Here is a 230,686-nt window from a genome sequence, read left to right as displayed (position 1 = left end):
CATCCTCCTTCTCAAAAAGCTTATGCTCAAGAAAATGGGCAATACCATCTGGAACCTTAACAAGCTTATCATCACTCGGTGACTTAAAATGATTGTCGATTGAGCCATACTTGGTCGTAAAGGTGGCATAAGACTTATTAAAGCCCTGCTTAGGAAGAATATAAACATCCAGGCCATTTTCCATTTTTTCATAAAATAACTCTTCCTGCAGCTGCTCGAATAAAATTTTCTCCATTATTGCACCTCCTCCGTTCCCGTTAAGAAATAAATCGTATCTAATTCAATCCGTTCCCCAGCTTTAATAATTTCTTCTTTGGTGGTGTTTTCTGTTTTTTCCAGCCATTCATCCAGCGAAATGGAAGTGCCTGCGACCACATTGTGGTAAAGAATTTCTACGAGCCCGCGGGCTACATCAATGGTTTCAAGGACCTGGTTGCGAACAACCGCTTTTGTCTGTGAAAGTTCCTGATCACTAAAATCCCCATTTTTCATTGCTTGCATTTGTTCCTTAATAATGCTGACAGCCTGCTCGTAATTCTTATTCTCGATTCCTGACATAACCAGTAAAAGACCTTTGTGGCTTTCTAGACGGGATGAAGCGTAATAGGCAAGGCTGGCTTTCTCGCGGACATTGATGAACAGCTTTGAATGCGAGAATCCGCCAAAAATTCCATTAAAGAGCTGAAGAGCAAAGTATTCCTTATCTGCATAAGTTATTTGGGTACGGTAGCCGATATTCAATTTCCCTTGTTTCACATCTTGGTTTTCAATAACATCATTGACCTTATCAACTGTTATTTGCCGTGCCGGCGCCTTACGCGGGGTACGGTCAGTAAGATTTAACTTGTTGTCGGCAAGCCCTTCAACCTCTGCAGAATCGATGTCACCAATCACGTAGAAATCAATTTCATCCTCATTAAGGGCCTTTTGATAATATTCATATAAACTTGAAGGTGTTATTCCGTCAACCATTTCACTGATTCCTGTGGCTTCAGCTTCATAAGGTTCACCTTTGCACATCTCCTCAATAAGACGGGAAGCCGAATAACGCATTTTATCATCATAAACAGATTGGATTCTTTGCTTTAGAGTTCGTTTTTCTTTATCGACTGTTGACTGGTCAAAAGCATTGCCTGATGCATTTGGATCAAGAAGTATTCCTGTCAGCAAATCAAATCCCTTTTCAAGCAGCGGTGCTGGATCAGAGAGGAACTTCTCATTTGCAATTTCCATTGTAAAAGTCATAATGTGGTACTCGCCTTTTTTTGCCACATCAACATAAAGGCTCGCACCATACAATTCATCTAAATAGGACCTTAGTTCTGTAGAAGTTGGATAATGTTTTGAATTGCTCTGAAGCACATGCGGGAGGAGTGCCCTTAATGTAACGGTCTCTTTTTCAAGCGGTGCCTTCATTTTCCAAACTAATGTATTCGTTTTATATTTTGCCGTTTTAACAAAATGCAGCTTAAATCCCTGCTTCGGCCTTATGATTTCAGAAGCGATCGACATTAGAAATCCTCCTTGGAAATGGATTAGTTTTTAGGTGAATAAGAATTATTGTTTGTTTTATGGAAAAATTTTAAACATATACCGGACATTCATGAAGCCAATATGAATAAATTTTGGCAAGTCCGTTAATTCTTTCTACCTAAACTATACATGTACAAAAAAAATCCTGGCAAGTTTAAAGCAAGTTATTTACATAATAAAATTATGAACAATACTAAATTTAATTCCGGTTTTACATTATTGTATGTTTCCGGAACATGAAAAAACCCGAACCATAAAAAAGTCCGGGTTTAAAGTTAATTCAGCTTCAGAAAAGAAAGCTTATTATTACCTGTTTCCTTTTACGTAAGGAATACCTGATGCTTTTGGAGCATCTGCGCGACCAATGAAACCTGTTAAGGCCAAGATAGTCAATACATATGGAGCGATCAGGAGATACACACTAGGGACGTCCTTTAAGAACGGGATACTGGTTCCTACGACACTAAGACTTTGTGCAAAACCGAAGAACAGCGCTGCACCTAGTGCTCCAAGCGGATGCCATTTTCCAAATATCATTGCTGCCAAAGCCATGAAACCTTGCCCTGTAATAGTAGAATGGCTGAAATCCAGTGTGACTGTCTGGGCATATACCGCGCCTCCAAGTCCACCAAGCATTCCGCTGATCATAACCGCGATATATCTCATTAGTGAAACATTTATTCCCATTGTATCGGCAGCCATCGGGTGTTCACCGACCGAACGCAGGCGCAGGCCAAATGGTGTTTTAAAGATAATGAACCAGGCTAATACAGCCACGCCGAATGCGATAAAGGAAGTGTAATACACATTTGAGAAAAATAGCCGCCCGATTACTGGAATATCACTTAGAATCGGTATATCTGTGCGCAGGAACCTTTCCTGGATCATATCTGTCTGGCCTTTTCCAAAAATTTTCTTGACCAAAAACAGGGAAAGTCCCAGGGCAAGCAGGTTAAAGGCAACACCGCTGACAGTTTGGTCTGCCCGGAGAGAAATAGATGCAACAGCATGAACCAAAGATAAAAGTCCGCCAATTATCATAGCTACAATCAAGGCAATCCATGGTGTTGCTCCACCGAGTGAATCCACAAAGGCAAGGTTAAAAACAATACTGACGAACGCCCCGATAACCATTAAACCTTCCAATCCGATATTAATGACACCGGATCTTTCAGAAAATACTCCGCCGATAGACGTAAAAATAAGCGGGGCAGCCATAAAAATTGCGGAAGAAATAAGTATTTCGAGTACCTGCATCAAATCCACTTATTTCACCCCTTTCTTAAAGCGTCTGTATACCCATTGAATCATATAGCTTGAAGCTACAAAGAAGATGATAAGTGCAATAACGATATCTACCAATTCATTTGGAACATCAGCGTTAGGCATATTTAATGCCCCCATTTTCAGGCCGCCAAACAGGAATGCCGCCATAACCACACCTATGGCTGTGTTGGCTCCGAGGAGGGCAACGGCAATACCATCAAATCCTACACCGGTAAAAGCGGATTTCAATGAAGCATATTCAAAAGTACCGAGACCTTCCATTGCACCGCCCAGTCCTGCAAATGCTCCAGAAATGACCATTGATAGAATGATATTATTGTTGACGTTCATTCCCGCATATTGCGAAGCATGGTGGTTAAAGCCTACCGACCTCAGTTCATAGCCTTTTGATGTTTTCTCAAGCACAAACCACATAATATATGCGGTAATTAATGCGATTAATATGCCCCAGTGCATTCTTGAATAATCTGTCATCATTTCAAACATCTCAGATCTCAATGACGCAGAAGGAAATACCTTTTCTGTAGAATCCCCTTCTTCAGCAAGGAAATTACGGATAAGATAGTTCGTTGTATGAAGGGCAACATAGTTCATCATAATTGATACTATTACTTCATGCACCCTGAATTTGGCCTTTAAGAATCCTGGGACAAATGCCCAAAGAGCTCCAGCCGCGGCAGCGGCAAGGACCGCAAGCGGCAAGTGAATGAACTTTGGAAGATCTTCAAATGATATTCCTACCCATACTGCTGCTAGCCAGCCGACGATTAATTGTCCCTCAACCCCAATATTAAACAAGCCAGTTCTAAATGCAAAAGCAACTGCCAGTCCGGCAAAAATGTATGGGGTAGCCTGTCGGACTGTTTCCCCAATGTAGAATATTTCCCCAAATATACCATCCCAAAGGGCAGCATATCCTGCAATTGGATCGTAGTCGCTTATAAGCATGATTATCGCACCGGCAATCAAGCCTAGCAAAACAGAAATGACTGGAATGATTAGTCCTCTTAAACGATTAGCCATTGGCGGTTTCACCTGCTCCCTTACGTTTACTTCCGGCCATTAGAAGACCTAGCTCCTGTTCCGAAGTTTCCTTCGGATTAACAATGGCCACAATTTTTCCTTCATATATAACAGCGATCCTGTCGCTTACATTCAAGATTTCTTCCAGTTCAAAAGAAATCAGCAAAACAGCCTTACCATGGTCGCGCTGTTCAATCAGGCGTTTATGGATAAATTCAATTGCTCCTACATCCAAACCCCGGGTCGGCTGGGCCGCAATCAATAAATCAGGGTCACGGTCCATTTCCCTTCCGATGATCGCCTTTTGCTGATTTCCACCCGATAGTGATCTCGCCAGGGTGCTTTCACTTGGAGTACGGACATCGAAATCTTTAATGAGCGTTCTCGCTTTTTCATAAATTTCTTTATAGTTCAGCACCCCATTTTTAGAAAATGGTTTCTGGTAATACGTTTGCAGAACCATATTCTCCCCGATAGGAAAATCAAGCACCAAACCATGCTTATGCCGGTCCTGAGGGATATGGCCAACACCCTGTTCTGTTATTTTCCTTGGCGGCAAGTTTTGGATATCCTTCCCATTTAACTTGATCGTACCGCTTTCGGACTTTTTAAGACCCGTTATTGCCTCTATCAGTTCGGATTGACCATTGCCGTCTACTCCAGCGATTCCCACAATTTCACCAGCCCGAACATTCAGGTCCAGTCCATTAACAACGTTTATCCCCCGCGGGTCTTTAACAGTTAGGCCGGAGATTTCCAATACATTCTGTTTCGGGTTTGGTTCCCCTTTCACTGTCGTAAAAACAACATCCCGGCCAACCATAAGGCTTGCCAGTTCAACAGGATTGGTTTCATTTACATTAACTGTCCCAATTCCCTTGCCCTTACGAATTACTGTTACCCTGTCGCAAACTTCCATTATTTCTTTTAGCTTATGGGTGATTAGAATAATGGATTTACCTTCCTTGATTAAAGTCCTGAAGATTTGAATTAATTCCTTGATCTCCTGAGGAGTGAGCACAGCAGTCGGTTCATCGAAAATTAGAATTTCAGCACCGCGGTATAAGGTTTTTAATATTTCTACACGCTGCTGCATCCCAACGGATATTTCAGAAATCTTAGCCTGCGGGTCAACGGACAATCCATACCGCTCCGAGATTTCACGCACTTCTTTTTCAGCACGTTTAATATCTATTTTTCCGCCTTGTTTAGGTTCTTTTCCCAGAATGATATTTTCCGTAACCGTAAATGTATCAACCAGCATAAAGTGCTGATGAACCATACCAATTCCCAAATCATTTGCTATGTTTGGGTTAGTAATTTGCACAGCCTTCCCGTTCACCCTAATTTCACCTTGTTCCGGCTGGTAAAGTCCAAACAGAACATTCATTAAAGTAGATTTGCCTGCTCCATTTTCCCCGAGAAGGGCATGGATTTCACCTTTTTTGAGCTGCAAAGTGATATTATCATTGGCGACAATGCCGGGAAACTCTTTCCGGATATTTAGCATTTCAATTACATGTTCCACCGGGATTCACTCCTTTTAATAAGGGCAGATTTTGCCCATTCCTTTTCTTGCAGTAGTAAGAGGTCGGACCTCTTAAGCTAAAAAAGCTAACTGAAACATTAAATGAATTCCTTTAATTTTTCAGTTAGCTTTTTTATATATTTTCAAGGAATAAGGCCAGCCAGGTGCCAGCCTTACTTCCCGAGAGTGAAAGGAGTATTACTCCTAAAACTTCATTTTTTTCAATTCATCGCGAGTTGCAGGAACTGTAATTTCACCGTTCTTGATCTTTTCAGTCCATTCTTCAACTGCTTTAAGCGCTTCTTCAGAAACATTCTCTTTTGAAGGTGCGATGGATACGCCATTTTCTTCTAATCCATACTCAATAACTTCTCCGCCAGGGAACTTTCCATCTTTTGCTCTTTGGGCAACGTCAGCAACTGCAAGGTCTACTCGCTTAACCATTGAAGTAAGAGTTACGCTCTTGTTTAGGTCTTTAACAAAACCTTCTTGATGCTGGTCTTTGTCAACACCGATTACCCAAATTTCTTTTTTAGGGTCTTTTGCTTTAATTTCTTTAGCTTCAGCAAATACTCCGTTTCCAGTTCCGCCTGAAGCATGGTAAATGATATCAATTCCGCTGTTATACATTTTTCCGGCAATTGCCTTACCTTTTGCAGCATCACCGAATGATCCCGCATACTCAACAGTTACTTCTGCTTCCGGCTTTACAGATTTAACGCCAGCAATGAACCCTACTTCAAATTTATTGATCAGTGCTCCATCCATACCGCCGACGAAGCCGATTTTATTTGATTTAGTTGTCAGTGCAGCAACTACTCCAGTTAAGAAAGAACCTTGGTGTTCTTTAAAAGTGATGCTCGCTACGTTATCTCCTTCAACAACAGAGTCAACAATCGCGAATTTCGTTTCTTTTCTCTGATCAGCGATTTCCTTCACAGGCTCAGCCAATAAGTATCCAATTCCATAAATCAAGTCATAATCTTCACGAGCCAAACGGTTTAGGTTAGTGGAATAATCAGCATCTGATTTAGATTGAAGATAATCATAGCCTTTATTTCCTTTTTCAAGATTATTCTTTTTACCGAATTCCTCAAGCCCTTCCCATGCAGACTGGTTGAATGATTTGTCATCAACACCGCCGATATCGGTTACCATGGCAACAGTGAAGTTATCCTTTTTGGCTTCGCCGCCGCCACCGCCGTTTGACGTGTCTTTCTCATCGCTTTTACCGCAAGCTCCAAGCATTGTACCGGCTGCAAGAACAAGTGACATCGCTAAACCGAATTTACGCTTTTTCAAGGTAAGTACCCCCTAAGATTGATTGTTGATTTAGTAGAAATGGTCATAAAACCGGAAGCTTAATGTTCACGTCCTATTAAACAATTAAACTCTCTTTCGAAGAACGTGAAAACTGAACTTATCAGCTTTAAAGTAATTAACTGAGTAAAGTATTGGCTCGTCTTTGTCGTCAAAATGAAGCTGTTTTAATACGAGCAAAGCGGCTTCAGGTTCACATTCAAGGATAGGCGATACTTTTTCATGATAGCCGATTGGTTCGATTTGCGTTACAGCATAGGAAATGCTGCGGTTTGCTTCCCTTTTGAGAATATCGAACAGCGATTCATCCTCATGCAAGAAGATCCCCGGCAATATTGCCTCACGTATTTTATCGACACAATAGACAACCGGCTTTCCATTTGCGGTTCTTACCCGCTCAATGAGCACAATATCTTCTTCCTCGGAACATGACAATCTCCTGATATCTTCTTCAGTCGGACTCTGAGTCATTGACCTTAAAAAAATGGTTCCTGGCTTCATGCCTGCCTGTTCGATCATATGCGTGACACTGTTAAGCTGCTCGATCCCTGAAGTAAATAACGGCTTTTCATTTACGAAGGTTCCAACTCCGTGTCGGCGGGTTATCACATTTTCTTCTTCAAGAATGCGCAATGCCTCCCTGAGTGTTGCCCTGCTGACTCCAAGCTGTTTGGCAAGATCGAATTCTGAAGGAAGCTTTTCTCTTTCTTTATAGTGCCCCTTCTCAATATCCCGCTTTAGGCGATCGATAACTTGTAAATATAAATGCCGAGCATCTGACTTAATTGACATGCAAGTCCACCACCCAAAAATCTAGAGTCATCAGACATCTGATGACGTATCATTCCTACTAATCGAAAATACTATAACACTTTTTCTTATATAAAGAAATAGGAATCAGAATTTTTTGCGGAAAAATGTGATAAGGCGGGATGGTAAGTTTTCTCCGTTATTTTATGGAGTTTTCTGGAACTTCTTTTTGTGTATTTCCTTATGTTAACCACTGTACTCTTTTAGCGGGTTTCTCTTATTATAAACCTGATGGATTAAAAATTATAAATGTGATATACCATTGAAAACGTTTACTACCATTTGCAGAAGAAGAGGTTGAAAATTTAAATTTTACCCTGCCAGTTAAATTGAAAGCTGGCAGGGCTAAACGTTTAATTGCTGTTTTCATCCATTCTAATGCCTGGCTGCACAGCTAGATAAGCAGACTTAACAGCATCGCCAGTTAAGAGAGTCCTTTACGACCAAAAGAATTCTTTAAGCATGCTATTGACTGTTATTTTCTCCACTGCACAGTATCAGTACTGTGAACTTTTTTCACCTTTTTTGTTGAAAGTTTGCTCCCTTCTACTTGTCCGATTCCATCGCATCCCGAGAGTTTACTGCCCATTAATACGTGATAAATGTGCATCCTCACTGCTTTCCTTTGCAACTAATACAGTTCTCGGTTTACTTCCCTCATAAGGCCCGACTACTCCTCTTGCTTCCATTTCATCTATTAGGCGTGCAGCCCGGGTGTAGCCGATCCGGAACCTGCGCTGGAGCATTGACACGGAGGCTGTTTGCATTTCAACAATCATTTGTACGGCTTCATCATATAAGTTATCATCAACTTCGCCGACAACTTCAGTTACTTCGTCCGGTATCATTTCATCATTGTACTGAGCTTTCTGCTGGCCAATTACGAAATTGACGATCTCTTCCACTTCATCGTCCGACAGAAAAGCACCTTGTACCCTTACCGGTTTAGAAGCGCCAACCGGCAAGAACAGCATGTCTCCGCGGCCCAGCAGTTTTTCTGCTCCGCCCATGTCCAATATTGTCCTGGAATCCGTCATCGAGGAAACACTGAAGGCGATCCGGGATGGAATATTAGCCTTGATTACCCCTGTAATGACATCAACAGATGGGCGCTGCGTCGCGATAATCAAATGAATCCCGGCTGCCCGCGCCATTTGTGCCAGCCTTGTGATAGCATCCTCGACATCGGAGGAAGCTACCATCATCAAGTCTGCAAGCTCATCGACAATTACAACGATATAAGGGAGCAGTGGCTGCTGCGCATCTTCTTCGGCGTTATGGCGTTTCACATGATCGTTATATCCTTCAATATTCCTTGTCCCTGTATGGGAAAACAGTTCATAACGGCGTTCCATTTCATTGACTACCTTTTTCAAAGCTTGGGAAGCCTTCTTTGCATCAGTTACAACCGGTGCAAGCAAATGCGGGATGCCATTATAAACATTAAGCTCAACCATTTTCGGGTCGATCATCATCATTTTCACTTCATGCGGTTTAGCTCTCATTAATATACTGACGATAATGCCGTTTATGCAAACGGATTTACCGCTTCCGGTTGCCCCCGCTACAAGCAAATGCGGCATCTTGTTGAGCTCCGAAAGGACTGCTTCACCTGATATATTTCTGCCTAGCCCAATCTGCAGCTTTGAATCCGGCTTGTCCAATTCCTTAGAATCGAGAACCTCACGTAAAGAAACCATTGCAATTTCAGAATTCGGCACTTCAATACCAATCGCCGATTTCCCAGGTATCGGGGCTTCAATCCGAATGTCCTTCGCTGCTAAAGCTAACGCCAGGTCATCAGACAGGCTTACAATTTTACTGACTTTAACACCCACATCAGGATGTACTTCATATTTGGTTACAGCAGGACCAAGGTGAACCTGCGTAACCTTTGCCTTTACTCCAAAACTATTAAAAGTCCGTTCAAGCTTTGCAGCATTTTCGTGAATAAGCTTGAATTCACCGCTCTGGTCCGTTTTCTTCGGCTGCCTAAGCAAAGTAAGCGGAGGCAGGGAATATTCTTTGTTTTCTACTTCTGTAAAATTAATTTGAGGGGCATTATTATCACTTTCCTCATTCACTGAACCAGTATCGTTTCCAATGTCATTTATCACAGAAGAGACCTCGTTATGGATATCACTTGGATAAGCATTTTCAGCAAAGTTAGAAATCAGCCTTGGTTCTGGCTCACCAGTATTGACCGGTACAATTAGAGGCTCTTCGATTTGCTCAGCTGCTTCCATTTCTCTTTCCCTTTCGGCCCTTTCAGCTCTTTCTTCCCTTTGCTGCCTTTTCCTTTCCATTCTCTCGGATCCCCAAGCCTTCATATCGTCGATAAACGCCTGCCACTGGCTAACTGCGAACGTTCCTATGGAAGATCCAATTTTACCAGCCGTCTCACCTAACGTTTTACCTGTTACCAAAACAAAGCCAATAATTATAAGCAGCACGGCTATTATCTTCGCCCCTGCCTCATCAAACAAGAAATAGGAAGCGGCAAAAAGCAGGGCCCCAATCATCCCTCCGCCCAGATCATGGGTACTGGTTATACGGCCGGTTCTTTCGTTGTTAAATATTTCCAGAGTGTTCACGATGACACTTGAATTTTGGAATGTTTCCCTTTCAAAAATGAGTTTGAAAACATATACATGATCCAGCAATAAAATGCTTGCCGTTATTAAATAAATACCAACAAGCTGCCTCTTAAAGAAAAATGGAATCTTTCTTTTAATGATAAAATAGAAGCCTAGAATTATAAGCCCGATTAACAGCAGAATATCCCACTCGCCCATCAAAAACCTGGCAACATACAGCTTTGTTTTAATGCCTACCTTTCCCAATTCAGCTATAGCAAATATTGATAAACTAATAAGGGCAAGGCCGATCAGTTCAAATTTAAGAGTAGTTTTCAGGGTATTAGAACCCTTGGTTTTCCTGCGTTTACGCTTTGCCATGTTATCACCTGTTTTTTTTATGTAAGTCATTTCTTTACTTGAATAAAGAAAGCAGCCATTTTAGGCTGCTTTCATTTTCCAGTATTACCATTATAGCATATTATGCTGCATCCTATGTGATTATTCTTTAAATGGACTGTTTCATATTACATTTAAAGAATATTTTCCTGCCATAGGCTGAAACTGGTCCCAGGCTGGACATTAGCATTCAAATAATGGGAAGGATCCGTGCTTAAGATTCGGGCAATACGGCAGGATGAAGGAGAATCCATGATAACCTCAATTGGGATGCCTTTATAATGCATGCTGAATTGTTTTTCAAATTCGGCCTCAGGCGGAAAAACAAGATCTAACGGCATCATCGTATAGAGGATCACTGAAGAATCTCCTTCCCAGGCATAGGATTCTTTAGCTTATGTTCTTCCATCATGCTGTTCAGCTTTTTCATTGCCGCTCCAATACCGCCCACTTCATCGATTAATCCCACATTCACAGCATCTGTCCCAACAACATTTGTTCCAATATCCCGAGTAAGATTTCCTTTAGCGAACATTAGCTCCTTAAAGTCTTCCTCTGATACTTTTGAATGCTTGGTTACAAAATTTACGACACGGTCCTGCATTTTATCAAGATATTCAAAAGTTTGAGGGACGCCGATTACCAGCCCTGTCAGCCTGATCGGATGGATTGTCATTGTTGCTGTTTCTGCAATAAATGAATAATCACATGAAACAGCAATCGGTACACCGATCGAGTGGCCGCCTCCCAGTACGATGGATACAGTCGGCTTTGACAGCGAAGCCAGCATTTCTGAAATAGCTAGTCCTGCTTCCACATCGCCACCCACTGTATTTAAGATAACAAGCAGGCCATGGATGTTAGGGTTTTGTTCTATAGCTACAATTTGCGGGATAACATGTTCATATTTTGTTGTTTTATTTTGTGGTGGAAGCTGCATATGTCCTTCAATTTGTCCGACAATCGTAAGGCAATGGATGTTGGAATCCTGGGACATTTGCGGAACATTCGTTTGTCCCAGCTGCTGAATTCTTTCAATCAAGGATGATCCCTTTGCTTCCTGCTGTCCACCTTCATTGGGTACCGGTACGTTGGGCGGTGTATTCGGAATAGGCGCTCTAGGCAGAGAAGGGCTTGGCAATGGTGATTCAGATGTTGGCATTATTGGCATGCCCCTATTATTCTGCTGAAGGTTGTTTGGCATAGGCGTATTGCTGAATGGCCTATTAAATGGCATGCTGTTGGCAGGCGAGTTTTGAAATGGCATGTTTGCGGCTTGGCCGTTATTCCATGACATGTTTGACATTGGATTGTTTTCCATTATGGTTAATCCCCTTTCCCAAGTTGCATACCAATAGTATGAACTGTTAGGTTAGGCTTCATTCCTGAATTTTGAAAAACTGGATTTGGAGCAGGGGCATTAATTCAAAACTGTTATTGAAGCTTATAAATTATTTATGCAAGACAGCTCCTAGCCAAAAGGGCCAGGAGCTGCTGCATCGTTCTTGGAATGGTAGTTCGCCGTTTAAATTTCCATTATGATTGGCAAAATCATCGGGCGGCGTTTTGTTTTTTCATATAACTGCTGATTCAACGAGTCACGGATTTCCTGTTTTAAAGTGGCCCAGTCAAATTTTTGTGCCGCGTTTTTCCTGACAATTTCCCTGACAATGTTAGCTGAATCTTCCATTAATTTCTCGGATTCTCGTACATAAACAAATCCGCGGGAGATGATTTCCGGTCCAGCCGCAATGCTTTTATCTGATCTATTCAAGGTAACAACAACAATCAGAGTGCCATCCTGAGAAAGAAGCCTTCTGTCACGGAGGACAATGTTCCCTACATCACCAACACCGCTGCCGTCAATTAGTGTGTTCCCCGAAGTAACCTTGCTAGCTGCACGGATTTTACTGGATTTTATTTCAATTACTTCCCCATTTTCCGCCACAACGATGTGGTCATCAGGAAGCCCATAAGCTTTCCCGATTTTTTCATGAGCCTTTAGCATCCGGTATTCGCCATGTACTGGAACAAGGAAACGGGGCTTCATAAGATTGAGCATCATTTTCAGCTCTTCCTCGCTGCCATGGCCGGAAACATGGATCTTATATTTTCCTGAAACGACCTGTGCACCAGCCTTAAATAATAAATCTACCGTCTTATAGAGAATTAATTCCCCTCCCTTAAGCGGGGAGGCAGCTATCAGCACTGTATCGCCTTTTTTTATGTTTACCTGTTTATGATTCTGCTTGGCCATCTTTTGAAGCGCCTTGATTGGTTCGCCGTGATGTCCGGTAGATAGGATTACTACTTCTTTATCAGAATAGGAATCTATTTCAGAAACCGGAATAATGGTATCATCTTTTGTTTTTAAATACCCTAGGTTTAACGCAGTCTGATATACCCGCTGAAGGCTTTTTCCGACTACGGCTACCTTTTTCCCCATTCGTTCAGCTGTATCAAATACCTGCTGAATCCTGTTCAGGTTGGAAGCAAAGCATGCTACGATAATCCTTCCAGATGCTTTGTAAAAAGCGTCAGCCATACCTTTTGAAACTATAGCCTCAGACGGAGTATAGCCTTGAGATTCTGCTCCTGTGCTATCAGACATCAGACATAAAACGCCATTTTCACCCAAAGCCGCCATTTTTCCAATTTCAGGGCTGTATAAACCGGAAGCAGCCTGGTCAAATTTAAAATCGCCTGTGTAAACGATAGCGCCTTCTGAAGTATGTATGACAATGCCTACTGAGTCAGGAATGCTATGGTTTGTCCTGAAAAAAGAAACTTTCGCATTCGGGAACTGAAGAACTGTATTAGAGTCTACCTCATTAAATTTGGCAGACCCTGCAAATTCATCTTTCTTCAATTTCGCTTTCGCCAGGGCCAGGGTAAGTCTTGTCCCAAATACAGGTACGGAGATACGGCGAAGGATATAAGACAGGGCACCGGTATGATCTTCATGTCCATGGCTTAGGAATATCCCTTGAATTCGATCCTTGTTTTCAATCAGATAAGAAATATCAGGAATTACCATATCAATGCCGAGCATCTCTTCTTCAGGAAACATTAATCCTGCATCCAGTACATATAGGTCAGAATCTACCTCGACGACATACATATTCTTGCCTAATTCCCCCTGTCCGCCAAGGGAAAGCAGCTTAATTATTTGGTTTTTATTTGTGCTCAATATAAAATCCTCCTGTAATCTTGTTGTTAGCCGTACACATTCCAATTGTTTCTATTATAACGTAACAAAAAAAAACATGACAACCCAAACACATTGGAAAAGAGAAATTTTTACTGTTTTAATAACATGACTGCAGCCAGCCCGCTGAAGCTAAACATCAACATAGTGACAAAATCAACAAGTGAACTTTAACAGTGTGAATACAAAAAACCCGCCTATTAATAGGACAGGTTTTAGTGTGTCTATAAAAATTAAAGACCTAAATCATCCAGTCTGACAATAAACCGCCCAGTACAGTTCTTTCCTGCTCAGTCAGCGGAACAAGAGGCAGACGGACAGATCCAACATCAATCCCTTTTATCTGCATAGCAGTTTTGACAGGACCTGGGTTTGGCGCAGCAAACAAACCTTCCATTAACGGAAGCAGTTTTTGGTGGAGCTTTGCCGCCTCTTCAAGATTTCCTTGGAGGAACGCTTTAATCATTGCCTGCATTTCATTCCCAATTATATGGGAAGAAACAGACACAATGCCGGTTCCGCCAATTGAAAGCACGGGAAGGGTTAAGCTGTCATCCCCGCTATAGAGCATAAAGCCTTCCTCGGCTTCAGCCAGGATGCGTGTCATTGAGTTCAAATTCCCGCTTGCCTCTTTTACTGCAATGATATTAGGAATTTTAGAGAGCCTAATCACAGTTTCAGGGGCAATATTCACTACCGATCTGCCAGGGATATTATAAATCATGACAGGGAGAGCAGTACTCTCAGCAATTGCTTTAAAGTGCTGGTACAGCCCTTCTTGATTGGGCTTATTGTAATATGGAGCCACCAGCATAATTGCATCTGCTCCAGCGTTTTCAGCCTTTTTAGTCAGTTCAATTGAAGCATATGTGTTATTGCTGCCTGTTCCTGCAATAACAGGAACACGCTTATCCACCACTTTTACAACATGTGAAAGCAGTGCCAATTTTTCTTCTGTCGACAAAGTTGGCGATTCGCCGGTTGTTCCGGCAATAACCAACGAATCAGATCCGTTCTCTATAAGGTAGTTGACAAGCTGTGTTGTTTTAGTGAAATCAATATTCCCTTTTTTGTCAAACGGTGTCACCATCGCCGTCGAGATTCTTCCAAAATGTATCATAGCATTACACCCCATGGTTTAATAGACGTTACTTTTAATCTGCTGGATGTGATTCAAGCGTTTCTACATGCAGTTCAAACGCATCGTGAAGCGAGTTCACAGCATCCGCCAGATCGGTTTCCTTTACAAGCACCCAGATAGTTGTATGGCTATCGGCTGATTGAAGAATACCAATTCCTTTTTCAGACAATGCTGTAACAATTTTTGCTGCTACACCGGGTACTCCAGTTATGCCTGCGCCTACTACCGAAACCTTCGCACAGTTCTCTTCTACGATTGGCTCATGACCCAGATCGGTTAACACCTGCACTGCTTTCTGTGTCATTTCTTCTGCAACGGTGTAAACAACGCCATTTGGAGAAATATTTATAAAGTCAACAGAGATCGATGCGTTTGCCATTGCCTTGAAGACCTCTGCCTGAAGATTATATTGCCCTTTTTTGGCATTAACTTTAATTTGGGTTATCCTGGAAAGGTGGGCGATTCCGGTCACCAACCGTTCCCTGATATCGCTTCCCCGATTATCACGTGTATAAGAAGTTACTAAAGTTCCGACCCCGTCCGAATACGTTGAACGGATCCTTATCGGAATTTTGGACTGCATCGCAATTTCTACTGCACGCGGGTGAATGACTTTGGCACCCTGATAGGCCATATTGCAAACCTCATTATAGGTTACGACAGAAAGCGGTCTGGCGTTCTGGGCAATGCGGGGGTCTGCTGTCATTATTCCTTCCACATCTGTAAAGATATCAACCCATTGAGCTCCTAGAGCAGCACCAAGGGCTGCTGCAGAAGTATCGCTTCCGCCTCGGCCAATCGTTGTGATGTCACCATTTCTTGCTGCTCCCTGGAAGCCTGCCACCACCACGATATCATGGCTTTCCAGCTCCTTTAGAAGCCGCTCGCACTTCATGTCGATTATCTTTGCATTTGTATGGTCATTGTTTGTCCGAAAGCCGGCCTGAGCACCAGATAAAGCTGTGGCATTAAGGCCGTGCTGATTCAGCATGCCTGAAAATACAACAGCGGATATGGTTTCTCCAACGGAAAGAAGCAGGTCCAGTTCCCGTTTGGATATGTTGTCCGTACCGCCATTTACGAGCGAAAGGAGCGAATCTGTTGCGTAGGGCTCACCCTTCCGTCCCATCGCGGATACGACCACTACCACCTTGTAGCCTTCCTGAACGGCTTTTTGAATGTGTTTTCTCGCCTTTGCCCTGCTGTCTTCATTCCGAACAGAAGTCCCGCCGAATTTCTGAACGATGATTTTCATGTTAACACCTCAAATGGAAGCCAGCTAATTGATTCCGTAAGCTGGCTTTATCCCTTTATCATTTCACAGTTACAAGCCCTAATTTAAGCAGGCTCTCAGCAATCTGAACCGAATTCCAGGCTGCACCCTTTAAAAGGTTGTCGGAAACTACCCACATATGGAAGCCCTTGTCCTCGTCCAAGTCCTTACGGATCCTGCCGACAAACACATCATTCTTGCCGACAGCATGCGCAGGCATTGGATAAATTTGGTTTTCGGGCTCATCCTCTAAAATGGCACCCGGAGCATCCTTGAGCAGCTCCTTCAATTCATTTGCTGTAACTCCTGCTTTATCAATCTCAAAATACAAAGATTCAGAATGCCCTGTCACGACCGGTAAACGGACACATGTTGCTGCGACACTAAGATCTTGCATTCCCATGATTTTTTTCGTTTCATTTATCATTTTCATTTCTTCATAAGTAAAGCCATTTTCAACAAACTTATCAATTTGCGGAATCACATTGAATGCAATTTGATAATGCTTATTATCTCCCTTAACAGGCAAAATTTCCGGTTTGATTTCTTCATCATTCAGCAAGGCTTTTGACTGTTCCTTCAGTTCTGAAATAGCCGCTGCTCCGGCACCGGAAACAGCCTGATAAGTCGAAACGATTACCTTCTTTAAACCGAATGCCTTTCTGATTGGTTCCAGAGCGACAACCATTTGAATTGTCGAACAGTTCGGGTTAGCGATAATTCCATTATGCCCCTTCAGGGCTTCTTCGTTTACCTCTGGTACAACGAGAGGAACATTTTCATCCATCCTGAATGCACTTGTATTGTCCACTACAATAGCACCGCGTTTAACCGCTTCGTGAGCCAGCTCCTTCGAAACACTTCCTCCAGCACTAAAAAGAGCAATGTCTACTCCCTCAAAGCTTTCCGGCTTAGCTTCCTGTATGACAATATCTTCTCCCCGAAAATGTGCCTTCGTCCCGGCAGACCGTGCTGATGAAAGAAAAATGATCTTCTTAATAGGCAATTCCCTTTTTTCCAATGTCGCAATCATTTGCTGGCCTACCGCTCCGGTAGCCCCGACTACAGCAATTGTTAAACCTGTTTTTTCCATTTAAATAACCCCTCTTCCCCTTCACCATACCATAGCGAAAATTTATTATCTAATCATACGTTTTAATTTGGGAATACCCCTGAGAATATGATTTATTTTAACATATTCCCGCACCAAAGGAACAACCTTTTTCCGAATAGATCAGTAAAAGGCTGTGCGGCTCCGTACTATATGAAAAGATAATAAAGTTAAGGGAGGTCCTTATACCTTTCAATGATTACCGGCTGGAGCTGCTCTCCATTAATGGCTGCAATCACCGTGTCACTTAGCATGCTCATTCTTGCGACCATTGAATTTGGCTTTTTAAATGGATCATCCTGCCCGAACGGGATAAAATATAAATCCTTTGCTGATATCAGCCTCATGAGGTTAACCCCGTTCAGCCCAAGAGCATCATTTGTTGAAATACCAACAACCACAGGACGGTGATTGCGCATGGTGGCTTTAGCAGCCATGAGTACAGGGGAATCGGTTAAAGCATTTGCCAGCTTACTCATAGAATTCCCGGTTAGCGGAGCGATCACCATGCAATCCAGAGGCAGCTTTGGCCCTAGCGGTTCAGCCTTAACAATTGTATCCACAACATGATGACCGGTTACCTTTTCAAGCCTATCTACCCAATCCTCCCCTTTTCCAAAACGCGTTTCGGTATTTTTAACCGTAGAAGTTACGACCGGAATGACTTCCGCTCCTTGATTTATCAGTTTTTCAATTTCAGGAAATACAATATCATAGGTGCAATGTGAACCTGTTAACCCAAAACCAATTCTTCTCCCTTTTAAACTCATGACGATATCTCCTTTCGTTTACTCAAGTCGTCCATCAGGAGTTGAGCTAGGACATTTGCCAATATTTTGCCGGCTGTTTTTGGAGCGACAATACCCGGCAATCCTGGTGCCAGCAAAGCTTTAATGCCCCTTTTTTCCGCGTAACGGAAATCTGTTCCGCCCGGCTTTGATGCGAGGTCGATTACCAATGTGTGTGCAGGCATTTTAGCAATGACACCAGCTGTGACTACAGGGGCTGGAATGGTGTTAATGCAAATGTCTGTATTAAGGATTTCTTTGCTCAAGTTACTGATATGGAATGGAGTCATCGCCATTTCTGTTATTCTGGCAAGGTCCTCGGTTTTCCGAGCTCCAACTTTTACCTTTGCCCCCAATGCCTGAAAAGTCCTTGCAACACTCATCCCAACCCGGCCAAGGCCCAATACTGTTACATTAGAACCGTGAATGGTAAAGTCCGTGTGCTGGATGGCCATCATAATGGTTCCTTCCACTGTAGGGATAGAATTATAAATGGCCACATCATCCCGCTCAAACAGCTGAACCAGTGGGCGGTTGGCATTTTTGATGATACTGTTCAAATAGTCGTTGCTGATGCCTGAATAAACGGTACAATGCGAGGGAGTTTTTGAAAGCAGCTCCTCGGTTATATACACGTTTTCATTTGAAAAAATTGTTTCAACTTTTCCCTGGGAATTTGTACCTGGAACCGGGAGAATGATTGAGTCGATTTCTGACATATTTATGTCGCTCAGTTTTTCTTTTACTGCGCCCGAATAAGCATGGTCCAGCTGCTCAAAACCCGCTAGCCAAAGCTTTGCATCGAGCTCAGTCAGCTTGCGGATGACTTCAAGCTGCCTGGCGTCGCCGCCAATCACAGCAATTTGGATGCCTGTGAGCATTAACTGTCACCTTCTTTAATTGAAATAGCAATAGCATTAAATTTATTAGCACTACCTCTACATAGTATGAAGTCACGGGGGAAACGGTGAATTAGTTTAAAAGGCTTTCATAAATAAAGAAAGAAAGCCAATAGAGAAGGTTTAATCGAGGAAATCAATAAAGAAAAATAATGATGCAGTTTCATTACCATAGAAAAAGCCTGCATCATTATTGATACAGGCTTAAAGCGTTTTTTAAATAATATAGAATAGAAAGTGCCGCCAACAAGGTTTTAGAAGAATTTGAATTATTAACGTAGACCGCTGGTAAAAAAATGGTCTTGCTTTTCTTATTGAAATTGGTTTTCCGGGATATCGATAATTATCATATCTGTGCCAATTTTTTTTATATGCTGCCAGGGCACACGGATTTCGTTGCCATTTCTTTTAAATCCAAACCATTTTACAGAGGGGATGATTAAAGCAGTTATTTGCCCGGATTCATTTATTTCCAGATCAGTCTGGCCTAATACTCCAAGGCGCTCCGCGCGTTTAACGTCCACTATTTCCTTGCCGCTTAATTCACTGAGCCTCATGTTTCACGCCTCCTATTTTGCCTTATTACTTATCTATATCGTACTTGCAGCAAACTTAGAAGTATTTTTGGCAATAAAGCATTTACTGATTCGACGAGAGACTTTTAGCGTTATTTCAAAAAGGTTACTAAAAAATTGATCTCGCTGGATTGTTTTTCGAAAGCAGCTTTGTCACCTCAATGATTTATGTATCCATTTTAAAATAGATTTTAGGAACGTTCCATAGTAACGTGGAAGGCGCGAAATCCTCGAAAATGCATTCACATTTCCTTCGAGCAGGTTTATTTCAGGATGCTTATTCAACGTCCTGCGGTAGCAGCGGGACGGCTGAGACCCCGCAGGAGTATGCGGCGAGGAGGCTCACCGCCCGCCCCGCAGAAAGCGAAGCGCCTGGAACGGAAATCAACAGAACCCATTAACAGGCCAAATAAAAAAATAACTGCAGACAAACTTGATTTGATCGAGTTTGTCTGCAGTCAGAAAGGCTTGGCATTTACCAAGCCTTACAATGATTATTTTTTCCACTCATCAAGCGGGCTGATTAGTGCCAGGGAATAGGTATCGCCAAAGATTGTATTTCCTAGTGTATTTACGCTTTCCTGGGTGACCTGGTCGATTTGTTCAACAATTTCATCTAGTGTGCGATGATGCTCCAGCAGCAGCTCATTCTTCCCATTTCGGCTCATTCTGCTGTTTGTACTCTCAAGGCTCAGCATCAATCCGCCTTTAAGCTGCTCCTTGCTGTTTCGCAGCTCTTTTTCCGTAATTCCTTCTGCTTTTAACGTTTTTAGCGTATCCTGAATGGTTTCATATAAATTATCAAGCTGGCCTACGCCTGTCCCGCCATAAATTGTTACTAAACCGCTGTCAAGGAACCCAGAATGATAGGAATAAACGGAGTAGGCAAGGCCTCTCTGCTCCCTGACATCCTGGAATAGACGGCTGCTCATGCTTCCTCCGAGAACGTTATTCAGAACGATTAAACTGTATACATCTTCATGGCCGATGTGTAAACCTTCAAAACCAAGGCAAAGATGAGCCTGTTCAGTTTCCTTTTTCCGTGTCAGATGGTTAAAATGAAATTCAGCCTTTTCCAGTTCCCTGCTACCTTTTCCGCCATTAAAGCCTCCAAAGTGCTTTTCAACCTCGTTGATGAACTGCTCTGTTACATTGCCCGCGATTGAGATTACAATCTTATCTGGGGTATACATATCGTGGACATATTCCTTTAGCGTCTCACTTTTAAATGTATCGAGCGTCTCTTCCGTCCCCAGAATGGAATACCCAAGAGGATGTTTTTCATAGACGGCCTTGCTTAGTAAATCGTGCACGATATCATCAGGAGTATCTTCATACATTTTTATTTCTTCAAGAACGACATTTTTTTCTTTTTTTAGCTCTTCCGGATCAAATGCCGAATTAAAAAACATATCTGATAGAATATCCAGAGCGAAGCTTGCGTGATTATCAAGGACTTTTGCATAATAGCAGGTATATTCCTTAGAAGTAAATGCATTCACCTGGCCGCCAATGCTATCAAAAGATTCTGCAATTTCTCTGGCGTTTCTTGTTGTGGTCCCTTTGAAAAACATATGTTCAAGGAAGTGTGAAATCCCGTTTAACTCGGGTGTTTCATTTCTTGAACCCGTTTTAATCCAGACTCCAATCGCTACAGAGCGAACAGTTGGAATATTTTCTAATACGATTCTTACTCCATTTTGGCATGTGTACTTTTTGATCACCCAACATTCCTCCTATTAGTCGCCACAATTAAGTAACAACTCTTGTTGCATAAGAAAAGCGCATGCGCCCTGGTACTGAGAGGACGGCTAATTCCGCCACGTCCTATGGCAACGCCCTCCTGATCCACATCCTGTGGTCCCCCGACTAAGGGTTGTGACGGCTCCTGGTCACAACACAGCATAAGACAAGCGCTGACAGAAGGCGGTTTTGCCTTCCAAAGTGATTGGCTTATGACCAAGGTTGTAACGGCAAATGGTTACAACACTCGAGGCCGGCTTAGGTCGCCACGTCCTGTGGCGCCGCCGGCACTAGCACATCCTGTTCGTCGGGGCTGGGCGTGCAGCTAGACACCTGTACTTGTTAAAAAAGTTAAACCCTATCTTATAGAAAAATAATAACATTACTTGGACAGATAGAGAAAGAAGACGACTTGAGCTTTCATCCAGGCTATCTAGCAAGGACCTCAATGCATGATTCTCTCTTCACTGACCGCTTCTGATACCGTGACAATATGCAGATTTTTCTTTTTGATATTTGTAATTAATATCTCTAAAGATCTTGATGTTGATTCAGTCGGATGCATCAGCACGAACGCACCTGGATGGACTTTGTCAAGAACCCGCTTTGTCAGCACTTCCGGGGTGGGCTTTTGCCAGTCAATCGTATCGACACTCCATAGGATTGTACCAAGGTTAAGCGAATGGGCAATATCTACAGTTTCATCGCGAAAACTGCCGCTTGGCGGGGCAAACCATTTACATTTTACACCAGTCACTGCTTCAATCGCTTCGTTTGTTTTTATAATTTCTTCCCTTGTTTTACCTGCAGAAATGTTCTCCATGAGCGGGTGGCTGTACGAATGATTTCCAATTTCATGCCCGCCTTCAGCAATCATCTCTGCTAATACAGGATTATTTTTCGCCCACCTTCCTTCAAGAAAAAAGGTGGCTTTCACTTCATGCTTTTTCAGAGTTTCCAGCATTTCCTGCAAATATTCATTTCCCCAGGCAACATTAATTAAAAACGAAACAGCAGGCTTTTCCGGATTAGCTTTGTAAATAGGTGCGGGTTTTAAATCCTTGATATGCACCTTTGGCGATACCTGCTTATAAATCAGTTTTTTTTCATCAAACAGCCCATCAGGCTTCATTTTTTTATAAGAAGCCTCTATATCAACCTTTAGTCCATTATGACCCGGAATCGTTTTCCACACTGGATCGATACGGGCATCTGTAGGCGCTTGCTCATATTCCTTTGCCTTCGAATTTATTTCGGCGAATAAAGGGTCCTTTTGGCTCGCTGCTTCCATCGGCCTGTCCTTAATTTCAGTTATGTATTGCTCAACAAAAGGGCTTTGCACCAGTGCATACGAAACTGCTGCAATAGCCGGGACTGCTATAAACCGTCTCCACTTTTCGTTCATTTTAACGTCCTCCCCCATACAAAAAATGTATGAAATACCGGGACAAGGTAGAACGGGCAGAACAGAAAAGACCTGTAAGCTGAGAACTACCTCATTTGAATTTAAATGGAATGATCGATACTTTTTAATTTAACTGGTGCATAAGTTAAAGCTCCTTGGTTCGGACTGTTTTTATAAGCCTTTTCACTCCTAAAAAAAAGGCATGCGAATTCTATCGAACCACATGCCTGGCTATATGAACCAGCAAGAAATCTATTAGCATATGCCTATTCCCAGCTTCACAAGTTCTGGGTTATAAGCCTGGGGCAGCGAAACATTAATCACTGCTAGAGTAGGCATAAACCGGAAAATGCACTTAAACCATTCCTTTTATGATTGGGCATTTTCCGCTGCTTCTTTCTGTGCCTTTAATACTGCTTTACGGGATAAGTTCACCCGTCCTTGCTTATCAATTTCTGTTACCTTAACGAGCAATTCATCACCCAGGGAAACAACGTCCTCAACCTTGCCGACTCTTTCTTCGGCCAGCTCGGAAATATGGACAAGCCCATCTTTCCCGTTAAAGATTTCGACGAATGCACCAAACTTTTCAATACGTTTTACTTTTCCAAGGTACATTTCGCCCACCTGTACCTCTCGGACGATATCCTCAATAATTTTCCTGGCTTTTTGGTTCATATCCTCATGTACGGAAGAAATGAAAACCCGGCCATCCTGCTCAATATCAATCTTGACACCGGTTTCTTCAATAATCTTATTAATTTGCTTTCCGCTTGGCCCGATAACATCTCTGATCTTATCAGGATTTATATTCATCGTAAGAATCTTTGGTGCATATTTAGAAAGTTCGACCCGCGGCTCCTCAATAATTGCCAACATGGATTCAAGGATATGCATCCTTCCCTGCTTGGCTTGCTGCAGTGCCTCTTCAAGAATTTCTCTTGAAAGACCTTCAATTTTAATATCCATCTGAAGAGCAGTTACACCTTTAGCAGTACCCGCCACTTTAAAATCCATGTCCCCTAGATGGTCTTCCATTCCCTGAATATCTGTAAGAATCGTATAGTGTTCACCTGATTTGATAAGACCCATGGCAATACCTGCAACAGGAGCCTTTATCGGTACACCAGCATCCATCATAGCAAGTGTGCTGGCGCAAATACTTGCCTGTGAGGTTGAACCATTTGATTCAAGCACCTCAGAAACAAGCCGTACTGTATAAGGAAAATCAGTCTCAGAAGGGATAACAGGCTCAAGTGCGCGTTCTCCCAATGCTCCATGCCCGATTTCACGGCGTCCCGGGCCCCTCATAGGACCAGTTTCTCCGACAGAGAAGAGCGGGAAATTATAATGGTGCATGAAACGCTTGGATTCTTCTACCCCAAGCCCGTCCAATATCTGCACATCTCCAAGCGCACCCAATGTGCAAATCGATAGCGCCTGAGTTTGTCCCCTTGTAAATAGGCCTGAACCATGGGTGCGAGGAAGAAGTCCCACTTCTGAAGCGAGCGGCCTGATTTCATCTGGATTACGGCCATCTGGACGAACCTTTTCTTCGGTAATGAGTCTGCGAACTTCAGACTTCACAAGCTTACTAAGGATTTCTTTAACCTGTTTCAGCTGATCCGCTTCTGCTTCACGTTCTTCGAATACAGCAACAACCTTATCTTTTACTTCTTTGATCGCTGCTTCTCTAGCATGCTTTTCCTGAACCTGAACTGCCTGATTCATCTCCTGCTCGCATAGAGAACGGATTTCTGCTTCAAGGTCCTTATCTAATTCATATAAAACTACTTGTGTTTTTTCTTTGCCGATTTCTGCAGCAATTTGCTCCTGGAACGCAATCAATTTCTTGATTTCGTCATGTCCGAACATAATTGCTTCTAGCATAACTTCTTCCGGCACCTCTTCAGCACCTGCTTCTACCATGTTTACAGCATCTTTTGTTCCTGCAACTGTAAGGTTAATGTCGCTCTTTTCAAGCTGTTCAAGGGATGGATTAATGATGAATTCATTATTCACTCTCCCTACAATTACACCAGCAATCGGTCCGCCGAAAGGAATGTCCGAAAGCATAAGGGCAAGCGATGAACCAAACATGGCTGCCATTTCAGAGGAACAATCCTGATCCACACTCATTACAATGCTGATTACCTGGACTTCATTACGGAACCCATCAGCAAACAGCGGACGGATCGGGCGGTCAATTAAACGGCTTGCAAGGATTGCCTTTTCGCTTGGTCTGCCCTCACGCTTAATGAATCCTCCAGGAATCTTGCCGACTGCGTATAATCTCTCCTCATAATTTACGGTTAACGGAAAGAAATCCAAGTTTTTTGGCTCTTTTGATGCAGTGGCCGTACTTAAAACTGCTGTATCTCCGTAGCGCACCAATGCTGCGCCATTGGCCTGTTTGGCGAGCTGTCCTGCTTCAACAGTTAATGTTCTGCCAGCCCAATCTAATGAATAAGTATGCTTGCCTTGTTTCATTCTAAATAAACCCCTCTCTGACTTTCTTTACAATAGAGGCTTAAGAAAATCCTAAACCCAAAATTTGTGCGAACTTATATGTGAACGTTTACAAACTATATACCCAGTCTAATCCTATTATGTACGAAAAAAACATCAGTTAACAGCAAAAAAGCGGGAAATTTCCCGCTTTCTTGAAGATTATCGACGTAGACCCAAGCTGTTGATCAGGTTACGGTAACGAGTAACATCCTTGTTACGAAGGTACGTAAGAAGGTTACGGCGTCTACCTACCATTTTAAGAAGACCGCGACGTGAGTGGTGATCTTTCTTATGAACGCGCAAGTGGTCGTTCAAGTTATTGATTTCTTCAGTAAGAACTGCGATCTGTACTTCTGGTGAACCAGTGTCAGTTTCATGAGTTCTGTACTCAGCGATTAATTCATTTTTACGCTCTTGTGTGATTGCCATTTGCAATTACCTCCTAAGGTTTCTTTTAAAAATCACCGGTTACCGAGCCAGCGTCGGAGACTCGACTAGCCAAGCAACGGTTAAATTTCTAACATCTAATAGCTTACAACTTTTTGCCTGTAAAAGCAAGTTTAATCAGTTTTTTTCTTGAAGTATTCCTCTGCTTGTCTCTTGTCAGCGTGTATTTGGCTTACCAGCTCTTCAATCCCGTTAAATTTCTGTTCACTGCGTAACCGCTTATGCCATTCAACCTCTACTGTTTCGCCGTAAATATTTCCGTTAAAATCGAGAACATGTACCTCGACTGTTGGCTGGTCAGGCTGCTTTTCATGGAATGTTGGCTTATAGCCAACATTGCATACACCATGATGCCAAATGCCTTTAATCCTTATTCTAACCGCATATACACCTGTAGCAGGTAAGAGATAATTTTGATCCAATCCAAGATTGGCTGTCGGGAAACCAAGTTTGCTTCCCCTTTTCTCACCATGTATCACTTCACCGCAAGTTGTATAGAAACGGCCGGTCAAGGAGCTGAATTCCTCCATACCTCCTTCCTTTAATACCGATCTAAGGCGGGTAGAACTGATTTTCTCCTCTCCATCGGACTGCTTTTCTACAACCGTTTGAGTAAACGCTGAGCGGGAATGAAACGGCATCGTTTCCATTGTTCCTTTGCCAAGCCGGCCATATGTATAATCAAAACCGGCTACAACATGCTTTACATTCAGCGCAATAATATATTCATCCACGAATTGCTGCGGCAGCAGCTCTGCAAATACCTTAGTAAACTCGACAATGAACAGATACTCAACACCTAAGTGCTTTAAAATGGCTGCCTTGTCCTTAATCGGGGTGATGTAATGCACATGCTGAATATCCCTGGCAAGGACTGCAGACGGATGCGGGTCAAACGTCATGACAGCCGTTTTTAGGCCCTTTAACTCCGCTTCCTGTTTGGCGCTTTCTATAACCTTCTGATGGCCAAAGTGAACACCGTCAAAAAAGCCGAGCGCCAGAGAGAGCGGCGGAAAAGAATCAGCTGTAAAATCATGAGGATGCTCTATTTTTATTACTTCCACATTCCATTCTCCTCGTAAAAGAAAAGCGCAAGCGTCCTTTACACAACAATAATGAAAGAATGTTGCCGGGCGCTGAGCTAAACATTTAATCTGTATTAAAAAAGCACCAATGAACTTACATCTAGTTACTCGTTTCTTAGTACTTTCACTGGTTTCATCAATCCCTTTTTAGATGGATGGTGCTGATAAATGGCCAGCGCTATTCCTTCTGATAATAGGACAAACGGTGTATCTTTTTCAGCTTCAAAATCAGCAGGAAACGGCAGAACCGCACCATTTTTTACTTTCTCTGCTACTGTATCACTAATCAAATATTTGGGCAAATGAAGCAAACCGGACTCTAAAGGGTATAGCAGTTTACCTGCTTCACCAGCCTCTGCACTGCTTTCAATGTGTTCAAATGATAAGCAATCTTTAAGAGCAAATGAGGCCGAACGCGTACGGACCAGATCAGACATATGTGCCGGGTAGCCTAGCTTTTCTCCGATCATTACGGCAAGTGTCCTAATATATGTCCCTTTGCTGCAGCTTACCCGGAACCTGAAAGAGATTGACTCTCCTTCAAACCTCTCCCGTTCATCCAGGAGCTCTAGTTCATATATTGAAACAATTCTAGATGGGCGCTCTATCTCAATTCCAGCCCTTGCATATTCATAAAGTTTTTTTCCATTGACCTTTACGGCTGAAAACATTGGAGGAGTTTGCTCAATCTCTCCAGTAAGAGATTTTAGAACATTAAGAATCATATTACGCGACAACGGTGAGTCTACCTTCTTTTCAGCAACAATCTCTCCGCTGGCATCCTCGGTCGCAGTAGCCGATCCTAGAGTTACTTCACCTTCATATTCCTTGCCGGCATCTGTTATGTATTCCGCAATTTTCGTAGCCCGTCCAATGCAAATCGGCAAAACTCCTGTTACATCTGGATCGAGTGTCCCGGTATGTCCAACTTTTTTAGTTTTCAATAGTTTACGCAGCTTAAAGACACAATCATGGGATGTCATGCCTTTAGGTTTAAACAGGGGAAGAATCCCTTCCATACTGCTGCCTCCTTTCGTCCTGTAAAAAGGGATAAAGCAAAAAACCTTGCCAAATAAAGTGAGTGGCAAGGTTTTTCTATTCTGCCGACTTGGAAAAAAACCAGCTAACAGATTGTGAGTTACTCATTTTGAGCAGCTCATTCGCACTTTTAGCCTATTCCTTATCTTCCTGGCTTGGCTTATCCTCCGAATGAATCTGATGAATAAGAGTCTCAATCCGGTTACCATAATTGATTGATTCGTCAAATTCAAAAAGAATTTCCGGCGTTTTTCGCAGTCTAATGCGCTGGCCGATTTCTGAACGGATAAAACCTTTTGCCTTGGCAAGGCCCTTAAGTGTATTCTCTTTTTGCTCCTCATCACCTAAAACGGAAATATACACGGTAGCCTGCTGCAGGTCCCCAGTGACCGCAACATCTGTTACAGTAACAAAACCAATCCGCGGATCTTTTATTTTCCGTCCGATAATTTCACTTAATTCTTTCTTCATTTGTTCTCCGACACGATTTGAACGAACGCTCATAAAGTCACCCCGCTAACTAAAGCCATTCTATATCTGTAATAGTGCGTTCTAATTCCGGGAACGAGTCAAGATATTCCAATGCATTCTGGATTTCTCGTTCCGTCGCGAGCTTGGAGGAGGTAATGGCAACTATCCCAATTTTGGTCCTTTGCCACACATCCTGAAAATCAAGCTCGGCAACCGAGATATTATACCGCTGTTTCAAACGTGTTATTACACGCTGCAGGACGGCCCGCTTTTCCTTTAAAGACTGAGCCTCATGTATAATGCACTCACATTCGGCATAAAGAATCATGCGCGTTCTACTTCCTCCATAACGTAAGCTTCAATAATGTCGCCTTCCTTTACGTCGTTGAAGTTTTTGATCGTAATCCCGCATTCATAGTTTGTCGCAACTTCTTTCACATCATCCTTAAAGCGCTTCAAAGCATCAATCTGTCCTTCAAAAATAACAACGCCCTGGCGGATAAGCCTTACGCCGCTGTCCCGGGTAATCTTACCATCCGTTACATAAGAACCGGCAATTGTACCGACTTTTGAAACCTTGAAAGTAGTACGGACTTCAGCCTGGCCGATGATTTTTTCTTCAAATTCAGGATCAAGCATACCCTTCATCGCAGCTTCAATCTCGTCTATTACTTTATAAATGATCCGGTGTAAACGAACGTCTACATTTTCAGATTCGGCTGCACGTTTAGCATTTACATCCGGGCGTACATTAAAACCTATGACAATTGCATTGGATGCAGTTGCCAGAATAATATCAGATTCTGTGATAGCTCCCACACCAGTATGGATGATTTTCACCTTCGCGCCTTCTACTTCAATTTTTCGAAGTGATGCGGCAAGGGCTTCGGCAGAACCTTGAACATCCGCTTTTAGGATGATGTTTAGTTCTTTCATTTCCCCTTGTTTCATCTGTTCAAACAAAGTATCAAGCGTAACACGTGATTTTTCATTGCGCTGAGATTGAAGCGTAACCTGTGCTCTTGCTTCACCAACCTGGCGGGCTGTTTTCTCATCTTCCACTACAACGAAGCGATCTCCTGCCTGCGGAACTTCATTAAGACCCGTAATCTCTACAGGTGTTGAAGGGCCGGCATCCTTAACACGGCGGCCAAGATCATTTACCATTGCACGAACACGGCCGAATGAGTTTCCTACTACAATTGGATCACCTACGCGAAGTGTTCCATTTTGAACAAGCAGTGTCGCTACTGCGCCACGGCCTTTATCAAGCTGGGCTTCAATCACGGTTCCGTTTGCACGGGATTTCGGATTTGCCTTATACTCTTCCACTTCACCAACGAGAAGGATCATTTCAAGCAAGCTTTCGATTCCTTCACCTGTTTTTGCTGAGATAGGTACAAAGATCGTGTCTCCGCCCCATGCTTCTGGAACTAGGCCATGTTCTGTCAGTTCCTGCATAACTCGGTCAGGGTTAGCTGCTGGTTTATCTATTTTATTTACCGCGATAATGATTGGTACCTCAGCAGCTTTAGCATGGTTAATCGCTTCTACTGTTTGCGGCATAACTCCGTCATCGGCAGCAACTACGATAATTGTGATGTCGGTTACTTTCGCACCGCGGGCACGCATTGTAGTAAATGCTGCATGTCCAGGAGTATCAAGGAAAGTAATTTTCTTATCACTGACTTCTACCTGGTAAGCACCAATATGCTGCGTAATTCCGCCAGCTTCACCTTCAGTTACTTTCGTGTTGCGGATGGAATCGAGCAATGTAGTTTTACCGTGGTCAACGTGTCCCATGATCGTCACGACAGAAGGGCGCTCTACTAGGTCAGCAGCCTGATCATCTGTTACATGTGATTCAAGGTCGGTAATATCGACAGGGATTGTCTCTTCAACCTCAACACCGTATTCACTTGCAATTAACTCAATTGCATCTTTATCAAGAGACTGGTTTATAGTAGCTACTACTCCAAGCATAAAGAGCTTCTTGATAATTTCAGAGGGCTCTCTGTAGAGCTTTTTGGCTAATTCAGCAACTGTTAAAGATTCTGTGAAAGTGATTTTCTTAGGAAGCTCTCTTACTTTTCTTTGAACAGGTGCTTGGTGCTGATGGTTGGATCTTTGCTTGTTTCTGTTATTTCTATTTCTGTTATTGTTGTTATTGCCTTTATTGAATACCTTTGATTCTTTTGATCTGTTTTCCTGAACCGTCTTTTTGCCTATGACAGGCTTAGCAACTGCTTTTTTCTTCAGCTTTTGTGTGTTAACTGTGTTATCGTCGCCTTCGTCCTCATATTTATCGGGTTTAGGTTCAGAGTTTTCAGCAGGCTTTGAGCTTTGCTGGTTCTGTGGATTATTATTTGGAGAAGTTTTTTTCTCTTCTTTTGCTTTTGCATTGTACGTGCTGTCAAGCTTTTGTATTGTTGAATCATCTAATGCTGCCATATGGTTTGATACCTCGATATTCATGTCTTTTAGTTTCACGATAATGTCCTTGCTTGAAACATTATGTTTTTTCGCATATTCATATACACGTATTTTGGTCATACGTTCACCCCCGTTAAAATTAATCGAGCAGCGTCAGAAGTTTACGTGCAAATCCCTCATCCAGAACAGCAACAGTTACCCGGGCATCTTTGCCGATTGCCTGCCCTAAAACTGTCCGGCTTTCTATTCTCTTTAATGGGACATTGTAAAATGCACATTTATCGGAGATTTTCTTCTCTGTATTTTTCGAAGCATCCAACGAAAGCAGAACCAGCTTTGCATTCTTGCTTCTTACTTCTTTTACCACCAATTCCTCTCCAGAAATCAGCTTTCGCGCCCGACTTGCCAAACCTAATAGAGAAATCCATTGCTCCTGTTTCATTTGGTAGAATGATTCTCCTTTTCAACCATTTCCAGCAGCTGTTCGTAGAGGGAGGGATCAATTTCCGCACTTAAATGATTGGCCAAAGTGTTCTTTTTCTTTGCCAAAAGAATGCTCTCCCTGTCCAATGACAGGTATGCCCCGCGCCCCGATTTTTTTCCGGACGGATCGATGGACACTTCTCCTTCTTTAGAACGGACAATGCGGATCAATTCCTTCTTCGGCTTCATTTCACCTGTAGCGACGCACTTGCGCATTGGAATTTTCTTGCGGCTGTTCACACCTGTCACCTCTATTTATTCGTTATCTTCAGAAAACTCGTCATCCTCCAGGCTTTCCCTGCTCAACAGGAAGTCCTGTTCTTCTACAGGATAAATACCTGCATTACGCGCCTCTGTTTCACTCTTAATATCAATCTTCCAGCCTGTCAATTTCGCTGCAAGCCGCGCATTTTGGCCTCTTTTTCCAATTGCCAGCGACAGCTGATAGTCAGGAACAATTACTGTCGTTGCCTTTTCCTCTTCATGAACCAGTACTTCTACTACCTTTGACGGGCTCAGAGCATTTGCAACAAAAACAACTGGGTCTTCAGACCATTTTACAATGTCAATTTTTTCACCCTTTAATTCATTTACAATGGCTTGAACTCGCTGTCCTTTTGGACCTACGCAAGAGCCGACCGGGTCAACTTCTTCGTTTTCGGCATGAACGGAAATCTTTGAACGGTCGCCGGCTTCACGAGCAACGGACTTAATTTCAACTGTTCCGTCAAATATTTCAGGAACCTCTATTTCAAACAATCGCTTCAATAGTCCCGGATGAGTTCTGGAAACAAAGATTTGTGGACCTTTTGAAGTTTTCTCTACTTTTGTAATAAAGACCTTTATCCGGTCATGCGGTTTGTATTGCTCGTTTGGCATTTGCTCGTTAATCGGCAAAAGCGCTTCAATTTTCCCCAGACTCACATAGATGAACCTGGAATCCTGGCGCTGAACTATACCAGTCATGATATCTTCTTCACGATCGATGAATTCAGAATAAATAATTCCTCGTTCTGCTTCGCGAACACGCTGTGTGACAACCTGTTTGGCAGTCTGGGCAGCAATCCGTCCGAAATCCTTAGGCGTTACTTCCATTTCAACCACATCTTCAATTCGGTAATTTGGATTAATACGCTTTGCCTCTTCTTCAGAAATTTCAAGGCGTGTATCAAATACTTCCTCTACCACTTCTTTACGTGCAAAAACCCTCATAGAACCTGTTCCCAGATTTAAATCTATGCGGACGTTTTGTGCCTGGTTAAAATTCCGGCGATAAGCAGATATCAAAGCGGCTTCAATGGCCTCAATCAAGACGTCCCTTGAAATGCCCTTTTCCTTTTCCAAAATTAGCAGAGCATCCAATAACTCACTGCTCATGGTAGATCCCCCTTCAACGATCATTGATTGCTGTAATTTTAAGAGAAAGTCACAGCCAGCCTTGCCTTAGCAACCTTTTCATAAGGAATTACAATCGTTTTTTTTCTTGTTTTGATTCTCACTTCAACGGTTACTTCACTGCCATCAAAAGAGGATAAAACACCTTCAAATTCTTTTTCACCGTCAATTGGCTCATATGTCTTAATAAAGACATTTTTGCCAATTGCCTTTTGAAAATCCTTATCCTTCTTTAGCGGCCTTTCGGCTCCTGGAGATGAAACCTCCAAGAAATAATTTTGAGGAATAGGGTCGAGTTCATCCAATTTTTCACTGAGCCGTTCACTCACTATGCCGCATTCTTCAATATCAACGCCGGAGTCCTTGTCAATAAATACGCGAAGGAACCAGTTTTTCCCTTCTTTTACGTACTCAACTTCAACTAATTCAAGTCCAAGTTCATCCAGAACCGGTGTGACGAGTTCTTCTACAATTTCTGTAACCTTTTTGCTCATATGGTCCCTCCATACCTGCTTCACTCATTTATAGTGATGGATAGAATGATAAAAAAAGCTGATTACAAAGACGAAAGAGTGGGTTTCCCCACTCTTTTCCTTGGTTTATCTTAGTATTTCCAATAAAAATATACCATAACCAAGATTATTATGCAAACTAGAAAGCGGAAGCGCCCAGAAAGGAACGTCGACTAAGTTCTGGCACATCCTGTGCCAAACGTCGACGTCAGCACATCCTCACAAAGCTGCCGCTTTATTTCGTGCGTGTAATGCTGCCGAAGCGTTCCTTGTCCTGTGCGTCGGGGCTGGGTGCTGCAGCTAGACAAGTGTTCATGTTGATTACGTATATCTCAATATCTCGACTGATACTCCCTAATCTAAATACTAAAGCTTCGCTATATTAAAACAACGATAACTGATTTTGGTCCGGAAGGGCTTCCAGACAGCCATGCTTGTCGAGGAATTCCAAGATTGTTTTTGAAACCTTACCCCGCTGCTGGAGATCCTCTTTTGAGAGAAATTCACCATCTTGCCTTGCACGAACGATGTTCATGGCTGCGTTTGTCCCGAGTCCGGGGATCGAATTGAACGGTGGAATTAATGAATTGCCTTCAATGATAAATTCTGTGGCACTTGATTTATATAGATCTACTTTCTTAAAAGAAAATCCGCGCTCACATGCTTCCAAAGCAAGCTCCAGAACTGTAAGGGTATTTTTTTCTTTTGTAGAAGCTTCAAGCCCTTTTGCATTAATTTCCTCAATTTTAGACCGAATTGCCTGGGATCCTCTTACCATTGCCTCGATCTCGAAGTCTTCAGCCCGCACTGTGAAATAAGCTGCGTAATATAGCAGTGGCAAATGCACTTTAAAATAGGCGATCCTAACTGCCATTAAAACATATGCGGCTGCGTGTGCTTTAGGGAACATGTATTTGATTTTTTTACAGGAATCGATATACCATTCAGGCACTTCATTCTTGCGCATTTCAGCTTCGAACTCTTCAGAAAGGCCTTTACCTTTACGGACTGATTCCATAATTTTAAATGCCAGGGAAGGCTCGAGCCCCTGATAAATCAGATATACCATAATATCGTCACGGCATCCGATAACTTCGCTCAAAGTACAAATCCGGTTATGGATTAGCTCCTGGGCGTTTCCAAGCCATACGTCCGTACCGTGTGAAAGTCCAGATATCTGCACTAGCTCAGAAAATGTTGTTGGTTTCGTGTCCTCTAACATTTGACGGACGAAGCGTGTACCAAACTCAGGAATACCAAGCGTGCCTGTTTTACACATAATTTGGTCCTCTGTAACGCCAAGCGATTCCGTTCCGCTGAAAATTTTCATTACTTCAGGATCATCAGTCGGGATCGTTTTTGGATCTATTCCGCTTAAATCCTGCAGCATCCTGATAACGGTAGGATCGTCGTGCCCGAGAATATCGAGCTTTAAAAGATTATCATGGATGGAATGGAAGTCAAAGTGGGTCGTTTTCCATTCTGATGTTTTATCATCCGCCGGAAACTGGATTGGTGAAAAGTCGTAAATGTCCATATAATCCGGCACTACAATGATTCCCCCAGGATGCTGGCCGGTGGTCCGCTTAACACCTGTACAGCCGGAAACAAGCCGGTCAACTTCGGCTCCTCTTAAATGCAGGTTGTTATCGGAAGCATAGCCTTTCACATAGCCGTAGGCCGTTTTCTCTGCAACTGTACCTATGGTTCCTGCTCGATAAACATAATCTTCACCAAAGAGAACTTTCGTGTAATTATGCGCCTTTGGCTGATATTCTCCCGAGAAGTTCAAATCAATATCGGGAACTTTATCTCCCTTAAATCCAAGAAAGGTTTCGAAAGGAATATCATGGCCATCTTTTTTATATTTGATTCCGCAATCAGGACAGTCCTTATCAGGTAAGTCAAAGCCGGAACCAACCGACCCGTCATTAAAGAATTCAGACTTTTTGCAAATCGGGCACACATAATGCGGCGGCAGAGGGTTAACTTCAGTAATTTCCGTCATCGTTGCGACAAATGAAGAACCTACAGATCCACGTGAACCAACCAGATAGCCGTCATCCAGTGACTTTTTTACAAGCTTATGGGAAATAAGATAGATTACAGCAAAACCGTGGCCAATGATGCTTTTAAGTTCCTTTTCAAGGCGTGCTTCCACTATTTCAGGGAGTTCATCACCATAAATGCTTCGGGCCATTTTATAGCTCATTTCCCGCATTTCCTCGTCTGCGCCTTCAATTTTCGGAGTGTAAAGGTCATCCTTAATCGGCTTAATTGGCTCTATCCAATCAGCGATTTTATTCGAATTTTCCACGACAATTTCTTTTGCTTTTTCAGCTCCAAGGAAGGAAAAAGCCTTCAGCATTTCGTCTGTTGTCCGGAAATGGACATCGGGCAGCTTGTGCCGGTTAAGCGGATTTGCCCCACCCTGAGAGTTAACAAGTATTTTTCTGTAAATTTTATCATTAGGTTCAAGATAATGAACGTTCCCTGTTGCCACGACAGGCTTGTCCAGTTTTTCCCCAAGCTTGGTTATATTTGTAATGATGGCTTCAAGAGATTTTTCATCCCTTACATAATCCATTTCAATCAAATGTTGATAAACCTCTTTAGGATGAACCTCTAGATAATCATAAAATTCGGCGATTTGGATTACCTCATCAAAAGGCTTTTGCATCATTCCCTCAAACACTTCACCCTTGTCACAGCCTGAACCGACAAGAATCCCTTCACGATGCTTTTGCAGCACGGAACGCGGAATCCTAGGCACACGGTAGAAATACTCAAGATGAGAAATCGAGATCAGCTTAAACAAGTTTTTAAGCCCTGTTTCATTTTGTGCAATCAATGTGCAATGGGATGGGCGTGATCTTTGATATGCTGTTCCTCCGCCCATATTATCGTTCAGCCGATCATGGTACTCGATACCTTTTTCAAGGGTGTCTTTTAGCATCTTCAACAGCAAATAGCCAGTTGCTTCGGCATCATAAATCGCCCGGTGATGCTGGGTCAGTTCTATATCGAACCTTTTCGCCAAAGTATTAAGACGGTGGTTTTTTAAATCAGGATAAAGGAACCGCCCTAACTCGAGAGTATCGATTACTGGATTAGCAGCTTTTTCATGCCCGATTTTTTTATAGCCCACATTCAAAAATCCCATATCAAAGCTGGCATTGTGTGCAACCAAGGTGGAATCTTCAGCCCAATCCTTAAAGCGCTGCAATACTTCTCCTACTTCCGGAGCGTTTTGAACTAAATCATCTGTTATACCGGTCAAATCAATCGTCGTTGCTGATAGAGGATGATGCGGATTGGCAAACGATTCAAACTTGTCTATAATTTCACCGTCTTTAATCTTGACTGCGGCCAGTTCAATGATCGTATCATATACAGCTGACAATCCCGTCGTTTCTACGTCAAAGACAACGTATGTATCTTCGGCCAGCAGTCTGTGAGCCTCATTATAAGCAATCGGCACGCCATCATTGACAAGGTTGACCTCCACACCGTAAAGGATTTTAATATCGTTCTTTTTCCCAGCTCCAAACGCTTCAGGAAAAGACTGTGCGCCAGCATGGTCAGTAATCGCTATTGCCTTATGGCCCCACTTCTTTGCCTGGGCTACAAGTGAACTGACTGAACTGACCGCATCCATTTGGCTCATTGGTGAATGGAGATGCAGCTCAACTCGCTTTTCTCCTTCCGGCGCAAGGTCCTGACGGCCAGATTTACTGATTTCATTAATATCATTGGCAATCATAACTAAATCACGGACAAACGTATCATTTTGAATACTGCCCTGGGCACGTACCCACATACCCTTTTTCACCCTGTCAAGAAGAGCAGCATCCTCTTTATCACGGGAGAACATTTTAACCATAATTGAACTCGTATAGTCGGTCACCTTAAAGGTTAACAGAGTGCGTCCACTGCGAAGTTCTTTTGTTTCTGCATGGAAAACATAGCCTTCAATTGCAATTCGGCGTTCCTCGTCGATAATCTGTTCAATCCTGCGGAAATCTGCATCATCCTTGATCGTATAGCCGATCTTAACAGGGCCTTCATACTCGCCGTCATCCTTGCCCTTTTCACTTTCCTTCTTTTGCATTTCAACAAGGGCAGCAAGCCCCTTTGCTTCATCTTCTTTTTTCTTTTCCTCGAGGAATTGCTGATAATCTTCTCCAGGTGAAGAAGAAACCTCAGCATCAAGAGTTAAAGGAGGAAACCCGTACCCGGCATAAATATTGGAAATGATTCCTGAATATTTGCGCTTCAGCTGCCCGGCTTCTGCTTCATTACGGGCTTTGACAACTAGTTTATATCCGTTTACTTTTGGCTCCTGCTCGTTTAAAAGCGATAGAAGGGCAGGGGAAATACCGTCCAGCTCGCTGATACAGCCCTTCCAATATTCTTTGATTAATTGCTCTGTGACAACTGGATTTATTACATTAAGCCTGAACGAAACTGACGCTATATGCGCAAATGCACTGATAAGCTGCATCGACAGACGGGTATATACACTGCATGGTATCAGCTCTTGCAGCCGAAATACAAAATGCCATTTCTTTGATTCTCTTTCAATCGATAGCTTTTCAATTTCCGCACCTGAAAAAAATTTAACGAAGGCATCCTCCGTTAAATTCAGCTGCTGGAGCAAGAGTTGAAATCTCTCTCTTCCGTTTTGTGGATTTGAATCCATTCCCTCTCTCCTAACCTGACAATCTCTTTTAATTTCAGAGGTAATTATACCACACCCTATACCGTTCTCGGCGGGTTTATCCTAAAAAGCATTCTGCAAAAATATCCAATAATCCAAGCAGACTACTTCCTTTTAGAATGAAATAAAACATCCCTGCCGCATTATCCGGCAGGGAAAGATGTGTATTCTTTAGCAGCCCTTAACAGTGCGAAATGATTTTTTCAATAGCCGAAGCGAGTTCTTCTTTTTGAAGCTCAAGCACCTCACCCGTTTTACGTATCTTCATTTCAACAATACCTTCAGAAGCTCTTTTACCAACTGTAATTCTTACAGGAATTCCAATTAAATCGGAATCCGCAAATTTCACTCCTGGCCTTTCCTGCCTGTCATCAAATAAGACTTCATAGCCACTAGCCTTAAGGCTTTGATATATATCGGCTGCCAGTGAGGACTGAGCTTCGTCCTTCATATTAACAGGTATTACATGAAGCTGAAACGGTGCCAGATTTTCCGGCCAAACCAATCCATTTTCATCATTGAATTGCTCAGCAACAGCGGCTAGAGTACGGGAAACGCCTATTCCATAGCAGCCCATGATCATCGGCTGGCTCCGCCCATTTTCATCCAGGAAAGTAGCCTGCATCGCTTCGCTGTATCTGGTTCCCAGCTTAAACACATGCCCTACTTCAATTCCTTTTGCAAATTTAATGATTCCCTCGCCATCTGGGGACGGATCGCCCTCTTGAATAAAACGAAGATCTTCATACTTCACGTTCGGAAAATCCCGGTCAGGATTTACATTCACAAAGTGAAAGTCCTCTTCGTTTGCACCACATACACCGTTAATTACTGAAGCAATGGCATGGTCTGCAACTATTTCAATATTCTCGCCAGTTTTAATTGGCCCAAGGGAACCAATGGAACAATTCATAGCTCTTTTCGTTTCTTCTGCAGTCGCCAGCTCAACTGTTCCTGCATTAAATATATTTTTCAGCTTTATATCATTGACCTCATGATCACCGCGCACAAGAACAAGTACCAGATTTTCATCGATACGGAAAAGCAAGGACTTTATACAGCTTGCCGGGCTGACCTTTAAATATGAAGAAACTTCATCAATACTCTTTTGGTTTTCAGTATGGACTTTTTCCAGTTCCCTATAGGGCTCATCAGTTTTCTGATAAGTGGCTGTTACCGGGGCCATTTCAATATTTGCCGCATAGTCAGATGTATCGGAATAAGCTATTGTATCTTCTCCAATTTCAGAAAGGACCATGAATTCATGTGTATCCTTTCCGCCCATGGCACCTGAATCAGCGATAACTGCCCTAAAATCAAGACCACAGCGGCTAAACACATTCGAATAGGCAGTAAATAATTTATTGTATACCACATCTAGACTTTCCTGATTAGAGTGAAAGGAATAAGCATCCTTCATAATAAATTCCCGTCCGCGGAGCAGTCCGAATCGGGGACGCTTTTCATCACGAAATTTCGTCTGGATTTGATATAGAGTCAGCGGCAGCCGCTTATATGATTTAACCTCATCGCGCACAAGACTGGTAATTACCTCTTCATGGGTTGCTCCAAGGGCGAAATCACGCTGGTGGCGGTCCTTCATCCTCATAAGCTCCGGCCCGTATGTATACCACCTGCCAGATTCCTGCCACAATTCTGCCTGCTGCAAAGCTGGCATTAACAGCTCAACAGCCCCGGCAGCATCCATCTCTTCACGCACGATTGCCTCAATTTTTTGCAATACCTTCCTGCCCAGTGGCAGATAGCTATATATTCCGCTTGAATTTTGCCTCATGTACCCAGCTCTTAGCAACAGCTGATGACTTTTTACTTCAGCATCTGCCGGTATCTCTCTTAAAGTCGGAATTAACGTCATACTTTGCTTCATCTATAAGCACCTCTTATAAAAATAGTCCATATTTCTTTAAAAAAAATCTTTTTGGCGAAAAAAGGTGACTCTTCAACATGAATAGCCTTCCAGCTGTTCTTATTATCGCTTTAATCTCCCTATCCGCCAAGAAGAAACCGGACTTGACGTTCATCGGCTCAAGTCCGGTCTTCTCTTCTTCTATAGGAAAAACCGCTGAATATCATTCCATGTGACAACAAGCATCAACAGCATCAGCAGGGCGAATCCAATAAAATGGACCAGACCCTCTTTTTGTCTGTCAATTGGCTTTCCTCTGACAGCTTCAACCAGGAAGAACATAAGCCTTCCGCCGTCCAGAGCCGGTATTGGCAATAGGTTCATGATCCCAAGATTAATACTAAGCACTCCGGCCCATTTCATTAAGTAGAAAAAGCCAGACTTGGCAACTTCCTCTGTTGAAACATATATTCCAACAGGCCCTGACAGTGCATCAATAGAGAACTGTCCAGTAACAAGCTGGCCTAGCATAACAAATATTTGCTTCGTCCAGAAATAGGTTTCTGTAAAACCATATGAAATAGCTTTTACTGGAGATTTTTCAACCGGCGGGTAAACACCTATAACGCCGATTTTCTCTCCTTCCCGTTCTATTTCCTTAGGTGTAACAGGAACTTCAAGCGTTTTCCCCTCTCGCTCGACCACAAATTCAATTTCTTTTCCGGGATTTTGTTGTATTGTTTGCTGAATATCAGCCCAAGAACTAACTTCCTGCCCGTTAATAGACTGGATAGTGTCGCCGCCCTTTAAACCTGAGGCAATAGCTGCCCCGTCACTTGTCAGCTTTCCGAGCTTAGGTTCATTAACAACAACCCCCTGGAACAAACCGATTATAATAAAGACTACAATCGCCAAAATAAAGTTCATCATCGGACCGGCAAAAATGGCCATCGTCCGCTGTGGGAGAGTTTTTGAAGCAAACTGCCTGTTAAATGGAGCAATCTGTGTTTGAACCCCATCTTCCACTATAGCCGCATCTGGCAGAAGCTTATAGGAACGCAGCGAATTATCATCGCCCTCTTCGTATCCTTGAATTATCAATTTATGTTCCAGATCGGCAATCTCCACATCAATAATAATAGCATTTGGGTATTTTTCTTTGTTATTAACAATGACTTTCTCGACCCGGCCTTCCCGATCGAGCAGCAGCCCTACTCTGTGGCCAGGTTTTATTTCAACCGTTTCCGGATCTTCGCCGGCCATTCTCACAAATCCCCCAAGAGGAAGAAGACGGATTGTATAAAGGGTTTCTCCTTTCTTAAAGGTAAAAACCTTAGGGCCAAACCCGATTGCGAATTCGCGGCAGAGAATTCCGGCACGTTTGGCAAAGACAAGGTGCCCTAGTTCATGAAAAAATACCAAAGCCCCAAAAATAACAATGAAGGAAATCACCGTTTCCAAAGATTGCACCTGCTAACCACCTCTACTTTAATAAAGTTTGAATATATTTCCGTGTTTCCTTATCAGTCAATAGAATTGCTTCTAAACCTGGATCTAAAATAGCCTGATGCCAATCCAGTGCTTTTGCGATCAAATATTCGATTTCAAGAAATGAAATTTTCCCGGACAGAAAAGCTGCAACAGCTTCCTCATTAGCCGCATTGAGGGCAGTTGTCATAGTCCCGCCAGACCGGCCAGCATCATAAGCATATTTTAAGCATGGAAAACGAACAAAGTCCATTTTCGAAAAATGGAGTCGGCCAATTTCTGCGAGATTCAATCGATTAGCTGATGGTAACGGAATTCTGTCCGGATAAGTAAGTGCATACTGAATGGGAACCCGCATGTCTGGTGTTCCTAGCTGTGCTATTACACTGGTATCCTGAAATTCAACCATTGAATGAATAATGCTCTCCCGATGCAGCAGCACATCAATTTTATCGTAATCAATTCCAAACAGCCAGTGCGCCTCAATCACTTCAAGCCCTTTATTCATCATTGAAGCAGAATCAATGGTGATTTTTGCACCCATTGACCAATTTGGATGGTTTAAGGCATCTTCTACTGTAACGCTTTCCAATTCCGCTCGGGTCCTGTCGCGAAAACTTCCTCCAGATGCGGTTATTATTAGCCGTTCAATGTTTTTTTCCTGCTCTCCTTGAAGAGCCTGGAAAATGGCTGAATGCTCACTGTCAACAGGAAGAAGCTTAACGCCTGCCTTCCTGGCTTCACTCGTAACGATATGCCCGGCCGTAACCAGTGTTTCTTTATTAGCAATAGCAATGTCCTTGCCAGCCTTGATTGCTTTTAAAGTAGGCTCAAGTCCGACACTCCCAATAACGGCATTTACTAAAACATCTGCATCGCTGTATGCAGCTACCTCTGCCAGCCCATCGCTACCATACATAAAGGAAATGCCCAGATGAGAGAACTCCGCTTTAAGGCTGTCACAATCTTCTTTTGACAGGACAGATATTAAGTCAGGCTGTACAAAAGGGATAACCTCCCTTAATAAACCTATATTCTTACCGGCAGATAAAGCTACTATCTTAAATTGATCAGGATGCTCCCGGACAATTTCTATTGTCTGTCTCCCAATTGAACCAGTTGCTCCTAACAGACTGATCTTCTTCAAAAAAACAACTCCCAACAAGAAGTTAAACTTAAAATTATAAAGCTGCTTGTACTTATTTTTAGAGTAAATGAAGCAAATGCAGGATAGGCAATATGAACATCATGCTATCCATCCTATCCAATATTCCGCCATGCCCTGGAATTAGGCTGCCGGAATCCTTAACGTCATAATGACGTTTGTATGCTGACTGAACCAGGTCTCCCATTTGGCCGAAGATCCCTATCAAAACACTCATGGTAAATATTTTCGCAACGGATATATCAATGGATGTAAACAGGAAGAAAATCACACCAACGATTAAAGAAAACAGGATCCCGCCAAGAAAACCTTCTACCGTTTTGTTCGGGCTTATCTCAGGCCAAAGCTTCCTTTTCCCGATTGAACGCCCAATAAAATAGGCCCCTGAATCGGTTGCCCAGATTGAAAACAGCGCAAAAAACACATAAATCAAGCCTTCTTGCCTTGTTTCAAAGAAATAATAAAAGCCCATTCCACAATACAATACAGAAATTATTACAAAACCCGCATCATCAAAAGTGAACCGGTTTTTGGAAACAACTGAATACATCAGCAGCAGCAATATGCCCCATAATAAAATATGCATCTTTGTATAGTCAAGCCGATCCAGGAACCCTGAATAAGCATCTGGAATCAGGATAAGCCATAGCAGCAAAAAGGCAACTGCCGACGTAGCCGAAATGACAGGAAGCTTCTTCATGCGGAATAATTCAAATAAACCTATGGTTGCAAGTAAAAAAACCAATAATAAAAATGGGAGCTTTCCATAGATCACAATTGGCAGGAAAATGGCTGCTGCAATCACTCCCGAAATAATACGTTGCTTCATGTTTACAAATCCTCACCTTCACAAGAAAAGCGTAAGCGCCCTGTTAAAAGGAACATCTACAGGAAATGTGTAATATCCTGTGGACTACATAGCAGTATAAGACAAAACCTTATTTCCCTCTGAAGGGACGTCTTATTACCTGGTTCGCAAATCATTCATTGTTCTGCTGACCCTTGGCTGTTCACAATTTTATCATCCGCCACGTACAATCATGCCGACGAAAGTAAATCCTGTTTTTCTGGCTGAGCCCGCTTACGCTAGACATAAATCATTTTGATGTTGGCCGCTTCTACTCTTAATTTAAACCCCGCCGTACCTCCGCGATCGCCTTTGGTATACTTCTATTGCTTCGAGGAAATGTTCTTCTTTAAAATCTGGCCAAAGAACATCAGTAAACCAGAATTCGGTATAAGCCAGCTGCCATAGCATAAAATTGCTGAGGCGGATTTCCCCGCTTGTACGAATCAGCAGGTCCGGATCCGTAAGTCCTCCGGTCATTAAATAATTAGAAAATGCTTCCTCGCTGACGTTACCATCTATTATACCACTTTTAGCATCAATTAAGACTTGGTTGACAGCGTTAATAATTTCTGCCCGGCTGCCATAGTTCAATGCGAAATTCAATATTAAACCGTCATTATTTTGCGTACCCAGCATGGCTTTTTCAATCGCCAGGCGGGTATGCTGAGGCAGTGCTGTCTTATCACCCATCATCTGCACCCGGACATTTTCCTCTATTAATTCAGGCAAGAATGTTCCGAGAAATTCTTCAGGCAGTTTCATCAAATACTCCACTTCAGGTTTAGGGCGTTTCCAATTCTCCGTAGAAAAAGCATATAAAGTCAGAGTTCTGACTCCGAGCGTGTTGGCAAGCTTTGTTATTTTTCTAACTACTTTCATGCCTTCATGATGCCCGGCTATCCTCGGCAAGGCTCGCTTCTTCGCCCAGCGTCCATTGCCATCCATGATAATTGCTATATGATCCGGAGCCTTGAGGTTTTTTGCCTGCGATATCCTTTCATTTAAATCCAAAGAAGCATCTTTTTTGACCAAACGCTTCCAAATCGAATACATACAATAATCCCCCATTAGGTCTTTCTCGTAAATAAAAACAACCAACGCTTCTTTATGTACTTAATTTAGATCAATCTATATTATAATAACAAAAAAAGACTGCATCTCCTATTATTATTATGAAAAAGTTAAACCCCTTAGAAGTAAAAAACCCTGTCAGCATAAAACGACAGGGTTTGTTTTTTGTAAGCAGTTATGATATGCGGATTGAAAAATCAAACCCTCATCCCATTAATAGCTTACATAGTGGAAGCTTATACTTCCAAGATCTCTTTTTCTTTATCCTTCGTAATATCATCGATTCTGCTGATATACTGGTCTGTCATCTTCTGAATATCATCTGAGTAGCCCCGAAGGTCATCTTCGGTGATTTCGCCGTTCTTTTCAAGTTTTTTTAGATCATCATTACCATCGCGGCGAATATTCCTCACGGCTACCTTGGCTTCTTCAGCTTCCTTTTTTACAAGTTTAACAAGGTCCTTACGACGTTCTTCCGTCAGCGCTGGAATAATAATCCTAATTACGGACCCGTCATTTGAAGGATTTAATCCAAGATCTGATTTAAGGATCGCTTTTTCAATTTCACCCAAAATAGTTTTATCATAAGGCTGAATGACAAGCATCCTTGCTTCCGGTACAGAAACACCTGCCAATTGATTGATGGGGGTCGGTGCCCCGTAATAGTCAACTGTTACTCTATCAAGCAGTGATGCATTGGCTCTCCCTGCACGAATGCTTGCAAGTTCGCGGGTATACGCCTGGATCGCTTTTTCCATTCTGTCTTTTGTATTCGCAACTGTTTGTTTTGGCACTTTTATTTCCCCCTTACAATTGTTCCAATTGTTTCGCCCATAACGGCACGCTTAATATTTCCTTTTTCCATTACTGAAAATACAATTAATGGTATATCGTTATCCATACACAAGGATGAAGCAGTGGAATCCATTACTTCTAAGCCTTCTTTTAATACATCAAGGTATGATAAAGTTTCGTATTTTGTTGCGTTTTTATCCTTTACCGGATCGGCATTATAGACACCATCAACATTATTTTTGGCCATTAAAATGACATCCGCTTCTACTTCAGCGGCTCTCAAGGCAGCAGTCGTGTCAGTTGAGAAGTATGGATTGCCTGTTCCAGCGGCAAAAATGACTACGCGCTGCTTTTCCAAATGCCTGATTGCCCGCCTTCTAATATAGGGCTCAGCAACCTGTCTCATTTCAATAGATGTTTGAACACGTGTTTCAATTCCAAGCTGCTCAAGGCTATCCTGGAGAGCCAGAGAATTCATTACCGTAGCTAGCATGCCCATATAGTCTGCTGTAGCCCGGTCCATTCCCATTTCGCTTCCTACCTTGCCGCGCCAAATGTTACCGCCGCCGACAACTACGGCTACTTCCACATCCAGCTCAGCAACTTCCTTAACTTGCTCTGCAATGGATTTAATGACAGAAGGATTGATGCCAAATCCTTCGTTTCCGGCTAATGCTTCGCCGCTTAGCTTTAATACGACACGTTTATATTTCGCGTTACCCATGTGAACCTCCATCTATGTAAAATCATATCGTCTAATTGGAAAAATCTAAATAAAAGCGGAATTCTCTATTGCCGATTGTTCAAAAATAGGGAACACAATTGTGTTCCCTATTAAATAGGCAAATTACAGTGAATTAGTCTTTCTTAACCTGGCTCATTACTTCTTCAGCGAAGTTGTCCTGGCGTTTTTCAATACCTTCTCCTACTTCATAGCGGACAAAGCTTTGAACTGTTGCACCAAGTGATTTAACAAACTCGCCAACTTTTTGGTCAGAATTTTTAACGAATGCCTGGTCTACAAGGCAGATTTCTTCGTAGAATTTGCCGATACGGCCTTCTACCATTTTTGCAACAATTTTCTCAGGCTTGCCTTCATTTAGTGCCTGTTGAGTTAATACCTGGCGCTCACGCTCGATTTCGTCTGAAGAAACCTGTTCGCGAGAAACATATAAAGGCTTGATAGCAGCGATATGCATTGAAACATCTTTGGCAGCTGCTGCATCAGTTGTTCCTTCAAGAACAGATAATACGCCGATTCTTCCACCCATATGAAGATATGCACCAAAAGCATCGCTGTCCGTCTTTGTTTTGATCTCATAACGGCGAAGAGTCAGCTTTTCACCAATCTTTGCGATAGCAGCATTGATATGGTCAGCAACTTTAGCACCGTTTTCCATTGTTTGCTCAAGTGCTTCTTCAACATTTGCAGGTTTATTTGTTAATAGATGTGCAGCCAGTTCTTTAACAAGCACCTGGAAGCCTTCGTTTTTCGCAACGAAATCTGTTTCAGAGTTCACTTCAAGGATAACTGCTTCATTTCCTTCAACTTGGATATATGTTGATCCTTCAGCAGCAATGCGGTCGCCTTTTTTTGCAGCTTTTGCAATTCCTTTTTCACGAAGGTAGTCAATTGCTTTTTCCATATCACCTTCAGATTCCTGTAACGCCTTTTTGCAGTCCATCATTCCAGCGCCAGTTTTTTCGCGAAGTTCTTTTACCATCTGTGCAGTAATAGCCATAGAGATATTCCTCCTATTGTTTTATGTAATTGATTTAGACCTTTTTCATTTTGCCATAAAATAAATACTTATAACAAAATTTCAAAAAAAGGTGATAAAAGGCCTTATCCTCTTATCACCTTTTAGCTGCATTAAGCAGTTGTAGTTTCAGTTTCTTCAGCTGTAGCCATTTCTTCGCCTTGCTTTGCTTCAAGGATAGCGTCAGCCATTTTACCAGTCAATAATTTAACAGCGCGGATTGCATCATCGTTCGCAGGAATTACTACGTCGATTTCGTCCGGATCACAGTTTGTATCTACGATTCCAACAAGTGGAATGTTCAGCTTGTGAGCTTCTGCAACAGCAATGCGCTCTTTGCGTGGATCGATAACAAAAATAGCGTCAGGGATAGATTTCATATCCTTAATTCCGCCCAAGAATTTTTCAAGGCGTTCTAATTCTTTCTTAAGTTGGATTACTTCTTTTTTAGGAAGTACATCAAACGTTCCATCTTCTTGCATCTTTTCGATATCTTTAAGACGTTTGATACGCTTTTGAATTGTTTCAAAGTTTGTTAATGTTCCACCCAACCAGCGTTGGTTAACATAGTACATGCCAGAACGGATAGCTTCTTCTTTTACAGACTCTTGAGCCTGCTTTTTCGTACCAACGAAAAGAACTGTTCCTCCGTTAGCAGCTAATTCTTTAACAAAGTTGTAAGCTTCTTCAACCTTTTTAACTGTTTTTTGAAGGTCGATGATATAAATTCCGTTACGCTCAGTGAAGATATATTTCTTCATCTTAGGGTTCCAGCGGCGAGTTTGGTGTCCGAAGTGCACACCAGCTTCTAGCAATTGCTTCATAGAAATTACTGACATTTTGTTTCCTCCTAGGTTTGTTTTCCTCCGCTCCGGTCATCTCCAGACAGAAACTATTTTAACGAATAGCACCATCTGCCTGAATTACAAAGCGTGTGTATTAACACCAAGAGATAATATAGCACATTCATAAAGGACAATCAAGTAAAATCCTTTTTTATTGATAAAATTTAAGTAAAAGCTCAACTTCCGTTTTGCCTTTGTTTAATTTTTTGGCAATGTTTTCGACTGATTCCCCTTGCTTAAAGAGCGATACAGCCTCTTCGGCCTCGCTTTGGTGAACCGCTTTACTGTTTTTATGCTGTTCCATCTCATTTTTTAAAGCTTTTTTAAAATCATTAGCTGGTTCAATGGATTCCCTAATTTCTTCTGCATCCCCAGCACGGGTTAGTCCTTCCTTAACCCCTGAAATCTCCAGCAGATCCTCAGTCTGCGCAGATAAAAGCATGTCCTCTTCGGCACCGCTGTTATCTGCTGCAGATAGTGTTTTATAGGCTGCTGCTGCTCTCTTTTTGGCAGCCTGAGCTTTAGATGCTGAAATAGGCTTGTCTTCATTGAGCTTATTTCTATTTTCTCCGACAGAGTCTCCCAATCCTTCAGAAAGCGGTTGTTCCGGAGTCATTCGCGGCAATCCAATGCTGCTTTTTGCGGTTCTCGCTGGAGGAACTTCCTTTTTTAATTCCTTTATTTTTGCAACCAGTTCTTCATTTTCCTCTTTCATTTCCATCATGAACCCTGCCAAAAGCTCTTCTATCTCATTCTGGGAGGCCTTTTGTTTTTGTTCAAGGCCGATCAGCCGGTTTTGCCTAAGGTACAAAATGATTACAGCAAATATGGTTAAAACATTCAATAAGATACTAAACGCTATCAAAATGGCTGACATAATCTCCCTCTATCCGGAAAAATCAATATTTTTTCCTTTATAAGGATGGTTTTGATTTTTTTCCTCGATATTTTTCTTTCGTTTTTTGGGCTGATATCCAGAAGAACTGCCATTCGACTGGCCCTCTCCGGGAAATCCCGGCTTTTCATTTGCCTCATGCTTCATAACTGAAGATCTCTTCTTCTCATTTTCCTTATGAACTTCCCTGGACGCATGATCATGCATCAATTGGCCTCTTTGCTGAATTTGCTCCTGAAGCTTTCCTGCGTCGTGAGTCCTCGGGAGTGCCACTTGCATTTCAATGCTTTTGAGGCTCATAATATCCTTCCTTTACAGAGAAATTGAGGTTATTTCATGCTGTTCAAGGAAAATCTTTACTGCTGTCTGCGGGTGATTTATCGTTTTAGCATATTTACCGAATTTTGCAGGTGGTTATTACGCGGATATACCCATGTACAACCAACTCGGCAACATGCACTTTCTCATTTAATCTATTTACTGCTTCCAGCTCCGCGTTAAGTTCTTAAGGTAATTGTACGTTCTTCCAGCCATTATTGAATAAGCTCAGACGAAATGACCGCTCCAGAATCAGCATCATCCTGGGCCGGGGACATATAAACTGATAAACGGTCTTTAGAAACACTGATTTCGAATGGAAGTTTCATAATGACACCATCCTAGGTTTAATCATTTGGAAAGACACTGCTCTTTCCACAACTTCTTAAAAGCTACCCTCGAGAAATGTCTCTCCGTTGCCTTCCAGTAAAAAAGCGTAGCCAAATGAAGGTTTCACCCGAATGAAGTGAATTAATCATGACTTACAAACATGGGGGGGGTGGCCATAAATGTTTATTACAAAAAATAGTATTAAGGTTTTTAATTAGAATCCCACCCCCGCTCAGTTTCACTTATTTAATTACATTCTGCATGGCAGCCCTTAATTTAAAGATAGCTCTTGAGTGAATCTGGGAAATCCTAGAGGTGGATAAGTTCAATATTTGACCAATTTCCGTCAAGGTGAGTTCTTCTTTATAAAATAATTGAAGCACCATTTGTTCTTTTTCATTGAGGGTAGTAATTACCTTGGCAAGCTGTTCGTAAAGCTCTTCCTTTAATAGATTATCTTCTGGTAAGACAGCCTTCTCATCCTTAAGGCTAAATTTACTGTGATCCTTCTCATCTTGCTCCTGGGGATTTTCATCCATCGATAGAATATTTGCAAAGAAGTTCTCATTTAAGGTGGAATAGACCTCTTCTTCCGGAAGGTTTAGCATTTCTGCAATCTCCTGTGGAGTAGCAGTTCTCATATGTTTTTGTTCGAGCTTCTCAATTGCTGATTCAATTTTCTTCGCTTTCTCCCTTGCACTTCGCGGCAGCCAATCTTCTTTCCTCAGCCCATCCAGAATGGCACCGCGGATCCTGAAAGAAGCATATGTATCAAACTTTAAATCGCGATTTGGATCAAAACGTTCAAGAGCATCAAACAGACCCATCATTCCAAGGCTTCTGATATCGTCCCTGCTCACACTTCTAGGCAGATTTACAGAAATCCTTTGAACGTGAAAGGAAACAAGCGGTAAATATTTTTTAACCAAGGTGTCTCCTGCTTGAGGATCACGGCAGTCGATCCATTTTCTCCATTGTAACTGCTCATCTCCAGTAGTCAGTTGAGACATGGTATTCCTCCTAACGTTGTTGACAGCTAATAAGCGAATCTATTTATCTATCACTATTATAACAAAAATAGGCAATGAAACCATAATCATATAAGAAAAGCACAAACGTACTTTCAAGGAATCGGCTGAGGTTTTTACTTATCGCTCTGTATGCAAGAGCCTTTATTGCCACTGCCTGGAGCATAGTTCATTCATGCCAAAAAGAATGGAACTGCTGTTACCCTCCGATAAATTCGGGTTAAGTTATTCCATTTTTCAGAGGCAGAAACAATTGCTTCCGTTGACAGAAGGTTAAAAGTTCTCAATTTGGCAAATAACATGTTAAAGCTCTACAAAAAAATCAGCAAGGTTATCGAAAATAACTTTGCTGATTACGAATCTTCCTTTAATAAATTCTTCACATATTCCATCACCTTTTCGGTTTCCACTGGTGAGGCCGGATATTCCTTCAGATTTTGAATTACATCGTTAACAGGCGCCTTTCCAGATATTTCCGCATCCTGCTCAGTCATTGACAGCGAGCTGGGTTCATTTAAAGCTAGCGCATATCCTGCCATCCATCTGATCAAAAAGGAAAGTACGAAAAAGACGAGAAAAACAATTAGCGATTCAATTGCAGAACGAGTAGCGAATTTCACATTAAACGATAAAAGAAAATAGAGAATAAAGCCAAAAAGACTAAAGCACATATTGAATAGAATCGACCCGGCCATCAAATATCCGTAACTCCTTTGTTTACCGTCCTGATATTAAGCAGCTGGGTCTTAGGGTTAAACTCTATTGTTCTTCCGCTGTTCCCCCCGACATCTTCAGCAATAATTTGGATATTAAGTAAATATAGCTCTTTTTTGACTGCCTCTACATTACGGGGGCCGATTCTCATCATGTCGTTTCCGGAGGCGAACTGGAACATCTGAGCACCGCCGGCAATTTTCGCCTTCAGTACCGCCCCTCTTGCCCCCTGCCTTATTAACCGGTTTACCAGCTCTTTCACGGCTGTATCAGCATATTTCGCGATATTCAGATCTCCATTCTTAGCAAGCGAAGATTCAGGAAGCATCACATGGGCCAGCCCTGCCAGTTCCTTCATTTGATCATAGATCACAACTCCCACACATGATCCTAGCCCGGATGTCCGGATCAGCTGAGCTGAACGGACGATATTCATATCCGCAATACCTACTTTAACTACTTCTAGTGTGTTAGTCATTTGCCGGCACTCCTAAGGCAGCAAAAATAATCTCAAAAGAATCGGGATCTGGCAACAGGAAAAAATGGCCATCTACACAATTCTCTTCCTCTTGTTCGCTCAACTCGGTATCTATCACAATTGCATAATCGCTTACCTGTGAAAGCTCCAACAGTCCATAGCTTAAAACAGCCCCAACCATATCAACACTCAGAGCTGGAACGGAAGGATACAAATTAAGATTAGTAAAGTCAGATAAAGAGGATAAATATGAACCGGACAGGATATTTCCTAATTCCTGCAGCGCAGAAACTGAAAGCTCTGAGTAAGGAAGGTTATCACACGAAAACCCTTCTTCTCCTGTCATTTCTTTGATAAAATAGCTAGCCTGCGGCAGCGATAGTATAAAATACATACTGCCGGGTGCTTCTCCTTCAATTCGCAAAAAAACGCTGGCGACTACATTTTCGGATCCTCCTGCAAGCTCCATCATCTCATCAAAGGATAAAATGCGGACATTGGGGACCTTCATATCAATCTTTTTATCCAGGAGAGTTGAGAGGGCAGTAGCTGCATGCCCCGCCCCAATATTGCCTATCTCTTTTAAAATATCCAAGTGTATCGTTGATATTTTTTTAATAAAAGACATTATTTTACCCTTCTATCCCTGTAGATTCTTTTAACTGGTCCGGATTTAATACCTTTTCAAGATTTATTAAAATCAGCAGCCGTTTTTCCAGTTTTGCAACTCCATTGATATATTCTGCTTCAACAGTTCCCACCACATCAGGCTGCGGCTCGATATTGTCTGTCGGGATATCAATAACGTCGTTTGCCGCATCAACTATCAAACCCACTTCCATATCCTCCAAAGCTACTATTATCGTACGTGTACTATCTGAATGTTCCGTTTCCTCTAACTCAAATCTGGACCTCAAATCAATAATTGGTGTTACTACACCCCTTAGATTTATTACGCCTTTTACAAAGGGAACGGTTCCAGGAACACGGGTTATATGCTGTAATTTTTCTATGGAACGCACCTGGCTGACCGGGATTGCGTATTCTTTCCCCTTCAATTGGAAAACAATAATTTTTAAATCAGAAACTGCCGTATGGATCGGCATCGCTATTCCCCCTTCAGTATTCTACACGCGGCAATCATGCTATTTTATTAATGCATTGCAGTCCACAATAAGAGCTACTTGGCCATCCCCAAGAATAGTTGCTCCTGATATAGCAAACACACTGTTCAAATAATTGCCGAGTCCTTTTAATACAATTTCCTGCTGGCCGATGAATGAATCCACCACAAGTCCTGCCATTTTATCTCCTTTACGGACAATTACTACAGAATAGAATTCATCATCATCCTGGAATACAGGCACTTTAAAGATGTCCTTCAGGAAGAGGAGCGGCACAACCTTACCGCGGAAATCAATTACCTTTTGATTATGGGCATTAAGGATATCTTCCCTTTTCACGATTGCCGTTTCAATGATAGAAGATAACGGAATAGCAAATTTCTCTTTTTGAATCTCTACCAGCATGACAGAAATAATCGATAATGTCAGTGGAAGCTGAATGGAGAAAATGCTTCCCTTTCCTTCTTTTGAATCAACCGATACCGATCCGCCCAGGGATTCGATTGTATTTTTGACAACATCCAGCCCAACGCCGCGACCAGACACATCAGAAATTTTTTCAGCCGTAGAAAAGCCGGAAGCAAAAATTAGCTCATATACCTGCCTATCAGACAATGCGGCTGCCGCCTGTTCAGAGACAATCCCTTTTGAAATTGCTTTTTTCAGTACGCGCTCCCTGCTGATTCCGGCACCATCTTCTTCGATCTCAATAAAGACATGATTACCGCTGTGGTAGGCTTTAAGTACCACAGTTCCTTCTTCATCCTTCCCATTGGCCTTGCGAACCTCCGGAGTTTCAACACCATGATCGATTGCATTTCTCAGAAGGTGAACAAGCGGATCACCTATTTCATCAATTACAGTACGGTCAAGCTCAGTTTCCGCACCGATAATCTCTAAATTAACCTTCTTATTTAAATCACGGGCGAGCTGGCGAACCATTTTAGGGAATCTGTTGAATACGGTTTCAACCGGCACCATCCGCATGTTCAGAATGATCGTTTGCAGGTCACCTGAAATTCTGGACATCCGTTCAACCGTTTCATGAAGCTCTTGATTATTCAGTTCCCGTGAAATCTGTTCAAGTCTGCCTCTATCGATGACCAGTTCTTCAAACAGGTTCATTAGTATATCGAGCCGCTCAATATTGACTCTGATAGTTTTGCTGGAAGATTGCTTCTGTGAGCTGGCCTTTTTTGCTGCTTCCGGTTCTGCTTTTTTATTGGACTCCTGAACAGCCGGCTGCAATGGAACGTCGGCTGCGGGTGATGACACCTCACTTTCAGCAGTGTTTAAAGAACTGCGAATCTCACTAAGGGAAATTGTATGTACCTCAACCAATTCAACTTCTGATACCTTCATGATTTTCTTTGTGAGATCCTCAGCAGTTTCCTTAGTGACAACCGTAACAGTGAAAGCTGAATCGAATTGCTCCTCTTCTAACTGTTCTGCCGGGGGATTTGATTTGATAACTTCGCCGACTTTTTCAAGTACCTCAAATACCATAAAGACACGCGCTGCCTTAAGCAAACAATCTTCCCTTAGGGAAACTGTTATCTCATAGCTTTCAAAACCTTGCTCTTTGGATTGCTCCAATACTGTTAATTCAAATTCATCGTATACAGATTTAGAGGCCGATTCGTTTGGATGGGCTGCAACAGCAGCTGAAACCTCTAAACTGGCAGCTGCTGTAACAGGTGATTGGCCTTTTTCTATTAATAAAAGCTGGTTCACGACCTTAGCAACATCCCGTTTTCCGTCTCCGCCTTCCGCAATAGACATAACCATCTCTTCCAAATCATCACAAGCTTCGAATAGTACATCAAAAACCTCGGAAGTAACGGTAATCTTCTCATTACGGATAGCATCAAGCACATTTTCCATTTTATGGGTAAGGTTTGCTAAGTCTTCATAACCCATAGTGGCAGACATCCCTTTCAGGGTATGAGCTGATCGGAATATTTCGTTGACGATTTTAAGGTCCTGCGGGTTTTTCTCAAGTTCTAATAGTTGTTCATTACACGTTTGCAGGTGCTCTTTACTTTCTTCAATAAAAACTTCCAGGTATTGATTCATATCCATACAAATACACACCTCTCAGATTTAGCAATATTTCACTATTGCTGCTGCAATATCTTGCACATTTTCAACACAATCAACCATGGCAGTCGCAATTGCTGCCTTTGGCATCCCAAATACGATTGATGTTTCCTGCGACTCGGCAATTGCCTTAACCTGGCCTTTTCTTTTCAGTTCAACAAGCCCTTTTGAACCATCTGCACCCATGCCAGTCATAATCACAGCGATTTTATTATAATCACTCAGTTCACTAACCGATTCAAACATCACGTCCACCGATGGACGGTGCCCATTCCTTAATGGATCTTGATCTACATCCACGGCAAGGCTCATACCTACCTTTTTAACCTTCAGGTGGTATCCACCCGGGGCAATATAGGCCGTTCCCTTGTTGAGGATTTCCCCGGCTTCAGCTTCCTTTACATTTATTTCAGAAAGAGAGTCAAGCCGGTTGGCCAATGACTTTGTAAATCCTGCCGGCATGTGCTGGACTATCAGAATGGGAGCATCAATGTCACGGGGTAAAGCAGTAAGAACTATTTGCAATGCCCTGGGACCGCCTGTTGAAGTCCCAATGCAAATCAGCTTTTTTTCGGATTCTTCCATTTTTATAGGAAATTTAGCATATCTTTTATTTTTTATTGATTCTATTGTACTATAAATAGATAAATCTGACAGTGGCGATTGTGTATGATTTGTTCTATTTTGCAATCTTTCTACATTTACTCTGCTTGCTGCAATCACTTTTTCAATCAAATCGCCCTTAACTTTATGTAAATCAAAAGAAATAGAGCCTGAAGGTTTGGCAATAAAATCAAAAGCGCCATATTGCATGGCCAAAGTCGTATTTTCCGCCCCTTCGCTGGTCAGGCTGGAGAGCATTATTATTGGCGTCGGGTTTTCCTTCATGATAAGTTTCAATGCTTCAATACCGCTCATCACAGGCATTTCAATATCCATCGTGATCACATCAGGAGTTTCTTCTTTTACCTTTTCTATTGCTTCCCGACCATTCCTTGCCGCGCCGATAACTTCTATTTGCGGATTTTCCGACAAAAATTCGGTAATTAACTTTCGCATGAAGGCAGAATCTTCTACCACCAGCACTCTTACTTTTTTCATGGCTAAGTCCTACCTTCCAAGGAAATAATTTTTTAATTTTCCAAGAAAATTACTTTTTCTTAATGAAATATCTTCCTTGAACGAACTTTCTTGATAACGATGGGTAAGCTGCTCAAGTGATATAGCAGCATCACAGTTTGGGTTAAATAAAGAAAAAGGAACTTGACGTGAGACAGCCTTCATGACTGTCCTATCATCGGGCAGATAGCCCAGCGGTTTTGCTTGTTTTTTTAAAAACTTAAAGAGAACGTCTTGCAGGCGTTTCATCGTCTCTTTTCCTTCCTTCTCATCCTGTACCCTGTTGCATACCAGGAACAGCTCGATTTCTGGGTTTACCGATACCAGATACTTCATTATGGAGTAGGCGTCCATAACAGAGGTAGGCTCCGGTGTCGTTATTACAACCAACTCGTCCGCAGATAGGATAAACTTTGAAGATTCATTAGTGATACCTGCCCCCATATCAAAAATAATATAATCATAGCGGCGCATCACGTCCTCCAGCTCCTGCATAAAACGATCAAACATTTCATCTTCCAGTTCAAACAGGCTGGAAAGTCCAGATCCCCCGGCTATAAATGATATATTATCTGAGCCTCTGCTTATGATATCTTCAAGCGGAGTACCCTTGTTAAAGAAATCCACAATTGTTTTTTTCGAGCTGGTTCCCATTAATATATCGATATTTCCCATTCCGATGTCCATATCAAAAAGCAGGACGCTATGTCCTTTTTTTGATAGAGAAATAGAGAAGTTCAATGAAAAATTCGATTTTCCTACTCCGCCTTTTCCGCTAATTACCGCTATCGTTTTTGATATTTTATTACTTTGCTGCAATTGCAGTCTTTTCCTAAGGCTATCAGCTTGATCCTTCATGTTGTTTTGGCTCCAAGTAATGTATTTATTATGGTTTGCGGAGTCGCTTCAATAATATCATCCGGGACATTCTGGCCGTTTGTTAAGTAGGCCACCCCAACTGAATTCCTGGAAATAAAATTTACCATCGGGCCATAAGAAGCGGTTTCGTCTGATTTCGTAAATATCACTTGCTTGATAGGGATGATGGAAAATTGGCGGTATATTTCTTCCATATCGGACTGCTTAGCGGTAAGTGCAAGAACAAGATAGGTCTCCATATCCCGTTCGAAATCAATGATTTCCATTAAATTTTTTACATAATCCTGGTTTCGGAAATTCCGGCCTGCAGTATCAATAAATACGGTGTCATAATGCGCAAATTTTTCGGCTGCTTTTTTAAAGTCCTCCAGGTTATATGCTACTTCAATCGGGACATTCAATATTTTTGCGTATGTCTTAAGCTGATCAATAGCTGCAATCCGGTACGTATCTGTGGTTATAAAAGCAACTTTTCTATTCTGCTTTAATATTGTTAATGCTGCAATTTTGGCAAGTGTTGTTGTTTTTCCAACCCCGGTTGGACCAACCACATTGATATATTTTTTTTCAAAAATTTTCTCAGGTGGATTAAAATGTATAGCGTTTGCCAATATATCACCAAGCCAAGTTTTTAATTGCTCTTCCGAAGCGGAACCACTTGATTGGAACCATTTTTCAAGGAGCTGCTCCATAGCGTTTAATCGTATTTCTTCATCAATTTCCTGAACAGCCAGTAAATTATCCATCTTTTGCAGCGGATCGGGATACTTGACTGCAGGGCTGGATGTTTTCCCGCCATCTTGAATGGAACGCATCATACTTTTTAGCTCAGCTAACTCCCTCAATAACTCAGGAGACCCGGAAGTGCCTGAAGCGGGAGCCGGCGAAGCTGCATTTGGCCCCGGCTGGACGACTTTTTGTTTTACTTCTGGAATTTTTCGATTCTTTTCCTTTACCACAGTCTTTGCTGTATCTTCTTCAGCAGGATCTACAGCTGCAATCACTTCAATATTTCTTTTCTTGAATAATCCTAAAAATCCGCCAGAGTATATAACCTTGGAATTAAGGATAACCGCCTCATTTCCTAACTCCATCCTCACTTGTTTCATTGCCTCAGACATAGAGGGGGCAACATATTTTTTCACTTTCATTCCAGATTCACCACCCCGACACTTTGTACTTCAACATTCGACTCAAGTTCATTGTATGACAGTATCGGCACCTGAGGAAAATAACGCTCCGTCAACTGCCTTACATACATTCTGACAGCAGGAGAACACAAGAGAATTGGAGTCTGTTCCATCAATGCCAGCTCCTCAAGTTTTCCTGCGATAGATTCTAAAATAGATTGTGAATCATTGGGATCCAGGGAAAGATAATTTCCATGCTCTGTTTGCTGGACTCCATCCACAATTACTTTTTCAACTTTCCCAGAGAGAGTAACTACCTTTAAGCTTTCTCCGCCTGAAGCGAAAGCACTTGTAATTTGCCGAGCTAAATTTTGGCGAACATATTCAGTCAGCAAATCTGTATCGCTGGTTACCTTGCCATAGTCAGCCAAAGTTTCGAAAATAATGGGCAGGTTTCGCACCGATACCTTTTCCTTTAATAGCTTAGCCAGCACCTTTTGTACTTCCCCAATAGTCAGCGGGTTCGGCGTAACTTCTTCTACTAAAATCGGTGCTGATTCCCTAAGATGGTCTATCAATTGCTTCGTTTCCTGGCGTCCGAGCAATTCATGTGCATTTGCTTTAATAATTTCAGTAATATGGGTCGAAACTACACTTGGCGGATCAACCACAGTGTAGCCCATCATTTCAGCATGTTCTTTCATATCCTCTGAAATCCACTTTGCAGGCAGACCGAATGACGGCTCAACCGTGTCAATCCCTTCAATAGAATCATCATCCATCCCTGGGCTCATGGCGAGGTAATGATCCAGCAGGAGTTCCCCGCGAGCTAATTCACTTCCTTTTATTTTCAGCCGATATTCATTAGGGTTTAATTGGATATTATCCCTAATCCGGACAACAGGAATGACTAAACCCATTTCAATTGCTAGCTGCCTTCGGATCATGACGACACGGTCCAGCAAGTCTCCTCCCTGATTTGCATCTGCCAGCGGGATGAGGCCATAGCCAAACTCAAATTCGATTGGATCAACACTTAGCAGGTTAACAACACTCTCTGGGCTTTTCATTTCATCAGTTTCCATCTCTTCCTCAATTTCCTGCAAATCTTCTCTATCCTTAACCGGAGTCCGGCTAATTACATAACCTCCTGCGGCTATCAAAAGAGATATCGGCAATGTAAGCAAGTCGGAAATCGGTGTGAAAAATCCAAGCAGAAAAATTACTGCGGCAGTTATATAGAGCATGTTCGGAAAAGCAAAAAGCTGGGAGGTTATATCTTCTCCAAGATTACCCTGGGACGCAGCTCTGGTAACCACTATTCCCGTTGCTGTTGAAATCAGTAAAGCAGGAACCTGGCTGACTATTCCATCACCAACGGAAAGCAAGGTGAACCTCTGTGCTGACTCTGCCATGCTTAACTCAAGCTGCAAAACCCCAATAATCATCCCGAATATTAAGTTAATCAAAACTATGATTATACCAGCGATGGCGTCTCCTTTTACAAATTTACTGGCACCATCCATCGATCCATAAAAATCTGCCTCCCGGCTAATCTTTTCACGTCTCTCACGGGCTTCTTTTTCTGAAATCATGCCTGCATTCAGGTCAGCATCGATGCTCATCTGTTTACCAGGCATTGCATCCAGGGTAAATCTGGCAGCAACCTCAGATACCCGTTCTGATCCCTTTGTAATTACAATAAACTGGATAATAATTAAAATTAAGAAAACAACCATACCTACCACTACATTTCCGCCAACAACGAACGTGCCAAAGGTGTGTACCACACCACCTGCGTCCCCATGAGTAAGAATTGCCCGGGTAGTCGACACATTCAGCCCCAGCCGAAACAGTGTAAGAAGCAAAAGCAAGGATGGAAAAATAGAAAATTGAAGCGGTTCCTTCATATTCATAGAGGTAAGCAATACCATAAGGGCGAGAGAGATATTAAATAGAATTAATATGCTTATCAGCCACGTAGGCAAAGGTACGATCAGCATAGCTACTATCATGATTACGCTTATTATTACTGATAAATCTCTTGCTGACATTTTCTTCTCCCCTTACTCGAAAAGCTATTTAAATTCCTGCATTCTTTCTAACTAATTAGTAACCTTAATTGGGTTATATTTTTCCTTTTGTTTTATAAACGAAAGCCAGAATTTCTGCAACAGCCTTAAAAAATTCTTCAGGAATGGCCTGCCCTATTTCCGCCTGGTCATATAGCGCCCTGGCAAGAGGCCGGTTTTCCATGAAAATTACATCGTTTTCTTTAGCTACATACTTTATCTTTTGAGCCAGAAAATCCACACCCTTGGCAACCACATATGGTGCTTCCAGCTTTGATTCGTCATATTTTAAAGCAATCGCGTAATGGGTCGGATTCGTAATGACTACATCTGCATTAGGCACTTCCTGCATCATCCTTTGCATTGCCATTTCCCGCTGCTTTTGCTTAATTTTCGATTTTATCAATGGATCGCCTTCAATATTTTTATACTCATCCTTGATGTCCTGCTTCGACATCCTGATACTCTTTTCAAAATCATATTTCTGGTACATATAATCCAGCAGCGCTAAAAATAAAAGTGCCGCAGAGGCATAGAGTCCCACTTTTACAGTAATATCGGCCAGAGTAACCAGCGCAGCCGAAACGGTTTTTTGTGAAAGAATTAAGATTTCATCTATCCTTTGCCAGATCACATAAAAAGTAATCAAACCAACAAAAGCAATTTTTAATACTGACTTTAGCAATTCTACAATCGCTCTCATTGAAAAAATCCGTTTAAAGCCTTTAATCGGGTCAAGTTTTTCAAGTTTAAACTGAATCGATTCGGGGGAAAACATAAAACCAATCTGTCCGATATTTGAGACCACACCGGCAATCAAGGCAACCACCATTACTGGAGCTAGCATGACAGCCATATCCTGTAAAATTTCCACCATTAATGCCTGCATATTCTCTTCTGTAATTTCCATCAGCATTAAATCCTGAAACGAATGGCGAAACAAGTTTAACATTGATTCAAGCATTGATGGACCTGTATACATTAAGAGCATAAAAATACAAAGAAGTGTAACGGCTGTATTTATGTCCTGGCTTTTCGCTACCTGCCCTTTTTTTCGGGCATCCTGCCTCTTCTTCGGTGTCGCCTTTTCTGTCTTCTCACCGGAAAAAAACTGTAAGTCTAACTTAATCCATTGCAAGTTAAGTTCCCCCGATCAGCTGCATTAACCCGCGCAAAGTAACCAGCATATATTCAAATAACCGGCTGACCACCATCATCATCATCCCCATAACAATCATGACAACAATAAAAGAGGCCCCAACCTTCAACGGCATTCCCACCACAAAAATATTAAGCTGTGGAACCGTCCGGGCCACTATTCCGAGCCCTAGATCAACCAGAAATAAAGAACCGACAACCGGAATGGACATTTGGAATGAAATGATAAATGACCGATTGAATGCATTAACAACAAACTCCAGCAGATTTTCATCGCCAAAAGGAATCCAGGCCTGATCAAGCGGGATAAACTGATAGCTATAGAAAATACCATCCATCAGCAAATGATGGCCGTCCGCTGCTAATAAAAACAATAGGGCAATTGTATATAAATATTGACCCATCAAAGGACTTTGCACACCTGTTTGCGGGTCAATAACGTTAGCAATAGCAAAACCGCTCTGGAAATCTATCAATCCTCCAGCAATCTGGATAGCAGACAGAATCATGTAAGATACAAACCCGATCAGTAGTCCGACTAGAGCTTCTTTTAAGATTAATAGGAAATAAGCCGCATCAATTTCCAATATAGGAGCATCGACAGTATAATACATCACCCAAGCTAAAAAGACGCTGATTCCTATCCTGTGAGAGGCCGGAATGGTCCTGTAGGAGAAAATAGGCATTGTCACAAAAAATGAAGCAATCCGAACTAATATTAATAAAAATACAGAAAATTTCGGTATAAGCTCGTCCATCTCTTTAACCTACAAACCTATTTAAATTACTGAATATTTCATTGGCATAAGAAAGCATATGGCTGAGCATCCATGGTCCAAAAAATATTATTCCGAGCAAAACAGCTACTATTTTTGGTACAAATGCCAGGGTTTGTTCCTGTATTTGTGTTGTTGCCTGAAATATACTGACCAATAGCCCGACCGCAAGTGCAATAATAAGGAGCGGCCCGCAAATAATTAAAACTGCATATATTCCCTGCTCGGCAATCTGGATGACGAATTCAGGATTCATTTTCTATTCACCTGCTTAAAAGCTCTGTAATAAAGATTTAACGACAAGATACCATCCGTCCACCAAAACAAATAATAAAATTTTAAAAGGCAGTGATATCATCACTGGAGGAAGCATCATCATCCCCATAGACATAAGTACGCTTGCTATAACCATATCAATTACTAAAAAAGGAATAAAAATCATAAAGCCAATTTGAAAGGCTGTTTTGATTTCACTAATTGCAAAGGCTGGCACCAAGGCTGTTAACGGGATGTCCTTAATAGCTTCCGGCCTCTCGATCCCTGCATAATCGAGGAATAATGCTAAATCCTTCTGCCTTGTATGTGCGCTCATGAATTCCTTAAAAGGAACAGATGCGCGTTCATACGCCTCTTCCAGACCAATTTTCTCATCAAACAAGGGGGTAAGCGCCTTCTCGTTTACTTCCTGGAAAGTCGGCGCCATCACAAAAAAGGTAATAAAAAGTGCAAGACCTACTAATACCTGGTTAGGCGGCATTTGCTGAGTGGCAAGCGAAGTTCTTACAAAACCAAGTACGATAATGATGCGGGTAAAACATGTCATCAATATTAGAATACTTGGAGCCAATGAAAGAACTGTAAGCATAAGCAGCAATTTAACAGAAGCAGAAACGTTGGAAGGGTCACTTGCATTAAATATATCTATGAATTCATTCATTCCCCGTCCCTGCCTTTGCTGTCTAATTCATCCTTTAGCTTTTTCCTGCTGCCTGCCATGTCCTCAAGCTGTTTTCTTAATTCAAGTGAAAAGCCATTACCGCCGGACCCGGAATTTTTCGTTCTCTGTAATAATTTGGTGATAAAGTCTCCCGGCTGGATGAGCCGTTCAAGCTTTTCATTGTGTTCGTTAAGTAAATCACTGTATTCATTTTCGTCAGCTATTTCCTTTAATAGCTGTATGTTTTCACCAACCCCCACGACCAAAACCCGGCCGCCGACTTTTATGAGCTGGATGGATCGGTTGGCACCCAGGCTTGTACCGCCAAGATTTTCAATATAATTTGCCTTTTGATAGGCTCTGTTTTTCTTGTTGATAAACTTGAGCATAAAATAAAGAAGAGCAACTACGAATATAGTTGCAAATATCATTCGCAGAAAATCCCAAAACGTAAGGCCTGCGGAACTCGCAGTCCCGGGTGCTGACTGGGGTTCCTCTCCTTTTTTTTGCCCTTCATCATTTTGCGGGGATTTATACCAATCTTTCACGCTTTTATCCAGCTGCTCTGCATGGGCGGTATAAACCATTCCATGCAGCGCTAATGCCGTAATAAGCATAAGTTGAAGAAGCTTTTTAATTGAAAACAAGATGCTGCACCTTCTTAAAAGGGTGTTACAATCGTTTCGTAACAGCCTGGATGAAATTGTTTAGCTTAAGGCCTTATTAATCGCCTCTAGAACCCGGTCAGCCTGGAAAGGTTTCACAATAAAATCTCTAGCCCCCGCTTGGATAGCGTCGATAACCATAGCCTGCTGGCCCATTGCGGAACACATTATGATTTTAGCGTTCGGGTTTAATTTTTTAATTTCTTTAAGTGCCGTAATCCCATCCATTTCTGGCATGGTGATATCCATCGTTACGAGATCAGGCTGCGTTTCACGGTACTTCTCGATAGCCTGTGCTCCGTCAGCAGCTTCACCGACCACATCAAAACCGTTTTTTGAAAGAATATCTTTAATCATCATTCTCATAAAAGCTGCATCATCAACTATTAAAATTTTATGTGCCATACTACCTTACCCCCAATGGTTTATCTTAGTTTTTTTAATCTATCTGTCTGGCTAATGATGTCCGTAACACGGACCCCGAAGTTTTCATCAATAACGACTACTTCTCCCTTGGCAATCAAACGGTTGTTAACAAGGATATCAACAGGTTCCCCTGCCAATTTATCAAGTTCGATAATAGAACCTGCAGACAGCTCTAAAATTTCTTTTACAGAACGATTAGTCCTTCCCAATTCTACCGTTACCTGCAAAGGAATATCTAACAGCATGTTAAGGTTCTTTTGCTCAGCTTCCTGCAGCTGATAAGGCTGAAAGCTGCTAAAGCTTGCCGGCTGGACATTGACCTGCTGATGCTGGCCATTTAATCCGCTGCCAAAATGCTGTGGCGGAGTTTGATAACCCATCTGCTGCGGCGGAACCTGGTATCCCTGCTGCGGATATCCTCCCATTGGCTGCTGATATGGCTGCTGTTCTGCTGGATTTCCATACCCATATGACATCTGGCCGTGCTCAGGCTGCTGTTCATAAGTCTGCTGCGGCTGCTGATATTGGTGCTGCGGCTGCTCCGCCTGCTGAGGAGCAGGATTACTTTGGGCACTTTTACCACTGAGTTCCATTTCCATTGTATTTGATTGTGATGAATTTGTATCAGAAGGATTTAACAATTCATTGACTAAGCTTTTGGCAAATGGCAGCGGCAGAAGCTGCATGATGCTGGAATCGATCAAGTCCCCAATCTTAAGACGGAATGAAACTCGTGCAAGCAAATCTTCTTCAGGAATCGAATCAGCCCCTTCGCCTTCTTCAATATTAAGAAGATCAATGCTAGGCGGAGATATATCGACTTTTTTACTAAAAACTGTCGACATCGAGGTGGCAGCTGAACCCATCATCTGGTTCATCGCTTCCTGTACAGCGCTCAATTGGATTTCCCCAAGCAAGTCAGCCGGGTTTTTGCCATCTCCTCCGAGCATTAGATCTGCAATAATGGCAGCATCACTTTGTTTAATTACAAGCAGATTTACACCATCAAAGCCTTCAGTATAATTGACTTTTATTGCTACGTAAGGGTGCGGGAATTCTTCCGAAAGCATACTCCGTTGAATAAGTGTAACGGTCGGAGTTGTTATATCTACCTTTTGATTAAGCAAAGTAGATAAAGCAGTGGCAGAGCTTCCAAAACAAATATTTCCTATTTCCCCTAATGCGTCCTGTTCCATAGAAGACAGGTATTCCTCAATCGGGGGAGATACTACCTCAGTATCACTGTCATCAGTACCCCTTAACAGGGCATCTATTTCGTCTTGGGATAGCATATCATCACTTACCATCTTCTTCTCCCCCCTTCAAAGTTTCAAGTATTTGGATAGCGAGTTTCTTTCCAACCTTTCCTGGCTGGCCAGTGAATTTCGGTACATCACCCACTCTTATAGTTAAAGGTGACTCTATCTGCCGGTTCAGTTCAATAACATCGCCGACATCGAGCTGCAAAAAGTCCTGGATGGATATACTGGTGTCCCCTAATCCAGCTATTACAGGAATTTCAGCATCTTTAATTCGTTTTTCCAGCGTTTCGATTTCCTGCGGCACACGTTCTTTTTTCGAAGTTTGCATCCAGTAATGTACGGATAGCTTAGGTATGATCGGCTCAAGAACAACATGCGGTATACATATATTAATCATCCCGGATGCTTCACCAATCTGTGTGTTCAGAGATATGACAACAACTGTTTCATTCGGAGAAACCATCTGCAAAAACTGAGGGTTCACTTCAAAATCAGTCAATATCGTATCAATATCCGCCACTGTTGCCCACGCTTCCCGAAGGAGTTCGAACCCGCGCTCAAACAGGTTAGACATAATTTTCGTTTCAATTTCTGTCAGGCTTTCTACTTTATTGTGGCTGATCCCTTTACCGCCAAGAACCCGGTCTAACATTGCATAAGCAATATTCGGATTTACTTCCATCAGGATCCTTCCATCCATCGGCGGTACTTCGAAAACATTCAGTATAGTCATTTTAGGTATCGAACGGATAAATTCCTCATATGGAATCTGGTCAGCAGAAGCCACAGATATTTGGATATAGGTCCTGAGCTGGGCAGAGAAAAAGGTTGTAAGCAGCCTTGCAAAGTTTTCGTGTATCCTTGTCAAACTGCGTATTTGATCTTTAGAAAAACGGAGGGCCCGTTTAAAATCATACACCTTTACCTTTTTTTCTGATTCTTCTTTTTTTAATTCATCTGCGTCCATTTCACCTGTTGATAAGGCAGAGAGCAGAGCGTCTATTTCATTTTGCGATAATACTTCACCGGACAACGGCCATCACCTCCCATTTTTCTCCCTCTTTCCAATGGAAAAGATTCGTAGTCTGTTATTGAAGGATAGAGGAGGTTATATATACCTTTTCAATTTTCCCTTCCTGCATCAACGTATTAACACTTGTTTTAAGGGATTCCTGAAGCTTTTCTTTTCCGGCTTTTCCTTTTAATTCCTCGGCCTTCAGCTCAGACAGTTCAGTGATAATAATATTTTTGACCTGGAAGTTTCGCTGCTCCAGCTCCTCTTTTGCTTTTTCACTGTCAGTTTGGATGGTAAAGGAAATCCTAATAAAATCCCCGCTTGCCAAATTGGTAGTAATCTCAGGTATCTCAACCGAAGCTGCAACAATCTCTTCAGCCGTTGGCTCCTTCGGCTTCCCCTCATCCCCATTAAATTTCATCACCACAATCACAGCAATTACTCCAACTAAAGTAATGGCGACCAATAGAATGGCCATAATCATAACTAATTTATTTTTCATTATTATTGTTCCTCCACATCTAAACGAAGACCGAGAACGTTGATAGTACGGTAAAAAGCAATAATTGCGTTATTAACTTCGTCCTCAGACTCGCCCACAACTATTTTTCGGCCAGTTGTGAAAGTAATGGTAGTATCTGGATGGGACTCAACTGTTTCTATGTATAAAGCATTAACAGTGAAACTCTTTCCATTTAACCTCGTCACCTTAATCAATATTAGGAGAGCTGGCGGCAATTGAGCCGCCAGCCCCATCCCTCCCTTAACCTATCGTTTTAAGTTTACTAGTTCCTGAAGAATTTCATCGGAAGTTGTGATTATCCTTGTGTTTGCCTGAAAACCACGCTGTGCAACGATCATATCAGTGAATTCCTCTGAAAGGTCGACGTTGGACATTTCAAGCTGGCCTGAAATTACTGACCCGGAACCTAAAGTTTGTGGAATCGTAATATAGGCTTGATCAGGCGCTGTCGGATCTTCAAATTGTTGGGTAATTGTAGTAGCGTCTGTAAAAGTACCAGAATTTGTTGTTACTTGATACAAGTTTTCACCAACTTTTTCCAAGCCTTCTGGATTTGAAAATTTAGCGATGGCAATTTGTCCAGCACGGTTAATTTCCCCTGCACGAACATACGTTACAATTCCATCTGGTCCAATCGATAAACTCTCTGCGTTAGTAGGAACTTTAATATTTCCAATTTCGGCACCGTCAATAGTTGTAGGCAGTTGTTCTGGGTCAGCCCCATCTCCTGGAATCCCCCTCAGAAATAATCCATCTGAATTTACAAGATTCCCTGCTTGATCTAGATAAAAATTTCCAGCTCTAGTAAATGAAGTAGTTGTTCCGTCGTTTACAACAAAATATCCATCGCCCGTAATCCTCATATCTAATGTACGATTTGTTGTTTGAGCAGAACCTTCTGTGTGGATTGTGTCAATTGCAGCAAGACTTCCACCGAGTCCAACCTGTTTAGAGTTCGTTCCGCCTCTACCACCTTCAGTAGGTGCCGCTGCACCAGCCACACTTTGACTAATCATATCCTTGAAAACAACACGCCCTTTTTTAAAACCATAAGTATTTACATTGGCGATATTGTTACCAATCACATCTAATTTCGTCTGGAAGTTTTTCATTCCACTGATTCCTGAGTACATTGAACGAAGCATGGGTTCGCTCTCCTTTCATATATGGCTGCTTCTGTCATTCCGCAGCCAAGGCCTCCCGACAAGGGTCCAGCCTAGTGATCTAATATGATCGTTCCGTTTATATTAGTGAAGATTTGAGATGAAGCTTCATCTCTGTCCATGGCAGTGATAACGGTATTATTCTTTGCGCTCACAATTAATGCGGCATCCTGTAAAAGAACTAGTGAATCTTTTACACCCAATTTCCTTGCTTCACCTATCTTTTCTTCTACCTTTGCCCAGCGTTCACTGTCGATAGTGATATTCCTTTGGTCCAGCCTCATTTGTGCATGCTTGCTGACAGTTAATGCTGAAGTTTTTACGTCTAATGCAGACTGCAAATGCTGCGAGAAATTTTGCTGAAGCGAACGTCTTGATTTAATGCTCTGGGCAGCGGTTTGAATAGGTACCTGGGAGATGGGCCTGAATGATTTTTTCATGTTCCCGCTCCTTACTTTCTTATATATTTGGCTGCCTAATTGTTCTTCACCTGATTAGCTGCTGCAGTAAGTACTGCTTCTGTTGTTTTTGATAAACTATCACGGTAATCAGATCAATTGCCTGCAGCAGTTGTTCCGGCAGCAGCTTTCTTGACCTCTGAAATATTTGCCGGTGCAAGCTCTGTCCCATCTTCCAGCACGAAAGTAACGCTGTTGTCCTTGAATTTCAACGAAGAGACAACCCCTGTTCCTTCCACAACAACAAGTTCTGCATCTGGGTCGTCTGATTCTGTAACCCGATGCCACTTAACCTCTTTTCCAATAAATTCATTATAAGAAATTAGTTGATTTTGCTGTTGCATTTGGACAAGATTATCAATGCTTTTACTCATGTTTGTTATTTGTTCCAGTGTGGAGAAAGTTGCCATTTGGGCAATAAAATCTTTATCCTGGAGCGGACTGCTCGGATCCTGGTTTTGCAGCTGTGTCATCAGGATTTTCATGAAATCGTCTTTTCCTAAAATATCATTTCCTGTTTTCCTCTTTTCCTTCTGGTAGTTAGAAAGAAACAGAGAAGGATTAATTGAATTGGTACTCATTAGCTCACCTACACTTTTGTATTTAGCAATGCTTCCTCAAAGCTTTCAGAAAAACCATTTATATTCTCTACGTCTTCCTCCTGTTGCTGAAGCTCCTGAGAGCTTCGCTGCTGCTGAGGATTTCCCTGTTCACGCTGCAAGAATCTTTCCTGCGAAAAATGGTTCATTTGCTGGGAAATTTCTATTTTTTCAACCTGCAGGTTCTGGCCGGAAAAGGCATGCTTTAAACCTTGCAGCTGCGAATCTAGCATTTCCTTGGCCCTGGCTGTGGTTGCCAATATTTTGGCAGTCAGCTGATTATCCTTTTGTACAAGCTCAATCCTGATCGAACCAAGATGCTCAGGATTCAGGCGTATGAAAAGCTTTTGGATTCCTCCGCTGCTGCTGAACTTAGCTTTGCCGAGTAAATTTTGAAACTCTCTAATAAACTGTTCCTGGTTCACGGGCTGTCCATTCTTTTCAAGTTTTAAAACAAGCTGTTCAACCTTTGTTGTTTGCAGAGGAAGGAATGAAGAGGTTCCCTCACTACCTTTTATTTGACCCAGTGTTTTATCAGCATTCTCTTCAGTAGTCTTGTTGACAGAGGAATTCATTTCTCCCAAATTCCTTTGGAATGCTTGCTGAACTGTTTCTGCATCTGCTGTTAAGCCCCAATTCGCGGATTCCTGATTTTGAATCCCAGGAAATATTTTGGCGAACGATCCTTCAGCACTATTTTTTGTACCGTTATCCTTTATCAGCGCCGAGATTTTGGCCTGCGCAGATTCCAGCAATTCCTTTAGCTTTGACGACAAGGAGGCATCATCCTTGGATAAATCCTTATACGATGTCAAAAGTTCTTGGATCTTAGCCATTTTCAGGATTCCTGCTGCATCTGCAAGTTCGATATTATTCCTTTTCCCTTCCAGCTTGGCAGTTATCTTTTCCAAAAACGTCTGAACAGCAGCTATCATCGCCTCCAGCGTAAGCTCTGCCTGTGTTTCATCAACTTCTTCCCCCTCCTGCTGCATCCCTATGCCTGCCGTCAAAGAATTGAGAGCAGATAACAAGGAAGATCCTTCCTTAATGCCAAAAAGTGCTTGAATGAAAGGGTGAGCAGTGATATTGGAACCAAGTACCATTACATCCTGAGCAAGGGAAAACCCACCTTCCAGCTGGGATAAATCAGTTATTTGAAGAAATTCCAGAAGATCCTTTATAACAGCTTGTTCCTCACTTGTAAGCTTCTGCTCACTTATAGAGGAAGGTGCAGTGGAATTTGCTTCTTTTTTACCGCTGAGAGCCGATTTCAAAACTGAACCAAATACACCATTCTCTCCGTTACAGTGTTCAGGAGAAGATGACTTTCCAGATATTGAACCTGCTGATACTGAAGCAGTTATCATGGTAGCGTTCATATTTTTTCACCTCCTTTCAAATCTCTCTGTCTTTCCTATTCAGCTTCTTTTACGTTCTGTTCGGATTGTACAGTCAGCTTTTGCGTTAACCGGGCAGCATCCGCTGGCTCCATCTGCTCAAGAATAGATGCAAGAGTATCGGCACTCACTGTTGAAAGAATTTTCAAGGCCTCTTCATCCTTTAGTTCCGAAATTATTGGGGCTGATTTTTTCGGTGACATTGTTTCATATGTTTTAATAATGTCCTTGAAAGCCCGCTTATTTTCGTCTCTGGCAGCCGTTAACTCAGCAATTGCTTCTTCTAGCCGCTGCTTTTCCAGTTCTGCTCGTTCTAATTCTTTATCATTGCTTTCAATCATACCTTCTAACTTCTCTATTTGTGCCTGACGATCTTCCATTTCAGCCTTGAGGTCAATGATTTTTTTTTCAGATTCCTGGGTTGAATTTACTGGATCTTCGTCCTCTTTAAAAAGGGATGAGACAAAGGGAATTTTCTGGCCATACTCTTTTCCGGCTTCAAAGACATTGACGCCAGCCACTGTCAGGACAATTAGCGTTATTGTTATGGTGAAAAAAAGCGGGATAACTACAATAAACAAAAACCATTGCAGCTTATTATACGACTTTTCCTCAGTTTCCAATGTTTTATCCATCATCTATCACCTGTTTTCCCGGCCAAGAAACTGCTGTATTGATATTTCGTCCATATTTCTGTTATCATCTTCCCGTCTAGTGTCCAGGAATCTTTGAAAATCTTTTTCTTTAATTTTTTCAAACTTCTTAACTTCCATATTGTGTTCGAGCAATTTACCATGCAGAAACTCCATCTTTGACCGAGCTTCAATGACTGCCTTTTGATAATGGTCTATGATTCTGTCCAGATTTTCCATGAACTGCTGATGGTGTCTTATTTCCTGAACGGGAAGTCCAGCTGCCAGCTTATCCTTTTGGAACGCTTCTAAGTCTTCCTTCTTTTTTAAAAGCTTATACAGCTTTTCGGCCACTTCCTCAAAGCTTTTCCTGGATTCATTATACCTTGTGAATGCATCGTTTTTTTCTTTTTCCTTAATTGTCAGGATCTTTTCAAATTTATATTGATACCTCATTTAGATCACTCACCCTTTTCCATAAGTTGTACCAGTTTATCAATACTGTCGTCCTTAGAAGCTTTTTCATCGGTACCTTGCTTTAAAAAAGAAATGATCTGAGGATGCTTTTTAATAGCATTATCGATGTCTCTCGATGTACCCCGTTTATACGCACCAATATTAATAAGGTCCTCTGATTCAATATAGGTAGAAAGAGTAGCACGCAGATTTTCTGCTGACTCCTTATGACGGACATCAACAATATTGTTCATAACCCTGCTGATGCTTTTAAGAATATTAATCGCGGGAAATTGGCCTTTATTTGCGAGCTGCCGGTCCAGAATGAAATGACCATCCAGAATCCCTCGGACTGTATCAGCAATTGGCTCATTCATGTCATCCCCATCAACAAGAACGGTGTAAAAGGCGGTAATTGTTCCAAGCAGGTTGGTGCCTGTCCGTTCCAGCAAACGCGGAAGTGTGGCAAAAACGGAAGGTGTGTAGCCTTTTGTGGTCGGAGGCTCACCCACTGCCAGCCCAATCTCCCGCTGGGCCATAGCTACACGAGTGACAGAATCCATCATCAGCATTACATTAAGCCCTTTATCTCTAAAATACTCAGCGATAGCTGTTGCCGTAAAAGCACCTTTTATTCTCATTAACGCTGGCTGATCAGATGTCGCTACAATCACAATAGATCGTGCTAACCCTTCCGGTCCCAGGTCCTTTTCAATGAACTCTCTCACTTCCCTGCCGCGTTCTCCAATTAGCCCGATGACATTTAAGTCAGCTGTTGTATTCCTGGCCACCATCCCCAGCAGGGTGCTTTTTCCGACACCGCTTCCGGCGAAAATACCAACACGCTGCCCCTTGCCTACTGTAAGGAGGCTGTCAATCATCCTGACTCCTACGTCAATTGGTTCGTCAATCGGAGGCCTTTCCATTGGATTGGGCGGATCCTGTTCTGTGGGAACTGAGGCCAACCCCTTAGGAAGTGGACTGCCGTCAAGCGGGTAACCAAGGGAATCTATTACCTTGCCGATTAAGCCTGCGCCCACTTTAATATCCAGAGGTCTTGGGGATGCTTCAACCAGGCACCCTGGGGAAATATCACTTACTGCCGTATAAGGCATCAAAATGACATATTCATCACGGAAGCCTACAACTTCGGCCTGAATTCGCTTTTTATTTCCCTTAACCCCTGTATGAATAGAACAAACATTTCCTATGGAAGTTTCAGGTCCCTTTGATTCAATCATCAGCCCGACAACCCTCTTTACCCTGCCATAGCGTTTAAACGAATCCATTTCGCTGATATAGGGTAATAAATCAGAAGCTTTCACTGGTCTTCTCCCTCCAAGAGCTCAAGCAGCTTTTGTTTGATCTCATGCAGCTGGCTGTCAACGCTGGCGTTAATTCGGCCGCTTGACGATTCAATATAACAGCTATGTTTCTCCATTTGTTCATCAGGGTAAATATATAAATCAGTTTGCCTCGGAAATATTCCTTCTAGTTCATCTTTTTGGGAAAGAATAAATCCATAATGTATTGGGTTAACATGAAGCTGGACTTCTTCATATTCACGTGCTTCTCTGATTGCCCGCTTTACTATGGAATAGAATGTATCTTCGGAATCCTCCAGCCTATGGCCCAAAATTCTTTCGGCTACCATTAAACCCAGTTCAAGGATTGTCCTTTCAGATGATTCAACCTTTATTCGATAGTCATTTTTTGATGATTGAATGATATCTTTTGCAAAAGCAATCGATTCTGCCATTTCTTCATATCCTTGCTGCCGGCCAGCGTCATACCCAGCTTGAAACCCTTCATCTCGCGCTGCATTTAAAACCAGTGGACGTTCTTCCTGTTCCCATCTCTTCTGGCTATTCTTTGCTTCTTCAAGAATATCCCATGCTTTTTGGTTTGCCTGTTCAATAATCTGTTCAGCTTCCATTCTTGCTTGCTCAGTAAAGACAGAGCTATTGATTGTTTCTGGCTCAGCTTCTTCTACTGTTTCATCCTGTTGGAAGTTGAAAGTTCGGATTTTTATTGTCCTATCCTCTGATACTTGCTGACTAGCAAGGCTCGATTTTATGATTCTAGACAATGATGTCATCCCCTCCACCGCGTGCTACAACGATTTCACCTGACTCCTCTAAGCGACGGATAACTGCAACAATACGAGATTGGGCTTCTTCAACATCCCGGAGCCTAACTGGCCCCATGTATTCCATTTCTTCCATAAATGTATCGACCATACGTTTGGACATGTTTTTAAAGACAATTTCCTTAACTTCCTCGCTGGCAACTTTTAATGCAAGCTTTAAATCCTCATTATCAGAATCTCTAATAACACGCTGGATAGCCCTTCCATCAAGCGTAACAATATCCTCAAACACAAACATTCTTTTCTTAATTTCCTCAGCCAATTCGGGATCCTGAATTTCCAGTGCATCAAGAATCGTTCTTTCAGTTGAACGGTCGACCCCATTCAGGACATCAACAACCGCTTCAATACCGCCTGTTTGTGTATAATCCTGCGTTACAGTTGAAGACAGCTTTCTTTCCAAAATTTGTTCTACTTCATTTATAATTTCAGGCGATGTGCTGTCCATGATTGCTATTCTGCGCGCTATGTCAGCCTGTACTTCCTGAGGAAGCTCAGAAAGAATCTGCCCTGCCTGAGCAGGATCAAGATACGATAATATTAAAGCTATTGTCTGAGGGTGCTCATTTTGGATAAAATTTAAAATCTGTGCCGGATCAGCTTTTCTGGCAAAGTCAAAGGGCCTTACCTGAAGTGAGGATGTCAGCCGGTTAATGATGGCTGCTGCCTGATCAGATCCAAGCGCTTTTTCCAGAACCTGCTTTGCATATCCAATTCCGCCCTGTGTAATATAGTCCTGTGCAAGAGCAATATTGTGAAATTCTTCCAGAACTTCATCTTTTTCACTGGAATCAACCTTCCTTACACCAGAAATTTCCAGGGTCAGTCTTTCAATTTCTTCTTCTGAAAGATGCTTATACACAGAAGCAGAAACATCCGGACCTAAAGAAATGAGTAGGATGGCTGCTTTCTGTTTCCCCGTTAGTCCGCCTTTTTTCTCTCTCTTTGACACCTTCATTTCCCCCTAGTCTTCTGCAATCCAGCTTCTTAACAGTTTAGCAAACTCTTCTGGCTTTTCTTTGGCCAGTTTTTCAAGCTGCTTCCTCTTTAATAAACCCTCTGTTTCTTGCTCCTTGCTTAAGTCTTCTATTTCCAATTCCGTCTGCTCTTCGAGAACAAACTCCTCATCCTCTTCTTCTTCCTTCGTTCTCCGTGCACGGATGAAGAGGATAACCAGCACTACAATTGAGAGAAGCAGGACACCACCGACAATGTATGCCCATAATGGCAAGAAAGGCTGTTGTTCATCTTTAAATTCGACCTTTCCGTTAAATGGCTGTACAGAAACCGCAATCTTGCTTTCAACTTCCTCATCAGTTAATTCTTCTTCTGCAGTATCTTTATCTATGGAGGTCCGGACAATCGTGCTTAATACTCTTGTAATGTCATCTACTCTCTCCTGAGGGAGCGTGGCAGGATCATTTGGTGTTGGCGGCTCTACCATAACCTGGATCCCCAGATCACGGATTTTATATGGGCTCTCAACTACTTCTTTCTTGATTCTGTTCACTTCATTATTGATCGTTTCTTCTAACTTTTCATAGTCGCCGTTCCCATTCATGCCTTCCTGGTAAGTTCCAACCGGGTCATCTGCTCCGCCCGCAGCAGTTGGTCCACCTGCAGCAGCCCCACTTCCTGTAAACGTTTCAGTAATCCGTTGGGCGGAAATTGCGATTCCTTCCATATTTTCTTCATCAACTGGCGTAACCAGGTTTTCTTCTCTGTTTTCTTGGGTAAAATCCATATCGGCGGTAACTGAAACAACTACCTTGTCCCGGCCCATTAGGGTACCAAGCATGTTCTGAACCTGCCGCTGAATGTCTCGCTCGATTTCTTTTTTGATTTCATGCTGAGCAGCAAAGGCAGCTCCAGGCTGTAAATTATTTTCATTTTTCAGATCAAAGTACTCAAAAAACTGATTCATAATGACGATATTATCTGTAGGAAGGTTAGGAACACTTTTTGAAACCAAGTGATATAAAGCTTTTATCTGACCTTCCTCAAACTGGTACCCGGGCTTAGTGTTTAATACGATGGAAGCTGAAGCATCCTCTGAAGCCTGATTCACAAATACCCCTTTTTCAGGAAGTGTGATCATTACATTGGCATCTTCTACTCCCTCGATACCCTTTATCAAATCAGCTAGCTCTGTCTGCATTGCATCGAGTTTTAGCACATTAAATTCGTTATCTGTCATGCCGATTCCGGCATTTTGTCCAAAGAAAGAATAATCAATGCTGCCGGATTTTGGGAGACCTTCTGCTGCCAATTCGACCTTTAGACTGTCGACACTCTCTTCTGGAACAAGTATCGATGTTCCGCCTTCAGCTATTTCCGATTGAATATTCCGGCCGTCCAGGCTTTCTTTGATAGTACCTGTCTCGGACGGTGACAAATTGCTGTATAAAGGTACCATGGTTGTCCTTGAAGCTAGAAATGAAGCAAAGGCAATGAGCATAAGTACAAGAACTGCGGCGCCGATCATCATCATCTTTTGGCTTTTGCTTCTTCCTGCCCAAAAATCAGTTATTTTATTTTTCAAAGCAATTATTTTTTCATTCATCATAATCCCCCGGATAATCTAAGTAATACGTGCCGGATGGAGACAGGCTTTTCCTGTCTCCATCCGGTTTTTGTTTTTATAAGAAAAGTTGAGGTTAAAATGATGAATCTTTATACATTCATTCTCATTATTTCTTGATATGCCTCCACAACCTTGTTGCGGACTTCCAATGTCGTTTGCAGTGTGATGCTCGCTTTTTGCGAGGCAATCATTACCTGATGGAGGTCAACATTTTCCCCTCTTGCCATTTTTTCTGTCATTTTATCAGAGGCCGCCTGTGCCTGATTAACTTTTTCAATAGAGTCCTTTAGAATGGACGCAAATTTCTGCTGAGCTTCGTATGGTGTATATGGTTGAGTTTGTGTACGGTCTCTGTCAGTCCTAAAAAGATTCTGGGACGAAACCGATTGAATAGCTGCCATAAAAACCTTCCCCTATCTATTTCCCAATTTCCAATGCCTTCATCATCATGCCTTTTGAAGCATTAAACACGGTAACATTTGCCTCATAGGATCTGGTGGCACTCATTAAGTCGACCATCTCTCGAAGAGGATCGACGTTTGGCATCTGAACATAGCCATTTTCATCTGCATCCGGGTGTTCCGGGTCAAAGACCAGCTTGTTCGGTGTTTGATCTTCTATTATTCTTGATACCTTTACCCCGCTGCCGGCTAATGCGCCGCCTGTCCTGTTCATTGCCTTGTTGAGAAAGCTCGAAAACTGCCCTTCGTTTGGCTGCAGAATGGAAATTTTCCGTTTATATGGCTGCCATTCTCCATCTACATATTTTGCACGAGTGGAATCTACGTTGGCCATATTGGAGGATATAACATCCATTCGAAGTCTCTGGGAAGTCAGTGCAGAAGACGTAGTATTCATGCTTTGGAACATGCTCATTTTATCTTCCTCCCCTCACAACATTCTGAAGCGTCTGAAATTTACCGCTTACCCGATCCACGAGTGCGTTATAGTAGATTTGGTTGGTTGCAAGATCACTCATTTCCTTATCGACATCGACGCTGTTTCCATTATGGTTGTATTGGCTGTTTTTTGTATAAACTCTTGGATGGGAGCTTGACGCATTAAATCCAAAATGCCTTTCATCTGTCTTGTACGCCTGAATATTAGCTTTTATTGCATCATCCAGTACACTATTAAAATTCACGCCTTTTGCTTTGTAATTCGGCGTATCTGCATTAGCGATATTGTCAGAAATTATTTTTTGCTTCAAACTAGAGTAATTTAATGATTTCTCCAGAAGATTGAAGGAGCCGGAAAAAAGTTTCATTTGCTTCAGCTTCCCCTCTTTTACATTTTTTCCTTCATTTGTAGAATATGCCCTAATCCGACATAATCTTAGTAACTATTGTAAAGAATAACAAACTCTCTGTCTATGAAGGTTGTGTAATTTTTTGTAATGAAATTAAAATATTTTTGTCGTATAATAAAGAAATTTATAAAAATTTGATGACAGATCAGGACTTTAGTCCTGTAAAAATGAATTTTTTCTGATAATGGAAATTATGTCCTTTAAATCATAAATAATATCCATGAAAAGAAACGCAGTCAAAAGACCTATTTTCTTGACTATATTATGAATAATAGTTAAGAAAAGGAATTTTATCGTTAACATTTTGTTAAAATTTGGCTATTTATGTCAAACACAAAAAAAAGACATTCCCGGTTTATTGGGAATGTCTTTATCTTTTTAGTTGCTTTTTAGTTTTTCCAGCTCATGAAGGAACTTATCATTCAACACTTTAATGTATGTTCCTTTCATTCCCAGAGAACGGGACTCAATTACACCGGCGCTCTCAAGCTTTCTAAGAGCATTAACGATAACGGAACGGGTGATACCGACGCGGTCAGCGATTTTTGAAGCTACCAGCAATCCCTCATTGCCTTTTAATTCTTCAAAAATATGCTCAATCGCTTCAAGCTCACTGTACGAAAGTGAACTGATCGCCATTTGGACGACTGCCTTGCTTCTTGCTTCCTCTTCAATTTCCTCCGCTTTTTCGCGCAGGATTTCCATTCCTACAACAGTTGCACCATACTCAGCAAGAATTAAATCGTCATCATGGAACTTTTCTTCGAGACGAGCAAGGATTAATGTACCAAGGCGCTCACCTCCGCCAATGATAGGTACTACCGTAGTCAAGCCGCTTGCAAACAGTTCCTTATTTTCGACAGGGAACGCAGTGTATTCACTGTTCACATCAAGATTGGACGATGTTTCCTGAACATTGAATAAGCCCTTTGTATACTCTTCAGGGAATTGGCGGTCCTCCAGCATTCTGATCATCCGCTCGTTTTCGATCTGCTGGTTAATAGCATAGCCTAAGAGCTTTCCGCGGCGGCTTACAACGAATACATTCGATTCGATTACTTCGCTTAAGCTTTCAGCCATTTCTTTAAAATTAACCGGTTTTCCTGCTGCATTTTGCAGCATCGAGTTAATTCTTCTTGTTTTTCCTAATAAATTCATTTCAAAAACTTCCTCCTATAACAACCATTATTCAATTTTTTATTGCCTTGTTTACATTCTCTTGTAGAGTATCCTTATTGATAGATGAGGAATCATTCCTTGCTCTATATGAAAATTCTACCCACACCTTCAGCATTCAAACTATTTTACCGGAATCGGACTATTATAGGATAAACTGGCTCAAATCTTTATTTCTTGAAATTGTACCAAGCTTCTCTTCTACATATTGTGGAGTAATAATTATTTTTTCCAACGTAATATCCGATGCTTCAAAGGACAAGTCCTCCAGCAGGCGTTCCATAATGGTATGCAGCCTTCTGGCTCCTATATTATCCGTGTTTTGGTTTACTTCAAATGCTACCTCAGCAATCTTACGAATAGCATCGTCAGAAAATTCAATTTGTATACCTTCAGTTTCCAATAATGCTACATATTGTTTTAATAATGCATTATCAGGTTCGTGAAGAATACGTTCGAAGTCCTCTACTGTCAGCTTCTTCAATTCTACACGGATCGGGAACCTTCCCTGTAGCTCCGGTATCAAATCTGATGGCTTTGACATATGAAATGCCCCAGCCGCCATGAAAAGCACGTGGTCTGTTTTCACCGAACCGTATTTCGTGACAACAGTGGAGCCCTCTACAACCGGCAGGATATCCCGCTGAACACCTTCCCGGGATACGTCAGCGGATGAACCGCCAGACCCGCGGCTAGCAATTTTATCAATTTCATCAATAAAAATAATCCCGTTTTGTTCAGCACGAAGGACAGCTTCCTGTGTGACCTCATCCATATCAATCAATTTGCTTGCTTCCTCATTCGTCAGCACTTTCCTGGCTTCGCTCACTTTCAGCTTGCGCTTCTTCTTCTTCTTCGGCATAAAGTTTCCAAGAACGTCCTGCATGTTCATTCCCATCTGCTCCATACCAGACCCTTGAAGCATATCAAACATGGAAGGCTGCTGCTCTTCAACTTCCACAGTAATCATCTCATTTTCTAGTTCACCGCGGCTCAGCTTATCCTCTACGATTTTGCGCCTTTCATTGATTCCGATATCCTCATGGCTGGCAGAATCCTGTTCTGGCTGTACTCCGCCGCCGAATAAGGCTTCGAGAGGGTTTTTGAAATTCGCCTGTTTTTTCGCAGATGGAACCAGTAATTCGACCAGACGGCGATTGGCGTTATCTTCGGCACGTCCCTTAACACTTTGTTTCTTTTCTTCCTTCACCAGCCTGACTGAGGTTTCAACCAAGTCCCGGACCATTGATTCAACGTCACGTCCAACATAGCCTACCTCAGTAAACTTGGTTGCTTCCACTTTTACAAATGGAGCAGAGACTAGTTTAGCCAACCGCCTGGCGATTTCTGTCTTACCAACTCCAGTTGGCCCAATCATTAAGATATTTTTAGGAACAACTTCATCCCTCAATTTGTCATCCAGCAATGACCTGCGGTAACGGTTTCTTAATGCGATGGCCACTGATCTTTTTGCATCTCGCTGACCCACTATATATTGATCCAGTTTTTCAACGATCTGCTTGGGTGTTAAATTAGTTTGACTGCCCTTCATTATGTCACTCCTTTTCATTACAGTTCTTCTACAATAATATTGGAATTTGTATAAACACAAATATCGGCAGCAATCTGAAGGGATGCTTCTGCAATTTCCCTAGCAGTTAAATGGTCACCCGAGAAGCGTTTTAACGCCCTTCCGGCTGAAAGAGCGTAATTCCCTCCAGAACCTATTGCCAGTATTCCATCATCTGGCTCGATCACTTCGCCGGTCCCCGATACAAGCAGGATCCCTTTTTCATCCATTACAATTAGCATGGCCTCTAACTGCCTGAGCATTTTGTCGCTCCGCCATTGCTTAGCCAGTTCAACAGCTGCCCTTTTTAAGTTTCCGTTGTATTCCTCAAGCTTTGCTTCAAACATTTCAAATAATGTAAAAGCGTCCGCTACGGAGCCTGCAAAGCCTGCCAATACCTTTCCATTAAAGATCTTTCTAACCTTTCTTGCTGTGTGTTTCATTACAACTGCATTGCCCAATGTTACCTGGCCATCCCCCGACATTGCACATTCTCCTTTATGCTGGACAGCAAAAATCGTGGTTGCGTGAAAATTACCCATTCTTATTCTCCTTTCTAGAAAAGCTTCACTGTTATAAAACATTCTTTATTTAAAAGTTTACGCCCTTGGATGTGAAGCCATATATACCTTTCGTAATTGTTCCTTAGTGACATGAGTATATACTTGTGTTGATGAAATGGCTGAATGTCCCAAAAGCTCCTGTACAGTCCTTAAATCGGCTCCATTATTGAGTAAATGGGTTGCGAAAGAATGTCTGAGCATATGAGGATGCAGCTTACTCCCCTCAGCGGCTTTGTTCATTAAGCTGCTGAGGATATACCGAACACCGCGGGGCGTCAGCGGCTCTCCCCTAAAATTCACCATTAATGTACCATGGGATTTTTCTGAGGCCATGAGAAATCCCCTGCCATCCTTTAAGTAGGCAGAAATTGCTTCCTTGGCATATTCTCCAATCGGAACATACCGATCCTTTTTTCCTTTTCCATGAAGCAGGACGGTGCCAAGCGTCAGATCAAGATCATTTAGCTGGATGGAACAGCATTCACTCACCCTGGCACCAGTTGCATATAGAAGTTCTATGAGGGCAAAGTTTCTTTTCCCGATCGGATTTGAGGCATCAATCGATGAAAATATCCTGCTCAATTCCTCCTCATAAAGGAACCTTGGCAGGGTTTGGTCCTTTTTAGGCAGTGATACAAGAGAAAAAGGGTTATCCGGCACAATTTCTTCTCGCATGAGAAATTTAAAAAAGCTCCGCAGGCAGGATGTTTTTCGAGCAATTGTCCGCTTTGATAAATTCCGGCCATGCAATATAGTCAAAAATAGACGGGCATCTTGGAATTCTATGGATTGCAGGCCTGAAATGCCTTGCTCATTCATGAATAAAAAAAATTCATCTATATCTCGCTGATAGCGCTCAATGGTATAGTGTGAGTAATTTTTCTCAATTTGTAAATATTCAACAAACAATTGTAACGAATTTTTCACAATTACTCACCTCGCAAAGCTACTAAATCGTAACATACTTTTATTGACTGTCGCAAATAATTTTACAAATTTTTCAAAAATTTCTGAATTGTGTCTAGAGCGCGTTTAGCATGCATTTCATTTCGTTCTTTTTTTCCTTTGATTTTTTCTTCCAATTCCGGTAATAATCCAAAGTTTGCATTCATTGGCTGAAAGTTTTTAGGGTTGGCGGTGGTGATATACCTTGCCATACTTCCCATCGCTGTCTCCGCTGGAAAAACAATTGTTTCTTTCCCTTCCACAAGCCGGGCGGCATTGATTCCGGCAATCAGTCCAGACGCTGCAGATTCCACATATCCTTCAACTCCCGTCATCTGACCCGCAAAAAAGAGCTGGTTTCTGCTGCGGAATTGATATGTCGGTTCCAATACCTTTGGTGAATTTATGAAAGTATTTCTGTGCATAACTCCATATCGGACGATTTCTACATTTTCAAGGCCTGGAATTAATTGCAAAACCTCTTTTTGCGGGCCCCATTTTAAATGTGTTTGAAAACCGACTAGATTATAAAGAGTACCGGCAGCATCGTCCTGCCGGAGCTGGACAACAGCAAAGGGCCGCTTTCCTGTTTTAGGATCTTCAAGGCCAACCGGTTTTAGAGGTCCAAACAGCATTGTCTTTTTGCCTCGCGCTGCCATTACTTCTATTGGCATGCATCCTTCGAAAAATATTTCTTTTTCAAACTCTTTTAATGGCACAGTTTCAGCTGCTATTAGGGCCTCATAAAACCTGTTAAACTCTTCTTCAGTCATTGGACAGTTGAGATAGGCTGCCTCTCCTTTATCATAGCGGGATTTTAAGTATACCTTATCCATATCGATGCTATCTTTTTCAATGATTGGAGCGGCAGCATCATAGAAATATAAATACTCTTCATCCATAACCTCCTGAAGCTTTTCAGAAAGAGCTTTACTAGTTAAGGGACCGGTCGCAATAATAGTAATACCTTCAGGAATTGCCGTTATTTCTTCATTATATACTGTAACATTAGGATGATTTTTTACCCTTTCAGTAACACTGCCGGCAAATTCATGTCTGTCAACAGCAAGTGCCCCCCCTGCAGGAACCGCACATTGATCGGCGGCTGAAATAATTACGGAATCAAGCATCCTCATTTCTTCTTTTAAAACTCCTACTGCGTTCGTTAATGTATTAGCACGCAGTGAATTACTGCAAACCAGCTCAGCAAACTTGTCAGTATGATGCGCTGGAGTTTTCTTTACCGGGCGCATTTCATAGAGATTTACTTTAATATTTCGTTTCGCAAGCTGCCATGCTGCTTCGCTGCCGGCAAGTCCAGCTCCTATTACATTTACTGCTGCTGTTTCCATTGTACGACCTCCATGTGGGCTATATGTTCATATGATAAAAGTAGTGGTTAATTTTTTTCCTTAACTTATAGTTTTCCTATGCATTTTACATTACCAAACAAAAAGAATAAAGCTTTGTGTACTATATACGAAGGAAGCTGCCAATGCTGCGCAGTCTTAGAACCGCCAATATCTTCCAAACTCACACTTTATTTTCTCGCCGCCACGCTGTCATATATAAGATTATCCTTGACCGCTAAATTAATCATTCGGTTCAAAATCAGGCTGTGCTGCTGGTCTTATCCGAAGAAAAAACTCGGCAGAGGCCGAGTTTCAGAAAAAGCCGGATATATCTGGATTTGACTGAAGGCAGCCATACGCAAGGTGAAATGCCTTCTTCTTTAATCAGCTTTGCGGTTCTTCCTTGTAGTCGCAGTTTACGCATTGAACTTGGATACCTTTTTTCAATTTCTTTTCTACGAGGGTTCCATCGCACTTAGGGCATGTACGTGCTAACGGCTTATCCCACGAAAGGAATTCGCAGTCTGGATATCGGTCACAGCCGTAAAATATCCGCTTCTTTTTGCTTTTTCTTTCTATGATATTTCCTTCCTTGCAGTTTGGACATTTTACACCTATAAGCTTAACGATAGGTTTTGTGTTCCGGCAGTCCGGGAAATTGCTGCAGGCCATAAATTTGCCGTAACGGCCCATTTTAAAGACCATTGGGTTGCCACAATTTTCGCAATCCTCGCCTGCTGGTTCATCTTTAATTTCAACCTTTTCCATCTCGGCTTCAGCTTTTTCAAGATTAGATTCGAAATCATTGAAAAATTCTGCAATGACCCTTTTCCATGCCACTTTTCCCTCTTCTACATTATCAAATTCCTGCTCCATTTTAGCTGTGAATTTAACTTCAAGAATTTCCGGGAAAAATTCCGTTATCAACTCAAGTACGATTTCCCCAAGTTCGGTTGGAACAAACCGTTTATTATCAAGCGCAACATATCCGCGCCTTTGTATAGTATCCAGCGTCGGAGCGTATGTGGAAGGCCGGCCTATTCCGAGCTCTTCCAGCATCCTTACCAGACGGGCCTCGGTATATCTTGGCGGCGGCTGGGTAAAATGCTGCTTCGGTTCAATATCCTTGGAAAAGACTATGTCCCCTTCCTTTAATTCAGGGAGAAGATTGTCTTTTTCTTCTACAGTGTCATCTGTTCCTTCCACATAGACCTTCATAAAACCCGGAAACTTGATCTTGGAGCCATTAGCACGGAATTTCACATCTCCATTTTGAAGGTCTACACTCATCGTATCCATGATTGCAGAAGCCATTTGGCTGGAAACAAATCGTTCCCAAATCAATTTGTAAAGCCTGAATTGATCCCTCGACAGGTACTCTTTTACTGAAGCGGGATCCCTAAGTGTACTGGTAGGCCTTATCGCCTCGTGGGCATCTTGGGTATTTTGTTTATTCTTTTCTTTTCTTTTTTCCGCAGAAATATATTCATTGCCAAATGCACTTTCAATATAACCGGCAGCCTCAGCCTGAGCGACTTCAGAAATTCTAGTAGAATCAGTTCTCATATAGGTGATTAACCCGACTGTTCCTTCCTTGCCGAGTGCAATCCCCTCATAAAGCTGCTGAGCGAGCATCATCGTCTTCTTCGCACGGAAATTCAGCTTTCTTGCTGCTTCCTGCTGCAGGGAAGAAGTAATAAACGGTGCTGCGGGATTCCGCTTTCGTTCCTTCTTGGTTACCGTTGATACAGCAAACTCGTTGCCCTTCATACTTGATAAAATTTTCTTTACATCGTCTTCGTTGTGGAGCTCCATTCTTTCACCTTTGATGCTAAAATAACCGCCTTCAAAAAGATGATTGCCTTTTGTGAATTCTGCTTTAATAGTCCAGTACTCTTCAGGAATGAAAGCCTGAATTTCTTTTTCCCGGTCAATGATAAGCCTAACTGCAACGGATTGCACTCTTCCCGCACTAAGTCCCTTCTTGACCTTTTTCCATAGCAAGGGACTAATGTTATAGCCAACTAGTCTGTCCAATATCCTTCTCGCCTGCTGGGCGTCCACCAGGTTCGTATTGATCGGCCTTGGGGATTTAAAAGATTCCTTGATTGCATCCTTTGTAATTTCGTTAAAAACTACCCGGCAATCCGAGTGTATATCAATATCAAGGATGTGAGCCAAATGCCAGGCAATTGCTTCCCCTTCTCTGTCGGGGTCAGCCGCGAGATAAATTTTCTTTGCCTTTTTGGCTGCTGTTTTCAAATCTTTTAAAATGGGACCCTTCCCACGGATAGTAATATATTTTGGTTCAAATTCATGTTCTATATCAACACCCATTTGGCTTTTTGGAAGATCGCGAATATGACCCATGGATGCTTTTACTTTATATTTTTTACCTAAATACCGTTCAATTGTTTTGGCTTTCGCCGGGGATTCCACAATCACTAGATAATCCGACATTCAAAAAACTCCTCCTCAAAGAGGTAATAAGAAATCTTCACTATTATTAATCATAAAAAAATCGTTTGTCAATCCTTAGCCCATTTAAATTATTTAAAAAGAGCTCAAGAAACCGCTTTCAAATGTGTATTTAAAAAGCCGCTTGTTGCAAAATTTATAACAGTTGATTAAATATTTCAACCATTTTGTTGGAAAAATTAGATATTAATCAAAATATTTTTTAAAAAAAGTGGAAATCCACTCCAAAAACATGCCTATTTACCTAGTTGTATTCATTGAGTGAATTTTTAGTAAATTTTTTTCTTCATATATATTATGTATACAAAAAAATCCGGCAACTGCCGGATTTTGATACAATAACTGATCAAAATAAAGAGAATTCGGATAGAATGTCATCTGCACATAATACCGACTTTGCTCCTTCCTGAATAAGCCTGTTTGTTCCGCTGGATAAACGGCTGGTAATATTACCAGGCAAAGCAAAAACCTCCCTGTTTTGTTCGAGAGCACACTGGGCCGTTATAAGCGATCCGCTCCTTTCTTCTGCTTCCACTATTAAAACCCCTCTAGACAGGCCGCTGATAATACGGTTCCTCATCGGAAACATCCATGGCTCAGGCCTGCGGTCAGGGGGCACTTCTGATAAGAGCAGGCCGTAATCAATCATTTTCGAAGCTATAGGCAAGGTTTCCTTTGGATAAAGGTGATAAAGGCCTCCTCCAAGGACTCCGATGGTCTTACCATAGGTTCTCAAGGCCAGCTTATGTGCCTCGGCATCTATTCCGGATGCAAGTCCGCTGACAATGACAACATTTCTATTAATTAACGGCGGCAATATTTCCTTTACTGCTGCCATTCCATAGGGACTCGGCTTTCGCGAACCAATAACACCCAACAAGCATTTTTCCTTCATTATATCTCTGTTCCCCTTAGAAAAGAGAACCCAGGGAGGATTGTAAATTTCTTTAAGCAAGTCTGGATATTCATGATCCAAAAAGGTTGTAATTTCAATATGGCTAAACGTGTATTGAATCAGCTTTTTTCGAATATCAATGGTATGTAGATCGTTGTAAAAAGAGATGAGTTGATTACCGGAAATGGGAAGCAGCTGTTTCCATTTTTCGAGGGATATTGAATAGAGGTCTTTCAGTTGAGGATCTTTAGTCAGCAGTTTTAATATTGATTTCCAGCCTACACCTCTGCAATGATGCAGATGAATCAGCCTTTCTCTAACTTCCAAAAATAGCACTCTCCTTTTTATTAGCAGTTGTTCCTAGCTAACTGAACATAGACTGCTCCATTCCAGTCAAACAGGGGTTACCATGAAGAATGTCGTATTTCCATTGGCGAAATCGAAAATCCCCTCCAGAATGTGTGCAGCAGCTAGATATAAAGCAGGGGATTGTTAAAAATCGTCCCCCACCAGGTGAAGGACGATTTATTCAATTAATGAGTTTTACATTGGTCGTAAATGCCTTTTTCTTTAAGAACAGAAATTAGCGTTTCTCCCATAACAGATGGAGTATCCGCTACTTTAATTCCGCATTCATTCATAACCCGGATTTTTTCGTCAGCTGTCCCTTTTCCGCCAGAAATGATGGCACCAGCATGACCCATGCGTTTTCCTGGAGGTGCAGTACGGCCGCCGATAAAGCCTACTACAGGCTTAGTCATGTTGGCTTTTACCCACTGAGCAGCTTCTTCTTCTGCTGTACCGCCGATTTCACCAATCATGATGACCGCATATGTTTCAGGGTCTTCGTTAAATGCCTTTAACACATCAATAAAGTCTGTACCATTCACAGGGTCTCCGCCGATCCCTACAGCCGTTGTCTGCCCGATTCCTGCCTGTGAAAGCTGATGGACAGCTTCATAAGTCAATGTTCCGGAACGTGATACAACGCCTACATGTCCTTTCGTGTGGATATATCCAGGCATGATTCCGATTTTGCATTCGTCAGGTGTGATTACACCCGGGCAGTTCGGCCCTACTAAGCGTGTCTTTTTGCCTTCCATATAACGCTTTACCTTGACCATATCCAATACAGGTATATGCTCCGTAATACAGATAGCGATATCTAGCTCCGCATCCACTGCTTCCAGGATTGCGTCAGCTGCAAATGGAGCAGGCACGTAAATGACCGATGCATTGGCACCTGTCGCATTTACTGCATCCTTTACTGTGTTGAATACCGGAACTCCTTCAACTTCTGTGCCGCCTTTTCCCGGTGTTACGCCGGCAACAATCTTTGTTCCGTATTCAAGCATTTGTTTTGTATGGAATAAAGCCGTTGAACCAGTGATACCTTGAACAATGACTTTAGTGTCTTTATTAATAAAAACGCTCATTTTGGTCCCCCCTGCCTATTATCCTACTAGCTCTACGATTTTTTGTGCACCGTCTGCCATAGATTCTGCAGCCGTAATATTTAATCCAGACTCTTTTAAAATCTGCTTTCCTAGGTCAACATTCGTTCCTTCAAGGCGAACTACTAACGGAACTTCCAGACCAAGCTGCTTAGCGGCCTCTACTACGCCAGTTGCGATAATGTCGCACTTCATGATGCCTCCAAAGATGTTAACGAATATTCCTTTTACATTTTCATCGGAAAGAATGATCTTGAATGCTTCAGTAACCTTCTCAGCAGTTGCACCGCCCCCAACATCCAGGAAGTTTGCGGGATCCCCGCCATAATGCTTGATGATGTCCATAGTAGCCATCGCTAGCCCTGCACCATTAACCATACAACCGATATTTCCATCAAGGGAAATATAGCTGAGATCATATTTTGATGCTTCGATTTCTTTTGCATCCTCTTCTTCAAGGTCGCGGTATTCCAAAATATCCTTATGGCGGTATAATGCATTGGAATCAAAGTTAAGCTTTGCATCCAATGCCATAACATTTCCATCACCAGTTACGACCAGCGGGTTAATTTCGGCGATAGAACAATCCTTTTCTACGAATGCTGTATAAAGCCCTGTCATGAACTTAACAGCTTTATTTACAAGCTCTTTTGGAATATTGATATTAAAAGCGATTCTTCTAGCTTGATAGCCTGTAAGGCCGACAACCGGATCAATGACTTCTTTGAAAATCTTTTCCGGTGTTTTTTCTGCTACTTCCTCAATCTCAGTTCCGCCTTCTTCAGAAGCCATAAGAACGACACGGGATGTAGCACGGTCCAGCACTAGGCCGATATAATATTCTTTCTTAATGTCACAGCCTTCTTCTATCAGTAAGCGCTTTACCTCTTTGCCCTCTGGGCCCGTCTGGTGAGTTACAAGCGTTTTTCCAAGAATTTCATCTGCATATGTACGTGCTTCATCCAGGTTCTTTGCAACCTTAACGCCACCGGCTTTACCGCGGCCGCCTGCATGGATTTGTGCCTTTACGACAACAACATCAGTACCCAGTTCCTTAGCGGCCTCTACTGCTTCGTCCACAGTAAATGCAACACGGCCGTTTGGAACCGCAACCCCATAGTTTCTGAGGATTTCTTTTCCTTGATACTCATGGATATTCATTTCCCATCCTCCTTATCAACTATCCCTCATAGAAAAAAACATGGCAAATCACGGAATTCTAATGATTTCCCCTTGTTTTTCCAGTTCGCTCAGCTTTTAACAATGTATTGCTGGCGATGATAATAATAGACTGCGCTTTCATTGTATTAAAACTAAAAATGGTTGTCTACTATTAGACTATAAATACTTTTAATAATTTATATATTTCGAATTAAAAAGTCCCCCTGCGGCCTTTTTAACAGGGGGATTGCTATTGTTCTATTATTATATTCACATTAATATAAAAAGGGCAAACAGCGGGCAGCATAAGAAAAAGCTTTAACTCTTTACTTCTTTATCAATCTTATAAATAAAGGCAAAAACTTCGGCTACTACCTGATATAACTCTTCAGGTATCGCCGTATTAATGTCCAGCTTTCCAAGGAGCTCGGTAAGGGAAGGATCTTCCTGGATTGGTATGTTATGTTCTTTTGCGGTCAGGAGAATATTTTCGGCAATAATACCTTTTCCTTTTGCAGAGACTCTTGGAGCACTGTCCTTGTCCTGCTGATAGGATAAGGCAACTGCTTCTTTTCTTTTTGGTTCCTTCATATTCTCAGGTCAACTCCACTATACGAATCGGAATGGATAGAAAGGGGCGATGGCTGCCTGCTGACTGGATTCTTTCGGGTAGCTTCCGATTCAAATCCTACTGATGAAAGCTTATAGCCCATCTCCTCCACATTCCTTTTAAGCAATGGAAGGAATGCATTCGATAAGGGCTTTAGCTGGTCCGCAGCCTCATTATATACTGTTACCTTGATTACTTTATTCTGGATTTGCATATCAATCACTGTTTCTTTAATCTGGGCCAATTTAAGGTAAAATAAGATCCGGCAATAGCCTGGATCAATTGTTCCATCGCTCTTTTTCCTGCCGCTCCATTGAAGTGTTAAATCTGTACGGTGATTTGCCATTGTAAGCGGTATCTGCATAACCAGGTTTTGAAGCGGTCCTGCATCATTTGAAAGCAGCTGCTGGGCTGTTATGCGGTGAAGCACCTGCTCAGCAGCCTCTTTAACTGTCATCGGCTGATTTTCATTCAACAGCTTTAACAGCATAGGCTTTAGGGAAAGTAAATCCTCTGAAGAAGCATTTTCCTCCTTGCCGAAGGAGGCTGCAAGATAGCTTTCCAGATTTAATCCAAGCGATTTCGAGAGCTTTTGAATAAATTCACTGACATATGTCCCTTTTGAATAATCAGTATTCCTCCACTCTGCATCAGCCAGAGCTTTCAGCAGCTCTCTGTCCTGAAGGGCCATAGAAGCGATACCATTTTCCCTTGCAGCTGGTTTTGAGTGATTTACAAGCATATCCGCAAGGTCTTCTATGACCTTTGAGATGGTTTCCCGCCCATGTAAACTGGCAAACATAGTTTCCAGCTGATCCAAAGCCTGACCCTGGTCGGCTATGGATGCCGATGTGCCTTTATAGGCCGCTGTGCACGCTATAATAAGTTGTTTAACCATCCTTATAACCTGATCAGCCTGTAAGGCACCAGCGCCCCCAATTGGCTGTCCTGCGGTGGCAGCCTTACCCTCCGGCCTTGGTAAGCCATGGGCCGGAGTCATGATAACTTCCCCATTATCCGGCTCAATAAGCGGCTTCCCAATAACTCCTCCACTTGATTGAGCTGCATCACTATTCGGATTCCCGGCTTCATTCAGCAGCTGCCTGAACGCTTCCAGGGCCTGATTAGCCAAGGACTGGTTATTTTGTTTGATAGCATGCATGTATTGGGCAATAAGGGCAAGTCCTTGTGCTACACGTGAACTTTGTTTTGTCCCTGAAGAAAAAACATGGGCTTTTTGAATCAGACTTTCTGCAAACTCTAATTCAGTGATATTTTTATCAATAATACCCGCAGTCTGAAGAATCCGGTAAGCTGATTGCTGCTGGACCAATGGCGCATTTTCGCTCGCCCATGCATGAATGAGACTACGAAAAGCCTTTGAACCGATTTGGCTTTTTTCCGGCTGAAGCTGCTCCCCGATTAATTTTCTAATCTGAAGGGCGGTTTCTGTCGGCTCCCCGCTTTTATTGAGCTGCTCCACAAGTCCTGCCAGTAATGTATGGAATGGCTGTCCCTTTTCAATCGAAAGGAGAGCCTGAAAAACATCTTTAATAAATGGAAGTCCTTGAAGATGCATGGTCTTAACCGTGTTCATCCCCTGCTGAATCGAGGCATCCGATGCTTTAATCCAGTCTAAGGCAGCCTGGAACGTATCTTTTGTAATAGGGAGCTGGTTTCTTAGCAAAAAACGTGCGAGATCCAGCGATTCTTTATTTTGCGGCATACCAAGGTGGCTGATCAGCTGATCGGCTGCTGTTTTAAGCGAAGCTGCCTCCTGTCTTGATGGCAAAGGCAATAGCTTGAGCCTGATTGTTCCCTCTCCCGGCTGCACCTGCAGCCAGTATTTTTCCCCGGCCTGCAATGGTGCATCCAAGGCTGCTGTGATCCTAGTACCGCCGATTTGAACCTCTGCTGTTTGATTGGGATATATCTTATACACTTTTCCGTAGATGATCTGGCCGCTCCGAAAAGAAATATCTTTCTGAGAACTGTTTGGCTGGAGGTTCAGCTGGATACCATTGGCTAGCTGCATATTGTCACTCCTTTTTTACAATTGAGTTTTCACCGAATCAGCTACCGGTGCAAAGCTCATTCTATGCCATGGGCAAGGCCCGTACTTCTTCAATGCTTCAAGATGATGCGGCGTACCGTAACCCATGTTTTTTTCAAAACCATATTGAGGATACTTCTTTGCATATTCCTTCATCATCCTGTCCCTTGTTACTTTTGCAATAACCGAGGCAGCTGCTATGGAAATGGATTTTGCATCACCTTTAATCAGGCTTTTCTGAGGCATTGGAACATCCAGCTCCATCGCATCTATGAGCAGGTAATCAGGTGATATGCTTAACCCTGCAATTGAAGCCAGCATTGCTTTTTTCGAAGCCTGGTAAATGTTATAACGGTCAATTTCTTCGCTGTTTAATATTCCGATTCCCATTCCTAATGCTTCTGTTCTGATTATTTCATAAAATTTATTCTTCTGAACTTCCGTCAGCTGCTTCGAATCGTTTAAGCCCGGAAGGTAAAAGTCTTGAGGAAGAATGACAGCCGAAGCCACTACAGGACCAGCCAAGGGACCCCTGCCGGCCTCATCTATTCCTGATATGTATTGAAAACCCTGTGTCCTTAACTCATTTTCATAGAACAACATCGTTTCAAACCGTTCTTTTTCCAATCGTACTTTATCATGCTGCCGGTTCCACTTTTGGACCAATTCCTGTACACCTTTCCGCTTATCCTTCGTACATTCAAGAAAAAAAGGATCGCTGGGTAAAGAAACATTTGCCAGCATGGCGGAAATTTCTTTAATACTTAACTCAGCCTTCATATTATTCTCTCCGTATTCCTTTTATCGGTGTTTTATACAAAAAATAAAGCCCCAAAAAGGAGCTTCATTTCTCTTCCGCTTGGATATGTTCGGGAACCTCAAATGTAAGAGGGCCCATTTTTCCCGAGCGTACTTCCCTTACAATCAATTCAGCCGTTTTATCATAATCGACCATAGCACCGCTCGTCAGGCATCCGCGAAATGTGCCAATTTTATCAAAAAGCTCAACAATTTCTTCCGGTATTTCATTTATGCCGTACCTTTTAAGCAAGCGTTCAGGGTATTCCCTTTCCAGGAACCTTATTGCGTATAGGGAAATGTCATGAAGATTTAAGAGGGTGTCTTTAATCGCTCCGGTAAGTGCCAGCTTTAAGCCAACCTCCTGGTCCTCGAACTTCGGCCAGAGAATCCCAGGCGTATCCAGCAATTCGAGCTCTTTGCCAACCTTAATCCATTGCTGGGCCTTCGTTACGCCAGGCATGTTGCCTGTTTTTGCAATATTCTTTTTGGCCAGACGGTTTATCAGGGTTGATTTTCCGACGTTCGGAATGCCAACTATCATGGCTCGAATGGCTCTTGGCTTTATTCCCTTTGCTTTCATCCTATCGAACTTTTCCTTAAGCAGTTCTTTGGCAGCAGCCGAAATTTTAGTAAGCCCGGTCCCTTCATGGGAATTAATTGCAATCGCCTTAATTCCCTGGGACGCATAATAGTCCAGCCATTGTTTAGTTTTTGACGCATCAGCCATATCTGCTTTGTTTAAAAGAATCAGCCGAGGTTTATGCTGAATGATTTCATCGATCATCGGGTTTCTGGAGGACGCAGGAATCCTGGCATCCACCAATTCAAAAATGATATCAATGAGCTTTAATTTCTCAGTAACCTCCCTGCGGGCCTTCGCCATATGCCCCGGGAACCATTGTATTGTCAAGCGTCTTCGCCCTTTCTATTCTACAAGTCGCAAATCTTCAACAGGCCAATAAACCATGTTGGTTTCACCCAGCACCTTTTTCATGGAGACCGCACCGATATGGCGGCTGTCCTTGCTGTACCTTCTGTTGTCGCCCATTACAAATAAACATCCCTTTGGAACCGTTTGTTTTCCAACTGCGGTATCCTCAAGTTTAAATGGATCAGTAAGAGGACCGTCAAAAAACTGCTCTTTATACTTATCAAGGTACGGTTCGTCGTATGCTTTGCCATTTACATACAGCGTGTCATCCTTATATTCAATCCGGTCACCCGGAAGACCAATTACACGTTTTATGTAATCCTTTTCCTCAGGTGCGTGGAATACGATAATGTCGAATCGCTCCGGTTTGCCTAAATTATATCCAATTTTATTAACTATCATACGATCTTGATCATGAAGAGTCGGCATCATTGATTCCCCGTCTACTACAATAGGGGCAAATAAGAAATATCTAATAACAGCCGCAAGAAGGATGGCAATAATCAACGCCTTTGACCATTCCCAAAATTCATTTTTTTTCTTTTTCTCTGTAATTTCTGTCAATGTTATCACCCTCTAAACAAGTTACTTTTATCTTACATTGTTATTTCACAATTATAAAGCAATAAATCCTTTTTAAAATCAGCCCGCTTAAAGTGAAAAAAGGAGCTTGCGGACAAGCTCCTTTTTTACCAATATCGTTGCATCTTTCCTGTTCGTTTACAGCAGTAATCGAAAAGGAATGATTAGCGAATTTCTTTAATACGTGCTTTTTTACCGCGAAGGTTACGCAGGTAGTAAAGCTTAGCACGGCGTACTTTACCGCGGCGTACAACTTCAAGTGTTGCAATTTTAGGTGTGTGAACTGGGAATGTACGCTCTACTCCAACGCCGTAAGATATCTTACGCACAGTGAAAGTTTCGCTGATTCCGCCGCCACGGCGCTTGATAACAACGCCTTCGAACACCTGGATACGTTCGCGAGTACCTTCAATTACCTTAACGTGAACACGTACTGTGTCACCAGGGCGAAATGCAGGTAGATCACTGCGAAGCTGTTCTTTTGTAATTTCTTGAATTAAATTGCTCATCTTTTTCTACTCCTCCCGGATGCTCTTACATATGCTATTATGTCATTGCAGCGGAACATCGTTATAGGACTTGGATTTCAGCCCAAGTCACAAAAAACATTTTACCATATTGAGAAGGCTGTTGCAATAGAGTTTATTCTTCTTTTTTCAGTTCATCCAGCAGCTTTGCTTCCAGGTCGGTGAGTGTATATGCCTCAAGCAGGTCAGGGCGCCGCTTCCAGGTTCTCCTGAGGGACTCTTTAATCCGCCATTCCTCTATTTTGCTGTGGTTGCCTGAGGTTAATGTTTCCGGCACCTTCATCCCGCGAAAATCCGCAGGACGTGTATAATGGGGATGCTCAAGCAAACCGGAAGAATATGAATCCTTCTGGTGCGATTCCTCATTGCCAAGAACATCGGGCAGAAGCCGGACTACACTGTCGACAATAACCATAGCACCGAGCTCACCGCCTGTCAGCACATAGTCTCCAATAGAGATTTCATCGGTGATAAGATGCTCCCGGATCCGCTCATCATAGCCTTCATAATGCCCGCAAATAAAAATTAGATGGTCCTCTTTGGCGAGTTCTTCAGCTTTTGCCTGGGAATAACGTTCCCCTTGCGGGCAAAGAAGGACGACCCGGGGCTTTTTCACATTCCCTTCCGACAGGGAAGAAACGGCATCAAAAATCGGCTGCGGCTTCAAAACCATTCCTGCTCCTCCGCCATACGGATAATCATCGACAGTTTGGTGTTTATTGTCGGCGTAGTCACGGAAGTTGGTCACCCGATAGGAAACAGCACCCTTTTCCTCTGCTTTTTTCAGGATTGAAGCTCCTAAAACCCCTGCGAACATTTCCGGGAATATCGAAAGGATGTCGATCTTCATCATTCAAGCAGCCCCTCCATCGGGAAAATGACAATTTTCTTTTCAGCAATATTCACGTCTAAAACAATCTCCTTAATATATGGAATCAGAATATCCTTGCCCTTTTTTCCCTTGATCACCCAGACATCGTTAGCACCGGGGGCCAGTACCTCACGGATACTTCCGATTTCATCACCTGAGTCAGTATAAACTGTACAGCCAATGATTTCATGGAAATAAAATTCTCCTTCTTCCAGCTCCCCAAGCTGCGATTCAGGTACTTTGAGCAATCCGTCCCTAAGGCGTTCCACCTCATTAACATTGTTGAAACCCTCGAACGACAACAAATCAAAATTCTTGTGCTTGCGGTGAGTTTTAATCGTTAACTCCAACGGTTCGTCCTTTTCATCCCAAAAAAGAAATAATGTATTTCCAAGCTTGTACCTTTCCTCGGCAAAATCAGTTCTGGAAATGACCCTTACTTCTCCCTTAATACCATGAGTATTAACAATTTTCCCAACGTTAAACCACTTTTCCATTGTTGTCACCTCTATCGAATTTCAGATACTATGCCGTCTTTCACGATGATTGTTTTAGTTTGGACAAGCTCCTCCCAATCAGAGCCTATCTCCACTTCCACAAGCGCCTGAACCTCACGTTCCTTCAGCTCGCTTCCAACCGGCAATATGTACAGCTGTTCTATTTGAAAATCCAGCAGCTTTACTTTTTCCTGCCGTTTGTTAATTTCCTTTTCAAAATGTGCTTTAAGGCTCGTTGGCTGAAATTTCTTGGTTTTTTCCAGCTTTTTCAGCTCGAAACGAAGCTGGTCGCCTTCCTTCTGAAGCTGGTCCTGTTTGCTTTTATACTTTTCAAGGAGTTGATTCTTGCTGGTTTCCGTTAACACCTGATGCACTACAACGGTTTGGAGTATTTTCATTCCAGCGCCCCCCTAATATGTTATCAAACTTTTCTCTATCAATATGTAAAATGCCCCATACCAGTACTCAAAAATTAATTATAGTATGAGCAACTGAGGGGGTATTCATTAAATGTACAAAAAAAGGAGGGTTATATGCCCTCCCTTATTCGGAAATCTCCAAATAGATTTTCTTATGTTGCGATGCTCCAGCTGCATAAACCACAGTCCGAATCGCCTTGGCAACACGGCCCTGCTTTCCGATAACCTTTCCCATATCTTCTTTGTTCACTGCGAGATAATAGGTGACGCGGTCATCCTCGTCCTTTGATGTTACTTGAACTTCATCAGGATATTCAACGAGGGGCGTGACAATCGCTTCAATTAATTCTTTCATTGGGAATCCGATTACTTGCTGTTTTTAGCATTATGGAATTTTTCCATGATGCCTTGTTTCGAGAACAGGTTACGTACTGTATCAGATGGCTTTGCGCCGTCTGACAGCCATTTAAGAGCTAATTCTTCGTTGATTTCAACCTGTGCTGGCTGAGCAACCGGATTGTATGTTCCAACTGTTTCAATGAAACGGCCGTCACGCGGTGAACGAGAATCTGCAACTACGATACGATAGAAAGGAGATTTATTAGCTCCCATACGCTTTAAACGAATTTTTACTGCCATTTTAAATAAGCACCTCCGAATAGTTTCACACAAGATAGTATAATACCAAATGTTTGATATGTTTGTAAAGGTTTTTTTCTTAACAGGTTAAAAAAGCTGAAACACCAGCCATATGATGCGCCTGTTTAGGTCCATTACGCCCTAATGATTGGCGCAGCAGCTAGATATCAGAACTAGTTAAAAGAATTCAACCTTCTTGCCGCTATTTACATAAAAGGGAATTTAAAGCCACCCTTTTTCTTGCCTTTTGGCCCTCTGGGACCCATGTTCGTCATTTGTTTCATCATTTTCTTCATGTCTTCAAATTGCTTTAAAAGACGATTGACTTCCTGAATGGAAGTACCGCTGCCTTTCGCGATACGCTTACGGCGGCTGGCGTTGATGATTTCAGGCTGTTCTTTTTCAGCTGTTGTCATCGAGCGGATGATCGCTTCAACATGGCCAATCTGCTTTTCATCAATGGAGAGGTTATCCATGCCTTTAATCTTGTTTGCCCCTGGCAGCATTTTAAGAATCTCGTCAAGCGGGCCCATATTGCGGACCTGGCCGAGCTGGTCCAGAAAGTCGTCCAGCGTAAAGCTGGCTGAACGGATCTTCTTTTCGAGCTCCTTCGCTTTTTCCTCATCAACATTGGACTGAGCCTTTTCAATGAGCGTCAGGACGTCACCCATGCCAAGAATCCTTGAAGCCATACGCTCCGGATGGAATGCTTCAAGTGCATCCAGCTTTTCTCCCATACCGACAAATTTAATCGGAGTGTTTGTAACCGAACGGATTGAAAGTGCTGCACCGCCACGTGTATCCCCATCAAGCTTGGTTAAAACAACACCGGTAAGGCCCAGCTGCTCATTGAAGCTTTGTGCCACATTGACAGCATCTTGTCCGGTCATTGCATCGACAACAAGAAAAATTTCATCAGGTTTAGTGAGTTCTTTAATATCGGACAGCTCTGTCATAAGATTTTCATCTACATGCAAACGGCCAGCCGTATCGATCAGCACATAATCATGATGTTCTTCCTTAGCCTTCGCGATTGCCTGCTTCGCAATTTCTACCGGGCTGACCTGGTCGCCAAGTGAGAATACAGGCATCCCAAGCTGTTTTCCAAGCGTTTCAAGCTGCTTGATCGCTGCCGGACGATAAATATCTGCTGCAACAAGCATTGGCTTCCGGTTATATTTCTTCCTCAGCAGGTTTGCAAGCTTTCCGGATGTTGTTGTCTTACCGGCACCCTGAAGACCTACCATCATGATGACGGTTGGAGGGCGGTTTGAAACGGCAATTTTGCTTTGTTCGCCGCCCATCAGCTCAGTAAGCTCTTCTTTAACAACCTTGATGACCTGTTGTCCAGGCGTTAAGCTTTTCATGACCTCTTGCCCTATTGCACGTTCATTCACGCGCTTTACAAAGTCTTTTACAACCTTGAAGTTAACGTCCGCTTCCAATAAGGCAAGGCGTACATCGCGCATCATTGCTTTAACGTCGTCCTCTGTTACTTTCCCTTTGCCGCGGATCTTCTGTATCGTATTCTGCAGTCGGTCGGCTAATCCTTCAAATGCCATTGTTGCCGCCTCCTAATCTAACTTCTCAAGCTTCATGACAGCTTCCAGAAGTTCTTCGCCTAAAAGGGATTCCTTTTTCGACAATTCCTTCAGTTCAGCTATCAGTCTGTTGCGCTCTTGAAATTTTTGAAATAGTAAAAGCTTCGCTTCGTATTCCTCAAGCATGGCTTCCGTTCTCTTAATGTTGTCATATACCGCCTGGCGGCTGACATCGTACTCTTCAGCAATCTCGCCCAGGGAATAATCATCGAGATAATAGAGTGACATATAGCTCTTCTGTTTCTCGGTCAACAGCGATTGGTAAAAATCGTACAAATAATTGATCCGCGTCGTTTTTTCGAGCATTTGTCACACTCCCCTACGCGTTAAGTGAAAACCCTTTACAAAAGTATAGTTTACACAGTTTGATATTGGATGTCAAGGTAAAACCTTTACACTAGAAAAGCGGAAGCGCCTTGACCAGCCCCGACAAGCATAAGACGAATTCCGTAGGAAGGCGTTCTTTGCCTTCTGGAGGAATTTGGCTTATGACCTCGAGGGGCTAGGCGCTGCAGAGCATCTGTCCCTATACAGTAGAGAATACTCGGTACTTAAATAGAAAATGCGGAAGCGCCTTGCGAGTAAGGAACGCCGACTACAGTCTGGCACGTCCTGTACCAAACGTCGGCGTCAGCACATCGTGTGCTAGTCCGACAAGCATAAGACGAATTCTGGAAGAAGGCTCTTTTTGCCTTCTGTAGGAATTAGGCTTATGACCAAGGTTGCGATGGCCCTTGATCGCAACACTCGAGGCCGGCTAAAACCGCCACGTCCTTTGGCGACGCCGGCACTAGCACGTCCTGTGCGTCGGGGCTAGGCGCTGCAGCTGGACATCTGTACAAATTCAAAAAAGGAGACTTTGTACCAAACTATAATTGCGGAAGCGCCTTGCTAAAAGGGATTAATGGCTCTACTAAAAAACCGAAAGCCCGTGAGCTTCCGGTTGACTTCTCTTATTCTTTTGTTTCATCTTCATTTTCAATCACATCAGCGAACAATCCGTATACATACTTCTCGGCATCAAATTCCTGGAGATCGTCCATTTTTTCGCCGAGGCCTACAAACTTAACCGGAATAGAAAGCTCATTGCGGATGGCAAGCACTATTCCGCCCTTTGCTGTTCCGTCAAGCTTCGTTAACACGATTCCGCTAACATCCGTAGCTTCCTTGAAGGTTTTTGCCTGGATCATTGCATTTTGCCCGGTTGTTGCATCAAGCACGAGCAGAACCTCATGCGGTGCTCCAGGGATTTCGCGTTCTATTACACGTTTAACTTTTTCAAGCTCTTTCATTAAATTCACTTTATTTTGCAGGCGGCCAGCAGTATCACAGATTAAGATATCGGCATTCCTTGCTTTAGCGGACTGGACCGCGTCGAACATGACCGCTGCAGGATCGGACCCGGCTGCCTGCTTAATGACGTCTACACCAACACGCTCACCCCATACCTCTAGCTGCTCAATCGCCCCAGCTCGAAAGGTATCCCCTGCTGCTAGAACAACGGACTTTCCTTCCTCCTTGAATTTGTGGGCAAGCTTTCCGATCGTCGTTGTCTTTCCTACACCATTCACACCGACGAACAAGATGACTGTAAGGCTGCCTTCCTGTATATTGAGCCCTGTCGATTTGTCGCTGTTGTTTTCATAAATTTCCACAAGCTTTTCAGAAATAACACCTTGAACTTCCCTCGTATCGGAAATGTTCCGGCGCTTCACTTCCATCCTAAGCTCTTCAGTAAGCTTCATTACTGCATCGAATCCGACATCGGCCTGAATCAGAATTTCCTCTAACTCTTCAAAGAATTCTTCATCGACCTTCCGATAACGGGCCACAAGGTCATTTACCCTGCCGGTAAAGGAATCTCTTGTTTTCGTTAATCCTTCTTTGAATTTCTCAGTCATTGAATCTGTCTGATTTGTAAACTTTTCCTTCAGCTTCTTAAAAAAACTCATTGCTTCACTTCCCTTTTTCAGATGGTGAACTTTTCTTTTTTACTAAACGGAGAATGCGAGTGAACAAAAAATCAATGCAGTTATGCAAAAGATCTTCCGCTTAAATCTCCGCGAATTCTTTTGATTCATCGATCCGGACGGATACAAGCTTTGAAACACCTGACTCCTGCATCGTAACGCCATATAAAACGTCCGCCTCTTCCATCGTTCCTTTGCGGTGGGTAATAACGATGAATTGTGTTTCTTTACTGAAATGCTTTAAGTACTGGCTAAATCTCAATACGTTTGCTTCGTCCAGGGCCGCTTCTACTTCATCAAGGATGCAAAACGGGACCGGCCGTATTTTTAAGATAGAAAATAACAATGCAATAGCAGTCAGAGCGCGTTCACCGCCAGACAATAAACCAAGATTTTGAAGTTTTTTCCCTGGCGGCTGGGCAACGATGTCCACACCCGTACGCAAAAGATCGCTTGGATCAGTCAGCTTCAATTCAGCACGACCGCCTCCGAATAAAGACTTGAATACGGATTCAAATTGTTCCCGGATAGCATAAAAAGTGTCGGAAAACCGTTTTTTCATTTCGTCATCCATTTCCTCGATAACCTTGAACAGAGTATCCTTTGCCTCCTGAAGGTCTTCCTTTTGCTCCAATAGGAAATGAAAGCGCTCAGAGACCCGTTCATACTCATCGATGGCTCCCAGGTTAACTGTACCCATTTCTTCAATGGCCAGCTTGATCAGCTTTACACGCTTTTTAGCCTCGTCAGCAGGCATCGTCATTGGATGTTTTTCTTTAGCACCCTCAAAGGTCAGGAAATATTCCTCACGAAGGTGAACCAGCCTGGTTTCAAGTTCAACATCCAGCCGGTTCAGTTTTACTTCCTCGTCCTTTACCACTTCAGCGAGACCTTTGTGGATTCGTTTCATTTCTTTTGCGGCTATTTCCATATCCTCGAGCAGTGCTTGCAGCTCCATCCGCTCTTTCCTTCTTGAGCTAATTAGGCTGATCGTTTCCTGTTTATCCTGTGCCTTCATATAGGCAGCCTTTTCGAGCATATCCTCGCCGCTTGTATTGTCATCCATTTCATTTGTTAACAATGACAAGTCCTCCCGGTATTCTGTCACCTTTTCCTGGAGGGCATTTAACTCGGCTGTAATCCTGCTGACATTTTCCTGCTGGTTGTGAAGCCGGCTGCTTTTAGAGGCCAAAGCAACCTTTACATCATTTGTTTCTTCAGCAAGGTTTTCCTTTGAGGATTGCTGGGATTGTTTTTGCTGGGTTAATTCAGCAATTTCCAGATCAAGCCGGCTGATTGCCGACTTGCAGTCCTGCAGCTGCTCTCTCAGTTCTGCCATCCGTTTAGTACGAGTATCTTGTTCCTCGTTTAACGATGATTTTTCCAAATCATAAAGCCGGAGCCGCTCATTAACATTCTTTTCCTCCAGCTCTACCTGCTTGATATCACTTTTTAAACTTTGCTCATTTATTCGAAGGGTTTCGCCGGTTTTGCGGATATTCTCAATTTTTTCTTCCTGGGACGCGATGTCAGTTTTTAGTTTTTTAACATGCTCTTCCAGCTTGGCAGTTTTTTCTTCCATGCTAGAAAGCCTAGTTTTCAGTTCTTCCAGTTCTCCTTTTCTGGAAAGCAATGATGCGGTCTTTTGCTTAATCGCTCCTCCAGTCATGGAACCTCCAGGATTAACAACGTCGCCTTCGAGAGTTACAAATCGATATTTATGCTGAACCAGTTTTGCAAGTTCATTTGCTCCCTTAAGATCCTTCGTCACAATTACCGCGCCTAGCAAATTAGAGATAATGGAGCGGTATTTTTCATCGAACTCCAGCAAATCAGCCGCCGTTCCGATAAACGCCGGATGGTTTTTCAAATATGATAGCTGGGTTTCAGGGATTTGCCGGCCTTTGATTACAGAGAGTGGAAGGAATGTTGAGCGGCCATAGCCGTTCTTTTTCAAAAAGGAAATCGCGTTGCGTGCATGTTCTTCATTTACCGTCACAACATGCTGAGTGGCTCCTCCGAGGGCCGTTTCAATTGCCACCTGATAATCACGAGGAACCGTTATTAATTCTGCAACAGCGCCTTCGATACCGGCAAGCTGCCGGTCTTTAGCCTTTAGTACCTCTTTAACTCCTTGAAAAAATCCGGCATACTCATCTTCCATTTCCTCAAGCATTTCTTTTCGGGACTTCGCTTGCTGCAAAAATTGGTAGGCCTGGTATAAGGTTTTCTCCTGCTTTTGATAGGCTGACTTCACACTCTCCAGCTTTCTCTGTTCATTCCGGAAGAAGGTTACATGGCTTTCTATTTCCAGCTGGATGGAGGACAGAGATTCTAGCAGCTGGACTTTCCTTTCGCCGATGCTTTTTCTCTCCCTGATATATTTTGAATTTTCAGTATCTAGCCTGGAGTTTTTGTGTTCCTGCTGGCTGATTTGCTGCTCCAGATATCGGATTTCGTTATTTGCAGTAGCCTGTTTGTTCAGCCATTCAATATAGTCACTCTTTAGCGTTTCAATTATTTCTTCTAGATTGGAGTTGAATTTTGATAATTGTTTCTGCTTCTCCTGGAGTGTTTCAGACAATTCCTTGACCTGTTGCTCCAAAAGCTCCAGCCCATCTGATTCAGATGTTTTTTCAACCTTAAGAGTATTAATTCTTGCTGATGCCTCTTCTATTGATTTTTCTAGGCTCTGTTTGTTGTGGGAAGCGTTTTTTTTCCGTTCTTTTAACACTTCTTTTCTTCCTTCTAACTTTTCAAGTTCTTCGCTTGCCTGCAGCAGCACTTCCTGGAGATCGTTAATTGATTCATCAAGCGCTGAAACGCGGTCCCGAGCCTCTTCAAGCTCTGCTTCCTTCCTTTGCAATTCAGCAGCCTGCTTGACCTCCTGATCACTATGTTTCTCAAGTTCCTTTGAGAGGGTTTGCCACTTTTCGTGAAGGGTTTCAATTTCAAAAACAGTCAAAGCCACTTCGATTTGCTCAAGTTCTTCCTTTTTCTCGAGGAAATCCGCAGCAATGGACGCCTGCATCTTTAATGGCTCCACCTGCCCTTCGAGCTCATGCAGAATATCCTGAACACGGTTCAGATTTTCCTGAGTCTCTGAAAGCTTTGATTCCGCTTTCTTCTTTCTGTTTTTATACTTAAGAACGCCGGCAGCTTCTTCAAAGATAATTCTTCGTTCTTCCGATTTGCTGCTAAGGATTTCTTCCACTTTCCCCTGGCTGATAATCGAAAATGCTTCCTTACCTAGGCCTGAATCCATAAATAAGTCAACAATATCCTTTAGTCGGCAGGACTGCTTATTAATGAAAAATTCACTATCACCAGAACGATAAACCCTTCTTGTAACACCCACTTCATGATAATCAATCGGCAAAAAACCTGAGCCATTATCAAGGGTCAGGGATACTTCGGCAAAATTTACGGCTTTTCTTGAATCGCTTCCGGCAAAAATGATGTCTTCCATTTTTGAACCTCGCAGCGATTTAGCTGACTGCTCTCCCAGCACCCAGCGAATCGCATCCGTAATATTGCTCTTTCCGCTTCCATTAGGACCTACTACAGCGGTTACACCTGGTACGAAATCCACGGAAATTCTTTCTGCAAAGGATTTAAATCCCACAACGTCTAATCGTTTGAGGAACATTTCATTTCCCCCTTCATGTAAAAACTATCATTGGTTGTCATCTTGCTTGCTTTCGCGAAGTGATTGAAGCGCCTTTTGCGCCGCTCGCTGTTCCGCCTCTTTCTTTGAACGGCCTGATCCAAGGCCTAATTCTTCTCCGTTCAGTGAAACCCTTGATTGGAATTCGCGATTATGGGCCGGACCCGTTTCCTGTAATATTTTATACTCCACAATGCCTGAGCCATCCCTTTGGACAAGCTCTTGGAGCTGACTTTTATAATCCATCATATGAGAAAAAGCACCCTCATTAATTTTCGGGAAAACGACTCTCTCCAAGAATGAAACAACAGCCTCAAGCCCTAAATCGAGATAGAGGGCGCCGATGAATGCTTCAAACACATCAGCAAGCAAGGCAGGGCGTTCCCTTCCTCCTGTCATTTCTTCTCCTTTTCCAAGCAGTACAAGCTCGCCAAATGATAAAGCATGGGCAAACTCAACCAGGGATGGTTCACAAACAATAGAGGCCCGCAGCTTGGTAAGCTCCCCTTCGCTCATCATTGGATATTTCTTATATAAAAATTGAGAGATTGTCAGTTCCAATACGGCATCACCCAAAAACTCAAGCCTTTCATTATCCTCATAAGGCTTGCGGCGATGCTCATTCACATAGGATGAATGGGTAAAAGCTTGCCTTAACAATTTTTCATCATGAAAGGCAAAGCCAATTTTTTCCTGGAACTCCTTGAATTTTGTTTCTATAATTGATGATCTTTTTTTCTTTCCATTTTTCTGCATAAAGCCCTCCACATTTGAAATGCGCAAGCACCCTGGTCAGCCCCGACAAGCATAAGACAAGCGCTGACAGAAGGCGCTTTTTGCCTTCCGAAGCGATTGGCTTATGACCTAGAGGTCGGCTAAAAACGCCACGTCCTGTGGCGACGCCGACACTAGCACGTCCTGTGCGTCGGGGCTGGGTGCTGGAGCTGGACATCTGTACTTTTTAAAAAGGAATGCTTTGTTATCCATTAATAACCAGCAAGCGCCTTGAACAGCCCGCGAAGGAAATAGGAAAAGACCCGGAATGCGCTTTTTCCTTTCGAGGGCTTTTATCTTTTCCACAGTGGGCTAGGCGCTGGAGCTGGACATCAGTAATATATTCTACATTATTCTCGTTAAAAAAATAATTTTCCATACTTACAGCAGAAAGCTCCGTTTTACTAAACGGAGCTCACCCTGGGAACATTTTATTACATAGTGCTTTGTATGTAACTCACAGCGTCTCCAACTGTGACGATTTTTTCAGCATCATCGTCTGAAATTTCCATTCCAAACTCGTCTTCAAGCTCCATTACCAATTCCACAACATCTAAAGAATCAGCACCTAGATCTTCTTTGAATGAAGCTTCCAGCTTGACTTCTGATTCTTCGACGCCAAGTCTGTCCACGATAATTTTTGTTACGCGCTCTAATACTTCTGCCACTGCATTCACCTCCCCTCAAGCCATTATAGTTGATTTCATTACAATAATAAACGGTTAATTGCATAAGGTAAAGCCCGGCTTACATAACCATACCGCCATCAACATGAAGAGTCTGTCCTGTCATATAGGATCCTCCCTCTGATGCAAGGAAGGCAACAGTCCTGGCGATATCCTTTGGATCACCGAAACGCGCAAGGGGAATTTGCTTAAGCATTACTTCTTTTACTTCTGCTGTCAGTTTATCCGTCATATCTGTTGTAATAAACCCCGGTGCGACAGCATTAACTGTGATTCCCCGGGAGGCAAGCTCTTTGGCTGCCGTTTTGGTCAGCCCAATAACTCCTGCTTTTGCAGCCACGTAATTGGCCTGTCCGGGATTTCCGCTAACACCGACAATCGAAGAAATGTTGATGATCCGGCCGCTTTTTTGCTTCATCATTTGGCGGGTCACTGCTTTTGTGCAAAGAAATACGCCTTTAAGATTTGTATTAATTACATCATCCCACTCTTCCTCTTTCATTCTCATTAACAAGTTGTCCCGGGTGATGCCGGCATTGTTAACGAGAATATCAAGAGTACCAAAGCGCTCAATAACGGCTTTTACCATAGCTGTAACAGATTCCGCATTCGACACATCAGATTGAACGATAAAGCTTTCCCGGCCCATCGCCTTAATCTCGTCTGCCACCTCGCTGGCTTTTGCTTCGCTTCCCGCATAATTTACAGCCACATTCGCTCCAAGCCTGGCCAGCTCAAGTGCAATTTCTCTGCCGATACCCCTTGATGCACCTGTTACGAGCGCTGTTTTTCCCTGTAGCATACCAATATTACCCCCTTATAGCCTCTGCAGTTTTTTGCAGGCTTTCTGCATCTGATATGGAATAAACCGCAACCGAGCGATCTATTTTTTTAATCAAGCCGCCGAGTACTTTTCCGGGGCCAATCTCAATAAAAGTGTCGACACCTAGCTCAAGAAGCGTTTGAATGCTATCTTCCCATAGTACAGGGGAGTATAACTGTTCGACCAGTTTGGCTTTCACTACTGCAGGTTCAGAAATTACTCCTGCCGTCACATTAGAAATAACCGGAATTTCTGCGGAACTGATCGTTATGCTATCGAGCACATCCAATAGTCTCCCAGCGGCAGGCTTCATCAGCTCTGAGTGAAAAGGACCGCTGACTTCAAGCGGAATCGCCCGCTTTGCCCCTTTTTCCTTTGCCGCTTCACATGCTTTCTTAACACCTTCTGCCGAACCGGATATTACTATCTGACCCGGGCAATTGATATTTGCAAGCTGAACGGGAGTTCCTTGGCGCTTAACTTCCTCGGTAACTTCGGAGAGAAGGCCTCGCTCCATCCCAAGAATGGCAGCCATGGAACCCTGCCCGCTTGGAACGGCCGCTTCCATAAACTCGCCCCGCTTGCGGACAGTGTATACTGCCTCTTCAAACCCGATTGCCCCTGCAGCCACCAGCGCGGAATATTCGCCAAGGCTGTGCCCTGCAGCATAATCAGCTGAAATCCCTGCTTCAGCTGCTAGCTTAAGCAGGGCAACGCTTGTTGTTAATAAAGCCGGCTGTGTATTGGCGGTCTTTGTCAAAGTTTCTTGGGGACCTTCGAAAATGATCTTAGATAAAGAAAAATTTAATTTACGGTCTGCAGCCTGAAAAATCTCCCGTGCAGATTCGTTTGAATCATATATATCTTTGCCCATTCCTACCGTTTGGGAACCCTGCCCAGGAAAGACAAACGCAATTTCACCCATAGCCATCCCCCTACTCCGCTGTTTTTACGGCTTCTATCATATCTTTAATCGTTCCGGCAACATTATGCTGAACCATTACCCGGGTCTGCCTGATTGCATTGTATATAGCGTTTGCATCAGAGGAACCATGTGCTTTGATAACCGGAGCCTTTAAGCCAAAAAGTCCGGCGCCGCCGTATTCGGAATAATCCATTTTCGTTTTAATTGTTTTAAATTCCGGCTTTAACACGCCTGCTGCGAGCTTGCTTTTCAGACTGCTGGTTAAAGCTTCTTTTAGCATTTTGAAAACAGATAGCGCGGTGCCTTCAATCGTTTTTAATACCATATTGCCTGTAAAGCCGTCTGTAACTACCACATCGGCAGCACCTTCAAGCAAATCACGGGCTTCTACATTACCGATGAAATGAAGTCCTGAATCTTTTAATAATGCAAAAGCTTGCTTAGTCAGGTCATTTCCTTTTTTCTCTTCGGTCCCGATATTTAATAATCCAACCCTCGGGCTCGGAATGCCTCTTACCTTCTGGGCGTATATCGACCCCATGATCGCGAATTGCAGTAAGTGTTCAGGCCGTGCGTCAGAATTGGCTCCAACATCCAATAGGACAAAGCCTTCACCGGCTACTGTCGGAAGGGTTGGCGCAAGTGCTGGACGTTCAATTCCTTCAATCCTGCCTACCACGAATAATCCTGAAGCCATCAGTGCACCAGTGTTTCCGGCGGATATGCAGCCATCGGCATTTCCGTCAGCTACCTGCTGTGCCGCAAGCACCATGCTAGCGTTTTTCTTGCGCCTGACTGCCCTTACAGGTTCGTCAGTCGCTAATATTTGTTCTTCTGTATGTAATATTTCAATCCGTGTATTGTCTGTCAAATGCTTCTTAATCTGGTTTTCGTCACCGACCAGCAGTATTTCCAAGTCAGTGAATTCCTTGACAGCTTTCATAGCTCCCAATACAGGTTCCTTTGGAGCGTGATCCCCGCCCATTGCATCTATTGCTATTTTCATTTTCATTCTTCCTTTTCTCCGGCTGTAGACCGGAACATATCAAATTCCCCTTTGAATACCAGCTCCTGGCCGACATAGCTGTTAACTTCAACAAGTGTCCTGCCATTCTTATCCAGGGATTTAACCTTTGCTTTGGCGATTACCCTTTCACCCTGCTTTACCGGCCTGGTGAATAATATACCCGCTTTGGCGGTCAATGCCAGTTCATCATTAATTACAGCTACCGCAAGGGAATTGGCCTGTGCAAATAAGTGGTGGCCCCTCGCAATTTGGTTTCGTTTAAAAACATGTTCAGCAGTAATATCCAAAATCGATATCGCACTTTGGTCAAGATCGATGTCAATTACTTCCCCGATTACTTCATCCAGCGGCAGCGCCCTGACTTCGTCACTGAATCTCTTTTCCGCCACATTCTTGATTCTCTCCCGGAGCTCCGGAATAGACAGCTCAAGCCGATCCAGCCTGACCGTTTGGACGCTGACAGAAAATTTATCAGCCAGCTCTTCATCTGTAATAAAAGGATTATGCTTAATCGTTTCGACTAACAGATGCTGGCGTTCCTTCTTATTCCGTCTCATTGAAGGTCACCATCCGTAGTATTAAGACTAGGTACTAATAGTAGTATAAAGATAATAAAAACAGATTGCAAGAGTTTGCCGAACTCTCGCAATCTGTTTTTCAATTTCCATATCATATTTTTTACGAAACTAAGCAAAAGCAAAGCCAGATGAAATATATCATATTTTTATTTTAATCGAGTTTTTCGCTGCCCATAGCACCGGACTCCCGCAAATACTCTCTTTGAATTTCGTATTCTGGAGCAGCCCAAAAGCTTTCTGAAGCGATCAATTGAGCGGCATCATTTCTGGCCACTTCCAGAGTTCGATAGTCATGGACCATGTCTGCCACTTTAAACTCAGGAAGCCCGCTTTGTTTTTTTCCAAAAAAGTCACCTGGCCCTCGCAGCTCGAGATCCTTCTCAGATACCACGAAACCGTCATTTGTTTCCGTCATAATCTTCATCCGCTCTTTTCCTGTTTCTGATTTAGGATCGGCAAGCAGGATGCAAAAGGACTGGTCACTGCCTCTCCCTACCCTTCCGCGCAGCTGATGAAGCTGGGCCAGCCCAAAACGTTCAGCGTCATATATTACCATTACAGTAGCATTGGGAACATTAACACCTACCTCAACTACAGTAGTAGATACAAGTACCTGGGCAGTATTTTCGCTGAATTCCTTCATAACCGTTTCTTTTTCCTCGGGATGAAGACGCCCGTGCATCAGGCCTACTTTATACCTCCCATAAAAATACTGGGTCAAGGCAGCATGCACATCAAGCACGTTTTGAAGCTCCAGCTTCTCAGATTCCTCAATCAGTGGACAGATAACATATGCCTGCCTTCCTTTCTGGAGTTCTTTTTCCATAAACGAAAGGACCCGGGGAAGCATTTCCTGCTTGGCCCAATATGTCTCAATCCCTTTGCGGCCTGCAGGCATCTCATCGATGGTTGATACATCCATTTCTCCAAACACGGTTATTGCCAGCGTTCTCGGGATCGGGGTGGCAGTCATAAAAAGAACATCAGGATTCTCCCCTTTTTCTCTGAGTATTCTGCGCTGTTCCACTCCAAATCGATGCTGTTCGTCGGTTATAACCAGCCCAAGCTTTTGAAAATGAACCTCATCCTGAATAAGTGCATGTGTGCCAATCAGGATGTCGATCTCGCCTGCCTTTAACGATTCCAAAAGCTCCCTGCGTTTTTTTCCCTTAATTGAACTTGTCAGCAATGCTGTCTTTAGCCCTGCCGGTTCAAGAAGTCCCTTAAGCGAGGCAGCATGCTGCTCAGCAAGGATTTCTGTCGGGACCATGAGCGCCCCTTGATATCCGGCAGATACCGAAGAGAAAAGGGCAATTGCTGCAACCACGGTTTTGCCTGATCCAACATCCCCTTGAAGCAGCCGGTTCATCCTGTATGGAGATTTCATGTCAGCACTTATTTCATTGACTACCCTTTTTTGGGCAGTGGTTAGTGGAAATGGGAGGCTTTCAATGAATTCCTTTACTTTTGGCAAATTATATTGCTGCTGAATGCCTTTTGTTTCTTCCCTCTGAATCTTTCGAAGCGCCTGCATTTTAAGCTGAAAAAAAAGAAACTCTTCATATACGAGACGTCTTCTTGCCTGTTTTATATCTTGGCCAGATAGCGGGAAATGCATGGAGCGAAGCGCATCCTTCCTCGGTATCAGCTTGTACTCTGTTAAGAAATGATGCGGAATGTTTTCTTTAATTTGCTCACCATATGCCGTAAAGGCGGCTGTGATAAACTTGCGCAAAGTTTTTACTGTCAAATTGCCCTTTGTGGCATAAACCGGTTCAAATTCTTTATCTTTTTTATATGGACCCGCGGAGAATTCATTGGCGGTAATCGTCTGTCTGTTGCGGTCCCATTTACCAGTAACCGTAACAATTTCATTGATTGCCATCTTATTTTTTAAATATGGCTGATTAAAAAAAACAACAGAGACAAGATTTCTGCCGGCAAGAAGCTTGATGGTCAGCCGCGACTTTTTTTTGCCAAAATACATTAACGATGGCTGGCTATGAATCTTGCCTTCCACAGTTACCCTTTCTTCATGCTCAGCATCCTCCAAATCCTTAAGCCGGTAGTCTTCATAGCGGTAAGGAAGATGATCAATAAGGTCGGCCACAGTATAGATATTCATTTCATTCAATGAATTAGCTGTTTCCTCTCCAACTCCTTTTAACGATGTGACCGGATCTTTCATGTTCATGCAGTTCGCCCTTTACATACTAGATTTCTTAACTCTATTATCTCTTAACCGTTTCAATAATTCCAGAAATAACGCAAACGGATGTTCCATTTCCTCCAAAAAAAGGAAACGCTAAATTTTCATTGTTGATTTTGGCACTATGTTGATGTCTAGCTGCAGCGCCCAGCCCCTCGAGGTCATAAGCCAATCACTTCGGAAGGCAAAAAGCGCCTTCTGTCAGCGCTTGTCTTATGCTTGTCGGGGCTGAACAGGGCGCTTTCGCTTTTCTATATTGGATCGGAAGGCACGGGATCCTCGAAAATGCATTCGCATTTCCTTCGTGCGGTGTTTATTCGAGGATGATTATTCAACGTCCTGCGGGAGAAGCGGACCAAGGGAGACCCCGCAGGCGGTAACGCCGAGGAGGCTCCCGGACCTCCACTAGAGCGGCAATCAACAGGAAAGTTTAACAGAGATAAAAAAACTGCTCCATTATACCGAACGCCCTGGAAGAGCCGTATACACTGAATTTACAGTAATACGCTTTACACTTTGGCCGGTACAACGGAACAGCTCGTTTATCGTTTCTTATTCAATTGAAAAAATGAAAGAGTATAACGGCTGTTTCCCGTTGTGAATCTCCACTTCTGCATCTTCAAAGTTTTCATTGGCAAAATCTACAATCGAGTCTACCTCTTCCTGGGTAGCCTCTTCACCATAAAGGATTGTGAGAATTTCAGAATCCTCGTCCATCATTTCCTTCAATAACTCCTTAGCAGCATGAACCTTATCTTTGTTCTTGACGACGATTTTCCCGTCTGCCAGCCCCATGAAGTCTCCCTTTTCAATTTCAAGCCCATCAATGCTTGTATCGCGAACAGCATATGTGATCTGTCCGGTTTTAACATGGCTTAGGGCATCCTTCATTGCTTCAGAATTCCGCTCTGGTTCCGCTGAGGGGTTAAAGGCCAAAAGGGCGCTCATTCCCTGGGGAACAGTTTTGGAAGGAATAACGATAATGTTATCTTCCAGCACATCCGCTGCTTGTTCGGCTGCCATGATAATATTTTTATTGTTTGGCAGAATGATTACATTCTTTGCATTTGTTTCCTTGACTGCAGTAACGATATCCTCTGTGCTTGGATTCATCGTCTGGCCGCCCTCAATCACTGCGTTCGCTCCAATGCTTTTGAAGAGAGATGTGATTCCGGAACCCATCGCAACGGCGACAATGCCGTATTCTGATTTTTCAGCCGCTGCAGGCTTCGCTTCTGTATTTAATTTGGAATGCGTTTCACCAACGATGCTGCTGTGCTGTTCACGCATGTTTTCAATTTTCAGCTTAATCAGGCTTCCATATTTCTGCCCATAGTTTAAGCACTCACCCGGCTGTTCGGAGTGAATGTGAACCTTAACGATCTCGTCGTCAGAAATGACAAGAAGCGAATCTCCGTACTCACTTAGATCGTTTCGGAATTGCTGTTCATTAAATGGCTTTTGTCCAAGCTTTTCGTTTTCAAGCTTTACCATAAATTCGGTGCAATAGCCAAAAACGATATCTTCCGTATTGATATGACCCTGAATATTCATATGATGCTCGGCGCTTACCAGTTCATCCATAGAAGGAGCATTATATTGTGATTCAGGCAGTTTTTCGCCCTTAAGCTCGGCCAGGAATCCTTCATAAACAAGGACCAGGCCTTGTCCGCCGCTATCAACGACGCCAACCTCTTTTAAAACAGGCAATAAATCAGGAGTCCTGTTTAAGGATGCCTTTGCTTCCTTAAGCGTTTCCTCCATGACCATAACGATGTCTTGTTCATTTTTCGCAGCAGCGACAGCCCTCTTTGCAGCATCCTTTGCAACTGTAAGGATCGTTCCCTCAACCGGCTTCATAACCGCTTTATAGGCCGTTTGAACCCCCGCTTCCAAAGCATGAGCAAACTCCTCACTGTTGATTAATGCCTTTTGCTCTATTGATTTGGAAAATCCGCGGAATAATTGCGATAGAATAACGCCCGAGTTTCCGCGAGCACCCATCAGGAGTCCCTTTGACAGGGAAGCCCCAACCTTTCCAATATGTTCCTGTACATTATCCTTTACTTCCTTGGCACCGGAAGTCATGGATAAATTCATATTCGTCCCGGTATCTCCATCCGGAACTGGAAAAACGTTCAGAGCATCCACCATGTTTGCATTAGCTGCAAGATGATTGGCACCCTGGATGATCATTTCAGCAAAACGCTTTCCATTAATACTTGTAATCGACACAAACTTTCCTCCTTACTATGGGTTCGTCACTCGGACTCCCTGAACAAAAATATTTACGGAATCCACAGCCAGTCCAACCGTTTTGTCAAGAATGTACTTTACTTTGGATTGAACATTATGGGCAACCTCTGATATTTTCGTTCCATAGCTTACAATAATGAACATATCGATATGTACTTCGTCGTTTTCCTGGCGAACGATAACACCCTTAGTAAAGTTTTCTCTTCTTAATATTTCCGCGATTCCGTCTTTAAGCTGCTTTTTTGAAGCCATGCCTACAATGCCATAGCAGTCGACAGCAGCACCGCCAGCAACCGTAGCGATAACATCATTTGAGATATCGATCTGACCGAACTTTGTTTTTAATTCGATGGACATATATCGTTCCCCCTTTGGAAATTACTCCATTCCTATAGACATTTTACTATATTGTCATTTTTTTTTAAAGCAAAGATGCAAAACCCGTTCAGACAAGCTTATGGAATTGCTTTTTGAGATTTCCTATTGTTAGTCCGGATGCTCCTTTTGTGGCTGCTGTCTTATTATAAAGCAAGTACTATAGTAATATGTCAAGGCTTTTTTCTTGAAAGCTTAGCACAGAACTATTGCATTCTCCCAGCATGTGTGATAAATTATTAAAGTGTTTTCTAAAGACTCATAAAAGACTTAAGAAGATTGATACTTAAGCTCGCACGTAGTTAGGAGGGAATTTAACATGGCACGTAAATGTGTAATCACTGGAAGAAAAACTCGTTCTGGTAACAGCCGCTCTCACGCAATGAACGCTAGCAAGCGTACATGGGGCGCTAACCTTCAAAAGGTACGTATTTTAGTTGACGGCAAACCTAAGCGTGTATACGTTTCTGCAAGAGCTCTTAAATCAGGCAAAGTAGAACGCGTATAATGCTCCGGCATCCTTGAAAGTAAGGATGCCTTTTTAATTTTTCCGAAAAAGTCCCGACGGAGTGATTGTCAGGCTGTCCAGCAGCGTTTAAAAATAAAAAAACCTGGTGCTTAATAAATAAAAAACACCCATACAGACTGGGTGCTAGGATTACTTATTCAGCTCTTCTCTTTAGTCTTTTTTAAATGCTCCGAGCATGGCGCGAACTAACCCGCCCAGAAATCTTGGCAATTTAATTGTATAAAATTTCATAATGCCCCTCCTCGCAAAATCTCACTTATTTCAATTGTAAGCTTATCAGGAGATACCAAGACATCATAAAGGATGCCTGCCTTCCCTTATAAGCGTGAATTCAATCACGGCTTCTTACCACCAATAATATGCCTTCCGTAAAAGAAAAAGTACCATTGTTTGAAATTAGTTCATTGCTTACACATAGAGAAGAACCCATTTTTATATCCATATTGTCCAAAGGAAATTTAAATCCCTTAAGGGTAATGCCCTTCACTTCCCTTGATACTGGAATAAATGATACATATGGAAACTCAGGCTGCCGTGATATATGGTATGTACCCGGCTTTTTCGCGGTAATTTTGTTCAAACGGTCCACAATATGAATTTCCATTTCATCACTGTCCAGAAGCACCTGCTCTCTCGAGAGAAGCTGAATATTGGCAAACATATGATCAAGCCTGCCCCCTGTTGCGCCAAAAATAAAGATTTTTTCCGGTTTCTGCGACAGTGCCCAGTTAAAAGCAATTTCCATGTCTGTTTCATCTTTTTCAGAAGGCTGGATATCCAGTTCGCCCAGTTGTGCAGTAATTAGGCTTAATTCGTGCTTATTTACAGAATCAAAATCTCCAAAGGCGGTGTGAGGCTTAATTCCTTTTTCAAGCAAAACAAAAACACCGCGGTCGATCCCTGCCCATATTGGTTTGTAAGATTGATAGATGCCTAAATCAGGGAGGAGTTCTGGCGGCCCGCCAGCAACAAGGCAAATAATCATAACAGCACCCTTTCATTATTCGTTATTGCGAAAACGCCCTGTAAGAGCAAGAACGGCTGAGTTCGCAACGTCCTGTGGCAACTCCGTCCTGACCCCGTGGGCCTCGTCTAAGATCGCCAGTGTTGTAACGTAAACCCCGTTACAGCCTTCGTCCTGTGGCAACTCCGGCACTAGCACGTCTTTACAAAGCTAACGTTTTAGTTCTTGCGATGAATCGCTTCCGCAGTGTTCCTTGTCCAATGCGTCTGGACTATATTTTCCTACGGAAAAAAAGTTGCTGGGCGCTGAAGCTAGACATCAGTACTTGTTAAAATAGTTATAACTCTGTAATTCGGCAGAAAACCCCGCCATTCAACCGTTCTCCGGCGTATGGCAGGGTCTTTTTTATGGCGGCGAAAGCTTTTCCGCAGCCTTTGCCGCCACTTTGCCAAGCTCTTATCGTTTTCTAATTTCCCCGGATTTTTTCGATTGCAGCCTTACGGTCAGTTTCATTGAACACCGCTGATCCTGCAACGAGGACAGTTGCTCCCTGCTCAGCACAAAGCTGGGCTGTTTCAGAGTTAACGCCGCCATCCACTTCTATTTCCAGCTGAAGGCCTTTGGCATCTGCCAATTCCTTAACTTCTCCTATTTTCGGCAATACGGCAGAAATAAATTTCTGTCCGCCAAATCCAGGATTTACAGACATCAGCAGCACCATGTCCAGGTCATCGATAATGTTCTGAATCGATGAAACAGGGGTAGCCGGATTTAAAACTGCACCTGCCTTCACGCCTAATGATTTAATAAGCTGAATCGTCCTGTGCAAATGGGTGCATGCTTCGACGTGAACCGTGATGTAATCTGCCCCAGCCTTTGCAAAAGCCTCTATATACCGGTCCGGATTTTCAATCATCAGATGAACGTCAAGCGGAAGCTTTGTTATGGGGCGTATCGCCTCAACAATCAAAGGACCAATGGTGATGTTCGGCACAAAATGCCCGTCCATTACGTCAACATGTATATAGTCGGCACCGCCATTTTCCACATCGCGAATTTCCTCTCCCAAACGTGAAAAATCAGCTGATAATATGGAAGGTGCAATCTTCATCCTATTTAATACCTCGGCTTTCTCTCTCTGATTTCTTCTAAAAATTGAATATAGTGACTGTACCGATAGTCAGGAATTGCTCCCTCGTCGACCGCTGCTTTAACAGCGCATTTTGGTTCTTTGTCATGGAGGCATCCTCTGAATTTGCACGACTCCCCGGTTTTATGAATTTCCGGAAAACAGTATGAAAGCCGTTCGGCTTCGATTTCAAGAAATTCCAGAGAACTAAATCCCGGAGTATCGGCCACGAGACCTGTTCCAACATGAATTAATTCCACATGTCTCGTTGTATGCTTTCCCCTGCCAAGATGTGTAGAAATATCGTTAGTTTTGAGCTCCAGCTCCGGGTTAATTGCATTAAGCAGAGAGGACTTCCCAACCCCTGATTGGCCGGCAAACACGCTGATTTTATTCTCCAGTAAAGGGAGGAGTCTTTCCGTGCCATCTGAAGTAACAGATGATGTAGCAATAACCGTATATCCCATTGCTTCATAATCCGTAATATACTGGTCAAGCTCATTTATACTGCTGGATGGTGCCAGGTCCATTTTGCTGATCACGATGATTGGTTCAATCTCATTATCTTCGATGAGCACCAAAAATCTGTCAAGCAGTGCAGTGCTAAAGTCCGGTTCAACGGCTGAGAAAACAAGAATAGCTTGATCCACGTTTGCAATTGGCGGCCTGACCAATTCATTTTTTCTATCGTTCACTTCCATGATGTAACCATCTGTAATGTTTTCAGCCTGATACTCGACACTGTCCCCTACCAGAGGGGTAACTTTATTCTTGCGGAACACGCCTCTTCCCCTGCATTGAACAATCTTTTCTCCATCCAAAACATAATAGAAACCGCTCAGAGCTTTAATAATTTTGCCTGAAGGCATAGCATCACTCCTTGTTATTAATCATTCGGATATGGAACAGGCTCTTCAAGAATTACTTTATTGTCCCTAATTACTTTATAGGACGCTGTTTTACCCGGTGCTATTGTAAAAGTCAGCGTTCTTTTTGCAGTATCCATTATAAAAAAGCTTTCTATTGGTGCAGGAGAAGTGCGAATCATATCTTCGATGAATATTTGCACTTCCTGCGGCTCCCCGGGAGTCTCAGGGGCATAGTCTATCGTAATCTCCCTTGTTGTCTGCTTTGGAAGCTCCTGTTTTCCCTTCGAAAGCACTACCCTGACTGTGCTTCCTTTATTAATTTTAGCATAAGCATCTGGCGACTGGCTGATAACCTGGCCTACAGGAATTGTATCGCTGTATTCTTCCTTATCTATTACAATATTTATTCCAGCCTCATCTTCATAATCATCAAGACTCTTTTTTGTGTACTCCTTCAAATCCTTTAGGGTTATTTTATCAGCACCTTTGCTGATCACTAATTCAAGTACAGTTTCAGATGGCACTACTTCACTTCCTGGAGAAGGCGATTGTTCCAGGATTGTGCCAGGCTCACTTTCATCGCTGAATTCTTCAGTCAAATCAATATCTTTAAATCCAATTTCCTCAAGGTTAGGCTGAATCGTTTCAAATAGTCGCTCACGGTAATCCGAAAGTTCTATTTTTTCCTTTCCAATACTGCGGTAAATATCAATGTTCTGACCTTCCTTAACAAGCTTTCCCGCTTCAGGGTCTGTCTTTATCACCGCTCCATCCGGGATTTCTTCATCTTCAAGCTTATGAGTCTCCCCAATTTCAAAACCTGCACCCATTAAAGTAGTAATGGCATCATCCAGGTCCTCTCCCCTTACCTCAGGCACTTCAATCTCATCAGGCCCGAGGATCTGGGGAAATACAGTCACGGTAAGGATGCTGAGCGTTAACAGTAGCGAAAAAATAGTTATTAAAATAATCGCCAGTTTCTTGCCTTTTTTCTTGCTTTTTTGGGCAGAACCTTTCTTTTTTTCCTTTGGCTGAGACTGTTCAGTTTTGATAACTGTCACCCTGTCAGGATCCCTGATGATGGTTTCTTCCCTTGGAGGCACATTATCATTCGTTATTATTGGGATCGCTTTTGTTGCTTCTTCATCCTCAGGAATGATGAACGGCCTTTCGTTCATCCGTTCGGGCTGCAGAGCTGTTCGTATATCATCTTCCATTTCATCTACACTGTCGTATCTGTAATAGGAATCCTTTGCCGTCGCTTTTAAGATGATATTTTCCACGCTCTGCGGGATTTCCGGATTCCAGCGGCGGGGAGAAGGCGTTTCGGATTGGAGATGCTTCAATGCAATAGAAACGGCAGATTCTCCAGAAAAGGGCAGCCTCCCGGTAATAATTTCAAACACAACAATCCCAAGCGAGTATATATCAGATTTCTTATTCGCCATTCCTCCCCTGGCCTGTTCAGGAGACAGATAATGGACAGAACCCAGTACGGCGTTCGTCTGGGTGATGCTTGTTGCACTCAATGCCATGGCAATACCGAAATCTGTGATTTTCACATTGCCATGATCATCTATTAATATATTTTGCGGCTTAATATCCCTATGGATGATTCCATTATGGTGGGCGTGGGAAATTGCAGCCGTAATCTGCTTCATAATATCAATCGCTTTTTCCATTGGGATTGGATAAGCTTTTTGTATGTACTGCTTTAATGTAAGGCCTTTAACATATTCCATGACGATGTAGTAAATGTCCTTCTCCTCACCGACATCATATATGCTGACAATATTGGGATGAGCCAAAGAGGTCGCAGATTGCGCTTCCCGGTTAAAGCGTTTTATAAATTCTTCATCATTGGAAAAATCCATCCGCAAAATTTTCAGGGCAACCTCACGTTCAAGGATCATATCCTGCGCAAGGTATACGTTCGCCATTCCGCCTCCGCCTACCATGTCAATAATTTTATAGCGGCCGCTGATTCTCTTTCCTATCAGCATCAGTATCACCCGCCTTCACTTTCATTGAAAAATTCCACAAGGACAAGGGTGATATTATCTTCGCCTCCATGTTCATTGGCCAGTTCAACCAGCTGGTCTGCTTTTTGTTCCATATTGCCGCCGCTGGTAATCACATCCAGCATTTCTGATTGGGATACTTTGTTTGATAGGCCATCAGAACAAAGCAGCAGCAGGTCACCTTCTTCAAATCCGATTGTTATCGTATCCATGACAACATTCGTTTCTGTACCTAAAGCTCTTAGAAGGACGTTTTTACGGGGGTGGTTTTCCGCGTCTTCTTTCGATATTTGACCTGACCTGACAAGTTCGTTGACTAGTGAATGATCTTCGGTGATTTGTTTGAATCCGCTTTCGTTATATAGATAGCAGCGGCTGTCGCCAATGTTGGCTACTGTGGCAAAACGGTCAGTACAAATAGCAGCCACGATAGTTGTCCCCATGCCATTGCATTCCGTGTTATTTGCAGAATGGTTAAATAATAGCTTGTTAACATGGACAATATTGTCACGGAGCCACATTTCCGCATCATCCGGTGTCTCGATCGGCCCAGTTTCTGCCCAACGGTCCTGGAGTTCTTTTACCGTCATGGCGCTTGCGACGTCACCAGCACGGTGCCCGCCCATGCCATCTGCAACGATGGCTAGGCGAACTCCTTTTGAACCTATAAAGATTCCTCCGTTATCTTCATTATGCTGGCGGACCTTGCCACGGTCACTTTTAAAAATAGCCTTCATAGCTTTCACCTCGTCTCTTCTTTACGCTCCTTTGCCCGGAGCTGACCGCAGGCCGCTTCAATATCATGGCCCTGCTCCCTGCGGATGGTCACATTAATGCCGCGCTTTTTAAGCGTTTTTTCGAATTCGAAAATTTGCTCACGAGGTGTTCTGACATAGTTGCGTTCGGGCACATAGTTTACTGGTATTAAGTTAACATGGCATTTTAAGTCTTTTATCAGTGCTGCCAGTTCTTCAGCATGTTCGACCTGGTCATTGACACCGCCAAAAAGCCCGTATTCAAAGCTGATTCTTCTGCCGGTCTTATTTGTATAATATTTAACCGCTTCAATAAGCTCAGGGAGCTTGTATGCCCGGTTTATCGGCATCAGTCTGCTTCGAAGCTCCGTATTTGGTGCATGAAGCGAGATCGCAAAATTAATCTGCATGTTTTCATCGGCAAATTGATAAATTTTCGGGATAATTCCACTTGTAGAAACGGTAATGTGGCGTGCTCCAATATTTAAGCCTTTTTCATGATTAATCGTTTTTAAGAAAGAAAGCATGGAATCATAATTATCAAATGGCTCGCCAATACCCATAATTACGACAGAACTTACGCGTTCATCTGTTTCATCAAGTGCTTGTTGTACATTTACGACCTGAGCAACGATTTCTCCTGCTTCCAGGTTTCTTTTTAATCCTCCAAGTGTGGATGCACAGAAGGTACAGCCAATCCGGCACCCGACTTGAGTAGTAACACAGACGGAGTTACCGTAGTCATGGCGCATGAGTACCGTTTCAATCGAATAGCCGTCATGCAGCTCAAATAAAAATTTTATTGTTCCGTCACTAGAAGTATGCTTAATCAGCGTCTTTAGGGTCGTGATGGTAAAATCATGAGCCATTTTGTTCCGAAGATCCTTTGAAAGGTTGGACATATCCTCAAAGCTTGCTGCACGTTTTTTATAAAGCCAATCAAAAATCTGCTCAGCCCGAAATGGCTTCTCATCATTGTCTTTCATCCAATCCTTTAGCTCATGAAGCTCGAGCGAATAAATGGACCGTTTTTTCTCTTCCTTTGCGGCTGTTGTCTGTTCAATTGTTTTTTCTTCCAATTATTACACCTTCTTTCTGAAGCAAGCAATATAAAAACCATCACTGCCAAAATCCTGGGGGAAAATTTGTATTGTATGCTGGTTTACAAATGGCTGTACTTCTTGTGGCATGCGGTTCGCAAGGGATAAATCCGGTTCAAAATCCGGATGGGCACTAAGGAAGGCTTCAGCAACCCTGTCATTTTCTTCCTTATCAACCGTACATGTACTATAAACTAATATTCCTTCCCTTTTTAAAAGTGGTGCAGACGCCTCAAGCAATGTTTGCTGAATGCTTGAAAGCCTCGTAATGTCATTTTCTGTTTTTGTATACTTCAAATCAGGCTTGCGGCGCATTACACCTAAACCAGAACATGGTGCATCAACAAGAACTTTATCAAATGTTTCCTGTTCAAATAGTTCTCCGGCCTTCCGGCTATCGGTTGCACGAGTTTCAATATTATTTAACTGCAGGCGTTCAGCCTGTTCTGCGACCAATTTAACTTTGTGCTCATGAAGATCAAGGGCTATCACTTTACCTGCGGATAGGCCTTCTGCAATATGAGTCGTCTTTCCGCCGGGCGCCGAACAGCTGTCTAAAACAAGATCATCTCCTTTAGCGCCAAGGGCATAAGCAACCAGCATCGAGCTTTCATCCTGGATCGTTAAAAAGCCTTCCTTATACGCATGGGAGTGGGCGAGATTTCCCTTCAGGCACCTGACCGCTTCATGGATGACCGGGCTGGGTTCAACAAAGAAGCCCTCTTCCTCAAGGCGGGAGATCAGCTCTTTCCTTGATAAAATCGTTTTATTAACTCGGGCAGTCTGCACAGGGGCATGCAAATTCAGCTCACACATAGCCTCTGTCTTTTCATAGCCAAACTGTTTAATCCAGCGCCTTACAAGCCAGGTTGGATGACTTGTTGTAATAGCAAGTCTTTCGGCGTCATCTTTAATTTCATCCAGGGATGGCAGACCTTTACGCTGGATATTTCTTAATACCCCGTTTACCATCGCAGCTATCCCTTTATGGCCTCGTTTTTTCGCAATTTCGACTGCCTCAAACAAAATTGCATGATCCGGAATTTTATCCAGAAAGGCCATCTGGTAGACAGACAGGCGAAGGAGAATAGTAACCCAGCCCTCAATTTTTTTTCCGGTCCCGAGAAATGGTTCAAGAAAATAATCAAGCGTCATCTTCCGCTGTAAAGTACCGTATGTTAATTCAGTAAGCAGCCCGCTGTCTGCTTGTGAAAGTTTATACTTATTAATGGTGGTATTCAAGAGTAAATTGCTGTATGATTGATTCTTTTCAACAGATTGGAGAATATCCAACGCAATTTCCCGAATTCCTTTTTTCTTTGACGCCATTCTATTCACCCAACTTCCAGCCGGTTTCAATATTAGCACCGGCTCCGCGTAAGTAATCCTTCACACTCATTCGTTTCTTCCCGGCAGGCTGGAGCTCGGAAATGATAACCGCGGTTGAGTTTCCGGTTTTAACTTTAATTCCATCTTCAAGCAGGCCGATTATTTCACCGGGTGCTCCATTGCTGCTTGCTTCTCTCTTTTTGGCACCCCACACCTTAATCACATCTCCATTTAAGGAAGTATAAGCTACCGGCCAAGGGTTCAGGCCGCGAATCTGATTGTATATTTCTTCACCAGGTTTACTCCAGTCAATTTTTTCCTGTTCCCGTTTTATATTAGGAGCAAAAGTTGCCTGCTCATGGTTCTGCGGGATAGGAATAAGCTCCCCCTTTAAAAGAGATGGAAGGGTTTGAGCCAGCAGATCGGAACCCAGTGCACTAAGCTTTTCAAACAGTGTGCCGGTTGTATCGTCGTCTTCAATCGGGATTTCTGCCTGTGTCAGGATATCCCCTGCATCCAGCTTTTCAGCCATATACATAATCGTGATTCCTGTTTTCTCTTTCCCCTGTAAAATGGCGTAATGAATTGGAGCACCGCCGCGCAGCTCCGGAAGCAATGAAGCGTGTACGTTAATGCAGCCAAATTTAGGGGCTTCAAGCAATTGGTTCGGCAGTATTTGGCCAAAAGCTGCTGTTACAACAAGATCGGGATTCAAGTCAAGGATAGAGGCCAATTCCTGTTGGTTGCGGATCTTTTCGGGCTGAAAAACCGGAATACTGTGTTTTTCAGCTTCCACCTTAACTGGAGGAGGGGTCAGCACCCTTTTCCTGCCAACAGGACGGTCCGGCTGCGTTACAACTCCAACAACTTCATAGCCCTCCGCAATTATTCTTTGAAGCACCGGGACAGAAAAATCCGGAGTCCCCATAAAGACGATTTTTGTCATTCTTCTTCATACCTTTCCAACTCTTCTTCTGTTAAATAAGCAGTAACTTTAGAGGTAAACAGAACGCCATTCAAGTGATCAATTTCATGCTGGATAGCCCTGGCCAGAAAATCTTCGGCGCCTAGCTCAAAAAAACGCCCTTTCCGGTCTTGAGCCCGAATTTTCACAAAATAAGGCCTTGAAACCTCTCCATATATTCCAGGAAAGCTTAAGCATCCTTCCGGTCCCGATTGCTCCCCGTCTGTCTTTAGTATTTCCGGGTTTATCATTTCAATGATTCCACTCTCTTCGCCGATATCAACAACCGCTATTTGTTGGCTTACTCCAACCTGAGGGGCAGCGAGCCCGACTCCATCGGCCGCAACCATGGTCTCATACATATTGTCTAACAGTTTTGCCAATTTCTTATCAAAACTTGCCACTTTCAAACATCTTTGTTCCAGAACCTTGTCTGGATACATCACAATGGGTAAAATAGCCAAATTAGTATTTCTCCTTACATCATCATCTGCGGATTTAAATCGATTGCAATTTGCAGCTGGCCCTGCGCTGTTTCCTGCTGGAAATTGTTTGTGATATTTTTCAGCAGCATGTTCAGGTCCGGTTCCCGCTTGTATTTTATCAAACATTGATATCTATATCTATTTTTCACCCGGCTGACCGGTGAGGCGACAGGCCCTAGGAGGATTGCCTGCTGGCTCAGGTTTGAACGCAGGTACTTCGTTATTTTTTCTGTGACCGAAACAGTTTTCATTAAATCCTCATGGGATACCGTAACCAGGGCTAAGTAAAAATAGGGAGGATAATGGTTGATCCTTCTAATATTCATTTCCCTATCAAAGAAAGCATCGTAGTCCTGCCGGCCCGCGAGTTCAATGCTATAGTGCTCTGGCGTATATGTCTGTATGACCACCTCGCCCTTAAGCTGATGCCGGCCAGCCCTGCCGCTGACCTGGGTAAGCAGCTGGAAGTTTTTTTCCGAGGCACGGAAATCTGGGAGATGAAGCATCGTATCCGCGGATAAAACCCCTACTAGCGTTATATTCGGAAAATCAAGCCCCTTAGCAATCATCTGGGTTCCAAGCAATATATCGGCTTTTCCTTCCTGAAAAGCGTTCAGCAGGCGTTCATGGGACCCTTTCTTACTAGTCGTGTCCACATCCATACGGATGACTCTTGCATGTGGCAGAATCTTCCCCAGCTCTTCTTCTACCTTTTCGGTACCAGTACCAAAAAAACGGATATGGTCACTGCCGCATTCAGGGCAGACAGACGGCATCCCCTCTTCATGCCCGCAGTAATGGCACTTTAACGAATGGCTGCTGCGGTGGTAAGTGAGAGAAATATCGCAATCAGTACAATTTATAACAACTCCGCAGCTTCTGCACATTACAAATGATGAGTGCCCGCGCTTATTGAGGAAAAGTACAGTTTGTTCCCCTTTGGCTAGTCTGTCCTCCAGTTTGGCAAAAAGAGATTCAGAGAACATGGAGCGGTTACCAGTCCGCAGTTCTTCCCGCATATCAACAATTTCTACAGAGGGCAGCGTGCTGTTTCCCATGCGTTTTGTCAGCGAAAGCAGTTTGTATACATCCTTTTGCGCTCTGGCGAAAGATTCAAGCGATGGGGTGGCACTTCCGAGGATAACGGGACAGCTATGGGACAGCCCTCTTTGGATCGCAACATCCCGCGCATGGTAGCGGGGCGGTTCCTCTTGTTTGTAGCTCCCCTCATGCTCTTCGTCAATCACGATAAGACCAAGGTTTTGGAATGGCGCAAAGACAGCCGACCTGGCGCCTACTACAACCTTGACCTCCATGCGATGTATTTTTCGCCACTCATCATATTTTTCTCCTACGGATAGACCGCTGTGAAGTACAGCCACCTGATTACCGAATCGCTCCTTAAACCGTTTTACCGTTTGGGGTGTGAGCGAAATTTCCGGTACAAGCATAATCGCTTCCTTGCCATTTTGAATAACTTTATCAATAGCCTGGAGGTAAATCTCTGTTTTGCCGCTTCCTGTAACACCATATAGAAGGAAGATTTCATGTTTTGCCGCTTCAACAGCGGCATTGATTGGCTCCAGCGCAACTGCCTGCTCATCGGTCAAACAAAAGGCGCTCGTTTGTTTAAAATTGCGGTTCTCATAAGGGTCACGGTAGGTTTCTTCATCATATTCTGCCAGCATGCCTTTATCTGCAAGTGCCTTTACCGATGCAGCTGTAGAATGGACGGATTCCAGCAGCTGTTTCAATGGAAGGGCCTCGGGGGCGTATAAAAAATGTTCGAGTATTTGCCGCTGTTTTTTTGCGGAGGCCGAAAGGGAACGGAGTGCCTCTGTCAGCTCCTCCTTGTTCATTAAGGGCTTAACATAGCGGATCGTTTTTTTGTTCATCCGGTTTTTCACATAATAAACAACTTCCAGATTCCCCAGTTGAACTTCTCTCTGGATCAGTGAAAGCTTACCGGCCTCAAGCACTTCTTTCCAAGGCATTATTTTCCTCTGCTTAAAAAGGGACTGGACATCTTCGTGCAGCCTTTCATATGCATCTTCATTGGTAAGCTCGATATTTTTTTCATATTTGGCTTTCATAGCAGCCGGCAGCATTGCTTGCAGCGCCGAGACCTTGAAGCTAAGCGTTTGTTCAGTCATCCAGTCGCCCAGCTGTAGAAGCTCAGCATTTAAAACCGGCTCTAAATCCATCGGCTCTTTAATTTCTCTCAGTTTTTTAAAGTCCGAGCTTTCTTTTAACCCTGTCACGAAGCCCTGAACCATTCTTGGGCCAAAAGGTACAACCACCCTTATCCCGGGGCGGACTATGTTTTGCCACTTTTCCGGAATGGAATAATCAAATTCCCTATCTGTTTGCTTGGCAGGAACGTCAACAATGACTGAAGCAATGCTCATGAACGATCATTCCCGGTCAATATTTCAGTTACCTTGTCAAGGATTACTTTCGCAACTTCCCTTTTGCTCATTTGCGGAAGTTCCAGTTTACTGCCATCCTTTTTATAAATCGTCACAATATTGGTATCTGTGCCAAAGCCGGCTCCAGAGACAGTAACGTTATTGGCTACTATCATGTCTGCATTTTTTCTTTGCAGCTTTCCAATAGCATACTCATCCAGTTTTTCCGTTTCTGCAGCAAATCCCACCAGCACCTGATGCTGTTTTTCCATACCTAGTGCACTTAGGATATCCTTTGTCCGTTCAAGTTCAATGGCATGGCTGCCAGGCTGCTTTTTAACCTTTTGTTCATGGTAAACTGCTGGTGTATAATCGGCTACTGCAGCTGTTTTAATAACGGCATCCGCTGTAGGGAATTCCTTCATTACTTCCTTAAACATCTCAGCCGCCGATTCAACTTTCACAAGGGTAACCCCCTGAGGGGCAGGAATATTGACCGGTCCCGATATCAGAGTCACCACTGCACCCATTGCAGCTGCCTCCCCAGCCAGTGCATAGCCCATTTTGCCGGTACTATGGTTGGAAATAAACCGGACTGGATCGATTTTTTCCCTCGTCGGTCCCGCCGTAATTATGATACTTTTTCCCGTTAATGGTTTCGCTTTTGATCCTGAAAAATAATCTGCCAATTTTGCTGCAATTGTCTCCGGCTCCTCTAGACGTCCTTTGCCCACATAGCCGCATGCAAGATATCCCTCAGATGGCTCAAGGAATTCATAGCCGAACTCTTTTAAAAGGTTCATGTTCCGCTGCACAGCGGGATGGCTGTACATGTGGACATTCATCGCAGGAGCAACCCAGACAGGTGCGGTCGCTGCAAGCAGGGTTGTCGTGATCATATCATCGGCAATGCCATTTGCCAGCTTTCCGATCACATTAGCAGTTGCCGGTGCCACCAAGATCAGGTCTGCCCAGTCGGCAAGGTCTATATGTGAAATGACTTCCGGATCTTTTTCATCAAAGGTGTCTGTATATACATCGTTTCGTGAAAGTGACTGAAACGTCAAAGGTGTCACAAATTTCTGCGCGGAATCGCTCATGATCACTTTAACCGCGGCTCCAGCTTGTGTCAGTTTGCTTGTTAGTGCCGCCGCTTTATAAACGGCGATTCCCCCTGTAACGCAAAGCAATATTTTTTTATCATTAAGCATGTATATTCCTCCAGCCTATTTTCCTTATTACATTATGAAGGATTGTCCGCTTTTTTTCACCTAATTACAATCTTCATGCCTGAGGGCTGATAATGCCTTCCATACTTTATTACAAAAGCCTTTATCCATATGGCTTTCCTTAAGATTACAATCAAAAATCCTTGCCATAAAAGAATGACAAGGATTTTTGCTGTTTGCGGATAAGAAAGTATGGAACGTAAATTTTAAAAATTATCGGCTTACTTTCTTGTCCCGGTAAATTAGGATTCCTTTTTTTCGTCGAAGGAATTTGTGTACTTCAGGATTCCTGAATGAATTTCTTCCAGCGCCTGCCCCACAAATTTATGGGAAACTGGCTTATCAAGCTTTGTTGGAGTTTTATCCTGCATCGTTCTTGCACGTTTAGCGGCAACAGATACAAGCGAATATTTTGAGTCAATTTTTTCAAGTAAAGAATCAATGGATGGATATAACATTTATCAATCAACCTCCAGCATTTTTTTGTAACGTATAGCAACTCTTTCGCGGCGGCAATGCTCTGCAACAATGATGGCGTTTATGCGATGGCAGGCATTTTCTACCCTATCATTTTCCACTACATAATCATATAAATCCATTAATTCGATTTCATCCTTTGCCGCCTGCATCCTTTGGCCAATTAAATCCTCAGATTCAGTTCCTCGTGTGACTATCCGGTTTTTCAATTCCGAAAGACTTGGGGGAGCAAGGAAAATAAACAGCCCCTCAGGGAATTTCTCACGCACCTGGCTGGCGCCTTGTACTTCTATTTCCAGGAAAACATCCTTACCGGCATCAAGCGTCTCACGGACATAATCTACAGGAGTTCCATAATAATTGCCCACAAATTCAGCATACTCCAGCAGTTTGCCTTGCTCAATTAAAGCTTCAAACTCTTCGCGGGATTTAAAAAAATAATCTACTCCGTCAACTTCGCCTTCGCGGGGTTTACGAGTGGTCATTGAAATCGAATATTCAAAAGCTGTATCCGGCTGGCAGAATATCTGTTTGCGAACAGTTCCTTTCCCAACACCGGAGGGGCCTGACAACACAATTAATAATCCTTTTTCCACCATTTTGTTCACCTATCCCTCATCCACACTTTCATCACGATCATGAAGGCGGGCAGCCACTGTTTCTGGCTGGACTGCCGACAAAATCACATGGTCGCTGTCTGTAATGATTACGGCCCTCGTCCTTCGTCCGTAAGTCGCATCAATCAATGAGCCCCGGTCCCGGGAGTCCTGAATGATCCTTTTAATCGGAGCCGATTCCGGACTCACGATCGATACAATCCGGTTAGCGGAAACGATATTCCCAAAACCGATGTTAATCAGCTTGATAGACATCTTTGTCCCCCAATCAAATTCTATTGTGGCCTTTATGCTAAAACCATAATCAGATTACTCGATATTTTGTACTTGCTCCTTCATCTTTTCGAGCAGGCTCTTCATTTCAACAACCTCTTTTGTGATTTTTGAGTCGTTCGCCTTTGAACCGATGGTATTGACCTCCCGGTTCATTTCCTGGACAAGGAAATCAAGCTTACGTCCTATTGGCTCATGCAGTTCAAGCGTTTCATGAAACTGAATAACATGGCTCTCCAGCCGGGTAAGTTCTTCACTTATATCTGCTTTATCGGCAAATATGGCTGCTTCTGTAAGCAGCCTGTTTTCATCGACTGAACCCGCAAGGAAATCATTTAGCTTCCCTGCAAGCCGTTCCCCATACTGTTTGGAAACCACGGGGGCATAGTCAGCCAGACTGGCAATCGAACCAGTAATTTTGTGCAGATGGCTCCTCAAATCATTTGCAAGGAGAATACCCTCCTGCATTCTCATCTGAAGCAGAGCTTCAAGCGCATCAGTAACAGCAGCAAGCAAAATCGTTTCTGCTTCCTCATTCTGTGCTTCCTTTTCTTCGACAGTGAAAATATCGTTTATATGTAAAAGGTCCTCGATTGCAGCTTTTGCATTAAGTCCATATCTTTCCTGCGCCTGGCTTGCAATCTCAAAATATTGATCTGCCAGCTTCCAGTCTATCTTGAGGTTTCGAGTTACAAGGCCTTCACCCTCAACGGTGACGAAAATATCCGCCCGTCCTCTTCTTATGTATTGATTGGCAGTTTTTTTTATTCTTTCTTCGAGCATCAAGAACTGCCGCGGCATTCGGATATTATACTCGCTAAATCTGTGGTTTACTGTTTTCATTTCTACAGTAATAATCAGGGAATCACTTTCCGCTTTTCCCCGGCCGTATCCGGTCATACTCACTGCCATGACATACCACATCCCATCCATCATCTTTTTGAGACTCGGAATAAGGAACGGCAGCAGCCGCCATACTTGGAGCAGCATTGCCGAGGTAACCTTTTTTCGAGAAAAAACAAAAAGGTAATAGAGCACACTCTACTACCTTTTGAATTATATCATAAACTATTTTGTTTTACTTATTAAAAATGATCCTGCAAGTAAAAAAGTTGGTACAGAAGCCAGTCCTGTGATCAGGAGCCAATCCTTCGCCAAGATTGGGACAGTATGGAATATAACCTGGAGCGGCGGATAGTAAATGACGATAAGGACGAGTACGAGGGAAGAGAGCACTGCCCAGACAAGATACTTATTTCCAAAAGGATTTCTGGCAAAGATCGATTTTTCACTTCTGCAATCAAAAACATGGATAAGCTGGGCCAGCACCAATGTCGCAAAAGCAACAGTTTGTGCATACACAAGGTCTTCAGGATTATCCTTATAAACGAGGATAAATGCCGTAAGAGTAGAAAGCCCGATTAAAAAGCCCCGGGAAATGATTTTCCAGCCAAGCCCTCTTGAAAACACTCCTTCATTCGGGCTTCTTGGATTCCGTTTCATTACATCCCCCTCAGGCTGGTCAAGTCCAAGCGCCATAGCCGGCAGACCATCTGTAACTAAATTAACCCAAAGGATCTGGATCGGTACCAATGGCAGCGGGAGAGCCAGCAGCATGGCAAAAAACATAACTAATATTTCACCAACATTAGATGCAAGCAAGTAACGGATGAATTTGCGGATGTTTTCGTAAATGTTCCGCCCTTCTTTAATAGCTGCTTTAATCGTGGCAAAATTGTCATCCAGCAAAATTAATGAAGACGCTTCTTTTGCTACATCAGTCCCGGTAATGCCCATGGATATACCGATATCAGCCGACTTTATTGCTGGTGCATCGTTTACCCCGTCCCCTGTCATAGCCACTACATGGCCTTTATTCTGCAAGGCTTTTACAATCTTCAATTTATGCTCAGGAGATACCCGGGCAAAAACGGCCACATCTTCAACAACATCCTCAAGTTCCTGTACAGACATTTCAGAGAGAGCCTTTCCGTCCAGCACTTTTTCCTTGCCTTTTAAAATGCCAAGCTGCCTGGCGATAGCCTTTGCAGTGGCCACATGGTCACCTGTGATCATCACCGTTTTTATTCCTGCTTCATGGCACTCCTTCACAGCCTCTTTAACCTCCGGGCGCGGCGGATCGATCATCCCCTGCAAGCCAATGAAAATTAAATCCTTTTCTGCTTCATCTTCACGAAGCAGGACTGTTCCCGCGCTAATTTGTTTATAGCCTACAGCAATCGTCCTCAGGGCCTGGGCAGCGAGTGTATCAACGGCGTTCTGGATCGAATGCCTGTAATCCTTATTCAGCAGCTGCAGCTTGTTATCCCAGAGCACTGATTCACAATGTCCTACCAGTACATCCGGCGCACCTTTTGTGACAACAAATTGCTTACCTGCATCATCTTTTACAACAACGCTCATCATTTTTCTCGTTGAATCAAAAGGAAATTCTTTAACAATGGTAAAGCTCTTTTTCAGTTTATCTTTTGTTAACCCTGCTTTAAGTGCCGCAATGAGCATCGCGCCTTCTGTTGGATCGCCATCGAGTACGTTTTTTCCGTCGCGGGCAGCAAACTCCGAATTGTTGCACAATAGTCCGAATGTCAGCAGCTGATGCAGCGATTTTTTATCCTGTGGTTTTACAGCTTTTTTATCTTCATAAAATTCCCCTTCAGGCTCATACCCGGTTCCGCTGACTGTCCAGGTCGTTCCACCGCTCCAAAGGTTTGTAACCGTCATCTTATTTTGCGTCATTGTACCTGTTTTGTCGGAACAAATTACCGAAGCACAGCCTAATGTTTCCACAGCGGGAAGCTTTCGCACAATGGAATTCTGCTTGATCATACGCTGCACTCCCAACGAAAGTGCCACTGTCACGATCGCCGGCAATCCTTCCGGAATGGCGGCAACGGCGAGCGATACACCTGCCAGGAACATTGTATACATATCCTGACCTTGAAGCACTCCGACAGCTACAACAATAATTGTTAGCAATAACGCAGCTGTTATCAGGATTTTGCCAAGCTGCTCCAGCCTTCTTTGCAGCGGGGTTGCCATTGTTTCTGCGGATTGCAGCAAATCAGCAATTTTCCCCATCGCTGTATCCATTCCAATGGAAACAACAGCACCAATGCCGCTTCCCCGTGTGACCATCGTGCCCATGAATGCCATGTTTTCTTCATCACCGATAGACTCCGCCGAATGAAAAAGCGGGTCTCCAAGTTTAGTTACCGGGACGGATTCACCGGTTAGGGCAGATTCTTCTATTTCTAATGAGACTGCCTCTATGATCCGCAAATCAGCCCCAATGCGGTCACCGCTTGAAAACCGGATAATGTCACCTGCAACAACTTCCCGTGATGGCTTTTTCACCCAGTTTCCTTCACGAAGAACTTGGACTTGAGGGGCTGCCATCTGTTTTAACGCATCGAGAGACTTTTCCGCTTTTCTTTCTTGAAAAAAGCCGAGAAATCCGTTGATTAAGATGATCGCAATAATGGCTATCGAATCAATATACTCCCCCAGCAAACCGGAAATAAGTGTCGCGGCAAGCAGGACAAGGACCATGAAATCCTTGAACTGAGCCAGAAATAACATTAGCGCCGATTGCTTTTCCCCTTCCTGAAGTTCATTGAAGCCATGCTGTTTCTGACGAAGTTTAACTTCATCCTCCTTTAAGCCATGCTGGGCACTTGTCCCAAGGGACCCCTCGATTTCCTGTTTATTCATCTCACGGAACTTCATGTGCGCATCACACTTCCCCTTCTTAATTAAACTAATCCGGCGTTGCTCATAATTCATTCTTATTCAGACTCGTCCAAAAAAATGCTATAATTTAAAGCGAAAGCACCCCAGGTACTCATACCCGGTGATTTAATCGCCGGCAGGAAGACTACTTTCCAAAATGGCGGGTATACCTCGAATGAAGAATAAAAAGGGTCCTTATCTGAGGATGCTGGGGAAGTTTCGATACAGAATTCATATCCCGCCTACATAAAAAGAAAAGGAAGTATTAAATATGTCGTTTGACGGTCTTTTTACAAAAGCAATGGCTGAAGAGCTGTCAGCCAATTTAAAGGGTGGGCGGATTAATAAAATCCATCAGCCATATAAAAATGAAATCATTATTCTCATCCGGGCAGCCGGAAAAAACCATAAACTGCTGCTTTCCGCTCATCCGAGTTATGCAAGGGCCCAGCTGACACAGGAAAGCTATGACAATCCGCAAACTCCTCCCATGTTTTGCATGCTGATGCGAAAGCATTTAGAAGGTTACGTAATTGAAGACATTTATCAATCTGCTCTTGACCGGATTATTATTATTGAGGCAAAGGGAAGAAATGAATTGGGTGACATGTCTTCAAGGCGGCTGATCATCGAGATTATGGGCCGCCACAGCAATATTGTCCTGATTGATAAGGAAACGAATATGATTCTCGATAGCATCAAACATGTTTCTCTGGCGGTGAACAGCTACCGGACCGTACTGCCTGGACAGCCCTATGTTGCACCACCTGCCCAGGAAAAAATGAATCCTTTTGAAAGCGGGAAGGATGATCTTCTCGGAAAGATCGACTTTAACGCCGGCAAGCTGGACAAGCAGCTTGTCGCCCAGTTTGCCGGTGTATCGCCGCTGTTTGCGAAAGAGGCTGTTCATCGGGCAGGTTTAGCGAACCGCAGTACCATGCCAGCTGCTTTTTTTGAACTGATCAGCGATATCGCCAGCAAAAAATACCAGCCTGCTATCATGGATCAAAATGGAAAAGAAGCTTTTTATATGCTTGAGCTTCAGCATCTTACAGGCAATAAACGAACTTTCTCCAGCCTTTCGGAAATGCTGGACAGGTTTTACTTCGGGAAGGCAGAACGCGATCGTGTACGTCAGCAGAGCAACGACCTTGAACGGTTTATTTCAAATGAAATCGAGAAAAACACTAATAAAATCAGGAAACTTCAGCGGACTCTGCAGGAAAGTGAGAAAGCGGAGCAATACCAGTTGTTTGGAGAATTATTGACCGCCAATCTTTACCAGATGCAGCGGGGCATGAAGGAAATTGAAGTGTTAAACTATTACGATGAGGAAGGCGGCACTGTTACCATTCCGCTGGATCCGCAAAAAACACCTTCTGAAAACGCCCAAAAGTACTTTACCCGCTACCAAAAAGCAAAAAATGCGGTTAGTATAGTCCTTGAGCAAATTGAAAAAGCCGAAACGGAGACAGCCTATTTTGAAATGCTCCTTCAGCAGCTAATGTCAGCATCACCAAAGGATATTGAAGAAATAAGGGAAGAACTCCAGGAGGAAGGCTATATTAGGCAAAGGCAGAAAAAAGGAATGAAAAAACCCGCCAACTCAAAACCGCAGCTTGAAACGTATGTATCTTCTGAAGGAGATACTATATTTGCAGGAAAAAATAATAAACAGAATGATTATTTGACTAATAAATTTGCAAGAAGAGACGAGATTTGGCTTCATACAAAAGATATTCCGGGATCGCATGTGGTCATCCGCAATGAAAATCCATCTGAGCAAACAATTATGGAAGCTGCCAATATCGCCGCTTTTTACAGCAAGGCAAAGGAATCCAGTTCTGTTCCGGTTGATTTCACCAAGGTCCGCCATGTTAAAAAGCCTAACGGATCCAAGCCTGGATTTGTCATTTATGATAATCAGCAAACCGTATATGTTACTCCGAATCCGGATCTTGTTCTTGCGCTAAAAGATCATAAAAATGCCAACGCAGCAAAGCGATAGAATATTGATTTCAGATGGATTTTCACTATTCCATAAGAAGCAGACTCAATAACCCTTATTTTACACACTTTTTGAGAGGTACTGTACCAGGGCACACAATTAATTTCGCCGGAATGAATAATTATTTGGCCGATTTCAAATTTATTTGGCCAATTCAAAAGATAATTTAGCCGTTTTTCTTTTTATTTAGCCAAACGGAAAGAGAGGTCCAAAAAGCTTACTTTTGGATCCTCTCTTTTTTTATCGTTGAGCGCTGTTAAACTTGCCTGTTGATTTCCGCTCCCGGCACTCGCTTTCCGCGGGCGGTCCGGGGGCCTCCTCGGCGTTACCGCCTGCGGGGTCTCCCTTGGTCCGCTTCTCCCGCAGGACGTTGATAATCATCCTCGAATAAACACCGCACGAAGGAAATGCGAATGCATTTTCGATGATCTCGCACCTTCCGCTCCAATCAACATAGTGTCAAAAACAACAATGAACACTAACATAGCCTATCGTTTAATTAGCTTTCGATTGATTTTGCCATAGCTGCGAGTTTGTTCATTGTTTTCCAGTTGCGCATTGTCGCAGGCGTATCCAGCTTATTAAGATTGGATGCAAGTTTGGAGTTACGAACACTCTGATGGAATAAAAGGTATATATTCCTGCCTTCAATTATATATTTGTCTAGTTTCCTATCAGATGAGTTTAACCGCTCAACATTTTTCTGTGAAGGAGCTTCGATCATAAGGGACACATAAAGACATTCACCTTCAGAGGATGCTTCCGCTTCGATTATCTCTTCTGCTGAAAAAGGGCAATTGTTCATAATCTTCTCTAATTCAGAGGCAGTCCTCAAAATAACGGTCACCGAGCATCCGAATACAGTCTTAATTTTCCGCTCGATTTGTTCCCGTAAAAATTCTTCATTTTCATTGGACTCAAACAAAACATTTCCGCTTTGAATATAGGTTTGCACTGGGCTGATTCCAATAGTCTCAAACATGCTCCTCAGGTCCGCCATTTTAATTTTATTGTGTCCGCCAACGTTAATCCCTCGCAACAGGGCTATATACACTGCCATACTATTCCTTCTTACGTTAAAACTTGTCTTTATCCACTACAAGAGCTATTTACGTACATCTATTTTAAAGTAAAAGGTTACTCGTTTTCCAATTAAACATAAAAAGACTGGACTAAAGGCCACTTAGTGTGACATCTAATCCAGCCAATATCACTTAACCTTCCAGCCATTCTGTGCTGGCCGGGTTTGCCTGCCATTTCTCCAGCTTCTTGATATCTTTTTCTTCAATATAATTTTGTTCCTTTGCTACGTTGATCAATGCAGCATAATCGCTCAGCGCAAAGGCAGGTATGCCCGCTTCTTCAAACTGCAGCGCTGCTTTTTCCATTCCGTATGTAAAAATTGCCGTGACTCCTGCTACATTGCACCCTGCTTCCCGAAGAGCTTTTACAGCCGTAATTGAGCTGCCGCCGGTTGAAATTAAATCTTCGATAACGACCACCTTTTGGCCTGCTTTCACTTGTCCCTCAATTTGATTTCCTTTTCCGTGTCCTTTTGCACTGGAACGGACATAACACATTGGAAGATTCATTAAATCACATACCCATGCAGCATGAGGGATCCCAGCTGTGGCGGTTCCGGCGATTACTTCTGTACCAGGAAACTTTTCATCAATCAGTGACTGGAGGCCTTTAGCGATTTCCTTCCGTAGTGCAGGGTATGAGAGGGTAAGCCTATTATCGCAATAAATTGGTGATTTAATTCCTGACGACCAGGTAAAAGGATTATTAGGCTGAAGATAAACAGCTTTGATTTCCAGTAATTTTTCGGCTAGATAGTTTTTCAAATTTGCACACCCTCCCAGGCATTTCGGATTGTATGATAGGCACTAATAGGGTCAGCCGCCTTTGTTATGGATCTTCCGACAACAATATAATCAGAACCAAGCTGCCGGGCAGTCTCAGGTGTAGCGATCCTCTGCTGGTCATGGATTTCGTCAGCCAATTGCCTGATTCCAGGTGTGACCGTCAGAAAGCTGGAACCGCTTTGCTGATGAATGCCCGCAGCTTCATGCGGTGAGCAAACGACTCCGTCAAGCCCCGCAGCTTTCGCCAGCTTTGCATAATGAAATACTGAATTATCCAGGCTGCCAGCAATTAGCTGCTCATGGTTCATCTGTTCCTCAGTGGTACTTGTCAGCTGCGTTACTGCTATACATAGCGGGCGCGGTACTCCGTTTTTTGTTCCAGCATCAAGGCCTTCAATTGCCGCAGACATCATGGCTGTCCCGCCAGCAGCATGAACGTTGACGATATCCACGCCAAGGGACGCCAGACCTTTCATGGCTTGTTTTACGGTATTTGGAATGTCATGGAGCTTTAAATCCAGGAAAATTTGGTGACCCATGGTTTTAATTACAGAAAGAATTGCCGGGCCGTTCTGGTAAAAAAGCTCCATGCCTACTTTTACAAACAATTCTTCTCCCTTAAAGCCCTTGAGGAAATTCACTGTCTCCTTCTGGTTTGGAAAATCAAGCGCGATAATTAATGATTGCTCCCTCATTTTTCCAGCTCCTTCCAATACATTCTGAAATGTGCGAAGCACCTATTTTGTCGAGAAGAACAGGAAGCTCCTCTATAATTTTCGGACAGGCGAATGGGTCCACAAAATTAGCCGTTCCCACAGCGACAGCACTGGCACCCGCAAAGATAAACTCCAAAGCATCCTCTGCGGTTGAAACCCCGCCCATTCCAATAATAGGGATGGATACTTGCTGACTGACTTCGTACACCATCCTTAAGGCAACCGGTTTGATGGCAGGTCCGGATAAACCTCCTGTTGTATTAGCAAGAGCAGGCTTCCCAGCAGGCAGATCAATTCTCATCCCCAGCAGGGTATTAATCATCGTTATCCCGTCGGCACCACCCGATTCCACCGCTTTGGCGATTTCAACGATACTGGAAACGTTAGGGGAAAGCTTTACATAAACAGGAACCTCTGATACCTGCTTTACTTTTTTTGTAACTTCCCTGGCCACTTCAGGGTTAGTGCCGAATGCAATTCCGCCTTCCTTCACATTTGGGCAGGATATATTCAGCTCCAGCGCATGGACATTTGGAGCCTTGCTGATTTCTCTGGCTACATGTACATAATCCTCTTCACAAGAACCTGCAACATTGGCAATGATCGGTACATTAAACTGCTCCAGCCAAGTGAGCTCTTCTGTGAGAACTTTCACGAGGCCAGGGTTTTGCAGTCCAATTGCATTCAGCATACCTGCAGATGTTTCAGCCACCCTTGGAGTCGGATTGCCAAAGCGCGGTTCAGAGGTAGTCGCTTTGATCATGATTGCTCCAAGGCTGCTTAAATCATAAAAATGGCTATATTCACGGCCAAAGCCAAAGCATCCTGATGCAGGCATGATCGGGTTTTTCAAGTCAAGGCCAGGCAGATTAATAGATAATTTACTCATAGTACAACCTCCCCTGCTGGAAATACCGGTCCATCGCTGCATACTTTGCGGTAAGTTTTCCCGCCAGCCCCTTCTGCAGCATGGCAGACACAGGCAAAGCAGGCACCGATTCCGCAGCCCATTCGCTCCTCAAGAGAAAGAAAGACATTGCGGCCTTGAAATTTGTTCTCCACAGCCTTAAGCATCGGAGTTGGCCCGCAGGAATAAATAGTGTCAAAATCATCCTCCAAATTATCGATTACATCGGTGACAAAGCCCTTTGTGCCATAGGAACCGTCAACAGTAGCGATGTGCGTTTCCCCCAGCAAGCTGAATTGCTGTTCATAGAATATGGCATTCTTCGATTGAAAGCCGAACACATGAATTACTCGGACACCCTTTTCCGTAAGCTTTTTGGAAAGCTCATAAAGTGGGGGAACACCAATCCCGCCTCCTATCAGCAGTGCAGTATCACCTTCTGATGCTGCATCTACCGGAAAGCCATTGCCGAGCGGGCCCAGAACATCGACCCTCTGTTTTTCTTGTTTTTCCGAAAGCTGGACTGTACCCCTGCCTTCAGCTCGGTATATCATCGTAAATTGCTTTTTTTCATTATCAATGGAAGAAATGCTGATCGGCCTTCTGAGCAGCGGTTCATAGCCATCCCCTGTTTTGAGGTGCACAAATTGCCCCGGCTGCTTCATTTCGGAAACCAGCTCGCCCTGTAAAGTCAGTTCAAAAATTGATTCGGCGATTTGCTTTTGGCTTACAATCAGCAGCTGCTCGTTTTTGATCATACCATTGTCACCTCAGGGTTCTTTTCTGATTTGTTCATAGGTTCAGCTGAGAAAGTCATGGACTCAAGAACCTTCAGGATCGCATCTGCTGTATCAAGGGAGGTCAGGCAAGGAATTCCGTTTTCGACAGACTCTCTTCTAATTCGGAAACCGTCACGTTCAGGCTGCTTTCCTTTTGTCAGTGTGTTAATAATCAGCTGTGCTTCTCCGGTTCTAATAACATCAAGAAGGGTGTGGCCTTCTCCGCCAATTTTGTCTGTTTCCCGAACCGGGATTCCTGCTTCTTTAATAGAGGAAGCTGTACCACTTGTTGCAATCAAACGGTAGCCGATGCTGTGGAATCTTTTTGCCAGATTCAAAGCCTCCAGCTTATCCTTGTCAGCAACCGTAAGGAGCACGGAACCATGTTCACGGATTTTCATCCCTGAAGCCAGCAATCCTTTATACAATGCCTTTTCCAATGTGCTGTCTTTTCCCATAACCTCACCGGTAGATTTCATTTCAGGCCCCAGTGTTATATCGACCCTTTTCAGCTTAGCAAAAGAAAACACCGGCACCTTCACATACACACCCTGTTTTTCAGGAACAAGCCCGCTCTCGTACCCCATTGATGCAAGCGATTGGCCCAAGATGACTTTAGTCGCAAGATTGGCCATCGGAACATTTGTAATTTTGCTTAAAAATGGCACCGTCCGGCTGGAACGCGGATTTACTTCTAGAACAAATACTTCTCCCTTGCTGACGACATACTGGATGTTTAACAGTCCGACAATATTAAGCCCTTTGGCAAGGCGGGTTGTAAATTCGATTATCTTATTTTTTATTTCATTACTGATGCTTTGTGGCGGATATACGGCAATCGAATCACCTGAGTGGACGCCGGCACGTTCGATATGCTCCATGATTCCAGGGATCAGCACATCTGACCCATCTGAAATCGCATCAACCTCGATTTCCTTCCCGTACAGATAGCGGTCAACCAGGACAGGATGCTCCGGATTGACATTCACAGCATTTTTCATGTAATGAAGCAGTTCCTCCTGCTTATAGACGATCTCCATCGCCCGGCCGCCTAGTACATAGGAAGGTCGGACAAGAACCGGATAGCCTATTTCTTCAGCAATGAGAACAGCCTCCTCCACAGATACTGCCGTTTTGCCCAAAGGCTGCGGAATATCAAGCTCTGTTAAAGCATGCTCAAACTTATCCCGATTTTCAGCCCTGTCCACATCCTCCAGTGATGTTCCAAGAATTTTGACGCCACGGTCAACTAATGCCTCTGCAAGATTGATCGCTGTTTGCCCGCCAAACTGTACTACTGCACCGATTGGCTTCTCAAGATCGATAATGCTCATCACATCTTCAATCGTGAGCGGTTCAAAATAAAGCTTATCTGAAATGCTGAAATCAGTAGACACTGTTTCCGGATTGTTATTAATAATGATCGCTTCATATCCTGCTTCACGTATTGCCCAGACAGAATGCACTGTCGCATAGTCGAATTCAACACCCTGACCAATCCGGATTGGTCCTGAACCGAGCACAACAACGCTTTTCCGGTCAGTCACGATTGACTCATTTTCATCCTCATAGGTCCCATAAAAATATGGAGTTTCAGACTCAAATTCAGCAGCACATGTATCAACCATTTTATAAACCGGGATAATACCCTTTTCCTTGCGCCATTCGTATACAGTCTTTTCATTTGTATTCCAGAGCGCTGCAACAGTCCGGTCACTAAAGCCCATCTTTTTCGCTTTTTCACCTATTTCTTTGTCAAAAGGGTTTTCCTGGAGCTCTTGTTCAAATGCTACAATTTTATGGAATTTTTGCAGGAAGAAAAGGTCTATTTCACTCCACTCGTGGAGCTGGTCAATCGTGATTCCTCTTCTTAATGCCTCCCCTATGTAAAATAAGCGCTCGTCTCCGGCTTTGCGGATCCTCTTTTCAATAAGCTCATCGCTTATTTCATCAGCATCTTTCAGTTCAAGGTGGTAAAAACCTGCTTCCAGCGAGCGGACAGCCTTCAGGATAGATTCTTCAAAGGTACGGCCGATTGCCATGACTTCACCGGTAGCCTTCATTTGGGTGCCAAGCTTGCGGTTGGCAGACTCAAACTTATCAAACGGCCAGCGCGGAATTTTGGAAACTACATAATCGAGAGCCGGTTCAAAGCTTGCATACGTTTTTCCCGTTACAGGATTCATCATTTCATCCAGCGTCAGGCCGACCGCGATTTTTGCAGCAAGTTTTGCAATAGGATAGCCTGTTGCTTTAGATGCAAGCGCTGATGACCTGCTGACACGCGGGTTTACTTCAATGACGAAATATTGAAAGCTGTATGGATCAAGTGCAAGCTGAACATTACAGCCGCCTTCAATTTTAAGCGCTCTGATTATTTTTAATGATACATTGCGGAGCAGCTGGTATTCACGGTCGCTCAGCGTCTGGCTTGGGGCGACCACAATTGAATCCCCTGTATGGACTCCGACCGGATCGATGTTTTCCATATTACAGACCACAATCGCATTATCATTCGAATCTCGCATCACTTCGTATTCAATTTCCTTCATCCCAGCAATGCTTTTTTCAAGCAAACATTGGGTTACTGGACTATGCTTTAATCCGCCTGTGACGATTTCCAGCAGTTCTGCTTCATCAGAACAAATGCCGCCACCGGTTCCGCCAAGTGTAAAAGCCGGGCGGACAATGACCGGATAGCCTACTCTTTCTGCAAATCGAAGAGCCTCTTCCGTGTTATGAACGATATCGCTGTCAGGCACCGGCTCGCCAAGCTCATTCATTAGCGTGCGGAACAGGTCTCTGTCTTCGGCTTGCTCGATTGCGGAAAGTTTTGTTCCCAAAATTTCAACGCCGCATTCCTCAAGAACACCTGATTTTGACAATTCGACTGCCATATTTAAGCCAGTCTGTCCGCCAAGCGTTGGAAGCAGGGCATCCGGGCGTTCTTTGCGGATAATTTTGCTGACAAATTCCAATGTCAGCGGTTCAATGTAAACTGCATCGGCAATTTCAGTATCTGTCATGATTGTCGCAGGATTGGAATTTACGAGAATCACCTTGTAGCCTTCTTCACGAAGTGCTATGCAGGCCTGTGTGCCGGCATAGTCAAATTCTGCGGCCTGGCCAATTACAATTGGGCCGGAACCGATAACCAGGATGCTTTTTATATCTGTGCGTTTAGGCATAATTTTTCCCCTTCCTTTTTGGCAGCTTCAATCATAGTCATAAAATCATCAAATAAGTAGTTTGCATCCTCAGGTCCCGGTGATGCTTCAGGATGGTATTGGACGGTAAAGGCCGGATATTCGGTATGGGCCAGACCTTCCACTGTGCCGTCATTTAAAGCTATATGGGTTACTTTCAATTTGGTTTTCTCGAGCGATTCCGCGTGAACTGTGTAGCCATGGTTCTGGGAAGTTAAAGCGATTTTCCCTGTTTTAAGGTCTTTCACCGGATGGTTGGATCCCCGGTGGCCAAATTTCATTTTTTCTGTATCCGCTCCATTCGCCAGGGCAAACAGCTGATGTCCGAGACAGATTCCAAACAAAGGCACTTCCCCTTGGACACCTTTAATCATCTGGATTGCTTCCTTTACATCCTTTGGGTCTCCAGGTCCATTGGACAGCATGATGCCATCCGGTGACAGGCTGAGTACCTCTTCTGCTGTCACATTGAAAGGCACCACGACAACATCACAGTCGCGATTATTTAATTCTCTTAATATTCCATGCTTCATTCCGTAATCAACAAGAACAACCCTTCTGCCTCGGCCTGGACTCGGGTATGCTGTTTTGGTTGATACCCGCTTTACCTGGTCGGTCGGTGTAACGGTAGCTTTTAATTGCTGGATCACTTCTTGGGGACTCTTTTCTGTCCCGCAAATGGCACCCTTCAAGGTTCCATACTGGCGGATAATCCTTGTCAGCTTTCGTGTGTCAATCCCGCTGATGCCAGGGATATTTTTCTGTTTTAAATACTCATCCAGTGAGATTTGGCTTCTCCAGTTAGATGGGAATTCAGCAGCTTCCTTCACAATGAGTCCATGAACCGCTGGAATGATGGATTCAAAGTCATCCCGGTTAATCCCATAATTGCCAACCAAAGGATATGTCAGAGTAACGATTTGGGCGCAGTAGGAAGGGTCAGACAGGATCTCCTGGTAGCCGGTCATCCCTGTATTAAATACTACCTCGCCGACTTTATCCACACTGCTGCCGAACCCTTCACCTGTAAATATTGTTCCATCCTCCAAGATGAGCTGTCTTTTCATATGTTTGCTGTCTCCTTTTTCCAGGCTATTTTACCTTCTGCAATCGTCATTACCGGCCAGCCAAAACATTTTTCGCCGTGAAACGGTGTGTTTTTTCCCTTTGATTCGAATCTATTCTTGTCAATCAAACTCTCATTCTCTAAATCTATCAGCACAATATCAGCGATCCCGCCGACTTTCAGTTCGCCGTAAGGAAGCCCGAAGCTCTCTGCTGGTTTTGCGGTTAAAAAGTCAACAAGCTGCTTTAACGTGAACTTGTTTGTTAGGACAAAATTTGTGTACAGCAGAGGGAATGCAGTTTCTAGTCCAACGATGCCAAAAGGGGCAAGCTCCATGCCTTCAGCCTTATCCTCTTCTGTATGGGGCGCATGGTCTGTTGCAATAAAGTCGATCGTGCCATCCAGCAGTCCTTCAATTAGTGCTTCTCTGTCCTTTTTCCCTCTTAATGGAGGGTTCATTTTATAATTGGTGTCTTTTCCCGGAATGTCTTCGTCGCAAAGCAGCAGGTGATGCGGGCTAACTTCTGCCGTAACGCGGATGCCTGCCCTTTTTGCATCCCTGACAACCCTGACCGATTCCTTTGTGCTTATATGGCACACATGATAATGGCAGCCGGCTGCTTCAGCGAGAAGAACGTCCCTTGCGATATGTACAGATTCGCATACAGACGGAATTCCATTTAGCCCTTGTTTTTTTGAAAAAGTCCCTTCGTGTACCGATCCTTTATTAATTAATGAGTTGTCCTCACAGTGGGCAACGATTGCTACATTCTGTTCAGCTGCTTGTTTCATGGCAGCCAGCATTTTGCCTGCCTCCTGAACGCCTACTCCATCATCAGTGAAGGCAAATGCTCCCGCTTGCTTCATTCCGGCAAAATCAGTCAGTTCACGTCCAAGCTGGCGCGTTGTAATCGATCCATAGGGAAGGACTCTCACATGCCCTGTTTCTTCAATTCTATTAATCAGCCATTCTACTTGTTCCTTTGTATCTGGTACCGGCCGGGTATTTGGCATAGCCGCAATCGTCGTAAAACCGCCTTTGGCTGCCGCTTTTGTGCCTGTATCTATCGTTTCCTTCTTCTCACCGCCCGGTTCCCTTAAATGGACATGCAGGTCGATTAATCCCGGAGCAACGAACAGCCCGGATGCATCAACCGTTTCATAGCCGGCCGCCTCTATATTCTCTTTTAATTCGGAAATTATCTTTCCATCTATTTTAATATCTGCTTGTTTCAGATTACCTTCCTCAGTTAGCAACGAACCATTTTTGATGATGAGCTTCATACACGTTTCCTCCTTCAGCTTTTTCGAATGCTCTCTTTAGGACTGCCATTCTTACAAACACACCATTTTCCATTTGTTTAAAGATTCTAGAACGCTCGCATTCTACTAATTCACTATCTATTTCCATTCCTCGGTTTACGGGTGCCGGGTGCATAATGATGGCGTTTTGCTTCATAGAACGTTCCCTATCCTTCGTCAGGCCATAACTTGAAAGATAATCACCATCCTGGACACCCGAGCCTCCGGAATGCCTTTCGTGCTGTATGCGGAGCAGCATCACGACATCCGCTGTTTTTATGGCGCTATCGATATTTTCATAACTTCCTGTATTGAGACTAAAATCCATCCATTCCTTGGGACCCGAGAACACAACTTCCGCCCCAAGCCTTGTCAAAGCGTCTGCATTGGAACGGGCAACCCTGCTGTGTCTGATATCCCCGATGATCGCAACCTTTAAGCCAGATAAACTTCCTAATTCCTGCTTGATAGTTAATAGATCCAGGAGCGATTGGGTCGGATGGTTTCCGCAGCCGTCCCCTGCATTGATTACCGGTATGTTCAGCCTGCCTTCCAGTTCATTGAAGTATTTGTCTTGTTTATGGCGGATGACAAGAGCACCGGCACCTATGGACTGCAGAGTTTTTGCTGTATCATACAAAGTTTCTCCCTTTTGGACACTTGATGTTGCAGCCTCAAAATGGATAACATCCAGTCCAAGCCTTCTTTCCGCTACTTCAAAGCTGCATTTTGTTCGTGTGCTAGGCTCAAAAAAAAGGTTGGCTACAAACAGTTTTTTACCCGGCTCCCACAGCCTTCCCTCCGCAAAGCTTTGTGCATCTTTCAGGATTTCATTTATTTCGTGAACCTGCAGATCATTCATTGTCAGTAAAGAGTTCATAAGTATCGACCCCTTCTTGTTTTTTGGAAGTTTATCCGCTTGGCAAGCTGGTTTAATTCTGTAAAAAAAAACACCCTATCCATAGAGAGGATAGGGTGTTTAGAGTAAAGATGGAGGGCAAAGCCATAGGACAGTTCCTGATATTTATACTTATAGCAGGGACAGCCTAAACTATGCCTTATTCCGTCTTCACTACCAACACCCTTTTAAGCCTCTCTGGACCTCTTTTAAAAAGTGTTAAGCCGCGTTTACCGGATTATTTTTTTTTTCCGCTTCAAACATATTTCCGCTATTCTTTTCCCTTCCAGGAAGGATAAGGTTTAACAATACTCCAATTAAAGCAGCAAGAGCCATTCCGGAAAGCGATACCGCATCTGAAAGCTTTACAAATGCTCCACCGACTCCGATTACAAGGATGACAGAAGATATAATTAAGTTTCTGTTATTGCCAAAGTCTACTTTATTGTCAATCAGCATCCGTAAGCCGCTTGAAGCGATGATTCCAAATAACAGGATTGATATTCCTCCCATAACCGCTGAAGGGATTGAACTGATCACTGCTGAAATTTTTCCGATGAAGCCAAAGCAGATCGCAATCACAGCAGCACCGCCGATAATAAAGACGCTGAAAGCTCTTGTAATGGCCATAACACCGATATTTTCCCCATATGAAGTTAACGGCGGTCCGCCAATCAGGGAACCAATCATAATTCCAACCCCATCACCCATAACCGAACGATGTAAGCCTGGTTTTTCGATAAAGTTTCTTCCAACTACCTTGCTTAAAACCATTTGGTGACCGATATGCTCAGCCAGTGTTACAATCGCAACCGGAATCATAATCAAGGCGACTTCCCAGGAAAAGACAGGGGTGTATGTTGCAAACGGGATCATGAATTCCGGCATTTGGAACCATGCCGCTTCCTGAACACCGCTCAGATCCACAATTCCAGCAAAGAAAGCAGTAGTATAACCTGCGATGATACCGATAAGGATTGGAATCAGGCCAAGGAATCCTTTAAGAAACATTGAGCAAACAATTGTAACTCCAAGCGTAATTAATGCCACAGTAATGTGGGTAGTGCTGTAAACAAGTTCTCCGGCAGGTGCTCCTGGATTTTCGTACATAGCCATGTTAACTGCCGTACCGGCAAGTCCAAGTCCGATTACAATGATAACCGGGCCAACTACAACTGGCGGTAAAATATTCATCAGCCAGCCAAGGCCGATTTTTTTTATAAGAAGCGCAACCGCTCCGTAAACAAGTCCGGCAAGGAAACAGCCAATCATTGCTGATTCCGGACCGCCTAGTGCTTTCGCGGCAATAATAGGTGAGATAAAGGCGAAAGATGAACCAAGATAAGCCGGGATTTGTCCTTTAGTTACGAGCAAATAAGCAAGCGTTCCAAGTCCGCTTGAAATCAGTGCGATCCCCGGGCTCAGGCCCACTAAGAATGGTACGAGCACTGTGGCGCCAAACATTGCGAAAAGGTGCTGAAGGCTTAACGTTATCCATTGCCCCGGTGACGGGACATCTCTTATATCCAATACTACATCGCGTTTTTGTTCCATGATATATCCTCCTAGTTCTTAAAAGTGCAAGCACCCTGGTCGAGGCTAGAGCTAGATATCTCTACCTGTTAAACAAGATACACTTTCTTTTCATAAGAAAACCCTCTTTGCCAGAGGGTACAAGGAGGGCAGCCGGACGCCATGCGCCGCTTTTGTCTGCCTTCCCCTTGTCAGCCTCTCGGGACTGCTTGTTAAAAGGGTGAATATTTACTTTTCTAGAATGCTTACTTGGTCTTCTGAATCTACTTCAGTAAGTGAAACAGATATTTTTTCCTGCAGCGAGGTTGGTACGTTCTTTCCGACATAATCTGCCCGGATTGGCAATTCCCGGTGGCCTCTGTCCACAAGCACTGCAAGCTGGATGTGAGCCGGTCTCCCGATATCTACCAAAGCGTCCAGTGCAGCCCGGACTGTCCTGCCGGTATAAAGGACATCATCCACCAAAATTACTTTCTTATCGGTAATATCTGCCGGAATGTCAGATCCTTTTACTAACGGATCACCGTCAGTCGTTTTTTTGGTAAGGTCGTCTCTGTAAAGAGTAATATCAAGCTCTCCCACCGCAACCTTCTTGCCTTCAATCTGTTCGATTTTTTCAGCAAGCCTGTTTGCCAGGAATATCCCTCTTGTTTTGATACCGACCAATACACAATTTTCAATACCCTTATTCTTCTCAATAATTTCATGTGCAATCCTTGTAAGAGCTCTTCTGATTGCCTGTTCATCCAAAACAACTGCTTTTTCAATCATTTATTACTTTCATCCTTTCCTATCCGGATGGAAAAACGGAATTAAAAAATCCCCCTGCCGCTCAGCAGGAGGATACAGATAATTGCATGTTATGGACAAGGTTGTGAAAACCACAGTGAAACTGTCCATAAAAATCCGTTTCCTTCTCAGCCTCACGGGACTGTCATTAAAGGTTCTTATTAAGCTATCCTCATCTTAAAGAAAGATGGGCAGTTTGTCAACGCTTATGGCGAAGTTTGTCGAGAAGTTCTTCAAATATTGGCGGCAGCGGAGCCTCAAACTCGATATATTCCTTTGTTCTGGGATGTACAAAGCCAAGTACGCCAGCATGAAGAGCCTGTCCGTCTATATCAAGTGTTTTTCTTGGGCCATATTTAGGATCTCCTGCGAGGGGAAAGCCAATATACTTCATATGGACACGAATCTGATGAGTTCTTCCTGTTTCCAGCTGGCACTCAACGAATGTGAAATTATCAAACCTCTCAAGCACACGAAAGTGGGTCACCGCATTTTTAGCATTTTCCTCGGTAACCGTCATGCTTTGGCGGTCTTTTTTATCGCGCCCGATCGGTGCGTCAATCGTACCGTAATCATGCGGTATGATACCATGGACTATAGCCCGGTATTTTCTGGTGACCGTTTTATCAACCAGCTGCTGTACAAGGCTTTCGTGAGCCATGTCATTTTTTGCAACCATCAATAAGCCTGATGTATCCTTATCGATTCGATGAACAATGCCAGGCCGCATGACTCCATTTATTCCGGAAAGATCCTTGCAATGGGCCATCAGGCCATTAACCAGCGTGCCGGAAGTATGTCCGGGTGCCGGGTGGACAACCATCCCTCTTGGCTTGTTCACAACAAGCACGTCGCTGTCCTCGTAATAAATCTCCAGATTCATTTCTTCCGCTTCAACATCCAGATCTTCAGGTTCAGGAATTACAATTGTAATTTCATCCCCTGCACTGCATTTATAATTCGTTTTTACCGCTGAACCATTCACTAGAACATGGTTTTCCTTGATCCATTGCTGTACCTGGGTTCTAGACCACTCTTCATTTAATGTGGAAAGAACCTTATCGATGCGAAGGCCGTTTTCCTCTTCTAGAACTGTATGCTGAAAATTACTCATTTGTTGTTTGCCCCTTCACCAGTTTTTCTTCAAAAAGCATGTAAATAACGAGCATTGCTACGCCGATCGTCAATGCAGCATCCGCAATATTAAACACCGGAAAATTATAGCTGAATATATATGTATGGATAAAATCAACCACTTCTTTTCGAAAAATACGGTCAATAAAATTTCCGATTGCACCGCCAAGCATTAGCCCCAGGGAAATCCCAAGCAGCCTATGCTGTTTTGCCATTTTCTGTATGTAATAAACCAAGCCGGCTACTACGATAACAGTAATAATATAAAAAAACCACATCTTACCTTCAAGGATTCCCCAAGCAGCACCGCGGTTACGATGGGAAGTTATGTAAAAAACATTTTCGATCACCGGGAAGCTATCCCCAAGTTCCATCTTTTTGACGATCAGCACCTTGGTGATTTGATCCAGCAAAATTACTAACAGCGCAATAATATAATATAACACAAAGCTACCCCCAACTCTTAGCTAATCTATTCTAGAATTGTAGCATATTCCCTATTTTTATGCACAAGAACATGGACGAAAAACGAAAGCGCCCTGACAAAGGAAGGTATCGACGGCCAGGTCATAACCATAGAGGGACTTTATTTACCTGCGAAAAAAAGCTGCTTTATTTTTACTATTAAAAAAAGTTGCTTGGAGCTAAAGCTGCTTTTGTTATCCTAGGCTGGTACTGTAAAATTTCCTCAAAACAATAAAAGAGGAGCCCGTAAATTTTGGGACTCCTTCCTGACCGCTAAAATTAGTTTAGCGAAGCAAAATATCCTGATTTTCTTTTTTAAATTATTTTGCGTAATGCTCTTCTACTACAGCTGCACAGCGAGGGCAAAGGGTAGGATGGTCTTCAACCTTGCCTACATCCTTGGAAACATTCCAGCAGCGCTCACAGATTTCTCCTTCTGCCTTTGTAACAACGATGGCAGCACGTTCTAGTTTTAGCGCGTCTGCAGGTGCTTCTGAAAAGCTTCCCGCCACTTCAAAATCAGAAACGATAAATAGCTGCTCAAGGCTTTCGTTGATGCTATCAAGCAAAGTTTTTGTTTTGTCATCAACATAGACAGAAACTTTAGCATTAAGTGATTTACCAATGATCTTTGCGTTCCTTGCTTCCTCGAGCGCTTTAAGAACATCATCACGGAGATCCATGAACGCACTCCATTTTTGCTCCAGCTCCACAGCATTATCATATTCATGATCTTCCGGCATTAAAGTAAGCTGCACACTCTCTTCCTGCACACCCGGAAGGAATGACCAAACCTCATCTGCAGTATGAGACAGGATTGGAGAAACAAGCTTAGTGAGTGAAAGAAGCGTTTCTGATAATACTGTTTGGATGGCTCTGCGTTTTACGTCGTCAGGTGCTTCGCAGTATAAAATATCTTTGGCGTAATCCAGGTAGAATGCGCTCAAATCAAGGGTACAGAAGTTGTTTACAAGGTGATAGATATTGGCGAATTCATATCTTTCATAAGCCTGCTTCACATTCTTTACAAGTTTGTTCAGCCTTACGAGCATATATTGGTCAACTTCCTGCAAGTCGCTGTACGCTACAGCATCCGTTTCAGCATTAAAACCATCCAGTGTTCCCAAAAGGAATCTGAATGTATTGCGGATTTTACGATACACTTCAGCTACCTGCTTTAAAATTGCATCTGAAACACGCACATCCGATTGATAGTCAACAGATGCTACCCAAAGACGCAGGATATCTGCACCAAGCTGGTTCATGACCTTCGACGGGACAACTGTATTCCCAAGTGACTTACTCATTTTTCGTCCTTCGCCATCCAATGCAAAACCGTGGCTCAGTACGCCTTTATATGGCGCTTTTCCTGTTACGGCAACTCCTGTAGAAAGTGAAGAGTTGAACCAGCCGCGGTACTGGTCGGAGCCTTCCAGGTATAAATCTGCCGGCCTTTGCAGGTCAGAACGTTCTTCCAAAACAGCCTGGTGTGATGAACCTGAATCGAACCAAACATCCATAATATCAGTTTCTTTAGTAAACTGGCCATTCGGGCTTCCTTCGTGAGTAAAGCCTTCAGGGAGCAGGTCTTTGGCTTCGCGTTCAAACCAGATATTTGAGCCATGTTCACGGAACAGGTTTGAAACATGATCAATCGTTTCGTCAGTGATAATGGAATCTCCGTTTTCAGCATAAAACACAGGGATTGGAACGCCCCATGCCCTCTGGCGTGAGATACACCAGTCGCCGCGGTCACGGACCATATTAAACAGGCGTGTTTCTCCCCAGGCCGGAACCCACTTTGTTTCTTCAATTGCCCTTAGGAGATCGCTGCGGAAATCTTTAATAGAAGCAAACCACTGGGCTGTAGCACGGAAAATCGTTGGCTTTTTGGTGCGCCAATCGTGCGGATATGAGTGTGTGATAAATGTCAGGTTAAGAAGTGCTCCTGCTTCCTTTAGCTTCTCGGTGATAGGCTTATTTGCTTCATCGTAAAATAATCCAGCAAATTCACCGGCTTCACTTGTCATATAACCTTTTTCATCAACCGGGCATAATACGTCCAAACCATATTTTTGGCCGACAATAAAGTCGTCTTCCCCATGGCCAGGAGCCGTATGGACACATCCGGTACCTGCATCAAGAGTTACATGCTCACCAAGCATAACCAAGGACTCCCTGTCGAACAAAGGATGCTTCGCTACGATCCTGTCGAATTCGCTTCCTTTGTTTTTTGCTGCAACAGCGGGATTTTCCCATCCTACTGCCTTTGTAACAGATTCTAAAAGGCCTTCGGCAACAATATATTTCTTGCCTGCTTCTTCTACAGTTACATAGCTAAGCTCTGGGTGAAGAGAGATCCCTAGATTTGCTGGAATCGTCCAAGGAGTTGTTGTCCAAATAACGATATTTGTACCTTCGTCGACAACTCCCTTTCCATCAGTAACCTCAAAACTTACATAAATAGAAGCAGATCGTTTATCGTAATATTCAATTTCTGCTTCCGCAAGGGCTGATTCACTGGAAGGAGACCAATAGACTGGTTTTTTCCCTTTATAGATATAGCCTTTTTTCGCCATATCACCAAAAACTTTGATTTGCTGAGCCTCGTATTCTGGCTTAAGGGTAATATATGGATTTTCCCAGTCGCCGCGGACACCTAGGCGCTTAAACTGTTCACGCTGGCTGTCAATCTGCTCATACGCATACTGCTCACAAAGCTTTCGGAACTCAGCAACAGTCATTTCTTTACGTTTAACGCCTTTTTTCGCTAAAGCCGTTTCAATCGGGAGTCCGTGTGTATCCCAGCCAGGTACATACGGAGCATGAAATCCATTCATGGACTTATATCTCACGATAAAGTCTTTCAGGATTTTATTTAAAGCATGGCCCATATGGATGTCGCCGTTAGCGTATGGAGGCCCGTCATGAAGAACGAACATAGGCCGTCCCTTAGTATGCTCCTGGACTTTTTGATAGATGTCCATTTTGTTCCACGATTCCTGGATTTCAGGTTCTCTTTTCGGCAGATTTCCGCGCATTGGAAATTCTGTTTTTGGCATTAACAGCGTATCTTTATACTCCATTTCAATTCCTCCGTTTTTAAGTAACATTCATTCTTTGCCACTTGATGACAAAACAATTTTTCACATACAAAAAAGCCCTCTCATCCCAAAATAGGGACGAGAAGGCTTATTATCCTTTTCCCGCGGTACCACCCTTGCTAGACTGCAAGCACAATACTTGCGTCCTCTTAAACATTCGTAACGTGAATGGCACGCTTCGTTTACTGATTTCTCAATGTTCAACTCAGAACTCGAGGGCGATCTTCCATAGCTTTGCCTATGCCGGGCTTCCACCGCCCCCGGCTCGCTTCTCTGAATGGATAATTCCATTTGATATAGGCAGGATAAAGTATGTACTGTCCCTGTCATCGTTTTAAAAATATGAATGTTATATTATTAAAAGATTATATGCGAAAAATGCTCTGAACGTCAAGTCACGATCAAATGTGAAGTGCAGCAATTATCCAATGCCTGGGAGCACCATCAAACTTAATCCTGTTTTGAACTGTTCAATTCAGTTGCATCCAATTCATACTCGAGCAGATGATCCCAATCATCATTGTCCAATAAGTCCAGCTGTGCCTCAACCAGCATCTTAAAACGGGTCCGAAATACCTTGGATTGCTTTTTAAGTTCTTCGATATCAAGGGCTATTTTCCTCGCCTTTGAAAGGGATTCATTCACGATCCGGTCGGCATTTTTTTCTGCTTCTTTTACGATCAGCTTTGCTTCCTTATGGGCATTTCGCTTTACTTCTTCACCAGCTTCCTGGGCAATTACAATCGATTTATTCAGAGTTTCCTCAATGGTTGTAAAATGGCCCAGTTTTTCATGCATATCATTTAATTTTTCTTCAAGCTCTTTTTTCTCGCGAAGCAGCAATTCGTAATCTTTTATGACTTGGTCAAGAAATTCATTTACTTCATCCTCATCATATCCTCGGAATCCTTTGCTGAATTCCTTATTATGTATATCCAAAGGGGATAAAGGCATAAAGCACCTCCAAAAAAATTTAGAAAAGCGCGGAGCACCTGTCAAAAGGCACACCGGTTATGTACGCCGCGTTACTGTCTAACTCCTTGCCTGCCTGCGCGGCATCTGCTCCAGCACGTACAGATCTTTATTCAATTCATAAGAACTGCTGGATGCTTGTGCTAGACACCAGTACACATTGATATGTAATCATTTTTCTATATAATCTATAGTACGTTTCGACAGCCATTTTGTAAATCCTTCTATTTCTTCAATTATTTTTGCCGCCCCGCAGTAATTCGCCATTTATCCTTCTTTGTTTTTCCGTCTATCGACAAAATTTTGCACCGTCCAAAGCCCCGCACTGACAGGATATCACCTTCTCGGCATTCTTCAGAAGTATTCTCTTCCTCTTTAAAATTCACCTTGACCTTACCTGATATAATCAAAGCCTTTGTTTTTTCACGGGACAGATTTAAGAGGCTGGAAAGGACTACGTCTAATCTCATTGAACTGACAGTGGTGACGGTTTCCTCCCACTTTTCCTCTGCCTGAATTATTTTTTCAAGCGGCTTCTCCTTTAAGGCAACTGCTGACTTTCCGACTTTATTAAGATTGGCCAGCAAGTAATTTTCAATTTCCTTTGCTGCAACGATTTGGACGGAATCACCTGAAATCAGTACATCGCCGAATTTTTCACGTTTTAGCCCGAGTGACATCAGTGTTCCAAGAATCTGCCGATGCTCCATAGCAACAAATTTTTTCGGGTAAATGACTTCAAACAGAACGACCTGGTAATCTTCTTCTCCTGGAATGAAGTAATCCGGAAAGAGCATTGCCCTTTTTCGCTCAGTATGCTCCCCTCCTCCGAAGAACTCAATTTTGACTTCGGCATCATTCCCTGTGATGGACATAAGTATCTGCTGTTCCCTTGGATCGAGAAAATCCGTAAGCTTAGGGGCATACGAGTTTCTTACTTGTTCTTTTAAATTTTGGGCCTGGTCAATAAATTCTTTTTCCTCAGGCCGGAAATGCTGATAAATGCTCATCTCTTCCACTCCTCAATTGATAAGACAAAGGACCTTAATACCAGCTTTTTCTAAGGGGCCTTCGTTAAAGCAGAAAACTGCACGCTTTGCATGCATGAAGGACTGGTTACTCTTTGAATAGAATCAGATTGGCTTTTGCTGTCCAACAACGATATGTAAAAAAGTAAAACAAAAAGGGATCAAATTGACCCCTTAGATAATACTGTTTATTGTATCCATCTCTGGACCATGAAATAAAGTTCAAGCAGTCCTGAAGAGGCCAGCTGCAATACAAAGATCGCAACAATCGGCGAAATGTCAATCATTCCGATAGACGGAATGAACCGGCGAAAAACTTCCAAATAAGGCTCGCATATTTTCCCAAGAAATTGCCCGATTGCCGTTTCACGGGCATTTGGAAACCATGACATTAATATATAAGCGATTAATGCATAGGAGTATATTTTCATTAGTTTTAAAATAATCAGTACAACAGTGTACATTACTTATTTACCACCTCAATTCTTCATATTCATCATGTGAAAGGCCGGTAATATTTCCGGAAACATCAACGTTTTCCGGTGTGCACAGGAAAATATCTGTTCCGATTTTTTGAATATCACCGCTTATTGCATACACAGTTCCGCTTAGGAAATCTACGATTCTTTTCGCCTGGTCATGTTCGATCCTCTGCAGATTAACGACAACAGCCCTTCGGTTTCTTAAATGATCTGCAACATCCTGTGCCTCTGAATAAACTCTCGGTTCAAGCAGTACGACCTTTGATGACTTCTGGACACTCTGCAGGCTGACAACATTTTGCAGCGGCTGCTGCGCCTGCCTGGAAGCTGTTTTGAGTGGCTTTTGGTCCGGTACCTGTTCATCTTCGACAATTTCTTTATATTCATATTCATCATCAAGTGCAAAAAATGATTTAATCTTTGATATTACTGTCATTATGGCACCTCCTTAAGAATCTTCGCCCACTAATGCGGTTCCTATTCGAATTAATGTAGCTCCCTCTTCAATGGCTATGGTAAAATCATTGCTCATTCCCATTGAAAGCTCCCTGCAAGGTGCATTCTTTAGTCCTGCAGCCTGAATGTCAAGCTGAAGCTGTTTTAGCTTTCGGAAGACGGAGCGGATAATTCCTTCCTCTTCTGTCAGGGGAGCCATGGTCATCAGTCCCTCAATGATAATTTTGTCAAAGCCGCTTAGCTGTTTGATAAAATTCAAGGCTTCATCAGGAGAGATTCCATGTTTTGATTCTTCTCCAGATGCATTGACCTGGACAAAGCATTTAACCGGAGCTTGAGCACGCTTTTGGATTTCCTCCGCCAGAGACAGACGGTCCAGGGAATGAATGTAGTCAGCTATTCCCATGATATTTTTCACCTTCCGTGTCTGCAAGGAACCAATGTAGTGCCACACTGGCTTGTCCCCCAGGTGTTCATACTTTGCCAATAGCCCCTCATCGCGGTTTTCGCCAAGATCAGTTATGCCTGCTTCCAATGCTTCAGCAGCACGTTCAGTTGAAACGTATTTTGTAACTGCCACGATCGTAACATCTTCGGGATTTCGCCCGCATCTTTTACATGCTTCCTCTATCTTTTTCTTGATGTTGTTTAAATTGTCTGTAACCTTCACTTCTGTACTAATCCTCCTTCCAGCCAATAAAGCTCATCATGCGACCCGTTATCCCGGAATCTCTCCGATGTGAAAAAAACATATCGCTATCGCAGCTGGTACAAAACCTGGATACTTGTATTTGGCCAGGAGGAACACCTGCTTTTTGCAGGATCAATTCATTCAATCTTTTTAAATCGAGCTGATATTGTCCCTCACTGATTCGATTATAGGGTTTTTCGTCCATTTCTTCCAGTCTATTTTCGACAAATTGTATGACTCTGTCATCAACAATATAGCAATCCGTACAAATAGAGGGGCCGATTACAGCATGGATATCACGAGCAGCTACCCCCTCAGCCTGCCATTTCTCGATCATTTCTGCAGCTATACCATTAACCGTACCCTTCCAGCCAGCATGCGCAACTCCGATATGGCGGCTGGAGGATGAATAAAAATAAAGCGGAACACAGTCAGCGAAGCAAAGGGTTAACAGGATGCCCGGCTCTTCTGTATACAATCCATCAGTTGCTTTTAGGCTTGAAGAATAGTCAGCCGATCCCTTTCCGATATCTTGAGAGTTAACTTTTACTGTCCTTACTTCATGTGTCTGTTCAGCGCCTATCCAGCAGTTAAGCGGGAAGGAAAGATTATCTCCGACAATTTCGCGGTTGGCAATCACATCTTCTAGCTTATCATTTACATGAAAACCCAAGTTTAAGCTTTCAAAATTCCCAGAGCCATGCCCGCCGTTTTTTGTCGTAAAACCTGCAATTAACATTGGGTTGGCTTCCATCCAAGATTCTATGAATAAATATTGTTTTGTTCCCGGTTTGAAAGGTTCGTTCATAATTCCGCCTCATAGTTTTTTCTATTAGTGTAACATACTATCCTTTGAAAACGCTTCTTATAAGTAGCAATTAGCCAGTAATTTCCCCGTATTGCTTTCCCTGTATATAAAGTATAAAACCACTGCTGCTGTATTCCCGGTATAAATAAGCATTGTAGCTCACTGTTTATTTTCAATGGTTGTCAATAAACCTGCCGACTGGTCAACTAAAATTACATCTGCACCAATTTTCCGTATCTTTCTCCATGGAATAATAACATCCTCTTCCTTGCCAAAAAAGCCTAACACTTTCCCGCCATTGGAAACAACGATCGCTTCAATAGTGCCGTTTGCAACATTGATAACCAGGTCTGAAATACTTCCCAAGATTTTTCCGTCAGAAATACTTACCACTTCTTTTATCTGAAATTCTGAAATTTTCACCATGTTTACCAGCTCCCGAAGCATCATTTTACTTAAACTATATGCTTACAGTGAGCTATCAATGAAAGGTTTCCATTTTTACTGCAATACATGATAAACTCGTGTCTCAAGTCAGAGTAAGACGGCTTAGTAATCAGCTGCAGCCTCTCTTTGGTGAGCTGCATCAAATGAAATTAATCTTGCTTCTTTGATAAAGAGGTCCCCAAACTTTCTATTATCCCAAGCAAAAACCCCTGCCATTTTTGTCAGGGGTCCATACTTTACAATTTATGTGTTGTTATTAAACCTAACGTTAGTTTTATTACTGCTGAATATTTTTGTTCATTTGACGGATTGCTGCTTTTTCAAGCCGGGAAACCTGTGCCTGTGAAATCCCGATTTCTTCAGCAACTTCCATTTGCGTTTTGCCCTGGAAAAACCGTTTGCGAAGAATCAGCTTTTCCCTTTCATTCAGCCTTCTCATGCCTTCTTTTAATGCAATTTCATCAATCCATTGGCTGTCCTTATTTTTTTCATCGCTGAGCTGATCCATTACATAGATCGGGTCACCACCATCATTATAGATCGGCTCGAATAAAGACACAGGATCTTGGATAGCATCAAGGGCAAAAACAATGTCCTCATGAGGGACTTCAAGCACTTTGGCTATCTCTATTGCTGTTGGTTCACGAGAGGTCTCGCTCATTAGCCTCTCTTTTACCTGCAGCGCCTTGTAGGCAATGTCCCGCAATGATCGGGATACACGGATCGGATTATTATCGCGTAAGTATCTTCTGATTTCACCGATAATCATTGGTACTGCGTACGTAGAAAACTTGACATTCTGTCCTAGATCAAAATTATCAATGGATTTCATTAATCCAATACAGCCGACCTGAAACAGGTCATCGACAAATTCACCACGGTTGTTAAATCGCTGGATCACGCTTAATACAAGCCTGAGGTTTCCGTTTACCAATTTTTCTCTTGCTGAAATATCGCCTTCTTGCATTTCCTTAAAAAGCTTTCTCATTTCATCGTTTTTCAAAACTGGCAACTTCGAAGTGTCAACACCACAGATTTCAACTTTATTTCGTGACAATCTATTCCCTCCTCACAGGAGCTGCTGTTCAAAAAACAGTATCTCCGCGGAAGGAAAAAATATGCATCTGCTGCCATGACGCTGTCCCCTAAAAAGGGGATCCAGGCAGCCGGAATATTGATAATCCTAGGATTTTTTTACGAAAAATAATTTTTGTTGTCCACCTCCATCCCTAGTCCCGGCTCACAGGAAAAGGAACAGTGCAGAAACTATACGCCGTACAAAAATTGCGTCAGCTTTGTGAGAATGCGGGTCAGGAAAGCTTTGCATCAGTACTAGGCTGCAAATGGGGTTAACCTGCAGCACTGGCGCACTTAGCTGTCCTCCCTCCATCCGGTCGCATCCGCCTTTCTCAAACCATTTTATTAAATTCCTTGCGTAGCCTTTTGATAATTCGCTTTTCCAGCCTGGATATATAGGATTGGGAGATGCCAAGCATGTCTGCAACATCCTTTTGCGTTTTTTCCTCCCCGCCGATAAGCCCAAAGCGAAGCTCCATGATTTGCTTTTCCCGGTCAGAGAGCTGATGAAGTGCCTTTGTTAACAGCTTTCGGTCAACATTAGCTTCAAGATCCTTTGTAATGATATCCTCTTCCGTTCCCAAAACGTCAGAGAGAAGAAGTTCATTGCCATCCCAGTCAATATTCAATGGTTCATCAAAGGAAACCTCTGATCTGATTTTATTATTTCTTCTCAAATACATCAGGATTTCGTTTTCAATACAGCGGGAAGCATATGTAGCAAGCTTTATTTTCTTTTCAGGGTTAAATGTATTCACCGCTTTGATTAAACCGATCGTACCAATGCTGATTAAATCTTCAATATTTATGCCGGTATTCTCAAACTTTCTCGCTATATATACGACAAGCCGGAGATTTCTTTCAATAAGGATTGCACGGGCTGCTTCATCTCCGCCGGGGAGCTTATTGATCAGCAATTCTTCCTCTTCTTTGCTTAGCGGAGGCGGGAGAGCTTCACTTCCCCCAATATAAAATATTTCATCAGCCTTCAGTCCGAATTTATATAAAAGCTTATACCAGTAGTAAGTGAGGCGGAGGATAAATTTTTTCAAGGTGGTTCTCCCTTCTATTTTTGTTAATTGTTGAGTATAGATTTAATAACACTTAAGATGCAGACTGAATATTGGTGCCGGTAAGCATTTTCGGATGGACGATTGCCTGGTAGGCATTATCGGGTGAAAGCTGCTGTCTTGTAAACGAAACCAGTGCCCTGGATGCATCAGCCACACCGTTTTCTTGAGAAATAAAGATTGAGTCAGCTTTAAATGCGGCAAGAAGTCCATTGTCATTACCAACTACCTTGCATGGAATCATTCGGAGCCGATCATCCCATTCAACATCTACCGGTCCATCCCCTGACAGGAAAGCATCTACATCATCAATCATCGCTAATACACTTTCCGGCAATTCCTCCTCAATCCCCTTTATTGATAAAATCATCACAGGGGAACGGGAAATTGGATCATACAGCTGGTTTCCGCTGTCGACAAGCCCGGTAACTTTCCAATCACAGTTTTTCAGTTTAATAGCAACTGTAACCAATTGATCAAAGGCAATTGAAGCCATTTCAATATTATCGATGCTGCGCTTTGAAAAATACCAGGCTGCCGGGAATCCAAGCACCACAAATATCCAGCTTGCCGAATCACCAAATCCAGCCGTTCTGTGAGTAAAGCCTGAACTAAGGGCAGTGGGATTAAATTGAAAAAAATAATGCAGCCCAAGGAGTACACCGCCAGATAGGAATGTGATGAAATATAATAAAAGCAGACTCTTTAAAAATAATTGAAACCTGACAAAGCCAAAAACTGCTATTATCATAAATACGGAAAAAAGCAGCTTCACAAGAAGATGGCCGGTCAGCCATTGATATGGCGTAAATGCTAAAAGGATAATCAGCGAACCAATAAATCCCCCAAACATAATGCGCCAGACCTTTACCCTTCTTTTCAAAAGAATGGCCGTCCAATAAAGAAGGAGGCAATCAAAGCCCCAATTTAAGAGCCATATTACGTCCAAATAAAGCGTCAATCATTCCCCTCCTTGCAACACTCAACCTGTTAACACGAAAAGCGCAAGTGCCTTTCAGTTGGGATCGTCGGCCAGCACGCCTTCAAACGTTCAAAAACCACTATTGATTTCGGAAAAGATGCCGGGCTAGCCAGACTTCTATACATGTTAAAAGGAATTGATTCTTTTCTTTAAAAAAGTATAGCGTACCTGCCCGCTTAAAGTGTGTCACTTTTTGGCATGAAAATATAAGAGTTTTTCAGACTTTTTTGCTTATTTTGTAGAATGATAATTAGAAATATGAAAACTGCAAAAGGCATCCAGCTTAAAGAGTCCCTGCATACACTAAGAATGCTGGCTCGCACATCCGGCATCCTATTCCTGATGCCGATCAAAACCCCCAAAAAACAATCTTGAGTTTTTACTCCCAGCCTTTGCATGAAAATAAGCATAAAAAGTTAGTAGATGCTTACACAATAAAGACGGGGGTGAGCAAAGCTAAACGACTAAGTGACTTTAACATTTTATTTGATTAACTTTTCTTATGCCCAATTGGCACAGCTTCGCCCTCCGACCCTTTTCCACAAAAAAAACCTTGCCCGCGGGCAAGGTTTTTGTATAGCTTATTAACGTCTTCTGTTGCGGTTGCGAAGGAATGTAGGGATATCCAGTGCTTCCTCAGCATTATTAACATTCCGAACCGGTTCATTTACTGGCTCTTCCCGCTTTGTTTCCCTTTTGGCAGGTGCGGGAGCAGCAGGTCTTGACTGCTGTCCGAATGAAGGCCTAGATTGGCGCACTGGTGCTTCTGTTTCACTGAATCCTGTTGCAATTACAGTTACTACGATTTCATCCTTTAATGCTTCATTGATCACGGAACCGAAAATCATATTTACATCCTGATCAGAAGCGGAGGCAACGATATCTGCAGCTTCCTGGACTTCAAATAGGCTAAGGTTTGTGCCGCCGGTAATGTTCATAAGTACACCTTGTGCCCCATCAATTGATGTTTCAAGAAGCGGAGAAGATACAGCTTTTTTGGCTGCTTCAGCAGCACGGTTTTCTCCAGAGGCAATCCCTATTCCCATTAGCGCGGATCCTTTATTGGACATGATTGTTTTGACATCTGCAAAGTCAAGGTTAATGAGACCTGGTGTCGCAATCAGGTCAGAAATACCCTGTACCCCTTGGCGCAGTACATTATCGGCTTCCCGGAATGCCTCAAGCATTGGAGTGCTTTTATCGACGATTTCCAGGATTCGGTCATTCGGGATAACAATGAGAGTATCAACCGCTTCCTTCAATGCGGAAATTCCGCCTTGAGCCTGCGTAGCCCGCTTGCGGCCTTCAAAGGTAAATGGCCGGGTAACGACCCCTACTGTCAATGCTCCCAGATCCCTGGCAATCTGGGCAATAACTGGAGCAGCTCCTGTACCAGTTCCGCCGCCCATTCCAGCAGTTACGAAAACCATATCGGCTCCGCGCAATGCTTCCTCTAGCTGTTCTTTACTTTCTTCAGCAGCCTTTTTTCCGACTTCCGGATTTGCACCCGCTCCAAGTCCGCGTGTAAGTTTGCCGCCAATCTGCATTTTAATTTCAGCCTTTGATAGATTAAGCGCTTGGGCGTCTGTATTGACAGAGATATATTCTACCCCTTGTACCCCGTGCTCTATCATTCGGTTCACGGCATTGTTTCCGCCGCCGCCGACGCCGATTACCTTAATCGTAGCTAATTGATCTAAATTAGAATCAAACTCTAACATGATAATCCTCCTAATTTGACGATATTCCCTTTTATGTTCCGTTTATTCAAAAAAATAGCCCAATATCTTTTTAAATTTAGAATCGCCCTTTTCAACCGGTTTCTGCTCTGTTCTTTCCTTCGGCTTTTGAGGCTGTTTTTGGATATTTAGATCATTTCGCTCAGCAGCAGCCGCTACAGCTCCAGAATGCGATGTGCCTCCAGCCTGCATTCTTGCTTTTTTGCAGGCATGCTTGATCAGGCCAACCGCTGTTGTATACTGCGGTTCACGGACACCGATATAATTCGGCTCTGCCGTACGGACACGGTTCTGGAACACATAGCCGGCAAGCTCAAGGACTCCCGGCATTTTAACTACACCGCCAGTCAATACAAATCCTCCTGGTACATCTGAATAGCCAAGCCGGCTTAATTCATCCTGTACAAGATCAAAAATCTCAGTCATCCTTGCTTCTACTATTTCAGAAATCATCAGCTGGTTGCATGGCTGCACCTGGTCGCTTCCAATAATCGGAATATTGAACACTTCATCTTCCGAAGCGTCATCATAGAAGGCATGTCCATGCTTAATTTTTATTTTTTCTGCATCTTCCGTGGTGGTGCGGAGCACAATGGATAAATCCTTTGTAATAGTCTCCCCGCCGATTGGAATGACGGAAGTATGTTTCAAGTGTCCATGCTCAAATATGGCAAGAGTGGTAGAGCCGCCCCCGATATCAACCATTGCCACACCCAGTTCTTTTTCATCCCTCGACAATACCAGGGAACCTGCAGCGAGGGGCTGCAATGCGATATCAGTAATTTCAAGGCCGGCACGTTCTACACATCTTAGCGTATTATGTAATAATGACCGTAATGCAGTGATAAGTATGCCGCGCATTTCAAGTCTGACACCGATCATTCCGCGTGGGTCACTAATTTCATCAAGCTCGTCCACCTTATAATAAATCGGAAGAACATCGACGATTTCCCTGTCAGCAGGTATTGTGAGAAGCTCTGCTGCTTCCCTTACCCTAATTACATCATGTTCTGTAATTTCTTTATTATCGCTTGATACAGCTACCACACCATGACAGGGCTGCAGCATTATATGATTGCCGCTGATACCAACAACCACTTTTTTAATGTCCATGCCTATCATTCTTTCAGCTTGTTCAACTGCTCTCTGAATTGAATGAACGGTCTCATCTATATCAACGATTGACCCCTTTTTTAATCCATCTGACTTAACGTTGCCAACCCCGATAATATTTAAAGTGTCATTGACCATTTCACCAATGATTACTTTTACACTGGATGTACCGATGTCAAGACTTACGTAAATTTCGCTGTTGTTCATTCCATGGCACCTCCTTCAACACTTTTAATAGAATAAATGAAAGTTATATTTTTTAAGAACCTTTAATATAGAATAGTATAACAGCATTCATATTACTATAGAAAACTATTCGTCATGCATATCTTTTTCCCTCTATAACCCGTTAACTTTTTTCGGTTTTTTTAAAATTCCGGGAATTTCCTGATAAAAGGATTCTGCGGATAACCGCAATATTTTGAAATAAGCGGACGCCAAAGGCAAAGATTGCAGCTAAATACAAGTCTACACCAAGATGTACGCCCAGAAAAGCTAAACTTGCAGCCAAAATTATATTAAAAAAGAAACCTGATACGAATACTTTCTCATCATAAATATTTTGAAGATGTGCCCTGATTCCCCCAAACAAAGTATCTAAAGCAGCCAGCACTGCGATTGAGAGATAGTTTGAGTATTCTGCAGGGATCTTCAAGTCAGTCAGAAGTCCAAGGAGGACGCCTATTAATAGGCCAAAAACCGGCAGCCACATTATGTGTTTCCTCCCTTTTCGCTCATTAAAGCGGGCTCCATATGTCTGATTCGGATTAATTCCTTATATGCCGGAATAGTGACCAAACCTGGCTGGCTAGAAATATCAACTTCAAGGTTATCGATGAAAAATTCTTCTATCGATTCTGAAACCTTCAAGCGGTCCCTTAGCTTAGCAGCATCCTCAGCGATAACTTTAATTTCAATTGGATACTCAGTAAGCGGGTATCCGTCAATCTTTGTCTCACCATTGATGTCACGAATGACTGTCGTGTTAATTACTCTTTGCCCATTCACCGAAATATGCTCGGCATCATACATATTCAGTTCATTAATTAATCGCTTAAGAAGTTCCGGCGATAGATTATTAACCTTTTCACCCAGGACAATCGCTTCTGGCACAGGACTGATTGTAAGTACTATTCCAGGGCCTTTTACTTCGGTTAAACCCGCTTCCTGCTTAAGCTCTTCTAACGTTTCTTTAAGCACCTGTCCTTTTGAGGAAGTTAGTTCAGTTTTATATCCCGCAATGTTTTCCTCAATGCTCCGGATTTCTTTTACTAGTTTGGATTGAGACTGCAGCTCATTTAGGAGATCTCCCCTTATTTCCCAAGTGTCGCGGGTATCACGAATTTCCGGTTCCTGGATCGTCTGAAATTGGATTGCAAGCATAAACCCAAGAATCGTCGCGACTATAGTAAATCCAAATCCCTTTCTACGATTCACGGATTCCACCAATCTTTCTATAAGAAAAGCGCAAGCGCCCTGACATAAGGAACGTCGACTAAGGTCTGGCATGTCCTCACAAAGCTGACGCGTTGTTTCGTGCGATGTATCGCTGCCGCAGTGTTCCCTGTCCTAATGCGTCTGTGCCTGGCTGCTTGTGCTAGACATCAGTATAAATTAAAAAAATCTATACTGTCTTTCTGTAAAAATAAATCGTGTTAGCTGCCCAAAACAGGCTCGAGGATGACTTTATCCTTTTTCTCAATCGTAAAAATAATGTTCTCATTAACCAGCTGATCCTTAACACCTCCCGCAAGGTTCAAAGAGGATTCAAGGACATCTGCATCACCAATTGCTGTAAAAACGAAAGGTGCGGGATGCTGCTGCCCGTCTACCGTTATCACTGGACCGTTGCAGACAATATACGAATTTTGGTTGATCCTTTGCCCATTGACTGCAACAGCAGCTGCACCGGAAATGTACAATTCATTGATCACCTTAAAAACATGGCGTTCGTGAACGAGATATTGGTTAATATTATCGTTATTATTCTCGGTCATTCCGTCTGAAAGAGTAACCTCCACTCCTTCTCCTTTAACCTTGATTTTCCCAAGAAACATTCGGTATTTTTCAGCGTCTTCAGCCAGGTTGAAATACACATTCGCCTCATTGGCCAGTTTCTTTTCAATCGACGTCAGCTCGCCCTGCTTTTCAATTAGTTCGGCTTGAAGATCTCTTGTTTTCTCTTCTTCTTTTATTAATTTATTGCGCAGCTGAAACTCCCTATCCCAGCTTTTATCTTTATAATCAGGCTTTGCCCGTTCCTTGTTCGTCAGATTATAAGAAAATGCAATCATGAACCCAAGCACCAGGGCAACGAGCGAAAGGATGACATGATTACCTTTCACTTTCATCAGAATCAGTTTCCTTTCCTTTATCTGTTTGCTGCCCTTCTGTTTCATAAGACTTGAAAAAAGTCGCCACCTCTAAGTCAATTACTCCCTTGACTCCCGGCTGAAGCTGGCTGATTATCGATGGGTAGTGGACAAGCTTTTCAGCAAGCGTCCGAGAATTTGCACTAACTTCATATCCATCATTCATAAACAGGGTTATATGGTATGTATCTGTTTTTTTAGGAGTGTGATGAATCTCAGATATTGAGTTCGTAATTTCCTGAGGAAGATTCTCCAGTTCTTCAAGAAGCTGGTTGAGTGCATTTCCTTTTTTAAAATCAATCAGAACAGGAGCATGAACAGGTATCTCCTGTTTTTTCAAGGGATCCAGTATCTCTCCATTTTCAAGTATAGGATAAAACCTGCCATCATTTGAAAGATAGGCAATCCTGTCATGTTCTCCAACAGTAATCAGCACTGTACTTGGAAGCTTAATGGAAACGCTGGCGCTTTTAATTTCCGGATATTGTTTAATTTGTCCTGCACTTTCTTTGGTGCCGGCCTTCCAAATGCTGCCGCCCTCTGTCAGTCCGCTTAACTGGATGATTTTACTTGAAGAGATATATCTGTTTCCTTGCACTTTTATATAGCGAATTTCGCTTAATGGCGAGATAAAATATATAACACAGGCAATAAGAATAAAAAACATAGAAAGCAGCATAATTAAGCGCCTGTTTGCCTTCTTTTTTCTTAATTCTTTCAGCTTAGGGATTCGATCTTCAATGGAAACAATTTTCCCGCTTTCCATCCCTGCTCACCTCTTCCAACAATACAAATAAGTATGTTAAAGCCCGCTGGACGGGCTTTAACGGGATTTTATTATACCACAGTAATTGGAAGTGCAGATGAACGTATTTTAATTATTTAACGGTCTTCCGATTATTTCCACTTCTGTTTCCATTTCAAGCGTGTTTTTATCATAGACGGTGTCCTTGACATGCTGGATAAGAGCAAGGACATCTTCAGCCTTCGCACCGCCAGCATTAACTATAAAATTCCCGTGCATCTCTGAGATCTTTGCACCGCCTATGGAATGTCCTTTTAAGCCGGCATCCTCTATCAGCTGCCCTGCATACTTTGGCAGCGGGTTTCTGAAAATGCTTCCTGCGCATGGAAGGTTGTATGGCTGTGTTTCCTTCCGATAATTTTTATTGTTTTGCATCCGCTCAACAATTTCTTCGCGATTTCCTTTTTCCAATGAAAAAATCGCTTCAAGGACGATTCCCGGCTTTTTCTTCTGAAGAACCGATGTACGATAGGAAAATTCCATCTCTTCATTGGAAAGCCATGAAATTGAACCATCATCAAATAGTACACGTGCTAATTTAAGGATTTTTGATATATCAGAGCCATGGGCACCGGCATTCATATACACAGACCCGCCAACTGATCCGGGAATTCCGCTCGCAAATTCGAGTCCGGCAAGGCCCTGCCTGCTGATCTGCATGGACAGGCTCACGAGGGAGACACCGCCTCCTGACCTTACTTCGGTCCCTTCAACAGTATAGTTATCAAGTCCTTTACCAAGTTTAATGACAGCACCCTCGATGCCAAGATCGGATACCAACAAGTTGGATCCCCTCCCGATTGCACGCCAGTTAAGCTTGTATTCTTTAATTACTTTTATGATTTTTTCAAGGCTTTCCATTGATTCGGGTTCAATGAAAATATCAGCGGGTCCGCCGATTTTTATGGTTGTATGGTTGGCCAGCGGTTCATTTTCCAGTATACGGCCGACATCTAATGATTTTAATTTTTCAATTGCTTCTTTCATCTTAAACCTCCCTGGATGGGCATTGTATGTGATATTTCCAGTATATGCTCCGCGGCCCAATCAGTTCTTTTTAGAAATTTCTTTCATAGCTTCAAAAAGGCGGTTTGCAGCATCCGGAATCCCCAGCTCAGCAGCGGATGCTTTCATTGATTCTGTTTTTTCTTTATCCATAATTATGGAATCGATGGCTGCTATCAGCTTTTTCCCCGTCAATTCACTTTCCAGCAGTATCTCGGCAGCTCCGTTGTCACTTAGTGATCGGGCGTTCTTTTCCTGGTGGTTATTGGTAACATAGGGGCTAGGAATAAGAATACTAGGTATTCCTAATACAGTCAGCTCGGCTAAAGTCGTAGCTCCAGCCCTTGCAACAGTTAAATCAACACCTGCAAGAATTTCAGGCATATTATGAACAAAGGGCTTAATATGAACATTTGCAGGGCTGCCAATTAAATTGATTTCCTTTGCGACCTGTTCATAATGAACTTCACCCGTAATATACAGCACCTGATAAGGCCGCTCACCTAATTCCGCCATCACCTTAAGAACGGCCTCATTGATCGGCCTCGCTCCCCTGCTTCCGCCGAAAATGAGGACAGCTGGCTTTGAAGGATCCATGCCAATAGATTTTAATCCGTTCTTTCCCTTATGGTGAAGCACCTCTGAAGCACGGGGATTACCAGTCAGTATAGTCTTTTCCTCTGGAAAATAAGCCCTTGCCTCATCAAAACAGACTGCAATTTTATTGACAAACCGGCTTAAAAATTTGTTCGTCAGACCCGGTACACTATTTTGCTCATGGATTATTGAAGGAATTCCCAGCTTTGCGGCAGCATATACGACTGGCCCGCAAACATATCCCCCAGTCCCAATTACTGCATCCGGCTTAAATTCACGCAGCATTTTTTTGCTGTCCTGAACACCTTTTAAAAATCTGTATACGGTTTTTATATTGTCCAATGAAACCTTCCGTTTAAATCCTGTAATATGTATCGAGCGGAACGGAATATTCTCCCTGGTCACGATTTCCTTTTCGAGCCCGTTTTCAGTGCCAATATATAAAAATGTGCTTGTTTTATCGCTTTCCTGAATTTCACGAATTAATGCTAATGCGGGATATATATGTCCCCCTGTACCTCCGCCACTGACAACAATCCTCATCAACGTCACCCCAAAAAAAAATTAAAAGCGCAAGCCCCCGTTTAAAAAGAAAAGTGCAGCTGCGTTCTTCTTAACCAATACCGGGGCAGAGCTGCTTGGCTGGACAAATTCTTATTTTAAAAAAGTAATATTCACTTTATCCATGGAAAGCACTTAGACGCTTTACCCTCTTATACTATATTCTAAACAAGGGACCAATGCCAACCATAACATAGCAAAACCGTGCTAAACACCCATAAAAATCTTCCATAAAAAAACCTTGCCGGGAAAAACTCACGGCAAGGTTTTTTGACTTTTTTCAGCCAGATTTAAAAACGCTGCTGAAAACTCCGCATATGGCACGTATCTGGACAGCACAGTTGAAAACAGCTCATAGTTCCCTCTGAAAAGCTTTAAAGCCTTGCATATCTGCTAATATTCAGCAGGACACCGATGGCCATCAGCATGAGCGTTAAGGATGAACCTCCATAGCTGAGGAACGGCAAGGTTATCCCGGTTACCGGCATAAGGCCAGTAACAACACCGATATTGATCATCACCTGGATCGCAACCATCGAAATAATGCCTACAGCCAGGAAACTCCCGTACAGGTCAGGTGCCCCAAGAGCGATCCTGATTCCTCTCCAGAGAAGCAAGCCAAAAAGCAGTATGACAAATGTTCCGCCAATGAACCCGAGTTCCTCCAGCAATATTGCAAAAATAAAGTCAGTCTGCGGTTCAGGCAGGTAGAAAAATTTTTGACGGCTTTGTCCCAGACCGAGGCCAAATAATCCGCCAGGTCCAATCGCATATAGTGATTGAATGATTTGAAAGCCGCTGCCAAGAGGATCCTGCCACGGATCCAAAAAAGAAGTGATACGTTTCATCCGGTAAGGGGCCGAAAGTACTAAACCTACGAATCCGGCGACTCCTAAAAGCCCAAGAAAAGCAAAATGGCTGACCCTGGCTCCTGAAATAAAAATCATAGCGATACACGTTCCCACCATTACCGTGCCTGTACCCAAATCCGGCTGGAGCATAATCATTGCGAACGCTAAGAATACGAGTGATAACGATGGGACCAGACCTTTTTTGAAGGACGTAATCAGCTTTTGCCTGTCGGAAAGATATTTTGCCAAAAAGGCTATCATTGCAAGCTTCATAAATTCTGACGGCTGTATGGAAAAGGCTCCGACGCCAATCCAGCTTCGCGAACCGTTCCGTTCCATACCGATACCGGGAACCAAAACGAGTACAAGCAAAACAAAACAGGCTATTACTAAAACCTTTGCATATGTCCGCCATGTCCAGTAATCGACATTCATAATGAAAAACATCGCTATTACGCCGGCTCCCGCAAACAGAAGCTGCCTTTTCGCAAAGAAAAAGGAATCCTCAAATTTATAGGTCGCCCAAATCGCACTGGCACTATAAACCATTATCAAACCGACTGCAAGGAGACTTAACGTAACAATAATCAGAATAAAATCAGGATTGGATTTTTTAATCGGCACAGGAATACACACCTCTTACAAAGGAATGACATGAACAAGCTCTTATCCTAGCTTATGCACGGCATTTATAAACATGTCTCCTCTTACCTCAAAAGTTTTGTATTGATCCCAGCTCGCACAGGCAGGAGAAAGCAGTATTATATCGCCCTCAGTGGATAATGCATAAGCTGCAGGTACAGCTTCCTCCACATTATCGACACGTTTTATCACCTGTATTCCCGCCTCCCTGGCAACGCGCTCAATTTTTTCAGCTGTCTGTCCAAAACTGATTAACCCCTTTACGTTTGACAGATATGGCTTTAGCTCATCAAATTCGTTGCCCCTGTCAAGACCTCCGGCCAGTAAAATGACAGGATCATTAAAGGATTGAAGCGCTTTTGATGCAGCTAAAATATTTGTAGCTTTTGAATCATTGTAAAACTTCCGTCCTTCAACTGTTGCAATATACTGAGTACGGTGTTTTACGCCATGGAATGTCGCAAGTACTTGCTGGATGGCTTCATTTGATACTCCCTTAAGTTTGGAAGCAGCAACAGCCGCCAATATATTCTCCAGGTTATGCCTACCTGGAAGAGCAATCTCCGACACTTTTACAATACGCTCATTTTGAAAAACTACATACCCTTCCTCTACATACGCTCCATTTCCGCAAACTGCGGAAGAGGAGAATGGCACGCCAATTGCCCTTGAATTAGCTGCTATTTCGGCAATTATTTCCTGATCCATGTTATATATAAAATAATCCTCTTCTGTCTGGTTTTTCGTAATAGCCGCTTTTGCCTCTGTGTACTCCTGCTTTGAATTATGATAATCAAGGTGGGCGTCATAAAGATTCGTCAGAATGGCAATTTCCGGTTTGAAATCTTCAATGCCCATCAGCTGAAATGATGACAGCTCTATAACGATAGTGTTATTTGGTTCCGCTTCTTCTGCCACACCTGAAGCAACTGTACCGATATTTCCCGCTATCAGAGGAAGTTTCCCGCCTTCTTTTAGCATTTCATATATCAAGGTGGTGGTTGTTGTCTTCCCATTTGTACCAGTGATGCCGACAAACGGCGCTTCACTTATCTGTGAGGCCAGTTCAACCTCTGTAATCACCGGTATGCCCATTTCAATGGCACCGCTAATAAGAGGATTGCGGTATGGAATCCCAGGATTTTTAACAATCAGTTCGAAGCCTTCATCAAGCAGTTCAATCGGATGGCTGCCGCAAATAACCTTAATTCCCTGCTCCAGCAGACTCTGGGCTTCCGGATTTTCCGAGAGCGGCTTCATATCATTCACCGTCACGAACGCTCCCAGCTTATGCAGAAGCGAAGCCGCGGTAACTCCGCTCTTCGCCAATCCCAATACTAATACTTTTTTTCTTAAATATTTTTGTGTTTCCTTCACGTTATATCCACACCTCTAAATAGATTCCGAGAACCGCCAGCAGCAATCCCACGGACCAGAATGTAACTACTACTCTCCATTCGGACCAGCCTACCAATTCATAATGATGATGCAGAGGGCTCATTTTAAATATTCTCTTGCCAGTCGTCTTAAAAGATGCAACCTGCAAAATAACCGAAAGCGTCTCGATTACAAATACTCCGCCAATAATGACAAGAAGGAGCTCAAGCTTTGTCAGTAAAGCAACTGTAGCCAGTGCTCCTCCTAGCGCAAGCGACCCGGTATCACCCATAAAAACCTTTGCAGGATGGGCATTAAACACCAAAAAGCCCAACAGCGCTCCTGTTACCGCTACGGAAAATACTGCCACATCGTACTGCGACTGGTTCCAGGCGAGAACAGCATATGCTCCAAAAGCAATAGCAGCTGTACCAGATACAAGCCCGTCCAACCCGTCAGTTAAGTTAACTGCATTCGAAAATCCAACAAGCCAGAATATGATGATAAAAATATAAAACCAGCCAACATTTATAGAAAAATCTGTCCCCGGTATTGTTATTACCGGCACAAATTTGTCGCTGCGAGCGTAAATCAAATAAAAAATAACTGAAATGATAATTTGCCCCAGCATCTTTTGCCGGGAAGTCAAACCAAGATTCCGCTTCATAACTACCTTGATAAAATCATCCATAAACCCGAGCAAACCAAACCCTAAAGTTACAAAAAGCAATAAGTATGTTCTGACCGACGGCTCGGAATATTTAAATGTCATGATTAAGGTAGCTGCGGTAATGCCTATCATTATCATTACGCCGCCCATAGTCGGTGTTCCGGATTTCTTTTGATGCGATTTAGGCCCTTCTTCACGAATGCTCTGGCCGAATTTCAGCCTTCTTAAAAACGGTATAATAATTGGGGAGAGAAGAACTGTAATCAAAAAACCCAATATCATTGTATAAAAAATCACTTGCTCCAACATGTTCTACTCCCTCATTCCTTGCTCGTTAAAATTGTCCGATATCTGTTGTTTCATGTTTTTCATCCATTTCATGATATGTTCGTGTTGTTTTTTTCAGAATGTGATTTTGGTAATTTATTTATTTCCACTTTGGTAAATCGCTTCTTTGGCGACTTTTCTATCATCAAAATCATGGACATCTCCACCGATTATCTGATATGTTTCATGGCCCTTGCCGGCAATCAGGATCACATCGCCCGCTTCTGCCATGGAAACCGCATGATAAATGGCATCCTTCCGGTCAACAATTATTTCATAATTTTTTCCTTTCACGCCCTCTTCCATGTCCCTTAAGATCTGGTTTGGATCTTCACTTCTGGGATTATCGGAAGAAAAGATTGCGCGGGTAGCATACTCACATGCGATTTGTGCCATCAGCGGGCGTTTTGTCTTGTCACGATCACCGCCGCAGCCGACTATAACAAAAACATTCCCCTCAGCAAACTCTCGAATTGTCTTCAAAGCATTTTCAAGACTGTCCGGTGTGTGGGAGTAATCTACAATTACAGAAAAATCCTGTCCGGCGTTTACTAATTCAAAACGCCCGGGTACCCCTTTTACTGCCTCCAGGGAAGCAATGATCTGCTTAAGCTCAAGCCCTGAACAAAGCGCTGCTCCAATAGCAGCCAATACATTGTATACACTGAATTTCCCTGTCAGATGTAGTTTAACCGGGAAATTCCCCATTGGAGATACCAGCAGCAATTCAGTACCTGCCGCGGTAATTTTTATTTCCCTGGCCATAAGATCTGCTTCATTATCAATCCCGTATGTAAGGACATGGGCCGCTGTATATTTTATAAAATCATTAGTGGCCTTATCATCAGCATTGAGGACAGCAAACTTCGGACGGTTTTCGATATACGCATTCCCCAGCTGGGAGAAAAATAATGATTTTGCATGCTTATATCTTTCCATTGTTTCATGGAAGTCTAAATGGTCCTGTGTCAGGTTTGTAAAGACTGCAACGTCATAATCACAGCCGTGTACCCTTCCAAGCTCGAGGGCATGTGATGAAACTTCCATCACAGCAGTATCAACCTGTTCACGATTCATTTCTGCAAATATTTTTTGCAGTGTTAAGCTGTCGGGTGTAGTATTTTTTGTTTCATGGACTGTGTCCCCAATTTTTGTATACATGGTTCCGATCAAGCCCGTACGCCGGCTGGCGTCCTTGCATATTTTTTCTATAAGATGGCTTGTCGTTGTTTTCCCATTTGTTCCGGTAATCCCAATCAAGTGGACTTTTTGGGTTGGATGCTGATAAAATGCATCTGCCAGTACGCTCATTGCCCTCTGGGTATCCCGAACAATGATAACAGGGATATCGAGGTCAAGCTCCCTTTCAGACAGCACAGCTGCTGCTCCTTTTTCTGCAGCTGAAAAGGCAAAATCGTGCCCATCAACTGTGTAGCCTTTAATACAAATAAATAAACTTCCTTCTTTCACTTTCCGGTTATCATTTTCTATCGAAATTATTTCTGGATTCTCTCCTTCAAAACTCGAAAAATCATGTAAATAGGAAAGCAATGTGTGCAGCTTCATGTTTTCATTCCTCTCAACCTTAGCCTTGAAGCATAATATTATATTTTATTTTATTGATATTGTCGAATGAACCAATCATAAAGTTGTCATTCGCAAACAAAGCGGCTGTTAATTGTGCTCAGCCGCTTTCGTTCATTTTATATTTTATACTTATTCATTGCTTTCGCCAAGATAAATCCTTATTGTTGATCCTTCTTTTACTTTTACTCCTGCCTCTGGCGCCTGCTTTACTATCTTTTCTCCCTGTCCGGCAATATCCATTTTCAAATAAAGCATTTGGGTCTGAAGGTCCTTCTTGCTCATGCCAACTAAATCTGGCACCTCTACCATTACCGGGTCATTCCACGCTTTCTTCTTTTCTATTTGTTCCTTCCTAGGTTCAACCTTTAAAGCACGCAGTGCATCCTCCATTATATTACCAACAATTGGCGCTGCAACCACACCCCCGAATTGGGATGTGCCTTTAGGATTATCCACGGCTATATAAATTACTAATTCCGGTTTATCCGCAGGTGCTATGCCGATAAAAGAAACGATATGGTTATTTTCCAAATAGCGCCCATTTTGAGCCTTCTGGGCTGTCCCTGTCTTACCTCCGACCCGATAACCTTCCACAAAAGCACCCTTCCCGGTTCCTTGGGCAACGACTGATTCCAGTGCCTCACGCACCTGTTTGGACGTTTCCTCAGATATGACCTTTCGTTTTGCTTCAGGTGTTTTCTGCATAACCACTTTACCTGTATTCGGATCAACTAGTTCTTTAGCAATATAAGGGGTATAAAGTGTTCCTCCATTTACGGCCGCCGATACTGCCGCTACCTGTTGGATCGGGGTTACTGAAACTCCTTGTCCAAATGCAGTTGTTGCATGCTCGACAGGTCCGACTCTGTTCATATTGAACATAATACCCTTTGCTTCACCTTGAAGATCAATTCCGGTTTTCTCTCCAAAACCAAAGTTGCGGATATAACTGAACAGCTTATCCTTTCCAAGACGATTTCCAAGCTCCACGAATCCTGGGTTGCAGGAATTTTGCACTACTTCCAGGAAGCTTTGAGACCCGTGCCCACCCCTTTTCCAGCATCGCAGCCTCGCTCCGCCAACCTTTACATACCCTGGATCATGAAAATGGTCCTGCTTCAGGTTTACTTTATTCTCTTCCAGGGCTGCAGCCAGAGTAATGATTTTAAATGTTGATCCCGGCTCGTAAGAACTCCATACAGGTAGATTCCGGTTATAAATCTCCGGTGCAACATTTTTAAAATTAGCCGGATCAAAGGATGGCCGGCTAGACATTGCCAGTACCTCTCCATTATTTGGGTTCATTGCAATAGCAATAATGCCGTCTGGATTATATGTGGTCTCAGCTTGATCCAGCTCTCTTTCAATAATGGTCTGTACCTTGCTGTCGATTGTAAGTTTCAGATCGAGGCCATTCTCTGCCGGTTTATAGTCATCCGCCATGTTTTTCATTCTTCGGCCTTTTGCATCTGCATAAAACTGGACATAGCCCTTTTCTCCGCTGAGCTCTTTATCATACGAAAGCTCGATGCCCATTAACCCTTGATTGTCTATTCCGGCAAAGCCCAATACATGAGACAAATAGGATCCAAATGGGTAGTGGCGTTTGGAATCCTCAGCGATATAGACTCCCTTTAAACCCAAGGCCCTTACTTCCTTAGCTTTTTCATGCGATATCTTTCTCCCCTCTGGGATCTTTACCGAGCTTTCAGACTTTGTAATCAATTTCAATGCTTTTTCCTGGGACATTTTTAGTACCGAGGCAAGTTTGGCGGCTGTGTCCTCCGCGTTCTCTACTTGCCTGGGAATAACATAAACAGTAGGAGCTGACACATTAGTCGCAAGCGCCACACCATTCCGGTCCAGAATCTCTCCCCTTTTAGGCTCAAAAGGGATATCTCTGCTCCACAATTCCTTTGCCTGGCCTGTCAGCTTGTTTCCTAAAAAAAATTGGACATAACCAAGCCTTACATCGATAATCAAAAAAATCAGCAATCCGATCGTCAGGGCAATTAGTAATCTTTTTCTCACCGTTACATTTGAAACCCGCAAGAAATACACCTCCCGTTACCTGCTCACCACAATATATGCTTGTACATACGAGGTTAGACCTGGACCGTCTAGAGACAAGGAGGCCGTCTGTTGCAGGACCGTAAAAGTTATCCTTTTGGCTTAAGAAAAATCAGAGAAAGATTATCGCTTCATCAAAATGATAACAAAGCTACTTTAATTCTCCGGATGCAATATAAGCCCAGATGCAGCGGCATCCGGGCCTTATGATGTGGCGGTTAATCGTGAAGCTCCGCCTCCTTATTTGTTTCTTTCTTATTTTTCATTTCCTGAATTTCTTTCGGAGTTTGGAGTTCAACTATACAGTATTCCCCTTCTTTGATGGTAGTGCCAGGTTTAAGATTTTGTTTAGTGACATAGCCGCTTCCGGAGGTATTTAAATCCAGTTGTGCAATGCTTGCAACCTTCATTACGTCACGCAGCGACCACCCTGTCATATTTGGGGCTGTCAGTTCTCCGTCTGTCCGCAGGATGATTTTTTCTCCTTCGAGAAGTACGCTTCCCGATTTTGGAGATTGATCTGAAATTGTATTTCCTTTCCCCATGACGATAGCCTTGTAGCCCTTTTCACTCAACAGCTTCACAGATTCTGCTGCAGACTTGCCAGTCAAATCTTCTATCTTAACAGATTCTCGCTCATTGAGGTTTGCCGGCTTAATATTTAAATACTGAAGGCTGTTTTGCATTACAGGGTTAAAAATCTCTGAAAGCGGATCAGCCCCAACTTTCGTTGCACCTAGACTGGGCTGTTTTACGGCTACATACATAACTAAAGTCGGATTATCCTTCGGTGCCATTCCCAGGAATGAAAACATATAGTTTTCCTTTGATCCTTTAATGTATTTCCCATCAGGACCGACAATTTCCGCTGTACCCGTCTTGCCGGCTACTTCATATCCTTCTAATTTGTACTTTTTCCCTGTTCCATGCTCTCCAGTAATAACGGTTCCAAGATAGTCTCGGACCTTTTTTGCTGTTTCAGCAGAAATCGGCTGTCCTGAAACCTTTGGTTCAGTTTTTCGTACCGTTTTCCCAGTCGCAGAATCTGTAATTTCTTTTATTACATAAGGGCGTTTCATCTGGCCATTACTCGCTAGAGCTGTTGCGGCCTGAATCTGCTGGATAGGCGTAATAGCAGAACCCTGTCCAAACGCAGTATTTACCTTTTCAACCTTGTATTTATAAACAAGTTTTCCGCCGACCTCATTTGGCAGGTCAATCCCGGTTGGTTTATCAAAACCAAACTTCTTTAAATATTCTTCAAATCTTTCCGCACCGATATGCTCCATTGCGATGGTAGCAAAAGCTACGTTGGAAGACCGCTGCAGCCCCTCTAAGAAGGTAATTCTTTTGCCCCTCGGAATCCCGCTATGGTCACTTGGACTCCTTCCGCCCGGTACTTTATAGGTACCGGTCACGTATGTTGCATTCGGAGCAAACTTACCTTCCTCAACAGCCGCAGCCAGCGTGAAGGCTTTCATCGTAGAGCCCGGCTCATAGTTATCCTCAATGGCCAGGTTCATCCATGTTGCTTCAAGGCCTTCCCGGGTTTTTGGATGAAAACTCGGGCGCTGTCCCATTGCCAAAATCTCACCAGTCTTTGGATTGGCAACAATAGCAACCATTTGCTTCGGTTTATATTTTGCCTGAACCTTATTCATCGAATCTTCCATAAAGGTTTGGATTTTTTTATCGATTGTCAATTTTACATTGTTGCCATTCTTCGGCGGCTGAACCTTTTCTTTTGAGTTAGGCAGCAGCAATCCCCACGCATCGCTATCAAATTTCATATAGCCGTCGGTTTCCATTAACTCGCTGTTTTCAAATCGTTCAATCCCAAGCTTTCCAACTGTTTCTGTCTGCTTGGTTTCTTCATTATAATTTTTCTCGACATATCCGATTAAATGAGAAGCAAAAACCCCGTTTGGATAAAAGCGTTTCGTATCCCTGATAAACGAAATTCCGGGAAGGTCCAGTTTTTCAATTTCTCTTTTTACTTGATGTGAAATATCTCGTCCGGCACTGCCAAATTCGACCTGAACCCTATCTTTAGTGAGCCTGCTGTAAATCTCATCCTCATCCATTTCGAGATATTTAGCAAGTTTTTTGGCTGTCTTTTCAGGATCTTTAACATAATCGGGTTTCATTTTTTTATCAAGAACCGCAAATAGAGTATAGGAGGAAGTGTCTTCGGCGATTATTTCACCATTTGTATCGAGTATGCTTCCTCTATTCGCCTCCAGTACACGCTGTTTTAAATATTTTACTTCCGCTTTAGCTGCCAGGACTTCTCCGCCAGCTTTTCCTGTTATCTGAATATAGGCTATTTTTCCTATTAATAAAAAAAAGAGCATGCTGAAAATCATAAATAACAGCACTGCTCCCCTGTTCATATTCCTTTGCTTTAATTGCATTATTCTTGCACTACCTTCACATTATTTTCATTTAACATGAGGCCAAGTTCAGCAGCTTTTTTCCAAATTCTTTCATATGTATTTAATTCGCTTACCTGGACTTCCAAATCATTATTTACTTTAACCTGTTCGTCAATTGAGCTTTCCATTTTCTGAATATCCTTATTGGTGTCGTAAATGGCTGACTGGTTGGAAACAATTTTCACTCCTGCTGCGGCGATCAGTAGGGTTAACAAGAGCAATAAGGCCATTTCTCCAAAAGATATCTTTGCTTTGTGTACGATTACGGTTTGGACGGAGTGACTGGGTTGTTCAGACCGCCATTCTTCTTGAAATTTTTTTGCATAATTGCTCACACTGTTACCTCCTGATCAATTCTTTTTATTTTATGGCTCTTTCATCCTTACAGTTTTTCTGCAATTCTTAATTTAGCGGATCTGGACCTGTTATTATTCTCCAGTTCTTCTTCACTTGGCAGGATAGGTTTTCTGTTCACCAGCTTCAGGACAGGCTTGAATTCATCCGGAATCACTGGCAGGCCAGGCGGCAGCGGTGGAGTTTCACTCGCAGATTTAAAAACGGACTTGCATATCCTGTCTTCCAATGAATGAAAAGTAATAACGGAAATTCTTCCTTCTGGCTTTAATAACTCAATGGACTGTTTTAAAGATTCTTCAAAAACCCCAAGTTCATCATTAACAGCAATCCGGATCGCCTGGAAAATCCTCTTTGCCGGATGGCCTCCTTTACGGCGTGCCGGTGCAGGGATGCCTTCCTTTATTAACTCAACAAGCTCAAATGTGGTGCTGATTGGCTTGATCTCTCGAGCTGCTTCAATTTTTCGGGCAATTTGCTTGGAGAATTTCTCTTCCCCATATTGAAAGAAAATTCTTATCAGGTCTTGGTAGGACCATCCATTCACAACATCAAAGGCTGATAAACCTTCATTCTGGTTCATCCTCATATCGAGTGGCGCATCATGGTGATAGCTGAATCCGCGTTCCGGTGTATCTAGCTGCGGCGAGGAAACTCCCAGGTCATACAGGATTCCGTCGACTCCCTCCACTCCCAGATTTTCAAGTTCTTCTGCGATATGCTTAAAGTTCCTTTGAATCAGGGTAAAGCGCCCTTTATAGGGAGCAAGCTTATCCTCCGCATTTCGGATAGCCGTTTCATCTTGGTCAAAAGCATACAGCATCCCTTTTTCAGACAGCTGCGATAATAAATACTGGCTGTGGCCTGCACCGCCAAGTGTACAATCCACATAAATGCCATCAGGTTTAATGTTTAATCCATCTACAGTTTCTTTTAGCAATACAGTCGTATGTTGAAACAATTCAAACACCTTCCAATCGAGAATTGATTCCTGAGTCCGGAAATGCCTGATTGGTTAAATATCAAATCCAATCATATTTTCTGCAATTTCGGCAAAAGAATCTTCTGAAGTTGAAAAATAGTCTTCCCATAGAGACTTACTCCAAATCTCAATCCGATTGGAAACTCCGAGAATTACACATTCTTTTTCCAGGCTAGCATATGAAGTCAAAGGAGTAGGAATATTGATTCTTCCCTGCTTGTCCAATTCACATTCGGTAGCACCTGAAAAGAAAAAGCGAGTAAAGGCACGTGCGTCCTTTTTCGTCAAAGGCAGGGCTTTCAGCTTCTCTTCCAGCTGTTTCCACTCGCTCATGGGATAACCAAATAAGCATTGATCGAGTCCGCGGGTCAGAACAAACTCTTCCCCAAGACTGTCTCTAAACTTAGCCGGGATAATCATTCGGCCTTTATTATCAATGCTGTGATGATACTCGCCCATGAACATGCCTTCTACCCCCACTTTCTATCTCAAATGTACCACAATCCCCCACTTTTCTCCACATGTTTTTAAATTCGGTACGATAGGGCCACAACCCTGCATTTACTCCGGTTTTTTCGAATGATTTTTGCTGACAAAAAATACAAAAGAAATAGCGCAAAAGCATGAACAATGGCGATAAATCAGGTGCCAGGCAGCCTTGAGGTTTCATTTTTGAAAGCGCAAAAAAACAAGGTGCATCATGCACCTTGTTTTTTTTTATACAGATGGTCCCCATAAAAAATGGCATTATATAATTACAATTTTGTGCTGATTGTTAAATTCATATTCAAGCTCCATTAAATCACCTATAAAATCAGGGCCATATTTATTCAGATAATAAAATATGTTCCAGATTCTCTCCTGGGGGGATTTAAGCGGAAAAAGCGAACAGCCGATCCTGCTGTATTTCGTTAAGATAATCTCGTGATTCCGCCGAGTGCTCTGCATGATTTTTTCATAGATAAAATCAAGCTGCCCTTGCAGAAATTCACTGTTTTTTGAAAGCAGCGGCTTCAGTCCGCTATCAATTAGCAGACCCTTCTCAGCTAATTGCTTATGATTTATTGCGAGCTGTTCCTTTGTTTTTTCATAGATTTCCTGAAGTGCGGTGTCCTTTACAGATTCCAAAAATCTTGCTTCAGCAGCCTCTGTTCCATTCAATAGCACTTCAGATAACTCGAGTCCCGTTTCATCCAGGTCAGTCGAAATGCCTCTTTCCAGAATTGTGATGTTAAGGCGAGGGACGATAGGGGGCATCTTCATACCCATTACCTCAAAGCCCAGCTTAAGCTCTGCCCAATAGGCTATCTCCCCAGGGCCTGAGATGAAGGCAAGGACTGGAAACAATTTTTCCTGCATAATCGGCCTGGTGACTACATTATTGCTAAGCCGCTCCGGATTATTCCTCGCTATTTCAAGCAGTTCGGCTTCCGTAAAGGAAAGTTCCATATTTTTGCATTTAAAGATATTTGCCTCACTATCAAATATCAGAAGAATCCGTTCCTTCCTTTCGGGGTCATAATAGAACAGGTTGGCCGCATCTTTTTCAAGCTCTATCGCCCTGCTGTAGCCCGCTTCTTCAATTGCACTTTGCTGGGTCAGAACCCCAGAAGTAATAGGCTGTGAATGTTCAATCAGTTCTTGGAAATACCCGCTCTCGATCTTTCTTAGTCTTGGGTCAGCCGCATCCATCAGCAGCAATCCGTAATCCTTAAACCATAAGTTGATTAAGTTAGTAAAGAAATCTGTAAAACTGCCGCTCGCTTCAATAATATGTTTTGTTTCTGCCAGAAGATTACTGGTATAATCTGTTTCACCAAACGTTTCAAAAATTGCTTCCGTCCATTCCGCTGCCACTTTGGAATCAAGCGGCGTATCTGAAACCATCGTTTTTTTCGGCTGATATAAGGGGTAGGCCATTTTTTCCGGCTTATTCTTGCCCATCGCATAAATATGATTTACTTCTGGAAGGTCATGATCTTCGCCGGCAATCCAAAAGACAGGCACAACAGTCTGGTTTAATGCTCTCGTTTGCTGTTCCGCCAGCTTTATAATAGAAATAATCTTATGTATCGTGTATAAAGGGCCACTAAGCAAACCTGCCTGCTGCCCTCCAATAACCACCGCTGATCCTTCTTTTCGAAGCGCTTCTATATTTGATGCTGCTGCCTCTGACATACCAAAATCATTCATATATTCATATATGTAATCAGCCAATTCTTGCCTCTGAAATGAGCGTGAGGCTAAATCATCATACCTCGCCTGATACAGATTATCGTCTGTAAGGTCATAGTGAAAATACTTTCCAGCCTCAAGCATGCCATTCAAATAGTCGGAAGCAAACCGATTCATTGCTGGCAACGCAAGATTTTTTATCTCCATTTATGTACTTCCTTTCCCTGCACTTCTGAGATTCCAATATGAGTATATCACCTCAATAAAGGAAAACAAATAAAGTTGCCCGTTAACTCTTCTAAACGCCTGCGCATTACTTAAGCTAACAAAACCTGAGAGATCCGGGATATCATGCCCCAGATAACAAGACAAAAATAAAAACAGAAGAATATCAGGAAATTCACTCGCCAAAAGCCTTTAATAACCCTGCTAATGATTATTTCCTGCTTCACTTTATAGTGCGTTATCACTACCGTCGATGCAACAGCCAGCATGATAAGCAGCAGCATCCATATGAGAGAGTGGCCCCAAATTGCCTGAATAAGATAATGGACAGAAACAATAAAGAGCAAAGTACTGAAGTCCATCGACAAGTGAACAGACTTACGGTGATTTTTGGTAATCTGCTTGGCGATGATAAAGAAAACAATATAACCTAAAAGCGGAATAGTTACGAATGTGGCTGCTAACCACGAAAAAATCGTTGTCACAAACTTTCCTCCCCTTGCTGTTCGATGCCTTTTATCAGCATGTACAGCATTGCTGCCATCTTGGCATCAACAGACTTCTCTTTTGCCTTTGATAAAACAAACCCTAAAATGGCATCTATTTCTGTCTGTCTCCCTTTTTCTATATCTTTTAGCATGGATGACCTGTTTTTCGCAGTCGTCCAGCAAATATCTTCTACATGTTTTCGCATGCCTTCCCTGTCAGAAAAACCGAGTACATCCGCAATTTCGTTAAACAAAAGCAAGCATGCTGCATAATATTGCGGATTTGAAACCAGTTGCCCATTCTCAACCTTCAATAAGGCGGTCATCGGATTTATTACAGCATTTACTACCAGCTTTTTCATCAGCATATTATAGTAATCCGGTTCGCTTTGAAAGGGGAAAAATGCAATGCCTTCCGAAAACAGATCAGAATCTGTTCTGCTGAACGAGGCTAGTCTAGTAACACCCATGCCCGTATGCTCAACAGTATTTTCATTATGTAAAAAGGCTCCATGTTCTACAACCCCGAAAAGAATTTCTTTTGCAGGCAGATGTTTGACCTGGTCGATATGTGACATTCCATTCTGAACAAACAGCAGCCTTCCGCTGAAGTGATCCACCGCTGGCAAGATCGTCGAAAGCTGGTATTGCTTTACTGAAATGATAAGAAGATCTTCCCCGTTTATGCCATCAGCAAGAGGCTGAGCTTTCATCTTCCTCTGCAAACTCAGTTCACCGCGAATCAGCCGGACCCCTTCTTTGCTGATAGCCTCCGCCTGTCCCCTTCGGTGCGTGTAAACAGTGATTGAATACTGCTCACTTAAATAATAAGCAAAAAGCAACCCGATGGCTCCCCCGCCCACAATGCCAATATTCATACTAACCCCCGGTCGTTTGTCGTTGTACAATATTTTAGCAAAAATATCCTTCTGAATGCTATAAGAGTTCGTAAAAAGTTATTTGACAAGGAAGGAAGCCTTTGGTTATTCTTTTTTGCGGAATTTTTTGATGGTTTCATATATAATGAATATAAAGTGTTTTCTTTAACAAAGAAGCAGCAAAACAAGGCTGACAAGGGAGAGAAATGTATGGATTTCAAGGTAGAAAGATTGCTTGTCAATTATAAAACATTAGAGGAATTCAAGAAGTTCAAAGAATATGGGATTCAAGAACTTTCCATGCTCGATGATTTAGAAGAAAATATCATCGAAAATGACAGCGAATCTCCATTTTACGGAATCTATTTTGGCGAAAAGCTTGTGGCGAGAATGAGCCTCTACCAAAGAAGTGCGCGGTTTGACCGTTACTTTGACCCTCAACAGGGATACCTTGAACTTTGGAAGCTTGAGGTCCTTCCTAATTATCAGCGCAAAGGTTACGGTAAAGCATTGGTAGGATTCGCAAAAGGCTTTGGTCTTCCAATAAAAACAAACCCGCGTGTCCAGTCTCATGATTTCTGGAAAGCCATGGGCTTTACTCCAGTTGAATACGATATGGAACGCGACCTTGGAGAAAATCCATTACTTTGGCATCCAGAGGGCTTGTAAAATAGTTTGTCTGCAAAAACGAAACAGTAATGTGAAAATAACGGCAGGCAGCGTACTTCAGGGATAGAATCCACCCTGCGGCAATTTAGCTGTACCGTTTATTACATTTCTATACAGATGTATCATTTTCCTTCCATCAAAAAAGGTGTGAAACGGGTTTTTCGAAACCCGGTTTTCACACCTTTTTCTTCGGAAAGGGGCGGAGCTGCCCCAGTTGTTCGGCATGAGATAAACTAATAAAAATTATCGTTTAGCTTGGCTCACACCGCATTTATAGTGATCTCCTGTGCTATTACTTATTCTTATTCCATGCATGGGCTAGGAGTTAAGACTAAATGAAAGTTTTCAGCAAAAAGAACAAGTAGATTACAATTTTATTTTTTGATGTTTTTCTTCATGGCCAAAGATATTTCTGGCCCGGTCCATGATTTTGATGAGGTCGTAATAGTCATTCTTGACAGAAGCGAGCTGACCTTCAAGCTCCTGAATGCCTTGTTTCAATTTTTGATTTTCATTTTCCAAAGCTTTTATTTCCAATATGAGCTTGTTTTCTTCTTCACTGTAATTATTTGATTGCTGATCCAGGTTTGTAAGGTAATCAATTATATCTCTTATCGAGATACCCTCCATACCTTTTTCCTCATTGTATTCTTCCAAAGCCTGAACAGGCACTTCTATTTCTGCCTGTAGAAGGGCGTTTTCTTCCTGTGGCTGGGCAGGTTTCTGCTTTTTTAACTCCTTACGCTGTTTTTTTGCAAGCTCAATTCCTGAATTATATTGCTTTCTTACATATGAATTCCATCTGAATCCGCATGCAGCTGCAGTACGGGATAACTGACGCCCAGTTTCCTCAAACGCTTTCAGCTGAGTGCTTCCGTCCCTGATATGCCGTAAAACTATTTCTGCCAATAATAAATCCTCGTCTTGTGTCCAAGCATCTTGTCTTGCAATTGACATCTTATTCCCTCCCAGCAAGTGTTTAATTCAATTTATGCACTTGCTAGAAAAGATAGAAGGAAAAAGATATAAAAAAATTATATATTCTTTTTGCGAGTTACGAAATTTTCAACCGCCTTCATATGAGCATCGGATACCCAAAGCCTGGAGCATTCCTGAATTTCCGCTTCAATCCTCGTCTTAAGACCGCCCGAAATCCATTTATTCACTAGAAGAGTCTTATAGGCTTTTATGACATCCGCTTCCTTATTAAGAATTCCCTTCAATCTACTCTTCCAGCTGTTGTCATTTGCATCCTCCATGATTTCATCTATGAAACTTAAAGCGGCAGCCTCCTCCACATTCATGATTTCTGCAGGTAAAAGCAATTTTAATGCATGCTGGTATGGGAGTTTTTCGAACAAAATCGAAGCCCCGCCCCAGCCTGTTGTAATCCCCTGGGAACCCTGGACGAACCCTATTTTTGCGCCTTTTTTCGCAAATCTGAAATCACAGGCAGCCGCAATCTCACATCCTCCTCCTACTGCTGCACCATTGATAAAGGCGGCAGTAGGCTTCGGAAACACAGCCAATCGATAAACGATGTCTCCCATTTTAGAAAGCATTTCATATGCTTCCTTTGCGGTGTGAAGCGAATGAAATTCTCCAAGGTCTCCCCCTGAACAAAAGGCTGTCCCGCGTCCTGTTATGATCAGCATCTTTATTTCCGGATCGGCTTTTGCAGCATCCATTGCATAGGAAAGCCCTTCCATGACATCATAATTTACCGCATTCTTTTTTTCTGGTCTATTTATTTCCGCAATTAAGCAGCCCTGAATCTCTTTTGATAACACAATGGCATTGTTCAAAGTTATACACCCTTCGTTAATAAATATATGGTTCCTAATAATATTTCTTGTAAGCCATCTGCTTTTCCTTCCCATTATGATAAAACAGCGGCAAGTAGGCTCATTTTAAACACAAAAAAAGCACAGAGATTTCTCTGTGCTTTGCGGATAACTGAAAAGAAATTACTTGTTTACAACTTCTTTTCCTTTATATGTTCCACATTCTTTGCAAATACGGTGTGCAAGTTTCATTTCACCGCAATTTGGGCATGCTACCATACCTGGAACTTGAAGCTTGAAGTGTGTACGACGCTTTCTTTTTACAGTTTTGGACGTTCTTCTAAAAGGTACAGCCATTATTCCCACCTCCTTAAAAAATGAGTAAAGAAGCTATGAAACCATTCTTCTTGTTTCCATTTAAGATTCCTTATTGTCAAAAAAGTTCGCAAGCTGCGATAGACGGGGATCGATCTTCTGTTTGTTTTCTTCTTCAGAAACTACAGCCCAATCTTTCCCTGACTGAGGCGCGGCGCCTTCGGCATTGCTGTCCTCACAAAAAACCTGCATAGGAATTTCAAGCAATAAGTGCTCTTTAATAACCGGCAGCAGATCCACAACGTCTCCTTTTACAACGGTAGTATCATCTTCATCAAGATCATACTCAGCCGCTTTTAAAAGAAAGGTTTCCGTCGTGTCAATATTAATTGGGTAATGCACATCTACCAGTGTCCGGGAACAAGGCAAAACGAATTCGCCAGAAAGTGCAAGATGAAAGGTAACTTTGGTTGAGCTAATATCGGCCCTTCCGGTTACTCTTATTGGAGAGACATCACGAATCTGCTTCTCAGAAGCTTTCATTTCGCTTACGTCCACAATTTCATCAATTTTCATTTCTTTATCCCGGTATTTTTGAAGTTGACTAATTGTCCATTTCAAATAAATCACCCCAAGGCAACAAAAGTAATTATAGCGGTCATTCCAACGTTTGTCAATATTTTTTCTTTACACTATAATATAGTAGATAATATGGTTCTAACATCGGGCAGCACACTATTTTTGCTGCATTCTATTATCTTTTTACACTTCATTGCATTTTCTAAACATGTTTACAAAAAGCAAAATGACAGCAGATTCTATTTTACCATTATCTTGATAAAAGACAAATTGTTTGATTGAGGTGCTACGATGAATGCTCTTGGTGTAATCGTTGAATACAACCCGTTTCATAACGGCCATGCCTACCATCTCCGAAAAAGCAAGGAAGCAGCCGGAGCTGATCTAATAGCTGCTGTAATGAGCGGCCCTTTTTTACAGCGGGGAGAACCTGCCCTTATCAGTAAATGGGCCAGGGCTGAAATGGCTCTTAGCGCGGGAGCTGACCTCATCATTGAGCTTCCGTACAAATTTGCTTCCCAAAAAGCAGAAATATTTGCCGAAGGTGCTGTAGCAATCCTGCAGGCACTAAAGTGTGAATCATTTTGTTTTGGAAGTGAACAAGGTTCAATTGAAACGTTCGTAAATACATATCAATTTCTTGCAAGCAACAGAGGTGTTTTTAATCAAAAACTGAAATTCTATATGGAAATGGGAAATAGTTTTCCAAAAGCAAATGCCCTGGCTTTTAAAGAATTGGGTCCCTCTTCTGAATTGCTTGACCTGTCCCAGCCCAATAATATACTAGGATATCAGTACGTATCTGCTGCCCTATCCCATAAATACCCAATCAGCCCGCTGACAATCCAAAGGACACAGGCTGGCTACCATGATACAGAGCTCACCGGAAATCCGATTGCCAGTGCAACGGGCATCCGCAAGGCCCTATTGTCCGGGAACAGCAGCATTTCAGAAATCGAAAAATATGTACCAGCATCAACAAAAGAGATCCTTACCAGTTATTTTAACCAGTATCGGACTTTTCATTATTGGGAGTTATACTGGCCCTTCCTTAAATATAGAATCATGACAGCTTCAGTAAAAGAATTGCAGCAAATTTATGAAGTCGAAGAGGGAATAGAATACCGATTAAAAGAATTTGCAGCAGAAAATACATCCTTTCAAGGTTTTATGGAAGATGTTAAAACGAAACGATACACATGGACAAGACTTCAGCGAATATGCGTCCATATCCTTACCAATACAAAAAAAGAAGAAATGCGGCAGGGGGATTCCAGTCCGGAATATATCAGGCTGCTTGGTATGAATGACAGGGGGCGAAGATACCTGCAGCATGTAAAAAAAAATCTGGAACTGCCGCTTATCTCAAAAATCGGTTCAATTAAGGGAAATTCAATTGACCTGGATATACGCGCAGGCGCTGTTCACTCACTATGTCTTCGTCCTCAGGACCAGTCTGCGTACATAAAAAGGGAATATCTCCCGCCTGTAATAATGTAATAATAAGATACGTGAATTACCATATAGAAGCCGGAGAAAACGGAACAAATTTAAAAGTAAAATATTCATCTCGGTAATAATGAACAATGCTCGTTTTCACTGAATTATTATTCATTTTCACCGATTAAAAAATTTATCACAAAATAATGTTCTATTTCACAGAATAAAATATTCATCCAGAAAAATTGTCCTTTTTTGATAACCACTTGTAATTTCAAATGTAAAAAACCTTGTCATTCAAAGCTGACAAGGTTTTCTTCCTTTTTTGTTATGCAATTGTGCTTATCCTGTCTATTTCTTGGCTTTTAAACCTTCCAGATAATCAACAGCTTCACTGAACGTATCTATTGGAATGATTTTCATACTCGTATTAATATCCTTAGCCGCAATTAATGCTTCCCGATAATTTGAGCCAGATTCGCCACCCTCGTTGGGAGCAAGGAATATTTCCGCCCCAGCCTGATCTGCAGCTACGATCTTCTGCTGAATACCGCCTATAGGTCCGACTTTTTCGCCTTCTTCCATTGTTCCGGTTCCTGCAATATTATAACCCTTTGTTAAATCACCTTTGGTTAGCTGATTATATATTTCAAGCGAGAACATCAGGCCTGCGGAAGGTCCTCCGATCTGGTCTGTTTTAACCTCCACCTTAGGATCTGTACTGATTGATTTATCTTCTACAAGTGAGATGCCAACTCCGACCCGGGAAGCATCTTGCTTAAATGGCTGAACCTTCAGCTTCACTGTTTTCTTTTTCCCATCCCGTTTTATTGTGAGCGTAACTGTTTCGCCAGCTTTCTTTTTGCTGACATGGCTGGTAAACTCTTCGGATGATTTAAAAGCAATTCCATCTGCAGCAGTGATTCGGTCGCCGGCTTTTAATATTCCTTCCGCAGGCATATTTTCCATTATCCCGCTGACGAAAACACCCCGGTACTTGATTTCATACTTTTTCCCTGCCTCATGATAAGCCGTTTTGATGGCATTAATCTTTGAGCCCTCCATTAGGTGGAGCTGCCTGATATTGTACTCTTCATCAGTTTCATCTTCGGCCCTAATATATTTTTCAGGATAAATTTCATGGTATTTATTGAATTTAGCGGCTGCATAGGAATAGATATTGGCTTTACCCATTCTAACTGTTGTAAGCATAAAGCTGCCTTTTGCATCATCGCCGCCCTCTACCTCTATAATGGGCTCTAATTCCTTTGCCATGCCTGGCTTTGAAACATAGTAAGGCAGATAAATAAAAGAACTGCCCGCTATAAGCAGCAATGCCAGGAGGAAAGAGCGGGCAAATGGATTACGTTTCTTCACGGTGTGTCTCCTTCCAGGTCTCTATGCACTTAAAAATAGCATCGATATTTTGTCTAGCCTCTTCTTCTCCAATAGTAATCATTTCCTCAATGTTTGTAAACGCTTTGGAACTGTACTTTTCTACACGGGGACGAATCATTATATCAGATGCTATCTTTCTGAACTCTACCAGCTCCATTTGCAGGATATCCAGGCTTTGCATAATCACATCAAAAATTGAATTTATTTCCACATCCTGTTTAACGTGAGCGACGTCCACAGCAATCACAATATCCGCACCCATCGACTTGACAACAGAAACAGGTATCCTGTCGACAACACCGCCGTCAACCAGCAAGCGGTTATTTATCTTTTCCGGAACAAAAATGCCAGGTATGGAAATGCTTGCCCTGACCGCTTCTGCAATTGGCCCCGTCCGAAAGATGACCTTTTCACCTGATTTAATATCAGTCGCCACAATGGCAATCGGAATATCAAGCTCTTCTATCATTTTGCCATGGGTAAACATGTGGATAAGCTCCTTTATCCGCTTTCCCGCCACAAAACCCATTTTCGGAACAGTCAAATCCACATAAAACTTTCTTTTAAATAATTTCGCAAGCTTATATAGCCGATCAATATCGGAACCGGCCGCATAAAAAGCACCGACCAGCGCTCCCATACTGCTGCCGGCAATTAAATCAATCGGAATTCCTTCTTTTTTTAAAACTTTAATGACTCCAAGGTGGGCAAAGCCCCTGGCTCCTCCCGACCCTAATGCCAATCCTATTTTCGGCTGAGGCAAAAGGATTCCTCCTTTCTTTGCAAAATAAGCAAGTTTTACATTTTCAACATGTATTGATGATTAGCTCCAGCGCCCATCCCCGACGCACACGGCGTGCTAGTGCCGGGGCGGTGGCACAGAGAATGCTTCGGCAGCGACATCGCACTTAAACAAAGTGTCAGCTTTGTGAGGACGTGACGGTTTTAGCCGTTCATCCTCTAACCGGGGCGCTTGCGCTTTTCTGGCTCCTTTTCAAACTTATGGTCTAAATGTCTTTCCTATGAGTATATTGTGTATAGCAGGACAAGAATAGCGAGTCCCAGTCTTTTTTTTATTTTACCATCAATGAAAATTGGCTGCTTAAGAAACATCTTTATACCGCATTCGCAAGAGTGAACCTCTTAAATATATGGATTACCAACCCCGCAGGAGGAGGCCTTTGAAGGTGTATAAGTCTAGAATAAAAACTATTTTTTTAGCGCTGTCTGTAACCATCATGGCAGGAGGACTGATTACTTTTCCTCAGGAATCCTTTGAAGCTTCAATAAGAGGCCTTAATATGTGGTGGGAAATCGTATTTCCTTCCCTTCTTCCGTTCTTTATTATGTCAGAGATGCTGATCGGGTTTGGCGTTGTGAAATTTATCGGGGTTCTGCTCGAGCCTTTTATGAGGCCTCTTTTTAAGGTCCCAGGAGTCGGGGGATTTGTTTGGGCAATGGGAATGGCATCAGGGTATCCATCCGGGGCTAAGCTTACAGCAAGGCTTAGACAGGAACGGCAGTTGTCCAGGATAGAGGCAGAAAGACTTGTTTCCTTCACGAATTCGTCTAATCCATTGTTTATCTTTGGGGCCGTATCAATTGGATTCTTTTATAATCCAAACCTGGGCATTATTCTTGCATCATCCCATTACCTGGGCAATTTCTGCGTTGGTCTGCTGATGCGTTTTCACGGCAAAAAAGAAAGCCTGGAGAAAAGGCCAAAACGCTCCACTCCCTCCATTAAGCAAGCACTAAGGGAGCTTCACAGGACAAGAATAAAAGAAAAACGCCCGCTCGGAAAACTCCTTGGAGATGCTGTCCTTTCTTCCATTCACACGCTTCTGATGATTGGTGGCTTCATCATCCTTTTTTCAGTCATAAACAAGCTTTTATATCATATGAAAATCACAGGACTCTTGGCAAAAGGTGTGGAATACATACTTGCTCTTTTAGGCTTCCCTGAAGTGCTGAGCATTCCGCTTATTTCCGGCATGTTTGAAATTACCCTCGGTTCTCAAATGACGAGTGGGGTCCAGGAAGCAACCCTGATGCAGCAGGCGATTATTACTAGCTTTATTCTTGCCTTTTGCGGCTTCAGTGTTCAGGCTCAGGTAGCCAGCATTCTTTCAGAAACGGACATCAGGTTTTATCCTTTCTTCATTGCCCGTATCACACACGGTTTCTTAGCAGGATTCATCACCTTCGTCCTTTGGAAGCCAGTTTATGAAGGAATGCATATGTTCGGACGTCCATCTAATTCATACCCTGTGTCTGCAGGGCAGGAAGCAGGCTGGGAAACCGCTTTATACCATGCCGCAACTAGCGCCGGTCCGCTCATAACCATTGGTTTCCTGGTGATTTATATTATTTTGTACGCGTCTAGAAACCGCAAATGAAAAATCCTATTAAAAATTCCCCTTTACCATAAAAATTCAGCGTAATGTATCTGCGAAAAGGCTGATCTCTCCTTTTGAAGCTGCAGTTTAATATTAATAATTGGCTTCAATTAGAATTAATCTTACAAGCAAAAAAACCTTGTTTACGGCAACAAGGTTTTTTTGCTTATTTTATTTATATTTTCCCAAAAGAGCAGCTTCAACACTAGGAGGCACCAATTCTTTGATTTTCCCGCCATACTTGGCTACTTCCTTAACAATGCTTGAACTCAAGAATGAATATTGATTATTGGTCATAATGAAAAAGGTTTCAATACGTTCATTTTGCAGTCTGTTCATAGACGTAATTTGCATTTCATACTCAAAATCGGATACCGCCCGCAATCCCCGGATAATGGCATTGGCTTGAATGCTCTCGGCATATTCCACAAGCAGTCCTGAAGATGAATCAACCTTTACATTGGGCAGATGACTGGTAACTTCTCTGATTAACTGCATCCTTTCCTCAACCGTGAACAGCGGATTTTTTGATGAATTATTCATCACCACCACATATACCTCATCAAAAACCTTTGCCCCTCTTTGGATTATGTCTAGATGCCCAAATGTAATGGGGTCAAAACTCCCTGGGCAAACGGCTATTTTAACCATCGGAATTCCTCCTGCTCATTTTGCGAATGTTCTCTTTGAAAAAACGTTACCGCAATAATTCCATATGTTTCCTGTTTCCATTTAACAAGGCTTCCGACTCGATCAGGAAGTATAGTTTCACTGCTATGCTCGCACACAATCAGTCCATTATCTTCTAAAAGCCCGTTGCTATGTATCATTTCAAGTAAGTCAACTATTTTTTGAAGCTTATAAGGCGGGTCAAGGAGAATAAGCCGGAATGAAAGGTCACGCTTAATAATAGCCTTCAGCGCCCGTTCCGCATCATTTTTATACACCTCTGCCTGCGCAGAAAAATGGCAAGCTTCCAGATTTGCTTTAACGGTCTGGATGGCCTTGTGTTCCCGGTCAACAAAAATAGCCTGTTCAATTCCCCTGCTCAATGCTTCGATCCCAAGCCCGCCGCTGCCTGCAAAGAGGTCAAGGGCTGTCCCGCCGTCAAAATACGGGCCGATTATATTAAAAATCGATTCCTTCACTTTATCAGTAGTCGGCCGCGTTCCGCTACCAGGAACAGCCTTCAGCGGCCTCCCCTTGCATTTTCCCGAGACTACTCTCATTTATCTCACCACATTTTTTGACAAATTTCTTCACTCACATATCCTAACACATTCCATTTTTCGAGCCAATACCCTGGTACTCTTTAGATAGAAAAATGACCTCAGCACTACCCTGTGTTTAACGGTACATTTCACAGTCTTATTAGAAAGCTGCCCCTGCCTTTATGCACGAAAAGCAGACTGCCATGGAATACCCCTGTGTAAAACAAGCAAATTTTTTGAAAGGTAACTTCATTTTTCGCTTCCGCTTTTCTTACTATTTGCAAAAAAGTCCAATTAGATGAATAACAACAATTTTTTTGGTGATAATGTACAGTAACAACATCAGTACCGAGGATGTTGTTGCCAACCGCGGAGAAGACTTACGTTTCCCCATAAGTTCTTCCTCCGGTTTCTCCTCTCCCTTTTCCTTCTGCCTTTGAAAAAAGGAAATAGAAGGACCCTGCAGATTTTCTGCAGGGCTTTTTTTGTTTATTTTAGTGTGTAACCCCAGCAGCCGGCCTGCCCTTTCCTTTCTCCCAAGTCTCATAAGAAAGCATTTCCCAACTCCCCCGCGCTCTTACGATTTGAGTTAGGGCAACTCTAACCCTGTCGGTATTGTGAAGACGGTAAAATACAGGTTATTCAAAATTTCTTGAAAATGTTCAGCGGGCAAAAGATTATTTCTTTGTTTTACAAAAATTGAGAGGATAAGGTACTTATTTCTAACATGAGAATATACTTTTGGCACAGAAGGAGAATGAACATTAGGAGCAGAAGAAATGAACCTGCAAATTTTCCAAGGGCATAGTCCTGAGTTAGCCCAATCAGATGTGAATATCGTCATCGATGTTATTAGAGCGTTTACAGTTGCCCATCATGCTTTTTTGCGTGGAGTGAAAGAAATCTTACTTGCTGGGACAACAAACGAAGCCTTTCTTTTAAAAAATAAATATCCTGATTATCTATTGGCCGGGGAAATTAGGGGGCTCCAAATTGCAGGTTTCGATTTTGATAACTCTCCGAAAAAAATGGCAGCTGCCGATATTGCCGGCAGGACGCTTGTCCAAAAAACAACGAATGGGGTCCGGGCCACATTGAATGCTCTAAATGCTGATGCTGTATTCGTTACTGGATACTCTAACGCAAGGACAACAGCTGAATATGTAAAACAAATAATCAAAGAAGGAGCAACCATAAATATCATCGCTTCTCACCCGGATGGGGATGATGACCTGGCTTGCGCCGAGTATATACAATCAATTCTCAAGGGCAATGAAACGCTTTCTGAAGAGGAAGTCGTAAAAAGAATTTTAACTTGTCAAGCTGCAAAGAAATTCTTTGATGAAACCCAGCCGCAATTTGACAGTGAGGATCTTTCATATTGTATAAAAGAGATAAAAAAGGAGTTTGTTATGCAGGTCTTTTGTTCCGGGCATTTACCGAAGATTGTGAGGGTGAACAGAGATGAATTACCACGGTTTACAGCTTCCGGAAAGAGAATGCAAGCCAAGAAATAAGGGATTAACAATTTTAATTGATAACGGGGTCCCGGAAGCCTTATTTAAAGATACGATTTCAAGTGCCTGCAGCTTTATTGATTTTGTAAAGTTCGGCTGGGGCACATCAATCATTTCTTCCACTCTTCAAAGTAAAATCTCGTGGTTAAAAGAAAATAATATTCATTACTTCTTTGGAGGAACTCTTTTTGAGAAGTTTTTAAGCCAGAAAAAGCTGGATCAATTCTATCAGTACTGTAAACATTACGATTGCCAATACATTGAAGTTTCTAATGGAACAATTCCAATAAGCAATAAGGAGAAAGCAAAATATATCTCAAACTTTTCCCAGGAGTTTGCTGTTTTTAGTGAGGTTGGGAATAAAGACAGCTGCATTGAGGCTTCTTCCTCGGAATGGCTGGAATATATACATGAGGACTTAGAGGCGGGTACAAGAAAAGTCATAACGGAAGCAAGGGAAAGCGGAAGCAGCGGCATTTGCAATGAAAGAGGAGAAATGCGCTTTGAGATTGTTAACAAAATATTAGATTCAGGTATCTGCTTGGATAATATTATATTTGAAGCACCAAACAAACATATGCAAACAACTTTTATAAAGCTTGCCGGTTCAAATGTCAATCTCGCAAACATTCCCTTCCATGACGCCATTGCTCTTGAAACACTTCGTCTTGGCCTGCGTTCTGATACTTTTTTCATTTAAAAGGAGTTAAGAGAATGAGAGATAAAAATAAAGTTTTTCATCTTGCCATCCCATGTAAGGATCTTAATGAAACAGTTGATTTTTACGAAAAGCTTGGATCTAAACTTGCTAGAAGATATCACGACCGGGTCACTTTTGATTTCTTCGGCGACCAGGTTGTCTGCCATTTGAATCCTGATAAAATTGATCCCGAGCCAAGAATGTACCCAAGGCATTACGGCATAACATTTATGGATAAACAGGAATTCGACCAGACGTTAGAACATGCTCTTGCTAAGAAGCTGCCTTTCTTTCAGGAATTAATGGTCCGCTTTGCCGGGAAAAAGGAGGAGCATATCACTTTCTTCTTAATTGATCCGGCGAATAATCTATTAGAGTTCAAATATTATCATGATGAATCGATGGTATATTAGTTAAGTTTCTTCAACATAAAGGATCAGGTACGGTTTCCATTTCTTTGGATCCTGTACCAAAGAATCAACAAAAAAACGAACTTTCCCATATTCCATATCCTCATAAAAAAACTTAAAGGCCAAACCTTTAAGTTTTTTTGTCTTGAAAGTTATCAATTATAATTCCACAATTTCAACCTCTGCTTCATTTTCCCTGACAAAGGTTTTAAAAATATCATTCAACCAGATTTCTCCGATGTAAACTTTCCCATTTAGTGTCACGAATGGGTTTTCAGCCACCCCGTAGGCCTTGTCGTTAAATAAGAAAGAACTTTTATCCAAATAAAGCCTATACATATTAGAGTCCCGGGAAAGCAGGTAATGTTTTGGATTCACCTTATTAATGGCATAGCCCAGCTTGGCGCTGACAGCTTCAAACGGATAAAATTTCTGGTTTTTATAAAAAATCGCTCTTTCTCCCTTTATTTCATTCCCATTGATGAGAACTTGTTTTTCAACGATAAAATAAAGCGGAATGATTGGTTTAGCGGATATTCTATTCTCTGTAAAAAACGATGTCTTTTTGCCAGCCGCCTTTGATAAAAGCGAATCCAGGAGCAGAGCGGAGTATTTATCACTGTTTTCTTCTTTTATTAGTTCGATAAAACTGGATTGCTGGTCTTCTGTTAATTCTGCCTTAACATATTTATTCAGTTGATTGACCTTTTCCAAGCCGCTTTTCTGTCCGAACAGAAGCTGCCCTATGTAACCTTGCAGCCAGGCCTCCTGTTTATCAGAAAAAACATATTGAAACTGTAAATACTGAGTCAGGAGGTTTTGTTCAAGCCCCTGCAAGGAAGAAGTAATCATTAAATGCCCAGAATGGTATTCAGGATGTTTGTTTGTTGCTATGACCGTAAGAAAAGGATAATCAGTAAATTTTGAAGCAGCACCCTTCAAACGGTCCGCCTGCTCAGGATTCAGTTCACCGTAAACCTCAAAGCTATCTGATATTTTCGTGTACGTTAGCTTACCAGAGTGATAATAAAGCGGATAAGCTTCTCCTTCCCCTTCGAAAACATAATAATCTATAAAGTCTTTCTCTTTATTGGCAAGGAGGGGCGCTCCGGCCGCCCATATTCCTTTCCGGCTGGTCCCTTCTGTCAATTCTACTCTTGTCTTTGTAATCAAGGTATTATTTAAGCTTAAACTCCAGTTTGTCAGCACAAAGGAAGGCTGTTTAAGCCGTAAAGGAATCGAATAGGAAAAGACCAGCTGCTTTCCATTAGTCCTGATTTCCTTTTTCCCGTTATCTTTAGGGGTGCAATTACTTTTTTCTCCTTCGGTGCATACCCATTTGAAATTGTTTGGATTTTCTACCGTATATTTTCCAGCAGGCAGGCCCTTAATCGTCTGCTCAATCGTTAATACTCCTTTTGCATTGATAATCTTAAACGATTGAACAGCACTCGGAGCATTTATTTCGGTACTTTTATCCCGCTTTTCAGAATACCCATGCCACTGCCAGAATAACATTCCTCCCAGAACAGCGCTCAGCATCAACAGGATCGAAAGAAATGTACGCACCATCTTTAAAACCCCTTGTGTCTAATGTCTTACTACTAACTTACCAAAAAAATAGCATTCCGGTCAGTACTTTTTATTATTTTATGAAAATTATCCACATTTCCGTTTCGCCCTTGCGCTTTATTTAAAAGAAATGATAATGTATGTAGGATGCCAAGTTCCAGCCCCAGCAATTTTTTTCTTGGAAAAAAAGCCCCAATGCACAGGACAAGTAACACTTCCGCAGCGATACATAGCACGAAACGAATCGGCAGGTTTGTGAGGGCGTGCTTCGGCTTTTGGCACAGGGCGGAGGTTGCAACGGCTTTATGTTACAATTCTGCAGACCTTAATCGAAGTTCCTTTTGTGAGAGCGCTCGCACTTTTTAATGATATGATACATAAGGAGAGATCGGTTTGATTCAGCGTTTTATTGAATTGGGAGAAGGCTACTCCGACTTATACGAGCTTATCGAAATAGCCAGGGCACAGAAAGATAGAGTTAAATATCTGCTTGCACTCAATACGGAAAAGGAAGGCAATCCGGTTTCATCACTTGCCGTTATTTTGCATCCAACTCAGCCCGGAAACTTCCAGCCCATTTATATGTGCAGAGAAGGAATTCCTAACCATCATAGTACGCCAAATAAACGGTTTGATCTATTCAAGGATTTAGCAGATTCTATCGGAAAACGGGTTATTGAATTGGAAGTAAAGCATTCCGGTGCTTTTGCTGAAAAAGAGCTATTCCAACAGTACCTTATTGGAATACTCCGCATGAACCGCTATCTTCCGCCGCTAAGTTAATTGAAAAAAGGGAACTGAACGTTGGTCAGCCCTATTAAAACTAGGGGATTTAGTTGTTATTTTACTATTAAAAGCATAAGGAATACACAAAAAAGAGCTGAACCTGATGTGACCCCAAAAGTTAGATTTTTACACTAACTTTTGGGGTGCAGTACAACGGACAGCTCTTTTTTAGATTAGTTCACTTCTCCATCGTTCAGAACTTTTTTATTATTTCTTTTCTCTGCAAAAAAACCTTGCCTGATTATGACAAGGTTATCTTCCTATATAACTCCAGCATACATAACACTGAAAATTTCAATATTATATGCCCATTTTATAGTCGTATTCTTTCGCCTTGTCGGGCTTGGAATTTTCGAATTCCATTTTTAAAAACGGCTTGTAAGAAAGCTCAATTTTCTTTACAAAAGAGTAGCTTTTCAGTTTTTCAGTTACCGTTTCCACATCCTCCATATTTGTGTAGAGAACTGCGTATTTTAGTTTCTTGGAAACATAATGAATATTGCCAAAGCGCCGAAGCATTTTTGCTTGTTTCAATGAGTGCAGATATATAATGATTCCTTGACGTGCTCCGTGCATGATAAATTCTCCTTAAGATAAGGTTTACAATAAGTTTAGCACAGCACCTTTGACTCTTTCAACCTAAAAGAAAGGTCTTTCATATTAACCAGTTTTATGATACTGCACAAAAAGGCCCTGACAGCTAAAATGCTGCAGGACCTTTTTGGTGCTTAGGCAGAGAATCCATATTAAGAACAGCCGCAGCTGCCCCCTGATCCACAACCGCCTCCGCAGCTCCCTCCAGTTTCGAAAAAAGGATTCCCAGAAGGTACCTTGATAAAAGGAGAAACAGATCTGCCTATCATGGAGCTTATTTCATCAAGAAGGCTTTGAAGGCCAGTTTCCGCCCTCTTAAAATCGGCAATGGATGGATGCATGTCCATTTCCCGTTTCGCCTCTCTAATTCCTAGATTGACTCGCTTATAATCAGGATGGTATTTTCCAAAACGCTGAACATCCTCATACAAGTCCTTCCATTGAGTAAATGCCTTTATTTTGCGTTGTGCTTCACGGTCAGCACGCAATTTATATAAGCAAAGCAGGTATTCTTCCCCTACTTCAGATTCCAGAACCATATTTGCAAGGGCATCAGCTTTACTGAGAATATCTACCCTTTCCAATGTAGCAAGCATATTAAAGCCCACCTCCAAGTTAATAGTACCATTTTTATGTTTGGGATGGAACTCTTTCTTCCTGAACGGACCCTTCTGGGCTTGTCTAAATATGTATTTGAAATTCCTGTTCAATTGAATAGGGCCGGTTTTGTTCATCTACCAGTTCAAGTTTAATCGTATGCTGGCCTTTATTTACATCTTTGATAATAAATGCAGCCGTCTGGATTTCATCCTTCCTTTTCCCGTCAACAGATAAAATCAGCTTGCCTGACTGCTGCTCACCTTGACCGGTAAAGGAGAAATCTCTGATGATACATTCTACAAAAACATCCTTCCCTCTCACAAAGTGCCGGACGGTAAACTTTCCAGATTCGCCGACATGGCTGGCCTCTGCTTTCGGGGCGGAAGGCACGATTGCCATTTTTTCAATCAGATTTTCCGGTTCGGGAATCTGCCTTCCGCAACCCGCGATTGAAAGCAGCAATATATAAAATATTAAATATTTTTTCATCGACAGCTCCTCCTTTGGGATTATTCTTTACCTGAAGACACTAAAGTAATCTCCCAATTATTTTCAGAAGAGGGGCTGGCAGAACAAAAAAACAGCGGTGGTTTAAAAGAGAATGCAGGTAAACTATATAAATCATTGGAAAAAATATTGCCTTGCTGCCGCAGCCGTTTTTTGCTAAATACCAAAGGTAGACATGGTTATTTCATTGCTGGGAATTCATTGCCTGAAACATATGAACCATCATGGAGGCCATCTGAACTCCTTCCGAAAACTTCGAAACTCGATGTGGAATCGATTTTTCAAAATAATACTTTGCTTCAGTTTCCATTTTGCTGATCAGGTGTGGCTTTCTGGACAGTGTCCGGTACCAAAACGGATTTATCCGCAAAAATTTTTGCATGTCTTCGTTTTCTTCAATTAATTTAAGTACATCCTGTCTCATTGAGTGCCCCCTTAAGTTAGTCTTTTCTAATGACAAAAGGGTTTTCCTTCCGTTCTGGAGCTTTTTTGTTAGCATCGTCATTGTTTTCCTGAAATTGCGAAATAACTCCCTGTATAGCTCCAAGTGCTTGATTAAGGCTCGATATATGCTGCTGAACCTGATTCATATCCATATTCTTCAATACCTGAAAAAGCGATGCAACTAAATCGGATTTGCTTTCCTCTTCCTTCTTTTCTTTTTTCATAGAGAGTTTTTCCTTCTTATCGCTGGACTGATTTGAATGTTTATACGTCTTCGTACTTTTCCTTACATTTTCCCTTTTAGCTTGCTTACCTTGTTCAATTAATTTATCATCGGCTGTAATGATATCCTTCCATAGCTCATCATTGTCCCCGCGCAGATACCATTCTTCAAATAAACTTTGCCACGTATAATTTCCCTGTCTTACGAGCGAAATCAGCTCAGGATTCCTTTTAATAAACGCCTTAAATTCAATAACAGATTGTTTTTTGTCAGACATGGCTGCACCTCCATCCTCAGTGTTTGCCTATTCACACAGTATGCAGACAAAGAAAAAATGTTCCACACTGTACGAGGGAAAAGAGAATATCTATAATAGAGATAGTCAGGAGGTATTTAAAAGTGAAAGAATATGTGACAAAAAGATTCAAAGAACTTATCGAGAATGCAACAAAGAAGGATCTTGAAGTGCTTACCGCCATTTTTGAAGGGCTGAAGTCCGAAGACAACGCGAAGAGCCCATACGTAAACCGGCTTTATCATTTTGAGAGGGAAATTAAGGACAATACAATAACAATGACAATGCCGATCTCACCCATTGTCCTTAATTCAATTGGGATAACCCATGGCGGGGTGATTGCAACACTAATTGATACAGCAATAGGCACACTTGCAAATGTCACAGTAGCACCAGAGGGTAATGCAGCCGTGACCACGGATATTTCTGTCCGCTATTTAAGAGCGGCAAAAGGCGGCAAATTGACATGTGAAGGAACCATTTTGCACAAGGGTAAAAAAACGATGGTGCTTGAAGGAAAAGTGTACTCGGAGGACGGGACACTTTGCGCACACTCAACAGGGAACTTTTTTATAATTCCTAGACCTCAGTCTTAATGTCCGGGATATGAAAGGGTGAAACCAATGGTTACAGCCATTGTTATTCCAATCATTTGTCTTTATTTTTATTACATAACAAAAAAAGAAATGCGCGAGCAGGAAGCTAAGTGGCATGCTGTAGGAAATATACGTGAGGAAGCCGCTGTTTCAGGAGAAATTGTCAGTATTACTTCGGAAAAGGAAAAGTATTATTATCACCGTTATATCTACAATCAGCATATTATCTTACGGACGAAAAGCGGAAACATCCATTTGATAAAAAAAGAACCTGCAAAACAAAAGGTGCCCCAGCTCCCATTTCATGAACAGCAACGAATAATGGCTTTTGGCACATGGGAGAACAGCAGGTTTCTCGTAAACCGGATACAGCATGAAGATGGTTGGCAATAATTATAGTTAAACTAGACTACTGATTTCCCACTACATGCAGCTCGCTTACCGCGGGCGGTTTTTGAGCCTCCAGGGCGCTTTGCGACTGAGGGGTCTCCCTTGACCCGTTATTCCCGGCAGGATATTGAATTGGCTTCCTTGAAAGGACACCGGACGAAGGAAATGCCAAGCATCTTCGAGGAGTCTCGCGCATTCTGCTCCGATCATCATTGTGGCCAATCAACAATGAGCTTTAACATAGCCTAAATAAAAAACCAATATACTTGCTTGTCTAGAAGCACCTTAAAATAGGGCAACCTGGTATTTATTAAGTGACGGAGCCTTTCCCTTGAATTAAAACCAGCATATATTTTTGGTTTTGCTTGTTTATTGAGTAATAGCTTTTGCATCCGTTTCTGCTTAAGGCAATAAAAAACAGGAGATCCGCGGTTTTTGCAAAAGCGGATCTCCTGTTTTCTGCTGGGAAGGCAGAGCTGCACCGATTGACGGTATAAGAAAAACTCATTGAAATTACATGTAAAACATTCGTTTAGTTTTCGCTCTCACCGCATTTATTGTGTTAGCAATTGGTAACTACTTATTCTTATTTCCTTGCATGGGTTGAGTATAAAATCACGATTGTTTATACAGCTATCTATTTCGCGATAAAATTCTGTGTATAGTATTTTTTATATACACCTACACCTAAATGCGTGAATTCTTCATTTAATAGCGCTTCACGGTGACCCTTGCTATTAAGCCAACCTTCCATGGCAGCGATGGCATCGACATAGTGGGCTGCTATATTTTCCCCTGCAACCATGTATGTAATATTGGCATCCTTTAGCCGATTTCCAAGATCCCCTTTCGTTGGGGAAGTATGAGAAAAATATTTTCCCTTATACATATCACTGCTGTGCATAAAAGCAACTTCTGAAACCGGCTCGTCCCATTTAAGCGCACTTAGATCGAACCGTTTTCGCATAATGTTAGTAATATCGAAGATCTGCTGCCTGTTGCCAGCCTCAACCTGGACCCACTGCTCTTCAGTCAGTTCAGCTTCTTTTGGCAGCTGTCCCCTGTATGTTAATTCATACGGCTGCTGTTCAATTAGCGTCTCTTTATTTAAGAAGCGTACACTGGAAACAGTCCCAGTAAATTTATCAAAATATAATTGCGCGAACACATTGCCTATTTTAATAAGCGGTCTCATATTCATATCCGCTTCGGAAAGCTCGAAACGGTATGAGCTCTCATTTGTTTCAATATCAATAAAAGTCTCAATTTCGATGTTTTTGTATATTTCCTCAATGGGCTGCCCAATTTTAAAAGGGCTGACATTCACCTTGCTGCCTATCGCATAGGCTGAAACTGCCTTTCCATTTTTGACAGCTATCTGCATATAAGAGCTTTCTTCCGCTCCGTAAATCCACCACTCATATCCGTAGGAAGACACATCCACTCTGGTTGGCTTACCGTACGTTTTTAATATCTGTGAGGAACTCTTCCCGATGCTGAGCCCAAGTCCTTCCGAAACCTTTACTGGGTTATTGTCAGCAGAAGCACTTTTCATTGGAAGTTCCTCGCCCGGCTTCTGTAGTGAAGCATTGTTTTTTCCAACAAGTACGGTATTTTCCTTATCGCTGTCGCCAATATTAAAATAAATGCCAATTACAAATACGACAGCCGCGATTAGCAGTATCTTTACCAAGGATTTCAGTTGCGTAATACCTCCTTTCTCTTAAACTCCCACATTTGAAGTATAGAATAATTATAGCATTGTTGTCCCTTCATTAATATAAATCATAACTTATCCAAAGAAGTGGACTTTTTGTGAAACATTCATTATCAAAAAGGTACTAATTGCAAGTTGCAAAGTTTCGTACTATTATAAAATATGAGGGAAATTTGTATATATTAAACATCTATAGGAGAAAAAACGTTTTTATACATATTACATCTCCTAGGATGGATCATTTTCCATTCTTATCGCAAAATTAGGAGGGCAAGCAAGTGAAATTTGAAAGCGTTGGACTTGAGAAAATTACAGCAGATTTAAACCGACTGGATGAAGTAATGCATGACCATGGCTTAGTTCGTGCCGAGCAGTGGGATTACGAAAGGGTTAATTATGACCGTAAATTCGAGTTAAAAGAAGGCGTTTACTACCTTCGTGTGCAAGGGTTTGCAACTGAGGGAGATGTTGGTGCCCATAAAGCAATTATCCAGCTTAAAACACCGCTTCTTGGCAAGCACTACTATCCACACGGCGTGGAATATGGTGATGGCGAAAACTTCCCTTCTTCCTTGGTAAAGCAGAGTCAGGAAATTCTGGCTGCGGTGAAAGCTGAACTAGACCAATTCGCAGGCGTGTAATCGAATTGTTTAATAACTTCAGCGCAGCATTTAAGCGTTAAACCCAGCAATCTATTATTTTTAATACGCCATTCGGCTCCCGTCAGAAGGAGCCGTTTTTTATAGTTAAAAAAGTCACTGAAAAAAGGATTGTATTCCGGAATTGCTTGATCCCATGCCACTGCCTTTTCTGGTGTACCGCTGATTTTCCCCCAGGCAGCCAGCGTTTTAGCGGATTGTGCGCCCATCAGCAGGCAGGTTAGCTCTGAATAGAAAGATGAATTCCCCGTATCGGTTCATGAAGACAAGGGGTCCCAGCCGTTTCTTTTTAAATGCAGTGATTTTCCCATTATGAAACAAGTATATGCCATTATTCCACGGGGCATATTCATCCGTTAAATGGAGAAAAGTTCTCATTGGCGTCTCGATAAATGGGTATTCAGAAACGAATGATTCCACAACCACAATTCGAGCCATAAAATATGGCTTCAACTCTATTTGCAAATGAGGATTGTCCAGAAAAAATGGAAAGCAATCATTAACCGAAATCATGATTTCCACCTTTTCAGACATGGGATCATGCTGGCAAATAAAATTACATAACCCCCGTACCGCCTCTGGATCCAAACTAATAATCTCATCCACATCCAATAGCTTGTTCTTCATCGTGTATAACATATAACCTTTTGCTTCTCCAGATTGAGTAAAATAAACTGTGGCAGTTTGATTACCAATCACATACCTTTTCCACCATTTTTCTGTTCTCTTCAGCATTCCTCCATAATTCACTGCAAACTTTTCATATATATCATTCAACAGCGCAGTGCTAGTAGTATTAATTCTTCGCACATATCCGCTTCCGGAAGGCAGCATATGTAAATCTTTCCGCAGCACGGTTATTTTTTTGTTCACTAAATACCTCTCAGCCAAACTTCCGATAAAACGAAATTTTAAAAGGGTGGAGAAAAGAGGTACTTTGGCCATTTTCCTTCATATGTTCCAAGGCATGTGTAAACAGCCGCTTGACCGGGCCATCCCTGCGAAATTCAGAGCAGGAAGCAACAGCAGCGACCCCTTACATCGGTAACTTTCTTGAACCAAGAAAGATCTCATGCGCAATAATATGCAGCTTGACTGCCAGCTGCTCTTCTTTGTATATTCCAAAAGTGCATTGCTCCTAATAATCCGCATACCGGGAAGTGAGTTGGTCTTCATCAATTGGATACTGAAAGGAAATACATCGACAGTCGCAGCGCCTCCTGAAACTCCTCCCTGGCAATCCTTTCAATCTTATTCATTATTATTCTCCTTATCCGGTATATCCAGTTTCCATGTCAAAAAAAGGCCATCATCCTCATAAAGCTGGAAACCGCAATCCTTCAATAGCGAATTTCTATAGCTTTCATTAGCCATGCTAAGAGTAAACAATGCCTTCAATCTCTTTGGATACTGAACTACAATATATTGCAGAAATAAAAGCACACATTCCTTTAAAAATGCTGATTCCGCTTCTCTATCAATAAATTTAATTTCAAAATAACCTTGACCTGGCTGGCTGCTTATTTCATCCATCATCAGATCAGCTACCATTCTTTTTCCTGAAAGGTCAGCGACAATCCATAACTTTAATGTTCCATTTTCCCCTTCTATTTGTTCTAGATAAAAGGGCAAAATCCCTCTAAACGAGTAAGAAGGCCATTTTTCAGGAATTTCAATGGGAGAACGGCGAAGTAACTCATTTCTGTAAAGAAGTATGGATTTTCCCATATCAAGAGAACAAGTAAGAATAACGACCCTCTCCGTCTTATAATCTTTCAATATATCGCCCCTATTTGACCATAATAAAAGACGCCACAGTATATTCTATTCTGTGGCGTCATGCTTTCATGCATCAATATGGGTTTATAAACCGAGAATCGCTTTAATAACAGAGGTGGTTTCGCCGCCCTCGTAAAAAACATAAAGCAGTAAATAAACGGCTACCCCTGTAATGGCGGTAAAAAACCAGATTACACTTGTAATCGGCCCTAATTTCCTGTGTCTTCCCAGATTATTTTTATATCCGGTCCACAGTGAAAAAATTCCGAATACAGCTCCGGTAGTTGCAAGGGAAATATGAAATATCAGGAAAATGGTATAGTAAACCTTTATATCCTCAGGTCCGCCAAACGCGGTATTCCCAATAAAAATGGTTCGTGTGGCATAAATGATAAAAAATATGACGGCAAAGACAGCAGCCCAAAACATCGTTTTCTTATGGGATTCAATCTTTCGCTGCTTAATTTGAATCCAGCCTATCGCTACAGTAATAGCGCTCAGGACAATGAAGGAAGTACTTATTGTAGGCAAAATCGGTAAAGACATAAATTCTTAAACGCCCTCTCTATTTAAATTCGCACTCATTCATTTTAATAAACAGTTCTATAAAATTCAATGATATCATTCATTCCTTAACACAATGATCACTTTTTCCCAACCAAAAAGGAATCCCCTTTCCTAAACGGAAAGAGGAATAAACATTTAAAGATTATTCAACAGTTTGGAACTTAGCCATGGTCTCATCCACTTTATCTGCTTCTGCATTTTCCTTTCTGAACCAAGCAAAAAAGATATAACCAAGCACCGTGCCATAAACAATTTCCTGGATGACTTTCATCAAAATTCCGCCAAGCTGCTGATCTTCAAGAAGCGGCAACCCGTTAAACATTTCAGGTCCGCTTAACGTAAGTCCGCTCAGGGATGAAGAAGGAACACACAACTCCATTGCCTGGGCCCACGCATTTGGATCAGAGAAAGTGCTGTACATAGGAGTGTCGGCGAAAATGATTAACGCACAAGCAGGAGTCAGCAGAATACCGTTACCAAAAATATAGCCTACCTTTTTTACACCTGAAAGAGTTTCTTGTTCAGGCAGCTGGTTAACAAGCGGCCACCACATGAAAATAACTGTAATGAATAGAACACTCGTGTAAATAGCATGAAAAATCATATCTGTTTTAATAAAATCGAAAATCAGCGGAATATGGTAAAAAGAAAATAAACCATTAAATAGGATTAGCGAAATCAGCGGAATTGTAAAGAATGAAAATATTTTTCCAATTGCCTTAACATTTAAAAAGCTTCTCCACAGCCATTCGGGAATGCCCAAGATCAGCAATGGTGGGATAGCCAGGTAAAGGACTGCCATCTGCGTCATATGCGCGCTGAACATAATATGTCCTAGCAAGTCCAGCGGAGATCCTTTTACTGCATATAGCAAGACCATCGATACAATAAATAAAACGGTTTGCTTTGTTGTTATAGGTTCACTATTCTTAAATTTCAAACGAAATTTAGTTGTGATCAAAAAGAAAATAGTAGAAATGACAAGTAACGCTACAAAAAAATAAGGGCTCCACATTGCCCGAAAACCAAATATATCTAAAGACATAAAAATGCACCTCAAGCTTTCTGCATACTACTAATATTATACCCTATCAAGAAATGAGGGAACAACCGATTATCATTCGAATTATGCGGAAAAATATGTAATATCTCAACTGTGAAGCCTCAATAATAGAAAAGACCTTGCCAACTAGGGATTGACAAGGTCTTTTTTATTATATCTTTCAGGTTGAAAACTCTATTCAGATTACAACCAAACAATTGTAACAAAAGTTAAAATTGTAATTGCTCCCACTAAGGAACCTGAATACAGGAAAAATGCAACAGCTTCATGACCCTTATGGCTCATATGCATGAAATAATAAAGCTGAAAACCTACTTGAACGACCGCAAGTAGCAGGATAAAGGGAACGATAAACCAATGTGAGAACCCATCATATCCAACCGCAACAAATGCTACTAACGTTAAGAAAATTGTCAGTGCAAATGCGATAACCTGGAATTTCATATCTTCAGCATTCTTCTTGCGACGGTAATTAAGATCCATTCTTGGGTTAGCTGAATTTGTTTGACTATTCTCCATCAAATTATCCCACCATTCCCATTAAGTATACGACTGTAAAGATAAATACCCATACTACGTCAATAAAATGCCAGTATAGGCTGGCAGTATAAAACTTTGGCGCATTGTACAGAGTCAATCCGCGTTTTGCATTCCGTATCATAAGTGTAAGAATCCAGCTGAGACCAACAGCAACGTGGCCACCGTGGAACCCTACAAGCGTATAGAACGCTGACCCGAAAGCACTGCTTGTGAAAGTATGATGGAATTCATGTACATAGTGGTTGAATTCGTAAATTTCAAGTCCCAAGAAACCAGCGCCAAGCAGTACTGTAACGAGCAGCCAAGCCTGCATTCTTTTGAAATCAAAGTTTTTCATATGATACATAGCGTATACGCTAGTCAATGAGCTTGTCAAAAGGAGCATCGTTGCCATTAAAGTAAGCGGTATTTCAAATAGATCCTTAGCCAATGCATGATCTGCACTTGGAACCTTATCCTTTAATGCAAGATACGTTGCAAAAAGGGAAGCAAATAGAACCGTTTCCCCGCCAAGGAAAAGCCAGAAACCAAGGAATTTATTCTTCCCTTCAAGGGTCGCCTTTTCCGGTGAAGAAGGCCAAGTTGCTTCAGTATATTTTTGTTCTGCAGCCATTATGCCTTAACCTCCTTGTCATCTTCATTCAGAAGGTCTTCTTTATGAACATGGTAGCCCAGGTCATCTTTAATCGAACGAATGAACATGGAACCGAAAACAATAAGCAAACCAAGAATAAGTACTGGGATTGCCCACGGTTTATCATCAACATGGTACATAGCACCAAAGGCAGCAATGAACATACCCATGGAAAGTACGAAAGGAATGAACGAATTGTTAGGCATATGGATGTCGCCGATTGGTTCTGCAGGCAGCATGCCTTTCTTTCCTTCCATTTTTTCAAGCCAGTAAGGATCTAGTCCACGTACAAGCGGAAGCTGTTTAAAGTTATAAAAAGGCGGTGGTGAAGCGATAGCCCACTCAAGCGTACGGCCGTCACCCCAAGGATCATTGCCAACCTTTACATTCTTTACAGAAGTAAGTATCACGTTAAGCAATAAAATAATTACTGCAACAGCCATGAAGAAAGCACCGATAGTACTTACAAGATTCCCTGTTTCCAGACCCTGGCCTGCCATAAATGTGAATACACGGCGAGGCATACCCATCAATCCAAGGAAATGCTGGATAAAGAAGGTTAAATGGAAACCGATCAAGAATAACCAGAAAGTGATCTTCCCAAGTAATTCATTTAACATTGTTCCAAACATTTTTGGCCAGTAGAAATGAGTTCCCGCTAAAATACCCAGCACAACACCGCCAACTATAACATAGTGAAAATGAGCCACTACGAAATAACTGTCATGGAACTGGTAATCAGCAGGCGCAGCAGCATTCATAATACCTGTTACACCACCGGCAACAAATGAAGGAATAAACGCAACAGCGTAAAGCATCGGAGTGGTAAAACGGATGCTTCCTCCCCACATCGTCATTAGCCAGTTAAAAATCTTGATTCCAGTTGGAACAGCAATCGCCATGGTAGCAACCGCAAAAATAGCATTAGCAATCGGGCCTAAACCAACAGTGAACATATGGTGCGCCCATACCATGAATCCTAAGAAACCGATAAGGACGGTTGCAAAGACCATGGATGAATAACCGAACAATCTTTTTCTTGAGAAAGTAGCAAAGATTTCAGAAAAAATACCAAACGCCGGTAATACAAGGATATATACTTCCGGGTGTCCGAAGATCCAGAATAAATGCTCCCAAATAATCGTGTTTCCTCCAGCCGCAACATCAAAGAAATTCGCACCGAACATACGGTCAAACAGCATTAAAAATAAACCGACTGTTAGTGGCGGGAATGCAAAAAGAATTAGTGCTGAAGCAACAAAAGTAGACCATGTGAACAACGGCATACGCATGAAAGTCATTCCAGGCGCACGCATGTTAATGATCGTTACCAGAAAGTTAATCCCACCGATTAACGTTCCAGCACCCGAGATTTGAAGCCCTAATATATAGAAGTCTACACCATGGCCCGGGGAAGCCATAGATAATGACGCATAGGATGTCCAGCCCGCATCCGGAGCCCCTCCTAAGAACCATGAAAGATTTAAGAATACCCCTCCGAAGAAGAATAGCCAAAAACCTAATGCATTCAGAAAAGGAAACGCAACGTCACGCGCCCCTATTTGCAGCGGCATGACCGCATTCATAAAACCGATTAACAACGGCATCGCTGCAAGGAATATCATGGTGGTACCATGCATAGTTATTAATTCATTATATAGCCCGGCACTGACAAAATCATTGTCCGGAACAGCCAGCTGGATACGGATAAACATTGCTTCCAGGCCGCCGACAACAAAGAATAGTCCGCCTGCTATCATATATAAGATGGCGATTTTTTTATGGTCTACCGTAGTCAGGTAATCCCAAATCGTAGCGCCAATCCCCTTTTTCTGGGCGTACGTACTCACAATTTTACCTCCCTTTGTGAATCAGTTAATCTCTTTATTTATCTTCAATTTTAAGACCCATTAAATAAGCTGATAATGCATCAAGCTGCTCAGATGAAAGATCGCCATAAGTACCAGTCATCGTGTTACCTGGCTTATATTTCTCAGGATCTTCCAGCCATTTTTTCAAATCTTCTTCATTATGCTCCAGCACACCTGCGATTTTCGAGCGTTCACCAAAGCTTGAAAGGTTTGGTGCCCTGCGAGCCTGTTCTGGTCTGCTGTCGTTAGGCGTAACGGCATGGCAGCCGATACAGCTCTTGTTGAAAACTTCTTCACCTTGTTTGGCAAGACCATCTTCAGCTTTAGGCGCCTTTGCAGATTTCATGTCCTTAATCCACTGATCAAATTCTTCGGGTGACTTAGTTTGGACTTTGAAATCCATCAAAGCATGTGACGGCCCGCACAGCTCCGCACATTTTCCGTAAAACTGGTTCTTAACCTTTTCTGAACTTTCACCATCAAATTCGAGATAGAACTGATTTTCACCTTCAGTATTAGTATCCATCTTTCCACCGACAGCTGGAATCCAGAATGAATGTTTTACATCCGAAGCTTTCAGATTGAAGTAAACCCTCTGGTCAGTAGGAACTACTAATTCCTGGCTTGTTATTACCCCTTCGTCAGGATATTCAAATTCCCACCAATAAAGGCTGGCACGGACATTAATAACAAGAGCATCTTTCGTTTTTCCTTCTTTGTCCTTCTTTTCCATCGGTGACACATCCGCAAGCGAGAAAGTGTAAGCTACCGTAGGAACAGTAAGAACAATCAGCAGCAGGATAGGAATGACAGTCCAGATGATTTCTAGCTTGTGGCTTCCTTCCACTTGCTTTGGAATTTTGTTTTCATCGCCCTTTTTTCGGCGGAAACGGAAAATAACGTAAATGAACATCACTGTAACAACCAGAATAACCAGTACCATAATTGCAGTACTTAGCACCATCAGGTCATACTGAGTCTGCGCTACTTCTCCCGCAGGCGTAAGCGTAGATAAAAATGGCTTTCCACAGCCTGACAGTATAAGCGCTATCATTGTAAATAATGATAAAAGACGCCATTTGTGCAGCCTATTTTTCATAGCTTGTAAAACCCCTCTTTCGTAAAATTTCTCCCAGTCTTTAAAAAAACTGTTTTGATAATTCTCTCTATATAATGAATTTCTTAAAAAAAGAAAGAATTCCCTATGGTTATTCTTTTTTCCGGAGCTCGGCCGGAGTATATGTATTCGCCGGCACTGGAATTCAGGCTAAGCTGCATTTCCGGTGCCGGCAGCTACTATTGGTACTAAAGCTGGCTTCAAATAAAGGTTACTATCACCATTGCCACATATAAAATAGTCATATAGTTTAATGAATACACAAACATCAGTTTAGCCCACTTTAGATCATCCTTCATCTTATACCCACTGATTCCCAAAATAAGCCAGCCGATATTAAGAATAGTAGCAAGAATGACAAGCGGCATTCCGAGCGAAGTCATGAAATAAGGCAGCGGCAGCAAGAGCAGCACCCACATTGTCATTGAAACTTTTGTGCGCTTGAAGCCTTTTACAACCGGCAGCATTGGTATGCCAGCTGCGCGATACTCCTCACAGCGTTTCATGGCAATAGCATAGAAATGCGGCGGCTGCCAGATAAACATTACCAGAAACAAAATCCACGCCATTATGTCAAGGCTCGGATCAACCGCTGCCCACCCAATAAGCGGCGGAACGGCGCCCGAGATGCTCCCTACAATTGTATTTGATACAAAACGGCGCTTAGCTATCATTGTATAAAGGACTACATAAGAAAACACACCAGCCAGTCCGATGGCCGCGGCCGTCAGAGTGGTGAGCGCAAGAAAGATAGTACCAAAAGCAATAAATATCATGCTTAATGTTAAAACTCTGCCCAAATTCGCTTTGCCCGTTACGGTTGGCCTGTTCTTGGTTCTCTCCATTAAGTGGTCAATATCGCTGTCGTAATAGTTATTCAGGCTGCATGAGCCGGCAACTATAAGGGCAGATCCTGCCAATGTAAAGAACATTGTATCAAGACTCTCAAAGAAATGAGTACCGGTAAAGTGCAGTGCAAGCCACAGACCAGTAAAGGTAGTGATCATATTTGAATGGACAATGCCGATCTTAATGAGTGCCAAAAAGTCTTTAAAGGCAGTGGTTTCATGCATTGCAGGCCCGCTTTCTTGAATAGCGGCATCTGCATATGCTCTTGGTTCAGACATGTTTCTCCCCCTTAAAAAATATGAATAAATGTTCAAAAAACGCACATTATACCAATAATAAAACATTATTTCATACTTTTCTATATTTGTATCAACTTAAGCTTGGGTTCTTCAAATTTTATATAATATAGTTTTTAAGGTGAGAATAATGTTTTTATACCAGAAAAATAATATTTTAGCTTTCTCAATATATTAAATCATATTTTCTTATCCTTTTGTGAAATTTTTTTGTATTATTTTTGACCAATTGGTGACATAACCAAACAGGTAGTTTTTATCATCCGGTTCAGAACCAGGGTGCGGCCCGCCTTAAAGCTGCTCAAAAACCAAGTTAATAAAACGGGAAAATGTTCTTCTCGGATATCCCTTGAGCATTTTAACATACTTTTATACGAAGACTAAGCTTTTTTACTTTTCTTAATTTATTCTAGGAACTTGTAAATTCGCTGATATTTGTGTAATATCGAGAAAGTGCCTATAAATAAAATGAAACCATTCATTTACAAAAGAATTTTTATATGATAAATAAAAAGAAATATAGCATTACTCTTTCTTTTTATTCTCTCTAAAAATTAAATTGTTACAAGCAATTGAACTATTAATTTTAAAGTAGGTGGCATATACGTGCAACGGGCATTGAAATGGTTTGCAGTATTTACAAGTATTGGCATGCTTCTCATTTTACTTGGGGGCGCGCTTGTTACGAAGACCGAGTCTGGAATGGGCTGCGGAAACTCCTGGCCCCTTTGCAACGGAAAGCTTGTTCCCCTGCCTGAAGAAATTACCCCGGAAATGATTATTGAGTTAGCCCACCGGCTGGTTTCCGGAGGTGTCGGATTCATGGTATTAATCTTGTCCGTTTGGAGCTGGAAGACAATCGGGCACATCCGCGAAACAAAGTTCCTGTCAGTTCTTTCATTTTTCTTCTTGCTGCTCCAGGGATTAATCGGTGCGGCAGCTGTTATGTGGGGCCAATCAAAATTTGTTCTCGCCGTTCACTTTGGCGTCTCTCTCGTATCCTTTGCGGCAGTTTTGCTGCTTACCCTTCTAATATTTGAAGTAGACAAGAAATTCGACGCAGAAAAAGTAGTAATTGACAGCAGAATGAAATACCATACAATAGGCATTATTTCTTATAGCTTTATAGTAGTTTACAGCGGCGCGCTAGTTCGTCACTTAAACGCCAGCCTGGTTTGCCTTGATTGGCCGCTTTGCGAAAATAGCAGTTCTTTTATGCCTGGAAATTTGCATCAATGGGTGCAAATGGGACATAGAGCTGCGGCTGGTCTGATCTTTATCTGGATCGGATATGTTACGTATATCGCTGTTAGGCATTATAAACACCAAAAAGTTGTCTATGGCGGCTGGATCGTCTCTTTTATTCTAGTAACATTGCAGGTAATTTCGGGGGCATTTATCATTTTTTCCCGGGTTAATTTATACATAGCCCTTGCCCACGCTCTATTTATTTCCTGCCTGTTTGGAGTATTAAGCTATATGTTGCTGCTTACTTCCAGGAGTAAAAGAAATGCAATTGCGCTTGACGAAAAAGCAGCAGCTGTTAAACCACAGGATAGACTTATCCCTCCCGTAACAGCTGCAGGGCAATAAACAAAGCTGTGTTGGAAAGCCATCGGTACTTGCTGGACTTAATCATCCAGGAGGCAATATTAAATGTATACGAATTAGAAGCTCACGTTGGGCTTCTTTTTTTGGGGGAAAAGGGGTGGAACTGCGCCAGATAGAAAAATCCATTAAATTACATGAAAATCCCTTAGTTGTACCGTGTAGCTTCGCTAACATTGTGCAGCATATTCAAAACTGCTGATTCTTATATCAAAGCATTGGTGGCAGTATAGACTCCTGCTTGTTTGCTGTAATAAAAGTTTGATTGGAGGACTTCCCTCCCTGTTTGGGTCAGGACATATCCTGAAATTTTAGGCATAGAAATAGGGGCTGACGGATCAGCCCCTATAAGCTATATTATTTTGATATTTCAATTAGTAAATCCCCGGTTGAAATCGCTTCTCCATTTGCAATGTAAATTTCTTTTATTTCACCTGAAAACGGCGCCTGGACCGTTGTCTCCATTTTCATGGCCTCAGTTATGATTAAATGGTCGCCTCTGGTAACCTTATCCCCTTTTTCGACCAATACTTTGATAACTGTCCCCGGCATGGTTGCACCGATATGTGTTTCTTTTTTCAGATCAGCCTTAATCTTAGAAGCAACCGCTGATTTAACACTTTCATCCTTTATGATGACTTCACGCGGCTGGCCATTCAGCTCGAAGTATACAACCCTGGTTCCGTCGGCATGAGGCTGCCCTAGAGAAACCAGCTTAACAATCAGCGTTTTTCCTGTCTCAATCTCCACTTCTATTTCTTCACCAAGCTCCATACCATACAAGAATGTCAAAGTATCAAGATTAGAAACGTCGCCAAATTGCTCTGATGTTTTTACATACTCAAGAAAAACCTTTGGATATAGAGCGTATGCGAGTGCATCATAGCTTGTAACCGGTCTTCCGATTTCCTTAGATAGCTTTTCCTGTAAACTTGTAAAATCGACATCATCCAGCAATTCACCTGGTCTGACGGTTAGAGGAGTTTTCCCTTTCAGGATAACACGCTGCAGTTCTTTCGGAAATCCACCATGCGGCTGGCCCAGATGACCTTCAAACAGTTCAATAACTGAATCAGGAAAATCCATGGTCTCTCCTCTTTTCAGCACATCTTCTTCCGACATATCGTTTTGGACCATAAAGAGAGCCATGTCACCGACGACTTTGGAAGATGGTGTTACCTTTACAATGTCACCAAACATTGCATTAACACGCTGGTACATTCCTTTTACTTCTTCCCAGCGGTTTCCAAGCCCGACTGCTTTTGCCTGCTGCTGAAGATTGCTGTACTGTCCACCCGGCATTTCATGCTCATAAACCTCTGTATGGGGAGACATCATCCCACTTTCAAAGTCTTTATAGTACTTCCTGACAACCTCCCAATAACGGGAAAGCTTTTGCAGTGAGTTAATGTCTGCATCAGGCTGCCTGCTGTTGCCCTCCAGCGCATAATAAAGTGTTTCCGAGCTTGGCTGTGATGTAAGTCCGGCCATTGAGCCCAAGGCTGTATCAACTATATCAACTCCTGCCTCAATCGCTTTAGCATACATATATATGCCATTTCCGCTTGTATCATGGGTATGCAAATGAATTGGAATGGCTACCGTTTCTTTTAGTTCACTGATAAGACGATAAGCTGCTTCCGGCTTAAGCAGTCCTGCCATATCCTTGATCCCAAGAATATGAGCTCCCTGATTTTCCAAGTCTTTTGCGAGATTTTTATAATATTTAATATCATATTTTGCTCTTGACGGGTCATTAATGTCGCCAGTATAGCAAATGGCAGCTTCTGCTATCTTACCGGAGTTACGAACCGAATCGATGGCCACCTCCATACCTTTAACCCAGTTGAGGCTGTCAAAGATCCGGAATACATCTATGCCAGCTTCGGCTGATTTTTCAACAAACTCTCTGATTACATTATCAGGGTAATTTTTGTAGCCTACGGCATTGGAAGCCCTGAGCAGCATTTGGAACATTACATTAGGAATTTTCTCGCGAAGTCCCAGCAGCCTCTCCCAGGGATCTTCTTTTAGAAAGCGGTATGCGACATCAAATGTTGCCCCTCCCCACATTTCAAAGGAGAAAAGATTAGGCAGCAGTTTGGCAGCCGGGTCGGCAATATGCATGATATCGGTTGTCCGGATTCGCGTTGCGAGCAATGATTGATGGGCATCCCTGAATGTGGTATCTGTTAGCAAGACCTCTTTCTGATCCTTTACCCATTTTACGAGTCCATCGGCTCCTTGTTGATCAAGTATTTGCTTTGTACCGCTTTGAACCGTAAATTCTTTTCCAAGTGCCGGGATGATCGGTTTTTCAATTACCGGTTTCTTCTTTTTCTCTATCCCCGGGAACCCATTCACAGTCACATTTCCGATATAAGACAGCATTTTTGTCCCGCGGTCCTTCCTTAGCGGGAAATCAAAAAGCTCAGGTGTAGTATCAATAAAGGATGTATCATATTGTCCGGTCTTAAATTTTTCGTGCTTTACAACATTTTCAAGGAAAGGGATATTGGTTTTTATCCCTCTGATCCGGAATTCCTTCAGGTTTCTGATCATTTTGGACGAAGCCTGTTCAAATGTAAGTGCATGGGTAGATAGCTTAACTAGCAGGGAATCATAATATGGCGTGATGATAGCCCCCTGAAATGCATTCCCGGCATCAAGCCGCACACCAAACCCTCCGCCGGAACGGTAAGCCATAATCTTACCTGTATCAGGCATAAAATTATTTAACGGATCTTCAGTCGTAACTCGGGATTGGATTGCATATCCATGGGTTTTAATCTCCTCCTGGACAGGAATGGCAAGAATATCCCCGTGAATATTATGGCCTTCTGCAATGAGAATTTGGGATTGAACAATATCGACTCCAGTAACCATTTCGGTGATGGTATGTTCCACCTGTACCCGCGGATTTACTTCGATAAAGTAAAATTCCCCGTCAGCAACCAGGAATTCAACCGTTCCTGCATTCACATAATCAACATTTTTCATCAGGCTTACTGCCGCATCGCAGATCTGTCCCCTCAGCTCATTTGGGATAGAAACGGACGGAGCAACCTCTACTACCTTTTGATGACGGCGCTGAACAGAACAGTCCCGTTCATAAAGGTGGACGATATTCCCGTGGCGGTCGCCCAGGATCTGGACTTCAATATGTTTCGGTTTTTGAATTAGCTTTTCAACATAAACTTCATCATTGCCAAAAGCTGCTTTTGCTTCAGATTTAGCCCGGTCATACGCTTCTCTGACTTCCTCAAGCTTGTTGACGATCCTCATTCCCCGCCCGCCGCCGCCAAGAGAGGCTTTGATAATAATCGGGAAACCTTCCGCCTTACCGAATTTGATGATATCCTCAAGACTTTTTACAGGGCCATTGCTTCCGGGTATGACCGGAATATTTGCCAGTTCAGCCTGTTCCCGTGCTTTAACCTTATCGCCGAACATATCAAGATGCTCTGTATCAGGGCCGATGAAAATGATCCCCTCTTCCTGGCAGCGTCTGGCGAAATGGATGTTTTCCGATAAAAATCCGTAACCCGGATGAATGGCATCCACACCGCTATTCTTTGCTATTTGAATAATGCCTTCGATATCCAGATAGGCATCGATCGGTTTTTTTCCTTCACCGACCAGGTAGGCTTCATCCGCTTTATACCTGTGATAAGCGCCAGAATCTTCCTTTGAATAAATTGCAACAGTTCTAATGTTTAATTCTGTACAGGCGCGAAACACACGGATTGCAATCTCTCCTCGGTTTGCTGCCAAAACTTTGGTAATGCGTCTTTCCATTCCTACACCTCGTTTATGTATTTTTATATAAAGCAGAAACCTGATCAGCCCCAGATCTTGGGATGAATATAATATTTAGCCATTAGTCTGCAAGGTTCAGAGCTGAAGCTTTAAACGCCAGTACTTTCTATAAATTATGTATTCGTTCAGCTTTTAACCGGTACCCGATTTTGTCCCTGACCAGTCTTCAATCCGCCTGAAAATTGCTCTTATCAATATTTTAATACTATTTTTCTAATATAGCGAATTTAATGAATAATCATTAAAAAAAGTATATAAAAAAACTCAAACAATCCGCAAGAAAATTGTTTGAGTTTAAGTGTAGCCTTATTATTTTTTCATTGAAGCTTCATGTAAGGCTGACAATTCGTGTTCAAGCGCTTCAAGAAGTTCCTTTCCAACAGTCTCTTCGACTAAACCTAATCGGACAGCAAAATCTATTTCACGTGATAAGCCAAACATTTGTGTATCTAAAACCTCTTCATAAAGAGGGCATTGAGGCATAGTCAGATTATCCATTTGTACTTTTATCAGCTTTAAAATCTTGTCAGCATCCGCTTTTAATAAAGCGTATGCTCTTTCCTTATGGTTGACAAGCATTTCAGACGTCATATTTAAATCCCCCCTGCTTCCAGAGCGATTACTATTCTTATCTTTAAATTTTATACTTACTTTGATAAAAAAGCAAGGGAACGACAGGACAATTTCATTATTCACACTGTTTTTTGTGACAATCACCCATAAAGTGCTTATACTGAAAAGGTAACCTCGCAACGGAAGGATAGATTTTGATGGAATCAATTATATTATTGACAGGAAATGTAAATTTTCCGATTACACTTGACCCGGGAGTATGGATCTTTGACGACAGAAAAGTCGATCTTACTACATACTTCCAGCCAGAGGAAAAGAAGAACAATGAATTGGAAGAATATACAAAGGCGGTATCGGAACACTGGGATAGGGAAATCCGTGAAGGCGCTGTATTTCCGCCGACTCTCAAAACGGAAAAAAAGTATGAAAAGGAACGAATTCTGACAGGGACATTCGGAATCCCTTTTAAGCCCTTTTTGGACAATTCGGTTCCTAGGGAAAACGCCAGGGAACTGATTGTTGAGACATCCGCTGGAGAATATACTTTTCCACTGGAACAGGCTGAAGATTTTGTTCTGGGTTTTTCCGCAGAAGGCAAGCCACTGAAAGAAGAAGGCCCGGTATACGTTTATTTTGGAGACGGCAGCAATGCAGAAAATCCAATTAAAAGAGTTTCAAAATTCAAAGTAAGATAACAGCTATACAAAAGACCTGGAAAACGCAGGGTATTATCTCCTTTCGTCTGCCAGGTCTTTTGTATTAAAGTAAATTTGCTGCAAGCTGCGCAAGGCCGGACCTTTCACCTTTGATAAGCTTAATATGTCCAGCAATCTGCTGTTCCTTGAATTTTTCAACCACATAAGTTAATCCATTATTATACTCATCCAGATAGGGATGGTCGATTTGCTCCGGATCGCCCATTAAAACAATTTTGCTCCGTTCACCGACACGGGTTAATATCGTTTTCACTTCATGCTTTGTCAGGTTTTGCGCTTCATCAATAATGATAAATTGTTCTGGAATGCTTCTTCCTCTAATATACGTTAGCGCTTCCACTTCAATTGATCCCATTCCAGCCAGAATGGCGTCAAGTTCTCCTGGTTTTTTCGTGTTGAATAAATATTCCAGATTATCGAAAATCGGCTGCATCCATGGGCGAAGCTTTTCTTCCTTTTCTCCTGGGAGATACCCAATATCCTTTCCTACCGGTACAATTGGCCTTGCTACAAGCAGTTTTTTGAAATACCCCATATCCTCTGTCTGCATCAGGCCGGATGCTAAGGCTAGCAATGTTTTTCCGGTCCCTGCTTTGCCTATCAGGGTAACCAGTGGCAAATCTTTGCGCAACAAAAGCTCCATAGCCATTGTTTGCTGAACATTGCGGGGCTTGATTCCCCATATATGATCATGGTCAAAAACCAATTTCTTAACTTTTTTCCCAGAGGGATCAACTATGGCAATAGCTGAAGCCGATCCACCCAGTGCATTTTTCATAATTAAAAATTGATTAGGGTACAATTGTTTGGCAGTGACTTCTGACACCTTTAACTCTCCAGCTGAATAAAAAAGATTCAGAACCTCCTGAGCAAGATACACTTCCACAAAACCGCTATAAATATGGTCTAGCTCAACAACTCTGTCGCTAAGAAAATCTTCCGCTAAAAGGCCAATTGCATCAGCTTTTACCCTGACAAGGGTATCTTTGCTGACGAGAATAACCTGCCTGCCATTTTCCTTTGTATCTTCTTCTAATGAAAGGTTCTTGGCCACAGCCAAAATCCTGTTATCATTTGTCTTTTCAACGAATATTTCCTGTAACTGCTGAAACGAGCGATGGTTTAATTCAATGCGCAATGTGCCTCCATTGTGGAGGGGGATACTTTCGTGAAGTCTGCCCTTTTCTCTGAATCCGTCTATTAGCTTTGACACTTGACGCGCATTTCTTCCGATTTCATCCATGTACCTTTTTTTTGAATCTACTTCTTCTAATACCACCGCGGGAATGACCACTTCGTTTTCCTCAAAAGAAAAGATCGAATACGGATCCTGCAATAATACATTTGTGTCTAATACATAGATTTTGCTCAATACGATGCCCCCTGCCCGTAATATCCTAAAAGCCCCGATTAAAAAGAGCAATCAGCTTTGTTGATTCCTTATGCTTTAGTTTATGTTGTGGACGAGACTGTTGCTAAAATATATGTCCATTTGTGTAAAGATAGAAGAATATTTACAGGGAAGAATAGGGGTGGGTAAAAATCCTCAGATATGATGTGCGATAAGTAACATGTCCGGCATGGAGGCAAAAAAAAAAAACTCGCCAAATTGGCAAGTTTTTTTTTGCTGTTTAGGCTCTGTTCCTTATTGCTTCCAGAACTTGTTTATCAAGCTTAGCAGCAGCATTTTTGTCATAGGTTTTATCATATTGAGGCTCAACTGTGATCTTTGATCCGTAGAACATAATATCTCGTACCTCGCTAATTGCTACTTCGACAAGGGCAAGCTTCAAAGGCACACCTTCCAGCTTTTGCTCAAGAATGGAAGCTTTGCCGCTGATGGAATACGTTGTTTCATTGGCAATTAAAGTAAAGGCAGCGCTCGGATTATTCACGAGGTTTTGGACAATCCGTGATCGATTATCAACGGCAAATCGAATTGCGTCCTCCGAATGGGCGTACACCCAGGAAATAGCATTTACATTCGGGCCTCCTGTTTCATGGTCTACTGTAGCAAGAATTATATAATGTTCTTTTTGCAGTAAATCAAATAATGGTTTAATTAATTTCGGTTCAACTTGATTGGCCATAATAATGCCTCCAATTATCTATATTCCTTGATTATTTCCGCTTTCATAAGTATATGAAATCCTTTTCGCGGTTTCAAATATTCTTGCCTGAATAATCATGATATACTAATATCATAACTGAATTAGTAAAAGAGGTGTACCATTTGAGAGTAAAATGCGTAATCTGCGATAAGATTGAATCAATAGAAGATGATTCTCCACAGGCAAAAAAACTTAGAAACCGGCCCATCCATACATATATGTGCATTAGCTGCCATTCCCGTATTGAAGAAAAGACCAACGCTCGTATTGCTACAGGAAATTTCCGTTTGTACCGCTCCGTAAACGAAGAGGATGAATGGTAAAAAGCTTCTGGAGAGGATCATTGTCCGGATTGCTGGCCGGAACGATTCTCGGCATGATGATGAAATACGTACAGCATATTACCGAAAAAGAAATATACACGCTTTTATTGAATGTTGATTTCATCCCCTTCCTGGATAATCAGAATTTTGGGGAACCGATTGAATTTATTTTCCATCTCGCCATCTCCTTCCTGCTCGGAGGAGGTTACTGTATACTTATCGCTTCATCGAAAACAGAAGCGATGAGTGGCAGGATAAGGCTAGCAATCAGTGTCACAATTCCGGCCATTTTGTTGTATTTTCCATTATCAGTACTGGCTGAGGTTCCAATTGTTAATTCTAACGATTTGCATTCCTTTTATTATTGGATGTTATGCCATCTAATATTTGCGCTTCTGCTCGCTGTTATCAGCCGGCTTATAGATTCTATTTTCCCCTAAACCACAATAACAAGAAAGCCCCTTGCCAGCTGGCAAGGGGCTTTCTTGTTACTCATAATTTGCATATTTCTCTGGTTCTTCTTCAATCTGGTTCAGCATAATGTCGATGAGTTCCTCGGGAAACCGGACTCTTTTTGCTTCGCCCCGCTGTTTAAAGTTAATAAAATACATTGGCGGTTCTTTTGTGATGACCATGTCTGACACAGCATGTTCATCAGCAAGCATATGCTCGAACAGCTCTGTCGTTTCATGAGCGGCAGTGTCATCAGGCCGTGCCAGATTGACAACTTTTATCGTCAGCCAATTATATAATGTATCCTGCAGCGATTTCATAGGCTAGCTCCCCTGCTCAGCCTGCTGTTCATCCTGACGGCGATGACGGCGGAACTTGTAAGCTCCCAGAAACAGGGCAGCGACGACAAGCCCTTCTGCAACGGGCAGGAATACTGCAAAGAATGTCAGGACTGTACATCCCAAAGCAAGTGAAATATAAACAACAACATTCTTCAAAAGGGGCAGCTTTCGGGCAAATCCCAAATTATAAACGAGAATGGACAAAAGCACAATTGTACTGTATAAAAGCCACATTCCCAGCTGAGTCTGGTCCTGATTTTCACCGATTTTATAAAGGGCAGCAAAAAACGTTAAACGTTCTTCAATCATCCTTTACCCTCCTAGTTTCTCACTTCGAATTATTACTGTTCAGCGTACTTTTTCTTTTTCTGTACTCTTTCACGTTCATTTTTATCAAGAATCTTCTTGCGCAAACGGATTGATTCAGGAGTTACTTCGCAGTACTCATCATCATTCAGATACTCAAGTGATTCCTCAAGTGACATGATTCTTGGTTTTTTCATTGTTGTTGTTTGATCTTTATTGGCTGAACGCATGTTGGTCATTTGTTTAGCTTTTACGATATTAACCGTTAAGTCACTCTCACGGTTATGTTCACCGACAATCATACCTTCGTAAATATCTGTACCCGGCTCTACAAAGATTACGCCGCGGTCTTCAACCTGCATGATACCGTATTGCGTTGCTTTACCTGATTCCATGGACACAAGAACACCTTGTCGTCTGCCGCCCACCTGGCCAGTAGCCATTGGCTGATAGCTGTCAAATGTGTGGTTCATAATGCCATATCCGCGCGTCAATGTAAGGAATTCAGTAGAGTATCCGATCAAACCGCGTGCTGGTACATTGAATAATAGACGGACTTGTCCGCTTCCATTATTGATCATATCCAGCATTTCGCCTTTACGGGCACCGATAGATTCCATGATAGCGCCAGTATGCTCTTCAGGAACGTCAATTTGAACACGTTCAACTGGCTCACAGCGAACACCGTCAATTTCCCTTACGATAACTTCCGGCTTTGAAACCTGAAGCTCGTATCCTTCACGTCTCATATTTTCAATCAAGATGGATAGGTGAAGCTCACCGCGTCCGGAAACTATCCACACATCCGGTGAATCAGTGTCCTCTACTCGTAAGCTGACATCTGTTTCAAGCTGTGCTTTTAATCTTTCTTCAATTTTTCTTGCTGTAACAAACTTCCCTTCACGTCCTGCGAATGGGCTGTTATTTACAAGGAAAGTCATTTGCAGTGTAGGTTCATCAATTCGAAGAACAGGAAGAGCTTCCTGCTGGTCAACCGGTGTAACTGTTTCGCCTACGTTAATGTCTTCCATCCCGGAAACTGCGACAAGGTCGCCCGCTACTGCTTCTTCAACTTCGACTCGCTTCAGTCCGATAAAACCAAAGATTTTTGTAACACGGAATTGTTTAACTGAACCATCAAGCTTCATTAGGGCTACCTGCTGGCCTACCCGCATAGTTCCGCGGAATACACGCCCAATTCCGATACGGCCTACATAATCGTTATAATCAAGCAGAGCAACCTGGAACTGCAGGCCTTCTTCTCTATTGTCAACAGGTGCCGGGATATTTTCAATGATCGCTTCAAATAAAGAACCCATATTTTCTTCCTGGTTTGCTGGATCAGGATCCGGACTTGCCGTACCATTGATTGCAGATGCATAAATAACCGGGAATTCAAGTTGTTCTTCATTTGCACCTAGTTCAATGAATAAATCCAAAACCTCATCAATAACCTCTTCAGGACGGGCAGAGTCTTTATCAATTTTATTTACAACAACAATTGGTGTAAGCTTTTGTTCCAATGCCTTTTTTAACACGAAGCGTGTTTGAGGCATTGTGCCTTCGTATGCATCAACAACAAGCAGAACGCCGTCAACCATTTTCATAATTCGTTCTACCTCGCCGCCAAAGTCAGCATGTCCAGGCGTGTCTAAAATATTTATTTTTGTATCTTTATATTGAACAGCCGTATTTTTCGCTAGAATTGTGATTCCGCGTTCTTTTTCAAGATCGTTAGAATCCATTGCACGTTCTTCAACATGTTCGTTTGCACGAAAAGTACCTGATTGCTTCAATAGTTCATCAACCAGCGTTGTTTTACCATGGTCAACGTGGGCGATAATGGCTATATTTCGAATATCATTGCGTGATTTCAACAAATTCACTCCTAATATATATTAACTTTTTCATTAACCTAAGTATTATATCACAAACACAGTAGAATCAAAGAAAGAAATTCTGTACAATGAATTAATAGAGGTGAAACCATATGAACATCAAGTGGAATTTTCTATTTCTCGCCTTTCTCGCTGCCGCCAGCATGGCTGGAATTGGCATTTCTGTCGGTGAAAGAAGCACGATTGGCATAATTGTCTCCATAATAGCGTTAAACGCCATCATGGGTTACGGATTTGCCGCAAAAAAGAAAATGAGAGACCAAGGAAAATTGGACTAGCCGTAATTATTATTGCCAATTTTCACTATTAAAAAACGAACGCTGTTGGCGCAGAAGAAAACCTTGTCATCTTGCTGACAAGGTTTTCTTCTGTCGGCTATAATTTTTTCAGAACCCTCCTTAAATTCCGTATGGAGGTCCCTTTCTTAATAATCAGCCAAATATTTTTTTATAACTTCTTCATGCAGGCCCGGTTTGCAGGCAAAAACTGAACTGCCATTTTTTAAGTCCAGCGGTTTGCCGCGCAGGTCAGTAACCACGCCACCGACTTCCTCAACCAAAACCGCTCCCCCTGCTACATCCCACGGAGCAAGCCTTAGAGAAATATATCCGTCAATACGGCCAGCAGCAGTGTAAGCCAATTCAATGGCAGCAGATCCGTATGAACGGGTACCTCTTATATCCTTGACGAGTTTCGCTAAAATGGCAGGGTCGATTCTTTTATTTTCCGTTACCCAGGTTGCATTCAAGGATAGAATCATATCACTTACCGGCACGGTCTCCAACGCAGGAAGCTTTACATCATTCATGTAGGCCCCCTGGCCTTTGGCTGCATGATAAAGTTCATCATGCACTACATCATATATCAGCCCGATTTTTCCAATTCCATCTTCATACACGCCAATGGAAATAGCGAAATTCCGCTGCTGATGGATGAAATTCATTGTTCCATCAATCGGATCGATAATCCAGACGATTCCCGCTAGATTTTTTGTTCCTTCTCCCATTCCTTCTTCACCAAGGATTTTGTGATCAGGGTATTTTTCTTTTATTTTTTCTATGAAAAACTCTTCTGTTTCCTTATCCATATTTGTTACAAGGTCGTTCCGATTCGATTTTGTTTGAATGTTCAGCTTTTCCTTAAATGACTCTCTTAGCCTTTTTCCGGCTGTTTTCGTCCATTCTTTCGCATATGTATCTATTTCCTTCCAGTTGGCCATTTAGCTGTCCTCCGGTTCATTAGTAAGTCGCTAAGCGTCATTCATTATAATTCTATATATAGGGAATTTTTATTTAAAGATTAATCGATTAATCTTTTCCCATCAAGTAATTTACCTTTTAAGCAAAAGCGCCCGTTGAGAAAGGACTGCTAAGAGCGACAGGGTTATAACTTACTCCGTGTTACAGCCTTCGTCCAGTGGTAGGAGCTTTTTTTCTATGTGTACTTCTTCAAAAAAAATATGCTTTGGTTAGCTTAACGTAAAAAACGGGCCCTCATTGTATGTACAGAGCCCGTCTATAGCATGGTATATTGTTTGTCGTCGACTATTGATAGCATCTGATGCACTTTACTCCTTTTTATTTCAATTCCTTACCAATGCCTACAAAGCCTTTAACTTCAACAGCTCCAGGCGGATTCTCTCCAATCGCTGTTTGCATTGAGACTGTTTGGATTCATTTTCTTCACTTAACGCTTCAAACAAAGTCGCTAATTCATAATCCATTTCCATTTTAAGCACCGCTGCTCTATGCTTTTCTACTTCCTTGGCTTTCGAAGCCTGATTCATTACCTGTTTCATATATGAAACTCTCCCTTCATTATAATCAGTTTACCGAATTTTCTGTCTTTATTTTGTTATTATAATATGACGGTTGTCAGTTTTTCGCAACAAAATTGTACTTTTACCTATAACTTTTAACTTTTTGGCTTGTCAAGTCCGTTCTTTTGTTAAAAAGAAATTCATTATGCTAAAATAAGTTTAGAATTAATATAGAAGGAGGAGCCATTATGCCCTTAACCGGATTTAACGCTGCCGATTTTAATGTGTTTAAAATCGGAGGTTTAGAGCCTCGCATGGAAGCGATAAAAGAGAGGATCCAGCCTAAACTTTTAGCACTCGGGGAACACTTCACCGCTGAACTTTCCATCCTCACTGGAGATGAAATGTTTCCGCATGTAGCCAAGCACCTTAGAAGGACAATTAATCCCCCGAATGATACATGGGTTGCTTTTGCCGGCAATAATAGGGGGTACAAAATGCTGCCTCATTTTCAGATTGGACTTTGGGAAACACATGTGTTCATTTGGTTTGCAGTCATTTATGAAGCTTCAAATAAAGCAAAGTTTGGTGAAGTGCTGCAGCAGCATGTTTCAGAAATCAAAAACAGCATTCCTGATAATTTCGTCTGGTCGGCTGACCATACTAAGCCGGGAGCTATCCCCCACAGGGATCTGAATGAACAAGATCTGACTGAGATGTTTCAAAGGCTTCAGACCGTAAAGAAAGCCGAAATCCTTTGCGGAATGCATATTCCCCGAGAAGAGGCTGTGATGCTTTCCGGTGATGACTTTGTAAAATCTGTTGCTGATGTATTTGTGAAATTAATACCCTTATATAAAATGTATTAAACATGATAGCAAGCTTGCATTCATGAGCTGTAAGCGGAAATATAAAGACTTTAGCTTTTTTATGCGAACTGTTACACGTTAACAATTAGTAAAAAAGGGTGCGGCAAAAGCATGCTCTCGCGGCAATAATAAAGCGGGAGTTTTTTCAATGCTTTGCCGTACCAGTATCCTTGAACTTTTCCTAAGAAAGTGATATTTCACCTATTTTTGATGCACTAATCATTTCTTTAATCGCCTCAAAGTCATTTTTTTCAATTAGATCGATAATCCGGCTTCCTACTATCACCCCGTCACAGGCCTTGATGGCTGCTGCCACATGCACGGGGCTGGAAATTCCGAATCCGGCCAGTACTGGGATTGGGCTTAATTCTTTCACCTGTTCAAGATAGCTCGTTACTTCCTGTGAGAAGGTATCTCTTGCACCTGTAATACCCGTAATCGTTACTGCATATAAAAATCCCTCCGCTGATTTTGCCAATTTTGCAATCCGTTCCTTCGTGCTAGTGAGTGTCACGAGCCGAATCAAGGCTAATCCTGCTTCTGCCAAATAGTTTGAAATGATTTCTTCTTCCTCATAAGGGAGATCCGGAATGATGCAGCCGTCGACACCCGCAGCTTTACAGTCACCTGCAAACCGGGGAATTCCGTAGGCAAACACCGGGTTCAAGTATGTCATTAGTACAATCGGAATCTTAACTTCTTTTCGTATTTCCTTTACATGCGCCAGAACAAGTTCAAGAGTGGTGCCATGTTCCAAAGCGCGCTGCCCCGCCTTTTGAATTGTTGGCCCATCTGCCACCGGGTCGGAAAAAGGAATTCCCAATTCCACTGCAGTTGCCCCCGCTTTTTCAAAAAACATGAGCTCCTTCTTCAGCTTTTCAAAGCCTCCATCCCCCGCCATTATATATGGAATAAAAGCTTTTCCACCCTGCTTTTCCAATTCTGCGAAGGCTTCCTGTATTCGCTGCTTCCCCATTATTCATTCCCTCCTAATGCTGCACGCACTGTTTCTACATCTTTATCGCCTCGTCCTGACAGGCAGACAACTATGCTTTCTTCTTTGCCCATTTCCTTTGCCAGCTTAAGGCTATACGCAAGAGCATGTGAGCTTTCAAGTGCCGGTATGATTCCTTCCTTCCGGGAAAGCAGCACCAGTGCATCAAGCGCTTCTTGATCGGTAACGGAAGTATAGGTAACCCGTTCTATATCCTTCAATAAGCTGTGCTCAGGCCCTACACCCGGATAGTCCAATCCTGCCGATATGGAATGTGCTTCCTGGATCTGTCCATGAGCATTCTGCAGTACATACATCATGCTGCCGTGCAAAACGCCAACCTGGCCTTTAGTTAAGGAAGCCGCATGTTTATCTGTATCGAGACCGCTGCCTGCAGCTTCAACGCCATATAATTTAACTTCCTCATCCTCGATGAATGGATAAAACATTCCCATCGCATTGCTTCCCCCACCAATGCATGCAATGACAGCTTCCGGAAGCTTGCCCTCCAGAGTTAGATGCTGAGCTCTTGTTTCCGTCCCTATCACACTCTGAAAATCTCGGACTATTAACGGGAACGGGTGCGGTCCCAGTACAGAACCCATAATGTAATGAGTATCCTGGACATTAGCCACCCAGTAACGCAGCGCTTCATTCACAGCATCCTTCAGCGTTGCGCTTCCCTGTTCAACGGAGACCACTTTCGCACCCAATAGCTCCATCCGAAACACATTCAGCTTTTGCCGGCGGATATCTTCTTTTCCCATAAAAATGACGCACTCAAGATTCAATAAAGCACAGACGGTAGCCGTCGCAACTCCGTGCTGTCCGGCTCCTGTTTCCGCAACCACCTTTTTCTTTCCCATTCTTACTGCCAGCAGCGCCTGGCCAATTGTATTGTTAATTTTATGGGCACCGGTATGATTTAAATCTTCACGCTTTAAATAGATTTTTGCACCGCCCGCATGTCTGGTCAGGTTTTCTGCCAAATAAAGAGGCGTTTCTCTGCCGATATATTGCCTAAGATAATGCTGAAGCTCCTGCTGAAATCCTTCATCCTGCTGTGCCTTGCAATACGCTTCCTCCAGCTCTACTACTGCACTCATTAATGTTTCAGGAACATAGCGTCCCCCGTATGGTCCGTAATGGCCTTTTTTATCTGGCTGTGCATATACTGCCATGTCTGTCACTCTCCTCTAATTGTTGGAATGCTAATTTTGCTTCTTCTATAAAAAGAATTATTTTAGCTCTATCCTTTATTCCATTTGTTTCTACGCCGCTTGATACATCAACTGCCACTGGCCTTACTCTCAAGATTGCTTCTTTTACATTCTCAGGGGTTAGCCCGCCTGCAAGGATTGTTTTATCTTTTGGAAAATCATTTTCTTCTAAAACGGCCCAATCAAAAGAGGTTCCATTCCCGCCCCTGTATTTTCCTTTAGGGCTATCAAATAAATAAAAATCTGTTTCAAACATGCTGGCTTTGTTCAGATCGCTTTTGTTTTCAATTCCAAATGCCTTGATAACAGGCACAGTTATCTTTTGGGCAAACGCGGCACTTTCATCGCCATGCAGCTGAACATAATCCAGTCCGGCAGTTCGAACCGTTTCCTCAATAATATCCAATTCTTCATTTACAAAGACGCCAGTCTTCTTCACATGCGCGGGTATCTTTTCTATAATGGCTTTCGCCTGTTCAGGTGTTATCTTCCGCTTGCTCTGCGCAAATACAAAACCGAGCATATCGGCTCCTGCATCACATGCTGCCTGTGCAGCTTCAAGCGTGGTG

At 42.6% G+C, this 230,686-nt stretch carries 224 protein-coding genes and 1 pseudogene (2 of these 225 cut by a window edge); 18 read left to right on the top strand and 207 right to left on the bottom strand.

Annotated elements, in window-relative coordinates:
• The 108 genes from yfmH to CVD28_RS16295 form a co-directional block, all read right to left on the bottom strand.
• On the bottom strand, positions 1-235 hold the start of the coding sequence (gene yfmH / locus CVD28_RS16830) for an EF-P 5-aminopentanol modification-associated protein YfmH (RefSeq protein ID WP_101593975.1). 1,055 nt of this gene lie to the left of the window's left edge; the window shows 235 of its 1,290 coding nt (coding positions 1-235); its start codon is at positions 233-235; the stop codon falls past the left edge of the window.
• Positions 235-1,512 (bottom strand): EF-P 5-aminopentanol modification-associated protein YfmF, encoded by a 1,278-nt coding sequence (gene yfmF, locus CVD28_RS16825; protein WP_101593973.1) that lies wholly within the window; start codon positions 1,510-1,512, stop codon positions 235-237. Before yfmF ends, yfmH begins: the two co-directional genes overlap by 1 nt.
• Positions 1,513-1,839: 327 nt before the next feature.
• On the bottom strand, positions 1,840-2,799 hold the full coding sequence (locus tag CVD28_RS16820; RefSeq protein ID WP_101593970.1) for an ABC transporter permease: 960 nt from the start codon (positions 2,797-2,799) through the stop codon (positions 1,840-1,842).
• Positions 2,800-3,843: an ABC transporter permease gene (locus tag CVD28_RS16815; protein WP_101593968.1), complete on the bottom strand. Its 1,044-nt coding sequence runs from the start codon at positions 3,841-3,843 to the stop codon at positions 2,800-2,802.
• A complete protein-coding gene (locus CVD28_RS16810) occupies positions 3,836-5,371 on the bottom strand; it encodes an ABC transporter ATP-binding protein (protein ID WP_101593967.1) in 1,536 nt (511 codons plus the stop codon). The genes CVD28_RS16815 and CVD28_RS16810 overlap by 8 nt, the downstream gene beginning before the upstream one ends.
• Positions 5,372-5,575: 204 nt before the next feature.
• The gene (locus CVD28_RS16805) at positions 5,576-6,673 is read right to left on the bottom strand and encodes a BMP family lipoprotein (protein ID WP_101593964.1); all 1,098 of its coding nucleotides are present in this window, start codon (positions 6,671-6,673) and stop codon (positions 5,576-5,578) included.
• 84 nt (positions 6,674-6,757) lie between these two features.
• A complete protein-coding gene (locus CVD28_RS16800) occupies positions 6,758-7,483 on the bottom strand; it encodes a GntR family transcriptional regulator (protein WP_101593962.1) in 726 nt (241 codons plus the stop codon).
• A 596-nt stretch (positions 7,484-8,079) separates the two neighbouring features.
• Positions 8,080-10,458 carry an FtsK/SpoIIIE family DNA translocase gene (locus CVD28_RS16795; protein ID WP_101593960.1) on the bottom strand — a complete coding sequence of 793 codons (2,379 nt, stop codon included), beginning with the start codon at positions 10,456-10,458 and terminating at the stop codon, positions 8,080-8,082.
• Between the two features lie 152 nt (positions 10,459-10,610).
• A complete protein-coding gene (locus CVD28_RS16790; RefSeq protein ID WP_101593957.1) occupies positions 10,611-10,835 on the bottom strand; it encodes a YlzJ-like family protein in 225 nt (74 codons plus the stop codon).
• A complete protein-coding gene (locus CVD28_RS16785) occupies positions 10,832-11,518 on the bottom strand; it encodes a ClpP family protease (protein ID WP_257985902.1) in 687 nt (228 codons plus the stop codon). The genes CVD28_RS16790 and CVD28_RS16785 overlap by 4 nt, the downstream gene beginning before the upstream one ends.
• A gap of 483 nt (positions 11,519-12,001) precedes the next feature.
• Entirely contained in the window at positions 12,002-13,666 is a 1,665-nt protein-coding gene (locus tag CVD28_RS16780; protein ID WP_101593955.1) for a ribonuclease J, read from the bottom strand.
• Between the two features lie 259 nt (positions 13,667-13,925).
• Positions 13,926-14,804, bottom strand: coding sequence for a 4-hydroxy-tetrahydrodipicolinate synthase (dapA, locus tag CVD28_RS16775; RefSeq protein ID WP_101593953.1), 879 nt, complete (start codon positions 14,802-14,804; stop codon positions 13,926-13,928).
• 34 nt (positions 14,805-14,838) lie between these two features.
• Positions 14,839-16,080, bottom strand: coding sequence for an aspartate kinase (gene dapG / locus CVD28_RS16770; protein WP_101593951.1), 1,242 nt, complete (start codon positions 16,078-16,080; stop codon positions 14,839-14,841).
• A gap of 58 nt (positions 16,081-16,138) precedes the next feature.
• Positions 16,139-17,191, bottom strand: coding sequence for an aspartate-semialdehyde dehydrogenase (gene asd, locus CVD28_RS16765; protein ID WP_101593949.1), 1,053 nt, complete (start codon positions 17,189-17,191; stop codon positions 16,139-16,141).
• 188 nt (positions 17,192-17,379) lie between these two features.
• Positions 17,380-17,979 carry a dipicolinate synthase subunit B gene (dpaB, locus tag CVD28_RS16760; protein WP_101593947.1) on the bottom strand — a complete coding sequence of 200 codons (600 nt, stop codon included), beginning with the start codon at positions 17,977-17,979 and terminating at the stop codon, positions 17,380-17,382.
• Positions 17,976-18,878 carry a dipicolinic acid synthetase subunit A gene (dpaA, locus tag CVD28_RS16755; RefSeq protein WP_101593945.1) on the bottom strand — a complete coding sequence of 301 codons (903 nt, stop codon included), beginning with the start codon at positions 18,876-18,878 and terminating at the stop codon, positions 17,976-17,978. Before dpaA ends, dpaB begins: the two co-directional genes overlap by 4 nt.
• A gap of 329 nt (positions 18,879-19,207) precedes the next feature.
• The gene (locus tag CVD28_RS16750) at positions 19,208-19,453 is read right to left on the bottom strand and encodes a YlmC/YmxH family sporulation protein (protein ID WP_101593943.1); all 246 of its coding nucleotides are present in this window, start codon (positions 19,451-19,453) and stop codon (positions 19,208-19,210) included.
• 512 nt (positions 19,454-19,965) lie between these two features.
• The gene (locus CVD28_RS16745; RefSeq protein WP_101593940.1) at positions 19,966-21,195 is read right to left on the bottom strand and encodes a M16 family metallopeptidase; all 1,230 of its coding nucleotides are present in this window, start codon (positions 21,193-21,195) and stop codon (positions 19,966-19,968) included.
• Positions 21,196-21,659: 464 nt separating this feature from the next.
• Positions 21,660-22,619, bottom strand: a complete 960-nt coding sequence (locus CVD28_RS16740; protein WP_101593937.1) for a polysaccharide deacetylase family protein — start codon at positions 22,617-22,619, stop codon at positions 21,660-21,662.
• Between the two features lie 369 nt (positions 22,620-22,988).
• A complete protein-coding gene (pnp, locus tag CVD28_RS16735; protein ID WP_101593935.1) occupies positions 22,989-25,109 on the bottom strand; it encodes a polyribonucleotide nucleotidyltransferase in 2,121 nt (706 codons plus the stop codon).
• Between the two features lie 180 nt (positions 25,110-25,289).
• Positions 25,290-25,559, bottom strand: a complete 270-nt coding sequence (gene rpsO / locus CVD28_RS16730; RefSeq protein ID WP_101593931.1) for a 30S ribosomal protein S15 — start codon at positions 25,557-25,559, stop codon at positions 25,290-25,292.
• Positions 25,560-25,690: 131 nt separating this feature from the next.
• On the bottom strand, positions 25,691-26,641 hold the full coding sequence (ribF, locus tag CVD28_RS16725; protein ID WP_101593928.1) for a bifunctional riboflavin kinase/FAD synthetase: 951 nt from the start codon (positions 26,639-26,641) through the stop codon (positions 25,691-25,693).
• Between the two features lie 125 nt (positions 26,642-26,766).
• On the bottom strand, positions 26,767-27,681 hold the full coding sequence (gene truB, locus CVD28_RS16720; RefSeq protein ID WP_101593926.1) for a tRNA pseudouridine(55) synthase TruB: 915 nt from the start codon (positions 27,679-27,681) through the stop codon (positions 26,767-26,769).
• Positions 27,682-27,835: 154 nt separating this feature from the next.
• Entirely contained in the window at positions 27,836-28,204 is a 369-nt protein-coding gene (rbfA, locus tag CVD28_RS16715) for a 30S ribosome-binding factor RbfA (RefSeq protein WP_101593924.1), read from the bottom strand.
• A 16-nt stretch (positions 28,205-28,220) separates the two neighbouring features.
• Complete coding sequence (locus CVD28_RS16710; protein WP_101593922.1) at positions 28,221-28,499, bottom strand: DUF503 domain-containing protein; 279 nt, start codon at positions 28,497-28,499, stop codon at positions 28,221-28,223.
• Entirely contained in the window at positions 28,496-30,724 is a 2,229-nt protein-coding gene (gene infB, locus CVD28_RS16705) for a translation initiation factor IF-2 (RefSeq protein WP_101593920.1), read from the bottom strand. Before infB ends, CVD28_RS16710 begins: the two co-directional genes overlap by 4 nt.
• A 19-nt stretch (positions 30,725-30,743) precedes the next feature.
• Positions 30,744-31,046 carry a YlxQ family RNA-binding protein gene (locus CVD28_RS16700; RefSeq protein WP_101593918.1) on the bottom strand — a complete coding sequence of 101 codons (303 nt, stop codon included), beginning with the start codon at positions 31,044-31,046 and terminating at the stop codon, positions 30,744-30,746.
• Positions 31,043-31,327 (bottom strand): RNase P modulator RnpM, encoded by a 285-nt coding sequence (gene rnpM, locus CVD28_RS16695; protein ID WP_101593916.1) that lies wholly within the window; start codon positions 31,325-31,327, stop codon positions 31,043-31,045. Before rnpM ends, CVD28_RS16700 begins: the two co-directional genes overlap by 4 nt.
• A 15-nt stretch (positions 31,328-31,342) precedes the next feature.
• Positions 31,343-32,464, bottom strand: coding sequence for a transcription termination factor NusA (nusA, locus tag CVD28_RS16690; protein WP_101593914.1), 1,122 nt, complete (start codon positions 32,462-32,464; stop codon positions 31,343-31,345).
• 38 nt (positions 32,465-32,502) lie between these two features.
• On the bottom strand, positions 32,503-32,976 hold the full coding sequence (gene rimP, locus CVD28_RS16685) for a ribosome maturation factor RimP (RefSeq protein ID WP_101593912.1): 474 nt from the start codon (positions 32,974-32,976) through the stop codon (positions 32,503-32,505).
• Positions 32,977-33,376: 400 nt separating this feature from the next.
• Positions 33,377-37,696 carry a PolC-type DNA polymerase III gene (locus CVD28_RS16680; protein WP_101593909.1) on the bottom strand — a complete coding sequence of 1,440 codons (4,320 nt, stop codon included), beginning with the start codon at positions 37,694-37,696 and terminating at the stop codon, positions 33,377-33,379.
• A 199-nt stretch (positions 37,697-37,895) separates the two neighbouring features.
• Positions 37,896-39,602 (bottom strand): proline--tRNA ligase, encoded by a 1,707-nt coding sequence (locus CVD28_RS16675; protein ID WP_101593906.1) that lies wholly within the window; start codon positions 39,600-39,602, stop codon positions 37,896-37,898.
• 180 nt (positions 39,603-39,782) lie between these two features.
• Positions 39,783-41,042, bottom strand: coding sequence for an RIP metalloprotease RseP (gene rseP / locus CVD28_RS16670; protein ID WP_101594240.1), 1,260 nt, complete (start codon positions 41,040-41,042; stop codon positions 39,783-39,785).
• Between the two features lie 22 nt (positions 41,043-41,064).
• Complete coding sequence (locus CVD28_RS16665; RefSeq protein WP_101593905.1) at positions 41,065-42,216, bottom strand: 1-deoxy-D-xylulose-5-phosphate reductoisomerase; 1,152 nt, start codon at positions 42,214-42,216, stop codon at positions 41,065-41,067.
• Positions 42,217-42,274: 58 nt separating this feature from the next.
• Positions 42,275-43,063, bottom strand: a complete 789-nt coding sequence (locus CVD28_RS16660; protein WP_101593903.1) for a phosphatidate cytidylyltransferase — start codon at positions 43,061-43,063, stop codon at positions 42,275-42,277.
• A 300-nt stretch (positions 43,064-43,363) separates the two neighbouring features.
• On the bottom strand, positions 43,364-44,137 hold the full coding sequence (locus CVD28_RS16655) for an isoprenyl transferase (RefSeq protein ID WP_101593898.1): 774 nt from the start codon (positions 44,135-44,137) through the stop codon (positions 43,364-43,366).
• 254 nt (positions 44,138-44,391) lie between these two features.
• On the bottom strand, positions 44,392-44,949 hold the full coding sequence (gene frr / locus CVD28_RS16650) for a ribosome recycling factor (protein WP_101593895.1): 558 nt from the start codon (positions 44,947-44,949) through the stop codon (positions 44,392-44,394).
• A gap of 2 nt (positions 44,950-44,951) precedes the next feature.
• Complete coding sequence (gene pyrH, locus CVD28_RS16645; protein ID WP_101593893.1) at positions 44,952-45,674, bottom strand: UMP kinase; 723 nt, start codon at positions 45,672-45,674, stop codon at positions 44,952-44,954.
• Between the two features lie 133 nt (positions 45,675-45,807).
• Positions 45,808-46,692 (bottom strand): translation elongation factor Ts, encoded by an 885-nt coding sequence (gene tsf / locus CVD28_RS16640; RefSeq protein ID WP_101593890.1) that lies wholly within the window; start codon positions 46,690-46,692, stop codon positions 45,808-45,810.
• Between the two features lie 131 nt (positions 46,693-46,823).
• A complete protein-coding gene (rpsB, locus tag CVD28_RS16635) occupies positions 46,824-47,549 on the bottom strand; it encodes a 30S ribosomal protein S2 (protein ID WP_101593888.1) in 726 nt (241 codons plus the stop codon).
• A gap of 157 nt (positions 47,550-47,706) precedes the next feature.
• On the bottom strand, positions 47,707-48,432 hold the full coding sequence (locus tag CVD28_RS16630; RefSeq protein ID WP_101593885.1) for a hypothetical protein: 726 nt from the start codon (positions 48,430-48,432) through the stop codon (positions 47,707-47,709).
• 9 nt (positions 48,433-48,441) lie between these two features.
• Positions 48,442-48,750 carry a hypothetical protein gene (locus CVD28_RS16625; RefSeq protein ID WP_101593883.1) on the bottom strand — a complete coding sequence of 103 codons (309 nt, stop codon included), beginning with the start codon at positions 48,748-48,750 and terminating at the stop codon, positions 48,442-48,444.
• A gap of 590 nt (positions 48,751-49,340) precedes the next feature.
• Complete coding sequence (locus CVD28_RS16620; protein ID WP_101593879.1) at positions 49,341-50,108, bottom strand: FliA/WhiG family RNA polymerase sigma factor; 768 nt, start codon at positions 50,106-50,108, stop codon at positions 49,341-49,343.
• 371 nt (positions 50,109-50,479) lie between these two features.
• Positions 50,480-50,821 (bottom strand): hypothetical protein, encoded by a 342-nt coding sequence (locus CVD28_RS16615; RefSeq protein WP_142384793.1) that lies wholly within the window; start codon positions 50,819-50,821, stop codon positions 50,480-50,482.
• On the bottom strand, positions 50,821-51,318 hold the full coding sequence (locus CVD28_RS16610; protein WP_101593873.1) for a chemotaxis protein CheD: 498 nt from the start codon (positions 51,316-51,318) through the stop codon (positions 50,821-50,823). The genes CVD28_RS16615 and CVD28_RS16610 overlap by 1 nt, the downstream gene beginning before the upstream one ends.
• Complete coding sequence (locus CVD28_RS16605) at positions 51,311-51,946, bottom strand: chemotaxis protein CheC (protein WP_101593870.1); 636 nt, start codon at positions 51,944-51,946, stop codon at positions 51,311-51,313. Before CVD28_RS16605 ends, CVD28_RS16610 begins: the two co-directional genes overlap by 8 nt.
• 4 nt (positions 51,947-51,950) lie before the next feature.
• The gene (locus CVD28_RS16600; RefSeq protein ID WP_101593867.1) at positions 51,951-52,424 is read right to left on the bottom strand and encodes a chemotaxis protein CheW; all 474 of its coding nucleotides are present in this window, start codon (positions 52,422-52,424) and stop codon (positions 51,951-51,953) included.
• Between the two features lie 39 nt (positions 52,425-52,463).
• On the bottom strand, positions 52,464-54,524 hold the full coding sequence (locus CVD28_RS16595; protein ID WP_101593865.1) for a chemotaxis protein CheA: 2,061 nt from the start codon (positions 54,522-54,524) through the stop codon (positions 52,464-52,466).
• A 21-nt stretch (positions 54,525-54,545) separates the two neighbouring features.
• Positions 54,546-55,643 (bottom strand): protein-glutamate methylesterase/protein-glutamine glutaminase, encoded by a 1,098-nt coding sequence (locus CVD28_RS16590; protein ID WP_101593862.1) that lies wholly within the window; start codon positions 55,641-55,643, stop codon positions 54,546-54,548.
• A 9-nt stretch (positions 55,644-55,652) separates the two neighbouring features.
• Positions 55,653-56,519 carry a MinD/ParA family protein gene (locus CVD28_RS16585; protein WP_101593859.1) on the bottom strand — a complete coding sequence of 289 codons (867 nt, stop codon included), beginning with the start codon at positions 56,517-56,519 and terminating at the stop codon, positions 55,653-55,655.
• The gene (gene flhF / locus CVD28_RS16580) at positions 56,516-57,691 is read right to left on the bottom strand and encodes a flagellar biosynthesis protein FlhF (protein ID WP_101593856.1); all 1,176 of its coding nucleotides are present in this window, start codon (positions 57,689-57,691) and stop codon (positions 56,516-56,518) included. The genes CVD28_RS16585 and flhF overlap by 4 nt, the downstream gene beginning before the upstream one ends.
• On the bottom strand, positions 57,688-59,724 hold the full coding sequence (gene flhA, locus CVD28_RS16575; RefSeq protein WP_101593853.1) for a flagellar biosynthesis protein FlhA: 2,037 nt from the start codon (positions 59,722-59,724) through the stop codon (positions 57,688-57,690). Before flhA ends, flhF begins: the two co-directional genes overlap by 4 nt.
• A gap of 73 nt (positions 59,725-59,797) precedes the next feature.
• Positions 59,798-60,880: a flagellar biosynthesis protein FlhB gene (gene flhB / locus CVD28_RS16570; RefSeq protein ID WP_101593851.1), complete on the bottom strand. Its 1,083-nt coding sequence runs from the start codon at positions 60,878-60,880 to the stop codon at positions 59,798-59,800.
• A gap of 1 nt (position 60,881) precedes the next feature.
• Positions 60,882-61,658, bottom strand: a complete 777-nt coding sequence (gene fliR / locus CVD28_RS16565) for a flagellar biosynthetic protein FliR (protein ID WP_101593848.1) — start codon at positions 61,656-61,658, stop codon at positions 60,882-60,884.
• Between the two features lie 4 nt (positions 61,659-61,662).
• Positions 61,663-61,932 (bottom strand): flagellar biosynthesis protein FliQ, encoded by a 270-nt coding sequence (gene fliQ, locus CVD28_RS16560; RefSeq protein ID WP_101593845.1) that lies wholly within the window; start codon positions 61,930-61,932, stop codon positions 61,663-61,665.
• 15 nt (positions 61,933-61,947) lie between these two features.
• A complete protein-coding gene (fliP, locus tag CVD28_RS16555) occupies positions 61,948-62,613 on the bottom strand; it encodes a flagellar type III secretion system pore protein FliP (RefSeq protein ID WP_101593843.1) in 666 nt (221 codons plus the stop codon).
• Positions 62,610-63,260 (bottom strand): flagellar biosynthetic protein FliO, encoded by a 651-nt coding sequence (locus CVD28_RS16550; protein ID WP_257985893.1) that lies wholly within the window; start codon positions 63,258-63,260, stop codon positions 62,610-62,612. The genes fliP and CVD28_RS16550 overlap by 4 nt, the downstream gene beginning before the upstream one ends.
• Before the next feature lie 60 nt (positions 63,261-63,320).
• A complete protein-coding gene (locus tag CVD28_RS16545; protein ID WP_101593837.1) occupies positions 63,321-63,683 on the bottom strand; it encodes a response regulator in 363 nt (120 codons plus the stop codon).
• A gap of 20 nt (positions 63,684-63,703) precedes the next feature.
• Complete coding sequence (gene fliY, locus CVD28_RS16540) at positions 63,704-65,011, bottom strand: flagellar motor switch phosphatase FliY (RefSeq protein WP_101593834.1); 1,308 nt, start codon at positions 65,009-65,011, stop codon at positions 63,704-63,706.
• On the bottom strand, positions 65,001-65,999 hold the full coding sequence (gene fliM, locus CVD28_RS16535) for a flagellar motor switch protein FliM (protein WP_101593831.1): 999 nt from the start codon (positions 65,997-65,999) through the stop codon (positions 65,001-65,003). The genes fliY and fliM overlap by 11 nt, the downstream gene beginning before the upstream one ends.
• Positions 66,000-66,054: 55 nt before the next feature.
• Positions 66,055-66,483, bottom strand: coding sequence for a flagellar basal body-associated protein FliL (fliL, locus tag CVD28_RS16530; RefSeq protein ID WP_180954193.1), 429 nt, complete (start codon positions 66,481-66,483; stop codon positions 66,055-66,057).
• Between the two features lie 2 nt (positions 66,484-66,485).
• Positions 66,486-66,698 (bottom strand): flagellar FlbD family protein, encoded by a 213-nt coding sequence (locus tag CVD28_RS16525; RefSeq protein ID WP_101594238.1) that lies wholly within the window; start codon positions 66,696-66,698, stop codon positions 66,486-66,488.
• A gap of 51 nt (positions 66,699-66,749) precedes the next feature.
• A complete protein-coding gene (locus CVD28_RS16520; protein WP_101593826.1) occupies positions 66,750-67,649 on the bottom strand; it encodes a flagellar hook-basal body complex protein in 900 nt (299 codons plus the stop codon).
• A gap of 71 nt (positions 67,650-67,720) precedes the next feature.
• The gene (locus tag CVD28_RS16515) at positions 67,721-68,107 is read right to left on the bottom strand and encodes a TIGR02530 family flagellar biosynthesis protein (RefSeq protein WP_101593823.1); all 387 of its coding nucleotides are present in this window, start codon (positions 68,105-68,107) and stop codon (positions 67,721-67,723) included.
• A gap of 113 nt (positions 68,108-68,220) precedes the next feature.
• Positions 68,221-68,706 (bottom strand): flagellar hook assembly protein FlgD, encoded by a 486-nt coding sequence (gene flgD / locus CVD28_RS16510; RefSeq protein ID WP_101593820.1) that lies wholly within the window; start codon positions 68,704-68,706, stop codon positions 68,221-68,223.
• Positions 68,707-68,714: 8 nt separating this feature from the next.
• Entirely contained in the window at positions 68,715-70,103 is a 1,389-nt protein-coding gene (locus CVD28_RS16505; RefSeq protein ID WP_101593817.1) for a flagellar hook-length control protein FliK, read from the bottom strand.
• A gap of 35 nt (positions 70,104-70,138) precedes the next feature.
• Positions 70,139-70,756 carry a MotE family protein gene (locus CVD28_RS16500; RefSeq protein WP_101593815.1) on the bottom strand — a complete coding sequence of 206 codons (618 nt, stop codon included), beginning with the start codon at positions 70,754-70,756 and terminating at the stop codon, positions 70,139-70,141.
• A 6-nt stretch (positions 70,757-70,762) separates the two neighbouring features.
• Complete coding sequence (gene fliJ, locus CVD28_RS16495) at positions 70,763-71,209, bottom strand: flagellar export protein FliJ (RefSeq protein WP_101593812.1); 447 nt, start codon at positions 71,207-71,209, stop codon at positions 70,763-70,765.
• A gap of 5 nt (positions 71,210-71,214) precedes the next feature.
• Positions 71,215-72,498, bottom strand: coding sequence for a flagellar protein export ATPase FliI (gene fliI, locus CVD28_RS16490; RefSeq protein ID WP_257985901.1), 1,284 nt, complete (start codon positions 72,496-72,498; stop codon positions 71,215-71,217).
• A gap of 32 nt (positions 72,499-72,530) precedes the next feature.
• The gene (fliH, locus tag CVD28_RS16485; protein ID WP_101593808.1) at positions 72,531-73,307 is read right to left on the bottom strand and encodes a flagellar assembly protein FliH; all 777 of its coding nucleotides are present in this window, start codon (positions 73,305-73,307) and stop codon (positions 72,531-72,533) included.
• A complete protein-coding gene (fliG, locus tag CVD28_RS16480; RefSeq protein WP_180954192.1) occupies positions 73,291-74,316 on the bottom strand; it encodes a flagellar motor switch protein FliG in 1,026 nt (341 codons plus the stop codon). The genes fliH and fliG overlap by 17 nt, the downstream gene beginning before the upstream one ends.
• A gap of 6 nt (positions 74,317-74,322) precedes the next feature.
• Positions 74,323-75,921 carry a flagellar basal-body MS-ring/collar protein FliF gene (gene fliF / locus CVD28_RS16475; RefSeq protein WP_101593802.1) on the bottom strand — a complete coding sequence of 533 codons (1,599 nt, stop codon included), beginning with the start codon at positions 75,919-75,921 and terminating at the stop codon, positions 74,323-74,325.
• Between the two features lie 110 nt (positions 75,922-76,031).
• On the bottom strand, positions 76,032-76,343 hold the full coding sequence (gene fliE / locus CVD28_RS16470; protein WP_101593800.1) for a flagellar hook-basal body complex protein FliE: 312 nt from the start codon (positions 76,341-76,343) through the stop codon (positions 76,032-76,034).
• 16 nt (positions 76,344-76,359) lie between these two features.
• Entirely contained in the window at positions 76,360-76,818 is a 459-nt protein-coding gene (gene flgC / locus CVD28_RS16465) for a flagellar basal body rod protein FlgC (protein ID WP_101593797.1), read from the bottom strand.
• Between the two features lies 1 nt (position 76,819).
• Entirely contained in the window at positions 76,820-77,209 is a 390-nt protein-coding gene (flgB, locus tag CVD28_RS16460) for a flagellar basal body rod protein FlgB (protein WP_101593795.1), read from the bottom strand.
• 420 nt (positions 77,210-77,629) lie between these two features.
• The gene (codY, locus tag CVD28_RS16455; RefSeq protein ID WP_101593793.1) at positions 77,630-78,409 is read right to left on the bottom strand and encodes a GTP-sensing pleiotropic transcriptional regulator CodY; all 780 of its coding nucleotides are present in this window, start codon (positions 78,407-78,409) and stop codon (positions 77,630-77,632) included.
• Positions 78,410-78,572: 163 nt separating this feature from the next.
• A complete protein-coding gene (hslU, locus tag CVD28_RS16450; RefSeq protein ID WP_101593791.1) occupies positions 78,573-79,979 on the bottom strand; it encodes an HslU--HslV peptidase ATPase subunit in 1,407 nt (468 codons plus the stop codon).
• A gap of 17 nt (positions 79,980-79,996) precedes the next feature.
• The gene (gene hslV, locus CVD28_RS16445) at positions 79,997-80,539 is read right to left on the bottom strand and encodes an ATP-dependent protease subunit HslV (protein WP_101593789.1); all 543 of its coding nucleotides are present in this window, start codon (positions 80,537-80,539) and stop codon (positions 79,997-79,999) included.
• A gap of 57 nt (positions 80,540-80,596) precedes the next feature.
• Entirely contained in the window at positions 80,597-81,487 is an 891-nt protein-coding gene (gene xerC, locus CVD28_RS16440; protein ID WP_101593786.1) for a tyrosine recombinase XerC, read from the bottom strand.
• 62 nt (positions 81,488-81,549) lie between these two features.
• Complete coding sequence (trmFO, locus tag CVD28_RS16435) at positions 81,550-82,857, bottom strand: FADH(2)-oxidizing methylenetetrahydrofolate--tRNA-(uracil(54)-C(5))-methyltransferase TrmFO (RefSeq protein WP_101593784.1); 1,308 nt, start codon at positions 82,855-82,857, stop codon at positions 81,550-81,552.
• 384 nt (positions 82,858-83,241) lie between these two features.
• A complete protein-coding gene (topA, locus tag CVD28_RS16430) occupies positions 83,242-85,317 on the bottom strand; it encodes a type I DNA topoisomerase (RefSeq protein ID WP_101593781.1) in 2,076 nt (691 codons plus the stop codon).
• A gap of 364 nt (positions 85,318-85,681) precedes the next feature.
• Positions 85,682-86,557 (bottom strand): DNA-processing protein DprA, encoded by an 876-nt coding sequence (dprA, locus tag CVD28_RS16425; protein ID WP_257985891.1) that lies wholly within the window; start codon positions 86,555-86,557, stop codon positions 85,682-85,684.
• Positions 86,558-86,763: 206 nt separating this feature from the next.
• On the bottom strand, positions 86,764-87,666 hold the full coding sequence (sucD, locus tag CVD28_RS16420) for a succinate--CoA ligase subunit alpha (RefSeq protein WP_101593777.1): 903 nt from the start codon (positions 87,664-87,666) through the stop codon (positions 86,764-86,766).
• A gap of 18 nt (positions 87,667-87,684) precedes the next feature.
• Entirely contained in the window at positions 87,685-88,845 is a 1,161-nt protein-coding gene (gene sucC, locus CVD28_RS16415; RefSeq protein WP_101593774.1) for an ADP-forming succinate--CoA ligase subunit beta, read from the bottom strand.
• 318 nt (positions 88,846-89,163) lie between these two features.
• Positions 89,164-89,436: an EscU/YscU/HrcU family type III secretion system export apparatus switch protein gene (locus CVD28_RS16410; protein WP_101593772.1), complete on the bottom strand. Its 273-nt coding sequence runs from the start codon at positions 89,434-89,436 to the stop codon at positions 89,164-89,166.
• Positions 89,433-91,490, bottom strand: coding sequence for a hypothetical protein (locus CVD28_RS16405; RefSeq protein WP_101593770.1), 2,058 nt, complete (start codon positions 91,488-91,490; stop codon positions 89,433-89,435). Before CVD28_RS16405 ends, CVD28_RS16410 begins: the two co-directional genes overlap by 4 nt.
• 15 nt (positions 91,491-91,505) lie before the next feature.
• Complete coding sequence (locus tag CVD28_RS16400; RefSeq protein WP_101593768.1) at positions 91,506-92,288, bottom strand: ribonuclease HII; 783 nt, start codon at positions 92,286-92,288, stop codon at positions 91,506-91,508.
• A 64-nt stretch (positions 92,289-92,352) separates the two neighbouring features.
• Positions 92,353-93,219 carry a ribosome biogenesis GTPase YlqF gene (ylqF, locus tag CVD28_RS16395; protein WP_101593766.1) on the bottom strand — a complete coding sequence of 289 codons (867 nt, stop codon included), beginning with the start codon at positions 93,217-93,219 and terminating at the stop codon, positions 92,353-92,355.
• Positions 93,220-93,234: 15 nt separating this feature from the next.
• Positions 93,235-93,804, bottom strand: coding sequence for a signal peptidase I (gene lepB / locus CVD28_RS16390; protein WP_308315092.1), 570 nt, complete (start codon positions 93,802-93,804; stop codon positions 93,235-93,237).
• A 182-nt stretch (positions 93,805-93,986) separates the two neighbouring features.
• Positions 93,987-94,331, bottom strand: coding sequence for a 50S ribosomal protein L19 (gene rplS, locus CVD28_RS16385; protein ID WP_101593764.1), 345 nt, complete (start codon positions 94,329-94,331; stop codon positions 93,987-93,989).
• 133 nt (positions 94,332-94,464) lie between these two features.
• Positions 94,465-95,199, bottom strand: coding sequence for a tRNA (guanosine(37)-N1)-methyltransferase TrmD (trmD, locus tag CVD28_RS16380; RefSeq protein ID WP_101594233.1), 735 nt, complete (start codon positions 95,197-95,199; stop codon positions 94,465-94,467).
• A complete protein-coding gene (rimM, locus tag CVD28_RS16375) occupies positions 95,199-95,717 on the bottom strand; it encodes a ribosome maturation factor RimM (protein ID WP_101593762.1) in 519 nt (172 codons plus the stop codon). The genes trmD and rimM overlap by 1 nt, the downstream gene beginning before the upstream one ends.
• 11 nt (positions 95,718-95,728) lie before the next feature.
• The gene (locus CVD28_RS16370) at positions 95,729-96,115 is read right to left on the bottom strand and encodes a YlqD family protein (RefSeq protein WP_101593759.1); all 387 of its coding nucleotides are present in this window, start codon (positions 96,113-96,115) and stop codon (positions 95,729-95,731) included.
• A 145-nt stretch (positions 96,116-96,260) separates the two neighbouring features.
• Positions 96,261-96,491, bottom strand: coding sequence for a KH domain-containing protein (locus CVD28_RS16365; RefSeq protein ID WP_101593757.1), 231 nt, complete (start codon positions 96,489-96,491; stop codon positions 96,261-96,263).
• Between the two features lie 11 nt (positions 96,492-96,502).
• On the bottom strand, positions 96,503-96,775 hold the full coding sequence (gene rpsP / locus CVD28_RS16360) for a 30S ribosomal protein S16 (protein ID WP_101593754.1): 273 nt from the start codon (positions 96,773-96,775) through the stop codon (positions 96,503-96,505).
• A 206-nt stretch (positions 96,776-96,981) separates the two neighbouring features.
• Positions 96,982-98,337: a signal recognition particle protein gene (gene ffh / locus CVD28_RS16355; RefSeq protein ID WP_101593751.1), complete on the bottom strand. Its 1,356-nt coding sequence runs from the start codon at positions 98,335-98,337 to the stop codon at positions 96,982-96,984.
• A gap of 12 nt (positions 98,338-98,349) precedes the next feature.
• Positions 98,350-98,682, bottom strand: coding sequence for a putative DNA-binding protein (locus tag CVD28_RS16350; protein WP_101593749.1), 333 nt, complete (start codon positions 98,680-98,682; stop codon positions 98,350-98,352).
• 647 nt (positions 98,683-99,329) lie between these two features.
• The gene (gene ftsY, locus CVD28_RS16345) at positions 99,330-100,328 is read right to left on the bottom strand and encodes a signal recognition particle-docking protein FtsY (protein WP_101593747.1); all 999 of its coding nucleotides are present in this window, start codon (positions 100,326-100,328) and stop codon (positions 99,330-99,332) included.
• Between the two features lie 100 nt (positions 100,329-100,428).
• Positions 100,429-103,995: a chromosome segregation protein SMC gene (smc, locus tag CVD28_RS16340; RefSeq protein ID WP_101593744.1), complete on the bottom strand. Its 3,567-nt coding sequence runs from the start codon at positions 103,993-103,995 to the stop codon at positions 100,429-100,431.
• A 27-nt stretch (positions 103,996-104,022) separates the two neighbouring features.
• Positions 104,023-104,769 (bottom strand): ribonuclease III, encoded by a 747-nt coding sequence (gene rnc, locus CVD28_RS16335; RefSeq protein WP_101593740.1) that lies wholly within the window; start codon positions 104,767-104,769, stop codon positions 104,023-104,025.
• Positions 104,770-105,221: 452 nt separating this feature from the next.
• Positions 105,222-105,455 (bottom strand): acyl carrier protein, encoded by a 234-nt coding sequence (locus CVD28_RS16330; RefSeq protein WP_101593738.1) that lies wholly within the window; start codon positions 105,453-105,455, stop codon positions 105,222-105,224.
• A gap of 79 nt (positions 105,456-105,534) precedes the next feature.
• Positions 105,535-106,275 (bottom strand): 3-oxoacyl-[acyl-carrier-protein] reductase, encoded by a 741-nt coding sequence (gene fabG, locus CVD28_RS16325; protein ID WP_101593736.1) that lies wholly within the window; start codon positions 106,273-106,275, stop codon positions 105,535-105,537.
• A gap of 7 nt (positions 106,276-106,282) precedes the next feature.
• Positions 106,283-107,221 (bottom strand): ACP S-malonyltransferase, encoded by a 939-nt coding sequence (fabD, locus tag CVD28_RS16320; RefSeq protein ID WP_101593733.1) that lies wholly within the window; start codon positions 107,219-107,221, stop codon positions 106,283-106,285.
• 10 nt (positions 107,222-107,231) lie between these two features.
• A complete protein-coding gene (plsX, locus tag CVD28_RS16315) occupies positions 107,232-108,227 on the bottom strand; it encodes a phosphate acyltransferase PlsX (RefSeq protein WP_101593731.1) in 996 nt (331 codons plus the stop codon).
• 2 nt (positions 108,228-108,229) lie between these two features.
• On the bottom strand, positions 108,230-108,805 hold the full coding sequence (gene fapR, locus CVD28_RS16310; protein WP_101593729.1) for a transcription factor FapR: 576 nt from the start codon (positions 108,803-108,805) through the stop codon (positions 108,230-108,232).
• Positions 108,806-108,977: 172 nt separating this feature from the next.
• Positions 108,978-111,020 carry an ATP-dependent DNA helicase RecG gene (gene recG / locus CVD28_RS16305; protein ID WP_101593727.1) on the bottom strand — a complete coding sequence of 681 codons (2,043 nt, stop codon included), beginning with the start codon at positions 111,018-111,020 and terminating at the stop codon, positions 108,978-108,980.
• Between the two features lie 567 nt (positions 111,021-111,587).
• Positions 111,588-113,270, bottom strand: a complete 1,683-nt coding sequence (locus tag CVD28_RS16300; RefSeq protein ID WP_101593725.1) for a DAK2 domain-containing protein — start codon at positions 113,268-113,270, stop codon at positions 111,588-111,590.
• Between the two features lie 15 nt (positions 113,271-113,285).
• Positions 113,286-113,648, bottom strand: coding sequence for an Asp23/Gls24 family envelope stress response protein (locus CVD28_RS16295; protein ID WP_101593722.1), 363 nt, complete (start codon positions 113,646-113,648; stop codon positions 113,286-113,288).
• A gap of 337 nt (positions 113,649-113,985) precedes the next feature.
• Here CVD28_RS16295 and rpmB point away from each other — a divergent pair, with 337 nt between their 5' ends.
• A complete protein-coding gene (rpmB, locus tag CVD28_RS16290; protein WP_029281412.1) occupies positions 113,986-114,174 on the top strand; it encodes a 50S ribosomal protein L28 in 189 nt (62 codons plus the stop codon).
• Positions 114,175-114,345: 171 nt separating this feature from the next.
• On the opposite strand, the gene spoVM is transcribed toward rpmB, so the two are convergent.
• From spoVM to CVD28_RS16205, 17 genes are all read right to left on the bottom strand, one after another.
• On the bottom strand, positions 114,346-114,426 hold the full coding sequence (gene spoVM / locus CVD28_RS16285; protein WP_101593720.1) for a stage V sporulation protein SpoVM: 81 nt from the start codon (positions 114,424-114,426) through the stop codon (positions 114,346-114,348).
• A gap of 100 nt (positions 114,427-114,526) precedes the next feature.
• Complete coding sequence (locus CVD28_RS16280; RefSeq protein WP_101593717.1) at positions 114,527-115,180, bottom strand: thiamine diphosphokinase; 654 nt, start codon at positions 115,178-115,180, stop codon at positions 114,527-114,529.
• 445 nt (positions 115,181-115,625) lie between these two features.
• Positions 115,626-116,270 carry a ribulose-phosphate 3-epimerase gene (rpe, locus tag CVD28_RS16275; RefSeq protein ID WP_101593715.1) on the bottom strand — a complete coding sequence of 215 codons (645 nt, stop codon included), beginning with the start codon at positions 116,268-116,270 and terminating at the stop codon, positions 115,626-115,628.
• 5 nt (positions 116,271-116,275) lie between these two features.
• Positions 116,276-117,157, bottom strand: a complete 882-nt coding sequence (gene rsgA, locus CVD28_RS16270; protein ID WP_101593713.1) for a ribosome small subunit-dependent GTPase A — start codon at positions 117,155-117,157, stop codon at positions 116,276-116,278.
• Between the two features lie 17 nt (positions 117,158-117,174).
• Complete coding sequence (gene pknB, locus CVD28_RS16265; protein WP_101593711.1) at positions 117,175-119,160, bottom strand: Stk1 family PASTA domain-containing Ser/Thr kinase; 1,986 nt, start codon at positions 119,158-119,160, stop codon at positions 117,175-117,177.
• Between the two features lie 5 nt (positions 119,161-119,165).
• Positions 119,166-119,915, bottom strand: coding sequence for a Stp1/IreP family PP2C-type Ser/Thr phosphatase (locus CVD28_RS16260; protein ID WP_101594231.1), 750 nt, complete (start codon positions 119,913-119,915; stop codon positions 119,166-119,168).
• A 5-nt stretch (positions 119,916-119,920) separates the two neighbouring features.
• The gene (gene rlmN / locus CVD28_RS16255) at positions 119,921-121,012 is read right to left on the bottom strand and encodes a 23S rRNA (adenine(2503)-C(2))-methyltransferase RlmN (RefSeq protein ID WP_257985890.1); all 1,092 of its coding nucleotides are present in this window, start codon (positions 121,010-121,012) and stop codon (positions 119,921-119,923) included.
• Between the two features lie 3 nt (positions 121,013-121,015).
• Positions 121,016-122,362: a 16S rRNA (cytosine(967)-C(5))-methyltransferase RsmB gene (rsmB, locus tag CVD28_RS16250; RefSeq protein ID WP_101593709.1), complete on the bottom strand. Its 1,347-nt coding sequence runs from the start codon at positions 122,360-122,362 to the stop codon at positions 121,016-121,018.
• A gap of 1 nt (position 122,363) precedes the next feature.
• Complete coding sequence (gene fmt, locus CVD28_RS16245; RefSeq protein ID WP_101593707.1) at positions 122,364-123,308, bottom strand: methionyl-tRNA formyltransferase; 945 nt, start codon at positions 123,306-123,308, stop codon at positions 122,364-122,366.
• Complete coding sequence (gene def / locus CVD28_RS16240) at positions 123,305-123,790, bottom strand: peptide deformylase (RefSeq protein WP_219621199.1); 486 nt, start codon at positions 123,788-123,790, stop codon at positions 123,305-123,307. Before def ends, fmt begins: the two co-directional genes overlap by 4 nt.
• Before the next feature lie 14 nt (positions 123,791-123,804).
• On the bottom strand, positions 123,805-126,219 hold the full coding sequence (priA, locus tag CVD28_RS28490; RefSeq protein WP_101593701.1) for a primosomal protein N': 2,415 nt from the start codon (positions 126,217-126,219) through the stop codon (positions 123,805-123,807).
• A complete protein-coding gene (coaBC, locus tag CVD28_RS16230; RefSeq protein WP_101593700.1) occupies positions 126,216-127,430 on the bottom strand; it encodes a bifunctional phosphopantothenoylcysteine decarboxylase/phosphopantothenate--cysteine ligase CoaBC in 1,215 nt (404 codons plus the stop codon). The genes priA and coaBC overlap by 4 nt, the downstream gene beginning before the upstream one ends.
• A 260-nt stretch (positions 127,431-127,690) precedes the next feature.
• Positions 127,691-127,906, bottom strand: a complete 216-nt coding sequence (gene rpoZ / locus CVD28_RS16225; RefSeq protein ID WP_101593698.1) for a DNA-directed RNA polymerase subunit omega — start codon at positions 127,904-127,906, stop codon at positions 127,691-127,693.
• Between the two features lie 3 nt (positions 127,907-127,909).
• The gene (gmk, locus tag CVD28_RS16220; protein WP_101594225.1) at positions 127,910-128,524 is read right to left on the bottom strand and encodes a guanylate kinase; all 615 of its coding nucleotides are present in this window, start codon (positions 128,522-128,524) and stop codon (positions 127,910-127,912) included.
• Positions 128,525-128,533: 9 nt separating this feature from the next.
• Positions 128,534-128,797, bottom strand: coding sequence for an extracellular matrix/biofilm regulator RemA (gene remA, locus CVD28_RS16215; protein ID WP_101593696.1), 264 nt, complete (start codon positions 128,795-128,797; stop codon positions 128,534-128,536).
• 54 nt (positions 128,798-128,851) lie between these two features.
• A complete protein-coding gene (locus CVD28_RS16210; protein WP_101594222.1) occupies positions 128,852-129,727 on the bottom strand; it encodes a YicC/YloC family endoribonuclease in 876 nt (291 codons plus the stop codon).
• Positions 129,728-129,883: 156 nt separating this feature from the next.
• Entirely contained in the window at positions 129,884-132,562 is a 2,679-nt protein-coding gene (locus CVD28_RS16205; RefSeq protein ID WP_101593693.1) for a cation-translocating P-type ATPase, read from the bottom strand.
• 274 nt (positions 132,563-132,836) lie between these two features.
• Here CVD28_RS16205 and CVD28_RS16200 point away from each other — a divergent pair, with 274 nt between their 5' ends.
• A complete protein-coding gene (locus tag CVD28_RS16200; protein ID WP_101593691.1) occupies positions 132,837-134,573 on the top strand; it encodes an Rqc2 family fibronectin-binding protein in 1,737 nt (578 codons plus the stop codon).
• A 499-nt stretch (positions 134,574-135,072) separates the two neighbouring features.
• Here the strand turns inward: CVD28_RS16200 and CVD28_RS16195 are convergent, their stop codons facing one another.
• From CVD28_RS16195 to CVD28_RS15980, 44 genes are all read right to left on the bottom strand, one after another.
• Entirely contained in the window at positions 135,073-135,633 is a 561-nt protein-coding gene (locus tag CVD28_RS16195; RefSeq protein ID WP_101593689.1) for a DUF1697 domain-containing protein, read from the bottom strand.
• A 154-nt stretch (positions 135,634-135,787) separates the two neighbouring features.
• Positions 135,788-136,420: an orotate phosphoribosyltransferase gene (gene pyrE / locus CVD28_RS16190; protein WP_101593685.1), complete on the bottom strand. Its 633-nt coding sequence runs from the start codon at positions 136,418-136,420 to the stop codon at positions 135,788-135,790.
• Positions 136,417-137,136 carry an orotidine-5'-phosphate decarboxylase gene (pyrF, locus tag CVD28_RS16185; RefSeq protein WP_101593683.1) on the bottom strand — a complete coding sequence of 240 codons (720 nt, stop codon included), beginning with the start codon at positions 137,134-137,136 and terminating at the stop codon, positions 136,417-136,419. Before pyrF ends, pyrE begins: the two co-directional genes overlap by 4 nt.
• On the bottom strand, positions 137,105-138,046 hold the full coding sequence (locus tag CVD28_RS16180) for a dihydroorotate dehydrogenase (protein ID WP_101593681.1): 942 nt from the start codon (positions 138,044-138,046) through the stop codon (positions 137,105-137,107). Before CVD28_RS16180 ends, pyrF begins: the two co-directional genes overlap by 32 nt.
• Positions 138,043-138,822: a dihydroorotate dehydrogenase electron transfer subunit gene (locus CVD28_RS16175; protein WP_101593678.1), complete on the bottom strand. Its 780-nt coding sequence runs from the start codon at positions 138,820-138,822 to the stop codon at positions 138,043-138,045. The genes CVD28_RS16180 and CVD28_RS16175 overlap by 4 nt, the downstream gene beginning before the upstream one ends.
• On the bottom strand, positions 138,819-142,031 hold the full coding sequence (carB, locus tag CVD28_RS16170; RefSeq protein ID WP_101593676.1) for a carbamoyl-phosphate synthase large subunit: 3,213 nt from the start codon (positions 142,029-142,031) through the stop codon (positions 138,819-138,821). The genes CVD28_RS16175 and carB overlap by 4 nt, the downstream gene beginning before the upstream one ends.
• Positions 142,010-143,116, bottom strand: a complete 1,107-nt coding sequence (locus tag CVD28_RS16165; RefSeq protein WP_101593674.1) for a carbamoyl phosphate synthase small subunit — start codon at positions 143,114-143,116, stop codon at positions 142,010-142,012. The genes carB and CVD28_RS16165 overlap by 22 nt, the downstream gene beginning before the upstream one ends.
• Entirely contained in the window at positions 143,113-144,399 is a 1,287-nt protein-coding gene (locus CVD28_RS16160; protein WP_101593671.1) for a dihydroorotase, read from the bottom strand. The genes CVD28_RS16165 and CVD28_RS16160 overlap by 4 nt, the downstream gene beginning before the upstream one ends.
• Positions 144,362-145,297 (bottom strand): aspartate carbamoyltransferase catalytic subunit, encoded by a 936-nt coding sequence (locus CVD28_RS16155; RefSeq protein ID WP_101593668.1) that lies wholly within the window; start codon positions 145,295-145,297, stop codon positions 144,362-144,364. The genes CVD28_RS16160 and CVD28_RS16155 overlap by 38 nt, the downstream gene beginning before the upstream one ends.
• 237 nt (positions 145,298-145,534) lie before the next feature.
• Positions 145,535-146,869, bottom strand: a complete 1,335-nt coding sequence (locus CVD28_RS16150) for a solute carrier family 23 protein (RefSeq protein ID WP_101593666.1) — start codon at positions 146,867-146,869, stop codon at positions 145,535-145,537.
• A 207-nt stretch (positions 146,870-147,076) separates the two neighbouring features.
• Complete coding sequence (gene pyrR / locus CVD28_RS16145; protein ID WP_142384792.1) at positions 147,077-147,619, bottom strand: bifunctional pyr operon transcriptional regulator/uracil phosphoribosyltransferase PyrR; 543 nt, start codon at positions 147,617-147,619, stop codon at positions 147,077-147,079.
• A 217-nt stretch (positions 147,620-147,836) separates the two neighbouring features.
• Entirely contained in the window at positions 147,837-148,751 is a 915-nt protein-coding gene (locus CVD28_RS16140) for an RluA family pseudouridine synthase (RefSeq protein ID WP_101593663.1), read from the bottom strand.
• A complete protein-coding gene (gene lspA / locus CVD28_RS16135) occupies positions 148,744-149,217 on the bottom strand; it encodes a signal peptidase II (RefSeq protein WP_101593660.1) in 474 nt (157 codons plus the stop codon). Before lspA ends, CVD28_RS16140 begins: the two co-directional genes overlap by 8 nt.
• A gap of 339 nt (positions 149,218-149,556) precedes the next feature.
• A complete protein-coding gene (ileS, locus tag CVD28_RS16130; protein WP_101594218.1) occupies positions 149,557-152,322 on the bottom strand; it encodes an isoleucine--tRNA ligase in 2,766 nt (921 codons plus the stop codon).
• A 468-nt stretch (positions 152,323-152,790) separates the two neighbouring features.
• Positions 152,791-153,294: a DivIVA domain-containing protein gene (locus CVD28_RS16125; protein WP_101593657.1), complete on the bottom strand. Its 504-nt coding sequence runs from the start codon at positions 153,292-153,294 to the stop codon at positions 152,791-152,793.
• Between the two features lie 254 nt (positions 153,295-153,548).
• Entirely contained in the window at positions 153,549-154,322 is a 774-nt protein-coding gene (locus CVD28_RS16120) for a YlmH family RNA-binding protein (protein ID WP_101593655.1), read from the bottom strand.
• Positions 154,323-154,528: 206 nt separating this feature from the next.
• A complete protein-coding gene (locus CVD28_RS16115; RefSeq protein WP_101593653.1) occupies positions 154,529-154,804 on the bottom strand; it encodes a YggT family protein in 276 nt (91 codons plus the stop codon).
• 7 nt (positions 154,805-154,811) lie between these two features.
• On the bottom strand, positions 154,812-155,258 hold the full coding sequence (locus CVD28_RS16110; RefSeq protein WP_101593650.1) for a cell division protein SepF: 447 nt from the start codon (positions 155,256-155,258) through the stop codon (positions 154,812-154,814).
• 12 nt (positions 155,259-155,270) lie between these two features.
• On the bottom strand, positions 155,271-155,948 hold the full coding sequence (locus CVD28_RS16105) for a YggS family pyridoxal phosphate-dependent enzyme (protein WP_101593647.1): 678 nt from the start codon (positions 155,946-155,948) through the stop codon (positions 155,271-155,273).
• 7 nt (positions 155,949-155,955) lie between these two features.
• Positions 155,956-156,777, bottom strand: coding sequence for a peptidoglycan editing factor PgeF (pgeF, locus tag CVD28_RS16100; RefSeq protein WP_101593645.1), 822 nt, complete (start codon positions 156,775-156,777; stop codon positions 155,956-155,958).
• 159 nt (positions 156,778-156,936) lie between these two features.
• Positions 156,937-157,203: a YlmC/YmxH family sporulation protein gene (locus CVD28_RS16095; RefSeq protein WP_101593642.1), complete on the bottom strand. Its 267-nt coding sequence runs from the start codon at positions 157,201-157,203 to the stop codon at positions 156,937-156,939.
• A gap of 298 nt (positions 157,204-157,501) precedes the next feature.
• Complete coding sequence (gene sigG, locus CVD28_RS16090) at positions 157,502-158,281, bottom strand: RNA polymerase sporulation sigma factor SigG (RefSeq protein WP_101593639.1); 780 nt, start codon at positions 158,279-158,281, stop codon at positions 157,502-157,504.
• Positions 158,282-158,633: 352 nt separating this feature from the next.
• Complete coding sequence (gene sigE / locus CVD28_RS16085) at positions 158,634-159,353, bottom strand: RNA polymerase sporulation sigma factor SigE (RefSeq protein WP_101593637.1); 720 nt, start codon at positions 159,351-159,353, stop codon at positions 158,634-158,636.
• A gap of 52 nt (positions 159,354-159,405) precedes the next feature.
• Positions 159,406-160,332 (bottom strand): sigma-E processing peptidase SpoIIGA, encoded by a 927-nt coding sequence (gene spoIIGA / locus CVD28_RS16080; protein ID WP_101593635.1) that lies wholly within the window; start codon positions 160,330-160,332, stop codon positions 159,406-159,408.
• 605 nt (positions 160,333-160,937) lie between these two features.
• The gene (ftsZ, locus tag CVD28_RS16075; protein ID WP_101593632.1) at positions 160,938-162,074 is read right to left on the bottom strand and encodes a cell division protein FtsZ; all 1,137 of its coding nucleotides are present in this window, start codon (positions 162,072-162,074) and stop codon (positions 160,938-160,940) included.
• A gap of 42 nt (positions 162,075-162,116) precedes the next feature.
• A complete protein-coding gene (ftsA, locus tag CVD28_RS16070) occupies positions 162,117-163,412 on the bottom strand; it encodes a cell division protein FtsA (RefSeq protein WP_101593629.1) in 1,296 nt (431 codons plus the stop codon).
• A gap of 142 nt (positions 163,413-163,554) precedes the next feature.
• A complete protein-coding gene (locus tag CVD28_RS16065) occupies positions 163,555-163,917 on the bottom strand; it encodes a small basic family protein (protein WP_101593624.1) in 363 nt (120 codons plus the stop codon).
• Positions 163,917-164,642, bottom strand: a complete 726-nt coding sequence (locus CVD28_RS16060; protein ID WP_101593621.1) for a DUF881 domain-containing protein — start codon at positions 164,640-164,642, stop codon at positions 163,917-163,919. The genes CVD28_RS16065 and CVD28_RS16060 overlap by 1 nt, the downstream gene beginning before the upstream one ends.
• Before the next feature lie 218 nt (positions 164,643-164,860).
• Positions 164,861-165,556, bottom strand: a complete 696-nt coding sequence (locus tag CVD28_RS16055) for a DUF881 domain-containing protein (protein ID WP_257985889.1) — start codon at positions 165,554-165,556, stop codon at positions 164,861-164,863.
• Complete coding sequence (locus CVD28_RS16050) at positions 165,540-166,343, bottom strand: cell division protein FtsQ/DivIB (protein WP_101593616.1); 804 nt, start codon at positions 166,341-166,343, stop codon at positions 165,540-165,542. The genes CVD28_RS16055 and CVD28_RS16050 overlap by 17 nt, the downstream gene beginning before the upstream one ends.
• A gap of 108 nt (positions 166,344-166,451) precedes the next feature.
• Positions 166,452-167,369: a UDP-N-acetylmuramate dehydrogenase gene (murB, locus tag CVD28_RS16045; protein WP_101593613.1), complete on the bottom strand. Its 918-nt coding sequence runs from the start codon at positions 167,367-167,369 to the stop codon at positions 166,452-166,454.
• A gap of 60 nt (positions 167,370-167,429) precedes the next feature.
• Positions 167,430-168,527 (bottom strand): undecaprenyldiphospho-muramoylpentapeptide beta-N-acetylglucosaminyltransferase, encoded by a 1,098-nt coding sequence (gene murG / locus CVD28_RS16040; protein WP_101593610.1) that lies wholly within the window; start codon positions 168,525-168,527, stop codon positions 167,430-167,432.
• 392 nt (positions 168,528-168,919) lie between these two features.
• On the bottom strand, positions 168,920-170,020 hold the full coding sequence (gene spoVE / locus CVD28_RS16035; RefSeq protein ID WP_101593608.1) for a stage V sporulation protein E: 1,101 nt from the start codon (positions 170,018-170,020) through the stop codon (positions 168,920-168,922).
• A gap of 42 nt (positions 170,021-170,062) precedes the next feature.
• Entirely contained in the window at positions 170,063-171,415 is a 1,353-nt protein-coding gene (gene murD, locus CVD28_RS16030) for a UDP-N-acetylmuramoyl-L-alanine--D-glutamate ligase (protein WP_101593606.1), read from the bottom strand.
• Between the two features lies 1 nt (position 171,416).
• Positions 171,417-172,394, bottom strand: coding sequence for a phospho-N-acetylmuramoyl-pentapeptide-transferase (mraY, locus tag CVD28_RS16025; protein WP_101593603.1), 978 nt, complete (start codon positions 172,392-172,394; stop codon positions 171,417-171,419).
• 114 nt (positions 172,395-172,508) lie between these two features.
• Complete coding sequence (locus tag CVD28_RS16020; protein WP_101593601.1) at positions 172,509-173,978, bottom strand: UDP-N-acetylmuramoyl-L-alanyl-D-glutamate--2,6-diaminopimelate ligase; 1,470 nt, start codon at positions 173,976-173,978, stop codon at positions 172,509-172,511.
• Positions 173,979-174,128: 150 nt separating this feature from the next.
• A complete protein-coding gene (locus tag CVD28_RS16015; protein WP_101593598.1) occupies positions 174,129-176,051 on the bottom strand; it encodes a stage V sporulation protein D in 1,923 nt (640 codons plus the stop codon).
• 236 nt (positions 176,052-176,287) lie between these two features.
• The gene (locus CVD28_RS16010) at positions 176,288-178,483 is read right to left on the bottom strand and encodes a penicillin-binding protein (protein WP_101593595.1); all 2,196 of its coding nucleotides are present in this window, start codon (positions 178,481-178,483) and stop codon (positions 176,288-176,290) included.
• Positions 178,483-178,839: a cell division protein FtsL gene (gene ftsL, locus CVD28_RS16005; protein WP_180954191.1), complete on the bottom strand. Its 357-nt coding sequence runs from the start codon at positions 178,837-178,839 to the stop codon at positions 178,483-178,485. The genes CVD28_RS16010 and ftsL overlap by 1 nt, the downstream gene beginning before the upstream one ends.
• A gap of 47 nt (positions 178,840-178,886) precedes the next feature.
• On the bottom strand, positions 178,887-179,819 hold the full coding sequence (rsmH, locus tag CVD28_RS16000) for a 16S rRNA (cytosine(1402)-N(4))-methyltransferase RsmH (RefSeq protein WP_101593593.1): 933 nt from the start codon (positions 179,817-179,819) through the stop codon (positions 178,887-178,889).
• Between the two features lie 54 nt (positions 179,820-179,873).
• Complete coding sequence (gene mraZ / locus CVD28_RS15995; protein WP_101593591.1) at positions 179,874-180,305, bottom strand: division/cell wall cluster transcriptional repressor MraZ; 432 nt, start codon at positions 180,303-180,305, stop codon at positions 179,874-179,876.
• A gap of 282 nt (positions 180,306-180,587) precedes the next feature.
• On the bottom strand, positions 180,588-182,222 hold the full coding sequence (gene bshC / locus CVD28_RS15990; RefSeq protein ID WP_101593588.1) for a bacillithiol biosynthesis cysteine-adding enzyme BshC: 1,635 nt from the start codon (positions 182,220-182,222) through the stop codon (positions 180,588-180,590).
• A gap of 110 nt (positions 182,223-182,332) precedes the next feature.
• Positions 182,333-182,725, bottom strand: coding sequence for a DUF3397 domain-containing protein (locus CVD28_RS15985; protein WP_101593586.1), 393 nt, complete (start codon positions 182,723-182,725; stop codon positions 182,333-182,335).
• Complete coding sequence (locus tag CVD28_RS15980) at positions 182,722-183,606, bottom strand: 2-dehydropantoate 2-reductase (protein ID WP_101593582.1); 885 nt, start codon at positions 183,604-183,606, stop codon at positions 182,722-182,724. Before CVD28_RS15980 ends, CVD28_RS15985 begins: the two co-directional genes overlap by 4 nt.
• Before the next feature lie 210 nt (positions 183,607-183,816).
• Between CVD28_RS15980 and CVD28_RS15975 the strand changes: the two genes are divergently transcribed.
• Positions 183,817-184,275: an N-acetyltransferase gene (locus CVD28_RS15975; RefSeq protein WP_101593580.1), complete on the top strand. Its 459-nt coding sequence runs from the start codon at positions 183,817-183,819 to the stop codon at positions 184,273-184,275.
• 366 nt (positions 184,276-184,641) lie between these two features.
• Here the strand turns inward: CVD28_RS15975 and CVD28_RS15970 are convergent, their stop codons facing one another.
• The 4 genes from CVD28_RS15970 to CVD28_RS15955 form a co-directional block, all read right to left on the bottom strand.
• Entirely contained in the window at positions 184,642-185,232 is a 591-nt protein-coding gene (locus CVD28_RS15970) for an RsfA family transcriptional regulator (RefSeq protein WP_101593577.1), read from the bottom strand.
• 77 nt (positions 185,233-185,309) lie between these two features.
• Complete coding sequence (locus CVD28_RS15965; protein WP_257985888.1) at positions 185,310-186,080, bottom strand: enoyl-CoA hydratase/isomerase family protein; 771 nt, start codon at positions 186,078-186,080, stop codon at positions 185,310-185,312.
• A 162-nt stretch (positions 186,081-186,242) separates the two neighbouring features.
• Entirely contained in the window at positions 186,243-186,416 is a 174-nt protein-coding gene (gene rpmF / locus CVD28_RS15960; protein ID WP_101593570.1) for a 50S ribosomal protein L32, read from the bottom strand.
• A 60-nt stretch (positions 186,417-186,476) separates the two neighbouring features.
• On the bottom strand, positions 186,477-186,995 hold the full coding sequence (locus tag CVD28_RS15955; RefSeq protein ID WP_101593567.1) for a YceD family protein: 519 nt from the start codon (positions 186,993-186,995) through the stop codon (positions 186,477-186,479).
• 249 nt (positions 186,996-187,244) lie between these two features.
• Between CVD28_RS15955 and CVD28_RS15950 the strand changes: the two genes are divergently transcribed.
• On the top strand, positions 187,245-188,453 hold the full coding sequence (locus CVD28_RS15950) for a nucleotidyltransferase (protein ID WP_101593565.1): 1,209 nt from the start codon (positions 187,245-187,247) through the stop codon (positions 188,451-188,453).
• 291 nt (positions 188,454-188,744) lie between these two features.
• Here the strand turns inward: CVD28_RS15950 and CVD28_RS15945 are convergent, their stop codons facing one another.
• Positions 188,745-189,770 carry a SepM family pheromone-processing serine protease gene (locus CVD28_RS15945; RefSeq protein ID WP_257985887.1) on the bottom strand — a complete coding sequence of 342 codons (1,026 nt, stop codon included), beginning with the start codon at positions 189,768-189,770 and terminating at the stop codon, positions 188,745-188,747.
• Positions 189,757-190,554: a patatin-like phospholipase family protein gene (locus tag CVD28_RS15940; protein WP_101593562.1), complete on the bottom strand. Its 798-nt coding sequence runs from the start codon at positions 190,552-190,554 to the stop codon at positions 189,757-189,759. The genes CVD28_RS15945 and CVD28_RS15940 overlap by 14 nt, the downstream gene beginning before the upstream one ends.
• Positions 190,555-190,978: 424 nt before the next feature.
• Here CVD28_RS15940 and ylbJ point away from each other — a divergent pair, with 424 nt between their 5' ends.
• Entirely contained in the window at positions 190,979-192,190 is a 1,212-nt protein-coding gene (gene ylbJ, locus CVD28_RS15935; RefSeq protein ID WP_101594210.1) for a sporulation integral membrane protein YlbJ, read from the top strand.
• 171 nt (positions 192,191-192,361) lie between these two features.
• On the opposite strand, the gene coaD is transcribed toward ylbJ, so the two are convergent.
• Both coaD and rsmD read right to left on the bottom strand, forming a co-directional pair.
• Positions 192,362-192,841, bottom strand: coding sequence for a pantetheine-phosphate adenylyltransferase (gene coaD / locus CVD28_RS15930; protein ID WP_101593559.1), 480 nt, complete (start codon positions 192,839-192,841; stop codon positions 192,362-192,364).
• Positions 192,829-193,419 (bottom strand): 16S rRNA (guanine(966)-N(2))-methyltransferase RsmD, encoded by a 591-nt coding sequence (gene rsmD / locus CVD28_RS15925; RefSeq protein ID WP_101593556.1) that lies wholly within the window; start codon positions 193,417-193,419, stop codon positions 192,829-192,831. Before rsmD ends, coaD begins: the two co-directional genes overlap by 13 nt.
• A gap of 761 nt (positions 193,420-194,180) precedes the next feature.
• On the opposite strand from rsmD, the gene CVD28_RS15915 reads away from it, so the two are divergent.
• The 3 genes from CVD28_RS15915 to CVD28_RS15905 are packed head-to-tail and all read left to right on the top strand — an operon-like array spanning position 194,181 to position 196,031.
• Entirely contained in the window at positions 194,181-194,918 is a 738-nt protein-coding gene (locus tag CVD28_RS15915; protein ID WP_101593550.1) for a 2-phosphosulfolactate phosphatase, read from the top strand.
• The gene (locus CVD28_RS15910; protein ID WP_101593547.1) at positions 194,866-195,618 is read left to right on the top strand and encodes a phosphosulfolactate synthase; all 753 of its coding nucleotides are present in this window, start codon (positions 194,866-194,868) and stop codon (positions 195,616-195,618) included. Before CVD28_RS15915 ends, CVD28_RS15910 begins: the two co-directional genes overlap by 53 nt.
• A gap of 14 nt (positions 195,619-195,632) precedes the next feature.
• A complete protein-coding gene (locus CVD28_RS15905; protein WP_101593545.1) occupies positions 195,633-196,031 on the top strand; it encodes a VOC family protein in 399 nt (132 codons plus the stop codon).
• A gap of 156 nt (positions 196,032-196,187) precedes the next feature.
• On the opposite strand, the gene CVD28_RS15900 is transcribed toward CVD28_RS15905, so the two are convergent.
• The gene (locus CVD28_RS15900) at positions 196,188-197,600 is read right to left on the bottom strand and encodes a hypothetical protein (RefSeq protein WP_101593543.1); all 1,413 of its coding nucleotides are present in this window, start codon (positions 197,598-197,600) and stop codon (positions 196,188-196,190) included.
• Positions 197,601-197,993: 393 nt separating this feature from the next.
• Between CVD28_RS15900 and CVD28_RS15895 the strand changes: the two genes are divergently transcribed.
• Positions 197,994-198,383: a DUF7147 family protein gene (locus CVD28_RS15895; protein ID WP_101593541.1), complete on the top strand. Its 390-nt coding sequence runs from the start codon at positions 197,994-197,996 to the stop codon at positions 198,381-198,383.
• A gap of 303 nt (positions 198,384-198,686) precedes the next feature.
• On the opposite strand, the gene CVD28_RS15890 is transcribed toward CVD28_RS15895, so the two are convergent.
• From CVD28_RS15890 to ylbD, 5 genes are all read right to left on the bottom strand, one after another.
• Positions 198,687-198,962, bottom strand: coding sequence for a YlbG family protein (locus CVD28_RS15890; protein ID WP_101593538.1), 276 nt, complete (start codon positions 198,960-198,962; stop codon positions 198,687-198,689).
• 170 nt (positions 198,963-199,132) lie between these two features.
• The gene (locus tag CVD28_RS15885) at positions 199,133-199,576 is read right to left on the bottom strand and encodes a YlbF family regulator (RefSeq protein WP_101593536.1); all 444 of its coding nucleotides are present in this window, start codon (positions 199,574-199,576) and stop codon (positions 199,133-199,135) included.
• A gap of 85 nt (positions 199,577-199,661) precedes the next feature.
• Positions 199,662-200,069 carry a hypothetical protein gene (locus CVD28_RS15880; RefSeq protein WP_101593534.1) on the bottom strand — a complete coding sequence of 136 codons (408 nt, stop codon included), beginning with the start codon at positions 200,067-200,069 and terminating at the stop codon, positions 199,662-199,664.
• Positions 200,070-200,271: 202 nt separating this feature from the next.
• On the bottom strand, positions 200,272-200,511 hold the full coding sequence (locus tag CVD28_RS15875) for a YlbE-like family protein (protein ID WP_101593532.1): 240 nt from the start codon (positions 200,509-200,511) through the stop codon (positions 200,272-200,274).
• A gap of 16 nt (positions 200,512-200,527) precedes the next feature.
• On the bottom strand, positions 200,528-201,031 hold the full coding sequence (gene ylbD / locus CVD28_RS15870; RefSeq protein ID WP_101593530.1) for a spore coat protein YlbD: 504 nt from the start codon (positions 201,029-201,031) through the stop codon (positions 200,528-200,530).
• Between the two features lie 122 nt (positions 201,032-201,153).
• Between ylbD and CVD28_RS15865 the strand changes: the two genes are divergently transcribed.
• Positions 201,154-201,645: a PaaI family thioesterase gene (locus CVD28_RS15865; RefSeq protein WP_180954189.1), complete on the top strand. Its 492-nt coding sequence runs from the start codon at positions 201,154-201,156 to the stop codon at positions 201,643-201,645.
• 18 nt (positions 201,646-201,663) lie between these two features.
• The gene (locus CVD28_RS15860) at positions 201,664-202,038 is read left to right on the top strand and encodes a hypothetical protein (protein ID WP_142384791.1); all 375 of its coding nucleotides are present in this window, start codon (positions 201,664-201,666) and stop codon (positions 202,036-202,038) included.
• A 634-nt stretch (positions 202,039-202,672) separates the two neighbouring features.
• Here CVD28_RS15860 and CVD28_RS15855 read toward each other — a convergent pair.
• Positions 202,673-203,728 (bottom strand): CAP domain-containing protein, encoded by a 1,056-nt coding sequence (locus CVD28_RS15855; protein WP_257985886.1) that lies wholly within the window; start codon positions 203,726-203,728, stop codon positions 202,673-202,675.
• Positions 203,729-204,030: 302 nt separating this feature from the next.
• Between CVD28_RS15855 and CVD28_RS15850 the strand changes: the two genes are divergently transcribed.
• Positions 204,031-204,393 (top strand): YugN family protein, encoded by a 363-nt coding sequence (locus CVD28_RS15850; RefSeq protein WP_101593522.1) that lies wholly within the window; start codon positions 204,031-204,033, stop codon positions 204,391-204,393.
• Here the strand turns inward: CVD28_RS15850 and CVD28_RS29320 are convergent.
• The 11 genes and pseudogenes from CVD28_RS29320 to cyoE form a co-directional block, all read right to left on the bottom strand.
• Positions 204,339-204,620, bottom strand: a complete 282-nt coding sequence (locus CVD28_RS29320; protein WP_180954188.1) for a hypothetical protein — start codon at positions 204,618-204,620, stop codon at positions 204,339-204,341. The genes CVD28_RS15850 and CVD28_RS29320 overlap by 55 nt on opposite strands.
• Positions 204,601-205,284 (bottom strand): GNAT family N-acetyltransferase, encoded by a 684-nt coding sequence (locus tag CVD28_RS27560; protein ID WP_180954187.1) that lies wholly within the window; start codon positions 205,282-205,284, stop codon positions 204,601-204,603. The genes CVD28_RS29320 and CVD28_RS27560 overlap by 20 nt, the downstream gene beginning before the upstream one ends.
• A gap of 10 nt (positions 205,285-205,294) precedes the next feature.
• A pseudogene (locus tag CVD28_RS29315) lies at positions 205,295-205,435 on the bottom strand (GNAT family N-acetyltransferase); the annotation flags it as partial.
• 227 nt (positions 205,436-205,662) lie between these two features.
• On the bottom strand, positions 205,663-206,190 hold the full coding sequence (locus tag CVD28_RS15840; protein ID WP_101593517.1) for a hypothetical protein: 528 nt from the start codon (positions 206,188-206,190) through the stop codon (positions 205,663-205,665).
• Positions 206,191-206,274: 84 nt separating this feature from the next.
• Positions 206,275-206,736 (bottom strand): DUF420 domain-containing protein, encoded by a 462-nt coding sequence (locus CVD28_RS15835; protein ID WP_101593515.1) that lies wholly within the window; start codon positions 206,734-206,736, stop codon positions 206,275-206,277.
• A gap of 163 nt (positions 206,737-206,899) precedes the next feature.
• Positions 206,900-207,802: a cytochrome c oxidase assembly factor CtaG gene (gene ctaG / locus CVD28_RS15830; protein ID WP_101593513.1), complete on the bottom strand. Its 903-nt coding sequence runs from the start codon at positions 207,800-207,802 to the stop codon at positions 206,900-206,902.
• Positions 207,803-208,003: 201 nt separating this feature from the next.
• Positions 208,004-208,339: a cytochrome c oxidase subunit IVB gene (ctaF, locus tag CVD28_RS15825; protein WP_101593510.1), complete on the bottom strand. Its 336-nt coding sequence runs from the start codon at positions 208,337-208,339 to the stop codon at positions 208,004-208,006.
• Positions 208,340-208,343: 4 nt separating this feature from the next.
• Positions 208,344-208,973, bottom strand: a complete 630-nt coding sequence (locus tag CVD28_RS15820) for a cytochrome (ubi)quinol oxidase subunit III (RefSeq protein ID WP_101593507.1) — start codon at positions 208,971-208,973, stop codon at positions 208,344-208,346.
• Positions 208,973-210,844, bottom strand: coding sequence for a cytochrome c oxidase subunit I (ctaD, locus tag CVD28_RS15815; RefSeq protein ID WP_101593504.1), 1,872 nt, complete (start codon positions 210,842-210,844; stop codon positions 208,973-208,975). The genes CVD28_RS15820 and ctaD overlap by 1 nt, the downstream gene beginning before the upstream one ends.
• A gap of 34 nt (positions 210,845-210,878) precedes the next feature.
• Positions 210,879-211,964, bottom strand: a complete 1,086-nt coding sequence (gene coxB, locus CVD28_RS15810) for a cytochrome c oxidase subunit II (protein WP_101593501.1) — start codon at positions 211,962-211,964, stop codon at positions 210,879-210,881.
• Between the two features lie 218 nt (positions 211,965-212,182).
• A complete protein-coding gene (gene cyoE, locus CVD28_RS15805) occupies positions 212,183-213,109 on the bottom strand; it encodes a heme o synthase (RefSeq protein WP_101593498.1) in 927 nt (308 codons plus the stop codon).
• A gap of 624 nt (positions 213,110-213,733) precedes the next feature.
• On the opposite strand from cyoE, the gene CVD28_RS15800 reads away from it, so the two are divergent.
• Positions 213,734-214,720 (top strand): COX15/CtaA family protein, encoded by a 987-nt coding sequence (locus CVD28_RS15800; protein ID WP_101593495.1) that lies wholly within the window; start codon positions 213,734-213,736, stop codon positions 214,718-214,720.
• Positions 214,721-215,092: 372 nt separating this feature from the next.
• Here the strand turns inward: CVD28_RS15800 and pyc are convergent, their stop codons facing one another.
• Both pyc and CVD28_RS15790 read right to left on the bottom strand, forming a co-directional pair.
• Positions 215,093-218,533: a pyruvate carboxylase gene (gene pyc / locus CVD28_RS15795; RefSeq protein WP_101593493.1), complete on the bottom strand. Its 3,441-nt coding sequence runs from the start codon at positions 218,531-218,533 to the stop codon at positions 215,093-215,095.
• Positions 218,534-218,863: 330 nt separating this feature from the next.
• On the bottom strand, positions 218,864-219,145 hold the full coding sequence (locus CVD28_RS15790) for a YlaN family protein (RefSeq protein ID WP_101593490.1): 282 nt from the start codon (positions 219,143-219,145) through the stop codon (positions 218,864-218,866).
• A gap of 179 nt (positions 219,146-219,324) precedes the next feature.
• On the opposite strand from CVD28_RS15790, the gene CVD28_RS15785 reads away from it, so the two are divergent.
• The gene (locus CVD28_RS15785) at positions 219,325-219,822 is read left to right on the top strand and encodes a hypothetical protein (RefSeq protein ID WP_101593488.1); all 498 of its coding nucleotides are present in this window, start codon (positions 219,325-219,327) and stop codon (positions 219,820-219,822) included.
• 64 nt (positions 219,823-219,886) lie between these two features.
• On the opposite strand, the gene CVD28_RS15780 is transcribed toward CVD28_RS15785, so the two are convergent.
• Both CVD28_RS15780 and CVD28_RS15775 read right to left on the bottom strand, forming a co-directional pair.
• Positions 219,887-221,215 carry a PhoH family protein gene (locus tag CVD28_RS15780; RefSeq protein WP_101593486.1) on the bottom strand — a complete coding sequence of 443 codons (1,329 nt, stop codon included), beginning with the start codon at positions 221,213-221,215 and terminating at the stop codon, positions 219,887-219,889.
• Between the two features lie 259 nt (positions 221,216-221,474).
• The gene (locus CVD28_RS15775) at positions 221,475-221,933 is read right to left on the bottom strand and encodes a pyridoxamine 5'-phosphate oxidase family protein (RefSeq protein WP_101593484.1); all 459 of its coding nucleotides are present in this window, start codon (positions 221,931-221,933) and stop codon (positions 221,475-221,477) included.
• Between the two features lie 143 nt (positions 221,934-222,076).
• Between CVD28_RS15775 and CVD28_RS15770 the strand changes: the two genes are divergently transcribed.
• Together CVD28_RS15770 and CVD28_RS15765 are read left to right on the top strand one after the other, a co-directional pair.
• Entirely contained in the window at positions 222,077-222,277 is a 201-nt protein-coding gene (locus CVD28_RS15770) for a YlaI family protein (RefSeq protein WP_101593480.1), read from the top strand.
• Positions 222,271-222,717, top strand: coding sequence for a hypothetical protein (locus CVD28_RS15765; RefSeq protein ID WP_101593477.1), 447 nt, complete (start codon positions 222,271-222,273; stop codon positions 222,715-222,717). The genes CVD28_RS15770 and CVD28_RS15765 overlap by 7 nt, the downstream gene beginning before the upstream one ends.
• Positions 222,718-222,765: 48 nt before the next feature.
• On the opposite strand, the gene CVD28_RS15760 is transcribed toward CVD28_RS15765, so the two are convergent.
• The 3 genes from CVD28_RS15760 to typA are packed head-to-tail and all read right to left on the bottom strand — an operon-like array spanning position 222,766 to position 225,254.
• Positions 222,766-223,050 carry a hypothetical protein gene (locus tag CVD28_RS15760; RefSeq protein WP_101593474.1) on the bottom strand — a complete coding sequence of 95 codons (285 nt, stop codon included), beginning with the start codon at positions 223,048-223,050 and terminating at the stop codon, positions 222,766-222,768.
• Between the two features lie 3 nt (positions 223,051-223,053).
• Positions 223,054-223,380, bottom strand: coding sequence for a YlaH-like family protein (locus tag CVD28_RS15755; protein WP_101593471.1), 327 nt, complete (start codon positions 223,378-223,380; stop codon positions 223,054-223,056).
• Between the two features lie 32 nt (positions 223,381-223,412).
• Positions 223,413-225,254, bottom strand: coding sequence for a translational GTPase TypA (gene typA, locus CVD28_RS15750; RefSeq protein ID WP_101593468.1), 1,842 nt, complete (start codon positions 225,252-225,254; stop codon positions 223,413-223,415).
• Between the two features lie 113 nt (positions 225,255-225,367).
• Between typA and CVD28_RS15745 the strand changes: the two genes are divergently transcribed.
• Positions 225,368-225,553 (top strand): YlaF family protein, encoded by a 186-nt coding sequence (locus CVD28_RS15745; RefSeq protein WP_101593465.1) that lies wholly within the window; start codon positions 225,368-225,370, stop codon positions 225,551-225,553.
• Between the two features lie 146 nt (positions 225,554-225,699).
• Here CVD28_RS15745 and CVD28_RS15740 read toward each other — a convergent pair whose 3' ends face one another.
• Positions 225,700-226,494 (bottom strand): inositol monophosphatase family protein, encoded by a 795-nt coding sequence (locus CVD28_RS15740; RefSeq protein ID WP_101593461.1) that lies wholly within the window; start codon positions 226,492-226,494, stop codon positions 225,700-225,702.
• Positions 226,495-226,875: 381 nt separating this feature from the next.
• A complete protein-coding gene (locus tag CVD28_RS15735; RefSeq protein WP_101593458.1) occupies positions 226,876-227,073 on the bottom strand; it encodes a hypothetical protein in 198 nt (65 codons plus the stop codon).
• A 209-nt stretch (positions 227,074-227,282) separates the two neighbouring features.
• Here CVD28_RS15735 and CVD28_RS15730 point away from each other — a divergent pair, with 209 nt between their 5' ends.
• A complete protein-coding gene (locus tag CVD28_RS15730; RefSeq protein WP_101593456.1) occupies positions 227,283-227,903 on the top strand; it encodes a YktB family protein in 621 nt (206 codons plus the stop codon).
• A 181-nt stretch (positions 227,904-228,084) separates the two neighbouring features.
• On the opposite strand, the gene trpA is transcribed toward CVD28_RS15730, so the two are convergent.
• The 3 genes in view from trpA to CVD28_RS15715 are tightly spaced (each overlapping or abutting the next) and all read right to left on the bottom strand, a layout consistent with a single transcriptional unit that may run on beyond the window.
• The gene (trpA, locus tag CVD28_RS15725; protein WP_101593454.1) at positions 228,085-228,879 is read right to left on the bottom strand and encodes a tryptophan synthase subunit alpha; all 795 of its coding nucleotides are present in this window, start codon (positions 228,877-228,879) and stop codon (positions 228,085-228,087) included.
• Positions 228,879-230,078: a tryptophan synthase subunit beta gene (gene trpB, locus CVD28_RS15720; protein WP_101593451.1), complete on the bottom strand. Its 1,200-nt coding sequence runs from the start codon at positions 230,076-230,078 to the stop codon at positions 228,879-228,881. Before trpB ends, trpA begins: the two co-directional genes overlap by 1 nt.
• Positions 230,053-230,686: the 3' portion of a phosphoribosylanthranilate isomerase gene (locus CVD28_RS15715; RefSeq protein WP_101593448.1), read on the bottom strand. The gene runs 23 nt beyond the window's last position; only the last 634 of its 657 coding nucleotides appear in the window; the start codon falls outside the window, past its right edge; it ends in the stop codon at positions 230,053-230,055. The genes trpB and CVD28_RS15715 overlap by 26 nt, the downstream gene beginning before the upstream one ends.

Source organism: Bacillus sp. M6-12 (genome assembly GCF_002860285.1).
GTDB lineage: Bacteria > Bacillota > Bacilli > Bacillales > DSM-1321 > Peribacillus.
Note: the sequence above shows the minus strand (reverse complement) of the source record. Positions and strands in the feature narration are given on the sequence as shown.

Excerpts from the sequence above, each read along its gene's own strand:
- yfmF (WP_101593973.1), bottom strand. The coding sequence starts at position 1,512 with ATGTCGATCGCTTCTGAAATCATAAGGCCGAAGCAGGGATTTAAGCTG.
- CVD28_RS16815 (WP_101593968.1), bottom strand. The coding sequence starts at position 3,843 with ATGGCTAATCGTTTAAGAGGACTAATCATTCCAGTCATTTCTGTTTTG.
- CVD28_RS16800 (WP_101593962.1), bottom strand. The coding sequence starts at position 7,483 with ATGTCAATTAAGTCAGATGCTCGGCATTTATATTTACAAGTTATCGAT.
- CVD28_RS16795 (WP_101593960.1), bottom strand. The coding sequence starts at position 10,458 with ATGGCAAAGCGTAAACGCAGGAAAACCAAGGGTTCTAATACCCTGAAA.
- dapA (WP_101593953.1), bottom strand. The coding sequence starts at position 14,804 with ATGATACATTTTGGAAGAATCTCGACGGCGATGGTGACACCGTTTGAC.
- dapG (WP_101593951.1), bottom strand. The coding sequence starts at position 16,080 with ATGAAAATCATCGTTCAGAAATTCGGCGGGACTTCTGTTCGGAATGAA.
- asd (WP_101593949.1), bottom strand. The coding sequence starts at position 17,191 with ATGGAAAAAACAGGTTTAACAATTGCTGTAGTCGGGGCTACCGGAGCG.
- dpaB (WP_101593947.1), bottom strand. The coding sequence starts at position 17,979 with ATGAGTTTAAAAGGGAGAAGAATTGGTTTTGGGTTAACAGGTTCACAT.
- dpaA (WP_101593945.1), bottom strand. The coding sequence starts at position 18,878 with ATGCTCACAGGCATCCAAATTGCTGTGATTGGCGGCGACGCCAGGCAG.
- CVD28_RS16750 (WP_101593943.1), bottom strand. The coding sequence starts at position 19,453 with ATGAGGCTCAGTGAATTAAGCGGCAAGGAAATAGTGGACGTTAAACGC.
- CVD28_RS16740 (WP_101593937.1), bottom strand. The coding sequence starts at position 22,619 with ATGAACGAAAAGTGGAGACGGTTTATAGCAGTCCCGGCTATTGCAGCA.
- pnp (WP_101593935.1), bottom strand. The coding sequence starts at position 25,109 with ATGAAACAAGGCAAGCATACTTATTCATTAGATTGGGCTGGCAGAACA.
- rpsO (WP_101593931.1), bottom strand. The coding sequence starts at position 25,559 with ATGGCAATCACACAAGAGCGTAAAAATGAATTAATCGCTGAGTACAGA.
- truB (WP_101593926.1), bottom strand. The coding sequence starts at position 27,681 with ATGGAAGGGATTCTTCCCCTGTTTAAACCTAAAGGCATGACATCCCAT.
- rbfA (WP_101593924.1), bottom strand. The coding sequence starts at position 28,204 with ATGAGCGTTCGTTCAAATCGTGTCGGAGAACAAATGAAGAAAGAATTA.
- CVD28_RS16710 (WP_101593922.1), bottom strand. The coding sequence starts at position 28,499 with ATGATTCTTTATGCCGAATGTGAGTGCATTATACATGAGGCTCAGTCT.
- infB (WP_101593920.1), bottom strand. The coding sequence starts at position 30,724 with ATGACCAAAATACGTGTATATGAATATGCGAAAAAACATAATGTTTCA.
- CVD28_RS16700 (WP_101593918.1), bottom strand. The coding sequence starts at position 31,046 with ATGAAACAGGAGCAATGGATTTCTCTATTAGGTTTGGCAAGTCGGGCG.
- nusA (WP_101593914.1), bottom strand. The coding sequence starts at position 32,464 with ATGAGCAGTGAGTTATTGGATGCTCTGCTAATTTTGGAAAAGGAAAAG.
- rimP (WP_101593912.1), bottom strand. The coding sequence starts at position 32,976 with ATGAGCAAAAAGGTTACAGAAATTGTAGAAGAACTCGTCACACCGGTT.
- CVD28_RS16680 (WP_101593909.1), bottom strand. The coding sequence starts at position 37,696 with ATGGATTCAAATCCACAAAACGGAAGAGAGAGATTTCAACTCTTGCTC.
- CVD28_RS16675 (WP_101593906.1), bottom strand. The coding sequence starts at position 39,602 with ATGAAGCAAAGTATGACGTTAATTCCGACTTTAAGAGAGATACCGGCA.
- CVD28_RS16660 (WP_101593903.1), bottom strand. The coding sequence starts at position 43,063 with ATGAAGCAACGTATTATTTCGGGAGTGATTGCAGCAGCCATTTTCCTG.
- CVD28_RS16655 (WP_101593898.1), bottom strand. The coding sequence starts at position 44,137 with ATGTATTCGATTTGGAAGCGTTTGGTCAAAAAAGATGCTTCTTTGGAT.
- pyrH (WP_101593893.1), bottom strand. The coding sequence starts at position 45,674 with ATGGGTAACGCGAAATATAAACGTGTCGTATTAAAGCTAAGCGGCGAA.
- tsf (WP_101593890.1), bottom strand. The coding sequence starts at position 46,692 with ATGGCTATTACTGCACAGATGGTAAAAGAACTTCGCGAAAAAACTGGC.
- rpsB (WP_101593888.1), bottom strand. The coding sequence starts at position 47,549 with ATGTCAGTAATTTCTATGAAGCAATTGCTAGAAGCTGGTGTGCACTTC.
- CVD28_RS16630 (WP_101593885.1), bottom strand. The coding sequence starts at position 48,432 with ATGTCAGCCATTTTGATAGCGTTTAGTATCTTATTGAATGTTTTAACC.
- CVD28_RS16625 (WP_101593883.1), bottom strand. The coding sequence starts at position 48,750 with ATGAGCCTCAAAAGCATTGAAATGCAAGTGGCACTCCCGAGGACTCAC.
- CVD28_RS16620 (WP_101593879.1), bottom strand. The coding sequence starts at position 50,108 with ATGTCTCAACTGACTACTGGAGATGAGCAGTTACAATGGAGAAAATGG.
- CVD28_RS16615 (WP_142384793.1), bottom strand. The coding sequence starts at position 50,821 with ATGGCCGGGTCGATTCTATTCAATATGTGCTTTAGTCTTTTTGGCTTT.
- CVD28_RS16610 (WP_101593873.1), bottom strand. The coding sequence starts at position 51,318 with ATGACTAACACACTAGAAGTAGTTAAAGTAGGTATTGCGGATATGAAT.
- CVD28_RS16605 (WP_101593870.1), bottom strand. The coding sequence starts at position 51,946 with ATGTCTTTTATTAAAAAAATATCAACGATACACTTGGATATTTTAAAA.
- CVD28_RS16600 (WP_101593867.1), bottom strand. The coding sequence starts at position 52,424 with ATGCCGATCCATACGGCAGTTTCTGATTTAAAAATTATTGTTTTCCAA.
- CVD28_RS16595 (WP_101593865.1), bottom strand. The coding sequence starts at position 54,524 with ATGGATATGAATCAATACCTGGAAGTTTTTATTGAAGAAAGTAAAGAG.
- CVD28_RS16590 (WP_101593862.1), bottom strand. The coding sequence starts at position 55,643 with ATGAAAAAAGTAAGAGTGCTGGTGGTAGAAGATTCTGCCTTCATGCGA.
- CVD28_RS16585 (WP_101593859.1), bottom strand. The coding sequence starts at position 56,519 with ATGAAGGATCAAGCTGATAGCCTTAGGAAAAGACTGCAATTGCAGCAA.
- flhF (WP_101593856.1), bottom strand. The coding sequence starts at position 57,691 with ATGAAAGTGAAAAAATATGTTGCCCCCTCTATGTCTGAGGCAATGAAA.
- flhA (WP_101593853.1), bottom strand. The coding sequence starts at position 59,724 with ATGTCAGCAAGAGATTTATCAGTAATAATAAGCGTAATCATGATAGTA.
- fliR (WP_101593848.1), bottom strand. The coding sequence starts at position 61,658 with ATGGACGAGCTTATACCGAAATTTTCTGTATTTTTATTAATATTAGTT.
- fliQ (WP_101593845.1), bottom strand. The coding sequence starts at position 61,932 with ATGAATCCTGAATTCGTCATCCAGATTGCCGAGCAGGGAATATATGCA.
- fliP (WP_101593843.1), bottom strand. The coding sequence starts at position 62,613 with ATGAATGAATTCATAGATATATTTAATGCAAGTGACCCTTCCAACGTT.
- CVD28_RS16545 (WP_101593837.1), bottom strand. The coding sequence starts at position 63,683 with ATGGCACATAAAATTTTAATAGTTGATGATGCAGCTTTTATGAGAATG.
- fliY (WP_101593834.1), bottom strand. The coding sequence starts at position 65,011 with ATGGTAAGTGATGATATGCTATCCCAAGACGAAATAGATGCCCTGTTA.
- fliL (WP_180954193.1), bottom strand. The coding sequence starts at position 66,483 with ATGAAAAATAAATTAGTTATGATTATGGCCATTCTATTGGTCGCCATT.
- CVD28_RS16520 (WP_101593826.1), bottom strand. The coding sequence starts at position 67,649 with ATGCTTCGTTCAATGTACTCAGGAATCAGTGGAATGAAAAACTTCCAG.
- CVD28_RS16515 (WP_101593823.1), bottom strand. The coding sequence starts at position 68,107 with ATGAAAAAATCATTCAGGCCCATCTCCCAGGTACCTATTCAAACCGCT.
- flgD (WP_101593820.1), bottom strand. The coding sequence starts at position 68,706 with ATGAGTACCAATTCAATTAATCCTTCTCTGTTTCTTTCTAACTACCAG.
- CVD28_RS16505 (WP_101593817.1), bottom strand. The coding sequence starts at position 70,103 with ATGAACGCTACCATGATAACTGCTTCAGTATCAGCAGGTTCAATATCT.
- CVD28_RS16500 (WP_101593815.1), bottom strand. The coding sequence starts at position 70,756 with ATGGATAAAACATTGGAAACTGAGGAAAAGTCGTATAATAAGCTGCAA.
- fliJ (WP_101593812.1), bottom strand. The coding sequence starts at position 71,209 with ATGAGGTATCAATATAAATTTGAAAAGATCCTGACAATTAAGGAAAAA.
- fliI (WP_257985901.1), bottom strand. The coding sequence starts at position 72,498 with ATGGATTCGTTTAAACGCTATGGCAGGGTAAAGAGGGTTGTCGGGCTG.
- fliH (WP_101593808.1), bottom strand. The coding sequence starts at position 73,307 with ATGACATCATTGTCTAGAATCATAAAATCGAGCCTTGCTAGTCAGCAA.
- fliG (WP_180954192.1), bottom strand. The coding sequence starts at position 74,316 with ATGAAGGTGTCAAAGAGAGAGAAAAAAGGCGGACTAACGGGGAAACAG.
- fliF (WP_101593802.1), bottom strand. The coding sequence starts at position 75,921 with ATGAATGAAAAAATAATTGCTTTGAAAAATAAAATAACTGATTTTTGG.
- fliE (WP_101593800.1), bottom strand. The coding sequence starts at position 76,343 with ATGGCAGCTATTCAATCGGTTTCGTCCCAGAATCTTTTTAGGACTGAC.
- flgC (WP_101593797.1), bottom strand. The coding sequence starts at position 76,818 with ATGAGCATGTTCCAAAGCATGAATACTACGTCTTCTGCACTGACTTCC.
- flgB (WP_101593795.1), bottom strand. The coding sequence starts at position 77,209 with ATGAAACTTTTTTCCGGCTCCTTCAATCTTCTGGAGAAATCATTAAAT.
- codY (WP_101593793.1), bottom strand. The coding sequence starts at position 78,409 with ATGAATTTATTAGGAAAAACAAGAAGAATTAACTCGATGCTGCAAAAT.
- hslU (WP_101593791.1), bottom strand. The coding sequence starts at position 79,979 with ATGAAGGGCAGTCAAACTAATTTAACACCCAAGCAGATCGTTGAAAAA.
- hslV (WP_101593789.1), bottom strand. The coding sequence starts at position 80,539 with ATGGGTAATTTTCACGCAACCACGATTTTTGCTGTCCAGCATAAAGGA.
- trmFO (WP_101593784.1), bottom strand. The coding sequence starts at position 82,857 with ATGGAAACAGCAGCAGTAAATGTAATAGGAGCTGGACTTGCCGGCAGC.
- topA (WP_101593781.1), bottom strand. The coding sequence starts at position 85,317 with ATGTCGGATTATCTAGTGATTGTGGAATCCCCGGCGAAAGCCAAAACA.
- sucD (WP_101593777.1), bottom strand. The coding sequence starts at position 87,666 with ATGAGCGTTTTTATTAATAAAGACACTAAAGTCATTGTTCAAGGTATC.
- sucC (WP_101593774.1), bottom strand. The coding sequence starts at position 88,845 with ATGAATATCCATGAGTATCAAGGAAAAGAAATCCTCAGAAACTATGGG.
- CVD28_RS16410 (WP_101593772.1), bottom strand. The coding sequence starts at position 89,436 with ATGAAGGAACCAAAAAGAAAAGAAGCAGTTGCCTTATCCTATCAGCAG.
- CVD28_RS16405 (WP_101593770.1), bottom strand. The coding sequence starts at position 91,490 with ATGCAGCTAGCCAATGGTATCCAGCTGAACCTCCAGCCAAACAGTTCT.
- CVD28_RS16400 (WP_101593768.1), bottom strand. The coding sequence starts at position 92,288 with ATGAAGGCTGAGTTAAGTATTAAAGAAATTTCCGCCATGCTGGCAAAT.
- rplS (WP_101593764.1), bottom strand. The coding sequence starts at position 94,331 with ATGAGCAATTTAATTCAAGAAATTACAAAAGAACAGCTTCGCAGTGAT.
- trmD (WP_101594233.1), bottom strand. The coding sequence starts at position 95,199 with ATGAAGATCGACATCCTTTCGATATTCCCGGAAATGTTCGCAGGGGTT.
- rimM (WP_101593762.1), bottom strand. The coding sequence starts at position 95,717 with ATGGAAAAGTGGTTTAACGTTGGGAAAATTGTTAATACTCATGGTATT.
- CVD28_RS16370 (WP_101593759.1), bottom strand. The coding sequence starts at position 96,115 with ATGAAAATACTCCAAACCGTTGTAGTGCATCAGGTGTTAACGGAAACC.
- CVD28_RS16365 (WP_101593757.1), bottom strand. The coding sequence starts at position 96,491 with ATGAAAGAATTAATTGAAGCGATTGTCACGCCCCTCGTTGAATATCCT.
- rpsP (WP_101593754.1), bottom strand. The coding sequence starts at position 96,775 with ATGGCAGTAAAAATTCGTTTAAAGCGTATGGGAGCTAATAAATCTCCT.
- ffh (WP_101593751.1), bottom strand. The coding sequence starts at position 98,337 with ATGGCATTTGAAGGATTAGCCGACCGACTGCAGAATACGATACAGAAG.
- CVD28_RS16350 (WP_101593749.1), bottom strand. The coding sequence starts at position 98,682 with ATGCTCGAAAAAACGACGCGGATCAATTATTTGTACGATTTTTACCAA.
- ftsY (WP_101593747.1), bottom strand. The coding sequence starts at position 100,328 with ATGAGTTTTTTTAAGAAGCTGAAGGAAAAGTTTACAAATCAGACAGAT.
- smc (WP_101593744.1), bottom strand. The coding sequence starts at position 103,995 with ATGTTCCTCAAACGATTAGACGTTGTGGGATTTAAATCCTTTGCAGAA.
- rnc (WP_101593740.1), bottom strand. The coding sequence starts at position 104,769 with ATGCAGAAAAATGGAAAGAAAAAAAGATCATCAATTATAGAAACAAAA.
- fabG (WP_101593736.1), bottom strand. The coding sequence starts at position 106,275 with ATGCTACAGGGAAAAACAGCGCTCGTAACAGGTGCATCAAGGGGTATC.
- fabD (WP_101593733.1), bottom strand. The coding sequence starts at position 107,221 with ATGGGTGAAATTGCGTTTGTCTTTCCTGGGCAGGGTTCCCAAACGGTA.
- plsX (WP_101593731.1), bottom strand. The coding sequence starts at position 108,227 with ATGAAAATAGCAATAGATGCAATGGGCGGGGATCACGCTCCAAAGGAA.
- fapR (WP_101593729.1), bottom strand. The coding sequence starts at position 108,805 with ATGAGACGGAATAAGAAGGAACGCCAGCATCTGTTAGTCGAAACGATT.
- recG (WP_101593727.1), bottom strand. The coding sequence starts at position 111,020 with ATGAACATGAAAGATCCGGTCACATCGTTAAAAGGAGTTGGAGAGGAA.
- CVD28_RS16295 (WP_101593722.1), bottom strand. The coding sequence starts at position 113,648 with ATGTCCATCGAATTAAAAACAAAGTTCGGTCAGATCGATATCTCAAAT.
- rpmB (WP_029281412.1), top strand. The coding sequence starts at position 113,986 with ATGGCACGTAAATGTGTAATCACTGGAAGAAAAACTCGTTCTGGTAAC.
- spoVM (WP_101593720.1), bottom strand. The coding sequence starts at position 114,426 with ATGAAATTTTATACAATTAAATTGCCAAGATTTCTGGGCGGGTTAGTT.
- CVD28_RS16280 (WP_101593717.1), bottom strand. The coding sequence starts at position 115,180 with ATGATTATTTGCCTTGTTGCTGGCGGGCCGCCAGAACTCCTCCCTGAT.
- rpe (WP_101593715.1), bottom strand. The coding sequence starts at position 116,270 with ATGAAGATTGCACCTTCCATATTATCAGCTGATTTTTCACGTTTGGGA.
- rsgA (WP_101593713.1), bottom strand. The coding sequence starts at position 117,157 with ATGCCTTCAGGCAAAATTATTAAAGCTCTGAGCGGTTTCTATTATGTT.
- pknB (WP_101593711.1), bottom strand. The coding sequence starts at position 119,160 with ATGCTGATAGGAAAGAGAATCAGCGGCCGCTATAAAATTATTGACATG.
- CVD28_RS16260 (WP_101594231.1), bottom strand. The coding sequence starts at position 119,915 with ATGAAGGCTATTTTTAAAAGTGACCGTGGCAAGGTCCGCCAGCATAAT.
- rsmB (WP_101593709.1), bottom strand. The coding sequence starts at position 122,362 with ATGGCGTCAAAGAAAAAAGGAATTCGGGAAATTGCGTTGGATATTCTC.
- fmt (WP_101593707.1), bottom strand. The coding sequence starts at position 123,308 with ATGACAAAAATCGTCTTTATGGGGACTCCGGATTTTTCTGTCCCGGTG.
- priA (WP_101593701.1), bottom strand. The coding sequence starts at position 126,219 with ATGAGCATTGCTTCAGTCATTGTTGACGTTCCTGCCAAGCAAACAGAT.
- coaBC (WP_101593700.1), bottom strand. The coding sequence starts at position 127,430 with ATGCTTAATGATAAAAAAATATTGCTTTGCGTTACAGGGGGAATCGCC.
- rpoZ (WP_101593698.1), bottom strand. The coding sequence starts at position 127,906 with ATGTTATATCCATCCATTGATTCTTTACTTGAAAAAATTGACTCAAAA.
- gmk (WP_101594225.1), bottom strand. The coding sequence starts at position 128,524 with ATGGTGGAAAAAGGATTATTAATTGTGTTGTCAGGCCCCTCCGGTGTT.
- remA (WP_101593696.1), bottom strand. The coding sequence starts at position 128,797 with ATGTCTATCAAGCTGATTAACATCGGTTTTGGGAATATCGTTTCCGCT.
- CVD28_RS16210 (WP_101594222.1), bottom strand. The coding sequence starts at position 129,727 with ATGGCAGTGAGTATGACCGGATACGGCCGGGGAAAAGCGGAAAGTGAT.
- CVD28_RS16205 (WP_101593693.1), bottom strand. The coding sequence starts at position 132,562 with ATGAAGTTCCGTGAGATGAATAAACAGGAAATCGAGGGGTCCCTTGGG.
- CVD28_RS16200 (WP_101593691.1), top strand. The coding sequence starts at position 132,837 with ATGTCGTTTGACGGTCTTTTTACAAAAGCAATGGCTGAAGAGCTGTCA.
- CVD28_RS16195 (WP_101593689.1), bottom strand. The coding sequence starts at position 135,633 with ATGGCAGTGTATATAGCCCTGTTGCGAGGGATTAACGTTGGCGGACAC.
- pyrF (WP_101593683.1), bottom strand. The coding sequence starts at position 137,136 with ATGAGGGAGCAATCATTAATTATCGCGCTTGATTTTCCAAACCAGAAG.
- CVD28_RS16180 (WP_101593681.1), bottom strand. The coding sequence starts at position 138,046 with ATGAGTAAATTATCTATTAATCTGCCTGGCCTTGACTTGAAAAACCCG.
- CVD28_RS16175 (WP_101593678.1), bottom strand. The coding sequence starts at position 138,822 with ATGATCAAAAACGAGCAGCTGCTGATTGTAAGCCAAAAGCAAATCGCC.
- carB (WP_101593676.1), bottom strand. The coding sequence starts at position 142,031 with ATGCCTAAACGCACAGATATAAAAAGCATCCTGGTTATCGGTTCCGGC.
- CVD28_RS16165 (WP_101593674.1), bottom strand. The coding sequence starts at position 143,116 with ATGAAAAGACAGCTCATCTTGGAGGATGGAACAATATTTACAGGTGAA.
- CVD28_RS16160 (WP_101593671.1), bottom strand. The coding sequence starts at position 144,399 with ATGAAGCTCATCATCAAAAATGGTTCGTTGCTAACTGAGGAAGGTAAT.
- CVD28_RS16155 (WP_101593668.1), bottom strand. The coding sequence starts at position 145,297 with ATGAACTCTTTACTGACAATGAATGATCTGCAGGTTCACGAAATAAAT.
- CVD28_RS16150 (WP_101593666.1), bottom strand. The coding sequence starts at position 146,869 with ATGGAACAAAAACGCGATGTAGTATTGGATATAAGAGATGTCCCGTCA.
- pyrR (WP_142384792.1), bottom strand. The coding sequence starts at position 147,619 with ATGATTGAAAAAGCAGTTGTTTTGGATGAACAGGCAATCAGAAGAGCT.
- CVD28_RS16140 (WP_101593663.1), bottom strand. The coding sequence starts at position 148,751 with ATGAGTAATTTTCAGCATACAGTTCTAGAAGAGGAAAACGGCCTTCGC.
- ileS (WP_101594218.1), bottom strand. The coding sequence starts at position 152,322 with ATGGAGTATAAAGATACGCTGTTAATGCCAAAAACAGAATTTCCAATG.
- CVD28_RS16125 (WP_101593657.1), bottom strand. The coding sequence starts at position 153,294 with ATGCCTTTATCCCCTTTGGATATACATAATAAGGAATTCAGCAAAGGA.
- CVD28_RS16120 (WP_101593655.1), bottom strand. The coding sequence starts at position 154,322 with ATGAGCATTTATCAGCATTTCCGGCCTGAGGAAAAAGAATTTATTGAC.
- CVD28_RS16115 (WP_101593653.1), bottom strand. The coding sequence starts at position 154,804 with ATGTACACTGTTGTACTGATTATTTTAAAACTAATGAAAATATACTCC.
- CVD28_RS16110 (WP_101593650.1), bottom strand. The coding sequence starts at position 155,258 with ATGACAGTAATATCAAAGATTAAATCATTTTTTGCACTTGATGATGAA.
- pgeF (WP_101593645.1), bottom strand. The coding sequence starts at position 156,777 with ATGAACGAACCTTTCAAACCGGGAACAAAACAATATTTATTCATAGAA.
- CVD28_RS16095 (WP_101593642.1), bottom strand. The coding sequence starts at position 157,203 with ATGGTGAAAATTTCAGAATTTCAGATAAAAGAAGTGGTAAGTATTTCT.
- ftsZ (WP_101593632.1), bottom strand. The coding sequence starts at position 162,074 with ATGTTAGAGTTTGATTCTAATTTAGATCAATTAGCTACGATTAAGGTA.
- ftsA (WP_101593629.1), bottom strand. The coding sequence starts at position 163,412 with ATGAACAACAGCGAAATTTACGTAAGTCTTGACATCGGTACATCCAGT.
- CVD28_RS16065 (WP_101593624.1), bottom strand. The coding sequence starts at position 163,917 with ATGTGGCTGCCGGTTTTTGGCCTATTAATAGGCGTCCTCCTTGGACTT.
- CVD28_RS16055 (WP_257985889.1), bottom strand. The coding sequence starts at position 165,556 with ATGAAAGTGAAAGGTAATCATGTCATCCTTTCGCTCGTTGCCCTGGTG.
- CVD28_RS16050 (WP_101593616.1), bottom strand. The coding sequence starts at position 166,343 with ATGGAAAGCGGGAAAATTGTTTCCATTGAAGATCGAATCCCTAAGCTG.
- murB (WP_101593613.1), bottom strand. The coding sequence starts at position 167,369 with ATGAAAGAAGCAATTGAAAAATTAAAATCATTAGATGTCGGCCGTATA.
- murG (WP_101593610.1), bottom strand. The coding sequence starts at position 168,527 with ATGAGGATTGTTGTCAGTGGCGGAGGTACAGGGGGACATATATATCCC.
- mraY (WP_101593603.1), bottom strand. The coding sequence starts at position 172,394 with ATGTTGGAGCAAGTGATTTTTTATACAATGATATTGGGTTTTTTGATT.
- CVD28_RS16020 (WP_101593601.1), bottom strand. The coding sequence starts at position 173,978 with ATGAAGCTGCACACATTGCTTTCCTATTTACATGATTTTTCGAGTTTT.
- CVD28_RS16010 (WP_101593595.1), bottom strand. The coding sequence starts at position 178,483 with ATGCAATTAAAGCAAAGGAATATGAACAGGGGAGCAGTGCTGTTATTT.
- mraZ (WP_101593591.1), bottom strand. The coding sequence starts at position 180,305 with ATGTTCATGGGCGAGTATCATCACAGCATTGATAATAAAGGCCGAATG.
- bshC (WP_101593588.1), bottom strand. The coding sequence starts at position 182,222 with ATGGAGATAAAAAATCTTGCGTTGCCAGCAATGAATCGGTTTGCTTCC.
- CVD28_RS15980 (WP_101593582.1), bottom strand. The coding sequence starts at position 183,606 with ATGAATATTGGCATTGTGGGCGGGGGAGCCATCGGGTTGCTTTTTGCT.
- CVD28_RS15975 (WP_101593580.1), top strand. The coding sequence starts at position 183,817 with ATGGATTTCAAGGTAGAAAGATTGCTTGTCAATTATAAAACATTAGAG.
- CVD28_RS15970 (WP_101593577.1), bottom strand. The coding sequence starts at position 185,232 with ATGTCAATTGCAAGACAAGATGCTTGGACACAAGACGAGGATTTATTA.
- rpmF (WP_101593570.1), bottom strand. The coding sequence starts at position 186,416 with ATGGCTGTACCTTTTAGAAGAACGTCCAAAACTGTAAAAAGAAAGCGT.
- CVD28_RS15950 (WP_101593565.1), top strand. The coding sequence starts at position 187,245 with ATGAATGCTCTTGGTGTAATCGTTGAATACAACCCGTTTCATAACGGC.
- coaD (WP_101593559.1), bottom strand. The coding sequence starts at position 192,841 with ATGGTTAAAATAGCCGTTTGCCCAGGGAGTTTTGACCCCATTACATTT.
- rsmD (WP_101593556.1), bottom strand. The coding sequence starts at position 193,419 with ATGAGAGTAGTCTCGGGAAAATGCAAGGGGAGGCCGCTGAAGGCTGTT.
- CVD28_RS15915 (WP_101593550.1), top strand. The coding sequence starts at position 194,181 with ATGAACCTGCAAATTTTCCAAGGGCATAGTCCTGAGTTAGCCCAATCA.
- CVD28_RS15910 (WP_101593547.1), top strand. The coding sequence starts at position 194,866 with ATGAATTACCACGGTTTACAGCTTCCGGAAAGAGAATGCAAGCCAAGA.
- CVD28_RS15905 (WP_101593545.1), top strand. The coding sequence starts at position 195,633 with ATGAGAGATAAAAATAAAGTTTTTCATCTTGCCATCCCATGTAAGGAT.
- CVD28_RS15900 (WP_101593543.1), bottom strand. The coding sequence starts at position 197,600 with ATGGTGCGTACATTTCTTTCGATCCTGTTGATGCTGAGCGCTGTTCTG.
- CVD28_RS15890 (WP_101593538.1), bottom strand. The coding sequence starts at position 198,962 with ATGCACGGAGCACGTCAAGGAATCATTATATATCTGCACTCATTGAAA.
- CVD28_RS15885 (WP_101593536.1), bottom strand. The coding sequence starts at position 199,576 with ATGCTTGCTACATTGGAAAGGGTAGATATTCTCAGTAAAGCTGATGCC.
- CVD28_RS15880 (WP_101593534.1), bottom strand. The coding sequence starts at position 200,069 with ATGAAAAAATATTTAATATTTTATATATTGCTGCTTTCAATCGCGGGT.
- CVD28_RS15875 (WP_101593532.1), bottom strand. The coding sequence starts at position 200,511 with ATGAGACAGGATGTACTTAAATTAATTGAAGAAAACGAAGACATGCAA.
- ylbD (WP_101593530.1), bottom strand. The coding sequence starts at position 201,031 with ATGTCTGACAAAAAACAATCTGTTATTGAATTTAAGGCGTTTATTAAA.
- CVD28_RS29320 (WP_180954188.1), bottom strand. The coding sequence starts at position 204,620 with ATGGGCGCACAATCCGCTAAAACGCTGGCTGCCTGGGGGAAAATCAGC.
- CVD28_RS15835 (WP_101593515.1), bottom strand. The coding sequence starts at position 206,736 with ATGTCTTTACCGATTTTGCCTACAATAAGTACTTCCTTCATTGTCCTG.
- ctaG (WP_101593513.1), bottom strand. The coding sequence starts at position 207,802 with ATGTCTTTAGATATATTTGGTTTTCGGGCAATGTGGAGCCCTTATTTT.
- ctaF (WP_101593510.1), bottom strand. The coding sequence starts at position 208,339 with ATGGAGAATAGTCAAACAAATTCAGCTAACCCAAGAATGGATCTTAAT.
- CVD28_RS15820 (WP_101593507.1), bottom strand. The coding sequence starts at position 208,973 with ATGGCTGCAGAACAAAAATATACTGAAGCAACTTGGCCTTCTTCACCG.
- coxB (WP_101593501.1), bottom strand. The coding sequence starts at position 211,964 with ATGAAAAATAGGCTGCACAAATGGCGTCTTTTATCATTATTTACAATG.
- cyoE (WP_101593498.1), bottom strand. The coding sequence starts at position 213,109 with ATGTCTGAACCAAGAGCATATGCAGATGCCGCTATTCAAGAAAGCGGG.
- pyc (WP_101593493.1), bottom strand. The coding sequence starts at position 218,533 with ATGGAAAGACGCATTACCAAAGTTTTGGCAGCAAACCGAGGAGAGATT.
- CVD28_RS15790 (WP_101593490.1), bottom strand. The coding sequence starts at position 219,145 with ATGACGTCTGAAATGCTTGTCAACCATAAGGAAAGAGCATACGCTTTA.
- CVD28_RS15785 (WP_101593488.1), top strand. The coding sequence starts at position 219,325 with ATGGAATCAATTATATTATTGACAGGAAATGTAAATTTTCCGATTACA.
- CVD28_RS15775 (WP_101593484.1), bottom strand. The coding sequence starts at position 221,933 with ATGGCCAATCAAGTTGAACCGAAATTAATTAAACCATTATTTGATTTA.
- CVD28_RS15765 (WP_101593477.1), top strand. The coding sequence starts at position 222,271 with ATGGTAAAAAGCTTCTGGAGAGGATCATTGTCCGGATTGCTGGCCGGA.
- CVD28_RS15760 (WP_101593474.1), bottom strand. The coding sequence starts at position 223,050 with ATGAAATCGCTGCAGGATACATTATATAATTGGCTGACGATAAAAGTT.
- CVD28_RS15755 (WP_101593471.1), bottom strand. The coding sequence starts at position 223,380 with ATGATTGAAGAACGTTTAACGTTTTTTGCTGCCCTTTATAAAATCGGT.
- CVD28_RS15745 (WP_101593465.1), top strand. The coding sequence starts at position 225,368 with ATGAACATCAAGTGGAATTTTCTATTTCTCGCCTTTCTCGCTGCCGCC.
- CVD28_RS15740 (WP_101593461.1), bottom strand. The coding sequence starts at position 226,494 with ATGGCCAACTGGAAGGAAATAGATACATATGCGAAAGAATGGACGAAA.
- CVD28_RS15735 (WP_101593458.1), bottom strand. The coding sequence starts at position 227,073 with ATGAAACAGGTAATGAATCAGGCTTCGAAAGCCAAGGAAGTAGAAAAG.
- CVD28_RS15730 (WP_101593456.1), top strand. The coding sequence starts at position 227,283 with ATGCCCTTAACCGGATTTAACGCTGCCGATTTTAATGTGTTTAAAATC.
- trpA (WP_101593454.1), bottom strand. The coding sequence starts at position 228,879 with ATGGGGAAGCAGCGAATACAGGAAGCCTTCGCAGAATTGGAAAAGCAG.
- trpB (WP_101593451.1), bottom strand. The coding sequence starts at position 230,078 with ATGGCAGTATATGCACAGCCAGATAAAAAAGGCCATTACGGACCATAC.